The organism is Clostridium sp. E02 (assembly GCF_003833015.1).
GTDB lineage: Bacteria > Bacillota > Clostridia > Lachnospirales > Lachnospiraceae > Lacrimispora.
On sequence record NZ_RJLQ01000001.1, the window covers coordinates 1 to 230,686 of the forward strand.

Sequence of the window (230,686 nt, forward strand, 5' to 3'; positions counted from 1 at the left end):
AACCATCCATGGAGGCAGGCATCATTTGAAAAATATGCAAAAGGACAACGACACAGAAAAGAAATAGCCTAATTTACAAGCAGGTAACTGTAGTTTTATTAAAGTTACCCAAAAACTAATAGTACCTGGTTAAATCAAGCACCAGAAAACTGGTGCTTATGTTAAAACTTTTTCGGGACATTTTCAAAAACGGTTGACAGCATTGAGACAAAAGAAATTTCCATTGCAGATAAGACAAGCCTTCCAGATACGTTATTAAACATCATACCCACCAATCCAATCCATTCCCTCGCAAGCGGCGATATGCTTCCTATTATATTGTTTGCACTGCTTGTAGGCATTATTTTAGCCATGCTTGGAGAGAATGTTGAAACAGTCGGCAACTTTTTTAGCCAGTTTAATGATATCATGATGGAAATGACCGTTATCGTCATGAAACTGGCACCATACGGAGTATTCTGCCTCATAGCAAAGACTTTTTCCGGAATCGGGTTTGGAGCATTTGTGCCCCTGTTAAAATACATGATTTCGGTAGTCCTGGCATTGATGGTCCAATGTCTCATCGTTTACATGTCAATGTTAAAGGGGTTTACAGGATTAAGTCCCATACGTTTTTTGAAAAAATTTCTACCAGTCATGGGATTTGCTTTTTCCACGGCAACCTCAAGTGCAACCATTCCATTGTCCATTGATACTCTTCATAAAAAAATGGGAGTATCCAAAAGAGTTTCTTCTTTTACCATTCCCCTTGGAGCTACCATTAATATGGATGGGACAGCAATTATGCAGGGGGTTGCAGTCGTATTTGCAGCCCAGGCATTTGGAATGAATCTTTCTCCCGCTGATTATTTAACCGTCATTTTAACTGCAACACTTGCATCGGTAGGGACGGCAGGAGTTCCGGGAGTTGGTCTGATTACACTATCAATGGTGTTCCAGTCCATTGGACTGCCAGTGGAAGCCATCGCCCTGATTATGGGAATTGACCGGATTTTAGATATGACCCGAACGGCCGTTAATATAACTGGTGATGCGGTCTGCACCACCATTGTTGCTTATCAAGACAACGCAATGGACCAGATGATATTCAATCAGGATCCATCTTGATTTTATGACATTTCGTACAAACTTCTACAGAAAAGACAGGATTTCATTCCCAGAGCAGGAATGAAATCCTGTCTTTTTAATATTTTAACAGATTCTTTTATGAAAGAAACAAATTGTTATTAAATTAATAGATAAAACAATAGTATTGTGTTAAATGCACAAATTAGTCCTTAAATATTAGATATAATATAGGGATTTGCAAGTATTGACTTCCAATTTTGTATCAACTAAAATGAGCGAATACAAGTCAACAAAAGCCAAAAAATGGAAGCAAAAAAATGAATCATAGGAGGAAGAGAGATGAAGAGAAGTAAGAAGTGTTATCAGTTGCTAGTGGCAGCGGTGTTAATAATCCTTATGATAACAGGATGTACAAAAAAGATGCAGAGTACGAATCTTTATGTCTTTGTTGCAGCTAGTTTAAATAACACCATGGAGGAGATAAAAACAGATTATGAAACCATACATCCAGATGTAAGAATAATTTATAATGCGGACAGTTCTGGAACCTTAAAGACACAAATATTAGAAGGAGCCCAGTGTGATGTATTTTTTTCCGCAGCAGAAAAGCAGATGGATGAGTTAAAAGAGAAAGGTTATGTAAAAGAAGGAACCATAACCAAACTGTTAAAGAACCAGATTGTTTTAATTAAAACGAAAGGAAAAAAGACAGATGTGACGGGCTTTGATGACATTACAAAGGCATCCAGCCTTGCGTTGGCAGGCGAAGATGTTCCGGTGGGGCAGTATGCCAGAGCTTTGTTTCAAAATCTGGGCATATACGATCAGGTTATGAAAATGGAGATTAATGAGGGGAACAATGTAACGGCTGTTCTGACCGCCGTAGCAGAAGGAAGCAATGAAGTAGGAGTCGTATATGGCACAGATGCTGCTTCGATGCCGGAACAAGTTGAAATTATTGAAGAAGCCGATCAAAGTATGGTGAAACCTGCGGTATACCCCATTGGTCTCATTAAAAATCCCGATGCGGATACCATGCAGGAAGAGGCAGCAAACGATTTTAAACAGTACTTAACAAAAGATGAAACCGTTATGAAGTTGTTTTCAGACAAGGGATTTCAAAAATATACCGAATAGAAACAAAAAAGGAGGGAAATGTTGTGGCAGAGCTATTAAAAACCATAGATTGGAGCCCTTTATATCTTTCCTTGAAAACAGGAATTTTGGCAACTATTCTTACATTCTTTCTTGGAATCGGTGCGGCAAGGCTGATAATGAGATGTAACAATACCGTAAAGGCCATCTTAGATGGAATTCTTACTCTGCCATTAGTCCTTCCACCTACGGTAGCCGGTTTCTTTCTCCTTCTACTGTTTAGTTTGCGCAGGCCGTTTGGAAGTTTCTTGATGGATTCTGTGCATTTTAAGATGGTGCAGACTTGGCCAGGGTGTGTTGTAGCAGCTTTTGTGATCTCCTTTCCCTTGATGTATCGAAATGCAAGAGCAGCATTTGAACAGGTTGATCCAACGATGATCTATGCCGGCAGGACTCTGGGGTTGACAGAACGGACCATATTCTGGAAAATCACAGTTCCCATAGCGGCTCCTGGTCTGGCTTCCGGAACGATTTTATCCTTTGCAAGAGCCATAGGAGAATATGGGGCGACTACCATGCTGGCAGGAAATATAAGGGGAAAAACAAGAACCGTATCGGTCGCCATTGCTTCTGAGGTGTCGGCAGGAAACTGGGACATTGCAGGCTTCTGGGTGTGTGTGATTGTTGGTTTGTCGTTTATCATTGTCTTAGGTATGAATGTAATTGCTGGAAAAAACAAATTATGTGGAAGCAGGTGGTTGTAAGATGTCTCTTGAAGTTAAGATTCAAAAACAGTTTTCTGGATTTTCACTTGATGTGGAGTTTGAAACGGAAGGGGGGTGTATGGGGATATTAGGTGCCTCCGGTTGTGGAAAAAGCATGACATTAAAGTGTGTGGCAGGAATTGAGAAGCCAGACAGAGGAAGAATTGTACAGAATGAAACGGTGTTTTTTGATTCTGACTTGGGAATTAATCTTCCTGCCAGAAAACGCAAAGTAGGGTATCTATTCCAAAATTATGCGCTGTTTCCAACCATGACAGTAGAGGAGAATTTAAAAATAGCAGTTTTGGGGAAGGAAAAGGAGAAGCGGTCGCAGGTGGAAGAGCAGATTCTACGGTTTCAATTAGAGGGGCTGGAGCATCATTTCCCGTTCCAGTTATCAGGTGGGCAGCAGCAAAGAGCGGCACTTGCACGTATGCTGTTAACTCGACCAGGTATGATACTTCTAGATGAACCATTTTCTGCACTGGATGGATATTTAAAAGATTCGCTTCAGATTGAAATGCTAGAGCGATTGCGTGAATTTAGTGGGGAAGTTCTTTTTGTTTCCCATTCCAGAGATGAAATATACCGGTTTTGTAATCGAATGACGGTAATCTCTGAGGGTAAAACGGTAAAAACTGGAGAAACAAAAGAGATTTTTCAAAATCCTCAGGTAGCAGAAGCAGCAAAACTAACGGGGTGTAAAAATCTTTCCGCCATGGAAAGAATTAATGATTATGAACTTTTTGCCAGAGATTGGAACATTACGTTAAAAACAGAAAAAAAGATACAGAAAGCAACACGATATGTGGGAATCCGAGGGCATCATCTTGTTCCATGGGATAAACCAGATGGAGAAAATGTTATGAAAATTCAGGTGTCGAAAACTTCAGATACTCCCTTTCATCGTCAGATTCTGTTTCAGAATGCTGAGGCAGAGTCTTCAAAACGGATCTGGTGGATTCAGGAAAAAAAAGGTATGAAACGGACATCCTTGGAATATATACCATTATATATTAAGTTTCCAAAAGAAGATATCATGCTTTTGTCTTAATATATTTCGAATTTTATTAAATAAATTGACAAAACATTCACAAATGCTTATTATAGGTTTAATCCTAAAATGATTGGAACTAATGAGTTAGTGGAATAATTAACTGAAAAACGATGAATATATATTGTGTATTTGTGCAACATGCGGTATTGAAACGAAAAAATAAAACAGTTATAGTAGTAATAACCGAAGGGTCGACGTAACTTCAGGGAATAACTTCATGAAGAAATAAAATAATTGTATTACATTCTATTCACAAAGAAGTGGCATAGGATTCGAAAGAATTCTACAGTCCACTTCTTTTTTATGTAAGGAGGATTTTGTATGAGACAGGTTGCAATCTATGGTAAAGGCGGAATTGGAAAATCGACAACAACACAAAATTTAACAGCAGGTCTGGCAGAGATGGGAAAACACATTATGATTGTGGGCTGCGATCCAAAAGCAGATTCCACAAGACTGATCCTTGGGGGACTTGCCCAGAAAACCGTTCTTGATACACTTCGAGATGAAGGAGACGATATTGAACTGTCTGCAGTTTTAAAACAGGGATACGCTGGTATCAAGGGGGTAGAGTCAGGTGGTCCAGAGCCAGGCGTTGGCTGTGCAGGACGTGGAATTATTACTTCCATTAATTTGTTAGAACAGCTTGGCGCTTATACCGATGATTTGGATTATGTATTCTATGATGTACTTGGTGATGTTGTATGTGGTGGGTTTGCAATGCCCATAAGAGAAGGCAAAGCCCGTGAGATTTATATCGTATGTTCCGGTGAGATGATGGCTCTTTATGCGGCCAATAACATCTCAAAGGGAATTTCCAAATATGCAAAGACCGGTGGTGTCCGTTTAGGAGGACTGATCTGTAATTCCAGAAAAGTAGAAAAAGAACAGGATTTGGTGGAAGCCGTAGCGGCGAAGATCGGAACGCAGATGATCCATTTTGTACCCCGTGACAATGCCGTACAACAAGCAGAGATCCGGAAAAGAACGGTCATTGATTATGCACCTGAGGAACCACAGGCGGAAGAGTACCGCATGTTGGCAAGAAAAGTAGATGGCAATGAGATGTTCGTGATTCCAAATCCGATGAAGATTGATGAACTGGAAGAGATCCTGATGCAGTATGGGGTTATGGACTGATAAGTTAGAGAAAGGAGAAGCGATTATGTTATTGGTGAGAGCGATTATTCGCCCGCAAAAGGCAGATTATGTAATGAAAGAGGCCGCTGAGGCAGGGTTTCCGGCAGTGACCAAAATGGATGTATATGGGCGTGGCAAGCAAAAGGGAATTACAGTAGGTGAGATTCATTACGATGAGATCCCAAAAGAGATGCTGCTGTTTTTTTGCAGCGAGGAAGACAAAGATGATCTGGTAAAGATTATCATGAAAACGGCAAAGACCGGAGATGGGAATTACGGGGATGGACGTATCTTTGTATCACCAGTTGAGGATGCTTATACCATCAGTACCGGAAAACAGGGACTTTAAGACCAGTTTTGAAAGAAAGGAATGGTAAAGGATGAAGGAAGTTATGGCATTTATCCGGGTCAATAAAATCAATCCCACAAAAAAAGCACTGGCAGAAGGCGGGTTTCCGGCATTTACGTGCAGAGCAGTTCTCGGCAGAGGAAAGAAACGAATTGATCCAGAACTGATCTCACTGGTTTTGGAAAATGGAGAACTGCCTATGTCTCCAAAGGGAGAACATCTTACGGAAGCATTTCGGTGGATTCCCAAACGAGTTCTTACTTTAATTGTGGAAGAAGATCAGGTGAAAAAAGTAGTGGAAATTTTAATAAAAACAAATCAGACAGGAAATCCCGGAGATGGAAAAATATTTGTGCTTCCAATCAAAGAAGCATACACCGTCAGAAACGGGGAATCTACTGTGGAAGCCTATTGACAGGAGGTGAGTAAAGTGGCAAAAGAACGAGACAAATTGCTGGATCAGTATTCAGCAAGAGTATTTAAAAACAGAAAAAATCATTTGACACAATTGCAATTTGAAGAAAATCCAGATGAAATCACAGCGAATACCCGTGCGATTCCTGGAATAGCAACCGCTAGAGGCTGCTGTTACGCTGGCTGCAAAGGGGTTGTGGTAGGACCGATAAAAGATGCAGCTATCATAACACATGGCCCCATCGGGTGTGCATACTATTCCTGGGCGACCAGGAGAAATAAGGCGAAACCTTCCTATGAGGGAGAGCAAAATTATGTGCCATATTCCTTTTGTACGGATATGAAAGCGTCCGATATTGTTTTTGGAGGAGAGAAAAAATTAGAGCAGGGCATCGATGAAATTATGGAACTATTTCACCCCAAATGTATTTTGATTTGCTCTACCTGTCCCATTGGGCTGATTGGAGATGATGTTCAGGCGGTTGCAAAAAGGGTAGAAGAGAAATATCAGATTACTGCAATCGGTTATTCCTGTGAAGGTTATAAAGGAGTGTCTCAATCCTCTGGACACCATATTGCAAACAATGGATTGATGCGCCATATGATTGGCAAAGGCGAGGAATCACCAAAAGGCAAATACAGTGTTAATATTTTGGGGGAATATAACATAGGAGGAGATGGTTGGGAGCAGGAACGTGTTCTAAAAAAAATAGGATACGAAGTGGTTTCTGTTTTTACAGGAGATGGATCGTATGAAACAATTAAAAACTCACATTTGGCAGATCTAAATCTGGTGATGTGCCACCGTTCCATCAACTACATAGCAGAAATGATGAAAACCAAATATGGAGTAGACTGGTTGAAAGTCAACTTTATCGGAGTTGGTGCTACCTGTAAAACCCTTCGTATGATGGCCAAATACTTTAAAGATCCGGAACTGATTCGTCGGACCGAAGAGGTGATTGCGGAAGAATTGGCTCAGATCAGTGAAGATATGGAGTATTACAAATCCAAATTAAAAGGGAAGACGGCTGGTATATTTGTGGGAGGCTCCCGTGCCCATCATTATCAAATGCTGTTAAATGATTTTGGCATGGAAACAACAATCGCAGGGTATGAATTTGCGCACAGAGATGATTATGAAGGAAGGGATATCATTCCTCAGATCAAGGCGGATGCAGATTCTAAAAATATTGAAGTAATCAAGGTAGAACGGGAACCTGGATATACCGATCGCTATTCAGAGGAAGAGATGCGAGAACTACTTAAGGATGGCGTGGAAGTCGATCACTATGGCGGCATGATCCAAGATATGAAAAAGGGTCATATGGTAGTAGATGATTATAATATGTTTGAAACGGATCAGTTAATTGAAACTTATAAGCCAGATGTTTTCTTTTCTGGGATCAAAGATAAATATGCAATACAACATGGGGGAGTCGTTTCCAGGCAGATGCATTCCTACGATTATTCCGGACCCTATGCCGGATTTTTAGGAGCTGTAAACTTCGGAAGAGATGTGACAATGAGTCTTTATACCAATGCGTGGGCTTTGGTGAAACCACCGTGGAAAACAATCCCTATGTTGGAAGGAACGCTAGGAGGTGTAGGCTGATGCTTGATTTAACCCCAAAAGAAGTGATGGAAAAACGACATATAACCATTAACCCGTGTAAGACATGTGAACCAGTCGGTGCTATGTTTTGTGCCTTGGGAGCAGAAAAATGTATGCCTCATTCCCATGGGTCACAGGGCTGTTGCTCTTATCATAGGACGGTGCTTAGCCGGCATTTTAAAGAACCAGCGATTGCATCTTCTAGTTCCTTTACAGAGGGGGCATCCGTATTTGGTGGTCGGAGCAATATAACAACGGCTGTAAAAAATGTATTCGACATCTACAAACCAGATATTATGGCGATCCATACCACTTGTTTATCCGAAACCATAGGAGACGATGTGGGGTCCTATATTTATGACTTAGAAATACCGGAAGGGAAAACCGTTTTATATGCCAGCACCCCTTCTTATGAAGGGTCTCACATTCAGGGATTTTCCAATATGATGATTGGTTTCATGCGGTATATGACAAAAAAAACTGGGACATCAAATGGAAAAGCAGCTATTTTTCCAGGCTGGGTCAATCCTGGAGATGACCGGGAGCTAAAACGGATTGCCAGTCTGATGGGCGCCTCTTTTATCTATTTTCCAGATCATGATGGAACGATGGATCACCCGATGGATGGGAAAAATGAATATTTTCATGATCATGCAGGAACCTCAGGGGCAGAGATTGAGGCGATGGGGGACTGTGAGATCTTGATTTCCATGGGTACTTATTGTAGTTTGGAACCTTCCGAATACATGAAAAAGGAGCATAAGATTCCTTTTTCTAACATTCCAGTCCCAGTGGGCGTAAAATTAACCGATCGATATGTGGTGGAACTGCAGAAGTTTACCAGACAGGAGGTTCCAAAAGAACTAGAAGAGGAACGAGGAAGACTGGTGGATTTAATGTTAGATGCCCACCAGTATGTATATAAGAAGAAAGTAGCCATTTATGGAGATCCAGATATTGTCTACTCCTTTACCGCCCTTTGTTTGGAACTGGGTATGAGTCCAAAGTACATCATTACCGGAACTCCAAAAGAACGATGGGAAAAAGAGATTAAGGCTTTGATGGACGAATATGGAGTCGATGAAAGCGAATATGTCGTAAAAGCAAACACGGATCTTTTTTATCTTCACCAGCGGATTAAAAATGAACCGGTTGATCTACTCCTTGGCAGCAGTTACGGGAAACAGATTGCAAAGGCAGAAGATATTCCTCTGGTGCGCATGGGATTTCCGGTGCTGGACCGGTATGGGAATCCTATACAGGCAACGGTAGGTTATGCAGGTGGCATTCGCTACGTGGAAAAAATTGTGGACACCATGATGGACCGTTTGGACCGAGATGCGGCAGATGAGGATTTTGAGGTCGTTATGTAAGAAAAACAAAAAGGAACCAGGGAGGGGACCGACCCCTCCCTATTGCCGTTTGAATCAGATGAAACATTGTTTTTTGTTGGAAAGGAGTAAGGTCATGGAAACCGAAAGTCACAACAAAAATATATTAGATGCCAGAAAAAACTCGATATTAGTAAAAGGCAGCTGCAGCGGAGCCACAGGAAGTATCTGCTGTGACAGTAACAGTGTATCCGGTTCCGTGTCTCAGAGAGCTTGTGTATACTGTGGTGCAAGGGTGGTTTTAAATCCAATTACAGATGCGTATCACATTGTGCATGGTCCCATCGGTTGTTCGAGCTACACCTGGGATATCAGGGGATCCTTAACAAGCAAAGAGGATATTTACCGAAATAGCTTTTCAACCGATTTACAAGAGACCGATATTATCTTTGGGGGAATCAAAAAGCTGGAAGCGGCGGTAGATGAACTGATGAAACAACAAGAGGGGGTAAAACTGATTTTTATCTATGCTACCTGCATTGTTGGAGTCATAGGAGATGATGTGGAAGCATTGTGCAAGGAGAAATCAGAACAGTATAATATTCCTATGATACCCGTAAAATCGCCGGGGTTTTCTGGGAACAAGTCCACAGGATACCGTATGGCATGTGATGCGATTATGAAAGTTCTCCTTCCTCATAAAAGCAAGGAAAGAAGATATGCAATTAACTTATTAGGTGATTTTAATCTGGCTGGAGAGATGTGGATTATTAAAAATTATTTCAAAGAAATTGGAATCGATGTAATCTCCGGTTTTACTGGAGATACGTGTTATGAAGATATGATAGAAGCACCAAAAGCAAGCCTGAATATTGTCCAATGTGCAGGATCTAGTACCTATCTTGCCATACAAATGGAGAAGGAGTTTGGGATTCCATTTATACAAGTGAGTTTTTTTGGAATCGAAGATACGAAAGCCTCCTTAATCCGAGTGGCAGAAGCCCTTGGTGATAATAGGGCAAGAGAAAAGGCAGTCCAGTTTTGTATGAGAAAAGAAAAAGAACTAAATGGATTTATGGATCAGTACCGGAATAATCTTTCTGGGAAAAGGGCAGCCATTTATGTAGGCGGTGGGTTTAAAGCAATTTCACTAATCCGTCAGTTTCAAAATATTGGAATCAAAACGGTAGTCGTGGGAACACAGACTGGGAAAAAGGAAGAATATGAAATCATAGAAAGTCTGGTAGATGGGGATACCATCATTCTTGACGATGCCAATCCAGCGGAACTAGAGACCTTTATCAAAGAAAAAAAAGCAGACATATTAGTAGGAGGAGTCAAGGAAAGACCTCTTGCCTATAAATTAGGAGTTGCATTCTGTGATCATAATCATGAAAGAAAACTTCCTTTGGCTGGTTTTGAGGGGATTTACCACTTCATGAAGGAAATTAATCAAAGTATAAACAGTCCGGTTTGGGAATATATAAGCTGACAGAAAGGTGGAATAACAATGAAAAGTGAGATAAAACCTCTGGTAAATCTAAATGTCAATCCCTGTAAAATGTGTATGCCTATGGGCAGTGCAACAGCTTTTTATGGATTAAAGCACTGCATGACTATTCTACACGGCTCCCAGGGATGCTCCACCTACATACGACGCCATATGGCAACCCATTACAACGAACCGGTGGATATTGCCTCTTCTTCCCTAACTGAGGAAGGAACCGTTTATGGAGGAAGCAAAAACCTAAAAAAGGGGTTGATAAATTTAATCGAACTCTATCATCCAGATATGATAGGGGTTATGACGACCTGTCTGGCAGAAACCATTGGGGAAGACGTTCCGGGAATATTAGAGGAGTTTAAGGAAGAAAATCCCCAGTATAGTCAGATCTCTTTAATCGCCTGTTCATCCCCCGGATATGGAGGAAGCCAGTACGAAGGTTACTTTGCCGCTCTTTTATCCATTGTCTCAGCCATTGAGATGAATCCAGAAAAAAACGATTTTGTTAATGTGGTAACAGCTCCCATCAGTCCAGCAGATACTAGATATTTAAAACGCATGTTTGACTTATTTGGCATATCAGTAATTCTTCTGCCAGATCTTTCTGAAAATCTAGATGGAGGTCAGGAGGGGAAATACCATCGTCTGCCACAACATGGTACGGATCTTTCCAGTCTAAAAAAGATGGGAGGAGCAAAACTAACCATTGAACTTACAGGGTTTGATCGAAAAAACTCTGTGGCAAAGTATTTATCCGATGCATTTCAAGTCCCCTATATCCGGGCGGCTCTTCCCGTTGGATTACGGGACACCGATGCCTTTTTAAAGATTTTATCGGAACAATCAGGAAAGAGTATTCCAGAACAACTAAAGAAGGAACGAGGACGTTATCTAGATGCGATGATTGATTCACATAAATATAATTCAAATGGAAGAGCAGCAGTCTTTGGAGAACCAGATCTTATCTATAGCAGCGTACGCTTGATGTGTGAATGCGGAATTCTTCCTGTGGTATGTGCAGCCGGTTCTTCCTGCCCAGAGCTGAAAGGATTGATCGACTTGGAAGTCAAAAAACTTTCTGAAAAATATATGGAAGACCAGTATGAGATAACAGACAAAGCTGACTTTAAAGAGATTGAGGATATGGTTATAAAATATCATGTCAATCTTTTGGCAGGTAATTCCGATGGGAGAAGGATTGCAAAAGATTTAAATCTGCCACTGGTAAGGAGAGGATTTCCAATCCATGATCACGTAGGTGGTCAGAGACAGAAACTTCTTGGGTACGAAGGGTCCATGGAATATATGGATGAAATTACCAACTGTTTGATTGATATAACAGAATCCTCTTATCGAGAAACATTATATCAAACGTATTACAAAGACACCTTAATTGATCAAACATTTCAAAAGGAGAAAAAAGAACTGGAAGAGAAAGAGATTATTAAAAAAAAGACAATGGAACATCCCTGCTACAACTGCAAAGCACACAAATATGCCAGGATACATCTACCAGTTGCTCCCGCCTGCAACGTTCAGTGCAGCTACTGTGTTCGTAAATTTGACTGCCCCAATGAAAGCCGGCCCGGAGTGACTTCCAGTATCCTTACACCAGAAGAAGCATTAAATTGGTACTTAACCATGAAAGAAAAGATGCCAAATCTGACTGTCGTAGGAATAGCAGGTCCAGGAGAGGCACTAGAAAACTGGGATCATGTAAAATCGGTTTTGGAAATGATACGCAGCAAGGATAAAAAGGTTACGTTCTGCCTCTCCACCAATGGGTTAAAACTTCCCCAGTATGCACAAGAATTAGTGAAGCTCGGTGTTTCTCATGTAACCGTAACCTTAAATGCAGTTGATCCTCATATCAGTGGGATGATGTATCAGTATATCAACTACATGGGAAAAAGGTATGAGGGAGATAGTGCTGGGGCAATTATGGTTGCCAATCAGTTAGCTGGGATACGGCTTCTGATAGCCAACCATATCATCGTCAAAGTAAATATTGTTACGGTACGGGGAATCAACGAATTTCATGTACCAGAGGTGGTTAAAACAGTTCAGTCCCTGGGCTGCTTCATTACGAACATTATGCAGATGATTCCAGTGGAAGGAAGTATATTTGAAAAAATAGAACCCATATCCAACAAACAACTAACAGAAATCAGAAAAGAATGTGAAACAATTATGCCCCAGATGTATCATTGCCAACACTGCAGGGCAGATGCAGTGGGAATGCTTACAGACGATAAATCCATTGAATTAAACAGTTTTCTTTCGGAAGATAAAAAAGAAACAATCCCTGTAATCAGTCATTATCGATTTGCAGTTGCCTCTAAAAGCGGAATCAATGTTGATACCCATTTTGGTCATGCAACCGAGTAGTCTGTCAACACGTATGACAGAATCGAAGATGCAGTGAAAAAGGCCGCTGCCGCAATGTAAAGAGGAGGGAATAAACATATGGTACAGCCCAAATATCATGTATTTATCTGCACAAGCTGTCGGGTCAATGGAACCCAGAAAGGAATGTGTTACCAAAAAAATAGTGTGGATTTAATACAATCATTCATGCAGGAGATTGAAGATCGGGAATTATCAGGAGAAGTTGTTTTAAATAATACCGGGTGTTTTGGAATCTGCGACAAAGGTCCGGTGGTAGTGGTGTATCCAGAAGGTATCTGGTATGGGAACGTGACGGGAAACGATGTCGAGCGGATTTTCGATGAACATTTTGAAGGGGGTGCACCAGTAAAAGATTTGATGATTTAACTGAAAGGTACGGAAAAAAGGAGGGGCTTTGGGATGATAAGAATCATAGATGCGACACTGGCTATGTTAGATGAATATTCACTGAATGGGGAACTGGTTCATGAATTTCTAGAAACGATGGGATTGCTTTCTATTTCTGGTATAGTTTTGTCCCCCAAGATATATCAGCTATTAGATGGGAACCTGCCAGATGGAATGGTATATTATATGGAACTGCCAAACATGGACGAAAATTTTCGGTTTCCTGGGATTTCTTATTTTTTTTCATCGTTTTGCGATGGTCTGGGACACAGCATCCGCAACATTCAGGTCAATGATGTGTCCGAACTGAAAGGACTTGAAGGAATTGGAACCGATAAAAAGATTCGTCTTACGGGACTTGATGATTTGCTTTTGTATGAAAGCCGTGATATTTATGAGCGGGGAATGAAGCAGTTAATCCGAGTCTCTCCTTTTCTTTTTCCTGAAGACACGTATTACTGTGCATCGGCCATTGCCGCAGATTATCTCCAGTATCATCATAATGGAACCGTAATTGCTACATTTACTGGAATCGGAAAGAAGGCAGCAACAGAGCAGGTGCTTCTTGCAATGAGGGTGGTAGAGAGGTATAAGCCAAATTTTAGTTTTGAGAAGCTGCCTAGGTTAAGAGATCTTTTTGAGCAATTGACCCATACTCAAATATCAGATCATACCCCTGTGATTGGAAGGAAAATTTTTCACATCGAATCTGGAATCCATGTAGATGGGGTACTAAAAAGACCGTCGAATTACGAGTCCTTTCCACCAGAACTGGTTGGTGCGGTCAGGAAAATTATACTGGGAAAACATTCTGGAAGAACATCCATTCGCTATAAGTTAAATCAACTTGGCTTGTCAGAAGTCTATGAGGAAGAATATTTGTTACAACTGGTCAAGGAAATGAGCATAAAAATGAGGGGTGAAGTAACCGATGAAATGTTTCAGACCATAATGAGGGAGGGACAACGGTATGAAAAGGAGAATCAAACTGGTTGATACGACCCTTCGGGACGGGGAACAGTGCCCTGGTGTGGTATTTTCTCCTTCTGATAAGATCAAATTGGCGCTTTATTTAGACCGCATTGGAGTCTCTGAGATTGAAGCGGGTTTCTATGACACCTCAACAGAAGGATTTTATACCATTCGTGAGATTATGAGACAGAGAAAACAGGCGGAGATTTCTGTCTGGTCTAGGCTTAACCCCCAAAATGTTGAGGAGTCAGCAAGACAAAGACCAGACCGAATTCATGTTGGAACACCGGTTTCTTATGCCCAAATCTATAATAAGATAGGAAAAAACAAAAAATGGATTGAGAAGACGTTGCTCCAATGTATCAAAGTGGCAAAGGATTATAACATCCCATTGACCGTTGGCCTGGAAGATGCTTCTAGGGCAGATGTGGCTTTTTTGGTATCCCTGATCCGTTTGATGAAACGGGAGGGGGTTGAGGTCATACGTCTGGCAGATACTGTGGGGGTTTTATTTCCAAAAAGAGCAAGGGAACTTGTGGAAGAAATTCGACAGACTGGCATTCAGATTGAAGTTCATGAACACAATGATTTTGGAATGGCAGTTGCCAATTCCATGGTTATGGCGCTTGCTGGTTCAGATATGGTAGATGCTACCTTATTGGGAATCGGAGAGCGTGCGGGAAATTGCAATTTATATGAATTTGTCCATGGAGCAAACCGAAAGTTTGATATGGGGGTGTCTAGCTTGGACGTAAAAAAAGCAGAAGAGCAACTTCAATCTATGATGAGAGGAGCAGGTACGGATGATACGCAAAATTGAGTACGAAGATGGGAAAGACAAAATTGCAGCAGGAATCCATCTACTATGCCGTGCACTGACACTAGAAGGCGGGATTCTAGTAAATGGCAGATATTGTTTTTCTGCGTTTGAAGTCGCACGGGAATTAGAAGGAACCAACCTTTTTATCAATCAAGGGATTCGTCTTGCTTCCAAAACCATTGGTGAGATTAATGAAATAACTGGATGTGGAACTAGGGAAACGGCCAGTGTCCTTGATTTTCTTCTTGCTGCATATGAAAAAAAGGCGGCTCAAGGCATTTCCCCAGTCTATTTAAAAAAACGATTGAAACAAGCGTCAGAAATTATGATTCAAGGGATTGGCAAACACTCCTTTGATTCCGGACACTCTCGGTTCGAACTTTTAGAAGAGATAACAAAGGATCCAGTGACAGCTAAAATGATTGATGAGGGAAGTAAAGATGGAGAATTAGTGGTAAAAGAATCCATGTTTGCAGAGACCAGACTGGAACGGATTGAGGGAATGCGCATAGAAGGAGCCTTAGTAACAGGGGAGGCTGGTTCCATTCATCAGGCTAGAGTTTTGGTAGTAAGCAGTTCGATTTCCTCGTTCCAGAAACTGCTTCCCCTTCTGAAAAAGATGGAGGATCAGGAACTTTTTATTCTGGCAGATGATATTTTAGGGGAAGCCAAGTCACTTTTAGAGGTAAATATCAAGAAAAAGCGTATATTAGCCAAAGGGATAAAAGCACCTTACATCGGACGGAGAAAAGAAGACTTACTAAAAGATGTGGCAGTCTTGACGGGAACCGAGGTTTTTGATGGGACGTATCCCTATCAGTTAGAAGAGATTACCCCGGATATGTTAGGAAAGGCAGAGACAATCATAGTGACAGGAACGGATACGGTGATAAGTGGGGCACCCTCATCCCCTCAGGTATTAAAACGGATTCAGTCCATCTATGAAAAAATAGACGACCCTAAAACCAACTTCTATGATCAGCAAATTTTAAGGGAACGGATCGCTTCATTAAAAGGGTGTGTGCCGGTGATGTACGCAGGAGGTGAAACTTTGGTCGAATCCCAGTTAGAAAAACGAAGGATCGAGTGTGCAGCCGCTTATGCAGAAATCATAAAAACCCATGGCCTTTTCAAAAAGGAGGATTTAAGTAAAATCACGCCGGATATGGAGGAAGGCAATCTTTTGTTTGCGGCATTGCTACGTGGGTTTTTAAAAACAGAGATCAGCGTAAAGCTTCTGGCACTAATCATACAAAAAATATGTGGATTAATTGGAATGTGGCTGATGACAGGAGCGGTTATGGTAAGTACTGGATATGACCGGGAAGATTTAGAATTGATCAAAAATGGGGTGGATGTAGAAAGGTTAAGGGATTGATATGAAAGTGGATAAAATAGCAGTATTAAAAAAGGATCAGATTCTTCGCCCATTTACAGAGTGCAACCGGGTGGAAATTTATCAAAAAATGGAAACTGGCTGGGAAGTAACTGAAACGAAAGAGTTTCTTCCTATACGTGGGTATACGGTCAAAGAGATACGCAAGGAAGCAGAAGAAATAGTCTATCTTTTGGGAGAAACGAAAATAGTCCTATTAAAAGACATTGCAGGAATTGCATTTTCTGTATTGGATCAAAAAGGTTGCTGCATATTTTCAGTGGAACGGGTCGACGATCAGGCGTTTGACGGGGTGATGGAAGAGTTAGAAGAAAGTGACCAGAATAAAAGAATAAGGGAAGAGATGATCCATAAGGCATGTCCAGTCGAAACAGATACACCAGGGATTTACCAACTAGATCTTTTAGAACTTCAAAAAGAATGTCCTGAGATCTCATCAAAGAAAGCATTGATGCCCTTTCTTTTAAGGACTCCTTTTATAAAACTTCGCTTAACCTGTTCTCATGTACCACCTTGGCTTGAGCGGGACGATACCGTTGAATCGAAAATATATTCAAAGGATGGCAAGTTGTCTGTCATCGTAACAAAAAAACAATGTGGATTGGAGGGAAATTGATGCAGAATTATATAGTGTTAGAAGAAAATAAGCTACAGACTCCTTATGGGATCTTAGCGGGAGTGGATGCGTTTTCCTGCCATCCTGGGGGAGAGCTTTCAGGGGTCATCCTGTCTGAAAAAAACATGATCATGACCCAAATCGGTGAACTGGTTCCAGCCTATACGGAAACCACAAGAAGAAAACATAAGCCTTCTGTCGAATTTAATAAACAGGGTATGATTATCAGCGTGGCCCTCGACCAGCAGCAGAAGGTGCTGACCCCCATAGGAGAACTTCCAGGGGAGCTGGTTAAATTCTATCCCACAGGAGAACTTCACCGTATTTTTATTCTGGATGGGAAAATAAGTGGATTCTGGACAGAAGAGGAAGAACGTCAGTTAAATATTCCATTGACGTTTGATCTTAACTTTACTGAATTTCGAGCCATGATCAATGGGTTATGCTTCTATCCAGACGGTGCCATCAAAAGCATAACCCTATTCCCAGGAGAGGAGGTTACGGTAAAAACACCTGTGGGGCAATTGAAAACAAAAGTGGGAATTTCCCTTTATGAATCTGGAGCATTAAAATCCATTGAACCGTCAGAGCCTGTAAGTGTTACGACTAAAATAGGAACCATCATTGCCTATGATCCGGATCAAATCGGAATTCATGCAGACAGTAACTCCCTGTCTTTTACTGAAGATGGAATGGTCTCTTCTCTAATTACCTGTGATAATTCTATCTATATACAAACAAAGGATGAGCAATTAGTGAAACATTCTCCAATCATAAAAACTCATCCTATGGCAGATGATCAATTAACCGTATCAGGATTCCGTGTGGAGTTTGATTATGAAGCAGACGAAGTAATATTACTGACCCAAAGATATTCATTAAAGGACTGTGGATTCACCATAGAACCATTCAAACGTCCAGGTTTTTACTGCAGTCCCTCTGACTGTGCAAACTGTTCTCTCTGCAACAAAGGATAAAAAACAGCAGGAATTCGTTATTCCACTCCGCAGTAAAAAAGTTCCGATGGACAGATACCCCTATTTTTTTTAAATAACCGGCTAAAATAAAAAATATCCGAATACCCGCATGCAAGGGCTACCTCCCCCACACTGTATTCCCCGCTTTTTAACATATTCTCTGCATTATTAAGCCGTAGGTTTGTGATATACTGTTTGAAGGTCATCCCCATCGCTTTGCGAAACAAATTTCCGTAATATACGGGATGAAGATGAAACATTTCAGCCATAGTTTCTATGGTGATGGACTCACAATAATGTTGGCTTATATGGACAATGCTGTTTTTGATGCGGGGATCGGATTTTTTGTCATGATTTTCATTTAATTCTAAGTTTAGTACTTCATATAATATAAGACAAAGTATGGAACGCACTTTCATCATATATCCAAAATCTCTCTGAAGCCATTCGTTGTGCATTTCATGGAAGTGAGTAACCAGTTCCGGTATATTGCCGATATGGGATATAATTGGAAGGGGCAGAGTCGTATCTTCCCCATACTGGCTTCTTAAAAATAGGTTCGAGGAATAACATTCGATCAGGTGAACGGGATCAGTAAAAGCGGCTCGGTAAGTACTTTTTGGTATACAGATTAAATCTCCTTTACGGACAGTATAATCCTGATCTCCAATGATATAGGTTGCCTTGCCGCCGACAACGTAAGTAAGGTCTACAAAAGGAGTGATTCCTCCTTCTATCTTCCAGTTGGGGGTTTTTTTTCTGTGAATGTAGTAGTGAAGTTCCGGAATGATGTTGTTAAAATCCAGATCCATAATCTGACTCCTTTATGAGTTAAAGTAATAAATCTACTAATTTTCTGTTCTCTCTATTATAAATGAGATGTCATAATTCTTCAATACTGATATTTCTTAAAAAAAGATCTTTTAAAAGTACAAATACCCTTTAATTCGTTCATTTATTAATATTGTGCAATTTGCTATAATAACATCCATGTGACAGAAGAAAATCGTACATAGTTTTGTTGAATTTTCAAGTAGAATGCGACGGCTTGTACAAAATTGACATTTAATGACAAATTACGACATTGTGTGGAGGTTGGAAATATGCATGGTAACAGAGATTTGTGCTGGTTATCAAAAAAAGTACATGAAGAGGGAATTGTCACATATTTTATTAACAATTCTGTAAATTTAGTGACTGAAAGAACGATACAGAGAGAGATGCCGCTATTGTTTCATGGAATCACCAGTACGGATATGCCTGAAGCGTCTGTGGTTTTTTCAAAAGGAGACGAATCCGTTCTCGGAGACGAAGGATTTCGAATCGAAAAGACAAAAGTCGGATATGTGATTTTGAGTGGCTCTAACAGAGGATTTCTTTATGGGATGTTTGCACTTCACCGCATGCTGCTATCAGGGAAGAAAGAAAATTTGCCTCTGGAATCTATACCAAATCAGTCATTTCGTATGATCAATCATTGGGATAATTTTGACGGTTCCATTGAACGAGGATATGCAGGGGATTCCATCTTTTATGAGAACAATCATTTTCGTGGGAATTATGGACAGATCCGGGAGTATGCAAGACTGCTAGCATCAATTGGAATCAATGGAATTTCAATTAACAACGTAAACGTTCATAAAAAGGAAACTTTTTTTATTCAGGAGCAGGCGTTAGAAGAGATTAAAAAAATATCTGACCTTTTTTTAGAGTATGGTATCCGGACATTTCTCTCCATTAATTATGCGGCACCGATTCTAGTTGGTAATTTAGATTCGGCTGATCCCCTTTCCAAAGAGGTGGCAGATTGGTGGAAGGAAATAGTTGCACGTATATATGGAATCATTCCAGAATTTGGTGGATTGCTAGTGAAAGCAGATTCAGAGGGAGAACCAGGACCATTTACCTATAACAGAAGTCATAGCGAAGGTGCTAACATGTTGGCAGAAGCGTTACAACCGTTTGATGGATTGGTGATCTGGCGTTGCTTTGTATACAATTGCAAGCAGGACTGGAGGGATCGAAATCTTGATCGGGCAAGGGCAGCCTATGACATCTTTATGGAACAGGATGGCAGCTTTTTGGATAATGTAATTCTCCAGATAAAGAACGGCCCCATTGATTTTCAGGTCCGGGAACCAAATTCACCCTTGTTTGGAGCATTGAAAAAGACGAACCAGATTCTTGAATTTCAGATTACTCAAGAGTATACTGGACACCAGAGAGATATCTGTTATCTGATCCCTATGTGGAAGGAAACACTGGATTTTGATACTGGTTATGGGGCAGTAAGTCAGATCAAGCAGGTTATTAAGGATCACTCTCCTGTTAGGAACCATTCTGGGATTGCAGCAGTTGGGAATGTGGGGATGGATTCAAACTGGACAGGGAACAAGCTGGCTCAGGCAAACCTTTATGGATATGGTAGATTAATATGGGACAACCAGCTTATGAGTGAAGAGATCGCCAGAGAATGGGTTTGCTTAAGCTTTGATCTTCCAGAATCTGAAGCAGCTAAGATAGAGTCAATCCTTGTTACTTCCAGAGAAACCTATGAAAATTATACGTGCCCCTTGTCCGTCGGCTTTATGTGTAAACCTAACATTCATTACGGTGTGGATATTGATGGTTATGAGTACGACCGTTGGGGAACCTATCATTACGCAGATAGAGAAGGGGTAGGAAGAGACCGGACCAAGAAGACAGGAACTGGGTTTACTAGACAGTATTCCGATGCCCGTTATGAGGAATATGAAAATATTACTACTTGCCCAGATGAGTATCTGCTGTTTTTCCATCACGTTTCCTATACGCATGTTCTTCAATCTGGAAAAACGGTGATTCAGCATATTTATGACACTCATTTTCAAGGACTTTCAAAGGTTTTAGAATATCAAAAGATGTGGGAAAGTTTAAAAGATTATCTGGATCAGGAGACCTATGTCAACGTAAGGGACAGACTCAAGGAACAGAAGATGAATGCGACGGACTGGTGTGATCAGATTAACACTTATTTTTATCGCAAATCGGGGATCCCAGATGAACGAGGGAGAATTATTTATGATTGATGAATCCTTAACAGGTTCATGATAAATAAGTTTATGAAGAGAGGTAGAAGGATGAGAAAATTCAAAAAACTAAGTATTGTATGTGCAGCGGTTTTAGCTGTCAGTGTTGTGGCAACTGGCTGCGGGGGCAAAAAGACTGAAACAAGTGCAGCAAATGGAACATCTTCTGAAGATACTACAGATGCAGAGAAAAAACCAGAAAAAGGTGGAGACGCATCTGAACTCAGTTTTTCCTGGTGGGGCAACGATGACCGTCATCAGGCAACACAGAATGCAATTGATGCATTTAACAAAGCTCATGAGGGAGAGGCAGTCGTAACAGGTGAGCCTTCCGGTTACGGAAACCTAGAGGAGACATTTGCCACCCGTTATGCAGGTGGAACTGCGGCTGATATTATGACTGTAAATTATCCATGGGTACTTCAGTACAGCCCTGAGGGTGATGGATTTTATGATTTAGATCAAGTAAAAGATACATTCGATTTTTCCCAGTATGATCCCAATTTTTTAGAGTTTGGTAAATCCAATGGAAAGCTGCAGGCCATTCCTTATGGACAAAATACTTTGGGAGTTTTTGTAAATAAGTCTGCGTTTGAACGGGTTGGTATTACTGAGATCCCGAAAACATTTAAAGAATACAAAGAAGCAGCAGCCAAATTTACAGAAAAAGATCCTGACACGTATCTACTTGTAAGTCCTACATTTCGATTTGCAGGAATTTACTATTTACAGCAGAAAACTGGTAAGGGTGAATTTGCAGATGATTTAAGCATGAACTACACAAAAGATGATTACAAGGATGCGCTTGTTTGGTACAAAGATCTGGCAGACGCTCATGTATTCTGTAGCAGAAAAGACTACATAGAGAATGTAGGGACGGAACCAATTTCTGTTGCACAGAATGCGAAGTATATTGATGGCGGATATGTTGGTGTACTAGAATGGACCGGCGGGATTGCATCCAATGCAAAAACACTTGAGGACAAAGGAGACGAATTGGTCGTAGCTCCACTCCCAGTTGTTGACGGGGCAGTGTTTGAGGGAACCATGGCAAAACCATCTCTTACCTTTGCAATCTCAAAAGACAGCAAAGATCCAAAAGCAGCAGCAGAATTTTTACAGTATATCTTAAACGATCCAGAGGGAACCAAACTGCTTGGCACAACCCGTGGAATGGTAGCTTCCAAATCAGCTAAGGCTGCCTTAGAAGAAGATGGTCAGATTACAGGAGCAGTTAAACAGGCCTATGACTTTACAGATTCTGTAGAAGTAATCAATAACTCACCGATTTTTGAAGTTGCAACCTTTAATGATGTTTACTCATCAAACTATGAAAAGTTTGAATTTGGTAAGTGTACAGCAGACGAAGCAGCTCAGGCAATTTTTGATGCATACAGCGAAGAGGTTACTAGTTTAAAGAAACAATACGGAAAATAATCGTATAACAGGAACAATTTCCAGCAGGATTTAAAACCTCCTGCTGGGAATCTAAAAAAGGAGGAGTTTCCTTGAAAAACAGCAAAATTGGACTGGTATATATCCTTCCATGGCTGATCGGTATGGTTTTTCTTACTCTATATCCGTTCATCAATGCGTTGGTTATCAGTTTTACAGACTACAATTTGGTTAGAGATCCTAATTTTATCGGACTGGCTAATTACACAAAACTACTTACGGACGATGAATTTATCGGTACGCTTAAAGCAACATTGAAATACACCATATTTACAGTCCCTCTGCAACTGGTGTTTGCACTTTTTATTGCTTATATTTTAAACTTTAAATTAATAGGGATTAATTTTTACCGCACGGCTTATTATATTCCTTCCTTACTTGGTGGTAATGTGGCAGTCGCCATATTATGGCGGTTTTTGTTCCAGCAAAATGGTTTCATTAATCGCTTTATGGCATTGTTTGGTGTACCGTCTATTTCATGGCTTTCTTCACCATCTGGTGCAATGGCCGTTATCGTTTTCTTGAAGGTCTGGCAGTTTGGTTCTTCCATGTTGATTTTCTTAGCTGCTTTAAAGGATGTTCCTCAAGATTTGTATGAGGCTGCAAGTGTGGATGGATCTACAAAATTCTATTCATTCTTTCGGATTACGATACCACTTATTACGCCTACGATTTTCTTTAACCTTGTTATGCAGCTGGTAAATGCATTTCAGGAATTCAACGGACCATACCTTGTAACTGGAAAAGGACCATTAAATTCCACCTATCTGACGTCCATGTTTATTTACGATAATGCATTTAAGTTCTTTAATATGGGATATGCAAGTGCGGCCAGCTGGATTTTATTTTTAATCATTGTGGTTGTGACTTTGATTCTTTTTGCAACACAGGATAAGTGGGTATTTTATTCTGACGGAGGAAATAGCAATGGAAAAAAAGTATAAATTAAGCGAGGTTGAAAAACGGAGACGGAATATGCGCATTCTCAATATGATTCTTCGTTACATCATATTGACAGGAATGGCATTTGTAATGATCTATCCAATTATATGGTTGGTGGGCGCTACTTTTAAGACAAATAATGAAATTTTTACTTCAGTCAGCTTTATTCCAAAAAGAATTGATTTTACTCCTTATATTGAAGGCTGGAAGACAAGAACAAGGTATACATTTACCACATTCTTTATTAATACATTTAGTTTTGTAATACCAAAGATAATTTTCTGTTTGGTATCGAGTACCTTGGTGGCATATGGATTTGCAAGATTTAATTTCCCCCTCAAACGAATCTTGTTTTCGATCTTAATGGCAACCATGTTTCTTCCGGCTGTTGTTACCCGGATTCCTCTTTATCTTTTATGGAAACAGTTGGGCGTTTTAGACACCTATATCCCCTTAATTGCGCCCACTGTATTTGCCAATGAACCATTTTTTGTTTTTATGTTGATTCAGTTTTTACGATCGCTTCCTACCTATTTAGATGAGGCAGCGACCATTGATGGGTGTAATTCGTTTCAGATTCTTGTAAAAGTCTTGCTTCCCACACTGAAACCAGCACTGATTAGCTGTACCATCTTTCAGTTTATCTGGAGTTTTAACGATTTCTTGGGACCATTAATTTATGTGACCAGTTTAAAAAAATATCCAGTTGCGCTTGCTTTAAAGATGTCAATTGATCAGAGCAGCGGAATCGTAGAATGGAATCAGATCCTTGCAATGTCTTTCCTTGCACTGGTACCTGCATTAATACTATTCTTTATTGCTCAGAATTACTTTGTTGAAGGAGTTACTTCATCTGGAGTAAAAGGATAAAATGGAGTGCCTTGATAGAGCGTTTTTAGCTTTGTCAAGGCATTTTTTGTTGTTTCATCCAATGGACTCCGATCAAAAGTGTGAGGTAAAACAGACTTAGAAATCCAATGTGAAAGGCTGTTTTTATAAATAGTGGAAGAAAATGAAACGGATCTAAGACAGAGAATACGGCATAATAGATCCCGATTGCTAGTATCATTAGGCCGGCTGGTTTGACGATCATATCCCAGGCATTCCACACAAAATCCACTTTCTTTTTTAACGATAAAACATGCATAAGAGCCAGTAAAAGTTCACTTGCCAGAGTACCGATTAGATAAGCCACGATTCCAAACTTTGGAATGCCAAAGAGTACAAAGCAAAGACGAATGGTCATGGCAATTATGTTTTGTATAAACGTGGTAGAAGTACGGCCAAGACCATTTAATATACTTCCCATGGTAGTAACAAGATAAAGAAAGGGGCATAACCAGGCAAGTATAGACATATAAGTTCCGGCGGAAGAATCTTTAAAGACACTGATTCCCAAATCATCTCCAAACATAGTAAAGATACCAATGCATAAGATGCCCACATAAAGGCAATAACGAAGTGACATAGAAATAACGGTGCCAATCCTTTTTTCGTCGCCTTCTGACTGGGCTTTGGCCACTGTGGGGAGTAAAAGAACTGCCAGTGAATTAAATACAGTAGATGGAAACAGGATAAAAGGGATTGCCATACCGGTTAAGACACCATACACAGAAAAAGCAGCAGAATCAGAAAGACCGGACATCTGCAGTCTGCTGGGAATTAAGATTGCTTCTGCGCTATAAAGAATATTCAATACCAGTCGGTTCCCCATAAGGGGCAAAGCTAGTGTGAATAAACCAGGGGCTGTTTCAAAAAAAGAAGATTTAACCGTTTTAAATCCCTCTGGCATTTTGGGCGGGAAGAAACGATAAGCGAAAAAAGTATACAAGGAAGAAGCGACTTCTCCAACCAGATGTCCAATAACAGCCAGTTGAACCGTAATTGTGATTCCGGATTGGATCATAATATCGGCAATAAGAAATACCGCTCCAATTCGAATCGTCTGTTCCATAACTTGAGCATATGCCGGAACCTGAGGTTTTTGCATACCATAATAGTAACCATTGATGCAGGCATGTATGGCAGAACAGGGAACGGACACGGCAACAAAAATCAATAGAGGGGCACAGCGGGGTTCCATTAATATATGAATCGCAATAAAATCGTTCCATTGAATGATGCCATAAGCAAGTAGAATGGAAATGATGGTAGAGATGATCAAACCGGCCCGAAAGATGGAACGGCCTTTTCTTACATTGGCGGCAACGGCCTGGGAAATTGCAGTCTGGATGGAACCGGCGCATAAGGCAAAGCAGATTCCAAATACCGGGTGAATCAGATTAAAGATGCCAAGACCTTCAGCACCAATGGTTCGAGAGAGAAAGATTCGGTAAAAAAAACCAAGAACCCGGGAAATCAATCCAGCAGAAGTCAAAAGAAGCGTGCCGGTTAAAAGGGCATATTTTCTTGGAGAAAGTTTTTTGGGGATCTTTAGAGAATCATTCATGAAATCTCCTGAAAAAGAGAATTATTATAAATATATGGAAGGAATAGAATCTTCATGACAGATTCATAACGAGAATCATTCCTATTGAAATTCTAGGAAATGTGTGTATAATAGAAAAGGTAGATGAAGCTTTTAACTTTAGAACTACAGAAAGGCGGAACTAACGATATGAAACAACTGATTTATCTTGACAACGCAGCAACGACCAAAACCAGACCAGAGGTCGTAGAAACGATGCTGCCGTATTTTACAGAGTATTATGGAAATCCATCATCCGTATACGAGTTTTCCGGTATCTCAAAGAAGGCGATTCAGGGAGCCAGAGAGACCATTGCAAGTGCTATTGGAGCAAAGACCAATGAGATTTATTTTACAGGTGGAGGTTCTGAGTCCGATAACTGGGCACTCGTTGCTACAGCAGAGGCATATGCAGGAAAAGGGAAACACATTATTACCAGTAAAATCGAACACCACGCGGTTCTCCATACCTGTGAATATTTAGAGAAACGTGGATTTGAAGTAACCTATTTGAATGTAGATGAGAATGGTGTGGTCAAGCTGGAAGAACTTAAAAAAGCAATTCGACCAGACACAATTCTTATTTCTATTATGTTTGGGAATAACGAAATCGGAACCATTGAACCGATCAAAGAGATTGGTGAGATCGCAAAAGAACACGGTATTTTATTTCATACCGATGCGGTTCAGGCCTTCGGCCATATTCCGATTGATGTAGATGATTGTCACATAGACATGCTTAGTGCCAGCGGTCATAAGATCAATGGTCCAAAAGGCATTGGATGTCTTTATATACGAACTGGAGTTAAGTCCCGTTCTTTTGTTCATGGAGGCGGACAGGAAAGAAAACGCCGTGCAGGAACAGAGAACGTTCCAGGCATTGTAGGATTTGGAAAAGCAGTAGAACTTGCTGTGACTGGAATGGAGAAAAGAGAAGAGAAAGAGACTAAGCTTAGGAATTACTTAATGGAACGGGTCATGAAAGAAGTTCCCTATACCAGAATCAATGGTAGCAGAAAAAATAGACTATCTAATAATGTGAATTTTGCCTTCCAGTTTATCGAGGGAGAATCTCTTCTTATTATGCTTGATATGAAGGGAATCTGTGGTTCTAGTGGTTCTGCATGTACTTCAGGATCCTTAGATCCATCTCATGTCCTTCTTTCCATTGGTCTGCCTCATGAGATCGCGCATGGATCTCTTCGACTATCACTTGATGAAGAGAATACTATGGAAGAGATGGATTATGTGGTAGAGGCCATCAAGGAAATCGTGGATAAACTACGCAGTATGTCCCCACTATATGAGGACTTTATCAAACACCAGGGGAAATAGTTTTAGGTAGATAAATCACCGGGAATGGAGAATATAGAATATGTATACAGAGAAAGTAATGGATCATTTCGAGCATCCTAGAAATGTTGGAGAGATAGAAAATGCAAGCGGTATGGGTACCGTTGGCAATGCAAAATGCGGCGATATTATGAGAATTTATCTTGATATTGATGAAGATCAAATCATTCGTGATGTTAAATTTAAGACATTTGGCTGTGGAGCGGCTGTTGCAACCAGTAGTATGGCGACTGAGTTGGTGAAAGGAAAGTCAGTTCAGGAAGCACTTGAAGTAACAAACAAAGCCGTTTGTGAAGCACTGGATGGACTTCCAGCAGTTAAGGTGCACTGTTCCTTACTGGCAGAAGAAGCAATCCATGCGGCGTTATGGGATTATGCAACCAAGAATGACATCGAGATTCAAGGATTAAAGAAACCAAAGTCTGACATCGGCGAAGAAGAAGTGGAAGAAGAATATTAAGTTGCCGGACGTTTGCTTCCCCGGCACAAAGATTTAAAACACCCGGCGGGTGTATCGATTTGCCCAAAGAGCGTGGGCTGGAAAGTAGAATGTGAGGCTATGTGTAAAAAGAAAGTAGTAGTAGGTATGTCGGGGGGCGTCGATTCGTCGGTAGCCGCCTGGTTGTTAAAAGAACAAGGATATGATGTGATTGGCGTTACCATGCAGATATGGCAGGATGAGGATAATGTGACCCAGGAAGAGAACGGAGGCTGCTGCGGACTGAGTGCAGTAGATGATGCCAGAAGAGTGGCCTGGGATTTAGACGTTCCTTACTATGTGATGAATTTTAAAGAAGAATTTAAGACACAGGTAATCGATTATTTTGTGGATGAATATCAGAAAGGGCGCACACCGAATCCTTGCATCGCATGTAACCGCTATGTCAAATGGGAATCTCTTTTAAAACGAAGTCTGGATATTGGAGCAGATTATATAGCAACGGGACATTATGCGCAGATAGACAAGCTTCCGAATGGAAGATATGCGTTAAAAAAATCAGTAACAGCGGCGAAAGATCAGACGTATGCTCTGTACAATCTGACGCAGCGCCAATTATCCCTTACTTTAATGCCTGTGGGTGCTTATACCAAGGATCAAATTAGAGAAATTGCAGATCAGATTGATTTAAAAGTGGCTCACAAGCCAGATAGTCAGGAGATCTGCTTTATTCCAGATAACGATTATGCTGGATTTATTGAAGAAAGTGCAGGCGAGTGTTCCCCAGAAGGTAATTTTGTGGATTTAGACGGTCAGGTCATTGGTCGTCATAAGGGAATTACTCATTATACCGTTGGACAGAGAAAAGGTTTGAACCTATCTATGGGATATCCTGTTTTCGTAGTGGAGATTCGTCCGGAGACCAATGTAGTTGTTATTGGAAAAGGGGAAGATGTTTATTCGGATGCTCTGCGAGCCAATCATATTAATTGGATGGCAGTTGATGGACTTCATGGAGAGAAGATGAAGGTTACAGCCAAGATTCGTTACAGCCACAAAGGGTCCTCTTGTACCATATGGGAAGAAGAGGGAGGGGTGGTATGTCAGTTTGACGAACCGCAAAGAGCCATTACTCCAGGACAGGCCGTTGTATTTTATCAGGGTGATTATGTATTAGGGGGAGGGACCATATTGTGAGTAAGATGAGGAAATCGTTTATCTGGCTGGTCTTTATGGTCCTTCTTATCAGCATGACAATTCTTAGCAGCTGTTCCCATAAGACAAACACGACGGTTGTTAAAATCAGTTCCAAACAGGCAGCGGTAACCACAACGAACGCACCGGTGTTTCAACCGGCGGCTGAGACAGTCTACGTTACTGGTTCTCATGTAAATGTAAGAAAAGCCCCATCCCTCACTGGAGAAATCGTAACAAGTGTAAATCAAGGTGTAACAATGGAAAAAACAGGAGACAGCAAAGCGTGGAGCCGTGTGGTTTATCAAGACCAGGTTTGTTATATCTCCTCTCAGTTTTTAACCAAGGACAAGCCGAAATCTGACAGCAAACCTGGTAAGATGATAGCCATTGATCCAGGACATCAAGCAAAAGGCAACTCGGAAAAGGAACCCATTGGGCCAGGTTCCTCAAAGAGGAAAGCCAAGGTGTCCTCCGGCACGCAGGGAACCGCCACGGGGATCCCTGAATACAAGTTGAATCTGGCTGTTTCCCTAAAATTAAAACAGGAGCTTTTAGACAGAGGATATCAGGTCTATATGATCCGGGAAACCGATGATGTAAATCTGAGCAATGCAGAACGGGCAAAGATGGCAAATCAGATTGGAGCGGATAGTTTTATCCGGATTCATGCGAACTCTCTTAATGACAGCAGTGTTCATGGTGCTTTAAGTATGTGTCAGACCGCCAAGAATCCCTACAATGGGAACTTATATAATAAAAGCAATGCACTCTCTCAAGCAGTTGTGACAGGGATCTGTGAACGCACTGGTTTTAAGGACCGAGGGGTACAAAAAACCGATTCCATGAGTGGAATTAATTGGTGTCAGATACCGGTGACCATTGTGGAGATGGGATTTATGAGCAATGCTGAGGAAGATAAGAAGATGGCAACAGAAGAATACCGTTTAAAAATAGCAAAAGGAATCGCAGATGGGATTGATGCCTATTATGCAGGTTCAAATTAAATAATTAGAGAAGAAACGACTGCTTGAAGCCATAAAAGATTGGGCTTTGGGAAGGCGTTTTTTCTATAGATTTATGTCCTTATATAGACGCTGGCGAATCGGTCTAAAAAAATATATTTAAGCATACATTTTCTAAAACCTTTCAGTAAGGCAAGGAGAATGATAGCATGGCAGAGTATGGACTGGCGCTGGCAGGAGGAGGCACTAGAGGGGCGGTACATGTGGGCGTACTGACTGCTTTGGAGGAAGCTGGATTCTTACCGGATCGGATTGCGGGGGCAAGTGCAGGAAGTATTGTCGCAGGGCTATATGCATCGGGACTAAACTGCGGGCAGTTAAGAGAAATAGTACGCTGGCTTTCAAAATACGGAAGAAGTTATATAGATCCAGATATTTTAGGAGTCCTTTTATTTCTTCCACAGATGTTGTTTCGCAAAGAAACAAACTTGAAGGGATTGATAAAAGGCAATCGACTAAATCGTTATCTGTGTAGTCTTACAAACGGGAAAACGATTGTAGATTGCAAAAAAGGACTATTGATTCCAGCTGTGGACATCAACAGTGGAGATACCATTGTTTTTACCAATTTGTTTCAAGAACTGATACCAGTTACTGCGCTGAGACAAGAGAATGTAAAATGGATAAGGAGTGGTTCTCTCTGTGATATTATGATGGCAAGTTCCTCGGTACCAGCTGTATTTTGTCCCAGGCAGATAAATGGATTTATGTTAGTAGATGGGGGGGTGACCAATAATCTGCCGGTGGATTTGTTAATTGCAGCAGGGGAACCAAATGTTTTGGCAGTGGACATTGGAGAAACGTATGAGATGCCGAAAGATCATTCCATTACGGAAATCGGATTTCATTCTTTTTCTATCATGAGCAGAGAACTAAAAGATTGTCGTTCCAGTGGTGAGGTCCTTCTCCTGAAACCACCCCTTCCCAAGGGAGCAGGGCTTTTGACATTTGAATACATGGAAGAATGCATGGAAAGTGGGTATCATTACACAAAGAAAATGATGCCTCGGATCAAGCGTGTTCTGGAAAAAAGAAAATAAAGACTGTATACTGAAAGAAAATAGATACTAGGTACAGGGGAAGGAGCGTATCATTATATGACGCTCCTTCCTTTATTGGAAAGACTCCTGTTTTTACTTAGTATTTTTCTGTTATTTCTTGGGTGTCTGGGGAGTTTGTTTCTTCTACAGTTTTATGTACCAGCTCAAGTACCGGTTCACTGATCTGCTTTTTTTCAGAGGCACTATCACCTATTAGTTTAATCCAGCTGATTTCATCCTTCATAGCCTGCGCCTGGGCTGCAAGCTCTTCACTGGCTGCAGAGCTTTCCTCTGCAGAAGCGGCATTGGTCTGAACCACAGATGATACCTGGGTTAAGCCTGTGTTGATCTGCTGGATGGCATCCACCTGCTCTGTAGAAGCATTGCGAATCTTTTCCATAGACTGGCCAAGGAATTCCGCATTTTCTGCCAGCCCCTTTAATATTTCTACGGTTTCTCTGGATAAGGTTTCTCCATTTTCGACAAGAGAAGAGGAGTGCTCTAGCAAGGAAGCGGTTTCTCCGGCTGCTTCTGATACCTTAACGGAGAGATTACGGACCTCATCAGCAACGACTGCAAAGCCTTTCCCAGCCTCTCCGGCTCTTGCTGCTTCAATCGCGGCATTGAGAGCCAGAATATTGGTTTGAAATGCGATATCCTCAATCACCTTGGTGATGTTTGTGATTTCCTTTGAGGCTTCTCCGATTTCAGTCATAGCCTGGTTTAAATCTTGTATGTGGGAATTTCCTTTTGTAAGCTCTATTCCAGTCTGTTTCACGTATTCACTGACGGTTAAAACGGTAACTCCATTTTCTTCTGAATGATGGGAAACATTGGATATAGAGGCGTTTAACTCTTCCACGGTAGCTGCCTGCTCCGTTGTACCAGAAGCTAAAAGCTGCGCTCCAGAGGAGATCTGATCGGCTCCGCTTGAGATCTGGTTGATGGAGCTTCTGAAGTTTCCGAAAATGGTATTTAAATTAGAAATGATTCCATTGATCGATGTCTTAAGAAGAATAAAATCTTCTTTGTATTCAGCTTCAATGGTTAAAGAACAGTCCCCTTTCTCCACGTTGTCTAAAACAGTAGTGGCATCATTGATGATGGATTGGAGCGCATAAACGGTATATTTTAAGGAAGCGGAAAGAGTTCCGATCTCATCGTCGCTTATATACTCGGGAACCTCGGAATGAAGATCTCCCTGTGAAAGAAGCTTAAGTCTGTCCACCATTTTGATAATGGGATTGACAATAGGAGAGGCAATTTTTATAGCAGATATCAAAGCAATGATTAAAAATACAACGATAAAAATAATCGTGGTGATGATAGAGACATAGAAACCTTCCATAAGCTCAGAGGTTTTTGCAGCCACACCGATGGACCAGCCGTCTGTATTGGGAATTGGAGCATAGCCGATGGTAAGCTGAGTTCCATTATGATGAATGGTTTCGATATCGGTTTTACTAGCTGTCATGTTCTGCACTATTTTTGCAGCCTCTGAAAATGCAGCATTTGTTTTTGCCGCTTCTATGTAATTTAACTGCTGGTTAACATTTTCCTGATCCTTATGTGCAACAATGGTTCCTGATTTATCCACAATGAATCCATAGCCTGATTTTCCAAGGGAAATATCATGAATCATTTTGCTGAAGGAATCACAGGAGAGCCTAGCAAATACGATGCCTTTGCTTCCGTCACCATGAACGGGTGCTGAAAGAATCATAATCATTTTTCCGGTTGTTTTACTTATGAGCGGAGAGGAGATATAGGTTTCTCCGTTTGTGGATTTCTGAAAATATTCCCTATCACTGATATCGGTACCATCGGAGGTAATTCCTTTTGTGTTACTAACTACAATAGAATCAAATTCGTACTCTTTTGCAAGCTGAGCTAAATTTTCCTTCTGTCCCGAGGTACCAGAGAAGCTTCCGATTCGGTTATCCTTTGAGATTGATTGGATTTTAGTCTTATAGATGAGAATGGCATTCTCTACCGAATGGCTGTATGCATTGGTGTTTTCCTGGATTCTAAGCTGCATGTTGTTTTTAGCATCTTTATAGACGATAATGGAATTAACGGTACCAAAAAGTATGGTAATGATGATTGAAAGTGCTGCGATACTGATTTGAAGCTTGCGTTTAATCGAGTTTTTACCCATCCGCTTTTTCCTGCCTGAAAGAGGCATTTGTTTTTCCTTTGACATTTGTTTTTCTCCTGATATGGTTTTATTATTTTTTGAATTTTGCCAGAAATCCCTTATATGTAATTAGAGCAATTATAAATCAAGAGTATCAGACTGTCAATTATCACCGATAAAACTTTTTTTCTTTTTGAATCTGGTTGTTGGGAAGAATGATTCAAATACAGGAGAAAAAAGGCACTGCTACTGGCTGAAAGAAGCCAGATGGAAGTGCCTGTAAGATAAAAGTAAATTATTTTTCAAGTTCCTGCATCTTCATAGCACGAACCTTTAACGGAAGACCGAAAAGAGTGATGAAGCCTTCTGCATCGTGATGATCATAGAGATCACCAGTGGTAAAGGAAGCGAGAGATTCGCTGTATAAGGAGTAAGGGGAGGTTGTTCCAGCTTTGATGATATTGCCTTTGTAAAGCTTGAATTTCACTTCACCAGTCACATATTCCTGTGTGGATGTAACGAATGCCTGAACCGCTTCCCGAAGCGGGGTAAACCATTTTCCTTCGTATACAATCTGTGCAAATGTATTCCCCATATCTTTTTTGACTTCCATGGTTGCACGGTCTAAAACCAGTTCCTCCAACTGCTGATGAGCCTCCATTAAGATGGTTCCGCCTGGAGTTTCATAAACACCTCTGGACTTCATACCAACAACACGGTTTTCTACGATATCTACAATGCCAATTCCATGTTTTCCGCCTAGCTCATTTAATTTCGTAATAAGATCGGAAACCTTCATTGTCTCACCATTTACACGCACTGGAATCCCTTTTTCAAAGGTCATGGTTACGTACTCCCCTTCTTCAGGAGCTTTTTCAGGAGATACGCCAAGCATTAATAAATGATCGTAATCGGGTTCGCTGGATGGATCTTCAAGCTCTAGTCCTTCATGGCTGATGTGCCATAGATTCCGGTCACGGCTATAGCTGCTGTCTGCAGAGAAGGGAAGATCGATTCCATGCTGTTTGCAGTACTCGATCTCATCTTCCCTTGACTGCATGGTCCATACATCAGTCATACGCCATGGAGCGATGATCTTTAAATCAGGAGCCAGTGCTTTGATGCCAAGTTCAAAACGGATCTGGTCATTGCCTTTTCCAGTAGCTCCATGACAGATAGCGGTTGCACCTTCCAGCCTTGCGATTTCCACTAGCCTTTTTGCAATGGCAGGACGTGCCATGGAAGTGCCAAGCAGATATTTGTTTTCATAAATCGCGTTTGCCTGAACGCAGGGTACAATGTAGTTGTCACAGAAATCGTCAACCAGGTTTTCAATGTATAATTTAGAAGCGCCCGATAACTTTGCTCGTTCCTCCAAACCGTCTAGTTCCTCTCCCTGACCACAGTCGATGCAGCAGCAGACAACCTCATAATCAAAATGTTCCTTTAACCATGGAATAATAGCAGTGGTATCTAATCCTCCGGAATAGGCCAAAATAACTTTTTCTTTCATCTATATTTCCTCCTTTTAATTAAGAATGTATTTCAGTTGAACTCTCATAAATATACATCATAAATCATAAAAAATCAAGTATAAAATGAAAATATAAAAAAAACTTGCATATTATACAGAGCGGTTGTATAATTATGAAAACTAGAAACAGGAACGAAAGGAGCCATAACAATGATTAAGGCAGGAATCATAGGATCGACCGGATACGCAGGGGGAGAGCTGGTTAGACTTTTATTACAAAGAGATGATGTTAGAATCACCTGGTATGGATCCAAAAGTTATGTGGATCAAAAGTATGCGTCTATCTATCAGAACATGTTTCAAGTAGTAGATGCTTCTTGTATGGATGATAAATTAGAAGAATTAGCGGATCTGGTGGATGTTATCTTTACCGCAACCCCACAGGGCTTTTTGGCATCCGTACTGAATGGCCAGATCTTATCGAAGACAAAAGTCATTGATTTGAGTGCAGATTACCGGATCAAAGATTACAAGATTTATGAGCAATGGTACAAAATAGAGCATCAGTCCCCACAATATATAGAAGAGGCTGTTTATGGGCTTCCAGAGCGGAATCGGGAAGCCATTAAAAATGCCAGACTGATCGCCAATCCAGGCTGTTATCCAACCTGCTCCACGTTATCCATTTACCCATTGGTAAAGGAAGGTCTGATTGATCCGAATACCATTATCATCGATGCAAAGTCCGGTACGTCTGGAGCAGGCAGAGGTGCAAAGACCGATCAACTGTATTGTGAAGTTAATGAAAATATAAAAGCGTATGGCGTTGGTGTACACAGACACACTCCGGAGATTGAAGAACAGCTTTCCTATGGGGCGGGTCAACCGGTAACGATAAGTTTTACTCCGCATCTGGTTCCCATGAATCGGGGAATATTAATAACGGCTTACGCCAAGTTAAATAAACAAGTTTCCTATGAAGATATAAAAAAGATTTATGATCAATATTATGAGAACGAATATTTTATCCGGGTATTGAATCAGGATATGACTCCGCAGACCAAATGGGTGGAAGGAAGCAATTTTGTTGATATTAACTTTAAAATTGATGAAAGAACCGGTCGGGTAGTCATGATGGGAGCTATGGATAATTTAGTAAAAGGAGCTGCTGGTCAGGCGGTTCAGAATATGAATCTTCTTTTCGGATTGCCAGAAAACAAAGGACTAAACCTAATTCCGATGTTTCCATAATCAAAAGGAATTGAAAAACAAGGGGGAACGCGTATGAGGATTCGTACGATGACAGCAGAAGATTATGATCAGGTCTATAAACTTTGGTCAGGAATTAGAGGATTTGGACTTCGTACCGTGGATGATTCCAGGGAGGGAATCGAACGGTTTTTGAAAAGGAATCCACAAACCAGCGTGGTAGCTGTTAAGGATCATTGCGTAATTGGAACCATTCTCTGCGGTCAAGATGGGCGTCGTGGAACACTTTATCATGTCTGTGTAGCAAAGGAATATCGCAAACACGGTGTGGGGCATCAGATGGCTCTTGAAGCAATTGAAAGGTTAAAGCAAGAGGGGATCAATAAAGTGAACTTAATTGCATTTAAAACTAATTTTATAGGGAATCATTTCTGGCAGAAGTTCGGATTTCTAGCTCGAAATGATTTGAATTATTATGATTTCACATTAAATACCAAGAACATCACGCACTTCATTGAGTAAAAATAGACAAAATGAAGATGGTTTGCTCATTTGGTAATAATATAGGAGGAATAAATATATGAAATACATCGATGGAGGAGTGACTGCAGCAAACGGATTTCAAGTGTCATTTACCGCAGCGGGAATCAAATACAAAGACAGACTTGACATGGCGATGATTTATAGTGAGTCACCTTGCAAAGCGGCAGGAACCTTTACCACCAATCTTGTGAAGGCGGCACCTGTAGTATGGGATCAGAATATTGTATCTTCCTCTACGCTTGCCCATGCGGTTGTAATCAATGCAGGAATTGCAAATGCATGTACTGGAAAAGAAGGTCTATCCTACTGCCAACAGACAGCAGACGCAGCAGCAGAGTTTCTCTCTGTTCCCCAAGAGTCGGTATTGGTAGCTTCCACCGGTGTGATCGGGATGCAGCTTCCGATGGACCGGATTGCAAAAGGCGTGAAGGCAATGGCTTTGACTCTTGATGGGTCCAAAGAGAGTGCGGTCAATGCAGCAAAAGCAATTATGACGACAGATACGGTTAAAAAAGAGGTGGCAATTCAGTTTGAAATTGGTGGAAAAACAGTCACCATGGGTGGTATGTGCAAAGGTTCGGGTATGATTCATCCAGATATGTGCACCATGTTAGGGTTTGTCACTACCGATGCCGCCATTTCAAAGGAACTCCTACAGGAAGCATTAAAGGAAGATGTCAAAGACACTTACAATATGATTTCAGTCGATGGAGACACATCTACAAATGATACGGTTCTTCTTCTTGCCAATGGGTTAGCCAAAAATCCTGAGATTACTGAAAAAAATCAGGATTACCAGTTATTTCTAACTGCATTAAATCAAGTCAATGAAACCCTTGCCAAGATGATTGCAGGAGATGGAGAGGGATGCACTGCTCTGTTTGAAGTGAAAATAGTGGGAGCACAGAGTAAGGAACAGGCGGTTACCTTATCAAAATCTGTCATCACATCTAGCCTAACCAAAGCCGCTATATTTGGTCATGATGCCAATTGGGGACGGATTCTATGTGCCATGGGGTATTCTGGCGCCCAGTTTGATCCGGAAAAGGTAGATCTTTCCTTTAAAAGCAAAGTGGGTGAAATAAAAATTATTAAAGACGGCATAGCCCTTCCATACAGTGAAATAGTGGCAACAGAGATTTTGTCTGAACCAGAAGTGACTGTTGTTGCAGATATTAAGATGGGAAACGCTTCCGCAACTGCCTGGGGATGTGATCTGACATTTGATTATGTAAAAATCAATGCAGACTACCGTTCTTAGTGGAAGAAAAGAAGGAGAATGAGATGAAATTAGATCAGAACATAATGGAAAAAGTCGAGGTATTAATCGAAGCACTTCCTTACATTCAGAGATTTAACCGAAAAATCATTGTAGTGAAATACGGAGGAAGTGCCATGGCAGACGAAGAACTAAAAAAACATGTAATACAAGATGTGGTTCTTTTAAAACTGGTGGGATTTAAGCCTATTATTGTCCATGGTGGTGGAAAAGAAATCAGCAAGTGGGTAGAAAAGGCAGGAATGGAGCCACAGTTTATTAATGGTCTCAGGGTCACGGACGAAGCAACCATGGAGATTGCTGAGATGGTACTAAACCGGGTCAATAAAAGCTTGGTTCAGTTGGTCAATGAATTGGGTATAAAAGCAGTAGGGATCAGTGGGAAAGACGGGATGCTGTTAAAATGCCGCAAACAATATTCCCAAGGGGAAGATTTGGGGTTTGTTGGAAACATAACAGAGGTAGATCCTCAGATTATCTATGATCTTCTGGAAAAAGATTTTCTCCCCATTATCTGTCCCGTGGGATTTGATGAGGAATTTAAGACGTATAACATAAATGCAGATGATGCAGCCTGCGCAATCGCGACTGCGATGGAGGCAGAGAAACTGGCTTTTTTGACGGATGTGGAGGGCGTTTATCAGGATTTTAAAGATAAAAACACTCTCATTTCGGAGATGTCCGTAGAAGAAGCAGAAGGATTTGTAAATAGTGGAACCTTAGGGGGTGGAATGCTCCCAAAGTTAAAAAACTGCATTGATGCCATGAAACAGGGAGTGTCCAGAGTACATATTATGGATGGGCGCATCCCTCATTGCCTTTTGTTGGAGATTTTCACCAACAAAGGAATTGGGACTGCAATCGTAAGTGGAGAGGAGCGTTATTATCATGCTGAGTAAACAGGAATATATGGAGAAAGCAGAAGCAGAAATTTATAAAACCTACAACCGTTTTCCCGTAGTATTTGACCACGGGGACGGTGTACGTCTTTATGACACGGATGGGCAGGAATATTTAGACTTTGGCGCAGGAATTGCCGTAATGGGCTTAGGCTATAACGATCCGGAAATCAATGAAGCATTAAAAGCCCAGGTGGATAAACTGCTTCATATTTCAAACTTGTTCTATAATGTTCCGGCTGTGGAAGCGGGAGAGAGGCTTCTAAATGCATCCGGCATGGATAAGGTGTTCTTTACCAACAGCGGAACGGAAGCGGTGGAAGGTGCCATAAAGGTAGCAAGAAGATTCGCCTACAATAAGGATGGCGGTCATGATCATGAGATCATTGCTATGAATCATTCCTTTCACGGCAGGAGTCTGGGCGCTCTTTCCGTTACCGGAAATGACCATTACCAGGAACCCTTTAAGCCGCTGATTCCAGGAATCAAATTCGCAGAATTTAATAATCTGGAGAGCGTAAAAGCATTGGTAAATGACAAAACCTGTGCGGTCATTCTGGAAACTCTTCAGGGAGAAGGCGGTATTTATCCGGCAAGTGAGGAATTCTTAAGAGGAGTGAGAACCCTTTGCGACGATCATGACATGCTGCTGATCCTAGATGAGATCCAGTGTGGAATGGGACGGACTGGTTTTATGTTTGCATGGCAGCAATATGGGGTAAAACCGGATGTGATGACAGTGGCAAAGGCATTGGGAAACGGCGTACCCATCGGAGCATTTCTGGCAGCCCAAAAGGCAGCCACAGCCATGGGTCCTGGAGACCATGGAACCACTTATGGTGGAAATCCTTTTGTGACAGCGGCGGCGGCTAAGGTGTTGGAGTTGTTTGAAAAGCGGAGGATCGTGGAGCATGTGAAAGATATCGGGGGATATCTGGAAAAGGAGCTTAAGAAACTGGTGGATCATTATGAATTTATAACAGAACACCGAGGGCTGGGATTGATTCAGGGACTGGAATTTACCCTGCCAGTTGCCCCCATTGTCAGCCAGGCATTGACGGAACAGAAGCTGGTTATAATCAGTGCTGGAACCAATGTAATTCGGTTTGTTCCACCTCTGGTGATTGAAAAAGAACACGTGGATGAGATGGTGGAAAAACTGTCTGCTGTGCTGGAACAACAAAAATAATAACAATGACTGAGATATGAGAAAGCCGATAACCACAACATAGAGTTATCGGCTTTGCGTTTATGAGAACCTTTCGGTTATGTTACTTGCTGCTGGTCTTTCTGATCAGGTCTACACCATCATATGCCAGGCTTTCCACATTTGCTGCCTTGTGCAGTATATAATGATCAAAAAAGTTCTTCGTATAGTCTGTAACAATATTTCGCATCTCCATAGCATCCCGTTCACCTCTTACTTCCTCATTAACACAGGTAAACACGATGTCGCAGTAATCTAAATGCGCAACACGATCAACGGAGAAATAATAAGTTCCCTTACTGTTGTTAGAGCCAATTACTGCATTCATGTTATAGTTAGGTTCACTAAACAGAAATAAAAAGGGTTTCTTAAGGTCACTGTCAAGAAGACCGAATGCACCGCTGTCCAAGCCAACACCGCAGACAAACCGGTCGTCGTCCCTGCAGACAATTGCCGTTGTTGGTCCACCATAAGAATGTCCGACTATGCCCATGCCTATGTCAAGCTGTAATCTGCCTTTGAAAATAGAAATCAGTTCTCCAGAGTCCAGTTTGTAAAGATAATCGGCTACATACCTCACATCCTCTGCCTGTAATTCACTAAACTCAGTTAACTTGGCGAGTATTGGCAGTGTAAGCACGTTATGGCACATATCAATGGCAGTTTCATCGTCAGGCCGCATTACCATCTTACCAGAAAGTGCCTGCATCCGGGGATCTTCAGAAAATGACATAATGACATCCGAAAAATCCATTGATATATTGAACAGGCTCCCATCTTTACGTTTATACATCGTGCTGTTTTGATGGCCGATGCTTACCACAACATATCCCTTGCTTGCCAGGTCTGTACAGAGCACTGTACCCCATTCAGGAGAACCGCCCCCGCCGCAAACATAGAATAACACCGGATAGCGTTTTTCCTTCCCGGAGAGAGCCAGGTCGTCGTAACACCGTGTCTTGATATCAATAGAAAAAACATCCTTTAAGACAGTGACAAGCGGCCGCTCATGAAACATCTCGTAGACTTCAGGAAACATGTACGTGGAAGCGGCCTTACCTTCACTGCTGTCAGATGGATAGTAAACAAACGCCGTCAGTTTTCTTTTTGAGTGATCGGATGCCGTGTAATCAAAATCCATCTGGGTACGGCCGACAATATAGCTGCCAATTGGTTCTGGAAATATGTCGTAAGTTTTCATTTTCTTGTACCTCCTTAATTTTAAAAACTATTTCATCCAGTCTTAATGAAGTATAGTTACTTCTTTGTTTTATTAAGATTGCTCATAATTTCAGAATATTTAGGATCTTCAACCAGCCCATGGCCCATAAAGTTGGTAAAGTACTTGCTAATTTTATGTTGCAGATTAGAGTCCTTAATATCAAATTCTCTAAAAAACATAATTAAATTAAACTGCATTGACTCAAACATAAAGGAAATCAAATCGTCGTCAATATCAGGCCGGAGATATCCATCAACCCTCATTCGTCGTAAAATGCCTTTGATTAAGGGGAAAGACTCGCCTTTTAGTACGTTTGAATATATTTTAAGCAAAGTGCTCTCGGGAATGGTTAAAAATGTTTCGGTGAGTTTGATTTCCAACTCAATCAGTGGTTCGGTCACTATGCCATTCACGTTACCAAAGGTGCCAGTAAGAAAAAACTGGAAAAGGGAATCTTCATTACTGTTATTAAAATACGCGGCTCTTTTCCGGGTTACATTACGTATTAAGAGACAATAAAGGTCATCTTTATCTTCAAAATACCGGTAAAAAGTTCCGGGGTGCATGGACAAACAATCCAAAACCATCTTCATGGTTATATCCTCGTAAAGATTATCAACAAAAAGATGCATTGCGTTATTAGATATTTCTTCTTGCCTTGCTTCATCTAATCGAAAAAAAGTATTTTTGGGCATTGGTCACTCCTTCTTAATGTGAAACACCATGTGTGAACTGATTCACACTATATCATGAATTTATTCTTGCGTCAAGTAGTGCTAAAATTATTTTAATGAAAAAGATCATTTTTGGAACAGCAGATTTTTCCCGTTTCCGTTATAATAAAGCTACCACGTGGAAAAGAAGAAACCAGGGCGAGGTATTCCAAATCTGGGGCGGAAGAAACGATGCGGATATTTTCGCCTATGCATCGAAATGAATCGATTCACCGTTATTACAAGGCTGTGCTGTAAAAAATGTCGAAAAAGAGCCTTGTGTTTTTTCCCTAAGGTCGATATAATGATAAAAAAATGCCGGAAAGTGAGGAACATATTGATGATACAGGATCTTACAGTCTCTGAATTCTTAGAAGCGTTGTCCTCTAAAAAACCAACACCGGGAGGTGGGGGCGCGGCAGCACTTGGGGGTGCCCAGGGCGTGGCATTAGGTGAGATGGTAATTAATCTGACTTTGGGCAAAAAGAAGTATGCAGATGTGGAAGAAGAGATGCAGCTTCTTCTTATAAAGTTGGAGGATATAAAAAAGGAATTTTTAAGATTGGCAGACGAAGATGCTGTTGTATTTGCTCCGTTGGCAGCAGCTTATGGGCTTCCAGCCGGAACGGAAGAGGAAAAAAAGCATAAGGCTGAGGTTCTGGAAACCCATCTTCTGGCAGCAAGTCTGGTTCCAATTGCTGTGATGGAACGAGCTATAGACACGCTTGAGATTATGGAGTTTTTAGCAGAAAAGGGAAGTCGTCTAGCGGTCAGTGATGTGGGAGTTGGAGTACAGTTTTTAAGATCTGCACTTCTTGGGGCAAAGATGAATGTATCCATTAATACCAAATTCATGAAGATAAGAGAACAAGCAGTGGATTTGGATCGGAGGGCAAAACAGCTGGCAGAACATGGAAGTAGGTTGTCCGATGCGATTTATACAAATGTAGAAGCTGCGTTAACGACAGAATAATAAGGAGGCAAGTACGTGCCGTGATTACATTAAAGGGAGCAGCCGTGTCTGCAAAAATCAAGGAAGAAGTAGCGTTGATAGTAAAAGATTTGCCTGGGAAAACTCCAAAGCTGGCAATCGTAAGAGTTGGAGATCGACCTGACGATGTTTCTTATGAGAGAGGCGCATTAAAGAAAATGGAAAACTTTGGCTTAAGAGCGGAAAGCTTTTGTTTTCCAGAGGATATCTCCTATGAAGCATTCAAAGAGGAATTTTCAAAAATCAATCAGGATCCCGATGTGGATGGAATTCTTTTGCTGCGCCCATTACCTGGGCACATTAAGGAATCAGACATTGCTGGCATTATTGACCCAGAAAAGGATTTAGATGGAATCTCACCAGAAAACATTGCTCGTGTATTTTCTGGTGATCCAAATGGATTTGCTCCCTGCACAGCGGAGGCAGTGATCCAAGTGTTAAAAGGTTATGACATTCCGATTCAGGGAAAACTCGTGACCGTGGTGGGAAGAAGTATGGTGGTGGGACGTCCCCTTTCCATGCTGCTTCTAAAAGAGAATGCGACCGTTACCATCTGCCATACTCGTACGGAGAACTTAATGGAGGTTTGTAGAAAAGCGGAAATTTTAGTGGTAGCGGCTGGTCAGAAAAAGATGATTGACGCTTCTTATGTTGGTTCCGATGCCATTGTTATTGACGTAGGAATCCATGTTGATGAGAATGGAAATCTTTGTGGTGATGTTGATTGTGACTCTTTGGAGGGGAAGGCGTCCATGGCAACTCCCGTTCCTGGCGGGGTAGGAACGGTGACAACGGCAGTTCTTGCCAAACATTTGGTTAAGGCTGCAGAAAGAAACCGTTAATGTTTTTCCTCTTTTTGGTTGGAATGATGAAGTTCTTCTGAAAACTCTGTTAGAAACTGCCTGGGGTCTGGTGTGATCTCTGGCAGTTTTCTTTTGCTTTGTAACTTTCTTTTCCTGGAGGCTTTCACAAGGGGGTAACAAGCGGTGTAAAATACCACAAGGACGATTCCAGCAAGAAATCCCAAGGTCTGACCCTTAATAAAAGGCATGCTAAACATGGCGATGATCAATCCGGCCAAAGTAATCAGTGAACTATAAGGGAATCCGCAAAGTCGGCAGTTTCCCTCTGGTTTCCCATTTTTTTTTCGAAATCGGATGTGGGTTATCATCAAAATAATATAGGTAAAGAGGAGGGCGAATCCGCCCGAACTAATTAAAAACAGATAGACTTGGGGAAACAAAAGCCCTATATATAAAAATAAGAGCATAGCCAGACCAGAAAATAATATTCCCCGGTAGGGTACGTCCGACTTGTCCTTTAAAAATCCTGGTCCCAATCCGTCTTCCACAAGAGAACGAAGCATTCTGCCGATCCCAAACATAGCGGCTACCATAGTAGAAAATATGGCACTAATTAAGATGAGGGTCATAGCTGTTCCCGCCCAAGTCATGTGATAGCGGTTTAGGGCAGTTACGATTGGACTGACATTTTCTGTGATAGAATCAGTGGGAACGAGCAGTAGTAGAATGGAAATACACAAAATATATAAAGTGACCAGAGAAAATACGGTTAAGTGAATCGCCCGAGGTATGTTTTTTTGTTTATTTTCTGTTTCACTGGCAGCCAAACCGATGATTTCAAAACCAGCATAGGTAAACAAGACAATGAGTAGACTTCCAGCTAGACTTTTTATTCCACCAGGCAGGAAAGTTTCGGTATGGATGGTTTGTAATCTTACAGGACTGTATCCAGGAAGCAATCCAAATAGAATCAGAGCACCCAAAAGAATGAATCCGATAATCGCTGCGATCTTAACTGCAGAAAGGATACTCTCTAAGCTGCTTAACTGGTTTGCTCCCAACAGATTTAATAGAGTTACAAATAAAATGAGTAAAGTACCAAGGATAGAAATGGAAATATCAGGAAACCAGGTCCGAAACAAGAGCGAGACTGCGGTAGCTTCGCTTGACATGGAGATTACCATACCCGTCCAATAGACCCAGCCCACCACAAATCCAGTTCCGTGATTGATGTATTGGGATGCGAATGTGCGAAAAGAACCAGAATCGGGATTTTGTACCGTCATCTCAGAAAGGGCAAAAAGAATAAAATAAACCATAATTCCACAGATGAAATAGGATAGTAGGATGCCCCGTCCAGCAGCCTTTATAGCAACCGAAGAGCCAAGAAAAAAGGAACCACCAATTACGGTTCCAAGAGCCATCATCGTCAGCCGTCCAGCAGTTAGTCCATTCACTTTATTATTCATAGGATTTCTCCATTTCACTTTTTGTATTATTATTCCAGAGATTAAAAAAAATATTCAGGCTGTAAGTTCATCTTACAGCCTGAAGAAGAAAAGTTATTGTTTTCTGGCACGGATCAAATACTGATACGCGGTTAATTCAACTGGATTTGGGACAATGGAATTGAGCTTTTCCAGCGTTTTTTGGTGATCGGGAGTCAAGTAGGCTCGGGTGTTTCCCATTTCCTCGATTTCGTAACCTGCCCGGGAAAACATACGGGTAATTTCAGTTTTGGTAAAGAAACGCAGATGGGTCTTATCAAGAATACCACTTTCTTCATATGTCCATAAACCATTTAAAAGATTGTGAATGACGGAAATGTGCATGACATTTGGAATACTGGCAAGAATGGCGCCATTTGGTTTTAGATACCGTTTCATGTTAATAAGAACATCCTGTGGTTCGTGAAGATGCTCCAAAACATCGCCAAATATAATGTAATCAAAGTACCCTTCCTCATAATCTAAATTTGTTTCTACATTGCCCTGAGTAACGGGGAAGAGGCAGGAGGAGATTTTACAAGAACCAGGATCTAGTTCAATTCCATGAGGCTCGGATTTCGGAAATCGGTGTTTAATTGCAAGAAGGGATGCCCCACAGGCACACCCTACATCAAGAACACGAAACTCAGTATCTTTAGGATCAGCGATAAGATTCAAAATTTCAGGTCGTGCAAATAAAGAGTAATTCAGCCGTACATTCCATTTGTCGTGAAAGGTATTAAAATCAGTCCATCGGGCCTGATTGCTGTTCGTTTGTACAAAGGTATAGACATAAGCATGGTGACATAAATACGTCTGCTTTTTTAACAATAAAAGCTGAAAACAAAGATCCTTTTCCAAAACTTCCATGGTAAAATATTTTTCGTAAAACCCCTTTGTTTTATCAAAGGAGTCACGACGTACTAATAACGAACAGGAAGAGGGGATGAGGACGGGACTCATATGTTCATCTCCTGGTAAGTTGTGTTCGTCAGCATAGACATTGGCCCGGTCAATGGGGGTCTGAAATTCCGTAAGACCATGAGCAGGTCCATTGGTTACGGCTCCAGCTGCTCCAATGGAGTCATCTTTATAAAGAGACATCCGCAGTTGAAACAGTGCGTGACTTAATGGCACAGCCCCTTTCCCAAGAAACATAAGATCCTCCTGCGGTTTGGTCTTACGTATTGCCTCTTTGAGTGCAAGGGCAGGAGAGGATCCCTTTCCATATACAATTTGTATGTTTTCTTGGGTTAATAGCCAATGGGAAACGTCTTTGGATTCATCGTCGTCGATGACTACAATTGTTTGAATATCTTCCTTTCCCTTTATGCAGTTTTTTAAGATCGCTTTCATCTGCGCCAAATCAGGGACAGATGGGATAAGAAGAGCAGCCAGAGGAATTTTATCGTCTTGATTCTCCTCTAAGCCTGTAATCAGGTTCGAAAGTCTTGTTTTTGCTTCCTCATCCTGGCACAGAAAAAGACTGTGCGCATAGCATAGGTAAGCACGTTTCCAATTCCCCTTGTTTTCATATAGTTCTCCCATTTCTTCATAAACCCTATAATTCTTGCTGTTTTCAGCCGCCTTTTTGTGAAGTTCTTGAATCTCCATAACGTCTCCTTTTATTAAAATAAATTGTTTGTTTTCTGTCTTAATTCATTATATTCTACAGATGTATACCGATGTGAAAAAGTCGTTGTTGACGAAGTGACAACCCATCTGCTATAATGAAGTTGTTTCTTGCGGGGAGGCTTGCTTTCGTGAGCTGAATTTAGTAAAGAACGGTAAATTCCTAAGATCGAAACGATAATCTGAATGTTATATGTAGTTCATTTCTAAAATTTATTCACAGATATTTTATCTGTGCCAACGCCTGTTTGCTCAGGTAATGATGCAAAAAATATCTACCCATCCCAATTATGATTAAAAGCAGAATTAAAACCAGACTAGTCAATGTTTCGTTTTTTACAGAAGCTTTTCGTTTTCGCTGCGAAATTATAGGAATTTCCTTTCCTTTACAAAAAATATTAAAGGTATAAGGAGAATTATATGGAAAAAGACCAAAAAAGACAGATATCCGTAGCACGGGCTGAGGAGTTAAAGGGGAGGATAACGGATTTTCTAGAGGCAAAAAAAAGGATTGCCAAAGGAATGGAAAAAGAAGAGGAATTAAAAAGTAGGAAAAAGCAAATTCTAGAGATGTTTCATGCGGATGAAGCGGACTGGAACGATTATCATTGGCAATTGAAAAACCGCATTACAGACGCGAAGAAATTAGGTGAGATCATTCATTTAAGTGAAAGGGAAAAGCAGCAGATAGAGAATGTGGAAAAGAAATTTCGATGGGCGATATCACCTTATTATTTAAGCCTTGTGGATCCAGATGACCGGTTTGATCCGGTACGGCTTTTATCCATTCCCACCGAAAAGGAGTTAGAAAACACCTGTATGGATTTAGATCCCATGAACGAGGAATTTACCAATCCAGCTGGTTGCATCACCAGGCGGTATCCGGACCGTCTTATTATTAATGTAACAAATGAGTGTGCGATGTATTGCAGACATTGTCAGAGAAGGCGCAACATCGGGGAGAAGGATGTGGTAAGATCCAACGCGTTGATACAGGAATCCATTGATTACATTAGAGCGAATGAAGAAATCCGGGATGTGTTGATTACCGGTGGAGATGCACTTTGTCTTTCGGATGAGCAGTTAGAATGGATGATCAAACAGTTAAAAGAGATTCCTCATGTGGATTACATACGTTTGGGGACCAGAGTTATGGTGACCATGCCTCAACGAATTACAGAAAAACTCTGTACCATGTTGAAAAAATATCACCCCATTTATATCAATACCCAATTTAATCATCCAATGGAGATAACACGGGAATCCAAGGCGGCATGTGAACGGCTTGCAGATTCTGGGATTGTTCTTGGTAATCAGGCTGTTTTATTAAATGGTGTAAATAACGATAAATTTATTATGCGGGTTCTGAATCATGAATTATTAAAATGTAGAGTTCGTCCTTATTACATCTTTCATGCAAAACATATACAGGGCACCACTCACTTTAATACGTCTATTGAAGATGGAATCGAAATCATGGAATATTTACGAGGATATACGTCAGGACTAGCCATCCCCACATTTATTGTAAATGCTCCGGGAGGACAAGGAAAAACACCTGTCTTTCCTAATTACATTGTCTCTAGAGGACCTGGGTATATTATGCTTCGGACTTGGGAAGGTAAAGTGATCAAGTACGAAGATCATGAGACAAAAGATATAAGAGAACTTCTTTAAATAAACCCAAACAAATATACAGGAAAGGACCAAATAAAAGAGAGAACAATTCTCCTTATTTGGTCCTTCTTTTCGTTCTCTATCCGTTGACTGCCTGACGCTTCATCTGGCCAATGGCTTTAATCACCGGTGGTAAATATAGAATGACAATCGTAAGGAGCATCTCAGGTAAAATGTAGGTAGCGTTGTACCCCAGAGTGTAGAGAAACGGATTCACATTTTCCGGTGCATAGGAAGCAAAAAATAGATACCCAGAAATCACATGGCAGAGATAACGACCAAATACGCCAGTTATATAACCAAGAATCAGTCCGTTTTTTTTGTTCCAAAACAGACCAGATAGGCCCAGTGCTCCAAAAGCGAGTGGGTAGTCTAGCAGTACCTGCAATGGGGCATAGATGTATGGTCCTAAGATAAACTGAAGTATGCCGTATGAAATACCGGTCATGATCCCTGCTTTTAAACCGTAAACATTACCGATCAAGCAGATAAAAAGCATAGAAAATAAAGTGATGGAACCTCCAAAAGGGAGGGATGCAAATTTGATAAATGAAGTGACTACAGCTAAGGCCATGGCACCTGCGCAGTAAACCAACTGACGGGTCTTTAACTGATTGGCCTTGTGGCTGGATTTTGATAACAAATGGATGCCCAAAAAGAGTACGGCAAACAGAAGAATCAACAGTCCGTAGCCAGCTGGTTTTAAGAGATACTCCCCGTTTTCCTGGGAATATGTTAGAAAAAATGACATAAAAAAACCTCCTTTGTACGCACGGGAGGAGAGGATGCTTGCTTCCTTCCGCCGGTATTAACCGGTTCAAGTAGTAAGGGTCAGGTATGTACCTTTCTCAGCCCAAGGCTCCCCTAGCGTTTTAAATGATTTATGATATTGGAGTGAGTATAGCGCAAATCAATTTGTATGTCAAGCGTTGAAATATTATGATTGGGTATAAAAAATCAAATGTAGTACAACCTAGTAAGGAAAATTGGACGGTGGGGAGGTTGTTTTTATGACAGGCTTTATCATTGCACTCATATCGGGTGCGCTTATGAGTTTACAAGGTGTTTTTAATACAGGGGTAACAAAACAAACAAGCATGTGGGTGGCCACCGGATGGGTACAGCTGACGGCATTTCTGACATGTTTGATTTTATGGTTCCTATCAGGAAGAGAAAATATAACAGGACTGATACACGTTCAACCCAAATATTTATTAATTGGTGGTATCATGGGTGCGTTTATTACGTATACGGTAGTAAAGAGTATGGCAACTCTTGGACCTGCTAAGGCAGCAATTATAATTGTAGTGTCTCAAATTATCGTTGCTTATGGAATCGAATTATTCGGTCTGTTTGGAGTGGATAAAATAGGATTTGAGTGGAAAAAACTAATTGGTGCAGTGGTCGCTATTATAGGGATCATTATATTTAATTAATTTAGAAATAGTGCTTGTATTTACCCACCTCTTTCGGTAGAATAGTAATATGGGCTGAAGATGGTATCCTTTTATAGCAAATTTTGTAAAAGGAGGATATCATGAAGAATCAAATAGTTAAGATGGTAGTCATAGGGGTCTGTATCGTAGTATGCAGTGTGTTCTATGGCTTAAACAGGACTCAAAAACCTGAGGAAGACGGAATTATATTAAAGGAACAAATACCAACTGTCTCTTCTAAGGAACGGATAGACAAAGGATCCCAATCAGATCCTTCCCCGTCCTGTTACGTACATATTTGTGGAGAAGTAGTATCTCCTGGAGTCTATGAACTGGAGGAAGGAAGCAGAGTCTTTCAGGCAGTGGAACAGGCAGGAGGGCTTACAGAGCAGGCTGCGGCTGACTCCCTTAACATGGCGGAATCGGTTAGAGATGGAATGAAAATTTTGGTGCCTAACAAGGAAGAGGTTAAGATTCAGTTCGAAGAGGTGGGAGAGAACCACCAGGTAAATATTAATACAGCAGGAAAAGAAGAACTGATGACTCTTAGAGGAATTGGAGAATCCAAGGCTCTAGATATCATTCGTTTTCGGGAAAGCCGGGGGTCGTTTCATTCCATTGAGGATATCAAGAAGATATCCGGGATCAAGGAGGCGGCTTTTCAAAAGATAAAGGATGATATTACGGTTTAATATAGAAAATAGAGGTGCGATATGGCGAGTGTTTTAGTAGTTGATGATGAAAAACTGATTGTTAAGGGAATGCGATTTAGTCTGGAACAGGATGGGATGGATGTCGATTGTGCCTATGATGGAGAAGAAGCCATTCACTTTGCAAAACAAAAAGAATACGATGTGGTATTGTTAGATGTTATGTTACCTAAATTTGACGGTTATGAGGTATGTCAGGCAATCCGTGAGTTTTCGGAGATGCCGATTATCATGCTGACGGCAAAAGGCAACGATATGGATAAGATTCTGGGGCTGGAATATGGAGCCGATGATTATATAACCAAACCATTTAATATTCTTGAGGTAAAAGCCAGGATCAAAGCTATTTTACGAAGGAATGGTAAAAATGGAAGAAGAGGCAGACAAGAAGACGATCATCTGGTCACTGCAGGTGATTTACAACTAGACAGAGACAGCAGAAGGGTAATGATCGGAGAGAAGGAAATCAATCTGACCGCAAAAGAATTTGATCTTTTGGAGCTTTTGGTTTTAAATTTAGGAAAGGTTTACAGCCGCGAACAGCTTCTTACTTCCGTATGGGGCAACAAAGCCATGGACACAGGTGATGTCCGAACCGTAGACGTTCATGTAAGGCGGCTTAGAGAAAAAATTGAGCCGAGTCCCAGTGACCCCAAGTATGTGCATACCAAGTGGGGAGTTGGATATTATTTCCGCATTTAGGAATACTGAAAAAGGAGGATTTCTTACCGGGTCGTTCCGGAGAGATCCGCCTTTTCTTATATTATTGAGACATAAAAGGAAGTGAGGCATCAACCATGAGCAATAGTCCACAGGGTGAGCGGTGGAGACGGCTAGATAATACAGCTAAAATTTTCCCTGTCATAGCGAGTGAAAATTTAAGCAATGTGTTTCGTATTTCTGTAGTACTCAATGAGGAAGTGGTTCCAGGAACGTTACAGAGGGCGCTAGAGGAAATCCTTCCACAGTTTGAGGGGTTTTCCGTTAAACTAAAAAAGGGATTCTTCTGGTATTATTTTGAACACAACGGCAGGATGCCAGTCATAGAAAGGGAATCCACATATCCTTGTAAATATATTGATCCACACAGCAATCAACTTTTTTTGTTTCGGGTCACATATTTTGGAAATCGAATCAACCTGGAAGTATTTCATGCAGTGACGGATGGACTAGGAGCGGTTCAATTCTTAAAGGCACTGGTTTACCGGTATCTGGATCTGGTTAAAAATTCGGGTATTGGGAATCGAGCACCTCAAAAAATACCATCCGAGATATCCATGAATGTAGAAGACAGTTACGTCCGGCATTATAAAAAAACAAAAAAACGCAGCTACAGTCGAAAAAAAGCTTATAAGTTAAGTGGAGAGCCTCTCTCTCTGGCTGAAGAGAATATACTTCACGGTTATGTAGGACTGAAACAATTAAAAGAAGTAAGTAAAAAATATAAGGTAAGCATTACCCGATTTTTGACTGCAGCTCTGATCTGGGCGATTATACAGGAATATGTAAAAGATAGAACCAAAGAAGAACTGATCGGTATCAGCATCCCCATTAATTTAAGATCTTTTTTTGGATCGGAAACTATGGCTAATTTTTTTGCTGTAACAGTCGTGGACTTTTTATCTTCGGGTGAAACGGATACATTTTCTGGGATTCTAGAGGTTGTAAACAGACAGATGGAAGAAAAGGTAACCAAGGAAAAGATGGAGGAAACCATATCCTATAACGTATCCAATGAGAAAAAATGGTACCTTCGTATCACACCTCTTTGGATTAAATCGCTTGTTCTAAATCTAATCTTCCGTATGAATGACAGAGCTTATACGATGACATTGTCTAACATTGGACCGATTTCCATTGAGGAAGAATACAAAGATGAGGTAAAACGGTTTCAGATGATGATCGGAGTCTCTAGAAGACAGCCGGTAAAATGCAGTGTTTGTAGTTATGGAGAGGAATTAGCCATTACATTTAGTTCCGTTTTTCAGGATACCCGACTCCAGGATCGTTTGTTTCAGTTATTAAAAGATGAGGGCATTCCAGTGGAACTAGAAAGCAATGGGATTGCAGATAATCGGAATGAGAAAGGACAATATCCACAGATCCAATATGACAAACAAAAAATGAAACAACTAGTGAATTTATTTTATGGAACTATGTTTTTTGTGTCTGCATTGCTGGGCTTAATAAATTTTTCAACTTATAGTGGATCTTTATGGTCTGTAATTGCCATCGGACTTATGGCTTATACGGTTTTGACGGTTCGCTATTCGATTCTAAGGCATTCAAATTTGGCAGGTAAGATCCTGCTTCAAACAGTGGCGGCGGAGGTGGTGTGGGTTTTCATAGATTGTGCCACCGGATACAATGGCTGGTCGGTTAACTATGGGATTCCAAGTACCATCTTGTTTGCAGATCTTGCGGTGGTATTTCTTATCTTAGTCAACCGAATGAATTGGCAGAGTTATTTTATGTATCAAATTTCGATTACAGTGTTTAGCTTCATCCCTTTAATCCTTTGGGCGGTGGGGGTGATCACTACGCCGCCACTGGCACTTCTTACGGTTGCCATTACGGTAATGATTCTGGTGGTAACGATTATTCTTGGAGATAGAAGTGTGAAAAAAGAATTAATTCGACGGTTTCATATATAAGCCGAGCGAGGAGGAATTTGCGGATGAGAGGAAAAAAAATTAGTGTAATGGGAAATCTGGTGAGAGATATGATGCAGAATGTAATGGAAACATCTCTAAAACAACCGATTCAAACAGGTGAGTTAAGAAAAAATCCGATGGAGCCTGCATGGGTATGTCCAGCCGGTTATGAATATGAGCTGATCGAAAAAGGCTCTTTTAAGATGGAGTATTTGCGCCCGGCAGGGGTGGTGACAGGACGGGTTATCTTACAACTTCACGGGGGTGGATATATTGGCCCTATGAAAAATATTTACCGGAGATTTGCAGTCAAGTACTCCCGTCTAAGCTATGGAGGAGATGTGCTCACACCGGATTATCGGGTAGCACCAGAAAATCCATTTCCTGCAGCTCTTGAGGATGCAGTTGCAGCTTATGAATGGCTGATTCAGGAGAAAAAGTATGAGCCAGAGCATATCGTGGTGGCGGGAGATTCTGCTGGTGGAGGGTTAGCCCTGGCATTGGGGCTTTATTTAAAAGATAACAATCTTCCTATGCCAGGAGGATTTCTTACCATGTCTGCCTGGACAGATCTTACCAACAGCGGAGAAAGTCATCAGACCAATTATCACAACGATCCCCTATTTGGAAATTCCACCCAAAATATGCTCTACGACTCTTCCTACGTGGGTGAGACAGATCCTAGTGATCCCTATCTTTCCCCCTTGTTTGGAGATTTTACTGGATTTCCCCCCGTACTGATGCAGGTGGGAAGCTTTGAAGTGTTGTTAAGTGACACCCTGCGTGTGGTGGAAAAATTAAAAGAGACTGGGGTCAAAAGGCGACTTTCGGTATACGACGGTATGTTCCATGTGTTCCAAATGGGATTGGATTTAATTCCAGAAAGCAGAGAGGCATGGGAAGAGGTAGAGGAATTTATCCGAATCGTTTATCACATCAATGTAAAACCAGATGGTAAAATTGTACGGAAAATAAAAACAGAGAGAAAAAAAACTACAAAGAATGTAGCCCAACTTTTGATCGCAATGATGAAAAAGGAACTGAATGGATAGAGGAGAAACGAATGAAGATCACGTTGGTGACAGTGGGTAAAATAAAAGAAAAGTTTTATACCGATGCCATAGCCGAATATAGCAAAAGACTGAGCCGCTACTGCAAGCTGGAGATTATTCAGGTGTCAGATGAGAAGACCCCCGATCATGCTAGTGAGACCGTAGAGCGGCAGATAAAAGAGAAGGAAGGGGAGAAGATTCTTCTTTCTATAAAAGAAGGGGCTTATGTAATCGCTCTTGCTATAGACGGTGAGATGCTTGATTCTGTAAAGCTATCAGAAAAAATAGCGGCTCTTGGAGTCGGTGGAGTGAGTCAGATTGTATTTGTTATCGGTGGTTCCCTTGGTCTTGCGGAGGCAGTTTTACAGCGGGCGGATTACAAGCTGAGCTTTTCAAAAATGACCTTCCCCCATCAGTTGATGAGGGTGATTTTGCTGGAACAGATCTATCGGAGCTATCGGATCATGAATGGGGAACCATATCATAAATGAGTAAGTAAAAAAAGAGTAAAAGTCATGTTGACAAGCAAAGAGTAAAGTAGTAAAATGTAAGTGACACTTGCACAGAGAGAAGGTATTACATGTCAGAATCAACAAAAGCTAAGATCATAGGAGCGAGCATTCGTTTATTCACCCAAAATGGGTATAAGAAAACGACAACTAAGCTAATTGCCAAAGAGGCTGGCGTTAATGAAGTGACTATATTTAGACAATTTCAAAATAAAGAAGGTATTGTTAAGGAAATTGTAATTTCAAAATTGCCTAATTTAAGATCAATTCAAACGTATTTAGAGACAAAATCTGTCTTTGATGTGGAGACCGATTTGATAGAAGTTGGGAGATTATATTATGAGGGCATATCAAAGAATATTGAGATGCTCATGGTGTTATATTATGAAATGGGTCCGGCCTTCCAACAAGCATTCTCGATTATACCGAATGAACTTAAAGAAACTTTAATAAATTATTTTATTAAAATGCAACAGGATAAAAAAATCATTGATATGGATCCTGAAATACTAGCACTTTCCTTCACGTCTTCCAATATAGGTTTTGCACTTATAAATGAATTTTTAAAAGAGGGGTTTGTCCATTTTTCTTCTAAAGAATATATAGAGCAGAATATCAAAATTTTTGCAAAAGGCATTGGTCTCTAATTTTTTAACCAATGAGCAAGCGTTACTTGCATAATCAGCATCATTAAAAGCGGGATAGGTATATTAAAGGAGTAAATTAAGTTATGAAACTTGAATTAGCGGCAATGATGAAAAAAATACAACCAAAAGGTCAGCTCAAAAAATATGTAAGTGATAAGAGTGCTCTATTCTATGCATCTGAAAAGTCAAAAGTGGGGCACAATATCCCTGAACTGATGATGCAGTATGGAAGTGGTCTACCCAAATTTTATTTAAAAACATTTCCTATGATATTTTCAACGATCATAAACTCTAAAAAGAGTTATAAAAGTGTTGTCGATAATCCTAAAAATGCAAAGACAGAAGTTACGAATGAGTATATTGAAGAATTGATACAATATGCAAAATCATTAGGTGCTTTCGATGTTGGATTTACTAAGGTGAAACCAGAATACATTTTTAAAGGCTCCTCAATATTACATGAAAATGCCATTGTGATTACCATGGAGATGGATAAAGAGGCTGTAGGAGAAGCACCTTCTAAGATTACAGGACATGAAGTTCATAGGACTTATAACGCACTAGGTGTCATTGTAAATAAAATAGCAGAATTTATGAGAGAGAATGGTTATAGTGCACAGGCGGCGCCAGCACTAGGTGGAGATGTTAACTATGTGCTATTAGCAGAAAAAGCGGGTTTAGGTGCTATAGGAAATCATGGGCTGTTGATATCGCCTAAAGTTGGTCCAAGGCAGAGGATTGCAGCAGTCTACACTAGTATAGAAAACCTACCTTTTAATGATATAAATGAACATTTATGGATTAAAGATTTTTGTAAATCATGTAAAAAGTGTGTGAGAGCATGTCCTTCCAAGGCCATTTTTGATCACCCAATAGAAGATTATAATGATACGATGAAACATATTGATTATAGAAAATGTGCAATCCCGTTTTCAAGACAATCGGGGTGCTCTGTGTGCATTAAAGAATGTACTTTTAATAAAGTTGATTATAATAAAATTAAAAGTGGGTTTATCAAAAAATGATTCGGCAAAAACAAAGGAAAAGGAGTATGGATGGATGAAAGAGAAGCTGCTTGCACCAATTCTTTCAGAGGAAAAGGAGTTAATCCTCATAGATGCGAAGTTACTAGATAGAAAAAAAGAAGCGGAGGAAGAAATCAGGGATGCGCGGATACAGAACCTCCGTATGAACGAAGAGAATATGTCCCACATGCAGTTTTCAGCAGTGATTTTTGAAAACTGCCTTTTTCAGGACTGTTCCTTTGAAAAGGGGGAATTTATCGATGTCATATTCCGTTCCTGCGATTTTTCCAACTGCAACCTAGACGATGGCTACTTTAACCGGGCGGAATTTATTTCCTCCAAAGGAGTGGGGACCCGGTTTTGTGGCAGCACCATGCTTCATACCAGAATCATTGATTGCAATTTCCGCTATGCCAATTTTGACGGAGCCAAGATGGAGCACATTCATTTTTCTGGTTCCGAGCTAGAGGGAGCCTTTCTCACCCAGTGCCGCATGAAAGGGGTTCAGTGGAAGCAGGTCAATCTAAACAATGCCAGCTTTTTTAAAACCATGCTAAAAGGAATGGATTTTACGGACTGCACCATACACGGACTTGTGTTGTCTGACGAGTGCAGGGAGTTAAAGGGGGTAGTGGTTGATTTATATCAGGCCGCAGAGCTTGCAAACTATTTAGGGGTGATTGTGAAAAATTAATGGTAGTACCTTTGGCAGGAATTGCTTGACGTTTAAATCAGGCTGATTTATTCTTATTATGGAAGAAAGAACATAATATGGTGTCGCAAAGAAAGGAAAGGTGAGCCGATATGCAGTATGCGGCTTTGGAGCGAATGCTCATTAATTCAATCAAAGAAGTACAGATGAAACTAGGATATGAAAGGGAATCCATACGGTTTTATTATCCGGAAAAAGCACTGTTAAGAATTCTAAGAGCAGGGGAATCGGATGAAGATAGAAAGAAAGCGCTGAAAGAATTTAAGGTTTTTGTGAAAGACCGGTTGGGAGAGATTAAAATCACCAAAAGCCAGGAGCGGTTCTGCTTTCTGATACCGCCAAAAGGGGTTCAATATGTCAGTGAACAGGAAGAAGAGAATGGATTTTTAAGGGAGTTTATTGAGATCATAGAAAACCCCGGTATTCAACTTGAAGACATTAAACATGTGTTTTTCAAGTATTCAGACGGGAGCTACGTCTGTGAAAACTGTGATGGGGAAGAATGTGATTTTATCTTATATTTTAAAGATTCCACCATGGATTCTTACCGGTATTTTATTAAATTTCATGAAAACCATGCGACATACCACAGATTTCTTTCAGAAGATGTAATCGATATGGGATTTTAAATGAGAATAAGCTTAAACTGATTGAAAAAACGTATTGAGGTGACACCTCATACGTTTTTTTTAAGTTAAAAAAGCAGAAGGCAAAAGCGGATTTTTTAAGGCATAATTTGTCCCACTTCACATATATTGAGTTAAGAGGAGGGATAAGATGGAGAAGAAAGACGAGTTCATCCATATATTTTCCAGAAACATAAGAGAAATTCTAACTCAGGTTTCCATTGATTTTTCAGAGGTTCAGGAAATCCGGTTACGGGTGGCAGCCCCTCTTTTGATGGTGTACAACAATCAGGAGTTCTATGTTACTTCAGATGGATTGTTAAGTAAGAAAAGAGAAGAAGCTTATATAGCTTCGAAAGAGGAACTAAAGGAAACGATGGAATTTATGAGTAACTATTCCCTTTATGCCTTTGAAGATGAGATGAAGCAAGGGTTTTTAACCATACAAGGGGGACACAGAATTGGGATTGCAGGAAAGACCATACTAGATGATTCTGGAATCAAAACCATGAAATACATTTCTTTTATCAATGTACGACTGTCTCACCAGGTAAAAGGGTGTGGGACCTTGGTTTTGCCGTATCTATATAAGGAAGAGAGAGAAATCTTCCATACATTGATTATTTCACCACCTCGGTGCGGAAAAACCACACTATTACGGGATTTGATCCGCCAGATATCAGATGGGGGAAAAGGACATCCGGGCATGAATGTTTCAGTTGTGGATGAGCGTTCCGAGATTGGGGCATGTTTTCAGGGAGTCCCTCAAAATGATCTGGGTATTCGTACCGATCTTTTGGATTGTTGTCCGAAGGCAAGAGGGATGATGATGTTAATTCGAACGATGGCACCGAGTGTAGTAGCGGTAGATGAAATTGGAATTAGAGAAGATCTAGAGGCAATGGAGTATGTCATGAACTGTGGGTGTAAGCTGGTTGCGACTGTACATGGCAGCTCAATTGAAGATTTAAAACGAAAGCCAGTACTAAAGAATCTAGTAGAGGATCAGATTTTTGAGCGATATATTGTACTTAATAACTCTGGTAAAATCGGAAAAGTAGAAAAAATTTGCGATGCCAGAGGAACTAGTATTTGGTCGGACAGGCAGGTGTAAATTTTGATGGAACATACGTGGGTGCGGATCGTAGGTGCGGTCCTTGTTATTTTATCCAGCTCAGGTCTTGGTTTTTTTATGGCGGCTCAATGGCAAGAGCATTTAAAAACAGTGGAAAGACTTCGGAAAATGATATTTCTATTAAAGGGAGAGATTTTGTATGCGCAATCTTCTCTTGCAGAGGCGTTCGAACGTACAGGCAATAAAACAGGCGGAGAATTGGGAACCTTGTTTATAGAGGTATCCAAGCGGCTGTTCGCCCAAATGGGAGAATCCTTTTATTCCATCTGGCAGGAAGAGATTGAAACGCTTCCAAAAGAGATCTGTTTATCCAGAGAAGACAAACAAAATCTAAAAGATCTAGGAGAGCATCTGGGATATCTGGATTTGGATATGCAGGAAAGAAATATTCTTTTGTATTTGGAACAGCTTGACTTGACCATTGGTTATTTAAGAAAACATAAGCAGGAGAAAAGTCGTCTTTATACCAGTCTTGGAATTATGGGTGGTTTGTTCCTGACGTTAATCATGTATTAAGGAGGATGGCATGGGAGTCAATTTGATATTTAGAATTGCAGCGGTTGGAATCCTGGTTTCTGTCATCTGCCAGGTATTAAAACACAGTGGGCGGGAAGAACAGGCATTCCTAACAAGCCTTGCAGGGCTGATACTGGTTCTGTTTTGGCTGGTGCCTTACATCTACCAGTTATTTGAATCCATTAAAAATCTGTTTGCATTGTAGGTGAGAGTATGACGGTAGTATCTATAGCTGTAGTTGGCATTATTGCAGTCCTTTTAGCCGTTTCGTTAAAAGGAGTAAAAGGGGAGTACGGGATTTTAATTGTTCTGGCAGCATGTTTTTTAATCTTTTTTTATGGATTGGCAAAACTTAACACCATCCTGGAAACCATGAAAGAAATCCAGTCTTATATTAAAATTAACCGTGTATATTTGTCAACTCTGGTAAAGATGATTGGAATCACATACATTGCGGAATTTTCCGCAGGAATCTGCAAAGACGCTGGGTATGGAGCTGTTGGGACTCAAATTGAAATATTTGGAAAGCTTTCTGTATTGGCAATTAGTATGCCGATTCTCCTGGCTCTTATTCAGACACTTCAGGTATTTTTATCGTAACAGGGGGGAGATGCATGGGAAAGAAAATAGCTGTATTCTTGTTCTGTTTTCTGTCAATATTTCTAATCCCTCAAAGGGTGTATGGGGCAGAACCGTCTGCTGGCAAAGAGACAGAAAAAAGCGGTACGGCGCAACTTGATTTAGACCAGTATGATTTATCTGATATCCAAAATTTTCTGGATCATAACAAAGAAGGGTATGGAATAAATCTCTCCTTTCTGGATCTGATGAAAGCGTTGATAGATGGGGATTTAAATAAGGGAATGGGACAGGCTGGAAATGCGCTAAAAAATCTACTGTTGGGAGAGTTAAACCACACCAGCCATATGATGGGACAGATCATTGTGCTTGGTATCATTGGAGCAGTATTTACTAATTTTTCCAGCGTGTTTACTGGAAGCCAGATATCGGAAACCGGTTTTTTTGTTACTTATTTATTGTTGTTTACTTATTTGGCTGCCAGTTTTTTTACCAGCATTGCCATAGTAAGTGATGTGGTAGGCCAGATTATGGGGTTTATGAAGGCATTGCTGCCGGCTTTTTTTCTGGCAGCCGCTTTTGCAGGAAGCAGCGCATCGGCCGTGGCATCTTATGAGTTTACCCTAGTTGTCATAACAGCAGGTCAGTGGCTGCTTGGGTCTGTGCTTTTAGCACTCATACGGGTTTATGCTCTTCTTATTATGGCTGGACATATTGCGAAAGAAGATATGCTTTCTAAGTTAACCGATCTTTTGAAACAAATTGTCTCATGGTCGTTAAAAACGTTAGTTGGTGTTGTTCTTGGTTTTCAGATCATACAATCTTTGGTTCTGCCTTATGTAGACTCGATGAAAACAGGAACCGTACAGAAAATAGTGGGAGCCATACCTGGAATTGGGCAGGGCGTAAGTTCTGTGGTTCAGATGGTGCTTGGTTCTGGAGTGGTGATTAAAAATAGCATTGGTGCCGCGGGAATTCTGATTCTGATTCTGATCACTGTAATCCCACTTTTAAAGCTTGTGATTTTGATGATTTTGTATCAGTGTGTGGCAGCGCTTTTGCAGCCAGTTTGTGATATAAGAATCGTTTCCTGTATATCCGATATGGCAAATGGTCATAAAATGCTGTTATCTGTAGCAGCTACTGGAGTGGTTTTGTTTGTTGTTACCATAGCGCTGGTTTGTGCTTCAACCAATGTAACTTATTTTACTGGGTGAGAGAGATGGATCAAATATATGATTGGGTACGTAATATTACATATTATCTTATTTTTATAACGGTAGTCGAAAATCTGCTTCCCAGTAAAAAATATGGGAAATATATTAAATTTTTTGCTGGAATGGTTTTAATTCTTATTGTGCTGAAACCAATTACTCAAGGACTTAGACTTGATGATACGATGGCAAACTATTTTAAAACTATAAGTCTAAAAAATGATGCGAAAGAACTGACTGGTAAAATTTCAGATATGGAAGGGAAGAGACTGGATCAGATGATTAAGGGATATGAGAAAGCAGTTGGAACAGATCTTATGTCAATTGCAGAATCAGAGGGATATCACTGCGAAAAAACAGATGCAGTCATTGATAAAGACCAAAACAGTGATACATTTGGTCATGTGATTGAGGTGAGTCTTATCCTCCGTCCGGAATCAGTAGAGGGAGAAATAAAAGAGGCCGCCTCCATTAAAAGTAAGGCAGTTCCCGTTGAAAAAATAAAGAAAATTGATGGAATAAACATAACAAAAGAAGATCATAAAGTGATAAAAAAAGAAAAAAATGAGGAAAATTCCAGTGTTTCTGGTCTTAGAAGGAGGATTGCAGAATATTATGGTTTGGAGGAACAGGATATTGAAATTCAAATGGAAAATGGGGAAGGATAAATGGTTGATCCTACTGGCAGTTGGAATGATTATCCTAATCCTTACCTTTCCATCAGGTTCAGGAATCACCAAAAAGGCGGAGAAGGTAGAAATAGGAAAACAACAGACTACACTACAGCAGGGAATTGTTACAGAACCGGCAGGAAAAGATCAGGCGGTGGCAGCAGGAACAAATCGGTCGTACGAGGAACAACTGGAGGCAAGGGTAAAGAAGATTTTAAAAACCGTTAACGGTGTCGGTCAAGTGGAAGTTATGATTGTATTAAAATCTTCAGAGGAAAAAGTTTTAAGAGTGGATAAAGAAAGTTCCGATTCCTCCACGGAGGAAAATGACAGTTCTGGAGGAACCAGAAAAATTACAGACATTGAGAAAAAAGAAAATACAATACTGACCGGATCAGGAGATAATTCTGCTCCGATTGTGGAGAAAGAAATACGTCCGGAAATAGAAGGAATCATCATTAGCGCCCAGGGCGGAGGCAGTCCTACGGTAAAAGTTGAAATTTCCAGTGCCATGGAAGCATTATTTAACCTGCCCCCACATAAAATAAAAGTATTAAAGAGGGTGGAATAAAAAGGAGTGTCAGGTATGAAAAGTTGGAAAACAAGCAATGAACCCAAAATCCCGAAGACCTCAAAGAGGATGGATATGAAAAAACTGTTCCGAAGAAACCAGATCATTATTACGACTCTGGCAGTCATGATTGCGGCAGCCGGATATTTAAATTATGCTGGGAAACAGGAAGCAGTATCCGGAACCGACGTATTTGAGGCAGGAGTGACGGATGTTTCAGAAGATGATATTTTCGCTGAAAACCAAGAGATGACGGACGGAGATAAGAATCAGGATATTGCAAGTCTCGATCAAGATCCTGAAGATATCGACAAATTGGCAGCAGCAGAATCAGAAAGTACCGACGAAAAGACCACGGTTGGAAATACAGAAGCAGCAGCCGAGATTCCCGGCTCTGATAATGTTGCAGATAACGAAACACAGGCAGCGGACACAGGTCTTGATAACCCTGGTGAAGCAGTTCTTACCAGTGGTATGAATGTTTCCGACTACATATCTAGTGTACAGTTAAACAGAGAACAGGTACGTGCTAGAAACAAAGAAACACTGATGAATTTGATTGATAATACTAACATTGATGAAAAAGAAAAACAGGATGCCATTCAACAGATGATTGATATGACAGCCATCTCAGAGAAAGAAAATTCAGCAGAGACATTGTTACTTGCCAAAGGGTTTGCAGACCCGGTTGTAAGTATCTCTAACGGAAAAGCAGATGTTGTAATCAATGCCACGAGCATTACCGATCCTCAGCGTGCCCAGATTGAAGATATCGTAAAAAGAAAAACGGAATTGGGTGCAGAAAACATTGTAATTACTCTTATGAAACTAGAGGAGTAAAAAGCCTTTGCAAACAAAGGACAATTTTGCTATAATGATTCCAGAACCTAGAATTTAAATACAGGAGGGAATTGCTGTGGCAGAGATAGAAAACAGAAATACTCACAAAGTATATGAAAAAGATAAAATCGGCGAAGTACAGATTGCAGACGATGTGGTAGCGATTATCGCAGGTTTAGCAGCAACCGAAGTAGAAGGCGTAGATTCTATGGCAGGCAACATCACCAATGAGTTGGTGGCAAAGCTTGGTATGAAGAACTTATCCAAAGGCGTGAAAGTAGAATTGACAGAGGAGCATGTATCGGTAGATCTCTCTCTGAATATCAAATATGGTTACAGTATTCCTTCGGTCAGTGAAAAAGTACAGGAAAAAGTTCAGAATGCCATTGAGAACATGACAGGATTGACGGTACTAGATGTAAACATTAAGATTGCAGGAGTTACGCTGGAAGAAAGCAAGTAAATATAGTGATATGATAAGATTCGGTGGGGACAATCAGGAGACTGATCAGACCTCACCGTTTTTTGTTCTGAATGTTTTTGTTCCGTTATGTGAATATTTTATCAAAATTCTTTTCGATATTTGGAGTCCTCTTTCCTAAAAATGTCCTTGTAATGAAACAAGACAGGCTTTATAATGAACGCAGATTGCGTATGGAAGGATTCGTAGGAGATAGGTGACTTTCATGAAATATCATAAGAATTTAGTGCATCATCCTCCCAAGGTGATGATTCTAACCGGACTTTTTGTGTCTGTAATTCTTGGGATGTGTATTTTAAATGTGTATTTTTTTAAAGAAGTAGAAAAAAGTCTTTTTAAACAGACGTTTCAAGATATCAAGCAGGAGAATGACAAATCGATGACATTTCTTTCTACCACGATTCAGGCGAAGAAGGAGTGGCTTCAGCTATTTACAACGTATTGCGTTCTGCCAGATGGATCCGGAGAGGAAAGTTGGTGGGGAGTTCTTGAAGATTACGATAATACAGATTCCAGATTTTTAGTAGCCGATGCAGATGGAATTGCTTATTATGGGGATCATCATAAAAAAGATATCTCTTCTCAATTATATTTTGAAAAAGCAATGCTTGGAAATGCCAATCTCTCCGGTGTTCTAAAAAGAGAATTTAACGGTCAGGACGGGATCGTTTTGGCGGTTCCAATTATTCGGGAAAACCAGGTGAAAGGAGCTGCCATTCTGGAATTTTCCACGGATAAGTTAAGGCAATATATAAATGATTCTGAGTTTAGCAGATACGGTACAAACTTGATTTTTACAAAAAATGGAAATATGCTGGTTACCTGCGGCATCTTTGGGGATTACGGAAACCTATACGACATTCTAAAGACCATGGAATTTCGAGAAGGATCTTCTGTTGAAAAGATGAAAATAGATTTGGAAGAAGGAAAAACCGGTTATATTTCCTATTATAATGATGGACGCAAACGACTTTTATACTATCAGTCTATAGGGATCGAAGACTGGTTTTTGGCTTCTATTGTGGAAACGGAAGGATATGAGAGTACGTTTTACCGGATCCGTCATTTGACGGCTAGTTTTATTACTGGCTCTACGATCCTATTGGTTTGTGGAGGTCTTTTGATCTTGGGGATCTTTCACTTGAGAAAAAGAGAAGTAAAAAGATCGCAAAAAGATTATCTGACTGGTGTATATACGAGAGAAACTGCCAGAAAATTGGTGGAACCGAGGTTAAAAGTCGGAGGAAAGAAACGTTTTTATGCCTGTATGTTCCTTGACATTGATGATTTTAAGAAAATCAATGACACATTTGGGCATGATGAAGGAGATCAGGTACTGGTGCATGTGGGACAAATTTTAAGTGCCTGCACTAGAGATGAGGATGTCATCGTACGGTTTGGTGGAGACGAGTTTTTAATCTGGCTTTATGGAATTCGCGGCAGAAAACAACCGGAAAATATTGCACAAAGAATATTAAATGCATTTGATCTTTCTGGAAAGATTCATGCCAGCATTGGAATTACCGCGGTTCAAGCAGATGTAACTGATTACGATGAGATTTTAAAACGGGCGGACCAGGCGCTCTATCAGGCAAAAAGAAAAGGAAAGAACCAATATTCAGTACAAAATTAAATAAATCTTAGGAGTTTGGAAATAAAGTTTCTATTGTATAAAAAACCCTATTAAGGTATAATAATTCCAAACGTCCAGAAAAATCACCAATAGGAGGACCATGGGTAATGACCAGAAGTAAGATGCGCGAACACTGTTTTAAGATGCTTTTCTGTGTGGATTTTCACACGGTAGAAGAAAAGATCTGGCAGTTGAACCAATATTTTGAGGCACCGGCAGAAGACGGTACGAACAGTGAAGGTGAGGAAGTAATTCTTCATGACGTTTTAATGAGTGAAGATAACTCTGACTATTTGATAAAAAGGGCAGAGTCTATTATGGAAAAGATTCCGGAACTGGATGAAAAAATCAATGAAGTAGCAGAAGGGTGGAAGACAAAACGAATGGGACGAGTAGAACTTACCATTCTTCGCCTTTCTCTTTATGAAATAAAATTTGATGAAGGTGTGCCGGAGAAAGTGGCCATCAACGAAGCAGTAGAACTTGCGAAAAAATACGGCGGGAACGAATCTCCGGCATTTATAAACGGAGTTTTGGCAAAGCTGGTGTAAGATGGGAAGCGTTTATTCCGTATCGCAGGTGAATGCGTACATTAAAAACATGTTCGCTCAGGATTTTGCATTGAATAAGATTTCTGTTAAGGGCGAGGTATCCAATTGCAAATACCATAGTTCCGGGCATATCTATTTTACACTTAAAGATGGCAGTTCTTCTATGGCTTCGGTTATGTTTGCCGGTTATCGAAAAGGTCTTTCTTTCCAGTTAGAAGAAGGGCAGCAGATCGTAGTCAGAGGAAGTGTGGAAGTATACGAACGAGATGGAAGATATCAGCTATATGCCCAGGAGATCAAAAAAGAGGGAATCGGGGATTTATTTGAACGATTCCAGAAACTACGCAATGAACTGGAAGAGATGGGGATGTTTTCTCCAGAATATAAAAAAAACATTCCCCGCTATAGCAAACGAGTCGGGATTGTAACCGCACCTACAGGGGCGGCAATCCGCGATATTATAAATATTTCCACCAGACGGAATTCTTATGTTCAGCTTTTTCTCTATCCAGCGTTGGTTCAGGGAGCCAGTGCAAAAGAAAGCATTGTAACAGGAATTAAAACTTTGGATCGGTTGGGACTTGATGTTCTTATCGTTGGAAGAGGTGGGGGATCCATTGAGGATTTATGGGCATTTAATGAAGAAGTGGTTGCAAGGGCGATATTTAACTGTGTAACACCTGTAATTTCAGCAGTGGGACACGAAACAGATGTAACCATATCAGATTACGTGGCAGACATGCGTGTACCAACCCCTTCCGCAGCGGCGGAGTTAGCAGTCTTTGATTACCAGCAGTTTGAAGATCTGGTCAATCAGTACAAGATAACTCTTAAAAATCACATGGAGCGTAGAATTGAGCGATATAGGTTCCGTACAAACCAGTACGAGCTTCGGATTAAGTACCATGATCCCAGCCGCCGGTTACGAGAAGAAAGGCAGAGACTGATCGATCTGGAAGATCGGTTAAAAAAGCGAATGCTTTTAAAGACAGAAGCAGATCGCAAACGAGTAGAAGACAGAACCGTCCGTATGAGACAGTTGATTGAAAAACAGGCAGTTCGGGACAGGCATAGATTGGATCTTTTAATCAGCCGTCTAGAGGCGCAGTCTCCACTCAAAAAGATTGGCAGTGGATATGGATTCGTCACCGATCAAAAGAATCAGAGAATTGACTCAGTAAAACAGGTCATAAAGGGAGACAAAATCCGATTACAGATCCGGGATGGCAGTTTGGACGCTGTGGTCTCTCATGTGACTCCATCGAAAAAAGGCGGCGAGTCGAATGCAGCACAGGAGTAAGGAGATAGGAACCCATGGCAGCAAAGAAAGAAAGAACCATTGAAGAGACATTGAAAGAACTAGATGAACTGATTAAAATGCTGGAAAGCGGAGAAAGTTCCCTAGAAGATTCGTTTCAATTTTATGAAACAGGTATGAAGCTGATCAAATCTTGCAATGATAAGATAGACAAAGTGGAAAAAAAGTTAATTGTAATTGAAGAAAATGGAGAAGAACATGAACTTTAAAGAGATGTTTTCTGACCGCACAAAAGAAGTAGATGATATTATTAAACGTTACCTTCCAAAGATAGAGGGGGATCAAAGCACTGTTTTAGAAGCGATGGATTATAGCGTCCGAGCCGGTGGAAAACGGCTGCGCCCCATGTTGATGCAGGAAACATATCGTTTGTTTTGCGGATCTGGAAAAGAGATCGAACCTTTTATGGCAGCCATTGAGATGATTCATACATCGTCTCTGATTCATGATGATCTCCCCTGTATGGACAATGATACGTTAAGAAGGGGATTTCCTACGACCTGGGTAAAATTTGGGTATGATATGGCCGTGCTCGCTGGGGACGGTCTTTTGATCTATTCGATGGAAACTGCTTCAAAAGCGCTTACTTTATCTGCCCGTCCAGAGCTGGTTGCCCAGGGGATGGGGATTTTAGCACAAAAGACAGGCATCTTTGGAATGATAGGCGGACAGACGGTTGATGTCGAACTTTCTGGGAAAGAAATCCCCGCTCAAAAACTTGACTTTATATATCGGTTAAAAACAGGAGCATTATTGGAAGCTTCTATGATGATAGGTGCCCTGCTTGGAGGTGCCGACGAAAAACAGTTAAAAATAGTGGAGAAAATGGCAGCTTCCATTGGTATGGCGTTTCAGATACAAGATGACATTCTAGATGTTACAAGCAGTGAAGCGGTTCTTGGAAAACCGGTATTTAGTGACGAGAAGAACCATAAAACCACGTACGTGACCTTAGAAGGTATGGAAAAGGCCAGGAACGATGTAGAACGCATTTCAGAAGAAGCGGTTTCCTGCCTGCGAAAACTTCCGGGAGAGAATCCATATCTGGAAGAACTGATTCGTATGCTGGTGAACCGGGAAAAATAAAGGATCTGATAAAATTATGATTTTGGAAACAATAGACGGACCTGAAGACATCAAAAAACTATCCAAACAGGAACTTTTGATTTTGAGTCAGGAAATCCGAGACTTTTTAATAGAAAAATTAAGTATAACAGGCGGTCATCTTGCTTCAAATCTAGGTGTAGTAGAACTGACTATGGCTATTTATCTTGCGTTTGATCTGCCAAAAGATAAGATCGTATGGGATGTGGGACACCAGGCTTATACCCACAAGATACTAAGCGGGAGAAGAGGAGATTTTGATGACCTAAGGCAGTATGGCGGCATGAGTGGATTTCCAAAGAGAAAGGAAAGCCCATGTGACGCATTTGATACGGGCCATAGTTCCACTTCTATTTCCGCTGGACTTGGTCTGGCACAAGCCCGGGATGTACTTGGTGAGGATCAATTCGTTGCATCTGTCATTGGAGACGGTTCTTTAACCGGTGGAATGGCATATGAGGCGCTTAATAATGCTGCCCAGATGAAGAAGAATTTTGTAATCATACTTAACGACAACAACATGTCCATCTCTGAAAATGTAGGTGGGATGTCCATGTATCTAAACAGCATCCGGACCGGGGAAGGGTATTTGGATTTGAAAAAATACGTGACGAATGTACTAGCTCGCATTCCAGTGTTCGGGGATCAAATTATAGATAAAATCAGCCGGACAAAGAATGGGATCAAGCAACTTTTAATCCCAGGGATGCTGTTCGAAAATATGGGACTTACTTATTTAGGACCTGTAGATGGACATAATGTGAAGGCACTCACAAGAACATTAAAAGAAGCGAAAAAGTTAGAACATACGGTCTTGGTGCATGTGATCACCAAGAAGGGAAAAGGGTATGCACCAGCAGAGAAGAATCCATCCAAATTTCATAGTGTTGAACCGTTTGACATTCTGACCGGAAAATCAAAAAAAGAAAAGAAAAATCTTAGCTATACCGATGTGTTTTCTAAAACCATCTGTCGATTGGCAAAAGACGATAAAAAGATTGTGGCAGTTACTGCAGCCATGCCCGATGGAACTGGATTAAACCGTTTTTCGCATCTGTATCCAGATCGTTTTTTTGATGTCGGAATTGCAGAACAACATGCAGTTACATCCGCAGCAGGTATGGCAGCTGGAGGGTTAAAACCGGTGGTTGCTGTGTATTCTTCTTTCTTGCAACGGGGGTTTGATCAGGTACTACATGATGTATGTATTCAGAACTTACCAGTTGTATTTGCAATTGACAGGGCGGGGCTGGTAGGAAGTGATGGAGAGACGCATCAGGGGATCTTTGATCTTTCGTTTTTAACATCCATCCCCAATATGAACGTATTGGCTCCTAAAAACATGTGGGAACTGGTAGATGCCATTCCCTTTGCTTTATCCCTAAACTGTCCCGTCGCAGTCCGGTATCCAAGAGGGGAAGCCTATCAGGGTCTGAAGGAATTTCGTTCTCCCATTGTCTTAGGGAAAGGAGAAATGCTATACGAAGAAGAAGACATCGCCCTTTTAGCCGTAGGAAGTATGGTTAGTACCGGAGAGCATGTACGGCAGAAATTAAAGTCAGAAGGCTGGAACTGTTCCCTTGCGAACGGACGTTTTATCAAGCCATTTGACAAAGAACTTTTGGATCAACTGGCCAAAAAACATTGGTTAATCGTAACCATGGAAGAGAACGTCTTACAAGGCGGTTTTGGATTATCTGTGACTGGTTATCTCCATCAGCATCACCCTCATATGAAGGTATTAAACATTGCTTTGCCTGATACATATGTAGAGCACGGGAATGTGTCCCTCCTTCGAGAAGGTTTGGGCATTGACAGTGATTCTGTTATCTGGCGCATGAAAAAAGAGTACCTGGATTTGGAACGGCAGAATGCAGAATGGAGAAATTATAAAGTTAATACAGGGGAAGAAAGAAAATAATGAAAGAAAGATTGGATGTACTGTTAGTAAAGCAAGGACTTGCTGAGTCCAGAGAAAAAGCAAAAGCCATCATAATGTCTGGGATTGTCTATGTGGATGGAGAAAAAGAGGATAAAGCCGGTACTTCCTTTTCGGAAGCTGTGAAAATTGAGGTACGGGGCAATACACTGCCCTACGTTAGCCGTGGGGGATTAAAACTGGAAAAGGCGATGACTCATTTTGACGTGACCTTAAAGGACAAGATTTGTATGGATGTAGGTTCCTCAACGGGAGGATTTACAGACTGTATGCTGCAAAATGGAGCAGAGCGGGTATATGCAGTGGACGTAGGTCATGGACAGCTTGCGTGGAAACTAAGAAATGATGAGCGGGTTATCTGCATGGAAAAGACCAATATTCGATATGTGACCCCAGAGAAGATTGAGGATAAAATTCAGTTTTCCTCCATAGACGTAGCGTTTATCTCTCTGACTAAGGTGCTAGGACCTGTTAAAAATCTTCTTACGGAAGATGGTGAGATTGTATGTTTGATTAAACCTCAATTTGAGGCAGGACGGGAAAAGGTAGGAAAAAAAGGCGTAGTAAGAGAAAAATCCGTACACCTAGAAGTGATAAAGTCCGTTATCTCGTATGCAGTTAGCATTGGATTTGAGATTCTTCATTTGGAGTATTCTCCCATCAAAGGACCAGAAGGGAACATTGAGTATCTGCTCCATGTAAGAAATCACCCCACAGGAGAACCATATAAAGACGATACGGTAAACCCGGCTGCGATTGTTGATGAAGCTCACGCAGACCTAAGGGAAGGCAGATAAGGAGTTTTCTTATGAGGTATTTTTATGTAATTATGAATCCAGATAAACAGGGGGTCAGGGAAACGGCTTTAGAGATTCGTGACTATTTAACCAACCGGGGAGCTGTTTGTTTGATTGGTGACGACGAGATCCAGAACGGGCAGAGGGGAAAGCACTATACGGATTCGTCTAAGGTACCAAAAGAGACGGAATGTGTGATTACTCTGGGGGGGGATGGAACGCTTATTCAGGCGGCAAGAGATTTAGCTGGTCGTAACTTACCAATGCTTGGAATCAACCGTGGAACACTAGGTTATCTGACCCAGGTTTCAAGAACAGATGAAATCGGCCCGGCGCTTAGTACGCTTTTGGATGATGACTATATGTTGGAAGAACGAATGATGCTAAAGGGGACGGTACTGCGCAATCAAAAAAAAGTCGATGAAGATATTGCTTTAAATGAGATTGTAATTTCCAGAGGGAAATATTTAAAGATGCTGCAATTTGAGGTCTATGTCAATCAACAGTTTTTAAATCAATACCGGGCAGATGGGCTCATAGCAGCAACTCCAACGGGTTCAACTGCCTATAATTTATCCGCAGGAGGTCCGATCCTTATACCGGATTCCCAAATGGTTGTTTTAACGCCTATTTGCTCCCATGCACTGAATACAAGGAGTATCGTACTCTCCCCAAAGGACCAGATCCGAATCGAGATTGTAGGCCGTACTGAAATCGATCAGGCCGCGATATTTGACGGAGATTCTGGGATCAATCTGGAAACAGGTGACTGCATTGAAATCAGTCGGTCAAACATTAAAACAATTCTTGTAAAATTAAAAAATATATCATTTTTAGAAAATCTTCGCAATAAAATATCTGGAATTTAGGAGGTGATAGGATGAAACTGGAACGACACAGTAAAATTGTAGAACTCATAGGGAAACATGAGATCGAAACACAAGAAGAGCTGGCTGACTATCTCAATCAGGCAGGATTTGCGGTGACGCAAGCAACTGTTTCCAGAGACATTAGAGAACTGAAACTGACAAAAGTTCAATCAGATTCAGGCAAACAGCGTTACATGGTACTTCAAAACCAGGGGTCTTTTAGTGATAAATATATCAGAATTTTAAGAGATGGGTATTTATCAATGGATATGGCACAGAATATTCTGGTGGTTAAAACCGTTTCGGGTATGGCAATGGCAGTTGCCGCGGCTATTGATGCGCTTCATTATAATGAAGTTGTCGGCTGCATTGCTGGAGATGACACCATTTTTTGTGCCATTCGATCCGTGGATGATACAATATTAATGATGGACAAATTAAAAAAGCTTATTACGGGATAAGGAGGCAAACCATGCTTTCAGAATTACACGTAAGGAATTTAGCCCTGATTGAACGAGCCGATGTGGAATTCACAAAAGGGTTTAATGTCTTAACAGGGGAAACAGGTGCTGGTAAATCCATAATTATTGGATCTGTTACCATTGCATTGGGTGGAAGAGTGCCAAAAGATATCATTCGCAAAGGTGCGGAGTATGCCTACATAGAATTGATTTTTACGGCAGATGATAAAGAACAAGTCAGACGGTTAATGGAAAAGGATGTAAAACCGGATGAAGACGGAACCGTGATTATCTCAAAGAAGATTATGCCGTCAAGAAGTTTAAGCAAAATTAATGATGAAACGGTGACCGCAGGAAAGCTGCGGGAAATCACCGGTCTTTTGATTGATATTCATGGCCAGCATGAACATCAGTCTCTACTCTACAAGTCAAAACATCTTGAAATTCTGGATCGTTTCCAAGAGAAAAAATCCCATATCCTAAAAGAGAATATAGCAGATACTTATCGGGAATATATCCGGTTAAAGGAGCGGCAGGATTCCTTTCAGCTTGATGAGGAAGTCAGACTTCGGGAGATGGATTTTCTTCGTTTTGAAATTGATGAGATCGAAAATGCCCAGTTAAAAGAAGGAGAGGAAGAAGAACTCACTTCTAGATACCGGCTTTTTTCCCATGGAAAAAAGATTACGGAAAGTCTGTCTGCAGCCGATACGATCGTAAATAACCAGCAAATTGGACGTGCTTTAAAAGAGATCGAATCGGTCACTTCCTATGATGACCGATTGATTCTAATCCGTGACCAACTCTTTGATGTGGAAGCGATATTAAATGACATCAATCATGAAATAACCTCCTATATGGATGATGTGTCATTTGATGAAAGTGAATATGAGCAACTCGAAGAACGTTTGGATCAGATCCATAATTTAGAAGCGAAATACGGTAAAAGTCTGGATCTTATCTTTAAGAATCTAGATGAAAAAAAGAATAAATTGGAAGAACTAGAAAATTATAATCTATTAAAACAAAAAACGGAAAAAGACATTCATATAATCGAGGATAAATTAGACGATCAATGTGGACAATTATCCTATCTAAGAAAAAAAACAGCAAAAGAATTATCTGAAAAAATAAAAAAAGGGTTAACAGATTTAAATTTTATGGACGTTGCGTTTGATCTGGATTTTACAAAACTAAATCATTATACTGCCAATGGATACGATGAAGCGGAATTTGTACTATCGACCAATCCTGGAGAACCATTGAAACCGTTAAGTTCTGTGGCATCGGGGGGTGAAATGTCTCGGATTATGCTCGCAGTTAAATCAGTTCTGGCGGATTCCGATGAGATTCCTACTTTAATTTTTGATGAGATTGATACCGGTATTAGTGGCAGAACGGCTCAGAAAGTATCAGAAAAAATATCTATGATAGCTGGTAGTCATCAAGTGATCTGTATCACGCATCTGCCTCAGATTGCAGCTATGGCGGATTCTCACTATGAAATTAAGAAAACATCAGATGGAGAGAAAACCACCACCAGTATTTACCAATTAAAGAAAAGAGAGATTGTGGAAGAACTGGCAAGATTGTTAGGAGGCGCAAAAATAACAGATACCGTACTAGAGAACGCAAGAGAGATGAAGCGTCTTGCAGATACTACAAAAAATCACAAATTATAACTGGTGAAAACTCCAAAATTAATTTCATTCAACTAAAATATGACAGAGTGTTTTCGCCGATTTCTCACATACTATGAGAGGAGCCAAATATTTGTCTCCTTAAATCTTCTAAGGAGGTATGTGAGATGGGGAAAAACAAATTTCATAAACTTATTGTCAGGGCATTCTGGGTTAGTCTCATCTTTTGCATCGGATTTTCCTGGTTCTATATGAAGCGGGTGATTCCGGATAAGTTAAATATTGTCGCTGCAGAAGAGGAAGAGTTTCATTTCTCCATGCCTTTTGATGTAACATTACATTCCGATAATGAAGAAGTAATGTTACAAAATGGATCTAACATTCCTTCTGACCAGATTCATTTACAAGTGAATGAGCCATTTTCGCTTTATTCCAATAATCAGGGAAGCTATAAGCTGGCATTAAAGCTTTTTGGATGGATTCGATTAAAAGACATCCAAGTGAATGTTGTAGATACCAAATATGCTGTCCCCTGTGGCACTCCTATAGGAATCTATTTAAAGTCCAATGGAATTATGGTCATTGGTACGGGGGATGTCACGAAGAAGGACGGAATGACCGTAGAACCTGCGTTTGGAGTCTTACAATCAGGAGATTACTTAGAGGCAATCAATGGAACACCTTTAAAGGATAAGGAAGCCTTGATCAACCAGCTAAACAAGATTGGGGAATCGGAAGCAGATCTAAAAGTACGCAGAAATGGGGAAAGCATTGATGTAAAGATGAATCCAATCCAAACCGATGACGGCACTTATAAGCTAGGAGTCTGGGTTCGGGATGACACGCAGGGAATTGGCACAATGACTTACGTAGACATGAATGGTCATTTTGGTGCACTCGGTCATGGTATTAGTGATAGTGACACAGGCAATGTAGTACAGATTACAGATGGTACCCTTTACGAAACCGCAATACTAGGAATTGAGAAAGGAACGTTTGGAAAACCAGGAGTTATGAGTGGAATCATCTATTATGGACCAGGATCTACACTTGGGACCATATCTTCTAATACAGAAGAAGGGATCTTTGGAACCGTAAATGATCGGTTTAAACAAGGAATTCAACAAGACGCCATACCCATAGGGTACCGTCAGGATGTAAAAAAAGGAAAGGCCTATGTGAGAAGCGATGCATCCGGGAAGGTCAAAGATTATGAAATAGAAATACAAAAGGTGGATTATTCCACCACTCATAAGAGCAAAGGTATGGTGATCAAAGTCGTAGATCCGGAACTCTTGGCTTTAACTGGAGGAATTGTACAGGGTATGTCGGGCAGTCCCATCCTACAGGATGGAAAGTTGATTGGAGCAGTTACCCATGTATTTATTCAAGATTCCACCCGGGGATATGGGATCTTTATTGAAAACATGATAAATCACTGATTCAATATCAGGAAAGAAAAGGACAGAATCGTAATTTCTTACGGTGCCGTCCTTTTTTCTCTTGTTATTTGTTGCTTTTAAAATAAATAAATTCGTAGCTTAAAAGGATTTCAAAAAACTTAATTAATCGTTCATAGAGAGGGTTGGCTTCCTCGCCAAACCGTTCCTTCACCAGCTCGGAGATATGGTATATGTCTTTTTCGCCATCAATGAGAGGCCAAACGAAACTACCCATAGAATCCAGATGAATATGGCTTGTTTTGGGACGCTTTAACAACGTTTGTGCAAACCAGTTAAAGACACCTTTGTTTTCAATATCCAGTGTAACCTGACCTTTATTGTCTTTTTTCCAAAGAATGGAATCCGTACGGACCGGGATTCGTTCCAAATAATTCTCTTTTTTTATTTGTTTTTTTTGCTTCATTTTTTCGATTTTTTCCACACTGTGAATTTTAAAAGACTAAGTATTATCAGTGCAAAAACCAGAAGACTACCAACCTGTTGGACTACAGGGGATAGAGATAATCTGCCGGATAAATCAATCGCCTGATCAATTCCAAAGACTGCCAAAAGTGCCAAGAAAATCCCTACAAGACCTTCGCCTGCAATCATGCCGGAACAGTATAGCATTCCATCACTGATGAGACGTTCTTTTTCTTTCTTTTCTTTCTTTTTCATACGATCAAAGCCTAAACGAACCAGTCCACCTACCATAATGCAGGCATTTAACTGCACTGGAAGATAAACACCTATAGCAAATGGAAGAACCGGAATTCCCATAATTTCAACAGATATAGCTAAAAACACACCCATAAATACCAAAGACCATGGTAGATTGTTATCCATAACACCTTCAATAATCATCTTCATAAGCATAGCCTGTGGTGCACCAAGTTCTTCGGTACCAAATCCCCAAGCAGCATTTAGCAAATATAAAACGCCTCCGATGGCAACCGCAGCTGCAGCAACACCGATTAATTCTCCGATCTGCTGCTTTTTGGGAGTCGCACCAAGCAGGTATCCAGTCTTTAAATCCTGAGACGTATCTCCTGCAATGGCAGCTACCATACAAATAATAGAACCAATTGCAATGGCTCCCTTCATTCCATGTATTCCGTCATCACCGGTTGCTTTTAAGATAATGGTTGCAAATAAAAGCGTTGCAATTGCCATACCAGAAACTGGATTGTTACTGCTTCCTACTAAACCGACCATACGAGATGACACGGTAGCGAAGAAAAAACCAAAGATAACTACAATGACAGCACCAATAAAACTAACTGGGATCGTAGGAATGAGCCAAATTAAAACAGTTAAAATGGTGATTGCAATTAATATAAACTTAAATCCCAGATCCTGATCCGTGCGGAGACTACTTCTGGAATTGGAATTTCCCATTCCCTTCATGGCATCCCGGAAGGTAGAAATAATAAGCGGAAGAGATTTAATTAGGCTGATAATACCACCTGCAGCCAGCGCACCAGCACCGATGTAACGGATATAAGTTCCCCAGATGGCACCAGCACCTTTCTCTAAAAACATTTGTCCAATGGGGATCGTACCGGGATACAAAGTTAAATCCGATCCAAACATTACAATGGCAGGAATCAAGAGAAGCCAGCTAACGATACCGCCAGCAAACATATAAGATGAGATTCGAGGACCGCAGATATAACCCACACTCATAACAGCCGGGTAAATCTGTGTCCCGATTTCCCCAGGATACTTTCCTGGCTGATAGGAAACTTCTCCGGGAACGATCTTTAAACCGTCGATGATAAATTTAAACACAGCAGCTAATCCCATTCCAGCAAAGACGGTGGAGGCATTTGCACCCCCTTCTTCTCCGGCAAGGAGAACCTCAGCACAAGAGGTTCCCTCGGGATAAGGAAGGATTCCATGTTCTTTTACAATCAAAGCTTTCCGCAATGGAACCATAAATAGGACACCTAAAACACTACCAAGAAGAGCGATTAACGTAATCTCTAAAATTCCAGGTGTTTCCATTTTTCCTTCTGCAGCCCATAAAAAAAGAGCTGGTAAAGTAAAAATAGCGCCTGCAGCCAATGACTCTCCAGCAGACCCAATGGTCTGAACCATATTACTTTCCAAAATTGAATTTTTCTTAAGAATCACTCGTATCACACCCATCGAGATAACGGCCGCTGGTATAGAAGCGGAGATGGTCATCCCGACACGAAGCCCTAAATAAGCATTCGCAGCACCGAATACAACGGCGAGTATAATTCCCATAATAATCGATGTGATCGTAAACTCAGGAGTTACTTTGTCCGCTGGTATGTACGGCTTAAAATCGGTTTCTTCATTCATTGCTATTCCCCCTAATCATTTTTCTTTTCTTCATAATTATAGACATTTCCACACACATAGGCAACCTTTTTTGACAGATTTGATAGGAAATATTATTAAAACAATTATTTTGACAGCAGAGTAACATGGAAATATTTGAAAAATAAAGTGAAAAATGAGTATTTACTCTTTTCAATGTCATATTATTATGATAATATAGAATATGGATTGGATAAAAGAACTGGTTTTTTGACGACAAGTAGTTTCAATTTTCAACATAAGTAAAAAAGTGAGATAGAAACGCAGATCCATACAAGATTAAGCCTTTTCTTGATTCGACACTTTTATGAGAGATCAGAAATGGTTAAGAAAAACCAAAGTCAGGCCTTGTTGTCGAAATATGCGATAGAATTTCATTGCGGCATAAGCGAGAGCAAGACTATAATGGCTATACATTAGTTTTCATATATTTTGGAGAATCAGGAGGAAGTAGCATATGTCAGAAATTAGTATTGCGATTGCAGATGATAACCTGCAGACCTTAAATCTGTTGAATGATATACTGGAAGGGGAGGAGGATTTTCATGTTGTAGGAAGAGCAGATAATGGGGAAGATGCTTATAACATGATCCTTAAAACAAATCCAGATGTTGTCTTATTGGATGTGATTATGCCGAGAATGGATGGAATTACAGTGATGGAGCGGGTCAGAGGAAGTGGAGCCGTGAATAAGATTCCGTCGTTTATTATGGTTACAGCGGCTGGAAGTGAAAATATTACCGAAGATGCGTTCCGTATGGGAGCAAATTATTACATAATGAAACCTTTTAGTAAGGAAATTATCGTCGATAAGGTACGAAGAGTGGGGCAAAGAAAGAGTAAAACTCCAAGTCTTCAGGGAATGAAAAAGGTGAAGCCTTATGTCAATAAAACTGAATATATGGAACAAAATCTGGAAAATGATGTCACACAGATGCTTCATGAGATTGGTATTCCTGCTCATATCAAAGGATATCAGTATTTAAGAGATGCCATCGTAATATCTGTCCAGGATCAGGAGATGTTAACCTCTGTTACTAAGATTCTATATCCTTCTATTGCCAAAAAGCATCAGACAACACCTAGCCGTGTAGAACGTGCCATTCGACATGCCATTGAAGTTGCATGGAGCAGAGGGAAGATGGATACGATCAATGATTTGTTTGGATATACCGTAAGTACAGGGAAGGGTAAGCCTACTAATTCTGAGTTTATTGCTTTGATAGCAGATAAAATAAGATTAGACTATAAAAAACTTTCTTAATTGTGAATCTTTAGACTTCCTTATTTCTTAAAAATGCATTATACTATAGCATGACAGTTTTTTAATGCAGAATAAGAGTAAGGGAGTTTTTTTGGATGAAAAAGATAAATTCTTATAATCTATGCTCCTATTCAATGGAATCAAGTCAGGTGCTGCATTGATCTCTGTTATCGAAATCACATTCATAATAGACCATGCCATGACGGGGGTTGCTTTATGGAAGACGAAGACCATGAAGCACCTTGAACTTTAGATTGGCTGAATGACGGTAAGTCAACCATAATTCAGGAAAGAAGCGTAGACTCATGAAAAATAAGCATATGACCCGGAAGGAAAGACAGGAATTGATCCATTGGGCAGAAGATTCCTTTTGGGTAGAACAAAAAAATTATAGCGATGATCCAGTGTATATGGATTGCGTAAAGGATATTCTTGATAATAAAGTATTCCAGTCCATGGAAGGATTTCTCCAGCATGGAGATACAACTTGCAAAGCTCATTGCATCAAAGTATCTTACATGAGTTATTGTATCTTAAGAAAATTAGGCTGGGAATACAAAGAAGCAGCAAGAGCTGGTCTTCTTCATGACTTGTTTTTGTATGACTGGCATACGCATGCCAAAGAAACGGGGGAACATTTTCATGGTTTGACCCATCCCAGAACTGCGTTAAACAATGCGGAAAAATATTTTGAGCTGACAAGAAGAGAAAAAAATATGATTTTACGCCATATGTGGCCGCTGACTCCGATTCCGCCAAGTTCCAGAGGTGGATTTGTAATCGTTTATTCTGATAAATTTTGCGGTGCGATTGAAACTATGGCGAGAATAAAGCGTTGGATTTTATTTGGTTTTGGCATAAAAGGCGCAGTATAAGATGGAGGAAACCATGGAATTATGGGAAGATTTAATTGGGAATCAGGTCCTTGCGACAGCCGTTACTGGCTGGCTGGTGGCACAGGTTTTAAAAACCTTACTGGATTTGGCCCTTAATAAGAATTTTAATCCGGAGAGACTGGTGGGCTCTGGTGGTATGCCAAGCTCTCATTCCTCTACGGTATGCGCTCTGACAACAGCGGCTAGTTACCGGTATGGAGTCAGTTCGTTTGAGTTTACAATCTGTTTTGTACTTTCTATGATTGTTATGTATGATGCCATGGGAGTACGAAGAGAGACAGGAAAACAAGCGAAACTTTTAAATAGTATTCTGCTTGAGAATCCGTTAAAATTAAACGGAGAAATCCTTCAGGAAAAATTAAAAGAGTATGTGGGACATACCCCATTGCAGGTAATTGCTGGAGCAATTTTAGGCATCTTGCTTGCTGTTTTTATGTCGCAATATTATTATTAGAGATGAATTTTTCGGAGAATCGTAAGGAAATACCCCTTGATTTCTTTAGATTTCCATATTATACTTTAACAAGTTTAAATATTGTTAAAAAATTGGAGGCAAATTGGATATGTCAATTTATCATCAGATAAACTGTTTTTTCCTGTTCAGCTTTCTTGGCTATCTTCTTGAATGTTCTGTACTTAGTTTTGAGAATAGAAGGATTGTGTATAATCGTGGATTTGGACATGGACCATTCTGCATTATTTATGGATTTGGAGCGACTGGAGCCATGATTTTATTAAAACCACTTATGAATGATCCGATTCTGCTTTATTTCGCATCCATGGCGATGGCAACCTTTATGGAGCTGGTAACCGCCAATATGATGATTCGGCTCTTTGGTTCTTTCTGGTGGGATTATAGCAGGAAACCATTTAATTACAAAGGGATTATCTGTCTGGAAAGCAGTATTGCCTGGGGATTTCTAGGAATTTTTTATTTCCGTTATCTTCGTGGATTTGTGAATCAGACCGCAGGTATGATACCGGAAGGTTTAGATCGGTTGGTTGCTATGAGTCTGGTCATATTCTATGCAGTGGATTTTATTTACACCATGCGGTTGCAATTCAAAGGAGAATGTGAAGAAGATACATCTCTGGTAGGACGACTGAAAGTATATTGATGATACGGCGGGATTCGTTAAGGGTCCCGCCTATTTACGATTTGGAGGTTACCAATGAAAAATAAAGTGACAATTGTACTGGCTTCTGCTTCTCCAAGAAGGAGAGAGCTTTTAAATCAGATTGGATTAGAACCCAGGATTAAGCCAAGTACTATGGAGGAGAGGATCACAACTACAGTACCTTTTGATGCAGTCAGGGAGTTATCTCTGCAAAAAGCAGAGGATGTGGCGAGGTCTGAACCACCAGGAACAATTATCATCGGAGCAGATACGGTTGTTGCTTTGGAAGGAAAGATTCTTATAAAACCTGCCAGCCATGAAGATGCGTATGAGATGATTTCCGCACTGGAAGGAAAGACCCATGAGGTCTTTACAGGAGTGACTCTTTTGCATGTGAAAGAAACGGGGACAGTGGTAAAAACATTTGCAGAACGTACGCTTGTACATGTATATTCCATGTCAGAAGAAGAGATAAGAAACTATTCCGAGGATGAAGAACCTATGGATAAGGCAGGCGCTTATGGCATTCAGGGAAAATTTGCAGCCTATATCAAAGGGATAGACGGAGATTACAGCAATGTAGTCGGTTTGCCCGTAGGCCGTGTATATCAGGAATTGAAGCAGATGCTAGAACAGGAGGCAGAGGTATGATAAAACTAATCACATCAGATATCGATGGAACTTTGGTGCACGATGGAAGGAATGATATAAATCCGGAGATTTATGACGTGATTTTGAAGCTTCGGTCCAAAGGCATTCAGTTTGCCGCAGCCAGTGGACGCCAGTGGGCAAGCATTGAATCAATTTTTGAACCGGTAAAGGAAAAGGTTTTTTATTTATCGGATAACGGAGCCTATGTGGGTTGCCATGGAAGAAATCTTTTTTTAAATCCAATTAAACGTCAGACAGTTCTGGATATGATCACCGATGTACGCAAGAGGGAAGACCTAGAACTTATGGTAAGCGGTCCGAATGTTGTATATTTAGAAACCAAGGACAAAGAATTTATCGACTGGCTGGTTAACGGGTATAAGTTTCGAGTTTCCGTTGTCCCTGATTTAACACAAGTAAATTCGGAGTTTATTAAAATCAGCGTGTACCGTAAGGCGGATGTGGAACTACACACCAAATCATTGCAGGAAAAATACAAAGACCGTCTCAAAATCACCATAGCGGGAAATATGTGGATGGACTGTATGAAACCTGGAATCAACAAAGGACAGGCGGTTAAGCTTCTTCAGGAAGGACTGGGGATCAAACCAGAAGAGACTATGGCTTTTGGAGATCAGTTAAATGATGTTGAGATGTTAAAACAGGCGTATTATAGTTTTGCTGTGGGAAATGCTCGGAAAGAAGTGAAGGCAGCCGCCAGATTTCAGACAGATACCAATCAGAATGATGGTGTTATAAAAATACTAAAACTGCTATTATAGCATGAAAAGAGGAATGCCAATGAAAGGCCAGCAAAGAAACCTAACTATATTTCTTTTCATCATTGCAGCGTTAGCTGTCTTGCTGACCGGCTGTAAGTCCAATATCCCCCTTGTTTCAGAAATATCTGATACAAAGGCATATACCCTGCCTCAATCCATGGTGATCTTAACAACGGAGCGAAACCGGTATCAAAAACTTTATACCAGTCAGATCTGGGGTGTGGATTTGCCAGAAGGTCAGACGTTTGAATCTTATTTAAAAAAACAAGTGAAAGAGTTTCTTCAGGAAATGCACATGATGAATCAATTGGCGGAAGAAAAAGGGATAACTTTTACCGGTAGTGAAAAAGAGGAAATCAGGAAAGCAACGGAAGAATATTTTTCATCTCTAAGTGCCGATGATATTGCATACATGGGGGTTTCAAAAGCAGATGTAAAAACCATGTACGAAGAATATTACCGGTCCAATAAAGTGGTGGTTGAATTAACGAAAGATATGAATTTAGAGATCAGTGACAGCGAAGCAAAAGTGATCGTGGTGCAGCAGATCGTTCTCACAGATCAGGAAACTGCAAAAGAGGTACTTTTAAAAGCAGAGAATACGGAGAATGATTTTAGCTCCCTTGCAAGAGAGTATTCAGAAGATGATATAATTGAACGGAATGTATTACGGGGAGAGAATAAAGGTGCTTACGAAGATGCTGCTTTTGCTCTCTCCACAGGGGAGATAAGCCAGTTAGTAAAGGAAAATGAATCGTACTATATCATCAAATGTGTGAATGATTATGACGAAATTGCCACACAGGAGAGGAAAGCAGGGTTGTTTAAGAAGCGGAAGAAGGAAGCTTTTGATCAGATTTATTCCCGTTTTAAACAAGAGAATCCGGTGACGTTTCAGAATGATCTTTGGAAAAAGACCAAATTTTCGAAAGATGATAAAACCACAACTGACCGTTTTTTTGAAATATATAAAAAACATTTTCCAGATTGATTACAGGGAAGGACAAGATACCAATGAAACGGGATGGAACCAAAGACAGACAGAAACGCAGCCGCAGACGAAAAGGAAGTCGGAAAAGAGAACTTTTTATGGAAATTACGACAACCATGTGTGGTTTGCTTCTCTTGATTTTTGCAGTAACTGGAGGATATTACGGATATCAATATTGGCAGGGAAGTAAATCAATCCAAAATCCTTCGGAAACCAGCAGAGAAGTGATATCGGAGACCATGGGGAGTCTTCCGTAAAAAAAGGGAAACCAACAAAAAACGTTGGTTTCCTTTTCCTTTATGCACGAAAGAATTCTTGTGCTAATTTTACCAGTGCGCTCTGATCGTTTATGCCCATAAGTTCTCTCGCTGAATGCATGGCAAGAATAGGAACACCGACATCGACTGCGGGCATGGTAAGTAGTGCAGAAGAGATGCTGCCTAAGGTAGATCCTCCTCTCATATCAGATCGGTTGGAAAATTTCTTATAAGGGATCTGTTTCTTTCGGCAGATTCCTTCAATTACACCGGTGCTTGTTGCATCGGTAGCATATGCCTGGCTTGCTGCCAATTTAATGGCAACTCCATCTCCCATAACGATCTGGTTCTTAATGTCACATTTTTCTATATGATTGGGATGAATGGCATGTGCCACGTCCATAGAAAGTAGAAATCCACCAAACAACGCATTTAAGAAATCCTGCCTTTGGAATCCAAGGCTTACGTATATTTTTTCTAATATATGCTCAGTTAAGGAAGAAGCTGCACCCTGTTTCGTATGACTTCCGATTTCTTCATTGTCGTATAAAGCAACAGCATGGATGCCTTTTTTACAGGGAGCGGTTCTAATTCCGCTTAAACAGGCCTGTACGGAAGTTAAGTTGTCCAGACGGGGAGCCGAATAAAACTCGTTGTTAAGGCCTAACTTGGTTCCAGATTCCCAGTTGTATACATAGATTTCATAATCCAGAATTTCGTCCTTATCTACACCGATTTCTTTTGCTAAAGCATCGACAAAGAAGTTTTCTTTGCTTAAATCTTCTGTAATTCGAGTGATCAGAGGAAGCATATCCACTTGTGCATTAATGGGTACGCCCTCATTGGCCTTGCGATTCATATGAATGGCAAGGTTCGGCACTGTAAGAAGTGGTCGGGCAAAGTCCACAAATATAGTTTTTGGCTCCATGGGGGTGTCTCCGGTTATACTGACTTTACCAGCCAGTGACAAAGGACGGTCATACCAGGTTCCTAACAGAGGACCGCCGTAAACTTCTACGTTTAATTTTCCATATTCCAGAGAAGTAACTTCTGGTGATGGTTTTACCTTTAAGCAGGGCCAGTCTGTATGGGAAGCGGCCAGACGCAGAGCAGGGCTGTCTCCTAGTTCTTCCCCCACATTAAATGCAAGGAGTGTAGAATCAAATGCTTTGATATAATAAGAACTGCCTCTTTTAAGGTTCCAGGAAGCAGTCAGCGATAATTCTTTAAAACCTGAGGAGTCAAGCTGATCAGCCGCAGCCTTTATGCAGTGGTAGGGAGAGACCGAAGCAGCAATCAGAGATTCTAACTGTTTGAAATCATTCATTTGTTTTCCTCTTTTCTAAATCGTTTCTTTATTTGAAAAAACCGAATTTAATTATAACACAGATAAAAGACGTATGGAATAGGGGACGGAATCTGCGTTGACAGTTTGGGAGGAAACGTTGTATAGTTAATAGGAGAATACAGATGGGGAGAATGACCATGATTGCACTTAAAATTGAGGATATTAAATCCTTTACTTTAAAATTGTTTGTGGGAGAAGTGTTTGATTCGTTTTTATTAAAGGAAGCTTCTATAACCACGTTTAATACTTTTTTTATTGATGGTTCGATCTGTAGGGGATTTTACTCTAGAGAAGAGTTAGAGGAGAATCCAGTGGGAGAGCGATCCACTTGGTCTATGGTAAAGAACTTTTGTTTTTCCCTGATTAAAGGGAAGAAACTACCAGGAAGCTTTAAAATCATTCTTCAGATGCCGAAAGAAGGCGTTACAAAGTTTTTAGAAACCCGGCAGATCTCACTTTCTCCAGAACAGGTAAAGGGTCTGTTGATTAATATTCGCTATGAAAATGAGCGCCTTATGTGTGTCACAGGGACATCCGTATCAATCTTTACACTGGATAAAACGCTTGACGAAGAATGGGATCAGGCATTCCAGGGATTTTTAAAGAACAATCAAATACCTTTCCAAAAAGAATGACATTATTAGCACTCAATTAAAATGAGTGCTAATTTTCTATTGACATTTAATGAACTGCGTATTAAAATAATTTTTGCAGGGTATTAAGAAAGAAATCCATGAAAGACATGGAAAAGAAATAGAAAAATAAGGAGTGTTCTTATATGGCAAAGACAGGAAGCTTATCGATTAACAGTGAAAACATATTTCCAATTATTAAAAAATGGTTGTATTCGGATCATGACATTTTCTACCGGGAACTTGTATCCAATGGTTGCGATGCCATAACGAAGCTGAAAAAGCTGGAAATTATGGGAGAATGGCAGAAACCAGAAGATCTAGAATTTAAGATCGAAGTCATTACAGATTCTAATGAAAAAACCATAACTTTTCGAGATAATGGTCTTGGAATGACCACGGATGAAGTAGATGAATATATCAACCAGATTGCATTTTCCGGAGCCAGAGATTTTCTTGAAAAATATAAGGACAAGGCGAATGAAGAACAGATTATTGGTCATTTCGGTCTTGGTTTTTATTCTGCATTCATGGTAGCCGATAAAGTAACCATTGATACCTTATCTTATCAAGAGGGGGCTGTTCCAGTACATTGGGAATCAGAGGCTGGTACGGAATTTATGATGGAAGAGGGCTCTAAGACTGAGTTTGGTACTGAGATTAAATTGTATTTAAACGAAGAGACTCTGGAATTTTGCAATGAATATCGTGCAAAAGAAGTTCTACAAAAATATTGCTCCTTTATGCCAGTGGAGATATATTTAACCAATGCTTCTGGAGAACCAGAGTATGAAACCATCGAAACAGATGAATTAACAGAAAAAGATACCATCATTGAAACCATTGTGGAAGAAGCCAAAACCGAAGAAAAGGAGAATGAAAACGGCGAGAAAGAAGTCGTAGAAGTATCTCCAGCTACGGAAAAATATAAGATTAAAAAGCGTCCGGTAACAGTCAATGACACCAATCCACTTTGGAACAAACACCCTAACGAATGTACAGAGGATGAATATAAGACATTTTATCGTAAGGTATTTAACGATTATAAGGAACCATTGTTCTGGATTCATTTAAATATGGACTATCCCTTTAACTTAAAAGGTATCTTGTATTTCCCTAAACTGAACGTTAACTATGATAGTCTGGAAGGAACAATTAAGCTTTACAACAGCCAGGTGTTTATCGCTGATAACATTAAAGAGGTTATACCAGAATTCTTAATGTTGTTAAAAGGTGTGATTGATTGTCCAGATCTTCCGTTGAACGTATCTAGAAGTGCGCTTCAAAATGATGGATTTGTTAAGAAGATTTCTGATTACATTACTAAAAAGGTAGCGGATAAACTAACAGGAATGTTTAAGACTGATCGTGAAACTTATGAAAAGTACTGGGCTGATATCAATCCATTTATTAAATTTGGCTGCTTAAAGGATGAGAAGTTTGCGGAGAAGATAAACGATTCCATACTCTTTAAGAATCTGGAAGGCAAGTATTTGACTGTATCGGACTGTCTGGAAGAGAACAAAGAAAAGCATGAGAATAAGGTTTTCTATATTACAGATGAAAAAGCGCAGAGCCAGTATATTAATATGTTTAAAGAGGCTGGTCTTGATGCTATTTATATGACCGAGAATATTGACAATCCTTTTGTGGGATACTTAGAACAAAAGAATGAGAATGTGAAATTCCTTTGCATCAATTCAGACTTATCTGACATTTTTAAAGAAGAGATGACGGAGGAGGACAAGGAAGCTCTTAAGTCTGATGCAGAAGCATTAACGGAACTGTTCCGGAAAGCATTAGGAAAAGAGAATCTGGATGTTAAGGTTGAGAAACTAAAGAATGAGTCCGTCTCCTCTATGATCACTGTTTCCGAAGAATCACGCCGGATGCAGGAGATGATGAAGATGTATGCCATGTCTGGAATGGATCCTTCCATGTTTGGAGGCAATGGAGAAACACTTGTATTAAACTATAACAACAAACTTGTAACCTATGTATTAGAACACAAAGGGGGAGAGCATACAGATGCAATCTGTCAACAGCTTTATGACCTTGCAGCCCTCAGTCACGGTTCCCTTACGCCAGAACGTATGACAGGATTTATCACCAGAAGTAATGAGCTTATGCTTCTCATGGCAGACGGAGAGTAATAAAACTTTATCAGAACGGACGAAAGGAAGCCATTTGTAACTCACATATGGCTTCCTCTCATCGGTTCTTTTCTGATTGTGAATCTTCTATTGACATACGTACCTCCATTCTCTATAATATATAGTAATGAATACTACATGATGAGTTTCGGGCTAGGAGGAAAATAGAGATATGAGCTATAAAATCATTGGGGACAGTTGCACAGATTTGACACCGGAACTGAAAAAAGATCCCCACTTTCAAATTGTACCCCTTACTTTACAGATTGGGGACACCCAAATTATTGACGATGATACATTTGATCAAAAGAGTTTTCTGAAATTGGTAAAAAGCAGTAGTGAAGCGCCGAAGTCAGCATGTCCATCTCCGGAACTATATAAGAAAGCATATGAATGCGATGAAGATCAAGTATTTGTGATTACCTTGTCAGAACATTTAAGCGGTAGTTACAGCAGTGCGGTACTTGGAAAAAAATTATATGAAGAGGAACATGGAGAAGATGGGAAGAAGATTGCAGTACTTGGTTCAGATTCTGCATCCTCTGGTCAGTTAAACGTTGCTTTGTATGTTCAGTCTCTTTGTCAAGCATCCCTTCCTTTTGAAGAGATAGAACAAAAAGCCAGAACATTTATTCAAAACATGAAAACTTATTTTGTTCTTGAGACATTGGATACATTGAGAAAGAATGGACGTCTTTCTGGGCTTCAGGCGTTCTTTGCTACCGCACTTAACATTAAGCCAGTCATGGGTGCAGAGTCTGGTACCATTATAAAGCTAGATCAGGCAAGAGGGATAAATAAAGCATTGATGCGTATGGCTGACATCGCCATAAAGGGAGCTGGTGATACCAGAGATAAGGTCCTTGCCATTTCTCATTGTAATCATGCAGAACGAGCAGAGTTTGTGAAGCAAGAGATGTTAAAACGAGGAGAATACAAAGATGTAGTTATTGCTGAGACAGCAGGTGTTGCTACGGTTTATGCCAATGATGGCGGAATCGTCATGACGCTTTAGATCCCACTTGTAGGGTTGGAAGTAAGAAGCCTTTTCTGGCAGAGAAGATAGGTATGATTTCTCTACTGGAATTGGCTTTTTTTTGATCTGGGAGAATTGACTTTTATGAACAACCAGTGTAAGATGAAAAAATAGAATGCATCCCCACGAAAGCATGAGAAAAAAGGAATGGATATCATGTTATAAGTGGATAAAAAGCCTCATGTTGCGGAAAAAGTCATGAAATAAATAATAGCATGTGGAAAATATAAACAATCTGGAGGAATCGATGAAGAAAACAAATAAATGGATGATGTGTTTGGTTCTTCTTCCGGTTTTACTGCTTTTGTTATTGAGCGGCTGGATCCTGAGAAGTGAGTGGAAAAGGAATCAGATATCAAAGGTTTCTGTAAGTGAGTCTGATCTTATGCCACAGGTGGATCTAGGGGAAGAGCAAACCATAGGAATCGCTGAAGATAGGGAAGAATCAGAGGATGAGACAGAGATAGAAACAAAGGTTCATCTGATCTTTTCGGGAGATATATTACTATCTACTCATGTAACAACAGCTTATGATAATTCTGGTGGTATACAAGGTGTATTGGATGAGCCCTTAAGAGCAGAAATCAATCAGGCGGATATTTATATGGCTAATCAGGAGTTTCCCTTTAGTGAGCGGGGGTCGGCTGCACCGGATAAGCAGTTTACGTTTCGTCTATCTCCATCTAAGGTATCTATGATGAATGAAATTGGGGTTGATATCGTTACCATTGCCAACAATCATACCTTGGATTATGGAACCGATGCACTGGTGGATACCTGTAAAACCCTTGATCAAGCGGATATTCAGTATGTGGGGGCTGGAGAGAACATGGATCGGGCAAAGAAGCTGGAGACCATTAAAGTAAAAGGAAAAACCATAGGATTTTTAGCTGCGTCCAGAGTGTATCCAGATCCCAATTGGGTGGCGAATCGTAAAAAACCTGGTATGGTCAGCGGATATGATCCAACCATTCTACTAGAAGAGGTTAAAAAAGCACAGGACTTATGCGATTATCTTGTGGTATATGTTCACTGGGGCATAGAGCGGGAAGAACAGCCAAAACAATATCAGAAGGCACTGGGACGGCAGATCATTGATGCGGGTGCGGACCTGGTGGTCGGTAGTCACCCCCATGTGTTGCAGGGGGTGGAATACTACAAAGGTAAGCCTATCTGTTATAGCCTTGGTAACTTTATATTTGGCAGCCGTATACCTAAGACAGTCATGTTAAAGGCAGATGTGGATTTTGATCAGGATTCTGTTCGTTTGTCCCTGATCCCCGGCACGTCAAGTGCTGGCTACACCAGAAAAATTACGGATGAAAAAGAGGTACAGTCTTTTTATCAGTATTATCAGAATCTATCTTTTGGAATCACCGTAGATCAAGAGGGTGTAATCCATCCGGAGAACGAGTAAGTTTAGACGAGGTATCTGTCTCCCTGGCAGATGCCTCGTTCTTTTAAACGCTTTGTAAGGGTGTTAAGGACTCGTTTTTTGTTTCCGCTCCACATGGGGGAAAGAAGGAGTTGTTTTGGTGCATCACCGGTTAGGCGGTGAATTACAGTGCGAGGTGGAAATCTTGCAATGCAGTCAATGATAAGGTCTGTGTATTCTTCCAGTGTAACGTATGGAACCAGTCCTTTCTCATAGTCTTTTGCCAGATCCGTATCTTTTAATACATGAAGCAGGTGGAGTTTAACTCCATCGATCCCGTCCGTAGAAAGATGAGAAAGATAGTGAACTGTCTCAAGTATCATATCTCGGTTTTCTCCAGGAAGTCCAAGAATTACATGAGCAATGGTGGTGAGACCGGCTTCTTTTAAGTCCTTGCAGGCCTGTTCAAAGGCAGAAAGGGAATACCCTCTTCGAATGTACTGTGCCGTTGTTTCATGTATAGTTTGAAGACCAAGTTCCACCCAGACTGGTTTGATCTGGTTTAATTCCTGTAACAGAAGCAGAACATTGTTTGGAAGGCAGTCCGGACGGGTTGCAATGGATAATATGCTCACATCCGGATGGGTGATTGCCTGGGTAAAGATATCTCTTAAATAGGAAACAGGAGCATAGGTATTTGTATAGGATTGAAAGTAAGCAATATAGGTTCCATTCTTATCAGACATTTTCCCCTCCACCCGCTTTTTAGAAGCTTCGATTTGTTCCGTGATAGAACAATGGCTGAATGTTCCCTCTGCAAAATCACCAGAGCCTTTGCTGCTGCAAAAAATACAGCCTTTGCTTCCCAATGTACCGTCTCGGTTTGGACAGGTCATACCTGCCTCTAGAGCCAGTTTATAGACTTTATGGCCATATTGCTTTTTCATTTCATAGTCAAGAGAGTGGTAAGGTTTTTCATTCCAGAACATGGGTTCCTCCGTTGTGTTTGATGGTACTATTATACAGGTGAGACAAAGAGGGAGTCAAATTTTTTCTTGTTTTTTTGTAAAAGATTATATTGAACAAACTTTGCAGAATATGCTATACTCGTGGCAGGACAAATGGGGAAAAGGAGAGCAAAACATGTATATAAGTGAAACGATTCAGTTTTTAGAATCGGAACCGTCTAAGAAGCTTATGACTGCCTTATATGGGGAAGATGGGGAGATAGAAAACAGAACGAGGTATGAAAAGGCAGTTCTTGGGTTTAAACAAAAGTTTTCGCAAGAACAGGTTCTTTTGTTTTCCGCTCCAGGGCGTACAGAGATCAGTGGAAATCATACGGACCACAATCATGGAAAAGTGCTGGCAGGCAGTATCAATTTAGACTGTGTGGGGGCAGCTTATACGAATCAAAGCAGGATGGTCAGGATTGTAAGTGAAACTTATGAGCAAAGCATCGAGATCGATCTGAATGATCTGTCAAAAAGTGAAACGATGGCAGGGACCGAGGAGCTTGTGAAAGGGATTCTGCAGGGCTTTTTAGATGCAGGTCATGAGATCGGTGGATTTGATGCTTATACGACAAGCAATGTCATTAGTGCAGCAGGGGTGAGTTCTTCTGCTTCGTTTGAGATGCTTTTATGCTCCATGATAGATACCTTTTTTAATCAAGGGAAATTAGATGTGGTTGACTATGCCCAGATCGGTCAACATGCGGAAAATGTATACTGGGGGAAGGCATCTGGGCTTTTAGACCAGATGGCTTGTGCAGTGGGTGGTTTGATCTCCATTGACTTTAAGAATCCTAAAGTTCCCGTTGTGGAAAAAATAGACGTTGATTTTAATAATGAAAATTATAGCCTTATTATTGTCAATACAGGGAAAGGGCATGCTGATTTAAGCAGAGAATATTCTTCTGTTCCTCAGGAGATGAAAAAAGTAGCTGAATTTTTCGGGAAAGAGGTCTGTGCTGAGATTACAAAACAGCAGGTGATTGACCAGTTAGACAAGGTTAGGGAGTTTGCAGGAGACAGGTCCGTGCTTCGCGCTCTTCATTTCTTTGAAGAAAATAAAAGAGTGGAGGAGGAAGTCGCTGCATTAAAAGAGGGGCGGTTTGAAGATTTTTTGACCAATCTTTCCGATTCAGGGAACTCCTCTTTTAAATGGCTTCAAAACTGTTATACCAATGCTGATTATCAGGAACAGGGGATTTCAATCGCACTGGCTCTTACGGAACTGTTTATCAAAGAGAAAAAGAAAGGTGCCTGCAGGGTACATGGAGGTGGTTTTGCCGGCGTCATTATGGCCATGCTTCCCAATGAACTGGTCGAGGAATATGTGGACTATATCGAAAAAGCCATAGGGACAGGCAGTGCATATCGGATGAAGATCAGACCGTATGGTGCCATCTGTTTTGATGAATTGGCACAGCGTATTTAATTGTAAATCCTGCTAAATTAGAGTACAATAGAGGGAACCAAATCCTCAGCAAAAATAGAGGTAGAAGGAGGCAGGTATCAGAATGATAGAAAATAATAATTTAATTATCACCATAGGAAGACAATACGGAAGTGGTGGACGTATGGTAGGAAAAGCACTTGCAAAAGAGCTGGGAATCCACTTTTATGATGAAGAGATATTACGAATTACATCTGAACAAAGTGCAGTGGGAGAGGTGTTTTTCCGTCTTGCAGATGAGAAGGCAGGCAACAATTTGCTATACAAGATTGTCACTGGTTTAAAGCCACAGCTTGGAAAACCATCTACGGATTCAGATATTATAAAACCAGAAAATTTATTCCGTTTTCAGTCTCAGGTGATTCGGGAACTGGCGGAGGAAGAACCTTGTATCATAGCTGGAAGATGTGCAGATTATATCTTAAGCCGTTCGGATGTGGATTACCCAGGACTGGTAAAAATTTTTGTTTATGCAGATGTTGATACTTTGATCAAAAGAACGATGGAAGTAGATGGACTGGATGAGAAAGATGCGGCAAAACGGGTAAAAAAGATCAACCGGGAGAGAAAAGAATATTATCGTTATTATACGGGTGGAAACTGGGAAGAATGGAACAATTACGATTTAATTATTAATACCAGCTGCATAGATTTAGAACAGACCGCTACCCTGATCAAGGACTATTTAAAGCTAAGAAATAAGGGGAAATAAACTGGAACAAAAACCGGAAATGACTATGGGAATCCCACTTAAGTCACCTCCGGTTTTGTTTCCCATTAATCGCAAGGATTTCCGGGATTCTTCAAAGTTTGATTGGCACAGGAAATGGACTCGCCACTTTGCTTATCGCAATGTCCCTTGATTCCTCTTTGTCTGGTGCAGTTTTTTACACAGCAGGCAGGAGCATCGGAGCACAAGACGTAATTTCCTCCTTGAATCACAAGTTTTTTTCCGTTGACAATGGTATCTGCAATCTTACTTCTTGCACTGTCATAGATAGCTTGAACCGTAGTTCTTGCAACATTCATCTGCTTCGCGCACTCACTCTGGGTCAGGTCAAGATGATCAATCAAACGGATTACTTCATATTCGTCAATTGTCATCTCCACGGATTCGAACTGTCTTCTGACACATGGAGCAAATTCCGAGGTGGCAGGTAATCCACACACCCGGCGTTTTTTGACAGGTCTGGCCATTTGTAATCCCTCGCTTTTCACATATGGGATTAGTATATCCTTAAAAGAACAAAATGTCAAACGGCCTAGCCTTCGTGTTCCCTTTTATGGCTTCATTAGATAAAGAGATTGACGTTGGATTCTTCGGCATCACCAAGATAGGCACCCACTCCGCCAAGTTCCACGCCATCAATTAACTCTTCGGGGCGAATCCCCATAACGTCCATACTCATGGTACAAGCAACGATTTTAACCCCAGATTTCATAGCTTTTTTAATAAGTGTTTCCAGAGAATCTACGTGTTTGTCATTCATGATTTTTTTCATCATAGCGGTTCCCATACCACCCATATGCATCTTGGATAGTTTTAGCTTTTTGGTGCCACGTGGAAGCATCATCCCAAACATGGATTCTACCAGAGATTTGTGTATGGGCTGTTTTTCTTCTTTTCTAAGAACATTTAACCCCCAGAAGGTGAAAAACATGGTGACGGGTCTTCCCATAGCGGCAGCACCATTTGCGATGATAAAACTTGCCAGAGCTTTATCTAGGTCTCCGGAGAAAACAATGATGGTTTTCCCATCAGCTGGGTTCTGAGGTACAGAGGAGGGAGGAGTGGTGCTTTTTTTAACGAGTGCCACATAATCGTGTCCTCTTTGTTCGTTGGATAATAAGGTATTGCCAGTGCGCCGGCACCATGCACCGATGTCTCTGGAAAAACCGGGATCAGAAGCAGAGACTTCCATAACGGCTCCTTCATCCATATCTTTCATGGTTTCGAAAACTTTCATAATGGGCCCTGGACACTGCATTCCGCTGCAGTCAAGACGCATAGCGGTTGTCGGGATGTTCTTGGTATCCATCTGTCCATTGTCGGAATAGGATTGTGTTGTTCCTGTTGGTGTAATATCTTCATCCTGATAGTGTGTGGATTGATAGAATCTGGCACCACCTGGATAGATTTTGACATTTTGGAAGCCATTTTGCATTAGAATTCGAGCAGCATTGTAAGCACGGACACCTATGGCACAAAATGCAACAATTTCTTTTTCTGGGTTCAGTTCTTTTAACCGGTCACGAAGCTGTCCAAGCGGAATATGTTTTGCCTTCGGAAGGGAAAAAGCCATTAATTCTACGTCTTCTCTTACATCCAGAAGTAAAACGTCAGGATCTCGTTCCACCACATCCCACGTGGAGATGGAGACTTTACCGTTAAGAAGGTTTTCTGCTGTAAAGCCAGCCATATTCACTGGATCTTTTGCAGAGGAGAAGGGGGGAGCATAGGCCAGCTCCAACTGTTTCAGATCGTTAATGCCACCACCTAGTCGAATGACAACAGCAAGGGTATCAATTCGTTTATCAACTCCGTCTCTCCCCACAATCTGAGCTCCGAATATTTTTTTACCGTCAGCAGTGAATAACAATTTTAATGTCAAAGGTGTGGCTCCAGGGTAATATCCGGCATGAGAATTCTGGGTGATGATGATACTCTCATAGTCAACCCCTTTTTTCAATCCCCGTTTGATCAGCACTTTTTCACTCGTACCTGTAAAAGCAGCCGTTAAGTCAAATACTTTTGCCACCGAGGTTCCTTGAGTTGCCTGGTAGGTAGCATTGATTCCTGCAATGTGATCCGCCGCAATCCGCCCTTGTTTGTTCGCTGGACCTGCAAGTGGAACCATGGTCGCTTCCTGAAAGGTGAAGTCGTTCACTTCGATGACATCTCCAACTGCATAGATATTAGGATCAGAAGTAACTAAGGAGTCATTGACAATGATTCCCCCTCGTTTATTTAGATTAAGTCCGGCAGCCTTTGCCAGTTCGCTATTTGGACGAACGCCAATGGAGAGAATAACTAATTCTGCCTTTTGTTTCTTTCCGCTATTTAACGTAATGGTTACTCCGTCATTTTCTTCTTCAAACGAAGATACACCATCGGAAAGGAAAAGAGAAACTCCGTTCTGAACCATATTTTCATGGAGTAACTGAGCCATTTCGTAATCCATAGGAGCCATAACCTGATCTTGCATCTCAATTAAGGAAACCGAAAGTCCTGCATGACGAAGGTTTTCAGCCATTTCAAGACCAATAAATCCACCGCCGATTACGGCAGCTGTCTTTACTCCACTTTCCCGAATCAGAGCACGGATGCGGTCGGTATCGGGAACGGTCCAGAGTGTCTGAATTCTGGATGATTCAATTCCGGGAATGTGTGGGCGCACAGGAGAGGATCCGGTGGAAAGTACCAGGGTATCATAGGATTCATCATATACGTCTCCAGTATTCAAGTTTCGCACTTGTATTTTTTTGTTTTCTTTATCAATGGAAATGCCTTCGTGCTTGATTCTAACATCTACGTTGTATTTCTTTTTCATTGCTTCTGGTGTCTGTAAAAGAAGCGCATCCCTGGATTTAATCACATCCCCCACATGATAGGGAAGTCCGCAGTTTGCATAGGAGATATATTCTCCTCGTTCCAGTAATATGATTTGTGCTGTTTCATCGAGCCGTCTTAGTCTCGCTGCGCAGCTGGCACCGCCTGCGACCCCTCCTACAATTACTATTTTCTTCATTGCATACCTCCTGATTTATAATTAAAAATTAGTTTGTTATATTTTTATCACTTTTAGTATAAATCGATCCATGGCCTTTGTCTGTGACAGAGTCACAAAACCCCATGCTACCAGCCGGAAATAGGTGGAAATCATGGGGTTTTTATAAAGTTAATCTTATAATGTTTTTGCAAGTTCCCGAACGGAATCTAGTTTGTCTGATTGTAACATGCTGCCTTTTTCTGTCATGCCTGGAATCGTAACGATTCCTTTGTTTTCCCATTTGAGATAGGAACAAATGCTTTTTAGCTGTGCAGCAGCTGCGTCATAGACATGGTCGGAACCGGAATTAAGCAGCATGGCAATGGAGGTTATCCGAAACCCCTTTTTGGCAAACGCATACATACGATCAATCATACATTTGGTTTGTGCAGAAACATCAAACCAATAAATCGGCGATGCAAGAACCAGTAAATCGGATTGATCTAAATCGGTTAAAATATCATTCATATCATCCTCTTGTATGCATACGCCATCATGTGTAAAACAATATTTGCAGCCAAGACATGGAAGAACCTTATATTGACTTAGCTTTTTCGTAGTAACTTGATGACCAGCGGCTTTTGCTGATTGGGCAAAAACATCTGCCATGATTTCCGTGTTCCCATTTTTTCTTGGACTTCCTGTAACTACCAATATATTCAACTATACTTCCCTCCCTCATGTTTTTTATTCCTCTATCACCCAGGAAAAAAGATAGGACATCTCGGGTGGAGCAGATATACCGGGATTTACCTTTAAAAAGCTTCCGTTCAGATGCTTATCAATTGCCGCCAGGTGAAAATGGCAAGCAGCAATTCCAACGTCGACCCGCTGAATGTCCAACGGCTTATTTTCTTTTCTGGTTTTAGCTTCATAGAAATGAAATGCATTCTGTTTTTTTATGATTCGCCAGGGTTGTTTGTTTATAGCAGAAGGTGCCAGTCGGACCATCTCAAGAGCAAATTCATATGCTCCAGCTTCTTGTTTGGTCAAAGGGGTGGTAAAGTCATCCTTAAAAAATAGATGCTCCCAGTCTTTTCTCTGACTTGATTTTGCGGCCCACTTTATAAGGGATTCTACAGGCCTTTTCTTTTCCACCGGATATCCCACAGGAGTGATGATCGGAAAAAGTATTCCTTCCTCTAAATGGATCGCTTGAGAGAAGGCACTACGGTCAAAGGTTCCTCCTAACCAGCAGCTTCCAAGTCCTTGTGATGTCAAAAAGAGTATCAGGTGTTCCATAGAATATCCCAGTGCTTCCAACCCCAATTCTTCCTCTTTTACAGTAGAACCAATAAAATCACTGACGCCTTTTATCACTCCATAGGTTCCCAGCTTTTGCCCTTTGTCAGAATTAGACGCTAGAAGATAAAAAGAGACTTTAACGTGAAAAGGATTGTCTGATTCACGGATAAAAGATTGGATCTTTTCTTTTACGTCAGCGGACAAAGGACGTGGATCATAGGTTCTTTCACTATGACGATTGCGGATTGTCTGTTCAACAGGAAAATAAAATTCTTCCATAAAGTCCTCCAATTATATTAATGTGGTATACATATTGGTTTCGCCTGGTTTTTCTACAAGACCGGACATCGCTTTGATTGCTTTTTTAAAATGGGCAGTAGCCCCGTGGTTACCCAGCGCAGTTTGATCTTCCCATTCCTCAAGCATGGTTAAAACCAGGGGATCTTTTACATCTTGAACCAGTTCATAACGGATGCAGCCAGTATCATTTGCCCGAGTTTCTTGAACCAATTTTCTAGCTATTTCTAAAAATTCTTCTTTTTTTCCTTCTTTTACGTAATTCTTTGCAACGACTTTAATCATGATTTCTCCTTCTTTACCATTTCTCGTAATGGACTCTGTCTTCTTTGTAACGATCCTTATACTCATTCTTTTGATCATCTGGATAACCGACGGAAATGAGGGCAAACGGTTTGATGTGATCTGGAAGTTCAAAGAGGGTACGAACGTTTTCTGTCACGTCTTTGGAAGTAGCAACACCGAGCCATACGGCGCCAAGGTCTAAATGGACAGCTTCTAAAAGCATGTTTTGAGCCGCTGCAGATAGATCTTCTTCCCATCCATTGGGGATCTTCATTTCATTCTCATTACACAACAATGCAAAGGTCACAGAAGAAGTAAGGACGGGTTTTGCATAAGGGGAGCACTCGGAAAGCTTCGTAAGTGTATCTTTCTTCTTTACAACAATAAATTCCCAAGGCTGGCGATTCATAGCGGATGGTGCCTGCATTGCGGCACGGAGCAGTTTGTCAATTTTCTCTGATTCTACGGGCTGATCTGTAAACTTACGGATGCTCCTTCTGTTAAATATCTCTTTCATTAAAATGACCTCCTAAGATTGGTTTAATTGTTCCAGAAGTTTGCCGCTGAGTTTTAAAAATTGTGCGGTCTCATCTTCTGTTAGTATATTACTGTATTTTTCATGTAGCTTATCCCATGCAGTCATGATTTCATCTTGCATGGCGAGTCCCTCTGGAGTGGGTTTTAAGTATACATGTTTTCCCGCTGACAGTTTTTCAACAAGTCGTCTTCTCTCCAGTTTTTCAATCAACCGGGTGATGGTGGAAGGGGTTAAGTGAAGGGTTTCTCCCAGTTCTTTTTGCTGGATCTCCTTTTTTTGGTTTACCAGGTATAAAAGCAGGGCATGGCTGGGAGAGAGTCCGGTTTTAGAAAAGGCCTCCTCCGCAATTTTACCAAATTCTCTTGCTAGCTTAGATGTGGAAAAAAATAAGCAGCTATTAAGCGAACAGGTTTGATCGTTTGATTGTTTTTGTTTGTTCAAAACATCACCTCATTTGTTTGTACATACAAATATAGCACGAGATCAAAGAACTGTCAATCCCTTACTAACAATTGTGTTAAATAAAATTAAATTGTACAAAACTATTGACAAGCAAACGCCTGCATCTTATAATACAGACATAGAAACGTGAAACATTTAAAATATAAAGGAGGTTTTAATATGTCAGTTTATAATTTTACAGTCAAAACTAGGTCAGGAGAAGAAAAAAAATTATCTGATTATAAAGGAAAGGTACTTCTGATTGTGAATACAGCAACCGAATGTGGGTTTACCCCTCATTATACGGATCTTCAGGAAATGTATGCTGATTTTGCGGACAAAGGACTTGAAATTCTTGATTTCCCATGCAATCAGTTTGGGAATCAGGCACCTGGAACGAACGATGAGATTCATACATTTTGTACGGGGCGTTTCGGTGTTACGTTCCCTCAATTTGGGAAAATAGATGTAAATGGCGAGAATGCAGATCCCCTTTACAAATACCTAGTAAAAGAAAAGGGATTTGAAGGCTTTGATTCCAAGCATGAACTTACAAAGGTACTGGAAGACATATTTGAGAAAAAGAATCCAAATTATAAGAAGGAACCAGATATTAAGTGGAATTTTACGAAATTTTTGATTGACCAGAGCGGGAATGTAATCAAACGTTTTGAACCGACCGCTGATATGAAGGCAGTGAAAAAAGAAGTAGAAGACTTACTATAAATAAGAGATTACAGAGGGAGAACAATTACCAGTCATGAATTATGAAAGATTGAAGATAGAAAATCAGCTTTGCTTTCCATTATATGCATGTTCCCGTGAGATTGTCAGACTTTATAAACCATATCTGGACGAGATCGGGCTGACCTATACCCAGTATATTACCATGATGGTACTATGGGAGAGAAAGCAGATAACTGTCAAACAGCTTGGAGAAATCCTTTATCTGGATAGCGGTACGTTGACTCCCTTGCTAAAGAAGATGGAGGCCGCAGGTCTTTTGACTAGAAGCAGAGATAAGAAGGACGAGAGAAGTGTCATTGCAAAGCTGACGGAAAAAGGGGAACAATTAAAAGACCAGGCGGTATCCATTCCAGAGAAAATAACCAGTTGTGTTCCTTTGAATCAAGAAGAAGCAGGGCAACTCTATCGTTTGCTTTATAAAATCCTTGGTCAAACTGGCAGAACTTCATAATCAGAAAAAAAGATCCCACATCCGCACATTTAAGCGCTTGGTGAGATCTTTTTTGTTGTAGAAAGGCTTTTATTAAATTCCCTGGGAGAAGGTAAAGAGATGAGTTGGGTCGTATCGTTCTTTAATTTCTTTTAGACGACAAACATGTTCACCATAATATTCACCTAGGTAACAGGGGAGATTGGAATAGGGGAAGTTTACATAGGAACCTCTGGTTTTTTCTTCCAGGTAATGAAAACTAGAATTCAGCCAGGATGCGCTGCTGCATCTTGAATCTTTAAATATAGATTCCAACCACGTAATAGAGCGAGCCTTGCGGTAAAAAAAGGCAGTATCCTCTTCTGAAATCTGGGATACCATTCCTCCCAGTGCACAGAAAGAAAGACCAGTGTAGACAGAACCACAGGGCCGTTCCTGGATCATCGCCGCAAGATGGTCACACTCATCGTCTGTAAAATCACGTTGTACAAAACGGCTTGCGGATAGAAAGGTTTCATAGGGAGGATAGAGGCTTCCGATTCGTGTCATAGCTTCCAGAAATGTAAGGTGTTTGAAACGGTATTTTACACCTCCCAGTGAAAGCAGCGGTGAGAGAATTCCCAAAGCAGCTTCCGGTGGTCCATAAAAGATTCCATAAGCTGCAATGGCGGTACCTTCTGCCGCTGAATTAAATATCCGGGATACCATTGTAATTCTTTTATCTGCATTCATAAGCCATTCCTGCCAGGAAAGAAGAAACCAGGATTGAGTATCTTGATCTGCATTGGGATATCGAAAGTCAATGTAGGTGACTTTATCCACCTTTTTCGGTAATCGGTAGGTCATGGATACAATTATTCCAAAGTTTCCACCGCCGCCTCCACGACAGGCCCAAAACAGATCGGGATTATCCGTAAGACTGGCAGTGATTAAACAGCCTTTTGCATCCACTATTTCTACTTCAATCAGGCTGTCGCATCCCAATCCAAGGTAACGGCAGGAGAGTCCCCAGCCTCCCCCAAGCGTATATCCGCAGACGCCGACAGTGGGGCAGGTTCCACCTGGGAAGGGATACCCATAAACCGATACGGCTTCGTAAATGTCTTTATTGCTTACCCCACTTTGCAGGGTGATTTTATGAGCATCTTCATCCATTCGGATCTCTTTCATTTCACTTAAGTCAATATCCAGAACTTCATTTCCAGTAGAGTAACCTTCATAATTGTGGCCCCCACCACGAATCCGCAGGCAGATATGATGGTTTTTTGCCCATGAAACTGCGTGACAGACGTCAGCTATATTCTGACAGTATACAATAGCGGAAGGAAATTTTTGAACAGCCCGATTATAAACTTGTCTTGCTTCTTGATAAATGGGGGTCTCTGGGGTAATAACACGGCCAGTTAGACCGTTTAATTCACAGCAGTTCATAATATATACCCTCCTTTCCTTAATACCATGGTATTAAGGAAAGGAGGTTTTGGTTCTGCTTGTATTTATAGAGTGAGACAGAAGAAGAGAATTATAGAAGGGCAGTGATATCTTTTTCTAATTTTTCTGGTTTATCAGTTGGTGCATATCGCTTTACAACTTCGCCATTTCTATCAACAAGGAACTTTGTAAAATTCCATTTGATGGCAGAACGGAAAAGTCCTGATTTCTGAGACTTTAAATAGGAATACAAAGGAGACTGATCCTCTCCATTAACATCTGTTTTTGCAAATTGGGGAAAGGAAACATCATAATTCATCTTACAAAACTGATGAATCTCTTCTCCAGTACCTGGTGCCTGATGTCCAAACTGGTTGCAGGGGAAGTCTAAAATAACAAGACCCTTGTCTTTGTACTTCCTGTATAAAGATTCTAATCCTTCATATTGAGGTGTGAATCCACATCCGGTTGCAGTATTTACAATCAGCAAAACTTTATCTTTATAATCCGACAGGGTTACAGGTGTTCCATTTCGATCCATTACGGTTAAGTCATAAATATTCATATCAATCCCTCACTTATGCGAAATATTATTTTTAACAATTTAATTTTACACAATTAAAACGGAAAAGTCAATACTCCGATTCAATTATGATACCCAGGATGCAGGGGATTTATTGGAAAATTAACCTATTTGGATAGAAAACTGGGAAAAGAAAGAAAAAAATAAGATTAATTGAGGAGTGACAGGTTCTATTCCTATTTCTTCAACATAAAATAAGACAAATTGTTTAATTGAAAGGCAGTAACATGATGAATTCATGCCCTGATGGATTGTTTACTTATACCATTCAATCCGGTGATACGCTATGGTTAATTTCAAGACGTTACTACACGACCGTGGAAGCAATAATGGAGGCAAATCCAGGCTTAAATCCTAACAAGCTGATGATTGGAGGGAAAATCTGCATTCCAACAGGAAAATGGAGACAGCAGACTTCCGCTCCTGCAGTGACACAGCCTTCCGCTCCCGCAATGACGCAGCCTTCTACAACGGTTCCATCACCAATGAGGACACAGCCTCCATCACAGCCCTCGATGCAGGCCAATACCCCGAGGCAGACTTATTCTTCCATTAAGCCGACGCCCCAGTTAAAGCCACAGCCAATGCCATTCCCTCAATCCGTAGTAAAAGGAGAGGAAATGAGTTACAAACCAACAAAGTGTCCCGTAGGACTTCGTCCTTATACCATAGAAAACGGAGATACTTTATGGAAATTATCTCAAAGCTATTGTACTACAATAGAAACAATTATGGCATTAAACCCTGGACTTACACTTGATAATTTGAAAGTGGGCCAGGTGATCTGGATTCCTGCGGGATATAAATTCCGAAATCTTCCTCCATGGGCACGTCCAGAGGAAGACACCGATAATTCATGTGGAGCAGGAACCCAATCGTATACAATTGAAGCGGGAGATACTTTATGGCTGTTATCCCAGCGTTTTAATACGACAGTAGAGGCAATCATGGATTCCAATCCAGGTGTGAATCCCACCAACTTGTTTGTGGGTCAGGTGATTTGTATGCCTGGGAGACGAAACAATCAGCCTCAACCAACGCCCCGTCCCCAACCGCAGCCCCAGCCTCAGCCCCAGCCAACACCAACACCAAGACCCATTCCCATGCCCCCCATTAATTCCAAGATTTCAAAGGCAGAACAGAGCTTAGATAATTATTTTCGCTATTTATGGATGCAAAACATTTATTGGATGAGAATGGCAATACAGAGTATATTGCTCAATCTTGCGGACTCAGATTATGTTAAAAGCCGTCTAATGGAAAATCCAAAAGACTTTGAGTTGGCATTAAAAACGTTTTATGGAGAAAGTGAGTCTAATAAAGTTTCGGATGTCATGATGAATCTTTTAAACCTTATGGATGATTATGTGACAGCGGTTCGAGATGGAAATATGGAGATGGCAGCAGAAACCGAGAAACGAGCCAGTGATATGTCACAACAGCTTGCATCAACGCTTGCCAGCATGAATCCAAACTGGTCCGTAACCGATTTAAAGAATATGCTCCAGGGGATTTTGGATATGACAAAACAAGAGGTAATGGCCATTAAAGGTCAGAAATACAAAGAGGGAATAAACATATTTGATAATATAGAAAGAAATGTTTTAGAACTGGCAGATATGATGGCACAGGGAATCGTAATGCAGTTTCCAGAATATTTTAAATAATCAGTAAAAAGAAACCATCCGGTATATTTATAGCCTCCGGATGGTTCCTTTTTTGGTTTGCCCAATGATCAATGAATACCCTCAATCACATACAAAGTTTTCTTCGTGATTAGCTTAATACAGCGCAAGCGCTAAAATTGTACATGTCAGGTTCGATATTTGTGTTTTTCACTCTTTTCCCCTCCTTTTTATGAGAACAGAGGCTGTTAGGCAAAAAATGCCAGGAAGGAAAAATAGAATACTTGAAAGACATAGGGTAAGCTCTATTCCGTAGGGTTCTGTAAACATTCTGGATTTTATAAGAAGATAATCATATAGAATTGAAATGGCATAAATCAGCAAAAATAACACACCATTGATGAATAAGATAAGTTGTGCGAATTTTTTCATATTCCCCCCGTTCCCAAGTTATTGTTATTGCGATGATAACAAAATCAGTTTTAGCAGAAGAAGAAGGAAATATGTACGATTAGAAAAGGAATCGCACAAACCATGCAAAGAAGCCGTATCTATGATAAAATAAAGAATATTTACCCAAAGAAATTGAAGGGGTTGAGAGGAGGTAAAAGCAATGGATTGTGTGAAAGTAGGAAAACTAATTTTGAAACTGCGGAAAGAAAAAGGGATGACGCAAAAAGAATTGGCAGACATGATGTATATCAGTGATCGGACTATTTCGAAATGGGAGCGTGGAATCGGTTGCCCGGATGTTTCCTTATTGCATGAACTATCCCGTATTCTAGGAGTGAATATAGAAAAGATCTTAGCAGGGGATCTGGAAGCCAACGATACGGATAGGGGAAATATGAAAAAGATAAAATTTTATGTGTGTCCAACTTGTGGGAACACTTTGTATGACATAGGGGAAGCTCAAATTTCTTGTTGTGGCAGAAAACTTGTTTCTCTAATTGCAAAGAATGAGGACTCAGAACATGAACTTGTGGTGGACCGGACAGATGGAGAGATGTATTTGACACTACAACACGAAATGACGAAGGGGCACTTTATCTCTTTTGTCGCTTATGTTCTGGATGACAGGGTACTTTTTATAAAACTCTACCCAGAACAAACGGTACAAGTTCGATTCTCACCTATGCAGAGAGGAGAATTATATTTTTATTGCACTAAAAATGGTCTTTTTAAAAGAGGAAAAAGAAGGGAATCATGAGAAAACCCTATAATAAAAGCCCCACATAAATCATTGATTTATGCGAGGCTTTTATTGACGGAAGCGGTGGGATTCGAACCCACGTGCCCTTGCGGACAACCGCATTTCGAGTGCGGCTCGTTATGACCACTTCGATACGCTTCCAAAATAAAACACAACGGTACAATTATACACGATATTTGGCTTTTTGGGTAGTGTTTTCTGTAAAGTTTTTTTATGTTTTACAGTATAACCCAAACAGGAGTGGAAATAATAGGAATATATAGAAGAAATATATAAAAATATTTAAAAAACAAAAGCAAATTTGTTTAAAAAAAACAGTAAAACAATGTATAAGGCCAAAAGGAGTATTCGAATTGAAAAATATAACCTATACATTTTCCAGTGTAGAGGAACTTGTAGCCTTTGTGGGAAAGGCAGAAAAATGCAGTTTTGCCATTGATGTCATATGGAATCAATTGGTTATGGATGGGAAATCCCTGATGGGTATTTTGATAATAGGGATTGGAAAACAGGTAGAAATTATATGCCATGATCCTGAATTTTCTCCAGAAAGTCTTCTTCATCCAGCGGCTTAATTTCTTTCTAGTAAATAAGAAAAAAGAAGTCGGATTCTACCTGATTCGAACAGGTCTGTGTCCGGCTTCTTCTATAAAATCCGGTTTTTTCCTTGCAAATACATATTTTAGGGGCTATAATTTTATATTGTTCGTAAGTTCAATTACAAAAGAACAATAACAGGAGGGATAATTATGCAAACTGGTTGGCATACGGTAAAGAATACCATTAACCGTTACCGCAGTTTTCGTTATGAATTAATCCTGGAGGGCATTATGGTCGGTGCAATCTCTGGATCGATTGTTGTGTTTTTCCGGTATTTACTAAGTCATGCGGATGAGTTACTGCACGTGATACTAAAATACGCGAAACAAAACACCTGGGCTATATTCGTGGGATTTCTTATTCTTTTATTAGCTGCGTTAGGAGTTACACTTTTGCTCAAATGGGAATCCCTGATTTCGGGAAGTGGAATCCCACAGGTAGAAGGTGAGATGATCGGTGAAATCGACCCTTGTTGGTGGAAAGCACTGATTGCAAAACTGGCAGGTGGTCTGTTGTCTTTGGGATGCGGATTGTCCTTAGGACGTGAGGGTCCAAGTATTCAGCTTGGAGCGATGGCTGCAAAAGGATTCTCAAGACTGACAAGAAAAGCAAAAACAGAGGAAAAGATGCTGATTACATGTGGAGCCAGTGCCGGACTTTCGGCAGCATTTAATGCTCCGATTGCTGGAGTTTTATTTTCTCTAGAAGAGGTACATAAACATTTTTCTCCAGAAATCTTATTATCTACTATGGCGGCATCCATTACATCAGATTTCGTATCTAGAAAAGTATTTGGTCTAAAACCTATCTTTGATTTTCAAATCAATGAGATGATTCCACTCCATTCCTATCAATTTGTTTTACTGTTTGGAGTGATTATTGGCATCATGGGTGTGGTATATAACACAAGTCTTTCTAAAATGCAGGATCTTTATGAAAAGATGCCCAGTCGGTATGCCCGATTGTTGATACCGTTTGTTTTAGCAGGGATTTTTGGCCTTTATTATCCAGCTGTTTTAGGAGGGGGACATCCGCTAGTAGAAGTTCTTACTTCAGGAGAGATGCTTCTTGGAGCATTGTGTCTGCTTTTGTTGTTGAAATTCAGCTTTTCCATACTTAGCTTTGCATCTGGTGCACCCGGAGGGATTTTTTTGCCTTTGCTGGTTCTTGGAGCGGTGATCGGAAGTATTTATTACAACTCAGTTGGTATTTTTACCAATTCATTAGACGGTCTTTTGGGGAATTTTGTAATCCTTGGTATGGCTGGTTATTTTTCCGCAATCGTACGTGCTCCAATAACCGGGATCATACTGATCAGCGAGATGACAGGCTCCTTTTCCCACTTATTGACCCTATCCATGGTGTCCTTGATTGCGTATGTGGTTCCCGATATGCTTCATTGTGCACCCGTTTATGATCAGTTGCTTCATCGTCTTTTAAAGAGACTTAATCCCGATAGAAAATCGTCCCTTACAGGGGAGAAGGTTCTGGTAGAAGGGATGATTTTTCATGGAAGTGAAGCAGAAGGAAAGAAGATTTGTGAAATTAAGTGGCCAGAAACCTGTCTTTTGGTTTCCTTGCAACGGGCAGAGGATGAGTTCGTCCCTGGGGGAGAAACAAAATTGTCAGCGGGTGATAAAATCGTTGTGCTTTGTGATGAGACTGCTCAAGGAAAATTACACGTAGTTTTGCAAGATGTTTGTGAGACTGTGAAAATGCAAGATATATTCAAAACGGATTTTTAAAGATCTCCTTTCCTAACCAGTTTATCTTTTTAAGTTCTTTCTAAAAGAGTAAGAAGTAAACTTATAATAAGAGCAGTTCAGGGGTTTGTGAAATGATGAATCAGACGAAAGAGAATCGTGAGGTTAGAAACCGCAGTCAGATGCTACGAAACAGGCGGTTAAGACAAGAGAAAAAAAAGAGAAGAAAAACCATCCTTTACATAGGAATTTGGGTTCTACAGCTTTCAGTCGTTGTAGCAGGAATCCTTTGGGGACTTAGTCTTTTGGTCCAAAGAAGATATGTAGATTTAACTTCTATCAGGATGCCAGACTGGGTAGAAGAGGATTTTATTCCAACTAATCCATATTCTAGACCTGGGACCCATATGGTACAAGGCAAAGGAATTGTGATCCATTATGTTGCCAATCCTGGCACAACAGCAAAGCAGAATATGAATTATTTTGCCAGTCTAAAGGATCAGACAGAAGCACATAAAATCTCTGCAAGCAGTCACTTTATCATAGGGCTAGATGGAGAAATTCTTCAGGGAATTCCTATTTACGAAATAGCATATGCCACTTCAAAGGAGAAAAACCGGAATACGGTTTCCATCGAGTGCTGTCATCCCGATGAGACAGGAAAGTTTAATGACAAGACGTATGCGTCCCTGGTGAAGTTGACGGCCTGGCTCTGCAGGGAGATGAAACTTACTGAAAAAGATGTTATCCGCCATTATGATGCGACAGGAAAAGATTGTCCCCGATACTATGTGGCACATGAAGAGGAATGGAAACGGTTATTAAAAGACGTAAAGGCTGAGAAAAAAATACTAGAAAAATAATTTTTATTAAATGGCGAAACCAATTATGGCTTTGCCATTTTGAATTTACTGAATATAAGATGAAACAGAAATCCACCAAAAAGAACGGCAAACAAGTATATCCCATTCCCGATTGGGATTCCGTAGTTCAAAGCAATATCATGAAAAATAATCTGAGCCGATGGATAATAAGGGGAAATATAAAACATATCTGCCTGCCCTAAGGGTTTTACTGTATGGTTGATGAAAGAGGCGATTGCGCAGCAGATAAAAAACAAAGGAACGGTCTTGAAAAAACCTTTTAAAGTGGAATCTGAGTGGCGGGTAAAAGCGATCACAAGTCCAATAAAAATAAGCAGCAGATGCCAAATCAGACCGTGAAGGGTTAAAAACCAATAGGGATGAAGCAAACCAGATGGTTCTGCCAGTGCCATAATGCCTCCAAGAAGATTAAAATCCTGCATAAAGGTATAAAGAACGGTCCGAGCCTTTTGGGAAGTGATAAAGGGTAGGATCAGACAGAAATACATGGGCAGACTGCAAAGCTGAAATGGAAAATACCACCAGTTGTAGGTCTGATTGTTCATCACATAATAGAGAAAGAGTTGTTTATAACATTCTGCAGAGGCTAGGAGAACGCCACAGAAAAACAGCAGACGGCAAAGTCTGACTTCATTTAATCGTTTTGCGACATAATATGCAAGAAAAACCATGATCGTTAGTCCAACGGATACAAATAGGATATGAAAAAGTGAATAAGGAGCCGGTGGATTCATGGGCCAAGCGGTTATTTCTAAAATATCCTTCATGGGTGCTTCCCTTCGTTTCTTAGCTGTTTTTAATCAAAACCATTATATCCGATGGAATAAAAACTTGCAAGATTATTAAAGCTTCTTCCCTAGAAGTACTTGATTAATTTGAAAAATGCTATATAATGAATAACGGAAACTGTTTTATAAATATACAGAATAATGCATATATAAGGAGGAGTCATTATGAAAAAGAACGGATTGGCGATCGCAGCAGCGTTATGTATGGCAGTTGCACTCACAGCCTGCAGCGGATCAGGAAAAACAGAGACACAGGCAACAACAGATAGTACGACTGCGAAAGAAGCTGAAAACCAAGAAAGTATGGCTGAGGGCGATAAACTAGTTATGGTTACCAATGCTGAATTTCCACCTTATGAATATCATGAGAATAATGAAATAGTAGGAATTGATGCGGATATAGCCAAAGCAATAGCTGATAAACTGGGTATGGAGCTGGAGATTAAGGATATGGCATTTGATTCCCTGATTCCTGCCGTACAATCAGGAAAAGCTGATTTTACAGCGGCTGGCATGACGGTAAGTGAAGATCGGAAAAAGAATGTGGACTTTACAGATACCTATGCAGAGGCAGCTCAGGTGGTAATTGTAAAAAAAGACAGTGAAATCAATGCAATCGATGATTTAACCGGGAAAAAGATCGGTGTGCAGACCGGAACAACCGGAGATATTTATGCAGATGATATCGAAGACGGAGATGTACAGCGTTTTAATAAAGGAATGGATGCAGTGATGTCTTTAACCCAGGGGAAAATTGATGCAGTAGTCATTGACCGGGAGCCAGCCAAGGTTTTTGTAAAGGACAATGAAAACTTAAAGATTTTAGATGAGGCATTTACCGAAGAGGAGTATGCCATTGCTTTAAAGAAAGGCAATACCGAACTGTTAGATAAGATGAACGGAGCCATTAAAGAATTAAAGGAATCCGGGGAATTTAAAAAGATCGTAGATCATTACATTACGGCAGAATAAGATAAAGGAAGAGTGCCATGTGGGAAAAACTAAGAGATGATTTTTATCTGAATTTTATAGCGGAAGATCGTTGGAGATACATCACAGACGGATTACAGAATACGTTGAAAATAACTTTTTTCGCGGTTCTGATCGGTATTGTGCTTGGATTTTTGGTGGCCATCATACGTTCCACCTATGAAAACACCCATAAGCTGAAGGTGTTGAACGCAATCTGTACGGTTTATCTGACTATAATCAGAGGGACTCCGGTGGTGGTACAGTTGATGATCATGTATTTTATTGTTTTTGCAGTTCATGATCCAGGCCAGATCTTTACCGCGATTGTAGCATTTGGAATCAACTCCGGTGCCTATGTGGCAGAAATTTTTCGAAGCGGTATCAGTTCCATTGAAAAGGGGCAGTTTGAAGCGGGAAGAAGTCTGGGGTTTAATTATGCACAGACCATGTTGTTCATTGTTATGCCTCAGGCATTTAAAAATGTAGTTCCGACGCTTGCCAATGAGTTTATTGTACTTTTAAAAGAAACTTCAGTTGCAGGTTACATAGGACTGCAGGATCTAACAAGAGGCGGAGATATAATAAAGAGCCGTACTTATTCTGCATTCATGCCACTTATTTCTGTGGCCCTTATTTATCTGATTATGGTAATGATATTTACAAAATTAGTTCAATTACTGGAGAGGAGGCTGCAGAGAAGTGAGCACTAATGAAACAAAGACACCTCTGATTCAGGTACAGAATCTTGGAAAAAAATTTGGAGACTTAGAAGTATTAAAAGATATCTCTGTTGACATCAATAAGGGTGACGTGGTATGTGTCATTGGTCCTTCTGGTTCTGGAAAAAGTACGTTTTTACGATGTTTAAACCGGTTAGAGGAACCCACAGGAGGACATATCCTGTTTGAAGGCACTGATATTGTGGATAAGAAGACAGACATAGACAAGCATCGCCAAAAAATGGGTATGGTGTTCCAACAGTTTAATTTGTTTCCCCATATGACGATCCTTAAGAACTTAACCTTAGCCCCTATGAAGCTCCAGGGAAGAAGCAAAAAAGAGGCAGAAGAGCAGGCAATGAGGCTGCTTGATAAAGTTGGACTTGCTGACCGTGGAGATTCTTATCCCAATCAGCTCTCAGGAGGACAAAAACAGAGAATAGCCATAGTACGGGCATTGTGTATGAATCCGGATGTGATGCTGTTTGATGAACCCACGTCAGCTCTAGACCCTGAGATGGTGGGAGAAGTACTTACTGTAATGCGGGAGTTGGCAGAAGAGAAGATGACCATGGTAGTCGTAACGCATGAGATGGGATTTGCCAGAGAAGTGGCGACCCGAGTCATGTTTATGGATGGGGGTTACTTTTTGGAAGAAAACGAACCAAAAGAATTTTTTGATAATCCCAAGAATGAAAGACTGAAACTCTTTTTAAGTAAAGTACTGTAAGAGATAGTCGGAATGAAACCTGTCCCATGATCTGGTTAAGCCAGTTCAAAGGGCAGGTTTTTTTGTAATCCCTCTAATTCGTAACATTTGCTATTTTTCATATTCCAACCCTTATGGTAAAATGGAGTTTGAATCAATCATATAAAAAATGAAAGAAAATGAGGATTATAAACATGATAAAAGAGGGAAATAGTGAAGTTTTTAAGGAACTAGAAGGCAATGGACTTGTACTTGTGGATTTTTATTCTGTTACCTGTGGACCCTGCAAAATGCTGGGACTTGTATTAAATGAGGTGGAGAAAGAATTGGGGGATACATTATCCATAATAAAACTGGATTTTGAACAGAATCAGGAGTTGGCAGAACGTTTTTTGGTCACTGGTTTCCCCACACTGATTCTTTTAAAAGATGGAAAAGAAGTGGGGCGGCTGAAAGGACTGCAGCAAAAGAAGGACATTCTTCAGTTTGTTGCGGAACAAAAATAAAGGTCTGACCATTGCTCTTAGAGGGATTGATGTGTTAGAATAGGGAAGATGTTAGATGGATTGATTCTAAGGATAAGAAGGCTGGGTAATGATGTATTGTATGAGTGTGAGCCATAAAAAGGCTCCAGTAAATTTAAGAGAACAGTTCGCCTTTTTGGAAGCTGAAAAAGAAGAGCTCATGAGGCGTCTGCTAAAAAAAGACTCGATCGCAGGAGTGGTTATTTTAAGCACTTGCAACCGGAGCGAAATCTATATATCGGGAAACAAATATGCCATCGGAGAGCTGCAGCAGGAAGTGGCAGACGTAAAGAACCTGCGTATGGGGGAGCTATTAAAGTATGTAAATATTTATAGTGAAGAAAATGCCATACGGCATTTGTTTAAGGTTACATGTGGGCTGGATTCAATGGTGCTTGGAGAGGATGAGATTTTAGGTCAGGTCAAGGATGCATATCAGAAATCCAAGGAATTTTTAGCCACTGATTATGAGATCAATGAGATGTTCAAAAAAGCAGTAACTTGCGCCAAACGGATTAAGACGGATACTAATTTATCTAAAACACCGCTCTCTATCGCAACTTTAGTGGCAAACGAAGTGTTTCACCTTGAGAAAACAGACGGACAAAAGAATGTTATGATCATTGGTATGTCAGGGAAGATAGGGAGTACCATTACAAAAAATCTGCTGAGTAAGTCCGGGGTTTTTATAACTGCAACGGTGAGAAACCATGGAATGGATTTTAATTTTGAAGTAAAGGATAATCGGATCAAAGAGGTGGATTATAGGAATCGTTACGACTACATAGAGAAAATGGATGTGGTGATTAGTGCCACGTCAGGACCTCATTATACCGTGATCGGAGAAGAACTTTCCTGTCATCTGACGAGTAAGAAAGAGAGACTGTTTATTGATGTGGCAGTTCCAGTGGATATGGATCCCGGACTTCATAAAATCAACGGAATCACGCTCCATGATATTGATTATTTTAACGAATGCTCCAAAAATAACACACAGATAAAACGCAAAGAGCTGGACCGGGCCAAAGCCATTATGGAAGAAGAACTCGATGAAGCCATGCGGGATATCATGTTTCATCCCTATATCAAAAAAATGAAATCACTAAAAGAGTCATTGGAAGGCAAACCCCTAGAGACTCTTTTATATCAGATCAGGGATCATGTAACGAGAGAGGAACTCGATGTGGTTCTAAAAACTCTAGATGGTCTTACCCAGTGGACAAAGGAGGGGTGAAATGGCTTATTTTCCTTTTTTTGTGGATATCAAAGGGCAGGAATGTCTGATTGCCGGAGGTGGAATGGTGGCATATCGCAAAGCGCTTACCATAAAAGATTACGATCCCCATATAACGGTCATTGCTCCACATTGTATTCCTGAGATGAAACAGCTTGCAGAGGAATGCAAGGGAACCATTGTATTATTGCAGCGTAATATTATGGATTCCGATTTAAATCAGGCGGACTTTGTCATTGCAGCAACATCGGAGGAAAGGATTAACCGTCATTTGTCCCAATGTTGCAAGGAAAGAAAAATACCGATCAATGTAGTGGATGTACAGGAGGAATGTAGTTTTATCTTTCCTGCATTGATACGAGAAAAAGAGATTACAATTGGAATATCTACAGGAGGAAACTCCCCCACAGTAGCCAGATATTTAAAAGAAAAGTTTAAAAAATTGATTCCCTCTGGGTTTGGAGCTTTGGCGAGTCAGCTTGGTTCTTATCGGGATATGGTTAAGGCAAACATAGATTCCCAGTCAGTGAGATCGGAGATTTTTAAAATCATGGTGGATGAAGGAATCCGTCAGGGTGGTGTATTTTCACAGGAACAGCTAAAAGAATTGATTGAAAGAAAGAGGGCAGAACATGAGCAGTGATATAATTCGCATTGGAACCAGGAAAAGTGCCCTTGCGGTAGCCCAAACTCTTCTGGTGGCAGATGCCATAAAAACTGCGGATAACGGGCTGTCCGTTCGATTGATTAAAAAGCAGACGGAGGGGGATCGAATCCTTGACAAGCCTCTTCTTGAATTTGGAGGAAAAGGCGTGTTTGTGTCAGAATTTGAACAGGCGCTTATTCAGGGAGAGATTGATCTAGCCGTACATAGTGCAAAGGATCTTCCTATGGACATAGAAGATGGTTTGGGGATTGTTGCGGTGCCCAAACGAGAAGATCCCAGAGATGTGTTGGTCACATTAAAAGGAACGGATCCAAAGGAGAATCAGGAAATCGTGATAGGAACCTCCAGTCTCAGAAGACAAATTCAGATCACAGAGATAGGAAAATCTCTATGGGAAGGGATTCCGGTTCGCTGTGAAAATATAAGAGGCAATGTCCAGACACGGCTGGAAAAATTAAAGGGGGGCGCATATGACGGAATTCTTCTTGCAGCAGCTGGTTTAAAACGGCTGGGAATAGATGGGGATGAGGCATTTGCGTATCATTACTTTGACTGTGAAGAATTTATCCCAGCAGGTGGCCAGGGGATCCTTGCCGTTGAAGGTCCTCTTAAATCAAACTATAGCAATCAATTAAAACAGATTGAGTGTGCACAGGCAAGGCTGTGTCTTACACTGGAACGAAACGTATTAAAACTTCTTCATGCGGGATGCCATGAACCCATTGGTATCTATTCTCGAATAAAGGATGGAACGATGGAGGTATTTGGGATCAGCAAAAGAGGAGCTGAAATAAAAAGGATTCGTTTGAGTGGAAAACCAAAAGACCATGAAGCACTGGCAGAACTGGCAGCCAGAGGGCTCTAATAGAAATGGAGGTCAGGATGAAGGAAACAGGTGTGGTAAGCTTAATAGGTGCAGGACCCGGAGATCCGGATTTAATAACAAAAAAAGGGATCAAACGGCTGAAAACCTGTGATGCTGTGGTCTATGATTCCCTGGCATCGGATCTTCTTCTAGAACAGGTTCCATCTCACTGTCGTAAAATCTATGCCGGGAAAAGAGCAGGGGTACACTCCATGAAGCAGGAAGAGATCAATCAGCTTTTGATCCAGTTGGCGATGGAGGGTCTTTTGGTCGTTCGTTTAAAAGGTGGAGATCCCTTTGTATTTGGAAGAGGCGGGGAGGAAGTTCAGGCGCTTAAAAATGCAGGAATCCCGTATGAAGTGGTATCTGGTGTGACCTCAGCGGTCGCAGCCCTAGCTTCTGCAGGAATTCCGATTACGCATAGGGCAGTAAGCCGCAGCTTTCATGTAATGACAGGGCACACTTTAGCAAAGGACGGAGTGCTACCTCCTGATTTTGAAACGTTTGCAAGGCTTTCCGGAACCTTGGTGTTTTTGATGGGACTTGGTACCCTGCCTCTGATCGTTAAGGGACTGATTGAACAGGGAAAGTTAAAGGAGACACCGGCAGCCGTGATTTCAAATGGAACATTGCCGGATCAGAAAATTGTTCGGGGGATGTTAAGTAATATTCAAAAAGAAACGCTTAAGGCTGGGATAGTGAGTCCGGCAATCATTGTAGTAGGAGCGGTGGCTGCTTTGGATTTTTCCTCCACCCATATGGATCCTCTGACCGGATGTCAAATCGGAATCACAGGTACTGGACACTTTGTCAGAACCTTAAGAGAGCAATTGGAAGAATGTGGTGCTGCAGTAAAATGCCTTTTCACGCTTTCTTTTCAATCTTACCGATCGTTGGCTGCGATGAAAACTGCGTATGGTAATTTATCGAAGTATTCCTGGATCGTTTTAACCAGTGCCAATGGGGTAAGGGAGTTCTTTCATGGACTATTGGAATGCGGTTATGATTTTCGCTCGTTAGGTGGAGTGAAATTTGCAGTGATCGGAACAGGGACAGAAAAACAGCTTTATCACTATGGATTTCGGGCGGATTATGTGCCTGATCATTATCAGGTGAAGGATTTGGCAAAAGGTCTTTGTGATCGGATTACGAAAAAAGATTATTTGTTGATTCCACGATCATCAGGTGGATCGATAGAACTAAATGAAACACTGGATCAAAAAGGGATTCCTTATGATGACATTATTTTATATGATGTAAATCCAGAAGCAAAAGTTTCAGGGGAGAATCGAAAAGATCTTTCTAAGCTTGATTATGTGACCTTTGCCAGTGCATCTGGGGTAGAAGCATTTTTTAGCCAGGGGGAAGATTCACGTATGAAACTCTCCAACGTAAAAGTGGTGTGCATAGGAGCGATCACAGCCAACGCACTCAAAAGACACGGAAGAGAGGCAGACATCATTGCATCAGAATCTAGTATTTCCGGTATGGTCGATGCCATTTGTCTGGATTTTAACAGGGAAAGGAATTAGAAAGAGTGAATACACAAAAGTCAAACCAATTATTTGAGGAATCCAAAGATTATTTTCCGGGCGGAGTGAACAGTCCGGTTCGGGCATTTCAGTCAGTGGGTGGTGTTCCAGTATTTATAGACCGGGCAGAAGGATCACATATCTATGATGCAGATGGCAACCAATACATCGATTATGTGGATTCCTGGGGACCATGTATCCTTGGGCATGCCTATCAGCCTGTGGTGGATGCTGTTCGGAATGCCTGTTTGTCGGGTTTATCATTTGGTGCACCAACGGGCAAAGAACTTACACTTGGGAAACTGATCCGGGAATGTATGCCATCCATCGAAATGATGCGGATGGTAAGTTCTGGAACAGAGGCGGTGATGAGTGCCATAAGAACAGCAAGAGGATACACCGGACGGGACAAGATCATTAAGTTTAAAGGGTGTTATCATGGACATTCCGACGGTCTTTTGGTGAAAGCAGGTTCGGGGGCGTTAACTGGTTCTGCACCCGATAGTGCTGGAGTTCCATCTTCTTATACGAAACATACTCTTCTGGCGCAGTATAATCAGGAAGAATCCGTGAAAAAGCTGTTCTTAGAAAACCCAGATGCCATAGCAGCCATTGTAGTGGAACCAGTGGCGGCAAATATGGGGCTGGTTCCACCAAAAGCAGGATTTTTGGAATTCTTAAGGGACATTTGTACTCGATCTGGTGCCTTACTCATCTTTGATGAAGTGATTACTGGATTTCGGATGGGGATCAATGGGGCTCAGGGATATTATGGTGTCATTCCAGATATGACAACCCTTGGTAAAGTCGTTGGAGGCGGAATGCCTATGGGAGTATATGGTGGCCGGAAAGAGATTATGGAAAAGGTTTCACCACTAGGAAGCGTATACCAGGCTGGAACCTTATCAGGAAATCCCATCGCAACGGCAGCAGGGATTGTGACCATACAGACGCTATTGGAGCACCCAGAAATATACTCCAATTTAGAGAGCCACGCGAATAAGCTGATACAGACTTTAAAAGAAGCATTGCCGAATGCACAGATTAATCAAGCAGCATCGTTGTTTAGCCTGTTTTTTGCGAAAAATCCAGTGGTGGATTATGAGACCGCTCTGGCATCGGATACAAAAACATATGCCAAATATTTTCATTATCTTTTGGAGCATGGCATCTATACTGCCCCATCCCAGTTTGAGATTTTATTTTTATCAGCAGCGCATACGAAGGAGGATATTGCTGTCACCTGTCAGATTATGAAAGAGGCAGCAAAGCAATTATCCAAATAAGAATACAGAAGACAGAGAAAAGCGGGGATCGGTTTTCTCTGTCTTTTTATATGAGATTGCACAGATCTTAAGTCTTAAAGTTCTTGGTTAAAATCTAAAAGATCCATAAATTGTATTAACATTTCCGGTTATCTATTGATAAATAATTCAATTTGGTATATTTTAATGGAAGAGGAGGCTGAATATATGGACTATTTAGTTGTGTATACAAGTAGAACCGGAAATACTCAGAAGGTAGCCATGAAGATTTTTGAGTCGCTTCCAGGAAAGTCTAAAGACATTGTCAGTATTTCTGAACTCCATGGAGAAGAAGCAGATACGTACTTTGTAGGGTTCTGGAATAATCGAGGAACCGCAACGACAGAAGTGATTGATTTTCTTACGAATCTTCATGGTAAGCGGGTAGCTTTGTTTGGGACCTGCGGAGTATTTGAAAATAAAGAATATTTAAAAAATGTAGAAAAGCAGGTTTCTGTTTTTCTTCCAGATGACAATCAGTATCTGGGGTGTTACTTATGTGGGGGTAAAGTTGGACCGAAGGTTCTTGAAACATATAGACAAATTCAAGAGGTGGAGGATACGAAACAGATCCGGATGATGATTTCCGCATATGAGAATGCTATGCTGCACCCCAACTTAGAAGATCTTGAGAATGCGGAACGGTTTGTAGCATCGGTTCTGGATGTACGAAAGCAAAAGGAGGAGAAAGATGGGTCTAAAAGATGATGGGGATTCTGGAAAGCATCCCAAAAAACCATTTATTTATTACTATATCATTGTAGTGATTCTCATGATTTTATTCAATGCAATGGCGGTGCCTTGGATCCAATCAAAATCAGTAACAGAGGTTCCTTACAGCAAGTTTTTAGAGATGATAGATCAGGGAAAGGTTCAGGCAGTTGCGAAAACGGAGACAGAGATCCAGTTTAAATCCGATACCGGGAAAAAAGACTGGGAAGGAAAACCGGTTTACCAGGTATACAAAACCGGTCTTTGGGCGGATGAAACCCTAACAGAGCGTCTGATTTCTCATAACGTAGAATTTGATAAAGCCATTGTAAAACAGATGTCTCCTTTGCTTTCTATTCTGCTTACTTGGATTGTACCTATTTTAATATTTGTATTTCTTGGGAATTTTTTATCCACTCAGCTTCAGAAGAAGATGGGAGGACAAAATGCCATGTCTTTTGGAAAGTCAAGTCCTAAGATTTATGCAGAATCAGAAACAGGAATGACATTTAAAGATGTAGCTGGTCAGGAAGAAGCAAAAGAAGCATTGACAGAGATCGTTGATTTTCTCCATAATCCCCAAAAATATGCTGACATTGGGGCATCCCTACCCAAAGGTGCTCTTTTGGTGGGACCTCCTGGAACTGGAAAAACGTTGCTGGCTAGAGCCGTAGCAGGCGAGGCACATGTCCCGTTTTTCTCCATATCGGGTTCCGAATTCGTAGAAATGTTTGTAGGAATGGGAGCTGCTAAGGTCCGGGATCTGTTTAAACAAGCCAATGAAAAAGCCCCCTGTATTGTATTTATAGATGAAATTGATACCATAGGAAAAAAACGGGACAGCGGCGGATTTAGCGGCAGCGACGAACGGGAACAGACTTTAAATCAGCTTCTGGCTGAGATGGATGGATTTGATGGAAAGAAAGGGGTAGTGATCCTTGCTGCCACCAACCGTCCGGATTCCCTGGATAAAGCGTTGTTAAGACCTGGACGGTTTGACCGGAGAATTCCAGTAGAGCTTCCGGATCTAAAGGGAAGGGAAGCGATTTTAAGGGTTCATGGAAAAAAAGTAAAATTATCAGATGATGTGGATTTTCATGGAATTGGTCTAGCAACGGCAGGTGCCAGTGGAGCAGAACTTGCAAATATCATCAATGAGGCGGCACTAAGAACGGTTCGTTTGGGAAGAAAAGCGGTGGCTCAAATTGATTTAGAAGAAAGCGTTGAGGTTGTCATTGCAGGGTATCAGAAAAAGGATGCCTCGGTTAATGTCGATGAAAGGAAGGTAATTGCTTACCATGAGGTTGGGCATGCTTTGGTCGCTGCAACCCAGACGCATTCGGCGCCGGTTCACAAAATCACTATAATTCCAAGAACTTCTGGTGCGCTAGGATATACCATGCAGGTAGATGCAGAGGAACGCCGCCTCTTAAGCAAAGAAGAGGCACTGAATAAAATAGCTACCTTTACAGGGGGAAGGGCTGCGGAAGAATTGGTATTTGATACCGTTACCAGCGGAGCTTCCAATGACATAGAACAGGCCACCAGAATTGCAAGAGCTATGGTTACCCGGTATGGAATGAGTGACAAGTTTGACATGGTAGCTCTTGAAACGGTAACCAATCAGTATTTGGGAGGAGATACCTCATTATCCTGCTCTCAGGAAACGGCAAAGCAGATTGATGATGAAGTGATTCGAATCGTAAAAGAACAGCATCGAAAAGCACTTGAAATATTAAAAAAATATGAAAATAAACTACATGTAATCGCAGATTACCTCCTGGAACGTGAAACGATAACGGGAGAAGAGTTTATGGAAATCTTTCATAGAATCGAGGAGTAAGAACAAAATATTCCGGATTTACCAGACAGGAACAGCCGATTCGCTGGTTTCCTGTCTGGTTTTTTGTGTGGAGTCCATTTGTTTTCATTAGTAACCATCTGGCAGCTTTTTCTGTTCCCGGAATTCTTTCGGAGACAAACCAAACTCTTTTTTAAATGCTCGGTAAAAACTTGTGTAATCAGAAAACCCATACTGATGGTATAGTTTTGTAAATGGAATGCCAGACAGGATCCCATTTTTACTGGATTGAAGCCTCTTTTTAATGATATATTGATGAAGTGATATTCCCATATTATCCTTAAATACATGAGAAATGTGATATTTGCTTGTATAAAAAAACGAGGCCAGACGATCCAGGGACAAGTCTTCATCCAGATGGTTGTTGATGTAATCACAGAGCTTGAGATAGAGCACATTGCCAGAGGCAGCAGGTACCTCATGAAGCATGTTGTACGTGATCCGGTTTAATTGAAGAAGAAAAGACTGGACTTGCAGTTGAGCATTTAGATGCTGAAATGCTTTGTGGCCATGAATCTCTTCTAGCAGATCCAAAAGCATTCCCTGTATATTTTGAAAGGTAATAAAGTCAGTTCGAAAATGGTACTTTTTTTCTTTCACTACATATTGAAAGCTGTAGGAAAAATCTTCTGACCAGGAACAGATGGACTGATAGTACTCTCTACTGATCCACAAAACAAAACGCTGATAGTTTTTTCCGGTGGAATGAAACAATGGCTGGTGTTTCACTCCGGGAGGAATCAGCAGATAGTCCCCATATTGAAGGGGGGATTCGATTCCATCGACTTCATAAGTCACATCACCGCTTAAAAAAAAGTACACCTCATAATAAGGATGGCTGTGTACCACAATATGGTCCAGATCCAAATCTTTATAAAAAAACACTTCAAATTCCCCGGATTTCATGTATTGTCGCTGGTTAAAGACGGTTGATAATTCTTTTTTCATAGGAAAATCACCTGAATCCTTCCTTACTTTCTTATTCTGTATTATAAGATACCACCGCAAGTTTTGCAATGTCAACGGCAATTAAATCCATGGTAATGTCTCTTATTCTTGTATATACTAAACACAGAAACAATAATAAAAGGATCAACTGCGTATAAGGAGGATCTCATGAAATTATCATTCAGATGGTATGGAGACGAAGATAAGGTGACCTTGAATCAAATTAGACAGATTCCGGGAATGCATTCGATTGTAACTGCCGTTTATGATGTTCCAGTCGGTGAAATTTGGAGCAGAGATAGCATTTCACATTTGAAAAAAGAAACTGAGGATGCTGGACTTAATTTTGAAGTGATTGAAAGTATTCCGGTCCATGAAGATATTAAACTTGGAAAACCAGAAAGAGACAAATACATTGCAAATTATTGCGAGAACATCAGAAGGGTAGCAGAGGCGGGAATCAAATGTATCTGCTATAATTTTATGCCTGTATTTGACTGGACAAGAACCCAGTTGGATCATGTGCTTAGTGACGGTTCCACCTCTCTTGTGTATTATCAGGATCAGGTTGATAAAGTAAATCCTTTGGAGAGCGAAAGTGATCTTACGCTTCCAGGCTGGGATTCCAGTTATACAAAAGACGGATTAAAACAGGTGGTAAGTGAATACAATGCCATGACGGAAGACGATCTGTGGGATCATCTTAAATATTTTTTAGAAGCTATCATTCCGGTAGCAGCAGAATGTGGCGTTAATATGGCAATCCATGAAGATGATCCCTGTTGGAGCATTTTTGGACTTCCAAGAATTATTACCTGTGAAGAGAACTTAGACCGCTTCTTAAATCTTGTAAATGACAAACATAACGGGATCACTCTTTGTACCGGTTCCCTTGGCTGTTCCAACAAAAATGACGTGGCTAAAATGGCTGCTAAATATGCGGCAATGGGACGGATTCATTTTGTACATGCAAGAAACGTGGAAGTACTTTCTGATAATCAGGGATTTGAAGAGAGAGCGCATCTATCTAGTTGCGGATCTTTGGATATGTTTTCCATATTAAAGGCCCTTTATGACAATGGGTTTGATGGTTATATCCGTCCGGATCACGGACGTATGATTTGGGGAGAGACTGGACGTGCAGGTTATGGTCTATATGATCGTGCACTAGGAGCAACGTATTTAAACGGAATATGGGAAGCGATTGATAAAATGAGCAGATAATAAAACCTATTCTTTGTATGATCCTGGATTGACTGATTGAAAAAGAGAACGATCTCATAGTTTTATGGGTTCGTTCTCTTTTTTTGAAAAAATGAATAAATTAGTAGGAAATAATAAATAAAAGTTTATTTCGATTTCAGCATTCATTGACAAATAGTTACAAAATATCGTATAATGAATAAAACCATAATTTTACTGTTATGGAACTATTTACTTAAGACGAGACAAGGAGCAAATCACTATGAAGACATCGGGGGATAAGAAGTGGAATCGAAACATCTTTAAAAAGAAAGGAGAGAAAAAACAAAAAACAAAAAGTGCGGGAGCATCGTTTGGTTCCCGGTTTTCTATGAAGTCGTTAAAGAGTAAGATGCTGGTCTTTATTATTGCTATTATTTTATGTATTTCTGCTTTGAATATGTTGATCAGCATATGGGTAAGCTACAATGGAATTACAGATGTGGTAAAGGCTGATTTGCAATCAACTGGTAAACTGGTAAACAGTCTAACCGTTCAGAACCTAAATCAAATGAAGATTAGCATAGAAGCCAGTGCCCAGGGAGGAAGCTTAAAGTCTATCAATTCCAGAGTGGTAACGGAATATTTGTCAAATCAGTGTAAACTTTATGGGTACAAAGAATTGGAAGTACTAAATAAAGACGGTGCCGTAACACGGAGTGCAAGCGGAGAGCACATCGGAGACAGTTATATCGATGAAGATTACGTGGCTAAGGCATTGAACGGAGAAACGACAGTCTCTACTACGGAATTTGACAGCAACAACGAACTTGTAATACGGATTGCCACGCCTTATGAGTATGGAGTATTGCTGGGAACTTATCCTGGAAACACACTGAGCGACCTGGTTAAAGATGTAGTCATTGGTACCACAGGAAATGCGTTTATTTTAGATAATACAGGTACCTTTATTGCAAGCTCTTCCCAAGATCGGGTAAATGAGCGCCAGAATTTCATTGAGATGGCAAAGACAGAATCTTCCTATAAATCGGCTGGTCGTATGTATGAAACCATGATTTTAGGCTTGTCGGATATAGGTACCTACACGTATCAGGGTTCTAAAAGATTTTGTTATTACAGCCCGATTACCGGGAGCAAAGGATGGGTACTGGGTGTAGTTGCCCCCATTAGCGAGACGACAACTTCCATTTACACGGTTGTTATAGCTATGATCATACTAGGAGCTGCATCAATTGTTTGTGGCTGTATTTTTGCTTTCTGGTTTGCGGGATCCATTGCAGGTCCGGTATCAGACATTGCGGCTCGTATGAAGCTGTTTTCACAGGGAGATCTTACCAGTGATGTACCCGATGTCAACCGAACAGATGAGATTGGTCAGCTTGCTACTGAGATCAAAAGATCCGTTCATGGAATGAAGTCTTACATCGTGGAGATTGCTTCTGTCCTTCAGAATGTGGCATCAGGGGATTTCAGTCATCAGATTGGGATGGAATTTCAGGGTGATTTTAAGATCATACAGGAATCCGTGGATCGGACGAATGAACTTTTGTCTCAGACGATGAATACCATCAATCAATCTTCCGATGAAGTGGCAAAGGGCAGTGCCCAGGTGTCTCAGGGAGCCCAGAATTTAAGTCAGGGAGCAGTAGAGCAGGCAGCTAGTGTAGAGGAATTATCCTCCTCGGTCAATGAGATTTCTTCCAGTCTTTTGAATACAGCAAAATCTGTTGATCAGGTGAATCATCAGGCTAGTCATGTGGGAACAGCCATGGAGGAAGGCAACGCCCAGATGCAGGTAATGATGAACTCCATGGATCAGATCAGCCAGAAATCCAAAGAGATAGAAAAGGTGAATAAGCTGATCGAAGACATTGCGTTCCAGACCAATATTTTAGCCTTGAATGCAGCGGTCGAAGCAGCAAGAGCAGGAGAGGCAGGAAAAGGGTTTGCAGTGGTTGCAGATGAGGTGCGTAATCTAGCTGGTAAGAGTGCCAATGCTGCAAAAGATACTTCTAGTTTGGTTGCAGAGACGATATCAGCCGTAGAAAAGGGAACCGGAATTGCGTCATCTACTGGAAAATCCTTAAACGGAATCTTAATGGAAACCAGAGAGATGGTTACAGCCATTGAAAGATCAGCGGAAGAATTAAAAGAGCAAAGTGAAAAAGTTACCCAGGTAACAACTGGAATCGAACAGATTTCCTCTGTTGTTCAAAGTAACTCTGCCACAGCAGAAGAGAGTGCTGCTGCCAGTGAGGAATTGTCTGGACAGGCAGAAAACCTTAGACAATTAATGAGTCGGTTCCGTCTCAGACAATAGTTGATTTCATATTACTTAAAAGACAGGCTGCAGGAGCACGCAATGAAAGATTGCGTAAAACTGTGGTCTGTTTTTATCTCTTTGGTTATACCGCTGTCATTAATTTGAAAATTTTGATATAATGGGATACGAGATTGGGAGAAAAGAGGGTTTTTTGTGAAAGTGATCAATCGGGGACTGAAAAAGCTGCAGGAGAAGTGGCTTTCTTTTACATTGAAACAGAAAATAAAAACTATTGCAGCCATGGTCATTCTGATCGTGGCACTTTCCATTGTATTTAATATAGTGATCCTTGACTTCGCATTAAATGGGTTCAATCAGATTTTAGAAGATAATTCTCTATGTCATGATTATCAGACTGCCATAGAAGCGGAAGCACAAGCATTGATTGGTTTTATTCGAAAGGACAGCGAAGAGAATAAACAGATTTACCAAAAGGCATGCAATCATACGCAACAATGTGTTGATGCCCTTCCCTTTCAATATAAGCAAATAGGGAAAGAACGGTATGCGGTGACATGGTCCATTCGCAATGGATATGGGAACTATAAAAAAAAGCGGGACTGGCTGTTTCAAAAAAAAGAGGAGGAAGAGTTCTTTAACACGACTTATGTCAATGATCTTTACCTTGTTTACCGGATGCAGGATTATTTGACGAATTATGGGAAACGTTTGGTTCAAAGTACCTTAAAGGATGGTTCCAATGCCTATCATAAAAGAGTTCCAGTATTAACCCGTCTTCCTTTGGCGATATTAATTCTAGCCATATTAAGTATTGGCACGACCTTTTATTTTAGCCGAATGATGTACCGGGATATGGTGGCACCAGTGGTCCGGCTGGCTTTTATATCCAGAAAGATAGCCAAAAGTGATTTTACAGATCCAGATGTGGTGATTGAAAATCGAGATGAAATGGGAGAGCTGGTTGTGGCATTCAACAAGATGAAGCATGCAACCAAACAATATATTACAACTTTAAAAGAAAAAAATGATATGGCTGTATTGCTTCATAAAGAAGAGATTGAAAAGATGAAAATTGAGCAGATTTTAGATGCTACAAAGTTGGAACTTTTAAAAAATCAGATCAATCCACATTTTCTGTTTAATACATTAAATATGATTGCCTGCATGGCAAAGCTTGAAGATGCCGGGACCACGGAACAGATGATTGATAGTCTTGGTAATTTGTTCCGGTATAATTTAAAGACCACGGAGTCCGAAGTTTTGTTGGAAAAAGAAATCAAGATTGTAAGCGATTACATGTATCTCCAGCAGATGCGCTTTGGAAGTAGAATCCACTATGATATTCAGTGTTTGGTGAAGGGGAACCAAATAATGATTCCTACGTTTACCCTGCAGCCGATTGTTGAAAATGCCATTATCCATGGACTTTCAAAAAAAGAATCTGGCGGAAGGATAAGAATTCGAATTTGGGAGAGAAATGAAAAAATCATCCTCTCTGTTGCAGATACGGGAGTGGGGATGAGTGAAGAAAGTCTTTTTAAATTAAGAGAGGCATTAAAGAATCAAGCTACGGCCAGAGTCGGGATTGGTCTTGGGAATATCTATCAAAGAATCCACAAGATGTACATTGGTGGAGAAGTGAATCTATACAGTAGATTAGGGTGTGGGACAGCAGTACTGCTATCCATTCCATTTAAGCGGTAACAGGAGGAGTTTTCATGTATCGGGTACTGATAGCAGATGATGAATTAATTGAAAGAAAAGTATTGTACCAAACACTGAGAAAGGAACTGGGGGAACAGTGCCAGATTTGGCAGGCAGGTAACGGGAGAGAAGCACTTGCTCTTTTTTTAGAAAATGACATTCAGATCGCCATCATGGATATAGAAATGCCGGGAATTAACGGGATTGAAGCAGCAGAGGAAATGCACCGGCGTAATCCCCAGTGTAGCATTATATTTTTGACTGCGTATGATGAGTTTTCCTATGCAAAAAAAGCGATTGGCATCCGAGCACTGGATTATCTATTAAAACCATGCAAAGAGGAAGAGTTATTTTGTGTGGTAGAGGAGGCCATGCGCCTATGCGATCGGGAAAAGGAGGGGAAGAAAGAACTGCCTCCGATTCCAGCCCTTAAATCCATGGAAGAAACGGCATCAGATGGGCAGATAAGACTGCATAAAGTAGCGGAAGTGATACAAAACTATATAGAAGAGAATTACATTCGAGATTTATCCATGCAAGATGTCGCCAGGGTAATGAATTATTCAGAAGCTTATTTCTGTAAATTATTTAAACAGTGTTTTGACAAAAATTTCACCACATATCTGACCGAATGCAGAGTGGAAGCCGCAAAAAAAATGCTGGAGATGCCTACGGTGAATGTAAAAGAAATCGGAGCTTCGGTAGGATATTCCGATTCCAATTACTTTACGAAGGTGTTTAAACGGGTTACCGGTGTAAATCCAACGGAATATCGCATGAGCCTGTTTCAAAAAAAGTAAGATAGGATTGGCAGGAATGTTACAAGGAGGAGAAGACAATGAGAAAAAACAGATTAGGACATGTGCTTCTAATCGCATTTGCAATGATCCTTTCCGGGTGTGGCAGTATCAAACAGACGGGAGATCAGATTACTTCAAATGTATATACAGAGACACCAGAATATGTATTTACGTATGCAGAAAATCAAGCAGAGGATTATCCGACCACTCAGGGAGCATATAAGTTTGCAGAGCTGGTACAAGAAAAAACCAATGGAAGAATACGGATCAATGTCCAGGCAGGGGGTGTTTTGGGGGATGAGAAATCTGTTTGTGAACAGCTTCAGTTTGGCGGGATTGATTTTATGCGGATGTCACTGTCACTACTTGCAGAATTTGTACCGAAGTTAAATGTTCTTCAGCTCCCCTATCTTTACCGGGATGCGGGGCACATGTGGCAGGTTCTTGATGGAAGCATCGGGGAGGACTTTATCAATTCCTTTGAAGGGTCCAATCTGATTGCTTTATCCTGGTACGATGCCGGTGCCAGAAATTTTTATAATTCCAGACACTCGATTCATAAGCTGGAAGATATGAAAGGGCTTAATATCAGGGTCCAAGAATCGGATATGATCATTAATATGGTGGAAGCGCTTGGGGCAAATCCAGTTCCTATGAATTATTCGGAGGTTTATCAGGGACTTCAGACCGGAGAAATCGATGGGGCAGAGAATAACTGGCCTTCCTATGAATCAACCAGTCATTATGAAGTGGCGAAATATTTTACTGTAGATGAGCACAACCGGGTTCCCGAACTTCAGCTTTGTGCCCAGTCTACTTGGGATCAGCTCGGGGGGGAGGATCAGAAGATAATAAAAGAATGCGCATTGGAATCCGCAGACTATGAAAGAAAACTCTGGTCGGAAAGAGAAAAAGAATCGAAAGAAAAGGTTCGGGCAGGTGGCTGTCAGATTACAGAACTTTCCCCTGAAGAAAAAATTAAGTTCCAAGATGCGGTAAAGCCTATGTACAATAAATACTGTGGTGATTATATGGACATCGTAGATGCCATTATCAATACAGGAAAATAATAGGGTATGACTAGATGCAAAAGAAGGATCCTTATTTCGGGTCCTTCTTTTGTGTTTTGAAAAAAAGATTCTTTATTCTTTGTTTGTTGATTTGGCGCGAGGAAGATATGGATAGATATCCTCATATGCTTCCAATTCGGTTTCTGTTTCAGGAGTTGCCGGTATTAGTCCGGTAAGTTCTGTGGTGGAACATGCTTGAATGTCGATATCATAGTTGTTTTTTGCTGTAGTTGATGAGGTGTTTTGTTTTTTGTTTTGTTTATTTTCCGATTTCATCTGCTCATCTCCTTTCCTTGTTGTATAGGAATCCATTCCTTTTAGTGTGGGAAATATGTCTATTATTATTCACTGTTTTAAACGGAAACAATTTTTTGCGTTATAAGGGAAATTGAAAAACGTTATATAGATAAGGGCAATCGCGTCTAAAATTGATCTGGTTATGGGGGGAAGGAAATGAAAATCGCCTTTTTTACAAATGAAAAATGGCTGATGGAAACAGAGCAGAAAATTAGTGGCAGTTTTGGAAATGGATTGTTTAAAATTGATTATTTTTCGCTAGAAGAAAAATTATTACGGGAATTGGACCGAACGGTATACGATGTGATATTACTTTACCCAAGTAATGGGAAAATATCCATCAAAGATTTTGTAAGACAGGTAAAAACAAAAGTGAAAAGTGGTATTATTACTTTGGGAAACGGTAAGATTGTGAACTTGAAACAGACAAAATACATTGCTTTTTTTTATGGACAAACGTATTTTTTTGACGTACGTGATATTTTATTTTTAGAGTCCTATTACCGAAAAACAAGTGTGGTAACAGAACAAGCAAAAATTCGTATAAGAGCCAGACTAGACGAAGAGGAATACAAACTTCCCAAAGAACAATTTGTTCGAATCAATCGGCATAATCTTATTAATATGCAGCACATACGTTTTGTAAAAGAGGATCAGATAAAAATGATAAATGGTGAAAATTTATATGTAAGTAAAAGTAGAAAAAAGAAGTTTGAGAAAAGCTATCAGGATTTTTTAGAATTAAATGAGATGTTCGTGTGAAAAATGTCGAAAAATGCAATAATACTAGCAAAAAGCGCAAAGTGGATTGCCTCGGTGTTTTGAACGTGCTAAGGTATGGGTATTCCACGGCACATCATATCTTAAATCCATCTAGGTACGTTCTTGTTGCAGGCAGCAGAAAATCAGCCGGTTTCTGCTGCCTATTTTCTATTCTTCTGGAACTGATTTGCAAAAATTGTAAGAAATGGTAAGAAAATATTGGGATTTGATTAGAAAATTTAGAAAAATATAAGGAATTATTCCTGATTTCAATCAATGCATGTGATATAATCAAGTAAAAGATTGGAAGTGAATGAAAGAAGGAGGTGGTATCCGTGAAAGTGAAAGGTTTGGCTCGTAAATTGATTTTCTTAGTGTTATTGGTCGGTATTTTGACTGGATTTACAGTAGTACAGAAGGGATATGATATCTATCGGCAGGCTTTAGACACAAAGGATTTGTTTGACCGGATCGAAGAAGTTCGGGAAAAAGACGGATATACTAAATTTAATGATCTTCCTGGAGTATATGTAGATGCAATTGTATCGGTAGAAGATAAACGTTTTTTTCATCATATTGGAATTGATCCCGTTGCCATTGGCAGAGCTGTTTTACATGATATTCAGGCGGGGCGTTTTATAGAGGGAGGGAGTACCATTACCCAGCAACTGGCTAAAAATTTATATTTTAACCAGGATAAAGAGATTACCAGAAAGGCAGCAGAGGTATTTATGGCAATGGACATTGAGAAAAATTATACGAAAGAAGAAATCTTTGAGCTTTATGTGAATTGTATCTATTTTGGGGATGGATATTATGGAATTGGAGAAGCTAGTAAAGGGTACTTAGAGAAAACTCCAAAGGATATGAATGAGTTTGAAAGTACACTTTTGGCAGGTGTTCCCAATGCTCCGTCAAAGTATGCACCAAGTAAAAATATGAACTTAGCAAAGATGCGGCAGAAAAAAGTGTTAAGTCGAATGGTAGCCTGCGGTTATCTATCGACACAAGAGTTAGAAACCGTTGCTAGAGAAGTGATAGCGATTCCATAATATTACTTGATGTCTTCCACTTATGAAGTTATAATAAGAGTATTACAAAAGAAACAGGAAATAGAATCCTGTTACATACTAAATGGAGGAAAATATGGTTGCAAAAGATTTAACGGGCCGACGTTTGGAACAGTATGCAGACAACTATGTAGTCTTTGATTTGGAAACAACTGGAGTCAGCTCCAAAGAGGACTTCATCATCGAGATTTCAGCTGTCAAAGTGAAAAACCATGTAGTAATGGATCAGTTTACGACACTGGTTAATCCTGGAATGCATATCCCAGCGGGAGCGACTAAAGTGAATGGAATTACAGACGACATGGCTATAAAGGCACCTAATCTTAGAAACGTTCTGCCAGAATTTCTATCCTTTATTGAAGGTGAGATTTTAGTTGGGCATAACATACAGTCCTTTGATCTTAAATTTTTATCTCGGGCAGCAGAGGAACTTTTGGGATTAGAGGTACCAAATGATTACGTTGATACCCTATACATGGCAAGAACGGTTCTTCCCATGCTTCGCCGTCACCGGCTGACGGATCTATCGCAATACTTTAACGTTCCCACAGATGGCGCACATCGTGCTCTGAATGACTGTATCATGAATCAGAAGTGTTATGAATATATGGGACAGTTAAATGTTGAGAAAAAGGAAGAAGAGTTCTGCCCAGTATGTGGCAGTGTTTTAAGACGACGGAATGGAAAATTTGGAGATTTTTATGGTTGTTCTAATTTCCCTAAGTGCCGATTTACAAGAAATACATAATAATTCGGCAACCTGTCATGATGCAGCTTTAAGGCAGCATAGACTGGAAGCATAGGAAAAAAGGAGGAATCGGTATGCTAGACAAACGGGGGTATCATAAGCTAATGTTTTTTACTTTTTGTCTCATCGTCATTTTGTTGATTGCAGGTACATATAGTTATTTTTATGGCAGCAAAGGGAATGTATTTCCGGGAGAATATAAAAATCTAGCGATAGCCTATGTGGGATAGGGGCTATCGCTTTTGTATATTTGTTTAAAAAATTAGGACAGGGTATAATAGAAGAACGAAATGTAATCATGGGGGATATCGAATTGAACGATCATAATAGGAGTCTTTTCAAGGGGGTATTGTCAGGGGTGGGGTTTTTGGTCCTTTTGCTTTTTTTGAATTTCTGGATTTTAAAAAGCTATCAGAACCATGTGATTGAGATGACACAGGACAATCTTATGGTTGCTGCAAGATCGGCTTCCAACAGTTTAAGTCTGTTTTATAAAGAAAAACTGGAAGAATTTTGTTTATATGCTCCCATCGCTGCAGAGAAGGAGTCGTATCTTGGTTATTATCTGGGTTTAAATAAAGAATATATTTCTTCCGTTTCCTTGTTTAATTCCGATCAGACTCTTTTGTCTGTTCACGGAACTTCTTATGAAAAAGAAGCGAAACAGGCGGTCTTAGAAGCAATGGAAAATCCAGAACTCGTCAAAGGAAAAGCGATTTTATTAAAACCAGTCCTATCTGGTTCTAACCATTTCATTCAGTTTATGGTGTGTCGGGTAAGCAATCCCTCTCTGCCGGATCGGTTTGTGGTAACGTCAATTGAAACGGGTGAAGTATATAAAAAAATTGTACAACCCATAAAAGTGGGAGAGAATGGATATTCTATGGTTAAGGATACCGATGGTGTAATTCTAATGCACCCCACCTTGGATCAGATTGGGTTAAATGCCGTAAAGGGGCGTCTAGCGAAGTATAAAGATTACAATTTGGATCTTTCTAGCCTGGGTGAATTATTAAATCGGCAAAAGAATAACAAAGAGGGAAAAGAAATTTTAAACAGCTACTGGTGGGATGAGTTAACAGCAGCCAAAAAAGTTTTGGTTTATACCAGGGCAGATATTGGAGAACAGCAGTGGATTGTAAATGTCACTTTAAATTACAAGGAACTGGAGAAGCCTTTGGGAGAAGCAACAAGGCTTAGTATTTTGGCGGCGGTTGTAATACTGGCACTATTTGGTGTCTTTCTTTCCTACTTTATCAATCGTGAGAACAAAACAAGCTCCATGGAAGTGGAAGTTAAGTATTTAAAAGAACTAAACGGAACCTTAGAACAATTGCATCAGAAAGAAGAACAAGTTAAACACGGCAGCAGGTTATGGTCGGTTGGTATCCTATCCGGAATGATCAATCATGAATTCAATAACTTTTTGACTCCCATTCTCGTCTATGGTGAACTAATACTAGCAGATAAGTCGGTGGATGGTTCTACCAGAGAAAGTGTGGCAGAGATTGTGCTAGCGGCAAAAAAGGCGGCAGAGCTGACAAAAGAATTATCATCTTATACCAGAAAGGATTCGGGGGGAAAAAAGATTGTTGTTTTAAATGTAAGGGATCAGCTAGAACGGAACCTTAAGATGGTTCGTAAATTACTTCCCAATTCCATTCACCTACATAAAGAAATCACGGCAGAGGAATGTTATATCCAGGGGAGTCAGTCCTTGATTTCGCAGATTGTAATCAATTTAAGTACCAATGCGCTTTATGCGATGAAAGATAGTAAGGGAAGATTGACCGTAATTGGCGGGACTGTAAAATCTACGAATCAGCAACGCAGATATCGTCTTATCATTGGAGATACAGGACCCGGTATGACAGAGGAGGTACGATCGCAAATATTTGAACCGTTTTTTACCACGAAGAGGGAGGGAGAAGGAACAGGGCTGGGATTGAGTGTAATTCATGGATTGATCACAAGAGCAGGTGGATCCATAGAGGTAAAGTCAGAACTGGGAAAAGGAACCACATTCATCATTGAGTTTCCACTATGTCAAATCGTGGAAGAACAGGATCTTTCGCTGGAGACTAAAAAAACGGTAAGATATAAAGAACTTCTTTTGCTGGAAGATCAGGACAGTGTAAGAAAAGCACTGGGAAAAGGATTAGAAAAAAGAAAACATAGGGTTGTATCCTGCAAAACACCAGTGGAAGCACTTCGAATTTTAAAGAAAAATGGAGAGCGCTTTGATGCCATTTTAACAGCGGATTCCTTACCAGGCATGGGTGGAATTGAGTTTGCTGGGATTGTGCGTTGCATTGGAGTCGGAGCCAAAATTATTTTGATTTGTGATTTGGAAGATCAGGATATATTGGAGAAAAAAACGAATAATGTAGATGGAATACTGGAAAAGCCAGTTACTGTTGAGGGGATTGAGGAAGTTTTAAGAAAATTGTAGAATCTTAAGAATTATTAAGAGACCTGTCAAAAAATATATAGAACCTCTCCGTATAGTAAGTGTAAGAAAGAAAAAAGGAGAGGTGTTTATGTATCTAGCTATTATTGGTTTTCTCATGGTAATTGCCATTGTAGTACTGTTATTAAAAGGCAAAATGTCCCCCATTGTTGTTTTAATCATCGTCCCTACGATTGCTGCGTTGCTTCTAGGTTATAGTGTCAGTGAGATAGGCGATTTCATTAAGACCGGTGTGGGAACGACCACAAGCAATGCAATTTTATTTATCTTTTCCGTTGTATTTTTTGGCGTAATGTCAGATGTTGGGGTATTTGATATTATTGTAGATTTTCTGGTTAAAAAAGCTGGAGCGAATGTAATTTCCATCACGATTGCGACTGCCATTATCGCAATTATTGCTCATTTAGATGGTGCAACTGCAACAACTGTTTTAATTACAATTCCTTCGATGTATCCGGTTTATAAGAAGATGAAAATACGTCCTCAGGTCCTTCTTTGCATCGTAGCCGCGGCTATGGGGGTTATGAACCTTCTGCCTTGGGGGGGTCCAACTGCAAGAACGGCAACCGTACTTGGTATGGATGCCACAATCCTATGGCACACTCTGATTCCCATTCAGCTGCTGGGCTGTATTGTTACAATATTGCTTGCATTTTTCTTAGGCTTAGTCGAAAAGAAACGTGGTGCAGGACTTGATGCAAGTATGACACAGGCGGATCTATTAGAAGCTGCAACCGCTAAGGATGATGGGTCACAGGCTCTTAGACGCCCCAAACTCCTTTGGATTAACATCCTTTTAACCGTAGGACTCATTGCGACACTTATGTTAAATATTACATCATCTTATGTTTTGTTTATGTTATTTTTATCCATTGCTTTGATAATTAATTTTCCATCCTTAAAGGAACAAGATAAAAGAATCAAGGCACATGCACCGACAGCTCTGATTATATCAGCAACGATGTTAGCATCTGGGGCAATGGTAGGAATCATGACAGAAACGCAAATGCTGGGTGCTATGGCAAATGCGATTATTAGTATTCTTCCAGATGCTTTGGGACGTTATATTCATATCATTTTTGGAGTTCTTGGAATGCCACTTGGTATGATGGTAGGTACAGATGCTTATTTTTATGGTATTATGCCTCTGGTTATCGAAGTAGGAACCAAATATGGAGTCACTGCATTAAATACAGCGATTGCCATGATGATCGGAAAAAATGTAGTGCTTATGATCAGTCCCTTGGTACCGGCCACCTATCTGGCGATTGGACTCGTGGACATGGAATTAAAGGATCATATTCGCTTCTGCTTTAAGTGGCTGTTTGCCGTCACAATGATTATGTTAGCTGGAGGATTGCTTTTGGGAATCATTATCTTATAGCGAATAAAAAAACTCTCTCTGAAACAGACTTTAATGTTCAAACGTCTGCTTCGGAGGGAGTTTTTTCATCTTTTATAGCCTTAAAGATATATCCTTAAAGATATATCCGAGTCCCCAAGCAGTTTTTAAATACTTTGGATGCTTGGAGTCGTCTTCAATTTTGTCTCGTAGACGTTTGATGTAAACCATGATGGTATTGTCATCAACCACGGAATTTTTCCAGACATTTACATAGAGCTGTTCTTTTGTAAAGACCTGATTCTGGTTTTCCAATAAGAATTTTATCAAGGCGGTCTCTTTGGAAGTGAGAGGAATGGGAACTCCTTGCTTCGAAAGTGAAAAATCCCGAAGTGACATGCGTAGTTCCCCACACACCAGTTCTTTTGTTTCCACAGAATTATATTGTTGGCTTCTTCGTAGCAATGCATTGGCCTTCGTTGTTAACATTTCCAATCCGAATGGTTTCGTCAAGTAGTCATCCCCGCCAAGTGAAATTGCTAGAATCTTGTTTTGTTCCTCCAGTTGTCCACTCAAAAACAAGACAGGTGTATAGATCTTTTTTTTGCGAATCAGGTTTACGACATAAAAACCATCCATATCATCCATCAAAACATCTAAGATAATCAGGTCATAGGTATGCTGATCTAGTAATTGAAGTGCTGCGGTTCCACTGTCTGCCAAAGTTACTTCTTTATTTTCTCTCTCAAATACCTGCTTTACGGATAGGCGGACTGCCCGGTCATCATCAATCACCAAAATCTTATCCTTCATACCAATATCTCCTTGCATTTTACGTTATTTCATCAGTATATAGTAATTTTTGCGAAAAAGCAAACAACAGAACCCAACATAAAAAAATATTCAATTATCCCATCAAGGGGTATATTCCTTATGCTGGGTGTTATAATAATCGGTCAGTATATTAAGATATGCTCTGGCATATTGGGGAAGGTATCTGTTTTTTTGGTAGGCGGCAATCAAAGTATTTTCCATTCGGTTTTTCCCAATGGAAAGGCATACCGAATCCTTTCCTTCCCGTTTTTTTAACGTATGATAGTAACTTTCAGGCGCAATCGCAGCTCCCAAACCTTCCATAGCAAGTTGAATGGACAATTCACTGTTTCTGGTATGGAGAAGAATCACTGGATCTAGTTGGTATTCCTGAAACAATTGACAAGCAATGGCTCCGCTATTTTGATCCGGGTAAAGGAGTATAAACGGTTCTTTTGTTAGAAGGCTTAAATCCAGCCATGGATAGCGGAAGCCCTCTTTTTTGATTGCTTTTTTGACCAATGGGTTTTTCCCAGACAGTACCAGCACCATCTCTTCTTTTCCTATCATCTGATAATCAAGATCAATGGGAAACTTGTGTACATTATAAAAAGTTAAGTCTACCGTGTGATCCGTTAAAGTATGCTCTGCTACAAAATTGACTTCCTCCATTAGATTGACGGTGACATGGGGGTAAAACTTGTGGTAGGTCATAAGCGTTGGTCCAATTAGACTGTTTCCCAACATAATGGGCAATGCGATGTTTAAACGTCCTTGGTTTCGGTGCATAATATCATCGAATTCGATCTCCCATTCAATCCCGTATGCTACAATTTTCTCGGCATAATGAAGGTAACGTTCTCCCGCATAGGTAGGGGAGTAGCAGCTTCCTACCCGGTTAAACAACCGTGTCCCAAGCTGCTGTTCCAGATTTTTTAAATATTTACTTAAGGATGGCTGGGAGATAAAAAGAGTTTCTGCTGCTTTGCTGATATTTTTCATTCTTGCAATAGCCAGAATGTATCTCGCTTCTTTCAGTTCCATAGTAGTACTTTCCTTTCCGATTTATGTTGAACTATAGCTTTACTGCATAGAAAATATAGATTATATGTATTTGACGTAAAGTATATCATAAATTATAATAAATGTACAGATATAAATTAACTGTACTTATAAATAGTTATAAGTGAAACCAATGTTTGAAGCGAATATCGCATAGTGAGGTTAAGATGAAGAAAAGTAATGCATTTGTTATGGTAATACCAGGGCTTGTGATTCTATCCGTTTGCCTATTCTTTCCCCTTCTAAGAGTATTAATTCCAACTCTTTCGATCGGAGAGTATCCGCTTCAAGCTTATGCGGAGTTTTTTCAGGATGCGTACTACCTTAAAATTTTTCTAAGAACACTAAAGGTTGCAGTCCTGACCACAGGTATCTGCATGATAGCAGGCGTTCCCACTGCTTATTTTATTAGCCGGTGTCAGAAAAAATGGAGGGGTATTTTACTGTCTGTGTCAATTTTTCCGATGATGACCAATTCCGTGATCCGAAGTTTTGCCTGGATTAACATACTTGGAAGTTCTGGTATTATCAATCGTTTTCTTCTTACAACAGGGTTGGCAGAAAAGCCTGTAAAGCTATTATATACGGATTTTGCCATTGTCATCGGTTCGGTCTATCTATTCCTGCCTCTTATGATTGTAACTGTGGCAGGGGTGATGGAAAACATCGGAGACGATATGATGGAAGCAGCATTAAGCCTTGGGGCTGACCGATTTCGAGCATTTTTAAAAATTATCTTTCCCATGAGTTTACCGGGGATCATCGTGGGCGGGATATTGGTCTTTACAGGAACGCTAACTGCCTACACCACACCTCAGTTACTTGGTGGGAATAAAAACATGGTACTGTCCACATTTATATATCAGAGAGCCATGACCATAGGAGATTGGGATGGAGCGGCTGTCATATCCCTGATTATGATCGTTGTAACCTTAGTTGTTATCAAAGGAATGAATGCTCTGGCAGCTAGGCTTGACAGAAGAGGAGGAAGCGATGCGTAAAAATAGAATGCTTACGGCATTTGCCCTACTGGTATTTGCATTTTTAATCATACCTTTGGTTATCATTACCATAACAGCATTTGGTGAAGGAAGCGCCATTACGTTTCCTGTGAAATCCTTTTCCTTAAAATGGTTTCTAAAGGTGTTTACTTTAAAGTCGTTTCGGATTTCGTTTCTGACCAGTCTTGAGATTGCAATGTTAGCGACTGTAATTGCCCTAATCGTAGGAATTCCGGCAGCGTATGCGCTTGCCAGATCCGGATTGAAAGGGAAAGGGATTTTAAAATCTGTATTCCTTTCTCCCACCATCGTGCCGGGAATTGTAATCGGGTTTGTACTCTATCAATTTTTGGTGCTTACATTCCAGATTCCTGTCTTTATGGGATTGCTTGCAGGCCATTTTATGGTGACGCTTCCTTATATAATCCGAGTGGTAGGTTCTAGCCTGGATCAATTTGACTTTTCGGTGGAAGAGGCGGCCTGGAGTCTGGGGTGTGGGAAATTAAAGGCTTTCTTTTCTGTGGTTCTTCCCAATATTACTTCAGGAATTTCCGCTGCGTTTATGCTGGCATTTATCAATTCCTTTAATAATATTCCAGTATCCATGTTTCTATCTGGTCCCGGTGTCTCCACGTTTCCGGCGACTCTGATGAATTACATTGAGTATAATTATGACCCTACGGTCTCCGCAGTGTCTGTCATTTTAATGGCTGTTACTGTTCTTATGATGGTGCTTGTTGACAAAACACTGGGAATTGCTGCTTTGGCGAAATAGGAGGAATGCACATGGCTTATATGGAATTAAAGGACATTGATGTCCGTTATGATAAAAAGAAACAAGTTTTAAAGGGATTAAATCTTAAGGTGAAGGAAGGAGAACTGGTTTCCCTTCTTGGACCAAGTGGATGTGGAAAAACGACGACATTAAGAGTGGTTGCTGGATTTATAGAACCTCAAAATGGTGTGTTTTCCATTGGAGGAGATGATTTAACCAAAGTACCGGTTCATAAAAGAAATTTCGGCATCGTCTTTCAAAGTTATGCCTTGTTTCCTCATTTGAGTGTCTATGACAATGTGGCATTTGGATTAAAGATGAGAAATCGAAAGACAGAAGAGATTGATCAGAAGGTTAAGGAAATATTAGAAATCTGCGGTCTTACAGAATTTCAATCACGATTCCCCCAGCAGATGTCAGGAGGACAGAGGCAGCGAGTGGCCCTTGCCAGAGCTCTGGTGATTGAACCGAAGCTTCTGTTACTAGATGAGCCTTTGAGCAATCTAGATGCGAAGCTGCGCATCAACATGCGTATGGAGATCAAACGGATTCAGAAGAAGCTTGGAATTACAACACTGTTTGTTACTCATGATCAGGAAGAGTGCTTTTCTATCTCTGATAAGGTTGCTGTTATGAATCAGGGGGTAATTGAACAGTTTGATACTCCGGAACAGATCTATCAAAGACCGGAAACGGAATTTGTAGCAAGATTCATCGGGTTTGAAAATTTCCTACCTCTGAAAAAGGGCAAGAATGGATATGAAACAGAAACGGGTGAAATATTTACAGTAGAGATGGAACGAAATGGAACGAATTTTATGGGAACCATTCGACCGGAAGATATTCAGGTGGCAGAAGCCGGACAGACCAATAATGTTCTAGAAGGGATCATCGGTGTTCGTACATTCCTTGGAAAGACCTATCAGTATGAAGTGCTGACAGGGGGCGGAAAGTTTCTGGTGAACCGGCCAGCGGATGAATCTTATGAAGAAGGAAAAAAAATCCGGCTTTATCTGCCAGAAACCAGACTGATTTTAGTACACAGGTAATTACGGCTTTTAAGCCGGTAATATAGAAAAGAGAGGAATACAATTATGAAAAAAGTATTGGCATTATCCTTATGTGCAGTTTTATTGTTATCGGGATGCGGCAGTGCAGGCAGCACAGGAGAAAAAAGCACCAAGAAGGAAGAGAAAAAACTGGTGTTGTCTACCTACGGATTAAGTGAGGATATTTCAGAAGAAGAAGTCTATAAGCCTTTTGAAGACCAGTTTGGCTGTAAGATTGTAACAGAGACAGGAAGCACAAACGAGCGTTACACCAAGTTATCAGCAGATGCAAATAGTACCATTGATGTCATTGAGTTATCCCAGGCGATGACGGCTAAGGGGATTGAGGAAGGATTGTTTGAGTCTCTGGATTTATCTAAGATTGAAAACATCAAGGATTTAATTGGCGCAGCCAATATCATGGCAGAGAAAGGTCAGGGAATTGCATATACCATTAACAGCATAGGCATTATGTATGATCCGGAAGCTGTAGGGTTTGAGATTAACAGCTTTGACGATTTGTGGAAGGCAGAACTTTCAGGCAGCATCGCCATTCCGGATATTACCACTACATTTGGCCCGGCTATGGTCTACATGGCAGGGGAACATGCAGGGGTTGATGTGACCAAAGACAATGGAAAAGCGGCTTTTTCTGCACTGGAAGAATTAAAGCCAAATCTTGTAAAAACGTATGCCAAATCATCGGATTTAATTAATATGTTTACCTCTGGAGAAATAAAAGCAGCAATCGTGGGTGATTTTGCAGTTCCCATCATCACAGAAGCAAATCCGGATTTAAGCTATGTGACTCCAGAACATACGTATGCGAATTTTAATACCATTAGCATCACAAAGAACTGTGAGAATAAGGAACTGGCTTATGCGTATATTAATTATCGGTTAAGCAAGGAACTTCAGGAAAAAACGACCAAAGTATTAAACGAAGCACCTACCAATAACCAGATAAAAGTTTCAGAGGAAGATGCAAAAAACATGACTTACGGTGCGGTTGCTGAAAATGCAAAGGTTCTTGATTACTCCTTTGTCAATCCGATTTTAAGTGACTGGATCGACCAATGGAATCGGATCATCAACAGTTAAGGAAGAGACAATGAAGAAGGTTGACTTATTAATTCAAAATGGATGGGTCTACCTGACATACAGGCAATGTTTTAAAAAGATGGACATTGCAGTGGTAGGGGAAACGTTCTATGACATTTCCCCTGCTTCCTGTTATGAGGCAGACCGGATCGTAGATGCAGAAGGAAAATATGTGATCCCAGGGCTCATTGATATCCATATGCATATTGAAAGTTCGATGACATATCCAGAAGAATTTTCAAGAGCAGTTCTCCCATGGGGAGTAACAACAGTAGTAGCGGATCCTCATGAGATTGTTAATGTATTTGGGATATCGGGTATGAACTGCTTTATGGATCAGAAGACAGATTTGGATATTTATTATGGCATCCCATCAAGCGTTCCTTCCACTGGAAGTGAATATGAAACAACTGGAGGGGAAATTGGGGAAGAAGAAGTCAAAGAATTATTAAAAGACAGTCGTGTCTTATGTTTGGGGGAAGTGATGAATGCTTCCGATATACTTTCAAAAGAAGAGACCCGTATCAAGCGTATTATCCGACTATGTCAAAATGCAGATCGAATGATTCGGATTGAAGGCCATTGTCCCTCTCTGACGGGAGAGGAACTTGCCGGCTTTATTCGAGGAGGTGTGGATGCAGATCATACGCAGCAGACACCGGAGTCGGTCCTTGAAAAAACAGATTTGGGTATGTTTTTGGAATTACAGGAAAAATCCCTTACTTCTCAGGTGGTAAAAACCGTGGATTCTTATAATCTGTATGAAAATATATCACTTGTTACAGATGATATTATGCCAGATCAACTGATAAAAGGACATTTAAACCGAAATCTTTCGCTGGCAGTCTCCCATGGGATGCCTCCAGAAAAAGCAATTTATTGTGCAACCTTTACCCCGGCGAGGCGTATGGGATTAAACGACCGTGGAATGATCGCTCCTGGGAAACAGGCGGATCTGGTGATTTTAAATGATCTGACGGATTTTGTTCCATTCTCCGTGTACAAAAGTGGCAGGCTGGTAGAACCAAAAGTAAACCCAAAATTGGAAGGAAGTAGAAAACCAGTAAAGTTTCCGGATCATTATTACCAGTCTGTTAATTGTCGTCTGGCTCTATTTGCAGATTTTCGGTTAAACCGCTGTAAGATAAAGAATGGGACGGCGCTTGTTCATGTGATGCAGATCCAAAAATTTGGTACCAGATCCGTCCATAAAAAGCGTCTGGTGCCGGTAAGAGATGGCTGCTTGTGCTGGAGGGAGGCAGGACTTTGCCTTATGACAGTATGGGAACGTTACGGAAAAACTGGAGATGTCTCCTATGGATTGGTGGAAGGGGGACTTTCCGCTTCTGGAGCGGTGGCAACCACATGGAGTCATGACAGCCATAACCTAATGGTACTGGGAAATTCTGAAAAAGACATGGTACTGGCACAAAACCATGTGGTTCATTTGCAGGGTGGGTACGTAACTGCTAGGGATGGAAAGATTACGGCGGCGGCTCCTTTGCCTGTGGGAGGGATTCTCTCAGATCAAGGAATGGATTTACTTTCCAAAGATTTAAAAGCAGTCAGGGATGAGGTGGAATCCATGGGATACTGTAACAACAATGTCATTATGTCTCTATCCACCTTAACGCTTCTAGTTTCGCCAGAACTTAAGTTAAGCGACAAAGGGCTTTTTGATGTAAGGACAAAAAAAGAGGTACCTCTTGTAGAAAAATACGTCAGTGAAAAGGAAAAAGGTTAATTTAAGTGAGAACAGTAATAAAAAATGCAATCGTAGTGACCATGAATGAAAAAAGAGAGATTCACAATCCTGGGTTTGTCATGTTTTTAGATGACTGCATCACTCATATCGGGGAGATGAAGAATCTGCCTCAAGAGGCGGAGTCAACTGATATCATACAGGTAGATGCAAAAGGTGCAATCGTAATGCCTGGAATGGTGAATCCCCACACGCATATGGGAATGATTCCGTTTCGAGGACTTGGAGATGACTGCAAAGACAGACTTCGTACTTTTTTATTTCCCATGGAACAAAAGGCTATGGATGAAGAACTTGTGTACCATTCCACCCGCTACGCAGCAGGTGAAATGCTTCTTTCCGGTGTGACAACGGTTTACGATATGTACTATTATGAAGAAGAAGCAGCAAAAGCAATGGATGAAATGGGGATTAGAGGGATTGCAGCCCAGACAATTATAACGGACGGAGCTTGTGATTTTAAAGATCCTTTTAAGGCAATGGAATATGGCGAACGGCTGATCCGAAACTATAAATCTCATAGTAGAATATCGGGTGCGATTGCTCCCCATGGTACCAGCACCTGTGAGGAAGAGGCGCTAAAAGTGGCATATGGGATAAATAAATCTCTTGGCAGTGTGTTTTCTCTCCATGCCGCAGAGATGGAGTATGAAATGGACTATTTTCGGAGAACAGGGGATAAAACTCCAATTGGATATTTAGACCGCATTGGCGTCTTAAGGGAAAACACGCTGTTGGCTCACTGTATTCATATGACCCGAGAGGATCTGCTTTTACTAAAAGAAAGGGGAGCCAAAGTTGCTCACTGCATCGGCTCCAATACCAAGGCAGCAAAAGGCGTGGCACCGGTAAGAGAGATGCGGGAATTGAATCTATCAGTTGGTCTTGGTACCGATGGCCCAGCGAGTGGAAATACTCTGGATTTATTTACGCAAATGAAGTTATTTGCAGATTTTCATAAAAACGAAACCAGGGACCGAAGTGTATTTCCGGCGGAACAGATTGTGGCTTGTGCGACCATTGAAGGAGCAAGAACGCTTGGGCTTTCCCAAATTACTGGTTCTCTAGAATTGGGGAAACAGGCAGATCTGGTACTAATTGAGACCCAGTCTATGAACATGTTTCCAATCTATGATCCGTATTCGACACTTGTTTACAGTGCAAGTCCGTTTAATGTAAAAGAGGTCTATATAGCAGGCGTGTGTTTGGTTAAGAACAAAAAACTGATCCTTTCCAATCAGGAAAAGATTAAAAAAGAACTACGCAGTAAGATGGAACGGACTGCTTTTAAAGATTACATGAAAATTACTGATTAAGATCATTTAAAAAAGGGAATAAGATATAAATATGATAGAATAAAAGAGTGAGAGATGTTACAGAATAGGAAAGATAAAATTGACAAGGATAATTCCCTGTGTTAAACTACATTAGTATGAATACACGCCGGTACCCGGTGATTTGGACACTCCAACCAATGCTTGGTACGAGGTGAGAATCTAAATTTAAGGAGGAATTACACATGATTTCAAAGGAAAAGAAAGCAGCAATTATTGCTGAATTTGGAAGAGCCCCAGGAGATACAGGTTCACCAGAAGTTCAGATCGCGATTCTGACAGAGAGAATTACTGAATTAACGGAGCATTTAAAAGTTAACTCAAAGGATCATCATTCCAGAAGAGGACTTCTTATGATGGTAGGTCAAAGAAGAGGTCTTTTGAATTATTTAAAGAAGTCAAACGTAGACAGCTATCGTGCTTTAATTGAGAAGTTAGGAATTAGAAAATAACAACCATTTAGGGTGGAGAACTTCTCCACCCTATCTGTCTATTAAGAAAAGAATGTTAAAAGTAGAAGCATTTTCCCCGAGACCGCTGATGTACGCGTAACTTTCAAGGATACGGAGATCGAATCTGCGTAGATTGCGCGCAGATCAGTAGTTTCGGTGTCTTCTGCTATTTAATATAAATGAATGAATAAAAGGAGATACCAGTATGTACAAGAGTTTTAGTATGGAGCTTGCAGGAAGAACTCTGACCGTAGAGGTTGGCAGAGTCGCAAAGCAGGCCAGTGGTGCAGCACTTATGCACTATGGTGATACCGTTGTTTTAGCAACCGCAACTGCATCCGATAAACCAAGGGATGGGATTGATTTCTTTCCCCTGAGTGTTGAATATGAAGAGAAATTATACTCTGTTGGTAAGATCCCAGGAGGATTTAACAAAAGAGAAGGGAAGGCTTCTGAAAATTCTGTTTTAACTTGCCGTGTCATTGACCGTCCCATGAGACCGTTGTTTCCAAAAGATTATCGCAATGACGTAACGCTAGATAATATCGTAATGTCTGTGGATCAGGACTGCAGTCCTGAGCTGACAGCGATGTTAGGTTCTGCTATTGCGACCAGCATATCAGATATTCCGTTTAGTGGTCCTTGTGCTTCTACACAGGTTGGGCTGGTAGATGGGGAACTGGTTATCAATCCAACACAGGTACAAAAGCATGCATCTGATCTGGCACTTACAGTGGCTTCTACCAGAGAGAAAGTAATTATGATCGAAGCTGGTGCCAATGAAGTGGCGGAAGATAAGATGATTGAAGCGATCTTTAAGGCGCATGAGATGAATCAGGAGATCATTCAATTTATAGATACCATTGTAGCAGAATGTGGAAAGCCCAAACATGAATATACCAGTTGTGCGGTACCAGAAGAATTATTTGCTGCTATAAAGGAGATCGTACCCTCTGAAGAGATGGAAGTTGCAGTATTTACTGATGAAAAGCAGGTAAGAGAAGATAACATCCGTAAGATCAGAACGAAACTGGAAGAGGCTTTTGCAGATAAAGAAGAATGGCTTGAAGTACTTGGAGAGGCAATCTATCAGTATCAGAAGAAGACGGTCCGCAAGATGATCTTAAAAGATCATAAAAGACCAGACGGCCGTGCGATGGATCAGATCCGTCCTTTGGCTGCAGAGGTTGATCTCCTTCCAAGAGTTCATGGATCTGCAATGTTTACCCGTGGACAGACTCAGATTTTAAATATCTGTACCCTGGCTCCTATGTCTGAGTGTCAGAGATTAGATGGAATTGATGATGCGGAAACTTCCAAACGGTATATGCACCATTATAATTTCCCATCTTTCTCCGTTGGTGAGACAAGACCATCTAGAGGTCCGGGACGTCGTGAAATCGGACATGGTGCACTGGCTGAAAAAGCATTGGTTCCAGTTCTCCCATCGGAAGAGGAATTTCCATATGCGATTCGTACCGTATCAGAGACGATGGAATCCAATGGATCTACTTCTCAGGCAAGTATCTGCTCTTCATCCATGGCTTTGATGGCAGCAGGTGTTCCAATTAAATCGGCAGTTGCAGGAATTTCTTGTGGTCTGGTAACCGGAGCGACGGATGATGATTATGTCGTTCTTACGGATATCCAGGGACTGGAAGATTTCTTTGGCGATATGGATTTTAAGGTAGGCGGTACTCATAAGGGAATCACTGCAATTCAGATGGACATTAAGATTCATGGATTGACAAGACCCATCATTGAAGAAGCGATCCGTACAACCGGTAAGGCTAGACTTTACATTCTTGATGAAGTTATGGCAAAAGCCATTGATGAGCCTCGAAAAGAAGTTGGCAAATATGCTCCGAAGATTGATCAGTTATCCATTGATCCTCAAAAGATTGGTGATGTTGTAGGAAAACAGGGAAAAGTGATCAATAAGATTATTGAAGAAACTGGAGTGAAAATCGATATTTCAGACGATGGCAGCGTTGCTGTATGTGGTACGGATCAGGCTAAGATTGATCGTGCCATTGAGATCATCAAGAGCATTGTTACTGACATTGAATCCGGTCGGGTGATGACAGGTAAGGTCGTAAGAATTATGAACTTTGGTGCATTTGTTGAATTGGCTCCGAATAAAGATGGCATGATTCATATCTCAAAACTGTCGGATAAGAGAGTGGCGAAGGTTGAAGATGTGGTCAATATTGGCGATGAAGTTACAGTTAAGGTAATTGAAGTTGACAAGATGGGCAGAATTAATCTTAGTATGAAGCCAGAAGATTTAACGGAAAAAGCAGAAGTGAAAGCAGAATCAAAAGAGGATAAGCCATCCGTATAAATCGTAATAGATACAGGCAGCAGACCGTTTTCACTGGTATGCTGCCTGTTTTTCATATCAAAAAACAGGGGAGAAAAGATGAAGGAGATTTATTATAATGGTCGTATCTATCAAAAAAAGGGCATGGAGTCGGAGGCCATGGGAGTGGAACGGGGCATGATCGCTTTTGTTGGATCCAGGCAGGGTGCCGAGGCCTGGGCGGCTGGGGGAGAAACACGTTCTCACAACTTATCCGGAACTTTTGTAGTGCCTGGACTGATTGACTCTCATATGCATTTGCTGGCTTATGGATATGGGGTGGGAATTGTTGATCTTAGGAAACGGACCTCTTCTTTAAATGATCTGCTTCAATGTCTAAAGGAATATAAAAACAGTACGATGGAAAGAGAGGGGGAATGGATTATCGGGAGAGGCTTTCATCAGGATGATTTTCAGGATGAGAAGCGATTTCCAACCCGCTATGATCTGGATCTTATTGCACAGGATCGACCGATCTTCGTCACTCGGTCATGTGGACATATTGCCATTGCAAATTCCGCTGCTCTTGCTATTGCCCATATTACCAAAGACACTCCACAACCAGAAGGTGGCAGGATTGATATGGATGAAGAAGGAGAACCTACCGGTATTCTGCGGGAATATGGGATAGAATGCGTAAGTCGTTTTATTCCAAAACCAGGAAAAGATAAGATAAAACAATATCTTCTTCAGGGGATGAAAAAGTTGAATGGCTATGGGATTACATCCGTTCAAAGCGATGATTTTGGTGCATTTGCCGGGGTTAATTATGAGACTGTAATTCAGGCTTACAAAGAACTGGAAGCAGAGGGACATTTGACGGTAAAAGTCTACGAACAGTGTTTGCTTTCTGAGATGGAATCGTTAAAAGACTTTTTATTCAAAGGATATCGAACAGGAGTGGGAACTCCTTATTTCACCATTGGCCCCTTGAAGATCATAGCAGATGGTTCCCTTGGTGCAAGAACCGCATATTTGGACGCGCCTTATGCCGATCAGCCCGATCATCGTGGGATTTTAATTTACAGCCAGAAGGAACTGGAAGAAAAACTTGCCTATGGAGTGAAGCATGGGATGCAGATTGCCATTCATACAATTGGAGACGGAGCAATGAATGTGGCGGTGAATGCTTTTTCAAAAGTCCTAGAGGAAGAGGTAGAGAATAAAAAGCGGCATGGGATTGTACATGCTCAGATTACTACAAAAGAACTGATCAGACAGTTTCAGAGACTGAATCTACACGTTTATATCCAATCTGTGTTTTTGAATCAGGATAATCATATCATAGAAAAGAGAGTGGGAAAGCAAAGAGCAGAAGATACGTACTTGTATCGTACCCTTCTAAATATGGGAATTGAAGTATCAAACGGATCGGATGCTCCGGTGGAAGAGCCATCTGTACTTTCTGGAATCCAGTGTGCGGTCACTCGAACTACGTTAGACGGAACGAAGACGTTTCTTCCCAAACAGGCTTTAACTGTAGAGGAAGCCTTAGAAACTTATACAGCCATGGGGGCGAGAGCTAGTTTTGAAGAAAAGAAAAAAGGAATGCTTCTTCCCGGCATGGCTGCTGACTTTACCGTCTTATCCGAAGATTTAAGACATTGCTTTCCGGAGCGGATTAAGGATATTAAGGTTCTTAAGACCTATGTGGATGGAATCTGTGTTTATGATGTAGAAAATCCATGATATCATTTGGATTGAAAGAGTAGATAGAAGTTGCTACAGCGTTTTAAAGAGTTGACCTCTTTGCTGATATATTCCCAGGTCTCTTTGTAACTGCCAGGTACGAAAAGTCCTTTCTGGGACAGAAAGGATAAAAATCCCTCGGTATCATATTCATATTGGTCGGCAAAAGAATCTGCAAAGTTTACTTTTTCCTCTATGGTTAGATTCTTACTGCTATTATGAAATACGTGTTCTAGATTTCTAGAAAAATAGTAAATGAAGTAGGGAATGGAGCTGATTTTCTCTGTTTGTGCCAAACTGGCTAGTATCTGGGATTTTCTTTCGTTTCGTTCAATCACAGCTTTTGGTGCCCTTGTCTCAATCTGGTTCTCGGTATAGGAAACTTCTTGAATATCCTTATAGGAAACAAATTCTTTCGGAATAAATGCCCCATCGGTATCGACAAGATGTACCACCTTTAGAATATCATTTTTATGGAATCCATATCGTTTTCTTTCCTCTTCAATGAGTTTACTCACTGTTTTTAAGACATTCTTTCCGGTAACAGACCAGTTACTGGTTAAATCTCCGTGTACGATATGGAAACGAACTTCCTGACTTGAAAAAATACTTTTTAAGATCGGACTTAAGGTCTCTTCGTCAGTTGGGCCTTCGGCTAGAAAGAGGATGATTTTTTTAGTTTTGGAGATCATCAATTACCGCCTTTCCGGCACGCCGGAATGCACGTCCTATTTCCACACGATCGGTTTCCTCATAGATTGGTTCTTTCTGGCCGCCAAGCGTAATGCTTCGCAGGTAAATATCTCTTAAATTGCTTTTGCTTTTTGCGTTTTTAAGGTGAAGGTAGCGATTATCAGGGTTTGTGGTTGAGAAAACAATGCTTCTTTTGTGAAGCATTTCCAATGCCCTTAAATTATGGGAGGTAAAGAGTAGCTGACCCTTAGCTCCTTTCTCTAAGACAAGAAGCAATTCTCCTAAGAGATATTCGTAGATACCACTATCCAGTTCATCGATAACCAAACACATGGAAGGGTGGTTATACACACACATTAGAACATTTAATACGGATATGATCTTAATGATTCCCTCGGATTCGTATTGAAGAGGAATGATGATTTCCCCCCGTTTGGAAACCAATTGAATTTTATAACCAGACGAACCATTCTCCTTTAGCTGTTCACCAAAATTATGAATTCCTATGGTTAACCCTGGAATCATGGCAGATAAGACGGAATTCATCTCGGTAATGATCTGTTCCAGAAGGGAAAAAGATTCTTTCCCAATGATGGTTGGTTCGTCCAGCTGAACATACAAATCTCCTTTTGCAACCGTTTGCCCCAGATTTAGACGAAACGCAAAAGGAAGAACAAAATCCTTTCCGATAGCACCGGAATGAGCATTTGAAATCACAAACAGGTTATAGCTGGAATACTCGTAGAGCGTTTTTATTAACCTGGAATAATCCAAAGCCGTGTTTTCCGGTACCGATAAAAAGACGTGTCTTCCTTCGGATCCAAACAAAAAGGATTGGTTGTTTTTTTGGGACAGTTTTCTGGCAACTCTTAAATTAATAAAAGTTTCGTCGTTGTGTTTTACCAATTCCTCGAACCGGTATTTCGGAGTAAAAATAGGACCTTCATTCGAGGGAGAATAATCAAGAAGCGTTTTTTTACTGTTAAATTTAGTGCCATTATATAGAGAAGAACTTAAGGTTTCTCTTGCGATCTCCAGTTTTCGTTCTGACGATCTTTTGAGCGTGACTCCATACTCGGCAAGCACAGTGGTTTCAGAAGAGTCCACGCTGAATTTAACTATGATCTGACTGGATTTGGTATCTTCACTTAAATAGTGAACAGTATCGTCTGGCAGAGATTTTCCGGTCATCAAAAACTGCATTAATTCCATTGCTTCGATGACAGCAGTTTTACCAGAACCGTTCTGTCCGTAGATGCCCAGAATGTCGGCTTCCTGACTATGATATTTTTTATCAAGGAAAGAGGGCATATCTATTTTTCCATACCGAGTATTTTTGATTCCGTATAACTCGATTTCGCTAATGCGTACTGTAGTCCCATTCATTTTAAGCCCTTCCTTTTCTCATGCTCAATGGATCACATTTCATATGGTTTTATTTTATTATGTGCAGAGAATGGGAGGAAATACACAAGAATAATCATAAAATTTGAGATATAAATTGTTTGGTACGATCTTCTTTTGGATGATTAAAGATCTCATCCGGTGTCCCCTCTTCAATTATAGAACCTTCATCCATGTAGACAACCCGGTCGGCTACTTCTTTGGCAAATCCCATTTCGTGGGTAACGATTACCATAGTCATTCCATCGTCAGCCAATTTTTTCATGACTCTTAATACTTCCCCTACTAACTCTGGATCCAGAGCAGAAGTTGGTTCATCAAATAGCATGATCTTAGGATTCATAGCCAGTGCTCTGGCAATTGCAACCCGTTGTTTCTGACCTCCAGATATCATGGAAGGATAGGTATCTGCTTTTTCTTTCATATCTACCTGATCCAGTAGTTTTAAGGCTTTTTCTTTCGCCTTATGAACGGGGATTTTTTTAACCTGAATCATACCTTCCGTTACATTTCCAAGAATTGACATATGGGGAAATAAATGAAAATGTTGAAAAACCATTCCCATTTCCTGTCTCACCATGGGAAGTATTTTACTTTTGGCTTTGATTACTTTCCCATCGATGGAAATCGTGCCTTTTTGGGCCTTTTCTAAGAAATTCAGACAACGAAGCAATGTACTTTTGCCGGATCCGCTGGAACCGATAATGACCACCACTTCGTTTTCTTCCACCGAAAAATTAATATCATGTAATACTTGGTTTTTGCCAAACCATTTATTCATTCCACTGACTGTTATCATAATTATCCCTCCGAACCTTTATAATCACTAACATTTAATCTCTTTTCCAAAAGATTGGCAATAAGAGTTAAGATAGAAGTTAACAACAGATAATAGATTGCTGCAATACTAAGCATCTCCATCAGCCTGTAATTAGAAGAACCAAGCTGCCGGGCATAAAGTAGTAATTCTGGTATGGCGACTGCGCTGGCGAGGGAGGAATCTTTTAATGCGATAATCAGCTGATTGCTCAGAGGAGGAATAGCACGTTTTAATGCTTGCGGAAGTATGATCCGCCGCATGACCTTTCCATCAGTCATACCAAGTGAAAGCCCCGCTTCCTTTTGTCCCCGGTCAACTCCCTGAATGGCTCCTCTAAATATCTCTGCTATGTATGCACCATTATGAAAACCGAGTGCCAGAAAGGCAGAAGAAAAATTTCCAAGTCTGATGAGGTTGACAAGTCCAAAGTATATCATCAAAAGCTGTAGCAGAAGAGGGGTTCCACGAATGATCCAGATATAAACTCTGGCAGAAATACTAAGTGCTTTGTATTTGGAAATCCGCATCAAGGCCAAAATAAGACCCAGTATAATACCGATACCAATTCCCATAACTGTGATGCAGACTGTCATCTTTGCTGCATTTAAAAAGGAGAGGAAATACTGAGGTATTACTGTAAAGTCCCATACTCCCATGTTGTACCGCCTCCTTTATTATTCAACCGTAATATCAACTCCGTCAAGCCATTTGACGCTGATTTCTTTCAGGGTTCCATCTTCCCGCATCTCTTTTAATATTTCATTGATGCGATTTAATAGTGTTTGATCATCTTTATTAAAAGCAATCCCCATCTTCTCAAGCCTTAATAAATGATCTGCCATCATAAGGTCATCGCCACCGGATAATTTCTTCATTGCGGAGAGAGCAACCAGACGATCAGTAATGACACCGTCTACTCTGCCGTTAATTAATTCCAACAAAGTTGCATTATCATCCTGGTAATAACTGACATCGGCATTTAATGCTTCGGCATCCTGGACAAAGTTAGTACCAGTTGCAACGGCTATCTTTTTATCTGCCATCTCATCGGCTTTAGTAATATTAGAATCTTTTCGTACAAATAGCTGAGCTCCGGAATAGTAGTATGGATCTGTAAAATCAACGACTTCCGATCGTTTGTCTGTGATTGCCATACTGCCAAGGATTGCATCGTAGCGCTTGTTACGAAGTCCCTCCACTAGTCCATCCCAGTCAGATGTTACATAATCCAGTTTCACTCCCAATCTTTTTGCTATTTCTTTTCCCACATCTACATCAAATCCTACGACTTGATCTTCCTCCATATAATTAAACGGGGGATATCCGCCGCTTCCAACGACGGTTAAAGTACCGTTTTCTTTCACTCTTGTAAGGGCATCTGTGGATTTATTGCCACAGGCAGTCAAAGCAGTAATAATTGCAATCATGGTTCCAAATATCACAATTTTTTTTTGAAAGTTCATAAGGTCTCCTTCTTTTTTGATTTACTGACAACTTTATAATAACACAAAGTTGTCAGATGAACAAGGAAAATATTACCTCTTTTGCTGAGTCCAATCAAAAAAGCCCTCTTTCCCAAGGGGGAAAGAAAGCTTTTTGTGAGTAATAATTTATGAATCTATGGTTCCTGTAATAAATGCATTGACCGCGCTGACAGAGCTGATATCTCCTACATAGATAATAACGTCATCTTTTTTAAGTACCATGTAAGGACCTGGAGATAGAATAATATGAGCGGCTCTTCGAATGGCAATGACAGTGGCTCTCGTTTCCTGCCAGAAATTCAACTCCGCCAGGGTACATCCAATAAGCGGAGATCCATCTATAATTTCAGTCTGATAATTTTCAAAAGGAGTGCTTTCTAGATAATTACAATCATCCTGGGTTATGGAGTTGGCCAGCTTAATGATCTGATGATTGACCTCTTCCTGCTTCTTGATCAATTCGCTTAATCGTTTTTTGATAAACCTGGGATTGTTTTCCGATCCAAACCGATCAATATAAATCTTTGCCTTCTCTTTTGAAAGAACAATAGTACCACTGTTTTGCTTAATGGTAACGATCTCCATATCGGATAACAGTTTCATTGATTTTCGAATCGTTTCTGGAGAGACTCCGTATTCGGATGCCATCACCGAACGTCCATATATTTTTGAGTTTTCCGGCAAGTCTCCGTTTGCAATTCTGGATGCAATATTCATTGCGATCCTGGCATAGATTGGAATTACGACATCATTTTCCAAAATTCATATCACCTTTCGTTTTAATTTATATTAGAATTATACGTGTAATTGTATCATTATTTTACAAAAAAGCAAATTATTCATCCATATTTTTTCTGGATTTTTTTAAAAAGTACTAAAAATCTATAATATTTTACATAAATTACCAATATTTATTTATTATGTACATTGAAAGACTTTATCTTTTTTTATTTTGGGTAATAATAATCGTAGAAATGCAGTCAAAGAAATCTATTGGATCAATTGTTAGATTGGAGGTGTGATATGGAACAATGGTATCAAAAAAGTGACATACAAATACAAAGGGAGCTTCATACTTCAAAAAACGGATTGACGCTACCAGAGGCAGCTAAAATTCTACTGGAAAAGGGAGAAAATAAACTGGAGGATACGAAAAAAAAAGGTACACTTCAGGTTTTTTTAGAACAGTTTAAGGATCTTTTGGTGATAATTCTTGTTATCGCAGCTGTGATTTCACTATATTCTGGCAATAAGGAAAGCACCTTGGTAATTGGAGTCGTAATTATTCTAAATGCCATTTTAGGCACAGTGCAACATTTAAAAGCAGAAAAGTCTCTGGATAGTCTAAAAGCCATGTCATCCCCAGCAGCCAAAGTGATGCGGCAGGGTAAAAAAATTGAAGTTGATACCAAGGAACTGGTTCCTGGTGATCTTTTATTATTGGAAGCAGGGGATCTGGTAGCAGCGGACGGTAGAATTTTAAAGAATTACTCCCTACAGGTCAATGAAAGTTCCATAACGGGAGAATCTACCAATGTGGAAAAGGAAGATGGTAATTTGGTAGGGGAATTATCTCTTTTGGATCGGACCAATATGGTGTACTCTGGGAGTCTTGTCACATATGGAAGAGCAGATGTCATTGTAACGGAAACGGGGATGAATACAGAGATTGGAAAAATCGCGCGTTTGATGAATGAGACAGAGGAAAAGAAAACACCTTTGCAGATTAGTCTGGAGCAATTTTCTGGTAGACTGGCCATTGGAGTGATCGGAATCAGCATTCTTGTATTTATGCTTAGTTTATATCGAAAAATGCCAATCATAGATTCTCTTATGTTTGCAGTTGCATTAGCAGTGGCCGCCATTCCGGAGGCTCTGGGCTCCATAGTAACCATAGTACAAGCCATGGGGACTCAGAAAATGGCAAAGGAGCACGCCGTTGTGAAGGAATTAAAGGCGGTGGAGAGTCTGGGCAGTGTTTCCGTAATCTGTTCCGATAAAACAGGCACTCTTACCCAGAATCGGATGACGGTTCAGGAAATATATATCGATCATAAAATTTTCCTTCCAGAAGAATTGGATCTTAAAAATCAACTGCATCGGTATCTTCTTTATGATGCAGTGTTGACCAATGATTCTGCCATTGTTACTGGAAAGGGGATGGGAGATCCCACGGAATATGCTTTGCTTGAAATGGCGCTGAAACTCTCTTTTGACTACGTTTTGATCCGGGAGATGATGAATCGAGAGGGGGAGATTCCCTTTGATTCGGACCGAAAGCTAATGAGCACTCTATATAGAATTCATGGCGTTTCGACTCTATTAACAAAGGGAGCGGTGGATGTATTGTTAGAACGCACCACCCAGATCCGTATGTCTGACGGAGTAAAAACTTTGACGGAGGCTGACCGGAAGGGAATTTTAGATCAGAATCATAGATTTTCCGAGCAAGGACTACGTGTTCTGGGATTTGCCTATAAGGAAGTAAAAGAAAATCATTGTTTATCATTGGAATCAGAGCAAGATTATGTATTTCTTGGCCTTGTTTCCATGATGGATCCTCCCAGAGAAGAATCTAAAGATGCGGTCCGGGATGCCAAACGTGCAGGGATACGTCCAGTTATGATTACAGGAGATCATAAAATAACCGCAACGGCTATTGCAAAGCAGATTGGCATCTTCGAAGACGGAGATATGGCTGTGACTGGAAGCCAATTAGATGCGATGACGGATGAAGAGCTGAATGATCAGATTGTTAAGATTTCTGTTTATGCAAGGGTTTCTCCTGAAAATAAAATTAGGATTGTAAAGGCATGGCAGCACAGAGGAAACGTGGTTTCTATGACTGGTGACGGTGTAAACGACGCACCGGCCCTTAAACAAGCAGATATTGGCGTTGCCATGGGAATAACTGGGACAGAAGTTTCAAAGGATGCAGCAGCAATGATACTTATGGATGATAATTTTGCAACTATCATAAAGGCTGTTGCAAACGGACGAAATGTATATCGAAACATCAAAAATGCTATACAGTTTTTGTTGTCAGGTAATATGGCAGGAATCCTATCTGTGCTATATACGTCGATTCTGGGCTTGCCGATTCCTTTTGCTCCTGTTCATCTTTTGTTTATGAATCTGTTGACGGATTCTCTTCCAGCAATTGCAATTGGCATGGAACCGGCAGATTTGGATCTTCTAAACAGCAAGCCAAGAAAGCCAAGTGAAGGAATTCTGACCAAAAATTTTATGATCCACCTGCTTTTACAGGGGGGAATGATAGCAGCGGCAACGATGACAGCGTTTTATATTGGTTTAAATCAGGGAAGCAATTTACTGGCCAGTACTATGGCATTTGCTACGCTGACTCTGGCTCGCTTGTTCCATGGATTTAATTTAAGGAGTAGCCATTCGATATTCTATCTGGGATTTAGAAACAATTGGTACAGTCTGGGTGCCTTTTTTACTGGGGCTTTATTCCTCAGTTTGGTATTGTTTGTTCCTTTCCTCAAACGACTGTTTCTGGTTTCTGCACTTACGGTTAATCAGACTGGAGCGATCCTTATATTGGCATTGATTCCCACTATCTTGATACAGGGAGTAAAGTGGTTTCAAGAAAATAAAAAAAAGAGTTGAACCTCCTTTTTAAAAATGATAAAATATTTCCGATACGAAAACTAAATACAGAAGAGAGGAAACGACATGACAGGACAACCTTCAGTCAAATTCAGAAATTATGGTCCTTTGTCCAGACGGACGAAGTTCATGATTCTTGCCCTGGTGCCGATTTATTTTATTGTTGCAGGATTATGTCTGCAGCCGTTTGGTGGAATCTTAAAGGGTATGATTACGATCATTCAGGAACCTGATTTTCTGATAACGGATTACATTGCCATTGGCGGCATAGGAGCTGCATTTATCAATGCAGGTTTATTAGCTTTGTTTAGCATCGCGATTGTTTATTATCTAGGTATGGAGATGAGCGGCCATACCATTACTTCTTGCTTTCTCATGTTTGGATTTTCTTTGTTTGGGAAAAATATTCTCAACATATGGTCCATTATGATGGGGATTTTTCTTTATTCTTATTATCACAAAACTTCCATAACGCGTTATATTTACGTCGGTTTTTATGGGACTTGTCTGTCCCCAGTTATCACACAAATTATGCATATTGTGAATCTTACCTTTGGGGTCCGGTTGTTGTTAAGTATTCTTGTAGGGATGTGCATTGGATTTGTATTGCCACCGCTTTCCACACACACCCATTATGCACATAAGGGGTATTCTTTGTACAACGTAGGCTTCTCTAGCGGTATTATTGCAATAATTATAGTTTCTCTTATGAAATCCTTTGGAATTGAATCGGAAGCCAGACTGATCTGGTCCACAGGGAATAATGTCTTGTTTACAAAACTCCTTATCTCTTTATTTTTTGGTATGGTGGTGTTTTCCTTTTTGCTATCTAATCATGTATGGAAGCGCTATATTGAAATATTAAAATCATTTGGGATCAGTGGAACGGATTATGTAAAAAGTGAAGGCTTTTCTCCAACGCTTTTGAATATGGGGATCAATGGAATCGTATCCACAATCATTCTTTTACTGGTGGGAGGGGATTTAAACGGTCCTACCATTGGGGGGATTTTTACAATTGTAGGCTTTAGTGCAACCGGAAAACACATTCGGAATATACTCCCCATTATGATTGGGGTAATCCTTGGGGGATATTTAAAGAACTGGAGCATTACAGAACCCAGTGCACTCCTGGCTCTCTTGCTCTCCACGACCCTAGCACCAGTTGCGGGTGAGTTTGGTGTATTTGCAGGAATCTTAGCTGGATTTCTCCATTCTTCTGCCGCGTTAAATGTTGGGATTGTTTACGGAGGTATGAATCTTTATAACAATGGGTTTGCAGGTGGTTTGATTGCCACGTTTATGGTACCCGTTTTACAGTCCATACGAGATCGAAGGGCACATGCTAAAACCCATGTATCCCTATAGCCAATTCAGGACAAACTGTGATAGAATAGAGGAAAATTCAGGAACAGAGGAAGAAAGCGATGTTGTATCAAATTATGAATGGGACCGTGACTGGTGGTGGGAATCCCATTCTGTCCCACATTGATTTTTATATACAGGGAAATGAAAAGATTGCAGTGGTTGGGAAAAACGGAGCTGGAAAAACCACGCTTTTAAACCTGATTGCTGGAGAGATTACTTTAGACCGGGATGACAAGCGAAAAGGGGCTGGAATTCAAACCTCCAGAACGCTTACAACTGGTTTTTTGAGACAGCAGGCTTTTGAGGATAAGGAGAGAACGGTAGAGGAAGTGCTTTTGTCTTCCTGTCCAGCCATTGATTCCTATTCTATGGAACGGTTTGAGTACGAGCGGGAGTATGATATCCTTTTTACTGGTTTCGGCTTTGCTAAAGAGGATAAGAAGCGAACGATACGGGAATTTTCGGGAGGGGAACAGACAAAGATTGCCCTCATCGAACATTTACTAAAAAAGCCGGACATTCTACTTTTGGACGAGCCTACGAATCATTTAGACATTCAAACAGTGGAATGGTTGGAGCAGTATTTGGTGAAATATGAAAAAGCAGTGGTCATGGTTTCCCATGACCGCTTTTTCCTGGATCAGACGGTTACTGTAATCTATGAACTTTCCGGGAAGAAATTGACCCGTTATTCAGGAAATTACACGGAATATCGGGAAGAAAAAAAGAAAAAAATCCGCCTTTTGACAAAGGCTTATGAGAGACAGCAGGAGGAAAGAAAAAGGTTACAGGATTTGGTGGATCGGTTTAAACACAAACCCAATAAGGCAGCATTTGCCAGATCAAAAAAGAAAGTATTGGAGCGAATGGAGCTGGTGGAAAAAGTGAACGAAGACAACACTTCCCTGTTTGCGGCTCCCCTTATTCCAGAATGTTTAGGAAGCAAGTGGGTCTTTGAGTCGGAACGCTTAAAGGTCGGATATGACAAGTCTTTATTTGAACTTACGATGCGGATTCGGAGAGGGCAGAAGGTAGGGATTCTTGGACCTAACGGATCAGGAAAAAGTACTTTTTTAAAAACCATCGGTGGTTTGATTCCTCCTCTATCTGGAGAATTTTCCTTGGGTAATCAGATTACCATCGGCTATTTCGATCAGCATTCTTCAGAAATCAGTTCGGATAAAACCGTAGTCGATCATTTTCATGACTTATTCCCTTCTTTGACGGAGAAAGAGGTAAGAGCGATCCTTGGTGCCTACTTGTTTGGTGGCAGGGATGCCAAAAAGCGAGTGGATGTGTTGTCAGGAGGGGAAAAGGCCAGATTAATTCTTGCTGAATTGTTGCAAAGTCGTCCCAACTTTCTGATTCTCGATGAACCGACCAATCATATGGATATTCAGGCGAAAGAAACGTTAGAGTCTGCATTTATGTCCTATACCGGTACGGTTCTATTTGTCTCTCATGATCGTTACTTTTTAAACCGGGTGGCACAATCCGTTCTGATTTTGGAAGAGGATACGGTGCTCTATTACCCATTTGGTTATGAGCATTATCTGAAACGAAGCAGAAGAGGGGGAAAGGGGGAAGAGATCGCAGCCGTTGTAAAGGCGGAGGAACAAGCATTGATTGCTGGAATTCGAGCCGTACCGAAGGGGGAAAGGCATCGGTTTAGGGAAATGCCAGTGGAAGAGGAATATCTGGATTGGAAACTAAGGCCTATCGTGGAGCGGCTTCTTCTTGTTAAAAAACGGGTGGAGGAATTGTCGGCTGGGATCGATACAATGGAACATGCGTGGAGAAATTCAGAATCGTTTTGGAACGGGGAAGAATGTAAGAATCTGGACCAGTATCAGGAGCTTATAGAGGAACGGGAGAAGGTATGGGATACTTGGACAGACTTGTGTCTGGAATGGTTTGATGTAGTGTTTGAATCGGAACGTTTTGATAGGGCTGACACATAATCTGTCAGCCCTATCTTTTAGTATTTATTTTTATGGGATGGAATATCTGTGTCCTCTGTTTCCGTGGAATAGGTTTGTAAAACGGGAACCGCATTTTCATCCATTAATTTAAATTTGCTAACTTCTTGCTGTAAGGTCACAGACTGAGCCGCAAGTTCTTCACTGGAAGCAGAACTTTCTTCTGCAGTTGCCGCATTGGTTTGAACGACAGAGGAAACTTGGGTTAAGCCCTGATTGATTTCTTCAATTGCAACAACCTGTTGGGAGGAAGCGTTCTCTATTTCCTTGATGATTTGCTCTACCAGTTTCGATTTTTCTGCGACTTCTTCTAAAATTTTGGCTGCTTTTTCCGTCATTTCTTCCCCCTCGGAAACGGCTTCTACGGATCGGCTGATAAGTGATGCAGTTTCTTTTGCAGCTTCGGCAGATTTGGTTGCCAAATTTCTCACTTCATCTGCAACCACTGCGAATCCTTTCCCGGCATTCCCAGCACGGGCTGCCTCTATGGCAGCATTCAGTGCCAGAATGTTGGTTTGAAATGCAATGTCTTCGATAACTTTTGTTATATTGGATATTTTTTCGGAAGCAGTATCAATTTTTCTCATGGATGTTTTTAATTCTTGCATATGAGCATTGCTTTCTAAAACACCGTCTCCGGACTGCTTTACATAATTTGTAGCCAGACGAACATTGGTGGCATTCTGATCAGCCTGTTGGGCAACGGCAGCAATGGAGGCGTTTAATTCTTCTACGGTAGCTGCCTGCTCGGTGGAACCAGATGCCAATGCCTGAGAGGCAGAAGAAACTTGTTCTGCACCGGTATTAACTTGATCGGCAGATGTACGGATTAGAAGAAGGGTACGATTTAAATCCTTTTCGATTTTTCTCAATGCAATTCCCAAAACGTCCTCTTGAGAACGAAGGGGAACCTCCTTGGTAAAGTCTCCATTGCTAATATCCTCTGCAACGAGAACCTGATTGCGGATTCCTTCCAACATATCAGTGAAAGCAGCTGCAAGCTGTCCCGTTTCATCTTTGGAGTCAATGTTTTTTAAATTCACGTCCAATTGACCCAATGCAATTTTACTGGAAGCCTCTACAATTTGATTAATTGGGGTTGTAATTATTTTAGAGATTTTGAGGCTGAAAAAGAGGGCGAAAATGGATCCTAGAATCAAAACAACACAGAGTATGGTCGTAAGTACTATGGCAGCTAAATTGTTATTATCACTGGTTTTCTTCGCTGCTTGCATACGACTTACCATGACTTGCTTCATATTCTGATCCAATTTTTCAATCGTATCATTCTGTTGGTTGAGAATCATCAGGGCTTTTTTTTGATCTCCACTTTTTGCCTCTTGAAGGCATTCCTCAATGGCAGGTGCATAAGTCTGCTTAAATAATTTTAAAGATTCTTCAAGGAGAAGTATATCGTTCGAATATTTTACACTTTTTAAGTATAAATTGACACTTTTTTCGAATTTTTCTTTTGAAGCGTAATAGTTTTGTTCCAATTCGTCTAATTCTTTTGCATCTCCTGAAGATAAGACCATAGAACGAGAATCTGAGCGGAATTGATTCAAACCGCTAGTCGCATCGATCAGATCTTGAATCGGTGCGGTTTGTTCTTCATACAAATAGGTATCCATATGGTTGATCCAAACCATCCCAGTGATACCGACTGCACCAACGACCAGCATAATTGCAATTACGCTGAGAAAGGCAGTGAGAAGCTTTTTGGTAATGCTAAATTCTTTGAATTTTTTCATACTGTTTTCCTCCTGATTTCCATCAGTTATTTATGTAGAGTGCTTCATTTTGTCTGTTTTTTCTACAAGTCTTTATTTTGCTTTCCGATGGAGATCCAGACAAACTTAATGCATCCCCGTTACCCAAAGATTGTGAGAAAATCAGTTCGCAGTATAATCAAAACCGCGTCAAAGTAACCAATACCCTTGTTTTAAAAAGGAATCAGAATCATTTGACCATGATTTGGACGGCGAATAAATGGACTTCTAAAACGAAAGTTTCACTTAACTAGGTGGTGAGCAGATACTCCTTTGTCGATTAAAGGGGAAAATTGACGTGAAAATTGACGGCGAATGTGATGAATTTTTAAAAATATACTTTTTAACTTAAAATAAATCAAACATAAATTCTATAATTAATCATTTTTGTTTAGATTGACAAACAATAACGCATTCATATATAATATTAATTGGCGAATTAAGTCTGATTATGGTGGCGCGGTTTTGATTATACTGCGCCATTTTTGCAAGGATCAATGGGGTGTGGTAGACCTTAAACTAATTCTAAATATACTGTGATTATAGCAATTTAACTCATAAGAAAAGACGAGATCGTGATAGTTCTGATCTCGTCTTTTCTAAAGGATTTATTACCGATTCATTCTTATCGGGATACAGCATTAAAACGGTCTTTTCGGTATGGATCATAAAAGCCATCGCTGATTTCCCAACCTTTAAAATCATCTTTTGTAAATAAGAGATGTTCCTCTCTATGAGAACGCATGGGCAGTTCTCCGATTAAAACTCCATTTCTTGCAACCCGCAGTAATTCATTTTTTGCCTTTTCTGCATATTCTTTATGATCAAAATATAGAAAAACGCCATAGCAGATGACTTTGTCAAATGCGTTATCTTTAAAGGGCAGGTCTGCGGCTTCCCCAGTTAACACAGAATTGTTTAAGATCTCAATGTGCTTCTTTACCAGAGTGGGGGAGTAATCGATCCCCACATAATCGCAATCAAGGTATTGTGCCAGTGCTCCTGCGCCGCATCCAACCTCTAAAACTTTGTCTTGTTTCTTTATATCTAATTGTTTTGTTATCTGTTTTGCCACTTCCTCCATATCTACTTTGGTGGCTTCGTACCCATCATAGGCAAGAAGGTCATTGCCGGCGGCATTCCCCTTCCTTATCCAGATCTCGTGCCAGGTTTCACTTGCGATGTTCTGATTGTTCATGTTATTTGCTCCTTTCATACTATCTTAATATGTGTTTTAAGGCATCGGCAAGACGTTCATTGTCTTCCTTTGTCCGAACTGCAATTCTTATAAATTCTCTGCCTTCCATTCCTGGTTTATGAGATAAATCTTTGACCAGAATGTTATAGCGGTTTAGTAATAGTTCCGCAATCTGAGTCGCGGTGCAGCCATCTTTTACTTCGCAAAGGATATAGTTTGCCTCAGAGGGGTATAAGGTTAGCTGCCTTATGGGACCAAGTAATTGAAACATCTCACTCCTTGTTTCCTTAAACTGTTCCAGAGCCATTTTGTAATCATTTTGGTATTTTTCAAAGATCTGAAGGAAATATTCTCCAAGAGAATTGATATTCCAGATGGGGAGTTCCGTTCTTACCATATTGATGACGGAGCTATCCCCACAGGTTAAAATACCAAGTCGCAGACCTGGAACCCCGTAAGATTTTGAGATGCTTTTTATTATGACTAGGTTTTTATAGGCGTCTAATATATCAGGGTCCATAAGGGAAGGTTCTTCTTCCATGGAGGAAAAATCAAGGAAGGATTCATCAAGGATCAAAAGCGTGTTTTTTTCTTTGAAATACTGGGCGAGAGTAAGTACTTCTGCTCTTTTTATGTAATTCCCCGAAGGGTTATCCGGATTAACCAAAACCATTGCTTCCAATTCTTTGTCTTTATAAAAATCTATAATGTCCTGAGCTGTGTATCGTAGATCCCTAGAAGGAATTGGAAAAGGAACTATGTTTGCTGCACAATTTTCATACTCCGCAAAGGAAGGGCGTAAAACACCCACCTCTCTTTTAAAACTCCGCATCAATGGCTTGATTAATTCTGCCGCACCATTTCCAGTTAACACCTGATCCCTTGGCAGACCCAGAGACTTAGCGGCTAAAAGATTGTTGACATCAAGACCGGAAGGATAGCTGGTGGCAAGGGTCTCGAAACTGGCCTTAATTTCGCCCATAAACCGGTCATTTGGAAAATAGGGATTTACCAGATAGCAAAAATCCAACAAGCCAGGGTAACGCCAGAATCCTCCGTACCGGCTGCTTAATTTGGAAAGTCTGCTTTGGGAATCGGTAAAAATAGACTCTGCAATATCCAAATCCTGTTCATCGTCAATTTCATACCAGAAACCATTTTCCAGCCGGGTTGCTTTTAAATCATGGTCATCTAACAGAGAGATTACTTTAAGAACCTGCTCATAATATTCATTATTTCCAAGAGCCTTACTGTATGCTTCCAGGAAAGGGACATAATGTGTAGTGGAAAAACTACGACTGAATTTGTAAATATTGACGGTTTTGTAATAGGAGTGGATATCTTCAAAACGAAAATCTTTTCTTGTTAAAAACTTCTTGATATTGTCCTCTTCATCAAGAAGAACCACGGTACCATCCATCCAACTTTCAAAAGGAGCGGTCAGTGCCAGGTTTGGATAAGGGTGTTCAATGATCTGCGTTAATACTTCCTGTTCAAAAATCAGATCAGATTCCAGTAAAAGAGTATCATCGGTAAGGAGATGTTTTCTTGCCAAATAAAGAGAATAGATGTTGTTGGTGGTCTGATAATCCGGATTTTCAATGTAGGTAATAGGAGTATGTAAGGAAAGGGAATCTGCAAACGAACGTAGTTTTTCTCCCTGATGGCCGGTGACAAGAATAATTTTCTCAAGATCGTATTGATCCAGTTGTTTTAACATCCGTTCAATGAGAGGGATTTTGTTAACAGATACCATACACTTTGGTATGGATTCGGTTAACTTCTTTAGACGCCGTCCCATTCCGGCTGCCAGAATAATTGCCTGCATAATGTCTCCTTTGTTCAAAAATAGTGTATTTACTTAATTAATGAACATGATAGCAGTTTTTGCAGGGAGTGTCAAGAGGCGATGCATAAATATATGGAAACTATCTTGACAATCATTTGTATCGTGCTATAATATGAAAATGATTTCTAATTTCGAAATAGGGGATAAATATGGCAGAACGTGGAAGATATCGAACAAAACAGCAGGAAATAATACTTGAGTGCTTAAAAAATCGAAAAGAAGAATTCTGTACCGTGGAGCGGTTTATGGAATACTTACGCCAGGATGGAATTCAGGTAGGGCAGACCACTGTGTATCGTGCAATGGAGCGGCTGACGGAGGATGGATTGGTGGTGAAGATTCCATCTGTGGATGGATCGAAAGCTCAATTTAGATACATCGGGGAAGAGATCAATCCAAATGTAGGGAAACTTGTCTGCTTAAAATGTGGAACTATGATCCCATTAGAATGTTCCAGACTGGATGAATTTTACCGGCATATACACGAAGATCACGGTTTTTTGCTGGATCAACAACATATGGTTCTCTATGGGTATTGCATGAGATGCCAGGGATAAAGCCATAGAGGAATTTAACAAGAGGAGTATTTGGACATGAAAGAATGGACAAAGCAAAGACGGATGACTTCAAGGATTCTGGTTGTGGTTATAATCCTTGTCTATTTTGGCTCTCCTTTTTTTGTATTTACACATCTTTCTCATGATTGTACTGGTAATGACTGTCCTGTATGCGTAGAAATAGATGCATGTATCGTCGTAATTCAACTACTTACCGAAGCAATTGGAACAGCGGCAGTGATTCTCTTTGCATATAGGAACTTCATAAAGAGTCTCATAAGGGCTTGGTGCGGACTTTTTTTATGTCCGGATTCACTGGTCGGTTTGAAAATTCGTTTGAATAATTGATGGATTTTTGGAGGAAAGAAAATCGTGTAGAAAGAAAATTGGAGGATTATATAAATGAATAAAACGATTAAAAGAATGGGACAAATGGCAGTACTAGTCGCTGCAATCTCGGCTGTGGTAACTGGCTGCGGAGGAAATAAGAAGGAAATTCAAGGAGAAAAGACGGGAGAAAAGCTATCGGTTATGGCTAGCTTTTATCCAGTGTATGATTTTGCCCAAAAAGTGGGCCAAGATAAAGTAAATGTCACAAATATGGTACCTGCTGGGACGGAGCCTCATGAATGGGAGCCTGCTACCAGTGATATCACCCGTCTAGAAAAGGCAGATGTCTTTGTTTATAGTGGCGCTGGAATGGAGCATTGGACCGATACCGTATTAAAAAGTCTGGAGAATAAGGAGCTTATATCAGTAGAAGCATCTCAGGGGATTTCCCTTCATAAAGGACACGAAGAGGAAGAAGCTGAGGAAGAAGCTGGGGAAGAAGAGCATGAACATGGAGCGTATGATCCTCATGTATGGTTAAGCCCTATGAATGCAAAAAAAGAAATGGAAAATATCAAAGATGCATTTGTAAAAGCAGATCCTAAAAACAAAGATTATTATGAAACCAACTACCAAACCTATGCAGAAAAATTCGATCAGTTGGATCAAACGTATAAAGAAACATTAACACCATTGCCCAATAAAGTAGTGGTTGTTTCCCATGAGGCATTTGGATATCTTTGCAGCTCCTATGGATTGACCCAGATGGGAATAGAAGGACTGTCACCAGATTCAGAGCCAGATCCAGCACGAATGGCTCAGGTAATTGATTTTGTGAATAAAAATCATATAGAAACAATTTTCTTTGAAGAATTAGTAAGCCCGAAAGTGGCTGAAACCATAGCAAACGAGACCGGTGCAAATACTCAGGTTTTAAATCCTCTTGAGGGTTTGACCGATGAGGAATTAAAAGATGGCGCGGATTATTTCTCTGTGATGGAGAAAAATCTAGCTGTACTCAAAAAGGCATTGGAGTAGTTGGATTAAATAGAGATTGGAGTTAGGGATAGTGAATGCGATTGAAATGAAAGGGCTCACCTTTTCTTATGGAGGAACTTCGGTTTTAAATGGAGTGTATATGACCATACCAATGGGGCGTTTTGCTGCTCTTACTGGGGACAACGGTGCAGGAAAAAGTACACTGATTAAAATTCTGTTAGGGGAACTTCCCCTAACAGGAGAAACAGGTAGTTTTGAGATATTTGGAGCGGATTATAAGCAGTTTCGAGATTGGAAAGAAGTGGGATATGTACCACAGCAGGGAATGGCTTCTTATAAAGACTTCCCTGCATCCGTAGAGGAAATTGTTACGGCAAATCTTTATTCCAGGATTGGGCTGTTTCGTTTTGCTGGAAAAAAGGAAAAGGAACTGGTTCTAGAAGCACTGACACAGGTGGGAATGGAACCATATCGAAAACGTTTGATCGGGGAACTTTCAGGAGGGCAGCAGCAGCGTGTTTTATTAGCCAGAGCCTTAGTCAATCAACCGAAGCTTCTTATACTAGATGAACCAACAACAGGGGTGGATGAGAAAAATACCGACGAATTCTACCGTCTATTAAAACAGTTTAACCACGAAAATGGCGTGACAGTATTTATGGTTACCCATGACAGGAAACGTTTGTCAGGCCTTGTCGATGAGGTCTGGCATCTGGAAAATGGCGTTATGATACAAACACAGACACAGGAGGCAGAAAATGGAGATATTTAACTATGCCTTTATGCAGCGGGCGTTTGTTGTGGGGATTTTGCTTGCCATGGTAATTCCATGTATTGGAGTGGTCATCGTATTAAAACGACTCTCCATGATTGGAGATGCACTGTCCCATACCTCACTGGCAGGGGTGGCGCTGGGACTTATACTTGGGGTCAATCCTGTGTTAGGAGCTGCGGTTGCCTGTATCGTTGCAGCGTTTGGAATCGAAGGAATCCGAAGGAAATTACCCAATTATTCGGAGATGTCGATTGCCATTATTATGTCTGCAGGAATCGGTCTTGCTGGTGTACTGTCAGGATTTGTTAAAAATTCAGCCAATTTTAATAGCTTTTTATTTGGAAGTATTGTTGCCATTAGCAATATGGAGATGTTTTTAGTCATGGGAGTATCCTTCGTGGTTCTTCTGCTTTTTTTTCTACTTTATAAAGAATTGTTTTATCTTGCACTTGATGAACGGAGTGCTAGACTTGCAGGGATTCCGGTAAAAAAAGTGAATTTTATTTTTACGATCTTAACTGCAGTTACGGTTTCAATCGCAGCCAGAACCGTGGGAGCGTTGATTGTGTCTTCCATGATGGTAATCCCAACGGCCTGTTCCATGCAGTTTTCTAAAAATTATAGGCAGACAGTTCTATATGCGGTCAGTTTTGATGTGGCTTTTATGATCATAGGTTTATTCGCCGCATATTATCTTGGTTTAAAGCCAGGTGGAACTATCGTTTTAGTGGGGGTGGTCAGTCTTCTTTTGATTTTCATCGGAAAGAAGCTTTTAAGAGTGAAAAGCTAATTCACGATAAGGAGTAATAGCATGACAAATTTATATATAATATCTGGCTTTTTAGGGGCTGGAAAAACAACACTGATTCAGACTATGGTACAAACTGTATTTCAGAACCAGAAAGTCGTAGTAATTGAAAATGATTTTGGGGATGCATCGATTGATGCGGATCTACTAAGAGAATGCAGCGTAACGGTATCTAGCCTAAACGCCGGATGCATCTGCTGCAGCATGACGGGTGACTTTACAAGAGCCATTGAGCAGATTGTTGTGGATTATGAGCCGGATGCCATCGTTGTGGAACCGTCTGGTGTGGGAAAACTTTCAGATATCATAAAATCATGTGATAAACAGAGAAAATTGGTGTCTCTTAGTCGTTGCATTACGGTAGTGGATGCCATGAAATTTGATAAATATTGTGAGAATTTTGGAGAGATTTTTATCAATCAGATCCAGTATGCGGATTTGATTTTATTAAGCCATCAAAAGAACGAGATGGGAACCATTGAATCCACTGTTTTAAACATAAGAAAGCTGAACCAGGAGGCGAGAATAGAGGCGGATTTCTGGGACAGCATACCAAAATCGGTATTCCAGCAGGGAGAACGGGTATCCCAGGTAACCAAAATGTTGGAAGAGACCCCTGCACCGAAAAAGTTCAACCGTATGATCCGGTTTGGTGGGAAAGGGGAAAGATTCGGATATCCAAAACTACATTTTGCGAAAGATTTATTTCAATCGGTCACACTAATCTGCATGGAATTTCTCACAGAAGATGAATTGCGAGAAAAAATTAATCGGGTCATACAAAATGCAGATGGGTTGATTCTTCGAGGGAAAGGAATTGTAAGAGGGGAAAAAGATAATTTATCGTTTCATTACATACCAGGAAAGTTGAAAATTCAGTCCTCCAGAGCTAAGGGAGGACAGATCTGTTTTATTGGTACTGGAATCAGTGAAGAACAAATCAAATTATTATTTGAAGGAGAGCTTTAATATGGTGATTCCTGCTTGGGTGATAACTGGGTTTTTGGATTCAGGAAAGACGACCATAATAAATCGACTGCTGAAAGATGAACTTACAGAACAGGATATATTAGTGATTCAGTTTGAACATGGAGAGATCCCTCTTACTGAGGTAGATGGCGTTCGGGTGATGAGTTACGGGAAGTATCAGTTAGAAGCAACTCCTTATGAAGTTGCGGAGTCGATTTATGAAGAATTAATGGAAAATCCAGTGGATCTGGTGTTGATTGAATGGAACGGAATGGAACATTTCCATACACTTGAAAAAATGTTCTTACAATTCCGGTTAAAATCGGCTATTAGCATAGAGAAAGTCATCTATTCGGCTGACGCAGGGACCATGCAGGATCAGATTGCAGATACGTATCCCATATCCTTGTCTCAGATTGCAGCCAGTGACTACGCTTATATTCAGGTGGAGGAGAATGAAAAAGTACAGGATAAAGCGGAGATACTTTTTGGTATCAATTCGGATCTTTCTGTATTTACAAAAGAAAAATGGAACCGGTTTGTAAAAAAACTGTTTTCGTATGACATTCGGTCACAAATGAAATTCTTACTGGTTTTTGCGGCGGTCATATTATATCTCGCAGTAAATCCTTCGTTTGGGTCGTTTGCTTCTGTGTTTTTGGGTGTGTTTTTACAGGCAGTTCCCTTTCTTGCGATCGGTGTTCTTCTATCTTCTTTTATTCAGATCTATATTCCACCAGATTGGATTCAAAAGAAATTCCCGAAAAAGGTGTTAGCTGGTCAAATTTTTGCAGTTTTAGCGGGATTTTGTCTCCCCGTATGCGACTGTGCATCCATTCCGGTATTTAAAAGTCTGGTAAAAAAGGGGGTCCCTCTATCAGCAGCAATTACCTTTATGCTGGTATCTCCGGTTATCAATCCGGTGGTAATCCTTTCTACCTGGTATGCCTTTAACGGAAATGTAAAAATTATTGCTGCAAGATGTGGTCTTGGAATTCTCTGCGCAGTTCTATCTGGCCTTTCTTATATGATCGTGCCACCAGTGGAGATCCTCAGGAAAGATCCTGTTTTTGGTTACAGAGGTGGTCCCATGGATTACCAACTTTTGAACCAAGGTGAGAAAGAGAGATCAAAGTTTACGTTGACCATGTATCATGCACAAAATGAGTTTTTCACAGTAGGGAAATATCTTTTAACGGGAATCTTTGTATCCACAGTATTTCAGGAAATGCAGCCAATAATGGTACAAAAGGGGATGGGAATCTCTTTGATTGCATCCATTCTTTTTCTTATGGCATTGGCATTTGTACTTTCTTTGTGCTCATCCTCGGATGCGGTGGTTGCAAGAACCATTGCGGGGAGTTTTCCGGCAGGTGCTTTCATGGGATTTCTCGTATTTGGTCCTATGATGGATATTAAGAATGGAGCCATGCTGCTTGGTGGATTTAAAAAACGTTTTGTGGTACGGCTGTTTCTTACTACGGCGATCCTCTGTTTTCTTGTTGTTCTTGGATTTGCAGTTCTGGGGAGTGGAGGGATTGTGATATGAAAATAACTGGAAAAGGATTAAATCTCCAAGCAATTGTTGAAACAATGAGTGATCTTGTCTTTGGCATTCTTTTGTTTCGCCTGACGAAAAGTGGTGCTTATCTCTCTTATGTAACACCCCGTATGAAACCATACCTTTATGGTTTGTCCATCTTAATGTTTCTATGGGCGATGAGTAATGGAACGAATATTTTCAAACCAAAATACAAGGGAAAATATGGACATTTTCTAGTCCTTTTTATTCCCATCCTGATTCTTTTATCGCCACCGGTTAAAAAAACCTCTGGTTCCATGATCAAGAATTACACCAATGATAACATACCAGGTGCTCTGGCGGAGAGCAGCGACTCAAGTGCCTACGATGCGTATGGGTATGGAGATGATTTGGAAAAACCAGATCTGGGTGAGACTCAAAAAGAGGATGGATGGGAGGAATCCCAGAGTGAGGATTCTTCTCTGCCACCTGATACAAAAACTGAATTACAGGGACTAGATGAAGAGAAGAAGACCATTACCATTGCCGATGAGGATTATTATAACTGGATGGTAGAACTTGGTTCAAATCCAAAGAAATATTTGGATTATAAAATTATCATGAAGGGATTTGTGTTTTTAGATATAGATGAGCGCAAGGCGCAGGAGTTTGCTCTGGTTCGTTTATCCATGTGGTGTTGTTCCGCAGACATGTCTCCCATTGGTTTGCTGGTTCAGTATGATGGAGAGTTGAACTTTAAGGAGGATGATTGGATCACTGTAACAGGTAAGTTGCAGATGGATGGAAGTTATCCTGGAATTTTGGCAGAACAGGTGGAGGCTGCTGAGAAACCAGAAGAGGAGTATGTTTATCCGTATTATTAGGAGAAGCTTTTGGAGTGATCGATTTCGTTGGTGGAAGTGATATCGACGAATCAGGAGCATGAGGCAGAAATTAATTGACAAAACAAAATAGCTGTTATATGATAAAAAGCAATTTCAGGAGGCAATTATGAAAATTTATATAAGTGATCAATTAAAAAGGCGAAGCAACTCTGTGCAACTCAATCCGATGAAACATTGTGCAGAGTATGGCGATTTTAAGACGCTTTTGATTCATCGGGAGAGAGAATATTAGAATAAGAACAGTGATGTCTGCTGTTTTTTATTTTAGTACCTGTTTCCCGGCTTCTTATAATTAAAAGGCCATGGACAATGTTTTGTTCATGACCTTTTGCGCATCTAATTAGACGTTTAGCAGAAGGCAGAATCGTAGTTCGGTTCGTTCTTCTGCTTTTTTTCTGCATAAAGGTAGGATCGGGTTGATTTTTTGTAACGTAAAAACCAAACAGAGAGGATCTTATCACAATGAGTTTACTAAATATAACAGAATTATCCCATTCCTTTGGGGACAAACAGTTGTTTCATCATGCAGAGTTTTCTTTGAATCAGGGAGAGCATGTTGGACTGGTGGGGCAAAATGGAACTGGAAAAAGTACGTTGATTCGAATATGTACCAGTCAAATTGTGCCGGATGCTGGGAACGTTATCTGGCAGCCGAGAATATGTTTTGGCTATCTGGACCAATATGCCCAAATAAAAAAAGAGATAACGATGAAAGAGTTTTTAAAAACAGCATTTAACAGTTTGTATGATATGGAGAAAGAACGAGATCGATGCTATGAATCTGCGGCAGAGAATACAAGGGCTCTTTTTAGAGCCGCAGAGTATGAGGAACAGTTAGAACACCTTGGATTTTATCAAATTGATTCGATGATAGACCGGGTTGTAAGTGGGTTAGGACTTCTTCCCCTTGGGTTAGACCGTCCCATTGAAAAAATGAGTGGAGGACAGAGAGCAAAAGTAATACTTGCAAAATTATTATTGGAAAAGCCAGATGTTTTGCTTCTTGATGAGCCAACGAACTTTTTGGATAAGAATCATATTTTATGGTTGGAGGATTATTTATCTCATTTAGAGCAGGCATATCTGGTTATTTCCCATGATGAAAAATTTTTAGATAAAATAACCAATCGAATTGGGGATATTGATCAGAAAAAAATACTAAAATATGAAGGTAGTTTTGAGGAGTTCAAAAAAAAGAAAAAAAGGTTTCGGGAAACTTACTTAAGACAATATAACGCTCAGCAAAAGGAAATTAAAAAAACAGAAGAATTTATACGGAAGAACATAGCAGGGCGAAAATCAAAAATGGCCAGAGGAAGAAGGACGCAGCTAGAACGTTTGGAGAGAATGGAAGCACTGAATCAAAAAGAAATAAAGCCTGATTTTTTCTTTCCCATGCTGCCCCTTTCGAGTGCCGGAGTTGTGACGGTGAAGCATCTATATGCTGGTTACGAGAAACCTGTTTTGTCCGATGTTACGTTTGCAATAGAAGCCGGTGAAAAAGTGGTGATAACGGGATTCAATGGGGTGGGAAAAACGACTTTATTAAAGACGATCCTAAATCAATTGCCTGTTATAAAGGGGACATACTCCATCTCAGAATCAACAGTCTTTGGATACTTTGAACAGGATTTTACATGGGATAACCCAGAGAAAACGCCCATTGAGATACTAAAAGATGCATATTCTTATCTTGGAGAAATGGAAAGCCGTCGCCATCTTGCCATCTGTGGGATAACACAGAGGCTGGCCATGCAGCCGGTCAAAACGTTAAGTGGAGGGGAACAGGCAAAAGTAAAATTGTCACTGCTCACAAAAAAAACGTGTAACATGCTGGTTCTGGATGAACCCACCAATCATCTGGATCTGCAGGCAAAAATAGCACTAAAGAGTGCATTAAAGGATTTTTCCGGGACAATCATACTGGTATCCCATGAGGAAGATTTTTACATTGAATGGGCTAATCGGGTAATTGATATTAGTGTTCGGGGGGCTAATTGATTTTAATCAATATAATTTTAAACAATCATATTGACGTCTGTGTAAAAATATGATAGGATCAGACTATAAAGATAAAATACGAAATCAATATAGAACCATAATAAAGGAGGATATCTACATGACATTTATTCAGAATTTGGAAAAGAGAAGATCTTATTATAGCATCAACCGTGAACTTCCTGTATCAGAGGAAGAAGTACAAACCATTATCAAGACGGTAACAGAGGCAACACCAGATGCATTTAACATGAAGAGTGCAAGGGTGGTGGTTGCATTCGGGATAAAGCAGGATCAGTTATGGGATGCCATTTATGACTCATTTCATGGTGAGGTACCACGAGAGAAAATTGATAGCTTTAAAAACGGATATGGGACTGTGCTCTATTATATAAATGAAAAAGTTGTAAGTTCATATCAGGAACAATTTTCCTTATATGCAGATAATTTCCCCGTATGGGCAAATCAGTCAAATGGTATGCTGCAGTCTAATATATGGACTGCTTTACGGGAAGCTGGAATCGGTGCTTCTTTGCAGCATTACAATCCAATGATTGATGAGGCGGTTGCCAAATTATTAGACATTCCTGCTGAATGGAAATTAATTGCACAAATGCCATTTGGAGGAATTGGAGCAGAACCGGATGCCAAAGAAAAGGAAGATATTTTACAAAGAGTTATGGTAAAGAGATAGATAATGTGGATTAACCATTGTTTTAAGCCAGCTGAGAAATCAGCTGGCTTTTTTGCATAAAAAATTATGTTTAGTCATTAAGAAAGAGTCTGACAAGTCAGACTCTTTCTTAATGACTAAACATAACAAATACATTCAACCGCGAAATTAAAGTTTTTTATAGTAAAAATAACAAAATAATATTTATAAAACTATTAAAATAATACACGATAGAAAACAACCAAAATTTACCATTTATTTCCATAAAACCATAACTATAGGTGATAATAAACAAAAATAAATAATATATTTGTGTATTTTAGTGTATTGTTAATAGAAAATAAATGTGCAATAATATGAATATAGTAAAAACCAGTCAACCAGTATTTAATATTAAGGTGGAGGTAGAGGGATGGAAGTCAAAAAACAAAAAGTTAAGAAACTGTCATTGGCAACTTGGATTCTGATAGCAACGTTAGGGGGGATTGTATTTGGATCAATTGTTGGACCAGCTGCTAGTAACTTAAAGGTAGTAGGGGATATCTTTATTCGTTTGATTCAGATGTCTGTTGTGATTTTAGTAATGACGGCAGTTGCATCTGCATTGGCAAACATTGACACGGGAAGTGCAGGAAAGATGGGGCTCTATACCTTTGTCAGTATAATCATTTTTACAATGATTTCGGCTGGAATCGGACTGGCTCTCGGTTTGATTGTAAAACCGGGGCAAGGAATTTCTCTGGGGGTAGGAGAAATTGCCAAAACGGAAGTGGTTTCGACTTCATTATCCGATACGATTCTAAATTTTGTACCCACAAATGTCATTGGTTCAATGGCAAGTGGAGCTATGATTTCATGCATTGTATTTTCTATTTTTTTAGGACTCGCTGCTGGAATGTATAAGAAACAGACAGGTAAATCAGGAATTGTTGACTGGTTGAACGAAATGAACGGAATTATCATGAATATTATCAAAATGGTAATGAAGTTCGCTCCCATTGGTATATTTTGCCTGTTAGCAAATGTATCTGGATCCGTTGGATTTAAGGTGATCATTCCGATGATTAAATTCCTTGGATGTCTGGCGTTAGGAGATTTAATTCAGTTCTTGATTTATTTGCCAACTACAGCAGCAATCTGTGATGTTGGTTTAGCAAAAATGCCGAAAAAATTTGCAAAAATGTCAATTATGGCTATGACAACCACCTCCTCAGCAATTTGTCTTCCAACAAAAATGGAAGATGAAGTAACAAAGTTTGGAGTTAGTCGAGAAGTAGCTGCTTTTACAGGACCAATAACAATGTCGATGAATAGCTGTGGTGCTGTTCAGTGTTACATATTAGCAATCCTGTTTATGAGTCAGGCTACGGGGGTTGTACTAACTCCTGGCCAATTAGGAATGGCAATTTTACTTTCTGTATTGATGTGTATGGGAACCATCGTTGTGCCAGGTGGTATGGTGGTAACCTATACATTCCTAGCGACATCATTAGGACTTCCGGTGGAAGCGATGAGTGTATTAATTGGGATTGACTGGTTTTCCGGAATGTTCCGTACCGTAATGAACGTAGACGTAGACTGTATGGTAGCTATGCTGGTTTCCAAGAAACTCGGTGTATTGGATAAAGAAGTATACGATGAAGTGAAAACTGTTGAATATGCAATTACAAATGAATGAAACTGAAAAGGAGAATAAAAATGGATATCAATGAAGTGGTTTCAAGAATTACAGAGGATTTGGAGTATCTAAAACAGTTCACATCAACACCAGGAGAAGGTTGTACGAGGCTGCCCTTTACACCAGAAGCCAGAAGTGCGGTTGATTATCTAAAAAAAATCATGACAGATGCCGGACTTGACGTTCGTGAAGATGAAGCTGGTAATGTTTTCGGGACAATTGAAGGGGAAGAGAAGGAACTTCCATGTATTATGATGGGCTCTCATTATGATTCTGTAACCAATGGTGGAGATTACGATGGAATTGCTGGAATAATTTCAGCGATTGAAGTTGCCAGACTTATGAAAGAAAACAATAAGAAGCCGAAACATACTTATGTGGTGGCTGGTTTCTGTGATGAAGAGGGGATGCGTTTTGGAACAGGTTATTTCGGATCAAAAGCAATGCTTGGCCAGCTTGATGTAGAATATTGCAAGCATTATACCGATAAAAATGGGGTATCTGTATACGATGCAATGAAAGAATACGGCTTAGATCCGGAAAAAATTGAAGGTGCAAAATGGAACATTGATAAAATTGGAAGCTTTATCGAAACACATATTGAGCAGGGACCAGTTTTAGACAGCACGGGAATCGAACTGGGATTGGTGGAATGGATCGTTGGAATCCAGAGATTTATGTTTACAGTACATGGACGTTCTGATCATGCAGGCACAACTCCTATGGATATGAGGAAGGATGCTGTGGATGCAGCTACAAAAGTTATCTCAAAGATTCCAGATTGGGCAAGAGAAAAAGCGGATGGTACCGTTGCGACTGTGGGTTATATCAAAACAATTCCAGGAGGAATGAATATAGTGGCTCAGGATGTTGAATTTACGGTAGACATCCGATCGAAAAACAATGATAACATCATAGATATCGTCAATAAGATCAAGGAAGCACTGAAAAAAGAAGTAGGTGAATTTGATGGAAGCTATGACAGTGACACCAAGCTGGTAATTACGCCTGTCAAATTATCAGAAGATATGCTTGATGTGTTAGAAGAGAGCTGCAAAGAGAGATCCTACACCTATAAGAGAATGTTAAGTGGTGCAGGTCATGATGCGTTGGCAATCGGACAGATTTTACCGACCGTTATGCTATTTGTTCCAAGTAAAGATGGAAGAAGTCATTGTCCAATCGAATTTAGTAAATACAGTGATTTTGGTAAATCAATTCTAGTGGCATACGATTTGGTACAGACTCTGGATAAGAAAGAATCCGAATAAAGTATCCCAATAAAAACGGGGCTGTACTACCAGTAATCAGTGTTTTACGGGTATTCCAGTCCTGTTTTGTTCCGTACGATAAGACGTGATGAAAAGTGGTTGATTGGTTTTATAAAAATACAACTCAAAAGTTCATGAAATAATTGTATTTCAAGAAAAAATATTGAATATGCACAAATAAATAACCAATAATTGTTCAAAATGACAATTGAAAAACAAAATTGGTGGTGCGATAATATAAAAAGAGGTTGACCGGATTTTACTATGATTCCAAAGCCTTATCTATAAATTGTATGGTTTTGGAAAGAAGTTCCTGTGCAGATCTAGTATCCGTGTATCGGTCAAAATCATGCACTTCGTCGGATACAAGATATGTTTCACTGCGAGTTAGTAAATGTCTCAGGGCTTGGAACTCCTGATAGGGAACATCAGTGTCCTTTGTACTATGTGCTAGAAATACTGCCTGTTTCAGTGAAAGATCCGAAGCATTACGGAGTGAAAAATCTTTGTAAAAAAATTTTTCTCTTTCACGAAAAAACTGTTCAATCCATTTGCCCGTCTGTCTTGCATAGATGTATAAGCTGTAGCAGGCGTCAAGTTCACCAATTGCTTTTATTTCGTGTAAGTCAGATGAAAGACAGTCTTTGGATACTTGGGGCAAACGGCAATAGTAAGAACTGGGTTCGTTATACCAGTGATTAGTCAGAAAGCCATAGCCGTAGTACGAAATAATTCCCAGTGGGGGTTTTGAAAACTTATGGGAGGAGGCTAGCAGACATAGATAGGCTCCTGCGGATCGGCCCCATAAAAAATAGGGAAGTGTATCAGGGGCAAAGGTTAAAGGTTGTTCAAGATAAAGGCATATGGATGATTTTACATCGTCAAGGATCTGTCCGATTTTAGCCGCTGGTGCTAAAGGATAGTCGAACGATACCAAGATGAAACCTGCATTGCAAAGTTCATGAATATGAAATTCTGGTAGGTCGTCACGCTGACCGTAAAGCAATCCTCCTCCATGGAAATATAAAATAACTGCTTTGGCAGTCAGGGAAGGATTGCTATAAATACTGGCGCATTTTAAATATAACTCTGAGCGAAGGGAAACGATTTCTTTCTTTATCATGGAATACCTCCTGTTTGTTCAACATTATTTAATATCGTATTATAACAGAATCATTTCATTTTGCAATAGCAAAATTCAATAGGGTAAAAGGCAACTCGATTCGGCACAAACCGGATTATAATAGAAACATTTCATTTTCTTTTTCAGAAAGGAGTTCGGTTATGGGATATTTAAACAATCATATTGGTTACAGAGAGGAATTGCTTTGTACTAGATCGGTAATTAAAAAAGATAGGTATGCAGTACTTGAGCCGGATGGTCTTGTAAAAAATGTAATACCAGGATTTGAAAACTGCGATATTACAATTTTAGGTTCACCGGAAATGGGAGCTACCTTTGTTGACTATATTGTAACTGCAAAAGAAGGAGCTAAAAATACAACGGGGTTTGCAGGAGGCAAACTTGAAGCTTTCTTTTATGTCTTAGAAGGGAGTGTCACAGTCTGGAACGAGGATAAAAAGGAAGATTTGACGCAGGGCGGATACTTTTTTACTCCAGCTGGAAAAAAACTTTATTTTGAAAATAAAGGGAAGGAAAACGCAAAAGTATTTTTATATAAAAGAGTGTATTCCCCTTTAGAAGGAAAAGAAGCTTATACGGTTGTTGGAAACATAAATGAGGTTCCATGGGTTGAATATGAAGGAATGAAAGATGTATTAGTAAAGGATTTCTTACCAGCTGCAACGGATATTGCATTTGATATGAATATGCATATCCTGCTCTTTAAGATGGGCACCTCTCATGGGTATGTTGAGACTCATGTTCAGGAACATGGAGCTTATATCTATTCTGGAAAAGGTATGTATATCTTAGATCAGGATTGGGTACCGGTTCAGAAAGGTGATTACATCTTTATGGATGCCTACTGTCCACAGGCAGCTTATGGGGTAGGCCGCGATGAAGATTTTGCATATGTTTATTCCAAAGACTGCAACAGAGACATAGAATTATAATTTAAAAATAAAGCGAAAAAGAAAGAGGAAAGCATATGAGATTGACACATGACGAATTAAAAGAATTAATGAAAAAAAAATTAATGAAAGCCGGCTTAAGCGATGAGCATGCAGATAAGACCGCAGATGTACTTGTATGGTCAGATGAAAGAGGATATCATTCCCACGGTTCTGTACGTATGGAATACTACAGCGAACGGATTGCAAAGGGTGGTATTACAACGAATCCAAACTTTGAATATAAAGTAACAGGTCCTTGTTCCGGTGTTTTAGATGCAGACAATGGAATTGGTTATGTTGGTGCAATGGTGGGCATGGAACATGCGATTGATATGGCAAAAGCCAACGGAATCGCAGTCGTTGGAGTAAAGAATATTTCTCATAGTGGAGCAATCGGCTACTATACTGAAATGGCAGCTAAGGCTGGACTTGTTTCCGTATCCATGTGCCAGTCCGATCCAATGGCGGTACCTTATGGCGGAACAGAGCCATATTACGGAACCAATCCAATCTCATTTGGAGCACCGACTGCAGATGAGAGGAATGTAGTCTTTGATATGGCTACCACCGTTCAGGCATGGGGCAAGATCTTAGATAAGCGGTCCAGAAATGAAATGATTCCCAATGATTGGGCTGTTGATGCAAAAGGAAATCCTGTTACAGATCCCAATCAGGTAAATGCATTGGTACCGATTTCAGGCGCAAAAGGCTATGGCCTTATGATGATGGTAGATGTTCTTTCCGGTGTGATGCTTGGAGTACCGTTCGGAAAACATGTAAGCTCGATGTATCATGACCTGACAGAGGGGAGAAATTTAGGACACATACATATTGTTATGGATCCCTCCCGTTTCACAGATATGGATTCCTTTAAAAAGAACATGTCGATCGTTCTTGATGAACTCAATGCAATGCCGGCTGCAGAAGGATTTGGGAAAGTATGTTATCCAGGGGAAAGAGCGATTTCTAGAAAAGAAAAACAGTACGCAGAAGGCGGAATTGAAATTGTTGATGATATCTATCAATATTTAATCAGTGAGGATGTTCATTACAACAGATACAACCATAAAAACAGATTTGCTGACTAATAAAGCCGAGGTGAAAAAATGTTAAAAACAATAGTGAAAAAAGGAAGCTATCAGGATTCAGTCGTATTAATGCTTTTGACCAATAAACTGTCTTCCATTGATGGAGTGAAAAAAGTTTCTGTTATGATGGCGACTCCGGCCAATAAAGACATTTATAAGCAGGGTGGCATGGATACAGAAGAATTAATGGAAGCAACGGCAAATGATATGGTAATCGTTGCAGACGTAGATGAAGATGACATGCTGAATGTAATTATGGAAGAAGTAGAGATTTTCCTGAAAAATCAGGCAACCACTTCTGACGGAAAAGCAAAAGAAGAGGGTGTGAGATCCTGGGAAGCGGCATTTAGAGCAGAATCCGATGCTAATCTTGTGGTTATCTCTATACCGGGAGCCTATGCAGCATTTGAGGCAGATCGTGCCCTTGATGAGAATCTACATGTATTTATGTTTAGCGATAATGTGACCATCGAAGATGAGCTGCGGTTGAAACAAAAAGCGCATAAAAAGGGGCTACTGGTTATGGGACCTGACTGTGGAACCGGTATTATAAGCGGGGTTCCCATCGCGTTTACCAATCATGTAACACCAGGTGCCATAGGAATCATCGGTGCTTCCGGAACTGGTATTCAGGAACTGACTACCATCATCGACCGTATGGGTGAGGGAGTTGCTAATGCAATCGGAACGGGCGGACGTGACCTTTCAACCGTTGTAGGTGGAATTACCATGATGGATACCATAGACGCCATGGATCAGGATGAGGAAACCAAAGTTCTTATCGTAATATCCAAGCCGCCGGCAAAAGAAGTAAAGGACCGTATCGTTTCCAAATTAAGCAACTGCACAAAACCGGTGGTTACCCTGTTTTTAGGAGAAAAACCTGATTATCATGAAGAAGATTTCTATCATGCGTACACTCTGGAAGAGGCTGCAAAGATCGCAGTATCCCTTCTCCGCGGTGAGACGATCAAATATGAGAAGACAGAACTTCCCAAAGGTGATTTCTTTAAAGCGGAGGAAAATAAGACAATCAAAGCATATTATTCAGGCGGTACGCTTGCCGGAGAAGCAGCGATGCTGATCAAGGATGCGCTTCACCTTTCGATTCCTCCAGAAAAGAAAAAAGGATTTATGCTGAATATAGATGGTCACATTGTTGTGGACTTAGGTGATGATGAATATACACAGGGAAAACCTCATCCTATGATTGATCCTACCAAGCGTGTTGAATGTATGGAAGATGCAATGGTTGATGAGAGTACAGGCGTGATCCTTTTAGATGTTGTCCTTGGCTACGGTTCTCATGAAGATATGGCAGGAGCTCTGCTTCCGGCAATTACAAGCTTAAAGGAAAAGGCGAAAGCCCAGAACAGAAAGATATTCTTTGTTGCTACGGTATGCGGTACGAGAAAAGATTATCAAGGCTATGATGACCAGATTAGCAAATTAACCAGTGCTGGAGTGATTGTATGCGAAAGCAATAAGGCAGCGGTTGATGCGGCCATCCATATCATAGGAAATAAGTTTGACGAACCAGTAAAAGAAATTCGCAAGAAAGAATGTCTGCCATGTGAAGCGGCGGGTTCCTTTGATCAGGTTGCACGATTGATTTCACAAAAACCAAATATAATAAATCTTGGATTAAAGAGTTTCGCAAAAGTAGCAAGTGAATTCGGATGTGAAGTCGTACAGTATGACTGGCTTCCGCCTGCAGATGGAAATATTGAACTGCTAAAAGTGTTACAGTTCCTTAGAAATTATGAGAACAACGAATGCGATCATAAGTAAAACAGAGAAAGGAGATATTCTCAATGAAATATAAAAATATAGAGGAAGCAAATCGTGCAGTTATTGACAAAGTGGTTGCTGCACAGCCGGTCTTGATTGATGTGCAGCCTGCTATGGAGCTGATTAATGAATTAAAGAACGGGAAAGTTCTGCTTCATGCTGGTCCGCCAATTAAATATGAGAATATGCCAGATCCGGTAAAAGGTTCTTGCGTTGGTGCCATATTATTCGAGGAATGGGCATCTGACGAGTCTGGTGCCAGAAAGCTGCTTGATGACGGTGAAATAACATTGATTCCATGTCACCATGTGAGTGCAGTTGGACCTATGGGTGGAATTACGTCAGCACACATGCCACTGTTTGTCGTAGAGAACAGGACCGATGGAAACCAGGCTTACTGTACGATGAATGAGGGGATTGGAAAGGTTCTTCGTTTTGGAGCATTCTCAGAAGAAGTTGTCACCCGTTTACAATGGATGCGTGACGTTCTTGGTCCAGTACTGGGACAGGCGATCCGTACATTGGCGGATGGACTTAATCTAAATCCAATGATAGCAAAGGCAGTTGCCATGGGAGATGAATTCCATCAGAGGAACATTGCTGCATCGCTGGTATTTTTAAAGGAAATGAGTCCAATCGTGACCAACCTTGATATAACGGAAAAAGACAGATATGACGTGATTAAATTTCTGGCAGATACGGATCAGTTCTTCCTTAACATCATGATGGCTGCCGGAAAATCAGTTATGGATGGGGCAAGAATGATTGAAGAAGGAACCATTGTTACAGCAATGTGCCGGAATGGGGAGAACTTTGGTATCCGCATCAGTGGCATGGGAGATGAATGGTATACAGCCCCGGTTAATACTCCTCAGGGACTTTACTTTACTGGATATGACGGAGAGGATGCAAGTCCGGATATTGGCGATAGTGCGATTACAGAGACATTTGGAGTTGGGGGTATGGCTATGATTGCGGCTCCAGCCGTTACACGATTCGTTGGTGCTGGCGGTTACGAAGATGCACTTCGTACCAGCAATGAAATGACAGAGATCACCATAGATCATAATCCGAATTTTATCGTACCTACCTGGAATTTCCAGGGAATCTGCCTTGGAATTGATGCCAGACTGGTGGTAGAAAAGAGAATCACTCCCGTTATCAATACAGGGATTGCACATAAAATCGCAGGATATGGACAGATAGGGGCAGGTACGGTTCATCCGCCGATCCAATGTTTTGAAAAAGCAATTCAGGCATATGTAAAAAAATTGGGATATCAGGGGTAATAAAAAAAATCTAGCTTTAGCTACAACAACGAGAGAAGGATAAGGGGTGTTGGAATGGCAAATAAAAAAGTAGTGATTGCGCTCGGTGGAAATGCGTTGGGCAGTAATTATAAAGAACAGCAGACAGCGGTAGCCAATACCGCAAAAGTAATTGTGGACTTAATAGAAAAAGACTTTGATTTAGTGGTTACGCATGGAAATGGGCCTCAGGTCGGAATGATTCAGAAAGCAATGAATGAATACCAAAAACAGTGTGGTAAAGACGATGTAGCACCCCTTCCTAGTTGTGTAGCCATGAGCCAGGGGTATATTGGAATTGATTTACAAAATGCAATAAAATATGAACTTTACACCAGAAAGATTGACAAAAAAGTTTCTACGATTCTATCTCAGGTCATTGTAGATTCAGAAGATGAAGCCTTTTTGCATCCAACCAAACCAATCGGCAGTTTCATGACGAAAGAGGAAGCAGAGAAAAAAGAGAAACAAGGAATTACCTGTATGGAAGATGCAGGGCGCGGCTATCGGGAGGTAGTTGCGTCACCCATGCCAAAACTGATCCGTGAATTGGATACGATTCAGACACTGATTCATGCGGGGCATGTGGTGATTACCTGCGGTGGTGGCGGAATACCGGTCATAGATAAAAACGGAAAACTAACAGGAGCCAATGCGGTGATTGATAAGGATAATGTCAGTTCCTTACTGGCACAGCAGCTTAACGCTTCTTCTCTGGTCATCCTTACAGCGGTTGAAAAAGTCGCAATCAATTATGGAAAAGAGAATCAGACTGATTTGTCTAAACTGAGTGTGGAGGAAGCAAAAGAGTATATCAAACAAAATCAATTTGCTTCCGGTTCCATGTTACCAAAGATTGAAGCGGCAATTCGTTTTGTGGAATCAGGAGATAACAGGCAGGCTTTGATTACATTGCTTCTAAAAGCCCAGCTTGGATTAGAAGGAAAGACGGGAACCGTTATCTATAAATAGCAGTCGTTCTATAGAAAGAACAGGGATGAACAGGAGGGAAGATCATGTACAAGATACGGCACGCAAAAAAACTGGCAGATCAAATTTATCTTATGGATATTGAAGCACCTTATGTAGCACGCAATTGCTTACCGGGCCAGTTTATCATAATAAAAATAGACGAAAAGGGAGAACGTATCCCACTTACTATTTGTGATTACGACAGAGAAAAAGGTACGATTACAATCGTATTTCAGGTAGTAGGAGCTTCTTCCTATAAGCTCTCCCAATATATCGAGGGAGATTCGATTGAAGATTTTTCAGGACCGCTTGGTACTCCCTGTGAATTCTTAAATGAGGACATAGAAATTCTGAAAAAGAAAAAATACTTATTTGTTGCTGGGGGAGTCGGGGCGGCACCCATATATCCTCAGGTAAAATGGTTCCATCAACATGAAATCGAAGCAGATGTGATCATTGGTTCTAAGAAAAAAGAGATGCTTATTATGGAAGACGAGTTAAAAGCAGTTTCTGGGAATTTATATGTGACGACCGACGACGGATCTTATGGACGATCTGGTATGGTAACAGAAGTGATCAAGAACCTAATTGGGGAAGAAGGTAAAAAATACGATCACTGTGTTGCGATCGGCCCAATGATTATGATGAAATTTGCCTGTCGGCTTACGAAAGAATACAATCTGCCCACAACAGTCAGCATGAATCCGATTATGGTAGACGGTACGGGAATGTGCGGTGGATGCAGGCTCAATGTGGGCGATGAAGTAAAATTTGCCTGTGTGGACGGACCAGAATTCGATGGACATAAAATCGATTTTGATCTGGCAATGAAACGGAATCAGATGTATGCACCATTCGAACACAATGCACAGGAACATGCAAAACATAAGTGCAGATGCTGCGGGGGGGATGAATAATGGCAGATTTAACAAGGGTCCCAGTCAGGGAGCAGGAACCTTCCGTAAGGGCAGCGAATTTTTTAGAGGTATGCTTAGGATATAACGAAGAAGAAGCAGTGAAAGAGGCAGGGAGATGTCTAAACTGCAAGAAACCTCTGTGTGTCAGCGGCTGCCCGGTATCCATTGATATTCCTGGTTTCATTATGGAAATACAGAAGCGTGATTTCGAGAAAGCATACCAAGTACTCAGTTCTCATACGGCACTGCCTGCTGTTTGTGGACGGGTATGCCCTCAGGAGACCCAGTGTGAGGGCAAATGCGTCCGCGGGATCAAAGGCGATCCGGTGGCCATCGGTAAGTTGGAACGTTTTGTGGCAGATTATGCACTGGAGCATGGAATATCACCGGAAAAACCAGCAAAGATCAATGGTCATAAGGTTGCAGTGATCGGTTCCGGTCCTGCCGGAATTACCTGTGCCGGTGATCTGGCTAAAATGGGGTATGAAGTAACCATCTTCGAAGCATTACATAAATTTGGAGGAGTGCTCGTATATGGAATACCAGAATTCCGTTTGCCAAAAGAAAAAATAGTAGAAAAAGAAATTGGGAAAGTAAAAGAATTGGGCGTCAAATTTGAAAAAAATGTCATTATCGGAAGATCTGTGACCATTGACCAGTTAATTGAGGAAGAAGGCTTTGAAGCTGTGTTTATCGGTTCAGGAGCCGGTCTTCCAAGGCTTATGGGAATTCCCGGAGAAAATGCCAATGGAGTCTTTTCTGCCAACGAGTATTTAACCAGAAGCAATTTGATGCGTGCATTTGATACTTCTTATGATACGCCAATCGCAGCAGGGGAAAAAGTTGCAGTCGTAGGTGGCGGAAATGTAGCCATGGATGCGGCTAGGACAGCTCTACGATTGGGTGCCCGGGTCTATGTGATCTACCGCAGAAGTGAAGAAGAGATACCTGCCAGGGCAGAAGAAGTTCATCATGCCAAAGAAGAAGGCATTGAGTTCCATCTACTCAGAAATCCGAAAGAAATACTGGTTGAGGATGGACATGTTTGCGGAATCAGGGTTATAAAGATGGAACTTGGGGAAGCAGATGAATCTGGTAGAAGAAGACCGGTAGTAGTCCCAGATTCGGATTATGTGATAGATGTAGATACGGTAATCATGGCATTGGGGACTTCGCCCAATCCACTGATTTCCTCTACCACAGAAGGTTTGGATATTAATAAGTATGGCTGTATCATCGCAAAAGACGAAAATGGTCAGACATCAAGGGAGAATGTATTTGCAGGAGGAGATGCTGTTACGGGTGCGGCAACAGTTATTCTGGCGATGGGTGCTGGAAAAGCTGCGGCTAAGGGGATACATGATTATTTAACAAAGCAGGAGGAAAAAGATGAATATGCCGGCTAATCTATTCATGTGGTTCATTGCGGCACTGCCTATTATCGCTTTATTAGTTCTTATGATCAAGTTTCAGTGGGGAGCGACGGAAGCGGCACCGATGGGACTGTTGATTGCAGTTATCTGCGGTGTTATTTTCTATAAAGCGGATCTTAAATTGATAACCATTGAGAGTGCCAAAGGAGTTTGGAGTTCAATTGTAGTTCTAACGATCGTATGGCCGGCTATTTTGTTATTTGAAGTAGTTGATGAGGCCAAAGGTTTCTCTGTGATCCGTAAGGGGATGCAAAAACTTTTACCAAATGAATTACTTCAATTGCTGGCCATGAGCTGGATTTTTATCAGTTTCTTACAGGGAATTACCGGTTTTGGAGTTCCGGTAGCAGTGGGAGCCCCCTTATTGGTAGGCATGGGGGTTAATCCGCTTTGGGCAGTTATTATTCCTTTAATTGGACATGCTTGGGGGAACACATTTGGGACCCTTTCCGTAGGCTGGGATGCACTTGCTATGTCTGCAAATCTAGAGGTTGGTTCGGAACTGTACTTAAAGACAGCATTATGGGCAGCCGCTTTTATCTGGATTTGGAATATTATAACGGGACTTTCGATCTGTTGGTTCTATGGAAGAAAGAAGGCAATTAAAAAAGGATTGCCTGCAGTTCTTATTATGTCTTTGATTCATGGAGGCGGTCAGATGATTTTGACTCAAATAAATACCACGCTTTCCTGTTTCATACCAGCATGCATTGCTTTTATAGTGATCTTTATACTGGGGAAAACAAAGTTTTACAAAGATCCATGGAGAATTGAAGACAGTAAAATTATGGACCATGAAAATTCCATTAAAACAGAAGAAGATGCGCCTCGTGACATGACGATAAAGGATGCGTTTGTTCCTTATATAATACTATCCGCAATCACGCTTTTTGTATTGCTAATTCCAGCGGTAAAAAGTGTTTTGGGGCAAATATCCTTTGGCCTTTCTTTTTCAGAGACGAGTACTGGGTATGATTTTATTAACGAAGCTGTTTCCAGCTATTCCCCCATATCTCCGCTTATCCATTCTGGAACCTTCCTGTTTGCCGCTTCTGTCCTTGGGCTGCTGTTTTATAAAAAACATGGTTGGATTAAAAATAACAGAATGAAAGCAGTGTTTGTCCGTTCTTTGCTAAAGACCATTCCATCGGGTATTGCAGTAATCGGTTTCATCATCATGTCAAAGATAATGGGTGGAACAGGACAGACAATGGTACTTGCTTATGGTATATCCGAGGTTTTGGGAAAAGGTTATGCATTTTTAGCACCAGTAGTAGGGATGCTTGGTTCTTTTATGACAAGCAGTAATATGGCCTCCAATATTCTTTTTGGCGAATTTCAGCTGACCACTGCAAAGTTGTTGGGACTTAATGCGGCTGCTATATTGGGTGCGCAGACAGCCGGCGGAGCAATTGGTAATACCATCTGTCCCGGTAACATCATACTTGGAACCACAACCGCTAATATTCTAGGTAAAGAGGGTCAGGTATTGAAAAAAATTATGCCAATTACGTTATCTGCAGCGGTAATTGTAGGTGCAATTCTCTTCGTGACACAGATCATATTATAAGCGTAAAGTTTGGATTGGAGGTTTTAATGGATAGAAAAGCATTTTTTAAATCAAAAGAAGGCGCATTAACAATTTCGTTTGTTGTTATTATGGTTGCATTTATGATTGAAGTATTTGGATTGTCAATGAATTCAGATAAAATTTACATAGCAGGGTTTCTGGCTATTTTAGCGGCAATTTTATATTCTCCAGTTGGAGTATATATTTTAAGAAAATGGTAGCTGTATTGTCTGATTCAATTAATTATCAGTTGACTTTTGACTAATTAATAACGATAATACTCTTATAGGACTGCATTCCTTTGTGGTTGACATTGGAAGGGGTAGATCATTGTAAATACATAAAGGAATGTAGATTATAGGAGAATTAAGATGATAGAAGATTTAGAGTATAATAAAAGAAACAATCTGTTGACCTTAAGAAGGTATCTCCAGCTTACTCAGAAGGAATTTATTAAACAATATTTTTCGGGAATGGATGGGAAGAATCAAATTAGCTTATCTACCCTTTCGAATCTTGAAACAAAGGGAGGCACCAGGCTTAATGATGTACTAGAACAGATTTCTAGCCAGTTGGATTTTGATACAAGCGTTTTTCAGATAAGTACAGATAAATTTATGAATGATTTGGAAAACCTGGTACCAAAGGATAGAAATATTGCAAAAAACCAGGAAGAAACCATAACCAGCAAGAACACTAATGTCAATGTATTGTTGAATCGTCTAACCAATTATTTTGCAGATGAATTTTTTTCGGGGAGATTAAATCCGGGAGATAAGATTGAGTCAGACCGCAACTTGGCAGAAATATTTCAGGTAGGAAGATCTGCGATTCGGGAAGCGTTAAAAGTGCTTGATGTCTTAGGACTGATTGAAATACGTCCGGGTCAGGGATCTTTTCTTTGCAATGATGGATCTAATTTTTTCATGATTCCTCTATCATGGTCTCTTTTTTTGAATACAGGACAGGTGGAAAGTATTTTAGATGTACGTTACGCTTTGGAAGTTAAGGCAGCAGGTATGTCAGCTTCTCATGCGCAGAGTAAAAACTTAGAAGAATTAAATGATATTTTCTTTCGGATGTACAATGCGTATCATGACCAAGATTATGATGTGTTTTTGGAGCTTGATATGGAATTTCATTTGATCGTGTCAAAGTGTTCGGGGAATGAAGTGATTTATCAACTAATTCGTACAATAATCAATTTTATGCGGAATGTCAGTTCCAGTGGTATGGCAAATATGGAACAATTGCAGTGTATTTATGATGAACATCAGAAAATATATGGATTTATAATTGCTCACGATGAAGAAGGTGCTGAAAACGCGATGAGAGAACATTTACAGGCAGCTAAAAAACGATATAATTTCCAATAGACCAATTGGGAGGGAACTATGGAAAAAAGAATCATACGCATGTCAGGACTTGTTAAGGAAATTCTAAATCGGCAAATCGGTGGATATGTTCACTCGATCTATAGAAAAACTATTAATTTGTGTTTCGCAGATAATCTGGTTGCGATCCAGTCAAACGGAACGCATTTGTCTCCATTGAGTATTATAATTGATGCAGATGAACTTGATATGTCAAGTGCCTGTGTTTTAAAAGGCGACAAAGTAGAAGTAACGGCAAATGGAATGATAATATCCGGTATGAACATTAAGGAAGAAAATACAGAAGTCGTACCATTAAAGCTTGATAAGGAAAAAATAGAGCAATCAAATGGCTTTTTTCTCAAAGAGGACAAACGCTTATATGATGGAATTATTCAATTGATGGAGGAAAAAAAAGTACTGGATTTGTTTTTTGACAACGGTCAGTCAGTTGGTAGAACTCCGATTTCTCTTTATGCTGAGAAATACATACAAAATTCAATCCAATCACTTGTACGCAAAGACTATAACCAGACGGCGCAGGAATTGATTGGAATCATTGGATTGGGGAATGGGTTGACGCCGTCAGGGGATGATTTTTTGTGTGGATTACTAGCAGGGCTAACTTATAATTCTAAGAAAAAAGAAGTCATGACTCTGCTTTCAGCTTTGAAAGTACAGATTGCAGAAAATAGAAATCGAACCAATGACATCAGTGGAGCTTTCTTAAAATGTGCAATCGATGGATATTACAGTGAAGCAGTTTTAAAAATCCCAACGCAAACAAACAGCGCAGGAATATCAAAGTTATTTTCGGAAATCGGGCACAGTTCTGGAGCGGATACTTTGTGTGGGATTTATTTTTCGGTTCAGCTTATCTCATATTTATAAATGGATATAAGTTACGTAGAAGGTATATTTGTAAAGAAGTAATATAGAATAAAAGCTGTCCGGCAAGAGGTTGTCCGGCAGCTTTTATTTTTACTGCTTGATTAAGTGAAGTCCTTTACGATTTTTATATATTCATTTGCATGGTGATTTAAATAGGATCCCTTACGGTAAGCGGCGACAAAATCAACCATTGTACTTGGCGTGCCAAAGGAAAAACACATGAGCTTATCCAGGAAATTCATATGTTTTAAGTGCGTATCAGTAACAAAGGCAACACCGTAATTTTTAGAAACCAACTCTGCGCCTGCCCTAATATTGCTTGTAATCAGAATCCTTTGCGGCTGAAATCCAACCTGTTGAAAAATACGATCTACCGTCAGACGTGAACGCTGGTTGGTTTCCTGAAGAATGAGACGTTCCTCTTGCAGCAGTGTTAAGTCAAACCACGGACGGGTACACGTATTTTTCGTTACTCCCCGGTCTGCCAGCGGATGATCAACTGACATGATCAGAAGCATTTCTTCATGACTGATCACTTCATAATCCACCTCTGGGCTTTTCACCGGTTTGTTAAAAAACGCCAGGTCTGTCTCACCGGAAAGGATCATACTTTCCAGGGTGGCTGAGGCAGATTCCTTTATATTAATAATAACATTCGGATACAGGCTTCTGAAGATAGGAAGCGTACATGGAAGCATGTAGGTTCCGCGCATAACCGGAAAGGCAATGTTTAACACACCGATATTGCTTTTAATAATATCTGACAGTTCGTTGTCCAATTCTTTTTTCAGCTGGAGAATCTCTCCGGCTTTTTTTACGTACCTTTCACCGGCATAAGTGAGCATGAAACGGTTGCCAATTTTTTTAAATAGTTTCTGTCCAAGGTCGCTTTCCAGGTTTTGAAGGAATTTTGTAAGCGTGGGCTGGGAAATATATAAAGAATTAGCAGCTTTGGTTATATTCTGATACTTGGAAACAGCTAAAATGTAATTCAAATCTTTAAAATCCATGGTACCACCTCTGTAACAATTTTACCTGAATTCAGAAAAAAAAGCAAGAAAATTATAGATATTAACTATAGTTTTCATGTAAAATATGAATTAGACGTATGGTTTGTAACATGTTATATTGATTCTATCGATAGGATTATATAATTCATAGATGGTAACCGTTAAGAAAAAATTTAATAATGAGGTGGAGCAGGCATGAACTACATAGATATTATATCTATTCTATTTTTGTTTGTCGTAGTGGCAATTGGGTTTGTAAAAAAGTGCAATATAGGTGTTTTAGCGATTGGATCTGCCTTAATTCTTGCCAGATTGGGCGGCTTAAGTGACGGTAAGGTACTGGCAGGCTTTGATGCAAAATTGTTTATAACACTGGTGGGCGTGTCGTTTTTATTCAGTGTTGCACAGGTTAACGGAACGTTGGAGCTTGTAGCGAAAAAAGGTATTGGGCTTGCAGGAAAGAGGACTTATCTGGTTCCGATTATCATTTTCTGTGTATCGGGAATTTTGACGATTATCGGACCTGGGAATATCGCGGTAGGAAACTTAATGACAGTTGTTGCAGTAACGATTGCAGTCAATATGGGCGAAAATCCACTTTTGTTTGCGTTGGCAGCTAAAGTAGCGGCCAATGGTTTTACTCTGTCCCCTTTAACTCCTCCCGGTGTATTAATGAAGAAATTAGGAACAGACGCTGGTTTTGCAGGATTTGAGGAGGAACGATATGGAAATCGTGCAGCCGGCAATGGCGGGAACACTGGAATCCAGCGACTGCCAGGTTACGGTAGAACCTGGTAATAACGGGATAGAATTTGACCTGGATAGTGTAGTTATCAACCAATATGGGAATCAGATCAGAAAGGTTGTGATGGAAACACTTAAGAATATGGGAGTCAGTCAGGTGAAACTTTCTATTGTAGACAAAGGAGCACTGGATTGTACAATAAAAGCGCGTGTGGAAGGAGCTTTGTTCCGTTCCGTGGGGCAATATGAAAATCTTCCATGGGGAGGAACAGTTCGATGATGAATCCAGAAAAGAAAAGACTAAGAAGAACCATGATGTTTTTAAATGCTCAGAAACCGGGTTTAATCAAAGATCCTTATATTTATAAGCCGGATTCCATTATACTGGATTTAGAGGATGCAGTAGCCGAAAACCAGAAGGATGCTGCACGGTTTTCCCTTTATCATGCACTGAAAGAAATAAATTACCACGGGTGTGAACGAGTGATACGTATCAATGCTCTGGATACCCCTTATTGGAAGGAAGATATCCGCTGTGCGATAGCAGGCGGATGCGATTCCATACGAATACCCAAAACAGAGCGGGCAGAGGATGTGAAGCTGGTTGAGGAAACGGTTGCTGCGGCAGAAAAAGAGTTTCATGTTCTGGAAGGAAAAACACTTATTATGGCAGCCATTGAATCAGCCAGAGGTGTAATGAAGGTTCTTGAAATCTGTGAATCCTCAGAAAGACTTTTTGGTATTGCTCTTTCTGGCGGCGATTATACCAAAGATTTACAGACACATATTACTGGGACCGGAGTGGAACTCATGGGTGCAAGACAAAATATGATCATAGCAGCAAGAGCGGCTGGTGTCCAGTGCTTTGATACTGTCTATACGAATTTAGATGATATGGAAGGGTTTCGCAAAGAGGCTGAATCCATTCATTTAATGGGATTTGACGGAAAATCAATTATAAATCCAAGACAGATCAGTGTTGTACATGAAATATTCACGCCAACACAGAAAGACATTATCTTTGCGGAAAAGGTAGTCAAGGAAATCGATGATAAAAAGGCAAAGGGAATTGGTGTATTTACTGTAGATGGAAAAATGATTGATATTGCATTTTATGACGGTGCGAAACGTACCATTTATATGGCGAAAGCGTCGGGCGTATATAAGGGGGATTTGTAAAATGATAAATGCAGTCGGAAGAGATATCCCGGAAGAGATTCTAAAGACCACTGGAAAGGAAGTATTCCAGGGGATTCACTACAAAGACGGATATACATATAAAAAAGATGGCCCCGTAACCAAATGTGTGAGTGATAACACGAAGAGTAAATTAGTAGAAAGCATTCATGATGTACTGATTAAATGTGACATAAAAGATGGTATGACTCTTGGTTTCCATCACCACTTCCGGGAAGGTGACTATATTGTTAATATGGTAATGGAAGAAGTACACCGGCTGGGGATTAAAGATATTACCATTTGCGCCAGCTCCCTTGGTAAGGCTCACGACCCAATCGTTCCATATATTGAAGATGGAACCATAACAAATATCCAGTCCTCAGGTGTTAGAGGAAAAATCGGTCAGGCTATTTCTGCCGGTAAATTAAAAGGATTAGCCATCATGCGATCTCATGGTGGTCGTGTTCGTGCCATTGAAAGTGGAGAAACCAGAATTGACATTGCATTTATCGGTGCACCTACCTGTGACGATTACGGCAATTGCCGGGGAATCGGAGGCAAGAGTAACTGCGGAGTCCTTTCTTATGCCCTTGTAGATGGGGATTACGCGGACCAGGTCGTAGCAATTACAGACAGCTTGGTACCTTTCCCCAATTTCCCTGCCCATATAAGCATGACAAAGGTGGATTATGTAGTGGTGGTAGATGCCATTGGAAATCCAGATAAAATTGCCACAGGTGCTGCAAAACCAACCACCGATATGAGAAAGCTGATGATGGCTGATTACTGCACCCAGTTTGTTGTAAATGCTCCGTATTTTAAAGATGGATTTTCTTATCAGACTGGAGTAGGCGGGGCTTCCATTGCATCTACTGTTTCACTTGCTAAAATCATGAAGGAACGCAATATCCGCATGCGCTTCGGTGTTGGAGGTCTGACAAAGCCCATGTGTGATTTGTTGGCAAATGATCAGGTAGACTGTCTTTTGGATACTCAGGATTTCGATCTTGATGCAGTGGAATCCGTAAAAGATTTAAAACATTTCCGCATCTCTGCTGGAGAGTATGCAAATCCGTTTAATAAAGGTGCGGTAGTGAATAAACTAGATTTTGTCATTCTGGCTGCTCTCGAAGTAGATGTCAACTTTAACTGTAATGTAGTGGTTGGCTCAGATGGAGAGATAACAGGGGCACAGGGGGGACACCCAGACACTGCCACTGGTGCTAAGTGTGCCATCGTGATTGCTCCTTTGTTACAGGGAAGAATTCCAGCTGTCTGTACGGAAGTTACCGCAGTGACCACGCCGGGAGAAAGTATTGATGTAGTCGTGACTGATTATGGAATTGCCATCAATCCGAAACGACAGGACTTAATTGACAGCATGAAAGGAGTCGACCTTCCTTTTAAAACAATCGAAGAACTTCGTGATATTGCTTATTCTATGGTAGGAGAACCGGAGAAAGTGGAATTTGATGATAAGATTGTAGGGATTATCGAAAGCCGGGATGGAACCATATTAGATGTAGTGCGCAAGGTGAAAGAATATGCGTTCACAGATAATTAGATGAAAGAAACAAGCTTGTCCTATATACAAAAACAAAGAATGAGGAAATGTTTAGAAGTTTAGGATTTTATACCGTGTCCCAAACAAAATCTGTATTGTTTATGGAGAATGTAAAACAAGAATTTGAAAGATTCATACAGGCAATACAGGTAATAACACCAATCGATGCCAAAGATTATGGGAGAATAGTTGGAGCAATTGTTGCCAACTGTTATCCGTTTACACTGGGGGCAGCCGCGTAGTGGTGTTAGGCGGAGGGCTGGTTGGATGTGAGCTTGCCTTATGAATGAAGAACAATGGAAAAGAGGTTACTATTGTAGAAGCCCAGGATGGTCTGTTAACATTAAATGGCCCGCTGTGTTTTGCCAATACCAGCATGCTTTTATCTCTGATTGAGGAGAAGAAAATTCCCGTTTATACAGATTCCAAAGCAATCCGCACCACAGAGCACGGGGTTGTGATTAAGACTTTAGAGGGGGAAATAGAATTAATCGCAGATTCGGTTGTACTTGCCGTGGGGTATGATTCAGAAAACAGGATTTATAATGAGTTAAAGCAAGAGGTCAGAGATCTTTACTTACTTGGAGATGCAAGAAAAGTCTCCAATATTATGTATGCAATATGGGATGCATTTGAGGTAGCATCAAATATCTGATTTTGAATTAAATGTGTTTTCGCCGCGGCAGCCCACCTCGATCGAGGATGGGCTGCTTTTCTGTGTCTGAAGGCAGAATAATAATTATACCATAGCTTTGTTGACAAGGGATCAAAAGTAGGAAAAAAGCAATAACGGCAAACACCGTACATTAGCCTTAGTCATATTTCTGATCGGGGCTTTTATCAATGAATTTGTTGAAACAAGATTGACATTATCACTAATTAGTGATATATTTGAACTATGAAAAAGAACACAATATCTTATGGTAAAGAAAATGATATGAATTTAAAAGCATTTATCGGACTTAGCAGAACAACCCAGGCACTTCACAGGAGAGCGGGTGCCATATTTAACCAGGCAGGTCTTACGTCAGCGCAATTTGCAGTGCTGGAAGCGTTGTACCACAAAGGCGATTTAACAATTAACGAGATTATTGCCAGCATTCTCTCCACTTCAGGCAATATGACGGTGGTAATCAATAACTTAGAAAAAGATGCCATGATAGAAAGACATCCGAATCCAAATGATAAAAGGTCCTGCATTATTGTGATCACGCAAAAAGGGAGAAAAAAGATAGAAGATATATTTCCCAAGCATGTGGAAGATTTAGCAGAGAGCTTTAATGGATTGAACGAAGAGGAGAAAGAACAATTTGTGCATCTGTTGAAAAAAATAAAGACGAGGAGTGAATGATATGAGCAAAAAAATAAAGGCAATTGAAAAAATAGGATTTCAATGGGGGATGGACAGTCCGTTTCTGGCATGTATGCACCATCAGGACCAATTCCCGGCAGGGAATGAGGCACAAGGGCCTGCAGTTTCTTTGGCAGGAAGAAGAATGGGAAATGATTTTTCCGGGAAAGACGGTTTTCGTATGTATCATGGAGAAAAAGTTCCAGGCTTTCCGGTTCATCCCCACCGTGGTTTTGAGACAGTTACCGTTGTACTGGAAGGGCTTGTTGACCATTTTGATTCCAAGGGCGCGGAAGGACGTTATGGAAATGGAGACGTGCAGTGGCTGACGACCGGAGCAGGGTGCCAGCATGTAGAGATGTTCCCACTGGTTCATCAGGATAAGGAAAATCCACTTGAATTATTTCAAATTTGGCTGAATTTACCAGCAAAGAGTAAATTCACAGATCCGGATTATAAGATGCTTTGGGCAGAAGATATTCCAGTGATCAAGCATACAAATGAAAAAGGAAAGACAGCAACGATCCGATTAATTGCCGGGAAACAGGAAGACAAAAAAAGTTTGGAGCCAACGAAAGATTCATGGGCAGCAAGGGAAGAAAACCACGTGGGAATCCAGCTTGTGGAACTGGAGCCTGAGGCAGAGTTTCCTATTGCTGCAGGTTCTAAGACCTTAAACCGTAACCTGTATTTTTATCAAGGAACCAGTTATATTACCATAGATGGTGAAAAGATTGATCCATCCTCTCGAATCAGGCTTTCAGGAGAAGATCCAATTACGGTGATAAATGGTGAGGAAACCAGTTACGTGTTACTGTTAGAAGGGGAACCGATTAACGAGCCGGTCGCACAATATGGACCATTTGTTATGAATTCCGAACAGGAGATACAAAAGGCATATGAGGATTATCAGAAGACACAGTTTGGAGGCTGGCCATGGCCTGATGATGAGCCGGTTCATGAAAGAGAAACGGGAAGATTCGCCCGTTATGCAGATGGAAGTGTGGTAAAAAGGTAATAGATAAAGGAAATACCCTGATATAAAACTGCTGAAACAATACAAAGGATTACAATGCTCATTAAAACCATATCCATCTTAAAGAGTTGTGGGTAAAAAATAACATGGTTTGAATGCTAAATCAAGGATTCGTGTGCAAAAAGTAGCACGAATCGTGTGTAATTTTAGTATTTTGATTAATTCGGAAATGATATGTGATATAATCAAGAAAAATGAATTATGATAGGGGGAAAGTTAAATGAGATTAAATTTATTACCAAAGGCAACAGTGATTAATCCATTAATTATTAATCAAAATCTAAATAGCTCATCGGTCAAGAATAGGAGTAAAGATAAGAGTGATTTTATTTCTCAGATTGGAAGAAAAGATTCAGTTTTGATTTCAAAGCAGGGAAAGAAAATAAGTATGATTGAACAGCTTATGGATCAAAAAGAATTGATTCAGCAGAGTAAAGATAACCTTCTAGAAAGTGGATTAAAAGAGGGGAATGCAGTTAATCAAGATAAGATGAAAGAATATGATGAACAGTTAAAGAATATTGATAAACAGATCGCGAAAGCAATGATGGATGAGACAACAGAAGAAACGAAAAATAAATTAAATTCGAATAAAAAGAATGAGAATCAGCCGATTACAGAGCAAGATTTTCAGAATCAGAGGAATGCAAATATCATAAGCTCTTCGTCAACGATTGAACAGTCTAAAGTGTTACTATCTAAAAAGAATAAAATGGATGGCGAGGCCAATGTTTTGAGAACTGAAATTAAATCAGATGGATCGAAAGCATTGAAGAGTAAATTCAAACGAATCTCTGAAATAGAAAATAAATCATCAGATTTATTAAAGCAAGTAGAGGATAAATTGTCTGATGCTATAGATTTATTTAAGGACAGTGATAAAAATATAAATCTTGTAAAAAATGTAAAGAGTTTGAAGTCAGATAGAAGTATAAGGAAAATAAATGAAAGCGATAATTACAGAAAAGAGGAAGAGGATTATGTTTCCCAAAGGGAGTAAAACTGCTCTGTTAGGGATTCAAATATTCTGACACAGTAAAATAAACCTTCAAATTGAGTATTTTATCTATCAGCCTGAAGGTTTATTTTTTGAGATACGAATCCTTAGAATTTTATCTTCTTCTCCAGCAAAGAAATCCCCTGATACAAAACTGCTGAAACAATGCAAAGGATTACAATGCTCATTACAACAAGGTCCATCTTAAAGACCTGACTTCCATAAATAATTAAATATCCGAGACCTTTATTCGCTGCTAAGAATTCTCCAATAATCACTCCGACCAGGCAAAGCCCGATATTCACCTTCATATTACTGATGATTAACGGAACAGAACTGGGGAGGAGAACTTTAAGCAGTACATCCTTTTTTTTCCCGCCCAGAGAATAGATTAGTTTGATCTTATCTGGATCTGTTTGAGAAAAACCAGTATAAAGTGTCATAATACAACCAAAAACAGCGACAGAAATGGACGCTACAATAATGGTTTTGATGTTATTGCCCAGCCATACAATTAAAATTGGTGCCAACGCCGATTTTGGTAGACTGTTTAACATGACTAGATAAGGTTCTAAAACCTCAGATACACTTCGGCTGGACCATAAAAGGATAGAGATCAACAGGCCGAATACGATTACAAGTGAAAAGCTGATCAGAGTTTCCAACACTGTGACCCCCGTATGGATAAAGATGCTTTTATCTTTCACCATGCTAAGAAAGCAGAGGGTGATGCGAGAAGGAGAACTAAATATAAAATCATCAATGATATCAAATCTTGCACATAATTCCCAGAGAGAAAGCAGCAGAACCAACATCATAATCCGCCAGATTTTTACATTTCTTCGGTGAAGCTTTTCTTTTTCAATAAACGCCTGTTGTGCAGTTGTTGGGTGTGATTCAATCATGGGTTTGCAGCTCCTTCCATACCTGATTAAAATAGACGGAAAACTCCGGCATATTTCGGCGGGCTAAGGAGTGAGTATCCCCATCGCCAAATGAGATTGGAACTTCTGCTTTTATTCTTCCAGGCCTTTTGGTCAGAACAATAACTCTGTCCGCAACGCTGATGGCTTCCGAAAGGTCATGAGTAATAAGGATAGCAGTTTTATGAGTACTTTTAATAATGGAACTGATATCATCGCAGACAGAAAGCCTGGTCTGATAGTCGAGAGCAGAAAAAGGTTCATCTAATAACAATAGGTCTGGTTTCAGGGCAAGAGTGCGTACAAGTGCGGCTCTTTGCCGCATCCCGCCAGACAGTTCGGAAGGTTTGGAATTTTCAAAGCTTCCAAGTCCGTAAGTAGAAAGCATCTGACGCAGCTTTTCCCTTGTGTTATTCGTACACTTTTTTTGAATTTCCAGACCAAGTTCCGCATTGCCTAATATCGTACGCCATTCAAACAGATGATCCCGTTGCAGCATATAACCAATATTAACTCCAGATTCTGTCCGGGGAACACCATCGATAAAGATTTCGCCTTCTTCAGGTATTAATAAGCCACTGAGTATAGACAGCAGGGTTGATTTTCCGCATCCGGATGGACCAACAACAGCAAGGAATTCCCCGTTTGCGGCAGTAAACGTTATATTTGAAAGGGCCAGTGTCTCACCCTCAAGAGAATGGTAGGAGTAACTGAGCCCCCGAACTTCCAATTTTGGTTTCATGGGTCCTCCTTATATGACTGTATAACTTCTGATAGTGTTATAATATGTACATAAAAGGGGAGTGTGAGGATAGATTCGTCCCTCATGTGAAAATTATGGACCAAAGCAAGAAGTGATTGTTTCCTATATAATAGGAAGAAATAATAGATCTACAGGGAAATACATGAAAAATAACTTGCATTGGTATACGAATAGTGCTATAATGTCATAGATAACATGAATGTTTAGCTGATTAAGAGTGGGCGGAAGTCCACTCTTTCCATTTGTTTGGAAAGGTGGGAGGAAGATGACAAAAAGAGAAGAGTATGAGGCGAAAACAGAAAGCTTTTTACTGCCCATTATAGAAGAAAACCAATTTGAACTGGTTGACGTGGAATATGTAAAAGAGGCCGGAAACTGGTATTTACGGGCTTATATTGATAAAGAAGGCGGAATCGCAGTCGATGATTGTGAGATCATAAGCCGAAGACTTGGAGCGTGGCTTGATGAGAAGGATTTTATTGCAGACAGCTACATTCTAGAGGTTAGTTCTCCTGGTCTTTTAAGACCTCTTAAAAAGGATAAAGATTTAGACAGAAATATCGGTAAAGATGTGGATATTAAGTTATATAAACCGTTGAATAAGCAAAAGGATTTTACAGGTACGCTTATATCCTATGAAAAAGACACTGTAACCATAGCCCAGGAGGATGGGACCGAGATGTTATTCAATCGACCGGAAATCGCAATCATCCGGCTGGCATTTGATTTCTAAACAGTAAGAGATATTAGGAGGATAAAAAAATGAATAAGGAACTGTTAGAAGCACTGAATATTCTGGAAAAGGAGAATAATATCAGCAAGGATACCCTGCTAGAGGCCATTGAAAACTCTCTCCTTACTGCGTGCAAAAACCATTTTGGGAAAGCAGATAATTTCAAAGTCAGCATGAATCCAGAAACCTGTGATTTTCTTGTTTTTGCAGAAAAAGAGGTGGTGGAAACAGTTGAAGATCCTCTGTTGCAGATAAGCCTTGCAGAGGCGAAGATGACAGATCCCAAATATGAGATTGGTGATGTGATTCAGTGTCCGGTTGATTCTAAAAAATTCGGAAGAATTGCCACTCAGAATGCAAAGAACGTGATTTTACAGAAGATCCGTGAGGAAGGAAGAAAATCACTGTTTAATGACTGGACTTGTCAGGAACGTGAAGTGGTTACTGGAATTATACAGAGATATTTAGGCAAGAATGTTAGCATCAATCTAGGCAAAGTAGATGCCATTCTTAATGAAGCAGAGATGGTTAAAGGAGAAATATTTAAACCGACCGAACGAATCAAGGTTTTTGTTCTGGAAGTAAAGGATACTCCAAAAGGACCAAGGATTTCTGTTTCCAGAACGCATCCGGATCTGGTGAAGCGACTGTTTGAATCAGAGGTAACTGAAGTAAAAGATGGAACAGTAGAGATCAAAGCGATAGCAAGAGAAGCAGGATCTAGAACCAAAATCGCAGTAAAATCCAATGATGAAAATGTAGATCCAGTAGGCGCATGTGTTGGTTTAAACGGTGCTAGAGTTAATTCTATTGTTAATGAATTAAGAGGGGAAAAGATTGATATCATCAACTGGGATGAAAACCCTGCTTACTTAATTGAGAATGCATTAAGTCCAGCAAAAGTGATCTGTGTGGTAGCGGATGAGGTAACCAAAGAAGCACAAGTCATAGTTCCCGATTACCAGTTATCTCTGGCAATTGGAAAAGAAGGTCAGAACGCCAGACTAGCGGCCAGACTTACTGGATATAAGATTGATATTAAGAGCGAGACACAGGCAAGAGGGATGGGACTTTTTGAAGAATTGGGACTAGAATATCAAGATGAGAATGTCAGCGTAGACCAAGAAAATCAAGAAGCACCTCCAACAGAATTTCAGGAAGATTAGTTAATTGGAGTCGAACCGGAATAAATAACAGGATGTGGTGGAAACGTGGGTATTAAAAAAATACCGCTCAGACAGTGTGTGGGCTGTGGTGAGATGAAAAATAAAAAAGAGATGATTCGAGTTTTGAAAACTTCAGAAGACGTAATGATACTGGACACGACCGGACGTAAAAATGGGCGGGGAGCCTATATTTGTCCGTCTATGGAATGTTTTAAGAAAGCCGTGAAAAGCAAAGGGTTGGAACGGTCTTTCAAAATGTCCATTCCAAAAGAAGTATACGAAGCATTAGAAAGGGAGATGGAACAGTTTGCATAATAGGAAGAAGATCCTAAACCTGATCGGTCTGGCGACAAAAGCCAGGAAGATTACCAGCGGTGAGTTCATGACGGAGAAGTCTGTTAAGTCAGGAAAAGCATTCCTGGTGATCGTTTCTGAAGAAGCTTCCGCGAATACCAGAAAGATGTTTACCAATATGTGTACTTACTATAAAGTTCCAATCTACTTTTTTGCAGAGAAGGCTGAACTGGGCCACGCAATGGGCAAGGAGATGAGAGCGTCACTCGCTGTTGTTGACAGTGGGTTTGCAGAAGCAATTGTGAAACTAATGAATACAAAGGCTGAAAATGAAGGGGAAGAACTTTTGGATCAGCCGGTGTGTGCTGTAGAACGTACACAGAATGGAGGAAAGAATGAGAGTATATGATCTGGCAAAAGAACTAGGAAAAGACAGTAGTAAGGAAGTACTGGATATCTTGGGAAAGCATGATATAAATTTAAAAAGTTCTTCCAATATCACGGATGAACAGGCATCGATCGTGAAAAAGGAAATAGGCGGAAGCGGTCATGGAACTTCACCGGTACGTTCAGAAACACCGGCATCAGAGGATTCCGAGGCACCAAAGAAAAAGATTGCAGCGGTTTTTAGACCACAGAATGCACAGATGAAGCCACAGGGACAGCATTCCCAGGGGACTAGTAGACCTACTACACCTAGAACCCATCAGGGGAATGATTCGTCTGTATCATCTGGAGATCAAAATGGAAGCAGAACTCCAGGAGGCTACCAGGGAAATAGACCCCAGGGCCAAGGCGGCTATCAGGGAAATAGACCGCAGGGTCAGGGCGGCTACCAAGGAAATAGACCTCAGGGCCAAGGCGGTTATCAGGGAAATAGACCTCAGGGCCAGAGTCAAGGCGGTTATCAGGGAAATAGACCTCAGGGCCAGGGGCAAGGCGGTTATCAAGGAAATAGACCTCAGGGCCAGAGTCAAGGTGGTTATCAGGGAAATAGACCCCAGGGCCAGAGTCAAGGCGGTTACCAGGGAAATAGACCTCAGGGCCAGGGCGGCTACCAAGGAAATAGACCTCAGGGGCAAGGTGGTTATCAGGGAAATAGACCTCAGGGCCAGGGCGGTTACCAGGGAAATAGACCTCAGGGCCAGGGCGGTTATCAGGGAAATAGACCTCAGGGCCAAGGCGGCTACCAGGGAAATCGTGATGGAAGACCTCAGGGCCAAGGCGGCTACCAAGGAAACAGACCTCAGGGCCAAGGCGGTTATCAAGGAAACAGACCTCAGGGCCAGGGCGGCTACCAGGGAAATAGACCTCAGGGTCAGGGTGGCTACCAGGGAAATAGACCTCAGGGTCAAGGCGGTTATCAGGGAAACAGACCTCAGGGCCAGGGCGGCTATCAGGGAAATCGTGACGGAAGACCTCAGGGCCAAGGCGGCTATCAGGGAAATCGTGATGGAAGACCACAGGGAGCTCGTACCGGTAGAGATGGCGCTGCTAAGACCTCATCCTTTGATTCCACCATTCAGACAAAGCCGTCAAGTAACAGAGCGGTAAAGAAGAATTATAAAAGTGATAATAAATATGATAAAAGAGATAAAGATAGTCAGAACAAAGGAAGAGGCCAGGTTAGGGGTGGGAAAACGATTAAATCTCCAATTTTACCACCAGTGCATGCAGAGCCAAAGGTTCAAGAGATTAAAACTATAATCATTCCTGAAATTCTTACCATCAAGGAACTGGCAGATAAAATGAAACTTCAGCCTTCAGCGATTGTGAAAAAACTATTTTTACAGGGGAAAGTCGTAACGTTGAATTCTGAGATTGGTTATGATTTGGCAGAAGAAATTGCAATGGAATACGAAGTACTCTGTGAAAAAGAGATCAAAGTAGACGTAATCGAAGAACTCTTAAAAGAAGAGGATGAAGATGAGGGCGCTATGGTTGCCAGACCACCTGTTGTTTGTGTTATGGGGCATGTAGATCATGGTAAAACATCTCTTCTTGATGCGATTCGGAAAAGCCATGTTACTTCAAGAGAAGCAGGCGGGATCACTCAGCATATTGGTGCTTATACCGTTAAGATTGGCGAACAGGAGATTACCTTCTTAGATACACCTGGACATGAAGCATTTACAGCTATGCGTATGAGGGGTGCTCAGTCTACTGATATCGCTATTTTGGTAGTAGCAGCAGATGATGGAGTTATGCCACAGACCATTGAGGCGATCAATCATGCCAAAGCAGCAGAGGTAGAAATTATTGTTGCAATCAATAAGATCGATAAAGAAAGTGCAAACGTAGATAAAGTAAAACAGGAATTATCAGAATATGAGCTGATTCCTGAAGACTGGGGTGGAAGTACGATCTTTGTTCCTGTATCTGCACATACGAAAGATGGCATCAAGGAACTACTGGAGATGATATTGCTTACCTCAGAAGTAAAAGAGTTAAAAGCCAATCCAAACCGGAAAGCCAGAGGCCTTATTATAGAAGCAGAACTTGATAAGGGAAAAGGCCCAGTTGCAACCGTATTGGTACAAAAGGGTACCCTTCGTGTGGGCGATACCGTTGCTACAGGTTCTTGCTATGGTAAAGTACGTGCGATGATGGATGATAAGGGACAGCGTGTAAAAGAAGCAGGTCCTTCAACTCCAGTTGAAATTTTAGGTCTCAATGACGTTCCCAATGCAGGTGAAGTTTTAGTTGGAACTGAGAACGAAAAAGAAGCGAGAAGCTTCGCAGAAACATTTATTTCCGAAGGAAAGAATAAATTACTGGAAGATACAAAAGCTAAGTTATCACTAGATGATTTATTTACTCAGATCAAGGCTGGTAATATCAAAGAACTTCCAATCATTGTAAAAGCAGATGTTCAGGGATCGGTTGAAGCGGTAAAGCAGAGCCTTGTGAAAATCTCCAATGAAGAAGTTATGGTTAAAGTGATTCATGGTGGTGTTGGTGCAATCAATGAGTCCGACGTTTCTCTCGCATCCGCGTCCAATGCAATTATCATTGGTTTTAACGTACGTCCTGATGTAACTGCAAAATCCATTGCAGATCGGGAAAAAGTCGATATGAGACTTTATAAAGTAATCTATCAGGCCATTGAAGATGTAGAAGCAGCCATGAAAGGTATGCTGGATCCAATATTTGAAGAGAAAATTATCGGTCATGCCATTGTGCGTCAGACCTTTAAGGCTTCTGGTGTAGGTACCATTGCAGGTTCTTATGTATTAGATGGTAAATTCCAAAGAGGATGCAGCATAAGGATCACCCGAGAAGGCAAGAAAGTATACGATGGTCCACTTGTTTCTTTAAAGCGATTTAAAGATGATGTGAAGGAAGTTGCAACTGGTTACGAGTGTGGTCTTGTATTTGAGAAGTTTAACGAGGTCAGAGAAGAAGACTTGATCGAAGCATATGCCATGGTGGAAGTTCCCCGCTAAGAACTTTCTGCCAGAAGTTTTTAAAAAGATGAGCCCGTATAAGCGGGCTGGTCTTTTTGAATATGCAGACAAAAAGCGAAAGGAATAATATGCGTAAAAACAGTATAAAGAATACAAGAATTAATATGGAAGTACAAAGGGAGTTAAGTGATATTATTCGACAGGGAATCAAAGATCCTAGAATTCACCCCATGACAACCGTTGTTTCCGCACAGGTAACTCCCGATCTTAAATTCTGTAAGGCTTATATCAGTATTTTAGGAGACGAAGAGGCTGGAAAAGCAACGCTTGAAGGTTTGAAAAGTGCAGAAGGCTACATTCGCCGTGAATTGGCAAGAAGAGTTAATCTGCGTAACACGCCAGAGATTAAATTTATCTTAGATCAGTCCATTGAATATGGAGTGAATATGTCTAAGTTGATTGATGAACTTACAAAAGACATCAAAGATTAAGGAGGTGCTTTTATGAGTACCCTTGATACACGATTAAAAGATGTGAAGACAGTGGCTTTGATTGGTCACATACGGCCAGATGGGGACTGTGTTGGTTCCTGTCTGGCAGTTTATAATTATTTGGAAGATAATTTTCCAGACATTAAAGCAGTGGTTTATTTAGAAAAACCATCTGAGAAATTTAGTTATTTAAAAAACTTTGACCGAATTGTCAGCGACTTTGGAGAGGATCATGTGTACGATTTATGCATTTGCCTTGACAGCAGTGACACACTCCGATTTGGAGAGGCGGTCAAATACTTAAAGCTTGCAAAGAACAGCGTATGCGTGGATCATCATATTACCAATTTACGATATGCGGCAGAAAACATAGTAAAAGATAAAGCGAGTTCTACTTGTGAAGTTCTTTTTGGACTGCTTGATGAAATCAAAATCAGTAAAGAAGTAGCAGAATGTATTTACACCGGTATCATTCATGATACAGGTGTGTTTAAGTATGATTGCACTTCCGCAAAAACCATGGAAATTGCAGGGAAGATGATGGAAAAAGGGATTAACTTCTCTAAAATCATTGATGACAGTTTTTATAGAAAAACTTATATTCAAAATCAGATTCTGGGCAGAGCATTATTAGAAAGCATTCCCTTTCATGATGGAAGATGTATTTTTAGTGCAATTAGCAAAAAAGTAATGGATTTTCATGAAGTAACCAGCGCAGATATGGATGGGATCATTGACCAGCTAAGAATTACAGAAGGGGTGGAGTGTGCAATCTTCCTCTATGAAACTTCTTGCCGGGAATATAAGGTAAGCCTCCGTTCTACGACAGACCTTGATGTTAGCAAGATTGCTGTTTACTTTAGTGGAGGCGGTCATAAAAAAGCGGCAGGCTGTACGATGACAGGAAGCGTCCATGATGTGGTTAACAATCTGTCCGATCAGATTGCAAAACAGCTGAATTAGGAGATACGTGCAATGGCAGACGGCATTATTAATGTATATAAAGAAAAGGGTTTTACCTCTCATGACGTTGTGGCGAAAATGAGGGGTATTTTAAAACAGAAAAAAATCGGTCACACAGGAACTTTGGATCCCATGGCAGAAGGGGTTCTTCCAGTCTGCCTTGGGAAAGCAACCAAACTGTGTGATCTGTTAACCGATAAAACAAAAACTTATCAGGCAGTTTTACTGCTTGGAATGGAAACAGATACCCAGGACACCACTGGGCAGATACAAAACACCTCTCCGGTATTATCAGGAGAGAAAGAGATTGAAGAGGTAGTCTTAAGCTTCTTTGGTCCCTATAATCAGATTCCACCCATGTACTCAGCATTAAAAGTGAATGGGAAAAAACTTTATGAACTGGCCAGAGCAGGCAAAGAGGTGGAACGAAAAGCAAGACCGGTAGAGATCCTTTCCATTCAGGTGGACAAGATTGACCTTCCAAGGGTTACGATGACAGTAACCTGTTCCAAAGGAACCTACATTCGGACGTTATGTTATGATATAGGACAAAAGTTGGGCTGCGGTGGATGCATGGAGTCTCTATTGCGGACCAGAGTCTCCGAGTTTTGTCTGGAGGACAGTCTTACCTTAACTCAGATAGAAGGGCTTAGAGATGAAGGCGGATTGTCAGAGAAGATTCTTTCTGTAGACAGTGTCTTTTCCGATTATCCAGAGCTAATCATGAAGGAAGAATTTGATAAGCTAGTTCATAATGGAAACCCATTTCGCAGGGATCAGGCTCAAGGAGAAGACTGTACAGAAGAAGGTCCGGTGAGAGTTTATGACAGCAAACAGGAATTTATTGGGGTCTATGAACCAGATGAGGAGAACAAACGGCTAAAACCGAAAAAGATTTTTCTGGGAGGGAGCAGATAATGGAGTATATAACCGGAACCAGAGAATTTCAAATAAAAGAACCTGCCGTTGTAACTCTTGGAAAGTTTGATGGACGGCACCGTGGACATCAGAAACTTTTGGCACGTATGAAAACAGTAAAAAAAAAGAAAGGGTACAAAATAGCAGTTTTTACCTTTGATCTTTCACCAAAAGCACTGATGACTGGGGAACCATTTCGTGTGATCACTACCAATTTGGAACGAAAAAATTATTTAGAAAAAGCCGGGATTGATTATCTTGTGGAGTACCCATTTACCATAGAAACTGCTTGTATGGAGCCGGAAATTTTCGTAAAACAGGTACTAATGGGACAAATGAATGCCCGTACCATTGTGGTTGGGACTGATTGTACCTTTGGTTACCAGGGGGCAGGGAATGCAGATCTTTTGAATCAATGGAAGGACCTTTATGGTTACGAACTGATTGTGATTCCAAAAGAGCAGGATGAGGATCGTGACATTAGCAGTACTTACATTCGAGAACAGTTGGATTCTGGAAATATGGAAAAAGCGAATGAATTGTTAGGAGAACCGTATGCCATGCATGGGGAAGTAATACATGGCAATCACATCGGGGAAACTTTAGGGTTTCCGACTGCAAATTTGATACCGCCGCCAGAAAAGCACCTGCCTAAATTCGGCGTTTATGTTTCCCGTATTTACCTGGATGGAGCGTATTATGGGGGAATTACAAACTTAGGTAGAAAACCGACGATAAAAGGAATTTCTCCAGTTGGAGCAGAAACTTATATTTTTGGTATAAATAAGGATATTTATGGAAAGACTATTGAAGTACAGTTCTTGCATTTCATCCGTCCGGAATTGAAATTCGAAGGGCTGGAGCAATTAAAGAATCAGATTGCCAAAGACAGGGAAGAGGCACTGGTGTATGTAACAAACCTGTCAGATAAACAGATAACCCGATTATAAAAGGGCGTGTTCCGCCCGGTTCACAATTAAAGCTTGCGAAGGAAAGTGCATATGACTGACAAAGCATGGAAAGTACTAGGCTTTGCTATTCTATGCGGCAGTGCCGTATGGATGGGAACAGCAGATGTACAGGCCAAGCGCTCAGAGACTCCCGTTAAAACTGGTTCACCAGTAGCAGGTATGGAAGTTTATATGGATCAATATCAGAACTCCATGGAACGGGAATCAAAGAAAGCATCGGCCGGTCTTACGCAGGAAAAAGTGAGGTTTGGAACCTTCAACACCATTTTCAATAATCTTGGAGTGGCATTGGTGGAGGATAATCTAAACATCAGAAAAGAACCAAAGAATGATGCGGAAATCGTAGGGAAATTAGGACGTCATTGTGGCAGTAGTGTACTGTCTGTTGAAAATGGCTGGTACAAAATAAAATCAGGACAGGTGACCGGATATGTATATGGAAAGTATCTGGCAACTGGTCAGGAAGCCAGAACATTGGCATATTATGACATGAAGCTAATGCTTCGGATAGATACAAAAGACCTTCGGGTCCGCAGACAACCAAATACAGATTGTGAGATTCTTGGCATAATCCATGAGGGAGAAACATATCGTTATATTTCCCGTAACAAGGGCTGGGCAAAGATTGTATATAAGGGTCAGATTGCTTATGCCTATGCACCGGAGAATGCAACCATTGCCTATACCATACCGGAAGCTGATCAGAATGACAACGTCAGGAACAAGGTGGTAAATTATGCAGTGAAATTTGTTGGTAATCCATATCAGTGGGGAGGGACCAACCCAAACACAGGAGCGGACTGCTCCGGATTCGTCCAATATGTTATGGAACACGCTGCCGGGGTCCATTTAGACCGGACATCTAGGCAACAGGCAGCAGAAGGGAATTCAATTTCTGCGTCCAGCATGGAACCAGGGGATCTTTTGTTTTATGCGAGCGGCAGAGAAATCAACCACGTTGCCATGTACATTGGTGAGGGAAGGATCGTCCATGCAGCCAACAAAAGGAGTGGAATAAAAATCTCATCCTGGAATTACAGACGACCGGTTACGATACGCCGTGTGATTCCTTAGTTAAAAAATACGCAGGCAGTTGAATCTTAGATAAGATCATCTGCCTGCGTATTTAATTTGCATCGATTAACTTTTCTTTTTCCCCAGATAAGCGGCTTTTACGGATTCGTTAGTAAGTAAACTTTTCCCAGATCCCGATAATGTAATTCTCCCCGTTTCCATAACATATCCAACGTTTGCAGTATGGAGAGCCATGTTGGCATTCTGTTCAATCAAGAGAACGGTAACCCCTTCTTTGTTGATTTCCTGAATGATGGAAAAAATATCCTTTACAATTAATGGCGCAAGCCCAAGAGAGGGTTCATCCATCATCAAAATCCTGGGATGGCTCATAAGAGCTCTTGCAACTGCCAGCATTTGCTGTTCTCCGCCGGAAAGCGTACCAGATAGCTGCCAGCTTCTTTCTTTTAATCGGGGGAATAAGTCATAGACCCAGTTAATATCATGCTCCAGATCGTCTTTTCTTAGATATGCTCCAATCTTAATGTTTTCAATTACAGTCATATCAGGAAAGACATGTCTTCCTTCTGGAACTAACGCAATTCCTTTTGATACAATATCGGGAGTACTCAGACCGATTAATTCTTCTCCGTCTAAGGTGATACTGCTTCCCTGTGATGGCTTTACAAGACCTGTGATGGATCGGAGTGTGGTGCTTTTGCCAGCACCATTGGCTCCGATTAAGGTCACAATGCTTTTGTCTGGTACTTCAAATGAAATCCCTTTTACAGCCTCGATCCCTCCGTAATTTACTTTCAGGTTTTCAATCTTCAGCATCGTCATTCACCCCCAGATATGCTTCTATAACCCGATCATTGTTCTGAATTTCATCGGGAGTACCTTGTGCGATCAGCTTGCCAAAATCAAGAACGTAAATCCGGTCTGAAATCTGCATTACCAGATCCATATGGTGCTCGATCATAAATACAGTTAAATGATAGGAATCCCGGATCTTAAGTATAAAATCCGTTAACTCTTGGGTTTCCTGTGGATTCATTCCTGCCGCCGGTTCATCAAGGAGCAAAAGCTTTGGATTTGTTGCAAGTGCCCGAGCAATTTCCAGTCTTCTTTGTAGTCCGTATGGGAGAGAAGAAGCAATTTCATCCTTTAGATGAAGAAGATTCTGTTCTTCTAGTAAAGCGATTGTTTCTTTCTGCATTCTTTTTTCTTCCTTCTGATTTAGCCGCAAGGTTGCAGAAAATACAGTTTGCTTTGCACGCATATGTTTGGCTATCAGTACATTGTCAAAGACAGATAACTGACCAAAAAGCCGGATGTTTTGGAACGTTCGTGCGATTCCTTTCCGAGTTATGGCATCCGGGGTGTTTTTTACCATCGTAAGAGGGCGAGGCGTTACTTCTCCCAGATAGTTTTTCTGCATAGTTCCTTTTGGTGAATTGGACAAAATCGTTTTTTCAAAGAAGTCCACCTGTCCAAATGTAGGTTCATAGATGCCGGTCACACAGTTGAATGCGGTTGTTTTTCCTGCACCATTGGGACCGATCAGAGCTACGATTTCCCCCTCATTTACATCAAGAGTCAAACCATTTACTGCGACCACTCCGCCGAACTGCATCGTGACGTCTTGCATGTGAAGCACATTTGACAAGGCCTGCGCTGTAGTTGCCATTATGCATGTTCTCCCTTCTTTGTTGTCTTATTTTTTTTCTTTTTCAGTCCAGGAATGCGCCGGATCAACCGAAACAGTCCATCCCAGGAAAACTCATTGCTTCCCATGATTCCTTTGCGGTAAAAAAGTACCACTGCCATTAGCAGTATAGAAAAGATTACCATACGAAACCCAGAGCGGAACAATGGAATGGAAACCCCTCCTATTGTCAGAGGATTATCAAAGAAACGAAGCCATTCTCTTCCAATGGTGACAAGAAAAGAACCTACAACACTTCCCGTAACACTGCCGATTCCACCAAGTACCACGATCAAAAGAATATCATAGGTTAAGTTGATAGAAAAGGTACGTGAATCAATGGAACGCATAAATAAGGCCAAGAGTCCGCCTCCCACTCCGGTAAAGAAGGAAGAGATAACAAAAGCAAGCTGTTTGTAACGGAATAAGTTAATCCCCATAGCCTGTGCGGCGATTTCATCTTCTCGAAGGGCTTTAAATGCCCGCCCATAAGAGGAGTTGATCAGTAGAATCATCAAGAGAATACAGAGAGCACATAGCCCGAATGCAACAAAAAGATTGGGAAAGCCTGGGATGTTTTTTAATCCATAAGACCCATTGGTAATTCGGTTAAATTGAGGGGCGGAGATCACGGCACGAATGATTTCTGAAAATCCTAAGGTAGCAATCGCCAGATAATCGCTTTTCAAACGAAGTACTGGAATTCCAATGAGTGCTGCAATACCAGCCGCAATTAGTCCCGCAACAATCAGTGCAAGCCAGTAGGGACACTCAAGGTTTGCAATGGCAGGAGCGATGCCATCAACATAATAAACACTGGCTCGGTTTTCGACTGGAATGGTCAGAATCGCTACCGTATAAGCACCGATTGCCATAAATCCAGCCTGACCAAGAGAAAACAAACCAGTAAAACCAGTTAGTAAATTCATGGAAACGGCAACCACTGCATAGATAGCGCTTCGTTCCAAAATGGAAATTTGATAGCTATACTGCGTTTTGTTCCCTTGTAGAAAACCCAAAAAACCAAGTATGAACAAGAGAGCAAACAGGGAATAGAGTTTGTTTTTGGAAATAACGTTTCTTTTCATAAAGGGTACCTCACACTTTATCGGTGGATTTCTCTCCGAATAGACCGGTTGGTTTAATCAGGAGAATCATAATGAGCAGAACAAAAGTAAAAGCGTCACTGAATGTAGAATATCCCATGGCAACCAGGGCTGTTTCCCCAAGTCCCAAGACAAATCCACCAATTACCGCTCCAGGAATGCTTCCAATTCCGCCAAAAACGGCAGCTACAAAGCATTTTAGTCCAGGCAGAGAACCGGAAAATGGGAAAACCGTCATACGATCGGTAAAATAAAGAACGGATCCAATGGCTGCAAGGAGAGAGCCGATAGCAAACGTAAAGGTGATAACTCGATTGATCCGAATTCCCATTAAGGCTGCGGTATCGTAATCCTTTGACACGGCTCGCATGGCCATACCTATTTTTGTTTTGTTAATCAGTGCCATCAGGATGTAAACAACGAATAAAGTGATTACAGGAGTCAAAAATGTGACAAATGAGGCAGAAAGTCCTCCAATCTGGAAGATTTTTTTAAGAAAGGGTATTTCAGGATAGCCCTTTGGGAGAGCAGTAAATAAGTAAGTGGCAAGATTCTGCAGCAGATAAGAAACACCGATGGCAGAGATCATGACAGACATTCTGGGAGCTGTTCGCAAAGGACGGTAAGCCACCCGTTCGATGGAAACGCCTAATACTACGGTAATGAATAGTACAACGGGAACCGCAATGAACCATGGAAACACAGCCATGGAAAAAATCATAAAGTAACCAGCCATCATAAAGATATCGCCATGGGCGAAATTAATGAGCCGTAGGATGCCGTAAACCAGTGTGTAGCCAATGGCGATCAGTGCATATGCACCGCCTAAGGAGATACCGGTTAAGCATTGCTGTAAAAAGGTTGAAAGACTCATATGGCAGAATGCCTCCTATCATTTCGTATGAATTTAGAGTTTGTCGTAAACAAGAAGGAGTGGGCAATCAATATGATCCCCACTCACCTGGCTCCGACCGTTTATAAGTACAAGATTTATTTGACTCTGGTCGTTGTTAAGAATTTAAATTCGCCGTCTTGGATGGTTTTTATAAAGGCCATATCTTTCTTCGCATCCCCGTTTTCATCAAAGGAAATGGTACCTGTAACCCCGTCAATGGAAATTTCTTTTAAGGCATCTTTAATAGCAGTGGTATCCGTTGATCCGGCGGTTTCAATTGCTTTTAATGCACTTAAGTAGGCATCATAGCCAAGGGCAGATACAGCTGGAATGATTTCATCTTGTTTGTTTTCCTTTAAATAGGTTTTAAAACCGGAGATAAAGGAAGCTGCTTCCTCGTTTGCTGGCTCTGCTTCGTCAAAGAAGGTGGATAAAACAACACCATCTGCGGAGGAACCTGCATTTTCAATAATGGTGGAGTTTTCCCAGGTATCCCCTGCGGCAATGATAGCGGTAATACCAAGTTCACGTGCCTGCTTAATAATAAGAGGTGCTGTGGTAATGGAGGATGGTGCAAAAATGATATCTGGATTCTGTGCTTTGATGTTGGTTAAAATGGCTTTAAAATCTGTCTGATTTGTCTGAAACTGCTCCTCACTTACGACAGTTCCTCCAAGTTTTGTAAATGCAGTTTTAAAGAAAGAGCCAAGACCAGAAGAATAATCATCCCCTAACTGCGTGATAATGGCTGCTTTATTTGCTTTATTTTTATGCGCGAAGTTTGCCATAACGGTTCCCTGGAAGGGATCTAGGAAACAAACTCGAAAATAGAAATCATTTCCTTGGGTAACCTGTGGATTGGTACAGGACGCTCCAATGGCAGGGATTTTTGCATCTGCAAAGATTTGTCCGGCTGCGATGGAAACACCAGAGCCATAGCTTCCGATTACTGCAGAAACTTTTTTACTCACCAATTTTTGTGCCGCATTCACACCTTCTGTTTTATCTGACTTATTGTCTACTTCAACTAATTCAACTTTATATTCCTCATCGCCAATCTTTACGGTAGGATGGGTCTGGTTTGCGTAACGGATTCCAAGAATTTCCTGAAAGCCCCCGCCGCCATTTTCTCCGGTGGTTGGTTCATATACTCCTATTTTAATTACTTTTTCCCCATTGTTTTCGGAAGTGGAAGCTCCGGAACTACAACCAGATACCAATATGGCACTCATACATAAAGAAAGGGTAAGTGCTAATGCTTTTTTCATTTTCATAACTAGATCCTCCTTTTTTTATGTTTCCGACACAAACACAACTGTCCTCGACACGGAAACATACTGCGTTATATTATAACAGAAGATCAGAAAAGTGCAAGAAAAAATGATAAGAAAATAAGAATATAAAGTAAATTCTTATTTTCAGAACCCTGTTATGTGGGGACACATTAAATAATTACCATTTGTATGCAAATAGCATTTCATTTTTCGGTATTTCCCATTCTATTTTATTAATTCAATTGACAAACTGTAGAATATATGATTAGATTAATATATTATAATATATAATATATTAATATTATATAAAACATATTAGGAATTTAAATACTACAAAGGAGGTGAATTTGAATTGTAGATAAAAATACGCGAAGTGCTTGAAGGTTACGTTACCCTAACAACAATTATTTGAAAGTGAGGATCGATATGTTAAAAAAAATAGTATCATTATCTCTAGCAGTATTAATGGTTTTGGCAATGAATACAACTGCCTTTGCCGCATCCCCGAAACAGGACCATGACCATGAACATGAACATGTTTCAGTTGGTGATTTTATACATACTGAAACTGGTAGTGATGTGGTCATTCGAGTAAATGAAGATCAATCATTTTATACTGCACCTTTAAGAATGTCTTTTATAAATCCCAGAGATTGCTCCCACACTAATCTACAGTCATACGGAAACCCTATGGGTCAAACTAAGAGCTATAATAAGTCAGATTCTACCTACTGTTATAAGTATAGAACTGTTAAAAATGCACGTTGTTTACAATGTGGAAAAACAGGTTTTAAAATTTATGGTTCATGGGAAAAACATAAACATTCCTACTCATTATTCAGCAGTAAATGTAAAAAATGTGGTTATGAAAAATAGTTTGTATTCTTAATACAATCTGGACTTGTGTCAGTATAATTGATACAAGTCCAGAATTGTTTCCACATCTCTAAATTATCTAGACTCAAACTATTTTCCCGTGTGTCATATCTGAATGCTTCTTTAACAATGGATCTTTTCTTGCTGTTGCTTAATTTTTTGTTTTTGGTGTAACGAATTGCCTCTTAAGCGGATCTATATAGGAACAGGTTAAGGGGGGGATTCCATTGATTGATTATAATTAACAGTAAAGAGCATTCTATAATGATCAAAGAAAGTGAGGTATTATTATGTTTCGTAAAATTCCAAAACGATTGTCGGCCATAAGTCTGGTAGTTATAACAGGGGTGTTCCTATGCGGATTCGCATATGCAAAGGCAAATCCTGATTCTCTGCAATTTACAGGCAAAAACAATACAGAAGTCACTGTATTTACAGATACGAAGGAGCTTATGCAAAGTGATTTGGAGATAGACCATCAAAATCAAAGTTACGAAATCGGTCAGGTTATTGTATCCAATGGTGTAAAAGAAATCGTGTTTGCCATAGGTACAGATGGGTCCTATATAACGATTCCGGCATCTGAATAACTTGTAGGCAGATGCGCATTGATATGCACGTCTGCCTTATTAAAAGAACAGTAGAACATACAATAATCTCCAAACATTATATAATCTTTGGCAATTATGTTCTGCGCAAGCTGATTTGAAATAAATATCTGCTCAGGAGGTGATTGTGTGTGGAAATGGATGGGATTTACAAAGAGCATTCAGCCTTAATATTTAAATATTTATTTTCACTCTCTCTAAATGCTCATACAGCGGAAGAATTGACACAAGAGACTTTTTATCGTGCCATGCTATCCATAGATACATATAATGGAAACTGCAAAATGTCTACATGGCTCTGCCAGATTGCAAAGCACCTATGGTATCAGGAATTGGACAAAAACCGACGGAGGAAAACGGAACCACTGGATGAATCGTTTCCGGGTGATTCAAAATCGGTTGAAGCTACGGTATTGGATAAGCTGGATAAGATGTCAATTTACCGTATGCTTCATAATCTGCCCGACCCTATGAGAGAGGTTATGTATCTGCGGCTTTCAGGAGAACTTAGTTTTAGGGAGATTGGTGAACTTTTAAATCAATCAGAGACATGGGCACGGGTGACCTTTTATCGAGGTAAGAAAAAATTAATGGAGGGAATGGAATGAAAAATACATTAAATTGTAATATCGTTCAGGATATGCTCCCAATGTATGCGGAAGGGCTGACCAGTGAAGAAAGTAATATTGCGATCCAACAGCATTTGGAGCAGTGCGAAGATTGCAGAAAATGCCTAGAAAATTTACAAAAGCCAATAGTCGGACCAACCGTACCCAAAATGGAAATAGACTATATGCGAAAAGTTAAAAAATCCTTTAAACGGAGAACTTACATTTTAGCTGGCGTTATTGCTGTTTTTTGTGTTATATTACTTGGTATTTTTCTCCGCTTATTTATAATTGGTACCCCCCTGTTTCTTGGAGATGCGCCTATTAATTTTGAATGGAATTACGATGCCGACAGTAAAGTTTATACGATCCATGGAGCCTTGGAACAGGAAAACTCCAGTGTCAGAATTAAAATCTACGAGGACAAACACGACAATCAAATAAAATTTAAAATATATGAGATTTTGCCCTCTATCTTCTTTTCCAGTAATCAATTTTCGGCTAACATTCCATGGAATAGAGAATCAAATATTGTTTGGCAAGGAAAAAATAATCAGCAAATAATTACAAGTCCCCAATATTTGAACCTGTCTATTATCGAATTCCAAAATGGAGATTACCATAGCGTTGTAGATTTATATGATGAAAATGGAACATCCATGGTGAAAGATTTATACGATCATGCTGAGAAGGTTTCTGACAACAAACCAATGCCTTTTGATGAAAGAAAGTACAATCATTACTTGATTATCAACTTGCCACTTACAACCGACAGATTCACGACATGGATTACAGACGATACTATATTGGAGGAACAAACATTGGATGAACGTATTTTTCTGTATCAGGAAGATGGGCAATATTATTTTTACAAGCAGGGACAATATTTGAGAAAGCTTTCTACAGAAGATATGAGTAAAATGCAGGATTATTTAAAAACGAAGGGAGTTGAATTTTAAAAGCTATGAGCTAATGTTATAATATTATACAACAATAGAAGTAAAATTCAGTTACATTATAAGAGCAATGAAATTATAATTAAGAGAAAAGGATAGGCTATAGTTTTATGAAAAATTCTAAAATGTTTATCGTATACACTGGAATTAGTTTGGTTTCATTTTTAATAGGACTAAGTACATGGGTAAAGCTAATTAAGGGTGTTAAAATACAACATGAATATCTGTTCATAATATTTGGGATAGTGGTATTGATTTCAATTACAAATATTTCTTCCTTTATTACTAGTTTATGTTTCAAACGTAAACTGTTAAATCTTAAAAATATGATACCAATATTGTTTTTTTTAATCATAAACATTTTGTATATTTTTTATTGTTTAGCTATAATTCTTGTCAATTATCTGTTTTTTTAAAGAAAGAAAAGCCGTAGAATTATTACTTAAGAGTTTCCATACGCATTGTCTGCAAAAAGATCTGATTGATCAGGAAATAAAAATGGAGTCCGCCTCTAGGTGAAAGAGTGCGGACTCCGTAATTTTTGAGAAAATATGTTCGATTTTACTTATGTTCAACAGCTGCCCGGATAAATTCCCGGAACAGGGGGTGGGGCCTGTTGGGTCTCGATTTAAATTCCGGATGCGCCTGTGTCGCTATAAACCACGGATGAGAAGGAATTTCAACCATTTCTACAATTCTACCATCTGGTGATATTCCAGAAAGCTTCATTCCGCCCTTGGTCAAATCATCTCGATAATCATTGTTTACTTCATACCGGTGTCTGTGTCTTTCGTGGATTAGTTCTTCACCGTAGACTTCATATGATTTTGAGGACTTGTCCAGTACACAGGGATAGGAGCCGAGACGGAGGGTGCCGCCGATATCTTCCACATCATTTTGATCCGGCATTAGATGAATCAATGGATGGGTAGTGTTTTCATCAAGCTCTACGGTATGTGCGTCAGAAAATCCAAGGACATTCCTTGCAAATTCGACAATCGCCATCTGCATTCCAAGACACAATCCAAGGAATGGAAGGTTGTTTTCTCTTGCATAACGGATCGAGGAGATCTTACCTTCAATCCCACGGCTTCCAAAGCCACCAGGAACTAAAATTCCGTCAACATCATGAAAATATTCGGATGCATTCTCATCCGTAACAAGTTCAGAATCAATCCATTTAATATGCACATCCGCACGATTGAATACACCGCCGTGCTTTAAGGATTCCACGACAGAGATATATGCGTCGTGCAGCTGGATGTATTTCCCTACAAGAGCAATGGTAACTTCTTTTTCCGGATGCTTCCAGTTCTCAATCATTGCGGTCCAATCAGTCAAATCCGGATCTGGGCAAGGAAGGTTTAGACTTTCACAAGCGACTTGAGCAAGATTCTGGTTCTCCATAATAAGAGGGAGTTCATATAGTACTTCCACGTCCAGATTTTCTACAACATGGGTTTGGGGAACATTACAGAATTGTGCGATTTTGTTTCGAATTCCGTCATCAAGGGGCAGTTCGGAACGACATACGATGATGTCGGGCTGGATTCCCATTCCCTGTAAGTCCTTTACACTGGATTGGGTAGGTTTTGTTTTCAACTCGCCAGAAGCTTTTAGATAGGGAACTAAGGTCACATGGATTAAAATCGCATTCTCGTGACCTACGTCATGCTGGAATTGTCGAATTGCTTCTAAGAAAGGCTGGCTTTCAATATCGCCGACCGTTCCGCCTACTTCTATGATTGCGATCTCAGTTTCGGAGGATTGGTGATTTTGGTGGAAACGGCTTTTGATTTCGTCCGTAACATGAGGGATTACCTGAACGGTTCCTCCTCCGAAATCTCCGCGGCGTTCACGGGTCAGTACGTTCCAATAAACTTTACCAGTTGTAACATTGGAATACTTCGTCAGGCTTTCGTCAATAAACCGTTCGTAATGACCGAGATCTAAGTCTGTCTCTACTCCATCTTCCGTAACGAATACTTCTCCATGCTGTACTGGATTCATGGTACCGGGATCAATGTTGATGTATGGATCAAATTTCTGCATGGTGACGTTGTAGCCTCTGGCCTTTAACAACCGTCCTAGGGATGCTGCGGTAATACCTTTGCCGAGTCCGGACACAACCCCTCCGGTGACAAATACGTATTTCACTGACATAACAGTGTAACCTCCTTCTGTGATGGTATGGGATATAATCAAAAAAATTATTATACGTCTTTTTCGGAAAAAAATCTAGTGAAAATGAAAAAAACTTAGAATCTAAAGTATTGAATGACCTTTGGTTAATGTGTCCATATTTTATCGAAAAGATTATAAAAATACAACAAAAAAACGGAGAAAAAGGAATGGTTTGTTGTTTGTGTATTGAAAATACAATAATAGTATGATAATATAGTATATGTTGCACAATGTAAGCGCTTACATAGACAACGGAGGGAATTTAATTCCTGAAAACCATTTTAATATTTGGAACATACCTAGGTATCTTTCAAATTAACAATGATGTATGAATAAGGAGGAGTCAGTGAAAATAAGAAACTTAGCAAAGACATTGGCTGTTTGTTGCTTTTGTGGGTTCTCGTTAACAGCAGCCTTTGGCACCGCAAAAGCGGAGGTGACACAGATAAAAGACAATCATCCATGGTCGTTTACATATTTTGGAACATCCACCAGTGAACGTGTGAATACGATAAAAGATGGGTCTTCCATCGAACATGGAGTGAGTCTGACATCATGTAATGCAAAGAGCGATGGTAGTATTGATAAAAAAGGTGGAAAGTTTGTTGCTACCGACGGGTATGATGGAGTGTCCTATTACTATACCGAAATTGACCCGGAACAAGAAAATTTTTACTTAAAAGCAGATATAACGGTTGATTATATGAATCCCTCACCAGATGGACAGGAAGGGGTTGCATTGCTTGCCAGAGATTGTCTTGGGGAGGACAAGGTAAGCGAAAAGCCATTTTACTCAAATTCTATGGCAGCAATCGGTACCAAACTTAGTTATCAAAACGAAGACGGTGAAAAAGTAACGTTAAAAGATGGATTGGGATTTCGATTCTTTTCCGGCATCAAATCGTCGGATACTGCTCCTAAGAAGGGGAGTTTTGCAGTTCGTGCTGGGGTACTTGCCCCATCCGAAATAATAAAATCTGGTAAGACTTATACGATGATTTTAAAACGAACCAATACTGGATATCATGCAGCCTTTACCAATGCAAATGGAGAAACGACAGAAGAGGTCTATTATTTAGATGGGGAGCCAGATCCACTTTGCGAAATTGATAAAGATCATATTTACGTTGGACTGGCAGTGGCTAGAGGCGTGAATGCTACGTTTACAAATATAGAATACTCCGTCACGGATCGTAAGACAGATCCTCCGGCTCAGCCCCATCCGATCACGTATGTGGAACCGGATTATCAGATTACATCTTCAAACACCACGGCAACGGAACAATATAATATGGTGTTTCAGGCAAATGCAGACGGTGTTGCAACGCCAAAATGCAACGGATTGTCTATGGGGTCCATTCAAGTAAAAGCTGGTAAGGAGATGGTACAGCCTCTTTATTTGCAGGAGGGTGATAATCAGTTAACTGTAGTATTTACACCAATCGCATCCTATGAACCAGCGCCCTATACCAAGTTAAAATCCTATGTCACCCAGTGGATAACAAAGACGGTAACTAGAAAGTCATATGACGGCGATGTGATCTATGTTTCCAGAGATGGGACTACAGAAGGAGAGGGAACCAGCCAGTCGCCGCTCTCTATAACAGAAGCAGTCAAATATGCGTCCCCAGGACAAAGCATTTATCTGGAACCTGGAGTTTATCCATTGTCTGGTCTTTTAATTGAAAGAGGAATTGATGGAAAAAAAGATCAGATGATTACCCTAGAGACCGATCCTGAAAAAGAAGGCAGAGCGGTATTTGATTTTGAAGGACAGGGCGAGGGAATGCAGCTTTGGGGAAGTTTCTGGCATTTAAAAAACATTGACGTAACTAGAACCAAAGACTTAAAAGCAGGGCTTTTAGTCGCGGGAAACAATAATGTGATCGAACTGGTTCAGGCTTACGAGAATGGGAACACTGGAATACAAGTCAGCGGAACTTCCAATGAGACATTTGAAAAATGGCCTTCCAATAATCAGATCTTAAATTGTACATCTTATAATAATTCCGATGCTGCAATGGAAGATGCAGATGGATTTGCCGCCAAGTTAACCTGTGGCGAAGGAAATGTATTTGATGGATGCATTGCGTATCAGAATGCAGACGATGGCTGGGATTTCTTTGCCAAGGTAGGGAGTGGGTCAATCGGAGCGGTAACCATCAAAAACTGTGTTGCCTACCAGAATGGTTATATCAAAAAAGATGGACAGCTCATAGAGGCGGGCAATGGAAATGGATTTAAGATGGGCGGATCAGGTCTTTCCGGACATCATGTGCTAATCAATAGCATTTCCTATGAAAATAAAGCCAAAGGAATTGATTCCAACTCTTGTCCAGATGTGGAAGTGTATCGATCCATTTCTTATAATAATAAAGGTTCCAATGTAGCACTTTATAGCAACAAGGGAATCCCGACCGCTTTTCGTGCAGATGGTGTGATTTCTTATCGGGATAAGTATCTTAACGTAGCGGAACGGATTGAACTTAGTGGGCAGGAAGAAGGAGACATTTTTACGGAAAACAACTATTTTTATAAAAATGACAAATCTGCAAACCGTCTGGGCGAAATTATCACCCCAAATATGTTTGAGAGTCTGGATACGGGAAAAGTACCACAAAGATTGGAGGACGGTTCGATTGATATGAAAGGTCTTCTTGCATTGACAGCTGCTGCGCCAAAGTACGCAGGAGCAAGAAAAGGAGGAACCCCGGTTCGCCCTGTGGTATGGGTGGTAGGGGATTCTACAGTCAGCTCTTTCCAGGATGATTATTATTATCCAAGGTATGGCTGGGGAACTCAGCTTTACCGATATTTCAAAGATGTAAAAATTGAGAATCTTGCGATTTCAGGAACCAGCTCGTTGAGTTTTGCTTCCACAGATTCTTATAAAACCTTGCTGTCTGGGATGAAAGCGGGAGACTATCTGTTAATCGGCTTTGGCCATAACGATGAGAAAACAGAAGCTGCCCGATACACCGATCCCACGGGTGGAATCGAAGAGGAAGGCTCCTTTCAAAATTCTCTGTATACAAGATATATTAAAAAAGCACAAGAAGCAGGAGCAACTCCAATTCTTTGTACTCCAATTGTCAGAAGGAATAAGAACAACCAATATGAGGGTCAAAGTGGACACAGGACTCAAACCCAGATCACCGATAAGGGAACCTATCCTGGGGGCGATTATGCCCAGTCGATTCGCGAGTTAGGAACGACTAGTGGAGTAACGATACTAGATCTGACGAAAAGAACCAAAGAGATCTACGAACAACTGGGTGCAGAAGGAGTAAAGAACCGACATGCATGGACCTCATCCAAAGAAATCAGTATCGACGATACTCATACAAATTTATACGGAGCAGCATGCAACGCATGGATCATCGCAGACGAGGTGGAAAAAAGCAACAATCCATTCAAGACGTGTGTAAAACCTGGCATTGTATCCCCTTCACCTGATCTTTTGGTCGTAAATCCAGATTATAAGGAAAGACAGTATGTAAGACCTTCGGGAGTCAGTGCGGTATGGCCGATGGCCGGTGCCTTTAAAGGAACTGTATTTGGTAATATTGGTGGAGCGGAGAAGATTAATCAAGGCAATTTCACACTAGAGCCAGAGGATACCGGTGCCATACATATGCGGGCAGGTGTCTTTACATCCAAAGACGAAGGAAAAGGAATTGGAAAAATTTCCACTCCAAACGAGGGCGTTGCCATGTATTATCAGGAGATTCCTGCAACCAGAAATTTCACCTTAACTGCGGATGTTAAGATTAATAAACTGGTTCCCAATAATCAGGTTTCCTTTGGACTCATGGTAAGAGATGATATTTATCTTGATACATCTGCAGATGAGACATTGGGGGATTATGTTGCAGCAGGCCCTCTGAGACTGGCTTCTACCGAACAAACAAACTCCTTTGCAAGAAAAAATGGAGTTTTGACAAAAGGTGGAACTTGTACGAAGACATATGGAATCGGGGATACGCTTACAGTTACCATTAAAAAAACAAACGATGGGTATACATGTACCTATGGTGAGAACGAACCGATTTCTGCTGGATTTGATTTTAAATTAACTGCCGTAGAGTCCGAATATGTTTACGCTGGGATGTTTGTATCCCGCAATGCGGATGTGACATTTACCAATGTAAAGCTTAAATTAGATGGTGAAAAGTAAAAAATAGAAAATAGAAAATAGAACAAAAGCGTCAGGTGAGCCTTCCGACTTTCCTGACGTTTTAAAAATGTCTAAAAAATGCTGCCTCTAAAGACCGATGTGAAAATTTCACAACTGTGAAATAAAACCAGACCATCTGTTTATAAGGATTTTATAATTCTTTTCTTGATTTATGGGGAGACTGACACTATAATGATAGAGGTATAGAATGGGTAGAAACTATCCGGATTGGAGAATTTACACAGATGGATAACAAAAATCAGAATAATAATAAGATGCCAAAGAATGCTCAAGCAATCGCTGTTTGGGTCATCGCATTTCTGATAGCACTAGCGGGGATCTCTTATCTTCATAACGCAATCACAACCAGAACCAATAAAGAATTAAGCTATGATACTTTTATGAATATGGTAGATGATAAGCAAGTTGAGTCGGTTCATGTTGATGAAACGAAGATTACCATTGTTCCGAAGAAAACCTGGGAGGGATATAAACCTGGCGTTACTTACTATTCGGTTCGTATGGATAATGATTTAAATCTTTCAGAGCGTCTTCGGACTGCGGGAGTAAACACGATTCGGATTCGGAAAGATGGTAATTTTTTCATTCAGACAATAGTTAGTTATCTCCTATTGTTTGCAGCTATGGGTATTTTATTAAACTTTATGATGCGGCGTGTTGGTGGCGGCGGCGGACTCATGGGAGTCGGCAAAAGCAATGCTAAGATTTACGTACAAAAAGAGACTGGGATTACGTTTAAAGATGTTGCAGGAGAGGATGAGGCGAAGGAATCTCTGACAGAGATTGTTGACTTTTTGCATAATCCAGGAAAGTATACAAAGATAGGAGCCAAACTTCCAAAGGGAGCACTTTTAGTGGGACCTCCTGGTACTGGTAAGACACTGCTTGCTAAGGCAGTTGCCGGAGAAGCACATGTTCCTTTCTACTCGTTGTCAGGATCTGATTTTGTGGAGATGTTTGTCGGAGTTGGTGCTTCCCGTGTCCGAGATCTTTTTAAGCAAGCACAAGAATCTGCACCCTGTATTATATTTATTGACGAGATTGATGCCATTGGAAAAAGCCGTGACTCCAAATATGGTGGTGGCAATGATGAGAGAGAACAGACGTTAAATCAGCTTCTTTCTGAAATGGATGGGTTTGATTCCTCCAAGGGACTTCTTATCCTGGCAGCCACGAACCGGCCAGAGATTTTGGATCCTGCCCTTTTGCGTCCGGGACGTTTTGACCGTAGGATTATCGTAGACAAGCCTGATTTAAAGGGACGTGTGGAAATTTTGAGAGTACACGCCAAAGATGTGCTTCTTGACGATAGCGTTGATTTGGATGCCATCGCTCTGGCTACATCGGGTGCAGTAGGTTCCGATCTTGCCAATATGATCAACGAAGCGGCTATCCTAGCCGTGAAAAATGGCCGTCATGCTATGTCTCAAAAGGATTTGTTTGAAGCAGTAGAAGTGGTTTTAGTAGGAAAAGAAAAGAAAGATCGGGTTCTAAACAAAGAAGAACGCCGGATCGTATCTTATCATGAAGTGGGTCATGCTTTGGTTAGTGCCCTTCAAAAGGATTCAGAACCAGTACAAAAGATTACCATTGTCCCAAGAACCATGGGAGCACTTGGGTATGTGATGCATGTTCCAGAAGAAGAAAAATATTTAAACTCAAAAAAGGAACTTCATGCCATGTTAGTTGGTTATTTGGGCGGACGTGCAGCAGAAGAGATTGTTTTTCAGTCCGTAACAACTGGTGCAGCCAATGATATTGAACAGGCGACAAAGGTTGCACGCGCCATGATTACACAGTACGGAATGTCTGATACGTTCGGACTGATGGGTCTTGCTAACAAGGAAAATCAGTACTTAAACGGAAGAACGGTTATGAACTGTGCGGAGGCAACTGCCGCTCAGGTGGACAGTGAAGTGATGAAGTTATTAAAAGAAGCTTATGAGGAAGCCAAAAGCCTTCTTATGGATAACCGGGAGATCATGGATCAGATCGCAGAGTTTCTGATTAAAAAAGAAACCATTACCGGTAAGGAATTTATGAAAATTTACCGAGAAGCAAAAGGAATCCCAGAACCTGGTGAAGCTTCTGAGTCAGAAAAAGAATTATCTTCAAAAGAAAAAGAAGATGATTTAACTGACTGGGTGGAAGAAAAAAAGGAAAAGAAAGAATCCGAAATAGAGATCGGTCATTTGAAAGATTAATATTGATTGGTACAGCCACTGTAGGAACTTTTACGGTGGCTGTTATTTTTGACTTTTTTATCAAGAAGGGCTGGGAATTAAATGATTGTAAGACTTGTCATTTTTTGGTATAATAGGGAGAAGAAGCCTTACGAATCAAACGGCTGTCATGAATGGGTGATAGCCGTTTCTTTCTGTCTGCTTTTTTAAAATGCAGCAGAAAACGCACTGATTTAAAGTTCTAAAATATAGGAGATGAGATAGAAACCAATGATATTGATGAGTGAAATACCGGATCGGTTTTGGGGACTGTTTCGTTCTATAAACCGTACCACTTATATAGAGGCGTTATTAAAAATTAATGAAGAATATGAATATAGCAACTATTTTTTGAGCCGAGAAGTCTGTCTCCAGGTTTTGGAGGATTATTTCATTCATGAACGGCGGGTGATCTGGCAAGATGAGTTAGAAGATGAGACAGATGCCTTAGAACCACCGGCTTCAAGGGTGCTAAACTGGCTTTTGAAAGCAGGATGGCTTCGAAAAGTGGATGAGTATGCATCCATGACAGTGAATATTGTAATCCCCGATTATGCCGCAGTTATGATTGAGGCATTTTTTAAGCTAACCAGTGATTTAGAGGATGAAACACAGATCTACATTCAGAACATCTATGCCATTTTGTTTTCTTTAAAACATGATAAAAGAGCCAGTGTCAGCCTTTTAAACACGGCCTACATCAATACAAAAAGACTGAACAAGATACTCCAGGACATGCTTCATAACATGGATAAATTTTTTTCCAGTCTTCTGGAGCAGAAAGCATATGGAGAACTTTTAAAGGAGCATCTGGAAGGGTATGTAGAAGAAATCGTAAAAAAGAAATATCATATTTTGAAGACCACAGATAACTTTTATCTGTATAAGAACGACATCAAACATTGGATACGCGAGATGGGGGAAGATATCCAGTGGATGGATGAGATGAGCAACCGGAGTGGACAGAAGGTGAATGCCGCTGATATTGCAGAAAAACTAGATCAGATCGAACGGGGATTTGATGACATCGAACATCGGATCACGAACATGGATAAAGAACATTCCAGATACATACGCGCAACCGTTACAAGACTTAACTACCTGCTTAACCAAGAGGATAACATGAAAGGTCTGGTTATCCGTCTGTTGAATCATTTATCTGAGGCAGAAGATCCGGATGAAGCCATCAAAGAGGCAGGAAATAGTATGAATGTATCCCAGTTAAACATTCTTTCAGAGAAATCCCTTTACAAAAAGAGAAAGGGACGGACAAATTTCAAAGAAAACTTAATGCCTGATGAGGAACTGGTAGAATTGACAGAAGAAGAAATCCTGAATCTGAATCGATTAAAAAGCCGTTACAGCCGAAAAGAGATTGAAAACTATATGGAATCTCATTCCGTGAATGGACGGATGGAAGTAAAAGAAAACACCGTACAGTCCAATGAGGAATTAGAAAAGCTGATTCTAGCGTATGATTATTCCATTCGAAAGAAGAGTTTATACGAGGTGAAGGATATGGAGCCAGAATCCATTGATAATGGCAAGTATCGATATCCAAGACTGGTATTTGTAAGGAGGAAAGAAAGATGACCTATGAAGAAAGTACTCAAAATATCGGTCAGATTCCATATTATGATGGACTGAATCAGGAGGAAAAAGCAGATGTGACGGAAGGAATCCGCCTGCTTTTGAAGCAGACTTTTATTCTAGAACACAAATTTGAGAAACGAACAGGACGTTTTTCTTATAATTCCGAATTTAAAATCTGCAACAAACACTTGGAATTTATCCGGGCTTATCTTGCCGTCATGGGAGTAACCGTTCTTGAAAATAGCCAGTTGGGACTTATATACATACAAGGAGAAAGTACCATGGGAGAAAAACTTCCAAAACTAGCGACACTTTACCTCCTTGTTTTAAAATTGATTTACGATGAACAGATGGCAGAGGTTTCTACCAGTATTAACGTGTATACAACTTTAAGTGAAATTCATGAAAAGTTAGGAAGTTACCGTCTATTTAAAAAGCAGCCGTCTCCAACGGAGATACGCCGCACCTTAGCATTGCTGAAAAAATATCAAATTCTGGAACCTTTGGATATTCTAGAAGACCTTGACGGAAACACCCGCCTGATCGTATATCCTTGTATCAATGTGGTACTGTTTGGAAATGATGTACGGGCTTTGCTGCAATCATTGGAAGAAGGAGAGGATCATGATGAAGAAACAGAAATTTGAGGCCCTGTCCAGAATACTTTTAAATAACTGGCATTATATTAGCAAGAAAACCTTATCCTTTCATGAGGAAATCAACTTTTTCACCGGCCATTCGGGAAGTGGGAAGTCTACAGTTATTGACGCCATGCAGATCGTTTTGTATGCCAATACAGATGGAAGAGGATTTTTTAACAAGGCAGCTGCAGATGATTCTGACCGAAGTCTAATTGAATATCTCCGGGGCATGGTAAATATTGGTGAAAACAATGAATTTGCCTATTTGAGAAACCAGAACTTTTCTACTACCATCGTTTTAGAACTGAAACAAAGCGATACGGGACAATGCCAATGTGTGGGCGTTGTTTTTGATGTGGAAACAGCCACCAACGAAATATCCAGAAAGTTTTTCTGGCACAAAGGTCCGTTGTGGGAAAATGGTTACCGGACTTCGTCTAGAACCATGACGATTGAGGAAGTATCGCATTATTTTAAAACTTTTTATGGAAAAGAGGAGTATTTTACCACCTCTCATAATGAAAGATTCCGCCGACAGCTTTATGACGTTTATTTGGGTGGACTGGATCCAGAAAAGTTTCCCTTGCTATTCAAACGTGCCATTCCATTTCGCATGAATATTAAGCTAGAGGAATTCGTAAAAGAATATATCTGCATGGGGCAGGACATTCACATAGAGGATATGCAGGAGAGTGTTATGCAGTATGGACGGATGAGAAAGAAGATAGAGGATACTTCTTTGGAAATCAGTTCGTTAAAGGAAATTAGGAAGACTTATGATACCGTTAGGGAGATCGAAGAAGAGATTCGAAAGAATGCTTACTTTTTTCATCGAATGGAGATCTTTGATGATCAAAACCGAATTCAGGCATTCAAGGATAAGAGCCGGCTTTCTGGTGAAGACCGAAAACTCAAAGAAAAACAAAGGGATGTAATTGAGGTGCAAATTGCAGACTTAACCAGTCAAGGGGAAGAGCTGCTCCGGCGCATTTCATCCACAGGGTATGAAGATTTAAAAAGCCAGCTGGTTACTGGAAAAGAGTTGTTAACACATCTGGAGAAAAGTAAGGTCAAATGGAACCAGACGGCACAGCGGCTGTTAAAGTGGACAGAGGAAGAGACGACATCCAATCAGACCATATGGGACATTGAGGAATTTGAAAAAAATACAATCAATGAAGAGACGTTGTTACGGCTGAAACTTTCCATAGCAGAGATGCGGGAAGAAGCCGAGGAAACAAAAAAAGAGGCGGAAGGAATTCTTAGACAGATCAAAAAGAAAGAACGCCTTACAAAGGAAGAACTTACCCAGCTAAAGGCAGGGAATAAGGCATATCCCAAATATCTGGAACGTACCAGATCGTTTCTCCAACAGCGGCTTCTAGAGAAAACAGGCAAAGCAGTGGAGGTTCATGTTTTGGCTGATTTACTAGATATCAGGGATGAAACCTGGAGAAATGCAGTGGAAGGGTATTTGGGAAATCATAAATTATCTCTTGTGGTTGAACCAAACTTTTCTAAGGATGTTATGGAACTATACGAAGAAATGGACCCCAATGAATCGCATCAGATTGCAATTCTGGATACGGAAAAAGCAGCAAAGGGTACGTTTGAAGTGATAAAAGACGCATTAGCGGAAGTGGTTCTTGTAAGGGAAGCTTATTTACAGTCTTATATTAATCTTCTACTGGGAAAGGTGGTTAAATGTCAGAAAATTGATGAACTGTGTCATTGCCGGATCGGAGTAACTCCGGAGTGTATGCTTTATCACACCTTTCGGCTTCAGCACATGAACCCAGAAAA

The 230,686-nt window shown here is 40.5% G+C and carries 216 protein-coding genes, 1 tRNA gene, 1 pseudogene and 1 riboswitch (1 of these 219 cut by a window edge); of the genes and pseudogenes, 171 read left to right on the forward strand and 47 right to left on the reverse strand.

Translation table 11 applies throughout. The features are described from left to right. Positions 1-192: 192 nt before the first annotated feature. The 17 genes and pseudogenes from EFT72_RS00005 to EFT72_RS00085 form a co-directional block, all read left to right on the forward strand. Positions 193-1,107: pseudogene (locus EFT72_RS00005) on the forward strand (dicarboxylate/amino acid:cation symporter); the annotation flags it as partial. Between the two features lie 300 nt (positions 1,108-1,407). Then, complete coding sequence (modA, locus tag EFT72_RS00010; protein WP_124064774.1) at positions 1,408-2,205, forward strand: molybdate ABC transporter substrate-binding protein; 798 nt, start codon at positions 1,408-1,410, stop codon at positions 2,203-2,205. A gap of 23 nt (positions 2,206-2,228) precedes the next feature. Further along, a complete protein-coding gene (gene modB / locus EFT72_RS00015; protein WP_124064775.1) occupies positions 2,229-2,927 on the forward strand; it encodes a molybdate ABC transporter permease subunit in 699 nt (232 codons plus the stop codon). A gap of 1 nt (position 2,928) precedes the next feature. Further along, positions 2,929-3,981 carry an ATP-binding cassette domain-containing protein gene (locus tag EFT72_RS00020; RefSeq protein ID WP_124064776.1) on the forward strand — a complete coding sequence of 351 codons (1,053 nt, stop codon included), beginning with the start codon at positions 2,929-2,931 and terminating at the stop codon, positions 3,979-3,981. A gap of 324 nt (positions 3,982-4,305) precedes the next feature. Further along, on the forward strand, positions 4,306-5,124 hold the full coding sequence (gene nifH, locus EFT72_RS00025) for a nitrogenase iron protein (protein ID WP_124064777.1): 819 nt from the start codon (positions 4,306-4,308) through the stop codon (positions 5,122-5,124). A gap of 25 nt (positions 5,125-5,149) precedes the next feature. Continuing rightward, entirely contained in the window at positions 5,150-5,473 is a 324-nt protein-coding gene (locus EFT72_RS00030; RefSeq protein ID WP_124064778.1) for a P-II family nitrogen regulator, read from the forward strand. 31 nt (positions 5,474-5,504) lie between these two features. Beyond that, complete coding sequence (locus EFT72_RS00035) at positions 5,505-5,888, forward strand: P-II family nitrogen regulator (protein ID WP_124064779.1); 384 nt, start codon at positions 5,505-5,507, stop codon at positions 5,886-5,888. A 6-nt stretch (positions 5,889-5,894) separates the two neighbouring features. Next, positions 5,895-7,502 carry a nitrogenase component I subunit alpha gene (locus EFT72_RS00040; RefSeq protein WP_124064780.1) on the forward strand — a complete coding sequence of 536 codons (1,608 nt, stop codon included), beginning with the start codon at positions 5,895-5,897 and terminating at the stop codon, positions 7,500-7,502. Continuing rightward, positions 7,502-8,875 (forward strand): nitrogenase component 1, encoded by a 1,374-nt coding sequence (locus EFT72_RS00045; RefSeq protein WP_124064781.1) that lies wholly within the window; start codon positions 7,502-7,504, stop codon positions 8,873-8,875. Before EFT72_RS00040 ends, EFT72_RS00045 begins: the two co-directional genes overlap by 1 nt. Before the next feature lie 94 nt (positions 8,876-8,969). Further along, complete coding sequence (gene nifE / locus EFT72_RS00050; RefSeq protein ID WP_124064782.1) at positions 8,970-10,325, forward strand: nitrogenase iron-molybdenum cofactor biosynthesis protein NifE; 1,356 nt, start codon at positions 8,970-8,972, stop codon at positions 10,323-10,325. Between the two features lie 18 nt (positions 10,326-10,343). Further along, on the forward strand, positions 10,344-12,725 hold the full coding sequence (locus tag EFT72_RS00055; protein ID WP_124064783.1) for a nitrogenase component 1: 2,382 nt from the start codon (positions 10,344-10,346) through the stop codon (positions 12,723-12,725). A 78-nt stretch (positions 12,726-12,803) separates the two neighbouring features. Further along, on the forward strand, positions 12,804-13,112 hold the full coding sequence (locus EFT72_RS00060) for a 2Fe-2S ferredoxin (protein WP_124064784.1): 309 nt from the start codon (positions 12,804-12,806) through the stop codon (positions 13,110-13,112). Positions 13,113-13,145: 33 nt separating this feature from the next. Further along, a complete protein-coding gene (locus EFT72_RS00065) occupies positions 13,146-14,129 on the forward strand; it encodes a hypothetical protein (RefSeq protein WP_124064785.1) in 984 nt (327 codons plus the stop codon). Further along, positions 14,104-14,925, forward strand: coding sequence for a homocitrate synthase (locus EFT72_RS00070; protein WP_124064786.1), 822 nt, complete (start codon positions 14,104-14,106; stop codon positions 14,923-14,925). Before EFT72_RS00065 ends, EFT72_RS00070 begins: the two co-directional genes overlap by 26 nt. Beyond that, a complete protein-coding gene (locus EFT72_RS00075; protein WP_124064787.1) occupies positions 14,909-16,303 on the forward strand; it encodes a hypothetical protein in 1,395 nt (464 codons plus the stop codon). Before EFT72_RS00070 ends, EFT72_RS00075 begins: the two co-directional genes overlap by 17 nt. Position 16,304: 1 nt before the next feature. Then, the gene (locus EFT72_RS00080) at positions 16,305-16,937 is read left to right on the forward strand and encodes a Fe-only nitrogenase accessory AnfO family protein (RefSeq protein ID WP_124064788.1); all 633 of its coding nucleotides are present in this window, start codon (positions 16,305-16,307) and stop codon (positions 16,935-16,937) included. Then, positions 16,937-17,914: a hypothetical protein gene (locus EFT72_RS00085; RefSeq protein ID WP_124064789.1), complete on the forward strand. Its 978-nt coding sequence runs from the start codon at positions 16,937-16,939 to the stop codon at positions 17,912-17,914. The genes EFT72_RS00080 and EFT72_RS00085 overlap by 1 nt, the downstream gene beginning before the upstream one ends. Before the next feature lie 17 nt (positions 17,915-17,931). Here the strand turns inward: EFT72_RS00085 and EFT72_RS00090 are convergent, their stop codons facing one another. Beyond that, positions 17,932-18,726, reverse strand: a complete 795-nt coding sequence (locus EFT72_RS00090) for an AraC family transcriptional regulator (RefSeq protein WP_124064790.1) — start codon at positions 18,724-18,726, stop codon at positions 17,932-17,934. A gap of 291 nt (positions 18,727-19,017) precedes the next feature. Between EFT72_RS00090 and EFT72_RS00095 the strand changes: the two genes are divergently transcribed. The 4 genes from EFT72_RS00095 to EFT72_RS00110 all read left to right on the forward strand — a co-directional run bounded on the left by EFT72_RS00095 (position 19,018) and on the right by EFT72_RS00110 (position 24,249). After that, positions 19,018-20,982 (forward strand): alpha-glucuronidase, encoded by a 1,965-nt coding sequence (locus EFT72_RS00095; RefSeq protein ID WP_124064791.1) that lies wholly within the window; start codon positions 19,018-19,020, stop codon positions 20,980-20,982. A 51-nt stretch (positions 20,983-21,033) separates the two neighbouring features. Continuing rightward, complete coding sequence (locus EFT72_RS00100; RefSeq protein ID WP_124064792.1) at positions 21,034-22,419, forward strand: ABC transporter substrate-binding protein; 1,386 nt, start codon at positions 21,034-21,036, stop codon at positions 22,417-22,419. Between the two features lie 71 nt (positions 22,420-22,490). Beyond that, positions 22,491-23,381: a sugar ABC transporter permease gene (locus EFT72_RS00105; RefSeq protein ID WP_124064793.1), complete on the forward strand. Its 891-nt coding sequence runs from the start codon at positions 22,491-22,493 to the stop codon at positions 23,379-23,381. Next, complete coding sequence (locus EFT72_RS00110; RefSeq protein WP_124064794.1) at positions 23,365-24,249, forward strand: carbohydrate ABC transporter permease; 885 nt, start codon at positions 23,365-23,367, stop codon at positions 24,247-24,249. The genes EFT72_RS00105 and EFT72_RS00110 overlap by 17 nt, the downstream gene beginning before the upstream one ends. 34 nt (positions 24,250-24,283) lie before the next feature. Here the strand turns inward: EFT72_RS00110 and EFT72_RS00115 are convergent, their stop codons facing one another. After that, entirely contained in the window at positions 24,284-25,828 is a 1,545-nt protein-coding gene (locus tag EFT72_RS00115; RefSeq protein WP_124064795.1) for a polysaccharide biosynthesis protein, read from the reverse strand. A gap of 168 nt (positions 25,829-25,996) precedes the next feature. Here EFT72_RS00115 and nifS point away from each other — a divergent pair, with 168 nt between their 5' ends. From nifS to EFT72_RS00140, 5 genes are all read left to right on the forward strand, one after another. Then, positions 25,997-27,181: a cysteine desulfurase NifS gene (gene nifS / locus EFT72_RS00120; protein ID WP_124064796.1), complete on the forward strand. Its 1,185-nt coding sequence runs from the start codon at positions 25,997-25,999 to the stop codon at positions 27,179-27,181. Between the two features lie 40 nt (positions 27,182-27,221). Then, on the forward strand, positions 27,222-27,659 hold the full coding sequence (nifU, locus tag EFT72_RS00125; RefSeq protein WP_124064797.1) for a Fe-S cluster assembly scaffold protein NifU: 438 nt from the start codon (positions 27,222-27,224) through the stop codon (positions 27,657-27,659). Positions 27,660-27,758: 99 nt separating this feature from the next. Continuing rightward, a complete protein-coding gene (gene mnmA / locus EFT72_RS00130; RefSeq protein ID WP_124064798.1) occupies positions 27,759-28,835 on the forward strand; it encodes a tRNA 2-thiouridine(34) synthase MnmA in 1,077 nt (358 codons plus the stop codon). Positions 28,836-28,840: 5 nt separating this feature from the next. Continuing rightward, a complete protein-coding gene (locus EFT72_RS00135; RefSeq protein ID WP_124065002.1) occupies positions 28,841-29,839 on the forward strand; it encodes an N-acetylmuramoyl-L-alanine amidase in 999 nt (332 codons plus the stop codon). A 167-nt stretch (positions 29,840-30,006) separates the two neighbouring features. After that, positions 30,007-30,897 carry a patatin-like phospholipase family protein gene (locus EFT72_RS00140; protein ID WP_124064799.1) on the forward strand — a complete coding sequence of 297 codons (891 nt, stop codon included), beginning with the start codon at positions 30,007-30,009 and terminating at the stop codon, positions 30,895-30,897. A 97-nt stretch (positions 30,898-30,994) separates the two neighbouring features. On the opposite strand, the gene EFT72_RS00145 is transcribed toward EFT72_RS00140, so the two are convergent. Both EFT72_RS00145 and EFT72_RS00150 read right to left on the reverse strand, forming a co-directional pair. After that, positions 30,995-33,100 (reverse strand): methyl-accepting chemotaxis protein, encoded by a 2,106-nt coding sequence (locus EFT72_RS00145; protein WP_124064800.1) that lies wholly within the window; start codon positions 33,098-33,100, stop codon positions 30,995-30,997. 229 nt (positions 33,101-33,329) lie between these two features. After that, entirely contained in the window at positions 33,330-34,547 is a 1,218-nt protein-coding gene (locus EFT72_RS00150; RefSeq protein ID WP_124064801.1) for an argininosuccinate synthase, read from the reverse strand. A gap of 171 nt (positions 34,548-34,718) precedes the next feature. On the opposite strand from EFT72_RS00150, the gene argC reads away from it, so the two are divergent. The 5 genes from argC to EFT72_RS00175 are packed head-to-tail and all read left to right on the forward strand — an operon-like array spanning position 34,719 to position 39,627. Further along, the gene (gene argC, locus EFT72_RS00155; RefSeq protein WP_124064802.1) at positions 34,719-35,759 is read left to right on the forward strand and encodes an N-acetyl-gamma-glutamyl-phosphate reductase; all 1,041 of its coding nucleotides are present in this window, start codon (positions 34,719-34,721) and stop codon (positions 35,757-35,759) included. 9 nt (positions 35,760-35,768) lie between these two features. Continuing rightward, the gene (locus EFT72_RS00160) at positions 35,769-36,239 is read left to right on the forward strand and encodes a GNAT family N-acetyltransferase (protein WP_279221921.1); all 471 of its coding nucleotides are present in this window, start codon (positions 35,769-35,771) and stop codon (positions 36,237-36,239) included. A 58-nt stretch (positions 36,240-36,297) separates the two neighbouring features. Then, positions 36,298-37,521 carry a bifunctional glutamate N-acetyltransferase/amino-acid acetyltransferase ArgJ gene (gene argJ / locus EFT72_RS00165; protein WP_124064804.1) on the forward strand — a complete coding sequence of 408 codons (1,224 nt, stop codon included), beginning with the start codon at positions 36,298-36,300 and terminating at the stop codon, positions 37,519-37,521. A gap of 23 nt (positions 37,522-37,544) precedes the next feature. Further along, entirely contained in the window at positions 37,545-38,438 is an 894-nt protein-coding gene (gene argB / locus EFT72_RS00170; protein ID WP_124064805.1) for an acetylglutamate kinase, read from the forward strand. Continuing rightward, positions 38,428-39,627 carry an aspartate aminotransferase family protein gene (locus tag EFT72_RS00175; protein ID WP_347561813.1) on the forward strand — a complete coding sequence of 400 codons (1,200 nt, stop codon included), beginning with the start codon at positions 38,428-38,430 and terminating at the stop codon, positions 39,625-39,627. The genes argB and EFT72_RS00175 overlap by 11 nt, the downstream gene beginning before the upstream one ends. Before the next feature lie 82 nt (positions 39,628-39,709). Here the strand turns inward: EFT72_RS00175 and EFT72_RS00180 are convergent, their stop codons facing one another. Together EFT72_RS00180 and EFT72_RS00185 are read right to left on the reverse strand one after the other, a co-directional pair. Then, positions 39,710-40,846: a choline esterase gene (locus EFT72_RS00180; protein ID WP_124064806.1), complete on the reverse strand. Its 1,137-nt coding sequence runs from the start codon at positions 40,844-40,846 to the stop codon at positions 39,710-39,712. A gap of 56 nt (positions 40,847-40,902) precedes the next feature. Then, positions 40,903-41,562 carry a TetR/AcrR family transcriptional regulator gene (locus EFT72_RS00185; RefSeq protein WP_124064807.1) on the reverse strand — a complete coding sequence of 220 codons (660 nt, stop codon included), beginning with the start codon at positions 41,560-41,562 and terminating at the stop codon, positions 40,903-40,905. Between the two features lie 358 nt (positions 41,563-41,920). Here EFT72_RS00185 and EFT72_RS00190 point away from each other — a divergent pair, with 358 nt between their 5' ends. Both EFT72_RS00190 and EFT72_RS00195 read left to right on the forward strand, forming a co-directional pair. Beyond that, positions 41,921-42,553 carry a cyclodeaminase/cyclohydrolase family protein gene (locus EFT72_RS00190; RefSeq protein ID WP_124064808.1) on the forward strand — a complete coding sequence of 211 codons (633 nt, stop codon included), beginning with the start codon at positions 41,921-41,923 and terminating at the stop codon, positions 42,551-42,553. A gap of 20 nt (positions 42,554-42,573) precedes the next feature. Beyond that, the gene (locus EFT72_RS00195) at positions 42,574-43,413 is read left to right on the forward strand and encodes a bifunctional 5,10-methylenetetrahydrofolate dehydrogenase/5,10-methenyltetrahydrofolate cyclohydrolase (protein ID WP_124064809.1); all 840 of its coding nucleotides are present in this window, start codon (positions 42,574-42,576) and stop codon (positions 43,411-43,413) included. Here the strand turns inward: EFT72_RS00195 and EFT72_RS00200 are convergent. Beyond that, positions 43,410-44,843, reverse strand: a complete 1,434-nt coding sequence (locus EFT72_RS00200; protein WP_124064810.1) for an amino acid permease — start codon at positions 44,841-44,843, stop codon at positions 43,410-43,412. The genes EFT72_RS00195 and EFT72_RS00200 overlap by 4 nt on opposite strands. A gap of 93 nt (positions 44,844-44,936) precedes the next feature. Further along, the gene (locus EFT72_RS00205; RefSeq protein WP_124064811.1) at positions 44,937-46,475 is read right to left on the reverse strand and encodes a methyltransferase domain-containing protein; all 1,539 of its coding nucleotides are present in this window, start codon (positions 46,473-46,475) and stop codon (positions 44,937-44,939) included. Between the two features lie 438 nt (positions 46,476-46,913). Here EFT72_RS00205 and eam point away from each other — a divergent pair, with 438 nt between their 5' ends. Then, a complete protein-coding gene (gene eam, locus EFT72_RS00210) occupies positions 46,914-48,170 on the forward strand; it encodes a glutamate 2,3-aminomutase (RefSeq protein ID WP_124064812.1) in 1,257 nt (418 codons plus the stop codon). Positions 48,171-48,249: 79 nt separating this feature from the next. Here the strand turns inward: eam and thiT are convergent, their stop codons facing one another. Then, the gene (thiT, locus tag EFT72_RS00215) at positions 48,250-48,921 is read right to left on the reverse strand and encodes an energy-coupled thiamine transporter ThiT (RefSeq protein ID WP_124064813.1); all 672 of its coding nucleotides are present in this window, start codon (positions 48,919-48,921) and stop codon (positions 48,250-48,252) included. Between the two features lie 26 nt (positions 48,922-48,947). Continuing rightward, a riboswitch (TPP riboswitch) is annotated at positions 48,948-49,046 on the reverse strand. A gap of 134 nt (positions 49,047-49,180) precedes the next feature. On the opposite strand from thiT, the gene EFT72_RS00220 reads away from it, so the two are divergent. The 30 genes from EFT72_RS00220 (at position 49,181) to spoIVB (ending at position 75,302) form a co-directional block, all read left to right on the forward strand. After that, positions 49,181-49,606, forward strand: a complete 426-nt coding sequence (locus EFT72_RS00220; RefSeq protein WP_124064814.1) for a DMT family transporter — start codon at positions 49,181-49,183, stop codon at positions 49,604-49,606. Between the two features lie 101 nt (positions 49,607-49,707). Next, a complete protein-coding gene (locus EFT72_RS00225) occupies positions 49,708-50,298 on the forward strand; it encodes a helix-hairpin-helix domain-containing protein (RefSeq protein ID WP_124064815.1) in 591 nt (196 codons plus the stop codon). A gap of 21 nt (positions 50,299-50,319) precedes the next feature. Further along, positions 50,320-51,018, forward strand: coding sequence for a response regulator transcription factor (locus EFT72_RS00230; protein ID WP_124064816.1), 699 nt, complete (start codon positions 50,320-50,322; stop codon positions 51,016-51,018). 95 nt (positions 51,019-51,113) lie between these two features. Further along, positions 51,114-52,970, forward strand: a complete 1,857-nt coding sequence (locus EFT72_RS00235) for a DUF6320 domain-containing protein (protein ID WP_124064817.1) — start codon at positions 51,114-51,116, stop codon at positions 52,968-52,970. 23 nt (positions 52,971-52,993) lie between these two features. Next, positions 52,994-54,022, forward strand: a complete 1,029-nt coding sequence (locus EFT72_RS00240) for an alpha/beta hydrolase (RefSeq protein WP_124064818.1) — start codon at positions 52,994-52,996, stop codon at positions 54,020-54,022. Positions 54,023-54,033: 11 nt separating this feature from the next. Next, positions 54,034-54,513: a 23S rRNA (pseudouridine(1915)-N(3))-methyltransferase RlmH gene (gene rlmH / locus EFT72_RS00245; RefSeq protein ID WP_124064819.1), complete on the forward strand. Its 480-nt coding sequence runs from the start codon at positions 54,034-54,036 to the stop codon at positions 54,511-54,513. A gap of 89 nt (positions 54,514-54,602) precedes the next feature. Beyond that, positions 54,603-55,178 (forward strand): TetR/AcrR family transcriptional regulator, encoded by a 576-nt coding sequence (locus tag EFT72_RS00250; RefSeq protein ID WP_124064820.1) that lies wholly within the window; start codon positions 54,603-54,605, stop codon positions 55,176-55,178. An 83-nt stretch (positions 55,179-55,261) separates the two neighbouring features. Further along, positions 55,262-56,203 (forward strand): 4Fe-4S binding protein, encoded by a 942-nt coding sequence (locus tag EFT72_RS00255; protein WP_124064821.1) that lies wholly within the window; start codon positions 55,262-55,264, stop codon positions 56,201-56,203. 34 nt (positions 56,204-56,237) lie between these two features. Then, positions 56,238-56,897: a pentapeptide repeat-containing protein gene (locus EFT72_RS00260; RefSeq protein WP_124064822.1), complete on the forward strand. Its 660-nt coding sequence runs from the start codon at positions 56,238-56,240 to the stop codon at positions 56,895-56,897. Between the two features lie 110 nt (positions 56,898-57,007). Then, positions 57,008-57,544: a DUF3877 family protein gene (locus EFT72_RS00265; protein WP_124064823.1), complete on the forward strand. Its 537-nt coding sequence runs from the start codon at positions 57,008-57,010 to the stop codon at positions 57,542-57,544. 148 nt (positions 57,545-57,692) lie between these two features. Further along, the gene (spoIIIAA, locus tag EFT72_RS00270; protein ID WP_124064824.1) at positions 57,693-58,655 is read left to right on the forward strand and encodes a stage III sporulation protein AA; all 963 of its coding nucleotides are present in this window, start codon (positions 57,693-57,695) and stop codon (positions 58,653-58,655) included. Between the two features lie 6 nt (positions 58,656-58,661). Next, complete coding sequence (locus tag EFT72_RS00275) at positions 58,662-59,192, forward strand: stage III sporulation protein AB (RefSeq protein ID WP_124064825.1); 531 nt, start codon at positions 58,662-58,664, stop codon at positions 59,190-59,192. A gap of 10 nt (positions 59,193-59,202) precedes the next feature. Then, complete coding sequence (gene spoIIIAC / locus EFT72_RS00280) at positions 59,203-59,397, forward strand: stage III sporulation protein AC (RefSeq protein ID WP_124064826.1); 195 nt, start codon at positions 59,203-59,205, stop codon at positions 59,395-59,397. Positions 59,398-59,405: 8 nt separating this feature from the next. After that, entirely contained in the window at positions 59,406-59,792 is a 387-nt protein-coding gene (locus tag EFT72_RS00285; RefSeq protein ID WP_124064827.1) for a SpoIIIAC/SpoIIIAD family protein, read from the forward strand. Positions 59,793-59,806: 14 nt separating this feature from the next. Further along, the gene (locus EFT72_RS00290; RefSeq protein WP_124064828.1) at positions 59,807-60,988 is read left to right on the forward strand and encodes a stage III sporulation protein AE; all 1,182 of its coding nucleotides are present in this window, start codon (positions 59,807-59,809) and stop codon (positions 60,986-60,988) included. A 5-nt stretch (positions 60,989-60,993) separates the two neighbouring features. Further along, positions 60,994-61,653 (forward strand): stage III sporulation protein AF, encoded by a 660-nt coding sequence (locus EFT72_RS00295; RefSeq protein ID WP_243109905.1) that lies wholly within the window; start codon positions 60,994-60,996, stop codon positions 61,651-61,653. Beyond that, the gene (locus EFT72_RS00300) at positions 61,622-62,227 is read left to right on the forward strand and encodes a stage III sporulation protein AG (protein WP_347561814.1); all 606 of its coding nucleotides are present in this window, start codon (positions 61,622-61,624) and stop codon (positions 62,225-62,227) included. Before EFT72_RS00295 ends, EFT72_RS00300 begins: the two co-directional genes overlap by 32 nt. 15 nt (positions 62,228-62,242) lie before the next feature. Then, positions 62,243-63,067, forward strand: coding sequence for a SpoIIIAH-like family protein (locus EFT72_RS00305; protein ID WP_206426585.1), 825 nt, complete (start codon positions 62,243-62,245; stop codon positions 63,065-63,067). Positions 63,068-63,143: 76 nt separating this feature from the next. Then, a complete protein-coding gene (locus EFT72_RS00310) occupies positions 63,144-63,530 on the forward strand; it encodes an Asp23/Gls24 family envelope stress response protein (RefSeq protein WP_124064831.1) in 387 nt (128 codons plus the stop codon). A 223-nt stretch (positions 63,531-63,753) separates the two neighbouring features. Further along, positions 63,754-65,181, forward strand: a complete 1,428-nt coding sequence (locus EFT72_RS00315; RefSeq protein WP_124064832.1) for a sensor domain-containing diguanylate cyclase — start codon at positions 63,754-63,756, stop codon at positions 65,179-65,181. A 107-nt stretch (positions 65,182-65,288) separates the two neighbouring features. Further along, positions 65,289-65,732, forward strand: a complete 444-nt coding sequence (nusB, locus tag EFT72_RS00320; RefSeq protein WP_124064833.1) for a transcription antitermination factor NusB — start codon at positions 65,289-65,291, stop codon at positions 65,730-65,732. Between the two features lies 1 nt (position 65,733). Next, positions 65,734-67,032, forward strand: coding sequence for an exodeoxyribonuclease VII large subunit (gene xseA / locus EFT72_RS00325; protein WP_124064834.1), 1,299 nt, complete (start codon positions 65,734-65,736; stop codon positions 67,030-67,032). A 14-nt stretch (positions 67,033-67,046) separates the two neighbouring features. Then, entirely contained in the window at positions 67,047-67,259 is a 213-nt protein-coding gene (gene xseB / locus EFT72_RS00330; RefSeq protein ID WP_124064835.1) for an exodeoxyribonuclease VII small subunit, read from the forward strand. After that, on the forward strand, positions 67,249-68,136 hold the full coding sequence (locus tag EFT72_RS00335; RefSeq protein ID WP_124064836.1) for a polyprenyl synthetase family protein: 888 nt from the start codon (positions 67,249-67,251) through the stop codon (positions 68,134-68,136). Before xseB ends, EFT72_RS00335 begins: the two co-directional genes overlap by 11 nt. A gap of 16 nt (positions 68,137-68,152) precedes the next feature. Then, positions 68,153-70,075 (forward strand): 1-deoxy-D-xylulose-5-phosphate synthase, encoded by a 1,923-nt coding sequence (gene dxs, locus EFT72_RS00340; RefSeq protein ID WP_124064837.1) that lies wholly within the window; start codon positions 68,153-68,155, stop codon positions 70,073-70,075. Beyond that, on the forward strand, positions 70,075-70,890 hold the full coding sequence (locus EFT72_RS00345; protein ID WP_124064838.1) for a TlyA family RNA methyltransferase: 816 nt from the start codon (positions 70,075-70,077) through the stop codon (positions 70,888-70,890). Before dxs ends, EFT72_RS00345 begins: the two co-directional genes overlap by 1 nt. An 11-nt stretch (positions 70,891-70,901) precedes the next feature. After that, positions 70,902-71,759, forward strand: a complete 858-nt coding sequence (locus tag EFT72_RS00350; RefSeq protein WP_124064839.1) for an NAD(+)/NADH kinase — start codon at positions 70,902-70,904, stop codon at positions 71,757-71,759. 11 nt (positions 71,760-71,770) lie between these two features. Next, a complete protein-coding gene (gene argR / locus EFT72_RS00355; protein WP_124064840.1) occupies positions 71,771-72,220 on the forward strand; it encodes an arginine repressor in 450 nt (149 codons plus the stop codon). A gap of 11 nt (positions 72,221-72,231) precedes the next feature. Beyond that, positions 72,232-73,902: a DNA repair protein RecN gene (gene recN / locus EFT72_RS00360; protein WP_124064841.1), complete on the forward strand. Its 1,671-nt coding sequence runs from the start codon at positions 72,232-72,234 to the stop codon at positions 73,900-73,902. A 125-nt stretch (positions 73,903-74,027) separates the two neighbouring features. Further along, positions 74,028-75,302 carry a SpoIVB peptidase gene (gene spoIVB, locus EFT72_RS00365; protein ID WP_124064842.1) on the forward strand — a complete coding sequence of 425 codons (1,275 nt, stop codon included), beginning with the start codon at positions 74,028-74,030 and terminating at the stop codon, positions 75,300-75,302. Positions 75,303-75,366: 64 nt separating this feature from the next. Here spoIVB and EFT72_RS00370 read toward each other — a convergent pair whose 3' ends face one another. Beyond that, complete coding sequence (locus EFT72_RS00370) at positions 75,367-75,726, reverse strand: PqqD family protein (protein WP_124064843.1); 360 nt, start codon at positions 75,724-75,726, stop codon at positions 75,367-75,369. Further along, on the reverse strand, positions 75,723-77,633 hold the full coding sequence (locus EFT72_RS00375) for an oligopeptide transporter, OPT family (RefSeq protein ID WP_124064844.1): 1,911 nt from the start codon (positions 77,631-77,633) through the stop codon (positions 75,723-75,725). Before EFT72_RS00375 ends, EFT72_RS00370 begins: the two co-directional genes overlap by 4 nt. Before the next feature lie 475 nt (positions 77,634-78,108). On the opposite strand from EFT72_RS00375, the gene spo0A reads away from it, so the two are divergent. From spo0A to EFT72_RS00415, 8 genes are all read left to right on the forward strand, one after another. After that, positions 78,109-78,915, forward strand: coding sequence for a sporulation transcription factor Spo0A (spo0A, locus tag EFT72_RS00380; RefSeq protein ID WP_124064845.1), 807 nt, complete (start codon positions 78,109-78,111; stop codon positions 78,913-78,915). A 305-nt stretch (positions 78,916-79,220) separates the two neighbouring features. Continuing rightward, on the forward strand, positions 79,221-79,790 hold the full coding sequence (locus EFT72_RS00385) for an HD family phosphohydrolase (RefSeq protein ID WP_124064846.1): 570 nt from the start codon (positions 79,221-79,223) through the stop codon (positions 79,788-79,790). 13 nt (positions 79,791-79,803) lie between these two features. Then, on the forward strand, positions 79,804-80,265 hold the full coding sequence (locus EFT72_RS00390; protein WP_124064847.1) for a divergent PAP2 family protein: 462 nt from the start codon (positions 79,804-79,806) through the stop codon (positions 80,263-80,265). A 109-nt stretch (positions 80,266-80,374) separates the two neighbouring features. Further along, positions 80,375-80,929: a putative ABC transporter permease gene (locus EFT72_RS00395; protein ID WP_124064848.1), complete on the forward strand. Its 555-nt coding sequence runs from the start codon at positions 80,375-80,377 to the stop codon at positions 80,927-80,929. 54 nt (positions 80,930-80,983) lie between these two features. Then, entirely contained in the window at positions 80,984-81,580 is a 597-nt protein-coding gene (locus tag EFT72_RS00400; protein WP_124064849.1) for a Maf family protein, read from the forward strand. Further along, positions 81,577-82,362, forward strand: a complete 786-nt coding sequence (locus EFT72_RS00405) for an HAD family hydrolase (RefSeq protein WP_124064850.1) — start codon at positions 81,577-81,579, stop codon at positions 82,360-82,362. The genes EFT72_RS00400 and EFT72_RS00405 overlap by 4 nt, the downstream gene beginning before the upstream one ends. A gap of 19 nt (positions 82,363-82,381) precedes the next feature. Beyond that, positions 82,382-83,353, forward strand: a complete 972-nt coding sequence (locus tag EFT72_RS00410; RefSeq protein WP_124064851.1) for a peptidylprolyl isomerase — start codon at positions 82,382-82,384, stop codon at positions 83,351-83,353. Between the two features lie 23 nt (positions 83,354-83,376). Continuing rightward, the gene (locus EFT72_RS00415; protein ID WP_124064852.1) at positions 83,377-83,610 is read left to right on the forward strand and encodes a hypothetical protein; all 234 of its coding nucleotides are present in this window, start codon (positions 83,377-83,379) and stop codon (positions 83,608-83,610) included. 40 nt (positions 83,611-83,650) lie between these two features. Here EFT72_RS00415 and EFT72_RS00420 read toward each other — a convergent pair whose 3' ends face one another. Then, positions 83,651-84,937, reverse strand: coding sequence for a M18 family aminopeptidase (locus EFT72_RS00420; RefSeq protein ID WP_124064853.1), 1,287 nt, complete (start codon positions 84,935-84,937; stop codon positions 83,651-83,653). A 143-nt stretch (positions 84,938-85,080) separates the two neighbouring features. Between EFT72_RS00420 and EFT72_RS00425 the strand changes: the two genes are divergently transcribed. The 4 genes from EFT72_RS00425 (at position 85,081) to EFT72_RS00440 (ending at position 90,196) form a co-directional block, all read left to right on the forward strand. After that, the gene (locus tag EFT72_RS00425; RefSeq protein WP_347561816.1) at positions 85,081-85,593 is read left to right on the forward strand and encodes a DUF5721 family protein; all 513 of its coding nucleotides are present in this window, start codon (positions 85,081-85,083) and stop codon (positions 85,591-85,593) included. A 143-nt stretch (positions 85,594-85,736) separates the two neighbouring features. After that, positions 85,737-87,743: a molecular chaperone HtpG gene (htpG, locus tag EFT72_RS00430; RefSeq protein WP_124064854.1), complete on the forward strand. Its 2,007-nt coding sequence runs from the start codon at positions 85,737-85,739 to the stop codon at positions 87,741-87,743. 172 nt (positions 87,744-87,915) lie between these two features. Then, positions 87,916-88,758 carry a DegV family protein gene (locus tag EFT72_RS00435; RefSeq protein ID WP_124064855.1) on the forward strand — a complete coding sequence of 281 codons (843 nt, stop codon included), beginning with the start codon at positions 87,916-87,918 and terminating at the stop codon, positions 88,756-88,758. A 268-nt stretch (positions 88,759-89,026) separates the two neighbouring features. After that, complete coding sequence (locus tag EFT72_RS00440) at positions 89,027-90,196, forward strand: CapA family protein (protein WP_124064856.1); 1,170 nt, start codon at positions 89,027-89,029, stop codon at positions 90,194-90,196. 2 nt (positions 90,197-90,198) lie between these two features. Here EFT72_RS00440 and EFT72_RS00445 read toward each other — a convergent pair whose 3' ends face one another. Further along, positions 90,199-91,143 (reverse strand): TIGR01212 family radical SAM protein, encoded by a 945-nt coding sequence (locus tag EFT72_RS00445; RefSeq protein WP_124064857.1) that lies wholly within the window; start codon positions 91,141-91,143, stop codon positions 90,199-90,201. A gap of 154 nt (positions 91,144-91,297) precedes the next feature. Here EFT72_RS00445 and EFT72_RS00450 point away from each other — a divergent pair, with 154 nt between their 5' ends. Together EFT72_RS00450 and EFT72_RS00455 are read left to right on the forward strand one after the other, a co-directional pair. Beyond that, complete coding sequence (locus EFT72_RS00450) at positions 91,298-92,596, forward strand: galactokinase family protein (RefSeq protein WP_124064858.1); 1,299 nt, start codon at positions 91,298-91,300, stop codon at positions 92,594-92,596. Positions 92,597-92,678: 82 nt separating this feature from the next. Then, a complete protein-coding gene (locus EFT72_RS00455) occupies positions 92,679-93,326 on the forward strand; it encodes a cytidylate kinase-like family protein (protein WP_124064859.1) in 648 nt (215 codons plus the stop codon). A gap of 65 nt (positions 93,327-93,391) precedes the next feature. Here the strand turns inward: EFT72_RS00455 and EFT72_RS00460 are convergent, their stop codons facing one another. The 7 genes from EFT72_RS00460 to EFT72_RS00490 form a co-directional block, all read right to left on the reverse strand. After that, positions 93,392-93,811 (reverse strand): DUF134 domain-containing protein, encoded by a 420-nt coding sequence (locus EFT72_RS00460; RefSeq protein WP_124064860.1) that lies wholly within the window; start codon positions 93,809-93,811, stop codon positions 93,392-93,394. A gap of 95 nt (positions 93,812-93,906) precedes the next feature. Continuing rightward, positions 93,907-96,363: a DsrE/DsrF/DrsH-like family protein gene (locus EFT72_RS00465; RefSeq protein ID WP_124064861.1), complete on the reverse strand. Its 2,457-nt coding sequence runs from the start codon at positions 96,361-96,363 to the stop codon at positions 93,907-93,909. A gap of 156 nt (positions 96,364-96,519) precedes the next feature. Further along, positions 96,520-97,047: a flavodoxin family protein gene (locus tag EFT72_RS00470; protein ID WP_124064862.1), complete on the reverse strand. Its 528-nt coding sequence runs from the start codon at positions 97,045-97,047 to the stop codon at positions 96,520-96,522. Between the two features lie 24 nt (positions 97,048-97,071). Further along, positions 97,072-97,908, reverse strand: coding sequence for a nitroreductase family protein (locus EFT72_RS00475; protein WP_124064863.1), 837 nt, complete (start codon positions 97,906-97,908; stop codon positions 97,072-97,074). Positions 97,909-97,920: 12 nt separating this feature from the next. Beyond that, positions 97,921-98,211 carry a putative quinol monooxygenase gene (locus tag EFT72_RS00480; RefSeq protein ID WP_124064864.1) on the reverse strand — a complete coding sequence of 97 codons (291 nt, stop codon included), beginning with the start codon at positions 98,209-98,211 and terminating at the stop codon, positions 97,921-97,923. A gap of 13 nt (positions 98,212-98,224) precedes the next feature. Continuing rightward, on the reverse strand, positions 98,225-98,728 hold the full coding sequence (locus EFT72_RS00485) for a nitroreductase family protein (RefSeq protein ID WP_124064865.1): 504 nt from the start codon (positions 98,726-98,728) through the stop codon (positions 98,225-98,227). 12 nt (positions 98,729-98,740) lie between these two features. Then, positions 98,741-99,190: a MarR family transcriptional regulator gene (locus EFT72_RS00490; RefSeq protein ID WP_124064866.1), complete on the reverse strand. Its 450-nt coding sequence runs from the start codon at positions 99,188-99,190 to the stop codon at positions 98,741-98,743. Between the two features lie 180 nt (positions 99,191-99,370). On the opposite strand from EFT72_RS00490, the gene EFT72_RS00495 reads away from it, so the two are divergent. Further along, positions 99,371-99,916: a glutathione peroxidase gene (locus EFT72_RS00495; protein WP_124064867.1), complete on the forward strand. Its 546-nt coding sequence runs from the start codon at positions 99,371-99,373 to the stop codon at positions 99,914-99,916. A gap of 34 nt (positions 99,917-99,950) precedes the next feature. Next, positions 99,951-100,388 (forward strand): MarR family transcriptional regulator, encoded by a 438-nt coding sequence (locus EFT72_RS00500; protein ID WP_124064868.1) that lies wholly within the window; start codon positions 99,951-99,953, stop codon positions 100,386-100,388. A 72-nt stretch (positions 100,389-100,460) separates the two neighbouring features. On the opposite strand, the gene EFT72_RS00505 is transcribed toward EFT72_RS00500, so the two are convergent. Further along, a complete protein-coding gene (locus EFT72_RS00505; protein ID WP_124064869.1) occupies positions 100,461-101,798 on the reverse strand; it encodes an FAD-binding oxidoreductase in 1,338 nt (445 codons plus the stop codon). A 91-nt stretch (positions 101,799-101,889) separates the two neighbouring features. After that, on the reverse strand, positions 101,890-102,363 hold the full coding sequence (locus tag EFT72_RS00510; protein WP_124064870.1) for a glutathione peroxidase: 474 nt from the start codon (positions 102,361-102,363) through the stop codon (positions 101,890-101,892). A gap of 245 nt (positions 102,364-102,608) precedes the next feature. On the opposite strand from EFT72_RS00510, the gene EFT72_RS00520 reads away from it, so the two are divergent. Together EFT72_RS00520 and EFT72_RS00525 are read left to right on the forward strand one after the other, a co-directional pair. Continuing rightward, a complete protein-coding gene (locus tag EFT72_RS00520; RefSeq protein ID WP_164473025.1) occupies positions 102,609-104,048 on the forward strand; it encodes a LysM peptidoglycan-binding domain-containing protein in 1,440 nt (479 codons plus the stop codon). Between the two features lie 571 nt (positions 104,049-104,619). Next, a complete protein-coding gene (locus EFT72_RS00525) occupies positions 104,620-105,216 on the forward strand; it encodes a helix-turn-helix domain-containing protein (RefSeq protein ID WP_124064871.1) in 597 nt (198 codons plus the stop codon). 58 nt (positions 105,217-105,274) lie between these two features. On the opposite strand, the gene EFT72_RS00530 is transcribed toward EFT72_RS00525, so the two are convergent. Beyond that, positions 105,275-105,360, reverse strand: a tRNA-Ser gene (locus EFT72_RS00530). 212 nt (positions 105,361-105,572) lie between these two features. Here EFT72_RS00530 and EFT72_RS00535 point away from each other — a divergent pair. The 3 genes from EFT72_RS00535 (at position 105,573) to EFT72_RS00545 (ending at position 108,385) form a co-directional block, all read left to right on the forward strand. After that, positions 105,573-105,794, forward strand: a complete 222-nt coding sequence (locus EFT72_RS00535; RefSeq protein ID WP_124064872.1) for an HPr family phosphocarrier protein — start codon at positions 105,573-105,575, stop codon at positions 105,792-105,794. A gap of 174 nt (positions 105,795-105,968) precedes the next feature. Next, entirely contained in the window at positions 105,969-107,564 is a 1,596-nt protein-coding gene (locus tag EFT72_RS00540; RefSeq protein ID WP_124064873.1) for a ClC family H(+)/Cl(-) exchange transporter, read from the forward strand. 92 nt (positions 107,565-107,656) lie between these two features. Next, positions 107,657-108,385 carry a peptidoglycan recognition family protein gene (locus tag EFT72_RS00545; RefSeq protein WP_124064874.1) on the forward strand — a complete coding sequence of 243 codons (729 nt, stop codon included), beginning with the start codon at positions 107,657-107,659 and terminating at the stop codon, positions 108,383-108,385. A 23-nt stretch (positions 108,386-108,408) separates the two neighbouring features. Here EFT72_RS00545 and EFT72_RS00550 read toward each other — a convergent pair whose 3' ends face one another. Beyond that, positions 108,409-109,173 (reverse strand): YwaF family protein, encoded by a 765-nt coding sequence (locus tag EFT72_RS00550; RefSeq protein WP_124064875.1) that lies wholly within the window; start codon positions 109,171-109,173, stop codon positions 108,409-108,411. Positions 109,174-109,359: 186 nt separating this feature from the next. Between EFT72_RS00550 and EFT72_RS00555 the strand changes: the two genes are divergently transcribed. From EFT72_RS00555 to ftsH (EFT72_RS00605), 11 genes are all read left to right on the forward strand, one after another. Next, positions 109,360-110,166 (forward strand): basic amino acid ABC transporter substrate-binding protein, encoded by an 807-nt coding sequence (locus EFT72_RS00555; protein WP_124064876.1) that lies wholly within the window; start codon positions 109,360-109,362, stop codon positions 110,164-110,166. Positions 110,167-110,183: 17 nt separating this feature from the next. Then, a complete protein-coding gene (locus tag EFT72_RS00560) occupies positions 110,184-110,876 on the forward strand; it encodes an amino acid ABC transporter permease (RefSeq protein ID WP_124064877.1) in 693 nt (230 codons plus the stop codon). A 16-nt stretch (positions 110,877-110,892) separates the two neighbouring features. After that, positions 110,893-111,615, forward strand: a complete 723-nt coding sequence (locus EFT72_RS00565; protein WP_164473036.1) for an amino acid ABC transporter ATP-binding protein — start codon at positions 110,893-110,895, stop codon at positions 111,613-111,615. 173 nt (positions 111,616-111,788) lie between these two features. Further along, the gene (locus EFT72_RS00570) at positions 111,789-112,100 is read left to right on the forward strand and encodes a thioredoxin domain-containing protein (protein ID WP_124064879.1); all 312 of its coding nucleotides are present in this window, start codon (positions 111,789-111,791) and stop codon (positions 112,098-112,100) included. 88 nt (positions 112,101-112,188) lie between these two features. Next, positions 112,189-113,352, forward strand: a complete 1,164-nt coding sequence (gene hemA / locus EFT72_RS00575) for a glutamyl-tRNA reductase (RefSeq protein WP_243109906.1) — start codon at positions 112,189-112,191, stop codon at positions 113,350-113,352. A gap of 1 nt (position 113,353) precedes the next feature. After that, on the forward strand, positions 113,354-113,995 hold the full coding sequence (locus EFT72_RS00580) for a bifunctional precorrin-2 dehydrogenase/sirohydrochlorin ferrochelatase (RefSeq protein WP_124064880.1): 642 nt from the start codon (positions 113,354-113,356) through the stop codon (positions 113,993-113,995). Further along, the gene (gene hemC / locus EFT72_RS00585; protein WP_124064881.1) at positions 113,985-114,884 is read left to right on the forward strand and encodes a hydroxymethylbilane synthase; all 900 of its coding nucleotides are present in this window, start codon (positions 113,985-113,987) and stop codon (positions 114,882-114,884) included. Before EFT72_RS00580 ends, hemC begins: the two co-directional genes overlap by 11 nt. A 17-nt stretch (positions 114,885-114,901) precedes the next feature. Beyond that, a complete protein-coding gene (gene cobA / locus EFT72_RS00590; RefSeq protein ID WP_124064882.1) occupies positions 114,902-116,416 on the forward strand; it encodes a uroporphyrinogen-III C-methyltransferase in 1,515 nt (504 codons plus the stop codon). A 5-nt stretch (positions 116,417-116,421) separates the two neighbouring features. Next, on the forward strand, positions 116,422-117,702 hold the full coding sequence (gene hemL, locus EFT72_RS00595) for a glutamate-1-semialdehyde 2,1-aminomutase (protein ID WP_124064883.1): 1,281 nt from the start codon (positions 116,422-116,424) through the stop codon (positions 117,700-117,702). A 186-nt stretch (positions 117,703-117,888) separates the two neighbouring features. Beyond that, complete coding sequence (bilS, locus tag EFT72_RS00600) at positions 117,889-118,428, forward strand: flavodoxin family protein BilS (RefSeq protein ID WP_124064884.1); 540 nt, start codon at positions 117,889-117,891, stop codon at positions 118,426-118,428. After that, entirely contained in the window at positions 118,412-120,274 is a 1,863-nt protein-coding gene (ftsH, locus tag EFT72_RS00605; RefSeq protein ID WP_124064885.1) for an ATP-dependent zinc metalloprotease FtsH, read from the forward strand. Before bilS ends, ftsH (EFT72_RS00605) begins: the two co-directional genes overlap by 17 nt. An 87-nt stretch (positions 120,275-120,361) precedes the next feature. Here ftsH (EFT72_RS00605) and EFT72_RS00610 read toward each other — a convergent pair whose 3' ends face one another. Continuing rightward, complete coding sequence (locus tag EFT72_RS00610; RefSeq protein WP_124064886.1) at positions 120,362-121,240, reverse strand: AraC family transcriptional regulator; 879 nt, start codon at positions 121,238-121,240, stop codon at positions 120,362-120,364. Between the two features lie 168 nt (positions 121,241-121,408). Between EFT72_RS00610 and EFT72_RS00615 the strand changes: the two genes are divergently transcribed. The 5 genes from EFT72_RS00615 (at position 121,409) to EFT72_RS00635 (ending at position 128,301) form a co-directional block, all read left to right on the forward strand. Then, positions 121,409-122,464: a mannonate dehydratase gene (locus EFT72_RS00615; RefSeq protein WP_124064887.1), complete on the forward strand. Its 1,056-nt coding sequence runs from the start codon at positions 121,409-121,411 to the stop codon at positions 122,462-122,464. A gap of 241 nt (positions 122,465-122,705) precedes the next feature. Then, positions 122,706-124,763, forward strand: coding sequence for a methyl-accepting chemotaxis protein (locus tag EFT72_RS00620; RefSeq protein WP_124064888.1), 2,058 nt, complete (start codon positions 122,706-122,708; stop codon positions 124,761-124,763). Positions 124,764-124,919: 156 nt separating this feature from the next. After that, positions 124,920-126,431, forward strand: coding sequence for a histidine kinase (locus EFT72_RS00625; RefSeq protein ID WP_243109907.1), 1,512 nt, complete (start codon positions 124,920-124,922; stop codon positions 126,429-126,431). A 14-nt stretch (positions 126,432-126,445) separates the two neighbouring features. Then, the gene (locus tag EFT72_RS00630) at positions 126,446-127,231 is read left to right on the forward strand and encodes a response regulator (protein WP_124064889.1); all 786 of its coding nucleotides are present in this window, start codon (positions 126,446-126,448) and stop codon (positions 127,229-127,231) included. Between the two features lie 38 nt (positions 127,232-127,269). Continuing rightward, the gene (locus EFT72_RS00635) at positions 127,270-128,301 is read left to right on the forward strand and encodes a TRAP transporter substrate-binding protein (protein ID WP_124064890.1); all 1,032 of its coding nucleotides are present in this window, start codon (positions 127,270-127,272) and stop codon (positions 128,299-128,301) included. A gap of 72 nt (positions 128,302-128,373) precedes the next feature. On the opposite strand, the gene EFT72_RS00640 is transcribed toward EFT72_RS00635, so the two are convergent. Continuing rightward, positions 128,374-128,577, reverse strand: coding sequence for a hypothetical protein (locus EFT72_RS00640; RefSeq protein ID WP_124064891.1), 204 nt, complete (start codon positions 128,575-128,577; stop codon positions 128,374-128,376). A 177-nt stretch (positions 128,578-128,754) separates the two neighbouring features. Between EFT72_RS00640 and EFT72_RS00645 the strand changes: the two genes are divergently transcribed. The 6 genes from EFT72_RS00645 to EFT72_RS00665 all read left to right on the forward strand — a co-directional run bounded on the left by EFT72_RS00645 (position 128,755) and on the right by EFT72_RS00665 (position 135,032). Beyond that, positions 128,755-129,360 (forward strand): LytTR family DNA-binding domain-containing protein, encoded by a 606-nt coding sequence (locus EFT72_RS00645; RefSeq protein WP_124064892.1) that lies wholly within the window; start codon positions 128,755-128,757, stop codon positions 129,358-129,360. Between the two features lie 335 nt (positions 129,361-129,695). Beyond that, entirely contained in the window at positions 129,696-130,412 is a 717-nt protein-coding gene (locus tag EFT72_RS00650) for a biosynthetic peptidoglycan transglycosylase (RefSeq protein WP_206426586.1), read from the forward strand. Between the two features lie 94 nt (positions 130,413-130,506). Beyond that, positions 130,507-131,178 carry an exonuclease domain-containing protein gene (locus tag EFT72_RS00655; RefSeq protein ID WP_124064894.1) on the forward strand — a complete coding sequence of 224 codons (672 nt, stop codon included), beginning with the start codon at positions 130,507-130,509 and terminating at the stop codon, positions 131,176-131,178. Between the two features lie 74 nt (positions 131,179-131,252). Continuing rightward, on the forward strand, positions 131,253-131,408 hold the full coding sequence (locus tag EFT72_RS19085; protein ID WP_164473026.1) for a hypothetical protein: 156 nt from the start codon (positions 131,253-131,255) through the stop codon (positions 131,406-131,408). Positions 131,409-131,491: 83 nt separating this feature from the next. Next, entirely contained in the window at positions 131,492-133,630 is a 2,139-nt protein-coding gene (locus EFT72_RS00660) for an ATP-binding protein (RefSeq protein WP_164473027.1), read from the forward strand. A gap of 88 nt (positions 133,631-133,718) precedes the next feature. Continuing rightward, positions 133,719-135,032 carry a citrate:proton symporter gene (locus EFT72_RS00665; protein ID WP_124064896.1) on the forward strand — a complete coding sequence of 438 codons (1,314 nt, stop codon included), beginning with the start codon at positions 133,719-133,721 and terminating at the stop codon, positions 135,030-135,032. A 72-nt stretch (positions 135,033-135,104) separates the two neighbouring features. On the opposite strand, the gene EFT72_RS00670 is transcribed toward EFT72_RS00665, so the two are convergent. After that, positions 135,105-135,803 carry a response regulator transcription factor gene (locus tag EFT72_RS00670; protein WP_164473028.1) on the reverse strand — a complete coding sequence of 233 codons (699 nt, stop codon included), beginning with the start codon at positions 135,801-135,803 and terminating at the stop codon, positions 135,105-135,107. 102 nt (positions 135,804-135,905) lie between these two features. Further along, complete coding sequence (locus tag EFT72_RS00675) at positions 135,906-136,847, reverse strand: LysR family transcriptional regulator (protein WP_124064898.1); 942 nt, start codon at positions 136,845-136,847, stop codon at positions 135,906-135,908. A 185-nt stretch (positions 136,848-137,032) separates the two neighbouring features. Between EFT72_RS00675 and EFT72_RS00680 the strand changes: the two genes are divergently transcribed. The 9 genes from EFT72_RS00680 (at position 137,033) to EFT72_RS00720 (ending at position 148,390) form a co-directional block, all read left to right on the forward strand. Continuing rightward, complete coding sequence (locus EFT72_RS00680) at positions 137,033-137,866, forward strand: ABC transporter permease (RefSeq protein WP_124064899.1); 834 nt, start codon at positions 137,033-137,035, stop codon at positions 137,864-137,866. Continuing rightward, the gene (locus tag EFT72_RS00685) at positions 137,859-138,641 is read left to right on the forward strand and encodes an ABC transporter permease (protein WP_124064900.1); all 783 of its coding nucleotides are present in this window, start codon (positions 137,859-137,861) and stop codon (positions 138,639-138,641) included. The genes EFT72_RS00680 and EFT72_RS00685 overlap by 8 nt, the downstream gene beginning before the upstream one ends. 11 nt (positions 138,642-138,652) lie before the next feature. Continuing rightward, positions 138,653-139,690, forward strand: coding sequence for an ABC transporter ATP-binding protein (locus EFT72_RS00690; protein WP_124064901.1), 1,038 nt, complete (start codon positions 138,653-138,655; stop codon positions 139,688-139,690). A 45-nt stretch (positions 139,691-139,735) separates the two neighbouring features. After that, the gene (locus EFT72_RS00695; protein ID WP_124064902.1) at positions 139,736-140,791 is read left to right on the forward strand and encodes an ABC transporter substrate-binding protein; all 1,056 of its coding nucleotides are present in this window, start codon (positions 139,736-139,738) and stop codon (positions 140,789-140,791) included. 10 nt (positions 140,792-140,801) lie between these two features. Then, positions 140,802-142,535 (forward strand): adenine deaminase C-terminal domain-containing protein, encoded by a 1,734-nt coding sequence (locus EFT72_RS00700; RefSeq protein WP_124064903.1) that lies wholly within the window; start codon positions 140,802-140,804, stop codon positions 142,533-142,535. Between the two features lie 5 nt (positions 142,536-142,540). Further along, on the forward strand, positions 142,541-143,869 hold the full coding sequence (locus tag EFT72_RS00705) for an amidohydrolase (protein WP_124064904.1): 1,329 nt from the start codon (positions 142,541-142,543) through the stop codon (positions 143,867-143,869). Between the two features lie 203 nt (positions 143,870-144,072). After that, positions 144,073-144,339 (forward strand): 30S ribosomal protein S15, encoded by a 267-nt coding sequence (gene rpsO / locus EFT72_RS00710; protein WP_124064905.1) that lies wholly within the window; start codon positions 144,073-144,075, stop codon positions 144,337-144,339. Between the two features lie 205 nt (positions 144,340-144,544). Beyond that, entirely contained in the window at positions 144,545-146,683 is a 2,139-nt protein-coding gene (locus EFT72_RS00715; protein ID WP_124064906.1) for a polyribonucleotide nucleotidyltransferase, read from the forward strand. 78 nt (positions 146,684-146,761) lie between these two features. Continuing rightward, positions 146,762-148,390 (forward strand): amidohydrolase, encoded by a 1,629-nt coding sequence (locus tag EFT72_RS00720; RefSeq protein WP_124064907.1) that lies wholly within the window; start codon positions 146,762-146,764, stop codon positions 148,388-148,390. 2 nt (positions 148,391-148,392) lie between these two features. Here EFT72_RS00720 and EFT72_RS00725 read toward each other — a convergent pair whose 3' ends face one another. The 6 genes from EFT72_RS00725 to EFT72_RS00750 form a co-directional block, all read right to left on the reverse strand. After that, the gene (locus tag EFT72_RS00725; RefSeq protein WP_124064908.1) at positions 148,393-149,082 is read right to left on the reverse strand and encodes a hypothetical protein; all 690 of its coding nucleotides are present in this window, start codon (positions 149,080-149,082) and stop codon (positions 148,393-148,395) included. After that, complete coding sequence (locus tag EFT72_RS00730) at positions 149,066-150,469, reverse strand: AAA family ATPase (RefSeq protein WP_124064909.1); 1,404 nt, start codon at positions 150,467-150,469, stop codon at positions 149,066-149,068. The genes EFT72_RS00725 and EFT72_RS00730 overlap by 17 nt, the downstream gene beginning before the upstream one ends. Positions 150,470-150,563: 94 nt before the next feature. Continuing rightward, on the reverse strand, positions 150,564-151,286 hold the full coding sequence (locus EFT72_RS00735) for an amino acid ABC transporter ATP-binding protein (protein WP_124064910.1): 723 nt from the start codon (positions 151,284-151,286) through the stop codon (positions 150,564-150,566). A 2-nt stretch (positions 151,287-151,288) separates the two neighbouring features. After that, positions 151,289-151,963, reverse strand: a complete 675-nt coding sequence (locus EFT72_RS00740; protein WP_124064911.1) for an amino acid ABC transporter permease — start codon at positions 151,961-151,963, stop codon at positions 151,289-151,291. 18 nt (positions 151,964-151,981) lie between these two features. After that, positions 151,982-152,770 carry a transporter substrate-binding domain-containing protein gene (locus EFT72_RS00745; RefSeq protein WP_206426587.1) on the reverse strand — a complete coding sequence of 263 codons (789 nt, stop codon included), beginning with the start codon at positions 152,768-152,770 and terminating at the stop codon, positions 151,982-151,984. A 147-nt stretch (positions 152,771-152,917) separates the two neighbouring features. Then, positions 152,918-153,550 (reverse strand): TrkA C-terminal domain-containing protein, encoded by a 633-nt coding sequence (locus EFT72_RS00750; RefSeq protein ID WP_124064912.1) that lies wholly within the window; start codon positions 153,548-153,550, stop codon positions 152,918-152,920. Between the two features lie 264 nt (positions 153,551-153,814). On the opposite strand from EFT72_RS00750, the gene EFT72_RS00755 reads away from it, so the two are divergent. The 3 genes from EFT72_RS00755 to abc-f all read left to right on the forward strand — a co-directional run bounded on the left by EFT72_RS00755 (position 153,815) and on the right by abc-f (position 159,753). Beyond that, positions 153,815-156,424: a cation-translocating P-type ATPase gene (locus tag EFT72_RS00755; protein ID WP_124064913.1), complete on the forward strand. Its 2,610-nt coding sequence runs from the start codon at positions 153,815-153,817 to the stop codon at positions 156,422-156,424. A 66-nt stretch (positions 156,425-156,490) separates the two neighbouring features. After that, positions 156,491-157,792, forward strand: coding sequence for a DUF1576 domain-containing protein (locus EFT72_RS00760; RefSeq protein WP_124064914.1), 1,302 nt, complete (start codon positions 156,491-156,493; stop codon positions 157,790-157,792). 59 nt (positions 157,793-157,851) lie between these two features. Further along, positions 157,852-159,753, forward strand: coding sequence for a ribosomal protection-like ABC-F family protein (gene abc-f, locus EFT72_RS00765; protein WP_124064915.1), 1,902 nt, complete (start codon positions 157,852-157,854; stop codon positions 159,751-159,753). 17 nt (positions 159,754-159,770) lie between these two features. Here the strand turns inward: abc-f and EFT72_RS00770 are convergent, their stop codons facing one another. The 3 genes from EFT72_RS00770 to EFT72_RS00780 all read right to left on the reverse strand — a co-directional run bounded on the left by EFT72_RS00770 (position 159,771) and on the right by EFT72_RS00780 (position 164,566). Further along, the gene (locus EFT72_RS00770; protein ID WP_124064916.1) at positions 159,771-161,522 is read right to left on the reverse strand and encodes a methyl-accepting chemotaxis protein; all 1,752 of its coding nucleotides are present in this window, start codon (positions 161,520-161,522) and stop codon (positions 159,771-159,773) included. A 643-nt stretch (positions 161,523-162,165) separates the two neighbouring features. After that, complete coding sequence (locus tag EFT72_RS00775; RefSeq protein ID WP_124064917.1) at positions 162,166-162,738, reverse strand: class I SAM-dependent methyltransferase; 573 nt, start codon at positions 162,736-162,738, stop codon at positions 162,166-162,168. A 19-nt stretch (positions 162,739-162,757) separates the two neighbouring features. Beyond that, entirely contained in the window at positions 162,758-164,566 is a 1,809-nt protein-coding gene (locus EFT72_RS00780; RefSeq protein WP_124064918.1) for an aminotransferase class I/II-fold pyridoxal phosphate-dependent enzyme, read from the reverse strand. A 170-nt stretch (positions 164,567-164,736) separates the two neighbouring features. On the opposite strand from EFT72_RS00780, the gene EFT72_RS00785 reads away from it, so the two are divergent. The 13 genes from EFT72_RS00785 to EFT72_RS00840 all read left to right on the forward strand — a co-directional run bounded on the left by EFT72_RS00785 (position 164,737) and on the right by EFT72_RS00840 (position 177,072). Then, a complete protein-coding gene (locus tag EFT72_RS00785; RefSeq protein ID WP_124064919.1) occupies positions 164,737-165,144 on the forward strand; it encodes a transcriptional repressor in 408 nt (135 codons plus the stop codon). 36 nt (positions 165,145-165,180) lie between these two features. Then, positions 165,181-165,492, forward strand: coding sequence for an AraC family transcriptional regulator (locus EFT72_RS00790; protein ID WP_124064920.1), 312 nt, complete (start codon positions 165,181-165,183; stop codon positions 165,490-165,492). Positions 165,493-165,546: 54 nt separating this feature from the next. Beyond that, entirely contained in the window at positions 165,547-166,512 is a 966-nt protein-coding gene (locus EFT72_RS00795; protein ID WP_124064921.1) for a metal ABC transporter substrate-binding protein, read from the forward strand. A gap of 31 nt (positions 166,513-166,543) precedes the next feature. Further along, complete coding sequence (locus EFT72_RS00800) at positions 166,544-167,245, forward strand: metal ABC transporter ATP-binding protein (RefSeq protein WP_124064922.1); 702 nt, start codon at positions 166,544-166,546, stop codon at positions 167,243-167,245. After that, complete coding sequence (locus EFT72_RS00805) at positions 167,232-168,038, forward strand: metal ABC transporter permease (RefSeq protein ID WP_124064923.1); 807 nt, start codon at positions 167,232-167,234, stop codon at positions 168,036-168,038. The genes EFT72_RS00800 and EFT72_RS00805 overlap by 14 nt, the downstream gene beginning before the upstream one ends. A 21-nt stretch (positions 168,039-168,059) precedes the next feature. After that, on the forward strand, positions 168,060-169,025 hold the full coding sequence (locus EFT72_RS00810) for a GTP-binding protein (protein WP_124064924.1): 966 nt from the start codon (positions 168,060-168,062) through the stop codon (positions 169,023-169,025). A gap of 1 nt (position 169,026) precedes the next feature. Continuing rightward, the gene (locus EFT72_RS00815) at positions 169,027-170,574 is read left to right on the forward strand and encodes a permease (protein WP_124064925.1); all 1,548 of its coding nucleotides are present in this window, start codon (positions 169,027-169,029) and stop codon (positions 170,572-170,574) included. After that, complete coding sequence (locus EFT72_RS00820; RefSeq protein ID WP_124064926.1) at positions 170,571-171,431, forward strand: TIGR03943 family protein; 861 nt, start codon at positions 170,571-170,573, stop codon at positions 171,429-171,431. The genes EFT72_RS00815 and EFT72_RS00820 overlap by 4 nt, the downstream gene beginning before the upstream one ends. 127 nt (positions 171,432-171,558) lie before the next feature. Beyond that, entirely contained in the window at positions 171,559-171,684 is a 126-nt protein-coding gene (locus EFT72_RS19755) for a hypothetical protein (RefSeq protein WP_279221920.1), read from the forward strand. A gap of 230 nt (positions 171,685-171,914) precedes the next feature. Next, positions 171,915-173,453: an ABC-F family ATP-binding cassette domain-containing protein gene (locus EFT72_RS00825; RefSeq protein WP_124064927.1), complete on the forward strand. Its 1,539-nt coding sequence runs from the start codon at positions 171,915-171,917 to the stop codon at positions 173,451-173,453. Positions 173,454-173,571: 118 nt separating this feature from the next. Continuing rightward, positions 173,572-174,144, forward strand: coding sequence for a nitroreductase family protein (locus tag EFT72_RS00830; RefSeq protein WP_124064928.1), 573 nt, complete (start codon positions 173,572-173,574; stop codon positions 174,142-174,144). A gap of 391 nt (positions 174,145-174,535) precedes the next feature. Next, complete coding sequence (locus tag EFT72_RS00835; RefSeq protein WP_124064929.1) at positions 174,536-175,801, forward strand: dicarboxylate/amino acid:cation symporter; 1,266 nt, start codon at positions 174,536-174,538, stop codon at positions 175,799-175,801. A 20-nt stretch (positions 175,802-175,821) separates the two neighbouring features. Next, positions 175,822-177,072: a M20 family metallo-hydrolase gene (locus tag EFT72_RS00840; protein ID WP_124064930.1), complete on the forward strand. Its 1,251-nt coding sequence runs from the start codon at positions 175,822-175,824 to the stop codon at positions 177,070-177,072. Positions 177,073-177,334: 262 nt separating this feature from the next. Here EFT72_RS00840 and EFT72_RS00845 read toward each other — a convergent pair whose 3' ends face one another. Continuing rightward, entirely contained in the window at positions 177,335-178,195 is an 861-nt protein-coding gene (locus EFT72_RS00845) for an alpha/beta hydrolase (protein WP_124064931.1), read from the reverse strand. A 161-nt stretch (positions 178,196-178,356) separates the two neighbouring features. On the opposite strand from EFT72_RS00845, the gene allE reads away from it, so the two are divergent. The 11 genes from allE (at position 178,357) to EFT72_RS00900 (ending at position 190,490) form a co-directional block, all read left to right on the forward strand. Further along, the gene (gene allE, locus EFT72_RS00850; protein ID WP_124064932.1) at positions 178,357-179,148 is read left to right on the forward strand and encodes a (S)-ureidoglycine aminohydrolase; all 792 of its coding nucleotides are present in this window, start codon (positions 178,357-178,359) and stop codon (positions 179,146-179,148) included. Positions 179,149-179,183: 35 nt separating this feature from the next. Further along, positions 179,184-180,236: an ureidoglycolate dehydrogenase gene (gene allD / locus EFT72_RS00855; protein ID WP_124064933.1), complete on the forward strand. Its 1,053-nt coding sequence runs from the start codon at positions 179,184-179,186 to the stop codon at positions 180,234-180,236. 18 nt (positions 180,237-180,254) lie between these two features. Next, positions 180,255-182,027 (forward strand): acyl-CoA synthetase FdrA, encoded by a 1,773-nt coding sequence (gene fdrA / locus EFT72_RS19565; protein WP_124064934.1) that lies wholly within the window; start codon positions 180,255-180,257, stop codon positions 182,025-182,027. A 23-nt stretch (positions 182,028-182,050) separates the two neighbouring features. Continuing rightward, entirely contained in the window at positions 182,051-183,316 is a 1,266-nt protein-coding gene (locus EFT72_RS19570) for a DUF1116 domain-containing protein (protein ID WP_124064935.1), read from the forward strand. Positions 183,317-183,370: 54 nt separating this feature from the next. Beyond that, the gene (gene arcC, locus EFT72_RS00870; protein ID WP_124064936.1) at positions 183,371-184,306 is read left to right on the forward strand and encodes a carbamate kinase; all 936 of its coding nucleotides are present in this window, start codon (positions 183,371-183,373) and stop codon (positions 184,304-184,306) included. A 44-nt stretch (positions 184,307-184,350) separates the two neighbouring features. Further along, positions 184,351-185,223 carry a sulfide/dihydroorotate dehydrogenase-like FAD/NAD-binding protein gene (locus tag EFT72_RS00875; protein ID WP_124064937.1) on the forward strand — a complete coding sequence of 291 codons (873 nt, stop codon included), beginning with the start codon at positions 184,351-184,353 and terminating at the stop codon, positions 185,221-185,223. Continuing rightward, positions 185,223-186,629 carry an NADPH-dependent glutamate synthase gene (gene gltA / locus EFT72_RS00880; RefSeq protein WP_124064938.1) on the forward strand — a complete coding sequence of 469 codons (1,407 nt, stop codon included), beginning with the start codon at positions 185,223-185,225 and terminating at the stop codon, positions 186,627-186,629. Before EFT72_RS00875 ends, gltA begins: the two co-directional genes overlap by 1 nt. Further along, on the forward strand, positions 186,613-188,226 hold the full coding sequence (locus EFT72_RS00885; protein WP_124064939.1) for an L-lactate permease: 1,614 nt from the start codon (positions 186,613-186,615) through the stop codon (positions 188,224-188,226). Before gltA ends, EFT72_RS00885 begins: the two co-directional genes overlap by 17 nt. A 26-nt stretch (positions 188,227-188,252) precedes the next feature. Next, on the forward strand, positions 188,253-188,447 hold the full coding sequence (locus EFT72_RS00890; RefSeq protein ID WP_124064940.1) for a hypothetical protein: 195 nt from the start codon (positions 188,253-188,255) through the stop codon (positions 188,445-188,447). A gap of 150 nt (positions 188,448-188,597) precedes the next feature. Continuing rightward, positions 188,598-189,602, forward strand: coding sequence for a FadR/GntR family transcriptional regulator (locus tag EFT72_RS00895; protein ID WP_124064941.1), 1,005 nt, complete (start codon positions 188,598-188,600; stop codon positions 189,600-189,602). An 18-nt stretch (positions 189,603-189,620) separates the two neighbouring features. Then, positions 189,621-190,490, forward strand: coding sequence for a DUF2877 domain-containing protein (locus tag EFT72_RS00900; protein ID WP_124064942.1), 870 nt, complete (start codon positions 189,621-189,623; stop codon positions 190,488-190,490). A gap of 101 nt (positions 190,491-190,591) precedes the next feature. Here EFT72_RS00900 and EFT72_RS00905 read toward each other — a convergent pair whose 3' ends face one another. Next, complete coding sequence (locus EFT72_RS00905) at positions 190,592-191,500, reverse strand: LysR family transcriptional regulator (RefSeq protein ID WP_124064943.1); 909 nt, start codon at positions 191,498-191,500, stop codon at positions 190,592-190,594. A 195-nt stretch (positions 191,501-191,695) separates the two neighbouring features. Here EFT72_RS00905 and EFT72_RS00910 point away from each other — a divergent pair, with 195 nt between their 5' ends. The 9 genes from EFT72_RS00910 to EFT72_RS00950 all read left to right on the forward strand — a co-directional run bounded on the left by EFT72_RS00910 (position 191,696) and on the right by EFT72_RS00950 (position 198,374). Next, on the forward strand, positions 191,696-192,298 hold the full coding sequence (locus tag EFT72_RS00910; RefSeq protein WP_124064944.1) for a hypothetical protein: 603 nt from the start codon (positions 191,696-191,698) through the stop codon (positions 192,296-192,298). Further along, positions 192,225-192,524: a citrate lyase acyl carrier protein gene (citD, locus tag EFT72_RS00915; RefSeq protein WP_124064945.1), complete on the forward strand. Its 300-nt coding sequence runs from the start codon at positions 192,225-192,227 to the stop codon at positions 192,522-192,524. Before EFT72_RS00910 ends, citD begins: the two co-directional genes overlap by 74 nt. Then, entirely contained in the window at positions 192,521-193,423 is a 903-nt protein-coding gene (locus tag EFT72_RS00920) for an aldolase/citrate lyase family protein (protein WP_206426588.1), read from the forward strand. The genes citD and EFT72_RS00920 overlap by 4 nt, the downstream gene beginning before the upstream one ends. Position 193,424: 1 nt before the next feature. Further along, on the forward strand, positions 193,425-194,987 hold the full coding sequence (gene citF, locus EFT72_RS00925; protein ID WP_124064946.1) for a citrate lyase subunit alpha: 1,563 nt from the start codon (positions 193,425-193,427) through the stop codon (positions 194,985-194,987). A 47-nt stretch (positions 194,988-195,034) separates the two neighbouring features. Next, positions 195,035-195,229 (forward strand): hypothetical protein, encoded by a 195-nt coding sequence (locus EFT72_RS00930; RefSeq protein ID WP_124064947.1) that lies wholly within the window; start codon positions 195,035-195,037, stop codon positions 195,227-195,229. Positions 195,230-195,273: 44 nt separating this feature from the next. After that, complete coding sequence (locus tag EFT72_RS00935; protein ID WP_206426589.1) at positions 195,274-195,642, forward strand: FAD-dependent oxidoreductase; 369 nt, start codon at positions 195,274-195,276, stop codon at positions 195,640-195,642. Between the two features lie 243 nt (positions 195,643-195,885). Beyond that, the gene (locus EFT72_RS00940) at positions 195,886-196,338 is read left to right on the forward strand and encodes a MarR family transcriptional regulator (RefSeq protein ID WP_124064948.1); all 453 of its coding nucleotides are present in this window, start codon (positions 195,886-195,888) and stop codon (positions 196,336-196,338) included. 1 nt (position 196,339) lies between these two features. Further along, entirely contained in the window at positions 196,340-197,356 is a 1,017-nt protein-coding gene (locus EFT72_RS00945; RefSeq protein ID WP_124064949.1) for a pirin family protein, read from the forward strand. Positions 197,357-197,594: 238 nt separating this feature from the next. Continuing rightward, positions 197,595-198,374: a hypothetical protein gene (locus EFT72_RS00950; RefSeq protein ID WP_124064950.1), complete on the forward strand. Its 780-nt coding sequence runs from the start codon at positions 197,595-197,597 to the stop codon at positions 198,372-198,374. Positions 198,375-198,478: 104 nt separating this feature from the next. Here the strand turns inward: EFT72_RS00950 and EFT72_RS00955 are convergent, their stop codons facing one another. After that, entirely contained in the window at positions 198,479-199,276 is a 798-nt protein-coding gene (locus EFT72_RS00955) for an ABC transporter permease (RefSeq protein ID WP_164473029.1), read from the reverse strand. Next, entirely contained in the window at positions 199,269-200,036 is a 768-nt protein-coding gene (locus tag EFT72_RS00960) for an ATP-binding cassette domain-containing protein (RefSeq protein ID WP_124064951.1), read from the reverse strand. The genes EFT72_RS00955 and EFT72_RS00960 overlap by 8 nt, the downstream gene beginning before the upstream one ends. Before the next feature lie 286 nt (positions 200,037-200,322). On the opposite strand from EFT72_RS00960, the gene rimP reads away from it, so the two are divergent. The 10 genes from rimP (at position 200,323) to EFT72_RS01010 (ending at position 210,074) form a co-directional block, all read left to right on the forward strand. Further along, positions 200,323-200,790: a ribosome maturation factor RimP gene (gene rimP / locus EFT72_RS00965; protein WP_124064952.1), complete on the forward strand. Its 468-nt coding sequence runs from the start codon at positions 200,323-200,325 to the stop codon at positions 200,788-200,790. Positions 200,791-200,819: 29 nt separating this feature from the next. After that, positions 200,820-201,956, forward strand: coding sequence for a transcription termination factor NusA (nusA, locus tag EFT72_RS00970; protein ID WP_124064953.1), 1,137 nt, complete (start codon positions 200,820-200,822; stop codon positions 201,954-201,956). Positions 201,957-202,001: 45 nt separating this feature from the next. Further along, a complete protein-coding gene (locus tag EFT72_RS00975) occupies positions 202,002-202,271 on the forward strand; it encodes a YlxR family protein (protein WP_124064954.1) in 270 nt (89 codons plus the stop codon). Further along, complete coding sequence (locus tag EFT72_RS00980; RefSeq protein WP_124064955.1) at positions 202,264-202,659, forward strand: ribosomal L7Ae/L30e/S12e/Gadd45 family protein; 396 nt, start codon at positions 202,264-202,266, stop codon at positions 202,657-202,659. The genes EFT72_RS00975 and EFT72_RS00980 overlap by 8 nt, the downstream gene beginning before the upstream one ends. After that, positions 202,646-205,696, forward strand: a complete 3,051-nt coding sequence (infB, locus tag EFT72_RS00985; RefSeq protein WP_124064956.1) for a translation initiation factor IF-2 — start codon at positions 202,646-202,648, stop codon at positions 205,694-205,696. The genes EFT72_RS00980 and infB overlap by 14 nt, the downstream gene beginning before the upstream one ends. Positions 205,697-205,785: 89 nt before the next feature. After that, entirely contained in the window at positions 205,786-206,148 is a 363-nt protein-coding gene (rbfA, locus tag EFT72_RS00990) for a 30S ribosome-binding factor RbfA (RefSeq protein WP_124064957.1), read from the forward strand. A gap of 12 nt (positions 206,149-206,160) precedes the next feature. Then, positions 206,161-207,111: a bifunctional oligoribonuclease/PAP phosphatase NrnA gene (locus tag EFT72_RS00995; RefSeq protein ID WP_124064958.1), complete on the forward strand. Its 951-nt coding sequence runs from the start codon at positions 206,161-206,163 to the stop codon at positions 207,109-207,111. A 12-nt stretch (positions 207,112-207,123) separates the two neighbouring features. Further along, positions 207,124-208,029 (forward strand): tRNA pseudouridine(55) synthase TruB, encoded by a 906-nt coding sequence (gene truB, locus EFT72_RS01000; protein ID WP_124064959.1) that lies wholly within the window; start codon positions 207,124-207,126, stop codon positions 208,027-208,029. Further along, on the forward strand, positions 208,029-208,979 hold the full coding sequence (locus EFT72_RS01005; RefSeq protein ID WP_124064960.1) for a bifunctional riboflavin kinase/FAD synthetase: 951 nt from the start codon (positions 208,029-208,031) through the stop codon (positions 208,977-208,979). The genes truB and EFT72_RS01005 overlap by 1 nt, the downstream gene beginning before the upstream one ends. Before the next feature lie 51 nt (positions 208,980-209,030). Further along, the gene (locus EFT72_RS01010) at positions 209,031-210,074 is read left to right on the forward strand and encodes a C40 family peptidase (protein WP_124064961.1); all 1,044 of its coding nucleotides are present in this window, start codon (positions 209,031-209,033) and stop codon (positions 210,072-210,074) included. A 66-nt stretch (positions 210,075-210,140) separates the two neighbouring features. Here the strand turns inward: EFT72_RS01010 and EFT72_RS01015 are convergent, their stop codons facing one another. The 5 genes from EFT72_RS01015 to EFT72_RS01035 form a co-directional block, all read right to left on the reverse strand. Beyond that, entirely contained in the window at positions 210,141-210,851 is a 711-nt protein-coding gene (locus tag EFT72_RS01015) for an ABC transporter ATP-binding protein (protein ID WP_124064962.1), read from the reverse strand. Then, positions 210,838-211,704 (reverse strand): ABC transporter ATP-binding protein, encoded by an 867-nt coding sequence (locus EFT72_RS01020; protein WP_124064963.1) that lies wholly within the window; start codon positions 211,702-211,704, stop codon positions 210,838-210,840. The genes EFT72_RS01015 and EFT72_RS01020 overlap by 14 nt, the downstream gene beginning before the upstream one ends. Continuing rightward, on the reverse strand, positions 211,704-212,810 hold the full coding sequence (locus EFT72_RS01025) for a branched-chain amino acid ABC transporter permease (protein WP_124064964.1): 1,107 nt from the start codon (positions 212,808-212,810) through the stop codon (positions 211,704-211,706). Before EFT72_RS01025 ends, EFT72_RS01020 begins: the two co-directional genes overlap by 1 nt. 10 nt (positions 212,811-212,820) lie before the next feature. Continuing rightward, positions 212,821-213,702 (reverse strand): branched-chain amino acid ABC transporter permease, encoded by an 882-nt coding sequence (locus EFT72_RS01030; RefSeq protein ID WP_124064965.1) that lies wholly within the window; start codon positions 213,700-213,702, stop codon positions 212,821-212,823. Between the two features lie 116 nt (positions 213,703-213,818). Continuing rightward, positions 213,819-214,997 (reverse strand): ABC transporter substrate-binding protein, encoded by a 1,179-nt coding sequence (locus EFT72_RS01035; protein WP_124064966.1) that lies wholly within the window; start codon positions 214,995-214,997, stop codon positions 213,819-213,821. Positions 214,998-215,423: 426 nt separating this feature from the next. Here EFT72_RS01035 and EFT72_RS01040 point away from each other — a divergent pair, with 426 nt between their 5' ends. From EFT72_RS01040 to EFT72_RS01055, 4 genes are all read left to right on the forward strand, one after another. Then, complete coding sequence (locus tag EFT72_RS01040) at positions 215,424-215,873, forward strand: hypothetical protein (RefSeq protein ID WP_124064967.1); 450 nt, start codon at positions 215,424-215,426, stop codon at positions 215,871-215,873. 290 nt (positions 215,874-216,163) lie between these two features. Then, positions 216,164-216,463, forward strand: coding sequence for a hypothetical protein (locus tag EFT72_RS01045; RefSeq protein WP_124064968.1), 300 nt, complete (start codon positions 216,164-216,166; stop codon positions 216,461-216,463). 155 nt (positions 216,464-216,618) lie between these two features. Then, on the forward strand, positions 216,619-217,089 hold the full coding sequence (locus tag EFT72_RS01050; protein WP_164473038.1) for a sigma-70 family RNA polymerase sigma factor: 471 nt from the start codon (positions 216,619-216,621) through the stop codon (positions 217,087-217,089). After that, positions 217,086-218,048, forward strand: coding sequence for a zf-HC2 domain-containing protein (locus EFT72_RS01055; RefSeq protein WP_124064970.1), 963 nt, complete (start codon positions 217,086-217,088; stop codon positions 218,046-218,048). The genes EFT72_RS01050 and EFT72_RS01055 overlap by 4 nt, the downstream gene beginning before the upstream one ends. A gap of 558 nt (positions 218,049-218,606) precedes the next feature. Here the strand turns inward: EFT72_RS01055 and EFT72_RS01060 are convergent. Further along, entirely contained in the window at positions 218,607-220,208 is a 1,602-nt protein-coding gene (locus EFT72_RS01060) for a CTP synthase (RefSeq protein ID WP_124064971.1), read from the reverse strand. 367 nt (positions 220,209-220,575) lie between these two features. Between EFT72_RS01060 and EFT72_RS01065 the strand changes: the two genes are divergently transcribed. The 5 genes from EFT72_RS01065 to EFT72_RS01085 all read left to right on the forward strand — a co-directional run. Then, positions 220,576-224,406, forward strand: a complete 3,831-nt coding sequence (locus tag EFT72_RS01065; protein WP_164473030.1) for a right-handed parallel beta-helix repeat-containing protein — start codon at positions 220,576-220,578, stop codon at positions 224,404-224,406. A gap of 245 nt (positions 224,407-224,651) precedes the next feature. Further along, positions 224,652-226,631: an ATP-dependent zinc metalloprotease FtsH gene (gene ftsH / locus EFT72_RS01070; RefSeq protein WP_124064973.1), complete on the forward strand. Its 1,980-nt coding sequence runs from the start codon at positions 224,652-224,654 to the stop codon at positions 226,629-226,631. A gap of 249 nt (positions 226,632-226,880) precedes the next feature. Further along, a complete protein-coding gene (locus EFT72_RS01075) occupies positions 226,881-228,242 on the forward strand; it encodes a Wadjet anti-phage system protein JetA family protein (protein ID WP_124064974.1) in 1,362 nt (453 codons plus the stop codon). Next, positions 228,239-228,889 (forward strand): DUF4194 domain-containing protein, encoded by a 651-nt coding sequence (locus tag EFT72_RS01080; protein ID WP_124064975.1) that lies wholly within the window; start codon positions 228,239-228,241, stop codon positions 228,887-228,889. The genes EFT72_RS01075 and EFT72_RS01080 overlap by 4 nt, the downstream gene beginning before the upstream one ends. Further along, positions 228,867-230,686, forward strand: the 5' portion of a protein-coding gene (locus tag EFT72_RS01085) for an SbcC/MukB-like Walker B domain-containing protein (protein WP_347561818.1). 1,555 nt of this gene lie beyond the right edge of the window; the window shows 1,820 of its 3,375 coding nt (coding positions 1-1,820); its start codon is at positions 228,867-228,869; its stop codon lies beyond the right edge, outside the window. The genes EFT72_RS01080 and EFT72_RS01085 overlap by 23 nt, the downstream gene beginning before the upstream one ends.

Bases quoted from the DNA above. Each gene is read 5' to 3' on its own strand.
- modA (WP_124064774.1), top strand. From the start codon at position 1,408: ATGAAGAGAAGTAAGAAGTGTTATCAGTTGCTAGTGGCAGCGGTGTTA.
- EFT72_RS00020 (WP_124064776.1), top strand. From the start codon at position 2,929: ATGTCTCTTGAAGTTAAGATTCAAAAACAGTTTTCTGGATTTTCACTT.
- nifH (WP_124064777.1), top strand. From the start codon at position 4,306: ATGAGACAGGTTGCAATCTATGGTAAAGGCGGAATTGGAAAATCGACA.
- EFT72_RS00030 (WP_124064778.1), top strand. From the start codon at position 5,150: ATGTTATTGGTGAGAGCGATTATTCGCCCGCAAAAGGCAGATTATGTA.
- EFT72_RS00035 (WP_124064779.1), top strand. From the start codon at position 5,505: ATGAAGGAAGTTATGGCATTTATCCGGGTCAATAAAATCAATCCCACA.
- EFT72_RS00045 (WP_124064781.1), top strand. From the start codon at position 7,502: ATGCTTGATTTAACCCCAAAAGAAGTGATGGAAAAACGACATATAACC.
- nifE (WP_124064782.1), top strand. From the start codon at position 8,970: ATGGAAACCGAAAGTCACAACAAAAATATATTAGATGCCAGAAAAAAC.
- EFT72_RS00055 (WP_124064783.1), top strand. From the start codon at position 10,344: ATGAAAAGTGAGATAAAACCTCTGGTAAATCTAAATGTCAATCCCTGT.
- EFT72_RS00060 (WP_124064784.1), top strand. From the start codon at position 12,804: ATGGTACAGCCCAAATATCATGTATTTATCTGCACAAGCTGTCGGGTC.
- EFT72_RS00065 (WP_124064785.1), top strand. From the start codon at position 13,146: ATGATAAGAATCATAGATGCGACACTGGCTATGTTAGATGAATATTCA.
- EFT72_RS00070 (WP_124064786.1), top strand. From the start codon at position 14,104: ATGAAAAGGAGAATCAAACTGGTTGATACGACCCTTCGGGACGGGGAA.
- EFT72_RS00075 (WP_124064787.1), top strand. From the start codon at position 14,909: ATGATACGCAAAATTGAGTACGAAGATGGGAAAGACAAAATTGCAGCA.
- EFT72_RS00080 (WP_124064788.1), top strand. From the start codon at position 16,305: ATGAAAGTGGATAAAATAGCAGTATTAAAAAAGGATCAGATTCTTCGC.
- EFT72_RS00085 (WP_124064789.1), top strand. From the start codon at position 16,937: ATGCAGAATTATATAGTGTTAGAAGAAAATAAGCTACAGACTCCTTAT.
- EFT72_RS00090 (WP_124064790.1), bottom strand. From the start codon at position 18,726: ATGGATCTGGATTTTAACAACATCATTCCGGAACTTCACTACTACATT.
- EFT72_RS00095 (WP_124064791.1), top strand. From the start codon at position 19,018: ATGCATGGTAACAGAGATTTGTGCTGGTTATCAAAAAAAGTACATGAA.
- EFT72_RS00100 (WP_124064792.1), top strand. From the start codon at position 21,034: ATGAGAAAATTCAAAAAACTAAGTATTGTATGTGCAGCGGTTTTAGCT.
- EFT72_RS00110 (WP_124064794.1), top strand. From the start codon at position 23,365: ATGGAAAAAAAGTATAAATTAAGCGAGGTTGAAAAACGGAGACGGAAT.
- EFT72_RS00115 (WP_124064795.1), bottom strand. From the start codon at position 25,828: ATGAATGATTCTCTAAAGATCCCCAAAAAACTTTCTCCAAGAAAATAT.
- nifS (WP_124064796.1), top strand. From the start codon at position 25,997: ATGAAACAACTGATTTATCTTGACAACGCAGCAACGACCAAAACCAGA.
- nifU (WP_124064797.1), top strand. From the start codon at position 27,222: ATGTATACAGAGAAAGTAATGGATCATTTCGAGCATCCTAGAAATGTT.
- mnmA (WP_124064798.1), top strand. From the start codon at position 27,759: ATGTGTAAAAAGAAAGTAGTAGTAGGTATGTCGGGGGGCGTCGATTCG.
- EFT72_RS00135 (WP_124065002.1), top strand. From the start codon at position 28,841: ATGAGGAAATCGTTTATCTGGCTGGTCTTTATGGTCCTTCTTATCAGC.
- EFT72_RS00140 (WP_124064799.1), top strand. From the start codon at position 30,007: ATGGCAGAGTATGGACTGGCGCTGGCAGGAGGAGGCACTAGAGGGGCG.
- EFT72_RS00145 (WP_124064800.1), bottom strand. From the start codon at position 33,100: ATGTCAAAGGAAAAACAAATGCCTCTTTCAGGCAGGAAAAAGCGGATG.
- EFT72_RS00150 (WP_124064801.1), bottom strand. From the start codon at position 34,547: ATGAAAGAAAAAGTTATTTTGGCCTATTCCGGAGGATTAGATACCACT.
- argC (WP_124064802.1), top strand. From the start codon at position 34,719: ATGATTAAGGCAGGAATCATAGGATCGACCGGATACGCAGGGGGAGAG.
- argJ (WP_124064804.1), top strand. From the start codon at position 36,298: ATGAAATACATCGATGGAGGAGTGACTGCAGCAAACGGATTTCAAGTG.
- argB (WP_124064805.1), top strand. From the start codon at position 37,545: ATGAAATTAGATCAGAACATAATGGAAAAAGTCGAGGTATTAATCGAA.
- EFT72_RS00175 (WP_347561813.1), top strand. From the start codon at position 38,428: ATGCTGAGTAAACAGGAATATATGGAGAAAGCAGAAGCAGAAATTTAT.
- EFT72_RS00180 (WP_124064806.1), bottom strand. From the start codon at position 40,846: ATGAAAACTTACGACATATTTCCAGAACCAATTGGCAGCTATATTGTC.
- EFT72_RS00185 (WP_124064807.1), bottom strand. From the start codon at position 41,562: ATGCCCAAAAATACTTTTTTTCGATTAGATGAAGCAAGGCAAGAAGAA.
- EFT72_RS00190 (WP_124064808.1), top strand. From the start codon at position 41,921: ATGATACAGGATCTTACAGTCTCTGAATTCTTAGAAGCGTTGTCCTCT.
- EFT72_RS00200 (WP_124064810.1), bottom strand. From the start codon at position 44,843: ATGAATAATAAAGTGAATGGACTAACTGCTGGACGGCTGACGATGATG.
- EFT72_RS00205 (WP_124064811.1), bottom strand. From the start codon at position 46,475: ATGGAGATTCAAGAACTTCACAAAAAGGCGGCTGAAAACAGCAAGAAT.
- eam (WP_124064812.1), top strand. From the start codon at position 46,914: ATGGAAAAAGACCAAAAAAGACAGATATCCGTAGCACGGGCTGAGGAG.
- thiT (WP_124064813.1), bottom strand. From the start codon at position 48,921: ATGTCATTTTTTCTAACATATTCCCAGGAAAACGGGGAGTATCTCTTA.
- EFT72_RS00220 (WP_124064814.1), top strand. From the start codon at position 49,181: ATGACAGGCTTTATCATTGCACTCATATCGGGTGCGCTTATGAGTTTA.
- EFT72_RS00225 (WP_124064815.1), top strand. From the start codon at position 49,708: ATGAAGAATCAAATAGTTAAGATGGTAGTCATAGGGGTCTGTATCGTA.
- EFT72_RS00230 (WP_124064816.1), top strand. From the start codon at position 50,320: ATGGCGAGTGTTTTAGTAGTTGATGATGAAAAACTGATTGTTAAGGGA.
- EFT72_RS00235 (WP_124064817.1), top strand. From the start codon at position 51,114: ATGAGCAATAGTCCACAGGGTGAGCGGTGGAGACGGCTAGATAATACA.
- EFT72_RS00240 (WP_124064818.1), top strand. From the start codon at position 52,994: ATGAGAGGAAAAAAAATTAGTGTAATGGGAAATCTGGTGAGAGATATG.
- rlmH (WP_124064819.1), top strand. From the start codon at position 54,034: ATGAAGATCACGTTGGTGACAGTGGGTAAAATAAAAGAAAAGTTTTAT.
- EFT72_RS00250 (WP_124064820.1), top strand. From the start codon at position 54,603: ATGTCAGAATCAACAAAAGCTAAGATCATAGGAGCGAGCATTCGTTTA.
- EFT72_RS00255 (WP_124064821.1), top strand. From the start codon at position 55,262: ATGAAACTTGAATTAGCGGCAATGATGAAAAAAATACAACCAAAAGGT.
- EFT72_RS00260 (WP_124064822.1), top strand. From the start codon at position 56,238: ATGAAAGAGAAGCTGCTTGCACCAATTCTTTCAGAGGAAAAGGAGTTA.
- EFT72_RS00265 (WP_124064823.1), top strand. From the start codon at position 57,008: ATGCAGTATGCGGCTTTGGAGCGAATGCTCATTAATTCAATCAAAGAA.
- spoIIIAA (WP_124064824.1), top strand. From the start codon at position 57,693: ATGGAGAAGAAAGACGAGTTCATCCATATATTTTCCAGAAACATAAGA.
- EFT72_RS00275 (WP_124064825.1), top strand. From the start codon at position 58,662: ATGGAACATACGTGGGTGCGGATCGTAGGTGCGGTCCTTGTTATTTTA.
- spoIIIAC (WP_124064826.1), top strand. From the start codon at position 59,203: ATGGGAGTCAATTTGATATTTAGAATTGCAGCGGTTGGAATCCTGGTT.
- EFT72_RS00285 (WP_124064827.1), top strand. From the start codon at position 59,406: ATGACGGTAGTATCTATAGCTGTAGTTGGCATTATTGCAGTCCTTTTA.
- EFT72_RS00290 (WP_124064828.1), top strand. From the start codon at position 59,807: ATGGGAAAGAAAATAGCTGTATTCTTGTTCTGTTTTCTGTCAATATTT.
- EFT72_RS00295 (WP_243109905.1), top strand. From the start codon at position 60,994: ATGGATCAAATATATGATTGGGTACGTAATATTACATATTATCTTATT.
- EFT72_RS00305 (WP_206426585.1), top strand. From the start codon at position 62,243: ATGAAAAGTTGGAAAACAAGCAATGAACCCAAAATCCCGAAGACCTCA.
- EFT72_RS00315 (WP_124064832.1), top strand. From the start codon at position 63,754: ATGAAATATCATAAGAATTTAGTGCATCATCCTCCCAAGGTGATGATT.
- nusB (WP_124064833.1), top strand. From the start codon at position 65,289: ATGACCAGAAGTAAGATGCGCGAACACTGTTTTAAGATGCTTTTCTGT.
- xseA (WP_124064834.1), top strand. From the start codon at position 65,734: ATGGGAAGCGTTTATTCCGTATCGCAGGTGAATGCGTACATTAAAAAC.
- xseB (WP_124064835.1), top strand. From the start codon at position 67,047: ATGGCAGCAAAGAAAGAAAGAACCATTGAAGAGACATTGAAAGAACTA.
- EFT72_RS00335 (WP_124064836.1), top strand. From the start codon at position 67,249: ATGAACTTTAAAGAGATGTTTTCTGACCGCACAAAAGAAGTAGATGAT.
- dxs (WP_124064837.1), top strand. From the start codon at position 68,153: ATGATTTTGGAAACAATAGACGGACCTGAAGACATCAAAAAACTATCC.
- EFT72_RS00345 (WP_124064838.1), top strand. From the start codon at position 70,075: ATGAAAGAAAGATTGGATGTACTGTTAGTAAAGCAAGGACTTGCTGAG.
- EFT72_RS00350 (WP_124064839.1), top strand. From the start codon at position 70,902: ATGAGGTATTTTTATGTAATTATGAATCCAGATAAACAGGGGGTCAGG.
- argR (WP_124064840.1), top strand. From the start codon at position 71,771: ATGAAACTGGAACGACACAGTAAAATTGTAGAACTCATAGGGAAACAT.
- recN (WP_124064841.1), top strand. From the start codon at position 72,232: ATGCTTTCAGAATTACACGTAAGGAATTTAGCCCTGATTGAACGAGCC.
- spoIVB (WP_124064842.1), top strand. From the start codon at position 74,028: ATGGGGAAAAACAAATTTCATAAACTTATTGTCAGGGCATTCTGGGTT.
- EFT72_RS00370 (WP_124064843.1), bottom strand. From the start codon at position 75,726: ATGAAGCAAAAAAAACAAATAAAAAAAGAGAATTATTTGGAACGAATC.
- EFT72_RS00375 (WP_124064844.1), bottom strand. From the start codon at position 77,633: ATGAATGAAGAAACCGATTTTAAGCCGTACATACCAGCGGACAAAGTA.
- spo0A (WP_124064845.1), top strand. From the start codon at position 78,109: ATGTCAGAAATTAGTATTGCGATTGCAGATGATAACCTGCAGACCTTA.
- EFT72_RS00385 (WP_124064846.1), top strand. From the start codon at position 79,221: ATGAAAAATAAGCATATGACCCGGAAGGAAAGACAGGAATTGATCCAT.
- EFT72_RS00390 (WP_124064847.1), top strand. From the start codon at position 79,804: ATGGAATTATGGGAAGATTTAATTGGGAATCAGGTCCTTGCGACAGCC.
- EFT72_RS00395 (WP_124064848.1), top strand. From the start codon at position 80,375: ATGTCAATTTATCATCAGATAAACTGTTTTTTCCTGTTCAGCTTTCTT.
- EFT72_RS00400 (WP_124064849.1), top strand. From the start codon at position 80,984: ATGAAAAATAAAGTGACAATTGTACTGGCTTCTGCTTCTCCAAGAAGG.
- EFT72_RS00405 (WP_124064850.1), top strand. From the start codon at position 81,577: ATGATAAAACTAATCACATCAGATATCGATGGAACTTTGGTGCACGAT.
- EFT72_RS00410 (WP_124064851.1), top strand. From the start codon at position 82,382: ATGAAAGGCCAGCAAAGAAACCTAACTATATTTCTTTTCATCATTGCA.
- EFT72_RS00415 (WP_124064852.1), top strand. From the start codon at position 83,377: ATGAAACGGGATGGAACCAAAGACAGACAGAAACGCAGCCGCAGACGA.
- EFT72_RS00420 (WP_124064853.1), bottom strand. From the start codon at position 84,937: ATGAATGATTTCAAACAGTTAGAATCTCTGATTGCTGCTTCGGTCTCT.
- EFT72_RS00425 (WP_347561816.1), top strand. From the start codon at position 85,081: ATGGGGAGAATGACCATGATTGCACTTAAAATTGAGGATATTAAATCC.
- htpG (WP_124064854.1), top strand. From the start codon at position 85,737: ATGGCAAAGACAGGAAGCTTATCGATTAACAGTGAAAACATATTTCCA.
- EFT72_RS00435 (WP_124064855.1), top strand. From the start codon at position 87,916: ATGAGCTATAAAATCATTGGGGACAGTTGCACAGATTTGACACCGGAA.
- EFT72_RS00440 (WP_124064856.1), top strand. From the start codon at position 89,027: ATGAAGAAAACAAATAAATGGATGATGTGTTTGGTTCTTCTTCCGGTT.
- EFT72_RS00445 (WP_124064857.1), bottom strand. From the start codon at position 91,143: ATGTTCTGGAATGAAAAACCTTACCACTCTCTTGACTATGAAATGAAA.
- EFT72_RS00450 (WP_124064858.1), top strand. From the start codon at position 91,298: ATGTATATAAGTGAAACGATTCAGTTTTTAGAATCGGAACCGTCTAAG.
- EFT72_RS00455 (WP_124064859.1), top strand. From the start codon at position 92,679: ATGATAGAAAATAATAATTTAATTATCACCATAGGAAGACAATACGGA.
- EFT72_RS00460 (WP_124064860.1), bottom strand. From the start codon at position 93,811: ATGGCCAGACCTGTCAAAAAACGCCGGGTGTGTGGATTACCTGCCACC.
- EFT72_RS00465 (WP_124064861.1), bottom strand. From the start codon at position 96,363: ATGAAGAAAATAGTAATTGTAGGAGGGGTCGCAGGCGGTGCCAGCTGC.
- EFT72_RS00475 (WP_124064863.1), bottom strand. From the start codon at position 97,908: ATGGAAGAATTTTATTTTCCTGTTGAACAGACAATCCGCAATCGTCAT.
- EFT72_RS00480 (WP_124064864.1), bottom strand. From the start codon at position 98,211: ATGATTAAAGTCGTTGCAAAGAATTACGTAAAAGAAGGAAAAAAAGAA.
- EFT72_RS00485 (WP_124064865.1), bottom strand. From the start codon at position 98,728: ATGAAAGAGATATTTAACAGAAGGAGCATCCGTAAGTTTACAGATCAG.
- EFT72_RS00495 (WP_124064867.1), top strand. From the start codon at position 99,371: ATGTCAGTTTATAATTTTACAGTCAAAACTAGGTCAGGAGAAGAAAAA.
- EFT72_RS00500 (WP_124064868.1), top strand. From the start codon at position 99,951: ATGAATTATGAAAGATTGAAGATAGAAAATCAGCTTTGCTTTCCATTA.
- EFT72_RS00505 (WP_124064869.1), bottom strand. From the start codon at position 101,798: ATGAACTGCTGTGAATTAAACGGTCTAACTGGCCGTGTTATTACCCCA.
- EFT72_RS00510 (WP_124064870.1), bottom strand. From the start codon at position 102,363: ATGAATATTTATGACTTAACCGTAATGGATCGAAATGGAACACCTGTA.
- EFT72_RS00520 (WP_164473025.1), top strand. From the start codon at position 102,609: ATGATGAATTCATGCCCTGATGGATTGTTTACTTATACCATTCAATCC.
- EFT72_RS00525 (WP_124064871.1), top strand. From the start codon at position 104,620: ATGGATTGTGTGAAAGTAGGAAAACTAATTTTGAAACTGCGGAAAGAA.
- EFT72_RS00540 (WP_124064873.1), top strand. From the start codon at position 105,969: ATGCAAACTGGTTGGCATACGGTAAAGAATACCATTAACCGTTACCGC.
- EFT72_RS00545 (WP_124064874.1), top strand. From the start codon at position 107,657: ATGATGAATCAGACGAAAGAGAATCGTGAGGTTAGAAACCGCAGTCAG.
- EFT72_RS00550 (WP_124064875.1), bottom strand. From the start codon at position 109,173: ATGAAGGATATTTTAGAAATAACCGCTTGGCCCATGAATCCACCGGCT.
- EFT72_RS00555 (WP_124064876.1), top strand. From the start codon at position 109,360: ATGAAAAAGAACGGATTGGCGATCGCAGCAGCGTTATGTATGGCAGTT.
- EFT72_RS00560 (WP_124064877.1), top strand. From the start codon at position 110,184: ATGTGGGAAAAACTAAGAGATGATTTTTATCTGAATTTTATAGCGGAA.
- EFT72_RS00570 (WP_124064879.1), top strand. From the start codon at position 111,789: ATGATAAAAGAGGGAAATAGTGAAGTTTTTAAGGAACTAGAAGGCAAT.
- hemA (WP_243109906.1), top strand. From the start codon at position 112,189: ATGATGTATTGTATGAGTGTGAGCCATAAAAAGGCTCCAGTAAATTTA.
- EFT72_RS00580 (WP_124064880.1), top strand. From the start codon at position 113,354: ATGGCTTATTTTCCTTTTTTTGTGGATATCAAAGGGCAGGAATGTCTG.
- hemC (WP_124064881.1), top strand. From the start codon at position 113,985: ATGAGCAGTGATATAATTCGCATTGGAACCAGGAAAAGTGCCCTTGCG.
- cobA (WP_124064882.1), top strand. From the start codon at position 114,902: ATGAAGGAAACAGGTGTGGTAAGCTTAATAGGTGCAGGACCCGGAGAT.
- bilS (WP_124064884.1), top strand. From the start codon at position 117,889: ATGGACTATTTAGTTGTGTATACAAGTAGAACCGGAAATACTCAGAAG.
- ftsH (WP_124064885.1), top strand. From the start codon at position 118,412: ATGGGTCTAAAAGATGATGGGGATTCTGGAAAGCATCCCAAAAAACCA.
- EFT72_RS00610 (WP_124064886.1), bottom strand. From the start codon at position 121,240: ATGAAAAAAGAATTATCAACCGTCTTTAACCAGCGACAATACATGAAA.
- EFT72_RS00615 (WP_124064887.1), top strand. From the start codon at position 121,409: ATGAAATTATCATTCAGATGGTATGGAGACGAAGATAAGGTGACCTTG.
- EFT72_RS00620 (WP_124064888.1), top strand. From the start codon at position 122,706: ATGAAGACATCGGGGGATAAGAAGTGGAATCGAAACATCTTTAAAAAG.
- EFT72_RS00630 (WP_124064889.1), top strand. From the start codon at position 126,446: ATGTATCGGGTACTGATAGCAGATGATGAATTAATTGAAAGAAAAGTA.
- EFT72_RS00635 (WP_124064890.1), top strand. From the start codon at position 127,270: ATGAGAAAAAACAGATTAGGACATGTGCTTCTAATCGCATTTGCAATG.
- EFT72_RS00640 (WP_124064891.1), bottom strand. From the start codon at position 128,577: ATGAAATCGGAAAATAAACAAAACAAAAAACAAAACACCTCATCAACT.
- EFT72_RS00645 (WP_124064892.1), top strand. From the start codon at position 128,755: ATGAAAATCGCCTTTTTTACAAATGAAAAATGGCTGATGGAAACAGAG.
- EFT72_RS00655 (WP_124064894.1), top strand. From the start codon at position 130,507: ATGGTTGCAAAAGATTTAACGGGCCGACGTTTGGAACAGTATGCAGAC.
- EFT72_RS19085 (WP_164473026.1), top strand. From the start codon at position 131,253: ATGCTAGACAAACGGGGGTATCATAAGCTAATGTTTTTTACTTTTTGT.
- EFT72_RS00665 (WP_124064896.1), top strand. From the start codon at position 133,719: ATGTATCTAGCTATTATTGGTTTTCTCATGGTAATTGCCATTGTAGTA.
- EFT72_RS00670 (WP_164473028.1), bottom strand. From the start codon at position 135,803: ATGAAGGATAAGATTTTGGTGATTGATGATGACCGGGCAGTCCGCCTA.
- EFT72_RS00675 (WP_124064898.1), bottom strand. From the start codon at position 136,847: ATGGAACTGAAAGAAGCGAGATACATTCTGGCTATTGCAAGAATGAAA.
- EFT72_RS00680 (WP_124064899.1), top strand. From the start codon at position 137,033: ATGAAGAAAAGTAATGCATTTGTTATGGTAATACCAGGGCTTGTGATT.
- EFT72_RS00685 (WP_124064900.1), top strand. From the start codon at position 137,859: ATGCGTAAAAATAGAATGCTTACGGCATTTGCCCTACTGGTATTTGCA.
- EFT72_RS00690 (WP_124064901.1), top strand. From the start codon at position 138,653: ATGGCTTATATGGAATTAAAGGACATTGATGTCCGTTATGATAAAAAG.
- EFT72_RS00695 (WP_124064902.1), top strand. From the start codon at position 139,736: ATGAAAAAAGTATTGGCATTATCCTTATGTGCAGTTTTATTGTTATCG.
- EFT72_RS00700 (WP_124064903.1), top strand. From the start codon at position 140,802: ATGAAGAAGGTTGACTTATTAATTCAAAATGGATGGGTCTACCTGACA.
- rpsO (WP_124064905.1), top strand. From the start codon at position 144,073: ATGATTTCAAAGGAAAAGAAAGCAGCAATTATTGCTGAATTTGGAAGA.
- EFT72_RS00715 (WP_124064906.1), top strand. From the start codon at position 144,545: ATGTACAAGAGTTTTAGTATGGAGCTTGCAGGAAGAACTCTGACCGTA.
- EFT72_RS00720 (WP_124064907.1), top strand. From the start codon at position 146,762: ATGAAGGAGATTTATTATAATGGTCGTATCTATCAAAAAAAGGGCATG.
- EFT72_RS00725 (WP_124064908.1), bottom strand. From the start codon at position 149,082: ATGATCTCCAAAACTAAAAAAATCATCCTCTTTCTAGCCGAAGGCCCA.
- EFT72_RS00730 (WP_124064909.1), bottom strand. From the start codon at position 150,469: ATGAATGGGACTACAGTACGCATTAGCGAAATCGAGTTATACGGAATC.
- EFT72_RS00735 (WP_124064910.1), bottom strand. From the start codon at position 151,286: ATGATAACAGTCAGTGGAATGAATAAATGGTTTGGCAAAAACCAAGTA.
- EFT72_RS00740 (WP_124064911.1), bottom strand. From the start codon at position 151,963: ATGGGAGTATGGGACTTTACAGTAATACCTCAGTATTTCCTCTCCTTT.
- EFT72_RS00745 (WP_206426587.1), bottom strand. From the start codon at position 152,770: ATGAACTTTCAAAAAAAAATTGTGATATTTGGAACCATGATTGCAATT.
- EFT72_RS00755 (WP_124064913.1), top strand. From the start codon at position 153,815: ATGGAACAATGGTATCAAAAAAGTGACATACAAATACAAAGGGAGCTT.
- EFT72_RS00760 (WP_124064914.1), top strand. From the start codon at position 156,491: ATGACAGGACAACCTTCAGTCAAATTCAGAAATTATGGTCCTTTGTCC.
- abc-f (WP_124064915.1), top strand. From the start codon at position 157,852: ATGTTGTATCAAATTATGAATGGGACCGTGACTGGTGGTGGGAATCCC.
- EFT72_RS00770 (WP_124064916.1), bottom strand. From the start codon at position 161,522: ATGAAAAAATTCAAAGAATTTAGCATTACCAAAAAGCTTCTCACTGCC.
- EFT72_RS00775 (WP_124064917.1), bottom strand. From the start codon at position 162,738: ATGAACAATCAGAACATCGCAAGTGAAACCTGGCACGAGATCTGGATA.
- EFT72_RS00780 (WP_124064918.1), bottom strand. From the start codon at position 164,566: ATGCAGGCAATTATTCTGGCAGCCGGAATGGGACGGCGTCTAAAGAAG.
- EFT72_RS00785 (WP_124064919.1), top strand. From the start codon at position 164,737: ATGGCAGAACGTGGAAGATATCGAACAAAACAGCAGGAAATAATACTT.
- EFT72_RS00790 (WP_124064920.1), top strand. From the start codon at position 165,181: ATGAAAGAATGGACAAAGCAAAGACGGATGACTTCAAGGATTCTGGTT.
- EFT72_RS00795 (WP_124064921.1), top strand. From the start codon at position 165,547: ATGAATAAAACGATTAAAAGAATGGGACAAATGGCAGTACTAGTCGCT.
- EFT72_RS00805 (WP_124064923.1), top strand. From the start codon at position 167,232: ATGGAGATATTTAACTATGCCTTTATGCAGCGGGCGTTTGTTGTGGGG.
- EFT72_RS00810 (WP_124064924.1), top strand. From the start codon at position 168,060: ATGACAAATTTATATATAATATCTGGCTTTTTAGGGGCTGGAAAAACA.
- EFT72_RS00815 (WP_124064925.1), top strand. From the start codon at position 169,027: ATGGTGATTCCTGCTTGGGTGATAACTGGGTTTTTGGATTCAGGAAAG.
- EFT72_RS00820 (WP_124064926.1), top strand. From the start codon at position 170,571: ATGAAAATAACTGGAAAAGGATTAAATCTCCAAGCAATTGTTGAAACA.
- EFT72_RS19755 (WP_279221920.1), top strand. From the start codon at position 171,559: ATGAAAATTTATATAAGTGATCAATTAAAAAGGCGAAGCAACTCTGTG.
- EFT72_RS00825 (WP_124064927.1), top strand. From the start codon at position 171,915: ATGAGTTTACTAAATATAACAGAATTATCCCATTCCTTTGGGGACAAA.
- EFT72_RS00830 (WP_124064928.1), top strand. From the start codon at position 173,572: ATGACATTTATTCAGAATTTGGAAAAGAGAAGATCTTATTATAGCATC.
- EFT72_RS00835 (WP_124064929.1), top strand. From the start codon at position 174,536: ATGGAAGTCAAAAAACAAAAAGTTAAGAAACTGTCATTGGCAACTTGG.
- EFT72_RS00840 (WP_124064930.1), top strand. From the start codon at position 175,822: ATGGATATCAATGAAGTGGTTTCAAGAATTACAGAGGATTTGGAGTAT.
- EFT72_RS00845 (WP_124064931.1), bottom strand. From the start codon at position 178,195: ATGATAAAGAAAGAAATCGTTTCCCTTCGCTCAGAGTTATATTTAAAA.
- allE (WP_124064932.1), top strand. From the start codon at position 178,357: ATGGGATATTTAAACAATCATATTGGTTACAGAGAGGAATTGCTTTGT.
- allD (WP_124064933.1), top strand. From the start codon at position 179,184: ATGAGATTGACACATGACGAATTAAAAGAATTAATGAAAAAAAAATTA.
- fdrA (WP_124064934.1), top strand. From the start codon at position 180,255: ATGTTAAAAACAATAGTGAAAAAAGGAAGCTATCAGGATTCAGTCGTA.
- EFT72_RS19570 (WP_124064935.1), top strand. From the start codon at position 182,051: ATGAAATATAAAAATATAGAGGAAGCAAATCGTGCAGTTATTGACAAA.
- arcC (WP_124064936.1), top strand. From the start codon at position 183,371: ATGGCAAATAAAAAAGTAGTGATTGCGCTCGGTGGAAATGCGTTGGGC.
- EFT72_RS00875 (WP_124064937.1), top strand. From the start codon at position 184,351: ATGTACAAGATACGGCACGCAAAAAAACTGGCAGATCAAATTTATCTT.
- gltA (WP_124064938.1), top strand. From the start codon at position 185,223: ATGGCAGATTTAACAAGGGTCCCAGTCAGGGAGCAGGAACCTTCCGTA.
- EFT72_RS00885 (WP_124064939.1), top strand. From the start codon at position 186,613: ATGAATATGCCGGCTAATCTATTCATGTGGTTCATTGCGGCACTGCCT.
- EFT72_RS00890 (WP_124064940.1), top strand. From the start codon at position 188,253: ATGGATAGAAAAGCATTTTTTAAATCAAAAGAAGGCGCATTAACAATT.
- EFT72_RS00895 (WP_124064941.1), top strand. From the start codon at position 188,598: ATGATAGAAGATTTAGAGTATAATAAAAGAAACAATCTGTTGACCTTA.
- EFT72_RS00900 (WP_124064942.1), top strand. From the start codon at position 189,621: ATGGAAAAAAGAATCATACGCATGTCAGGACTTGTTAAGGAAATTCTA.
- EFT72_RS00905 (WP_124064943.1), bottom strand. From the start codon at position 191,500: ATGGATTTTAAAGATTTGAATTACATTTTAGCTGTTTCCAAGTATCAG.
- EFT72_RS00910 (WP_124064944.1), top strand. From the start codon at position 191,696: ATGAACTACATAGATATTATATCTATTCTATTTTTGTTTGTCGTAGTG.
- citD (WP_124064945.1), top strand. From the start codon at position 192,225: ATGGAAATCGTGCAGCCGGCAATGGCGGGAACACTGGAATCCAGCGAC.
- EFT72_RS00920 (WP_206426588.1), top strand. From the start codon at position 192,521: ATGATGAATCCAGAAAAGAAAAGACTAAGAAGAACCATGATGTTTTTA.
- citF (WP_124064946.1), top strand. From the start codon at position 193,425: ATGATAAATGCAGTCGGAAGAGATATCCCGGAAGAGATTCTAAAGACC.
- EFT72_RS00930 (WP_124064947.1), top strand. From the start codon at position 195,035: ATGTTTAGAAGTTTAGGATTTTATACCGTGTCCCAAACAAAATCTGTA.
- EFT72_RS00935 (WP_206426589.1), top strand. From the start codon at position 195,274: ATGAAGAACAATGGAAAAGAGGTTACTATTGTAGAAGCCCAGGATGGT.
- EFT72_RS00940 (WP_124064948.1), top strand. From the start codon at position 195,886: ATGAAAAAGAACACAATATCTTATGGTAAAGAAAATGATATGAATTTA.
- EFT72_RS00945 (WP_124064949.1), top strand. From the start codon at position 196,340: ATGAGCAAAAAAATAAAGGCAATTGAAAAAATAGGATTTCAATGGGGG.
- EFT72_RS00950 (WP_124064950.1), top strand. From the start codon at position 197,595: ATGAGATTAAATTTATTACCAAAGGCAACAGTGATTAATCCATTAATT.
- EFT72_RS00955 (WP_164473029.1), bottom strand. From the start codon at position 199,276: ATGATTGAATCACACCCAACAACTGCACAACAGGCGTTTATTGAAAAA.
- EFT72_RS00960 (WP_124064951.1), bottom strand. From the start codon at position 200,036: ATGAAACCAAAATTGGAAGTTCGGGGGCTCAGTTACTCCTACCATTCT.
- rimP (WP_124064952.1), top strand. From the start codon at position 200,323: ATGACAAAAAGAGAAGAGTATGAGGCGAAAACAGAAAGCTTTTTACTG.
- nusA (WP_124064953.1), top strand. From the start codon at position 200,820: ATGAATAAGGAACTGTTAGAAGCACTGAATATTCTGGAAAAGGAGAAT.
- infB (WP_124064956.1), top strand. From the start codon at position 202,646: ATGAGAGTATATGATCTGGCAAAAGAACTAGGAAAAGACAGTAGTAAG.
- rbfA (WP_124064957.1), top strand. From the start codon at position 205,786: ATGCGTAAAAACAGTATAAAGAATACAAGAATTAATATGGAAGTACAA.
- EFT72_RS00995 (WP_124064958.1), top strand. From the start codon at position 206,161: ATGAGTACCCTTGATACACGATTAAAAGATGTGAAGACAGTGGCTTTG.
- truB (WP_124064959.1), top strand. From the start codon at position 207,124: ATGGCAGACGGCATTATTAATGTATATAAAGAAAAGGGTTTTACCTCT.
- EFT72_RS01005 (WP_124064960.1), top strand. From the start codon at position 208,029: ATGGAGTATATAACCGGAACCAGAGAATTTCAAATAAAAGAACCTGCC.
- EFT72_RS01010 (WP_124064961.1), top strand. From the start codon at position 209,031: ATGACTGACAAAGCATGGAAAGTACTAGGCTTTGCTATTCTATGCGGC.
- EFT72_RS01015 (WP_124064962.1), bottom strand. From the start codon at position 210,851: ATGCTGAAGATTGAAAACCTGAAAGTAAATTACGGAGGGATCGAGGCT.
- EFT72_RS01020 (WP_124064963.1), bottom strand. From the start codon at position 211,704: ATGGCAACTACAGCGCAGGCCTTGTCAAATGTGCTTCACATGCAAGAC.
- EFT72_RS01025 (WP_124064964.1), bottom strand. From the start codon at position 212,810: ATGAAAAGAAACGTTATTTCCAAAAACAAACTCTATTCCCTGTTTGCT.
- EFT72_RS01030 (WP_124064965.1), bottom strand. From the start codon at position 213,702: ATGAGTCTTTCAACCTTTTTACAGCAATGCTTAACCGGTATCTCCTTA.
- EFT72_RS01035 (WP_124064966.1), bottom strand. From the start codon at position 214,997: ATGAAAATGAAAAAAGCATTAGCACTTACCCTTTCTTTATGTATGAGT.
- EFT72_RS01040 (WP_124064967.1), top strand. From the start codon at position 215,424: ATGTTAAAAAAAATAGTATCATTATCTCTAGCAGTATTAATGGTTTTG.
- EFT72_RS01045 (WP_124064968.1), top strand. From the start codon at position 216,164: ATGTTTCGTAAAATTCCAAAACGATTGTCGGCCATAAGTCTGGTAGTT.
- EFT72_RS01050 (WP_164473038.1), top strand. From the start codon at position 216,619: ATGGATGGGATTTACAAAGAGCATTCAGCCTTAATATTTAAATATTTA.
- EFT72_RS01055 (WP_124064970.1), top strand. From the start codon at position 217,086: ATGAAAAATACATTAAATTGTAATATCGTTCAGGATATGCTCCCAATG.
- EFT72_RS01060 (WP_124064971.1), bottom strand. From the start codon at position 220,208: ATGTCAGTGAAATACGTATTTGTCACCGGAGGGGTTGTGTCCGGACTC.
- ftsH (WP_124064973.1), top strand. From the start codon at position 224,652: ATGGATAACAAAAATCAGAATAATAATAAGATGCCAAAGAATGCTCAA.
- EFT72_RS01075 (WP_124064974.1), top strand. From the start codon at position 226,881: ATGATATTGATGAGTGAAATACCGGATCGGTTTTGGGGACTGTTTCGT.
- EFT72_RS01080 (WP_124064975.1), top strand. From the start codon at position 228,239: ATGACCTATGAAGAAAGTACTCAAAATATCGGTCAGATTCCATATTAT.